227 protein-coding genes and 4 tRNA genes (2 of these 231 only partly in view) are annotated in these 224028 nt (G+C 71.9%); 93 read left to right on the top strand and 138 right to left on the bottom strand.

The features are described from left to right. A protein-coding gene (locus BLV76_RS15555; protein WP_090970039.1) for a serine/threonine-protein kinase crosses the window boundary here: on the top strand, positions 1-617 show its 3' end. 769 nt of this gene lie to the left of the window's left edge; 617 of the gene's 1386 nt are visible here — the last part of the coding sequence; its start codon lies off the left edge, out of view; the stop codon is at positions 615-617. A gap of 14 nt (positions 618-631) precedes the next feature. Here the strand turns inward: BLV76_RS15555 and BLV76_RS15550 are convergent, their stop codons facing one another. The 4 genes from BLV76_RS15550 to BLV76_RS15535 form a co-directional block, all read right to left on the bottom strand. After that, positions 632-1309 (bottom strand): response regulator, encoded by a 678-nt coding sequence (locus tag BLV76_RS15550; protein WP_090970037.1) that lies wholly within the window; start codon positions 1307-1309, stop codon positions 632-634. Then, on the bottom strand, positions 1306-2583 hold the full coding sequence (locus tag BLV76_RS15545; protein WP_090970035.1) for a sensor histidine kinase: 1278 nt from the start codon (positions 2581-2583) through the stop codon (positions 1306-1308). The genes BLV76_RS15550 and BLV76_RS15545 overlap by 4 nt, the downstream gene beginning before the upstream one ends. A 32-nt stretch (positions 2584-2615) precedes the next feature. After that, entirely contained in the window at positions 2616-3035 is a 420-nt protein-coding gene (locus BLV76_RS15540) for a hypothetical protein (protein ID WP_090970033.1), read from the bottom strand. Positions 3036-3118: 83 nt separating this feature from the next. After that, entirely contained in the window at positions 3119-3862 is a 744-nt protein-coding gene (locus BLV76_RS15535) for a TetR/AcrR family transcriptional regulator (protein WP_217630360.1), read from the bottom strand. 133 nt (positions 3863-3995) lie between these two features. Between BLV76_RS15535 and BLV76_RS15530 the strand changes: the two genes are divergently transcribed. After that, positions 3996-5453, top strand: coding sequence for an MFS transporter (locus BLV76_RS15530; protein WP_090970029.1), 1458 nt, complete (start codon positions 3996-3998; stop codon positions 5451-5453). Positions 5454-5464: 11 nt separating this feature from the next. Here BLV76_RS15530 and BLV76_RS15525 read toward each other — a convergent pair. Beyond that, a tRNA-Ile gene (locus BLV76_RS15525) sits at positions 5465-5541 on the bottom strand. A gap of 110 nt (positions 5542-5651) precedes the next feature. Here BLV76_RS15525 and BLV76_RS15520 point away from each other — a divergent pair. Next, positions 5652-7397, top strand: a complete 1746-nt coding sequence (locus BLV76_RS15520) for a sensor histidine kinase (RefSeq protein ID WP_090970027.1) — start codon at positions 5652-5654, stop codon at positions 7395-7397. Between the two features lie 21 nt (positions 7398-7418). On the opposite strand, the gene BLV76_RS15515 is transcribed toward BLV76_RS15520, so the two are convergent. Further along, positions 7419-8372 (bottom strand): GNAT family N-acetyltransferase, encoded by a 954-nt coding sequence (locus BLV76_RS15515; protein WP_090970025.1) that lies wholly within the window; start codon positions 8370-8372, stop codon positions 7419-7421. Positions 8373-8496: 124 nt separating this feature from the next. On the opposite strand from BLV76_RS15515, the gene BLV76_RS15510 reads away from it, so the two are divergent. Both BLV76_RS15510 and BLV76_RS15505 read left to right on the top strand, forming a co-directional pair. After that, positions 8497-9969: a DUF1800 domain-containing protein gene (locus BLV76_RS15510; protein ID WP_175539698.1), complete on the top strand. Its 1473-nt coding sequence runs from the start codon at positions 8497-8499 to the stop codon at positions 9967-9969. Position 9970: 1 nt separating this feature from the next. After that, on the top strand, positions 9971-11278 hold the full coding sequence (locus BLV76_RS15505; protein ID WP_090970019.1) for a DUF1501 domain-containing protein: 1308 nt from the start codon (positions 9971-9973) through the stop codon (positions 11276-11278). A 4-nt stretch (positions 11279-11282) separates the two neighbouring features. Here BLV76_RS15505 and BLV76_RS15500 read toward each other — a convergent pair whose 3' ends face one another. Beyond that, a complete protein-coding gene (locus BLV76_RS15500; RefSeq protein ID WP_090970017.1) occupies positions 11283-12485 on the bottom strand; it encodes a molybdopterin-dependent oxidoreductase in 1203 nt (400 codons plus the stop codon). Positions 12486-12589: 104 nt separating this feature from the next. On the opposite strand from BLV76_RS15500, the gene BLV76_RS15495 reads away from it, so the two are divergent. After that, entirely contained in the window at positions 12590-13339 is a 750-nt protein-coding gene (locus BLV76_RS15495; protein WP_090970015.1) for a PIG-L deacetylase family protein, read from the top strand. Between the two features lie 6 nt (positions 13340-13345). Here the strand turns inward: BLV76_RS15495 and BLV76_RS22630 are convergent, their stop codons facing one another. From BLV76_RS22630 to dnaG, 4 genes are all read right to left on the bottom strand, one after another. Further along, on the bottom strand, positions 13346-14161 hold the full coding sequence (locus BLV76_RS22630) for a hypothetical protein (protein WP_175539697.1): 816 nt from the start codon (positions 14159-14161) through the stop codon (positions 13346-13348). A 235-nt stretch (positions 14162-14396) separates the two neighbouring features. Next, a tRNA-Asn gene (locus BLV76_RS15485) sits at positions 14397-14469 on the bottom strand. A 52-nt stretch (positions 14470-14521) separates the two neighbouring features. Beyond that, positions 14522-15028, bottom strand: a complete 507-nt coding sequence (locus BLV76_RS15480; protein ID WP_090970011.1) for a hypothetical protein — start codon at positions 15026-15028, stop codon at positions 14522-14524. After that, complete coding sequence (gene dnaG / locus BLV76_RS15475; protein WP_090970009.1) at positions 15025-16926, bottom strand: DNA primase; 1902 nt, start codon at positions 16924-16926, stop codon at positions 15025-15027. The genes BLV76_RS15480 and dnaG overlap by 4 nt, the downstream gene beginning before the upstream one ends. A gap of 136 nt (positions 16927-17062) precedes the next feature. Here dnaG and BLV76_RS15470 point away from each other — a divergent pair, with 136 nt between their 5' ends. The 3 genes from BLV76_RS15470 to BLV76_RS22625 are packed head-to-tail and all read left to right on the top strand — an operon-like array spanning position 17063 to position 18072. Then, positions 17063-17470, top strand: coding sequence for a phage holin family protein (locus BLV76_RS15470; protein WP_090970007.1), 408 nt, complete (start codon positions 17063-17065; stop codon positions 17468-17470). After that, complete coding sequence (locus BLV76_RS15465; protein WP_090970005.1) at positions 17463-17714, top strand: DUF3618 domain-containing protein; 252 nt, start codon at positions 17463-17465, stop codon at positions 17712-17714. The genes BLV76_RS15470 and BLV76_RS15465 overlap by 8 nt, the downstream gene beginning before the upstream one ends. Before the next feature lie 28 nt (positions 17715-17742). Continuing rightward, the gene (locus tag BLV76_RS22625) at positions 17743-18072 is read left to right on the top strand and encodes a YtxH domain-containing protein (RefSeq protein ID WP_175539696.1); all 330 of its coding nucleotides are present in this window, start codon (positions 17743-17745) and stop codon (positions 18070-18072) included. Here BLV76_RS22625 and BLV76_RS15455 read toward each other — a convergent pair. Next, complete coding sequence (locus BLV76_RS15455; RefSeq protein ID WP_090970003.1) at positions 18069-19349, bottom strand: deoxyguanosinetriphosphate triphosphohydrolase; 1281 nt, start codon at positions 19347-19349, stop codon at positions 18069-18071. The genes BLV76_RS22625 and BLV76_RS15455 overlap by 4 nt on opposite strands. A gap of 117 nt (positions 19350-19466) precedes the next feature. On the opposite strand from BLV76_RS15455, the gene BLV76_RS15450 reads away from it, so the two are divergent. Beyond that, the gene (locus BLV76_RS15450) at positions 19467-19931 is read left to right on the top strand and encodes a DUF5994 family protein (protein WP_139306594.1); all 465 of its coding nucleotides are present in this window, start codon (positions 19467-19469) and stop codon (positions 19929-19931) included. A 15-nt stretch (positions 19932-19946) separates the two neighbouring features. On the opposite strand, the gene BLV76_RS15445 is transcribed toward BLV76_RS15450, so the two are convergent. The 4 genes from BLV76_RS15445 to BLV76_RS15430 form a co-directional block, all read right to left on the bottom strand. Continuing rightward, on the bottom strand, positions 19947-20771 hold the full coding sequence (locus BLV76_RS15445; RefSeq protein WP_090969999.1) for a VldE C-terminal domain-containing protein: 825 nt from the start codon (positions 20769-20771) through the stop codon (positions 19947-19949). A gap of 247 nt (positions 20772-21018) precedes the next feature. Continuing rightward, the gene (gene dusB, locus BLV76_RS15440) at positions 21019-22158 is read right to left on the bottom strand and encodes a tRNA dihydrouridine synthase DusB (RefSeq protein WP_090969997.1); all 1140 of its coding nucleotides are present in this window, start codon (positions 22156-22158) and stop codon (positions 21019-21021) included. Positions 22159-22194: 36 nt separating this feature from the next. Then, positions 22195-22815, bottom strand: coding sequence for a hypothetical protein (locus tag BLV76_RS15435; protein WP_090969995.1), 621 nt, complete (start codon positions 22813-22815; stop codon positions 22195-22197). A gap of 36 nt (positions 22816-22851) precedes the next feature. Continuing rightward, positions 22852-23934 (bottom strand): hypothetical protein, encoded by a 1083-nt coding sequence (locus BLV76_RS15430; protein WP_090969993.1) that lies wholly within the window; start codon positions 23932-23934, stop codon positions 22852-22854. A 125-nt stretch (positions 23935-24059) separates the two neighbouring features. Between BLV76_RS15430 and BLV76_RS23355 the strand changes: the two genes are divergently transcribed. Then, complete coding sequence (locus BLV76_RS23355) at positions 24060-24701, top strand: hypothetical protein (RefSeq protein WP_090969991.1); 642 nt, start codon at positions 24060-24062, stop codon at positions 24699-24701. A gap of 13 nt (positions 24702-24714) precedes the next feature. On the opposite strand, the gene BLV76_RS15420 is transcribed toward BLV76_RS23355, so the two are convergent. Both BLV76_RS15420 and BLV76_RS15415 read right to left on the bottom strand, forming a co-directional pair. Further along, positions 24715-26127, bottom strand: a complete 1413-nt coding sequence (locus tag BLV76_RS15420; protein WP_090969989.1) for a glycine--tRNA ligase — start codon at positions 26125-26127, stop codon at positions 24715-24717. 41 nt (positions 26128-26168) lie between these two features. Further along, the gene (locus tag BLV76_RS15415; protein ID WP_090969987.1) at positions 26169-26540 is read right to left on the bottom strand and encodes an antibiotic biosynthesis monooxygenase family protein; all 372 of its coding nucleotides are present in this window, start codon (positions 26538-26540) and stop codon (positions 26169-26171) included. A gap of 63 nt (positions 26541-26603) precedes the next feature. Between BLV76_RS15415 and BLV76_RS15410 the strand changes: the two genes are divergently transcribed. The 5 genes from BLV76_RS15410 to BLV76_RS22620 are packed head-to-tail and all read left to right on the top strand — an operon-like array spanning position 26604 to position 29972. After that, entirely contained in the window at positions 26604-27563 is a 960-nt protein-coding gene (locus BLV76_RS15410; protein WP_090969985.1) for a metal ABC transporter substrate-binding protein, read from the top strand. Continuing rightward, positions 27560-28369, top strand: coding sequence for a metal ABC transporter ATP-binding protein (locus BLV76_RS15405; RefSeq protein WP_090969982.1), 810 nt, complete (start codon positions 27560-27562; stop codon positions 28367-28369). Before BLV76_RS15410 ends, BLV76_RS15405 begins: the two co-directional genes overlap by 4 nt. A 1-nt stretch (position 28370) precedes the next feature. Next, a complete protein-coding gene (locus BLV76_RS15400; protein ID WP_090969980.1) occupies positions 28371-29381 on the top strand; it encodes a metal ABC transporter permease in 1011 nt (336 codons plus the stop codon). Continuing rightward, entirely contained in the window at positions 29368-29805 is a 438-nt protein-coding gene (locus BLV76_RS15395) for a Fur family transcriptional regulator (protein WP_090969978.1), read from the top strand. Before BLV76_RS15400 ends, BLV76_RS15395 begins: the two co-directional genes overlap by 14 nt. Positions 29806-29822: 17 nt before the next feature. Next, positions 29823-29972 carry a hypothetical protein gene (locus tag BLV76_RS22620; RefSeq protein WP_175539695.1) on the top strand — a complete coding sequence of 50 codons (150 nt, stop codon included), beginning with the start codon at positions 29823-29825 and terminating at the stop codon, positions 29970-29972. Positions 29973-29982: 10 nt separating this feature from the next. Here the strand turns inward: BLV76_RS22620 and BLV76_RS15390 are convergent, their stop codons facing one another. Further along, entirely contained in the window at positions 29983-30780 is a 798-nt protein-coding gene (locus BLV76_RS15390) for an isoprenyl transferase (protein ID WP_090969976.1), read from the bottom strand. Between the two features lie 262 nt (positions 30781-31042). Here BLV76_RS15390 and BLV76_RS15385 point away from each other — a divergent pair, with 262 nt between their 5' ends. Together BLV76_RS15385 and BLV76_RS15380 are read left to right on the top strand one after the other, a co-directional pair. Further along, complete coding sequence (locus tag BLV76_RS15385; protein ID WP_090969974.1) at positions 31043-32464, top strand: HNH endonuclease signature motif containing protein; 1422 nt, start codon at positions 31043-31045, stop codon at positions 32462-32464. Positions 32465-32656: 192 nt separating this feature from the next. Further along, complete coding sequence (locus BLV76_RS15380; RefSeq protein ID WP_090969973.1) at positions 32657-33139, top strand: DUF6326 family protein; 483 nt, start codon at positions 32657-32659, stop codon at positions 33137-33139. Here the strand turns inward: BLV76_RS15380 and BLV76_RS15375 are convergent. The 5 genes from BLV76_RS15375 to BLV76_RS15355 form a co-directional block, all read right to left on the bottom strand. Beyond that, entirely contained in the window at positions 33092-34270 is a 1179-nt protein-coding gene (locus BLV76_RS15375; protein WP_090969971.1) for an LCP family protein, read from the bottom strand. The two genes, BLV76_RS15380 and BLV76_RS15375, sit on opposite strands and share 48 nt — an antisense overlap. Positions 34271-34350: 80 nt before the next feature. After that, the gene (gene recO, locus BLV76_RS15370; protein WP_090969969.1) at positions 34351-35079 is read right to left on the bottom strand and encodes a DNA repair protein RecO; all 729 of its coding nucleotides are present in this window, start codon (positions 35077-35079) and stop codon (positions 34351-34353) included. 43 nt (positions 35080-35122) lie between these two features. Beyond that, positions 35123-35986 (bottom strand): alpha/beta fold hydrolase, encoded by an 864-nt coding sequence (locus BLV76_RS15365; protein ID WP_090969967.1) that lies wholly within the window; start codon positions 35984-35986, stop codon positions 35123-35125. A gap of 13 nt (positions 35987-35999) precedes the next feature. Continuing rightward, positions 36000-37733, bottom strand: a complete 1734-nt coding sequence (gene leuA / locus BLV76_RS15360) for a 2-isopropylmalate synthase (protein ID WP_090969965.1) — start codon at positions 37731-37733, stop codon at positions 36000-36002. Positions 37734-37923: 190 nt separating this feature from the next. Continuing rightward, positions 37924-38682 carry a class I SAM-dependent methyltransferase gene (locus BLV76_RS15355; RefSeq protein WP_090969963.1) on the bottom strand — a complete coding sequence of 253 codons (759 nt, stop codon included), beginning with the start codon at positions 38680-38682 and terminating at the stop codon, positions 37924-37926. Positions 38683-38717: 35 nt separating this feature from the next. On the opposite strand from BLV76_RS15355, the gene BLV76_RS15350 reads away from it, so the two are divergent. Both BLV76_RS15350 and BLV76_RS15345 read left to right on the top strand, forming a co-directional pair. Next, a complete protein-coding gene (locus tag BLV76_RS15350; RefSeq protein WP_090969961.1) occupies positions 38718-39206 on the top strand; it encodes a flavodoxin family protein in 489 nt (162 codons plus the stop codon). A gap of 4 nt (positions 39207-39210) precedes the next feature. Further along, the gene (locus BLV76_RS15345) at positions 39211-40038 is read left to right on the top strand and encodes a septum formation family protein (protein ID WP_090969959.1); all 828 of its coding nucleotides are present in this window, start codon (positions 39211-39213) and stop codon (positions 40036-40038) included. 31 nt (positions 40039-40069) lie between these two features. On the opposite strand, the gene BLV76_RS15340 is transcribed toward BLV76_RS15345, so the two are convergent. The 11 genes from BLV76_RS15340 to BLV76_RS15290 all read right to left on the bottom strand — a co-directional run bounded on the left by BLV76_RS15340 (position 40070) and on the right by BLV76_RS15290 (position 51171). Then, complete coding sequence (locus tag BLV76_RS15340) at positions 40070-41614, bottom strand: alpha/beta hydrolase (RefSeq protein ID WP_090969957.1); 1545 nt, start codon at positions 41612-41614, stop codon at positions 40070-40072. Between the two features lie 56 nt (positions 41615-41670). Continuing rightward, entirely contained in the window at positions 41671-42726 is a 1056-nt protein-coding gene (gene era, locus BLV76_RS15335; protein WP_090969956.1) for a GTPase Era, read from the bottom strand. Beyond that, positions 42719-43507: a siderophore-interacting protein gene (locus BLV76_RS15330; RefSeq protein WP_090969954.1), complete on the bottom strand. Its 789-nt coding sequence runs from the start codon at positions 43505-43507 to the stop codon at positions 42719-42721. The genes era and BLV76_RS15330 overlap by 8 nt, the downstream gene beginning before the upstream one ends. Before the next feature lie 38 nt (positions 43508-43545). Next, positions 43546-44853 carry an SAM-dependent methyltransferase gene (locus BLV76_RS15325; protein WP_090969952.1) on the bottom strand — a complete coding sequence of 436 codons (1308 nt, stop codon included), beginning with the start codon at positions 44851-44853 and terminating at the stop codon, positions 43546-43548. Then, positions 44850-46214 (bottom strand): FAD-binding oxidoreductase, encoded by a 1365-nt coding sequence (locus BLV76_RS15320; protein ID WP_090969949.1) that lies wholly within the window; start codon positions 46212-46214, stop codon positions 44850-44852. The genes BLV76_RS15325 and BLV76_RS15320 overlap by 4 nt, the downstream gene beginning before the upstream one ends. 83 nt (positions 46215-46297) lie before the next feature. Further along, a complete protein-coding gene (locus tag BLV76_RS15315; RefSeq protein WP_175539694.1) occupies positions 46298-46651 on the bottom strand; it encodes a cytidine deaminase in 354 nt (117 codons plus the stop codon). Positions 46652-46698: 47 nt separating this feature from the next. Continuing rightward, on the bottom strand, positions 46699-48018 hold the full coding sequence (locus BLV76_RS15310; protein ID WP_090969947.1) for a hemolysin family protein: 1320 nt from the start codon (positions 48016-48018) through the stop codon (positions 46699-46701). Then, positions 48018-48479 (bottom strand): rRNA maturation RNase YbeY, encoded by a 462-nt coding sequence (ybeY, locus tag BLV76_RS15305; RefSeq protein WP_090969945.1) that lies wholly within the window; start codon positions 48477-48479, stop codon positions 48018-48020. The genes BLV76_RS15310 and ybeY overlap by 1 nt, the downstream gene beginning before the upstream one ends. Continuing rightward, a complete protein-coding gene (locus tag BLV76_RS15300) occupies positions 48476-49519 on the bottom strand; it encodes a PhoH family protein (protein ID WP_090969944.1) in 1044 nt (347 codons plus the stop codon). The genes ybeY and BLV76_RS15300 overlap by 4 nt, the downstream gene beginning before the upstream one ends. A gap of 96 nt (positions 49520-49615) precedes the next feature. After that, positions 49616-50818 carry a hypothetical protein gene (locus tag BLV76_RS15295; RefSeq protein ID WP_090969942.1) on the bottom strand — a complete coding sequence of 401 codons (1203 nt, stop codon included), beginning with the start codon at positions 50816-50818 and terminating at the stop codon, positions 49616-49618. Next, the gene (locus BLV76_RS15290) at positions 50818-51171 is read right to left on the bottom strand and encodes an HIT domain-containing protein (protein WP_090969940.1); all 354 of its coding nucleotides are present in this window, start codon (positions 51169-51171) and stop codon (positions 50818-50820) included. The genes BLV76_RS15295 and BLV76_RS15290 overlap by 1 nt, the downstream gene beginning before the upstream one ends. Positions 51172-51245: 74 nt before the next feature. Here BLV76_RS15290 and BLV76_RS15285 point away from each other — a divergent pair, with 74 nt between their 5' ends. From BLV76_RS15285 to BLV76_RS15275, 3 genes are all read left to right on the top strand, one after another. Continuing rightward, entirely contained in the window at positions 51246-52181 is a 936-nt protein-coding gene (locus BLV76_RS15285) for a Gmad2 immunoglobulin-like domain-containing protein (protein WP_139306592.1), read from the top strand. Positions 52182-52266: 85 nt separating this feature from the next. After that, entirely contained in the window at positions 52267-52797 is a 531-nt protein-coding gene (locus BLV76_RS15280) for a SigE family RNA polymerase sigma factor (protein ID WP_245734696.1), read from the top strand. After that, the gene (locus BLV76_RS15275) at positions 52794-53780 is read left to right on the top strand and encodes a GerMN domain-containing protein (RefSeq protein WP_090969936.1); all 987 of its coding nucleotides are present in this window, start codon (positions 52794-52796) and stop codon (positions 53778-53780) included. The genes BLV76_RS15280 and BLV76_RS15275 overlap by 4 nt, the downstream gene beginning before the upstream one ends. Here BLV76_RS15275 and BLV76_RS15270 read toward each other — a convergent pair. The 3 genes from BLV76_RS15270 to hrcA are packed head-to-tail and all read right to left on the bottom strand — an operon-like array spanning position 53777 to position 56716. Then, positions 53777-54517, bottom strand: coding sequence for a 16S rRNA (uracil(1498)-N(3))-methyltransferase (locus tag BLV76_RS15270; protein WP_090969934.1), 741 nt, complete (start codon positions 54515-54517; stop codon positions 53777-53779). The genes BLV76_RS15275 and BLV76_RS15270 overlap by 4 nt on opposite strands. Positions 54518-54521: 4 nt before the next feature. Then, a complete protein-coding gene (gene dnaJ / locus BLV76_RS15265) occupies positions 54522-55697 on the bottom strand; it encodes a molecular chaperone DnaJ (protein ID WP_090969932.1) in 1176 nt (391 codons plus the stop codon). After that, the gene (hrcA, locus tag BLV76_RS15260; protein WP_090972796.1) at positions 55694-56716 is read right to left on the bottom strand and encodes a heat-inducible transcriptional repressor HrcA; all 1023 of its coding nucleotides are present in this window, start codon (positions 56714-56716) and stop codon (positions 55694-55696) included. Before hrcA ends, dnaJ begins: the two co-directional genes overlap by 4 nt. Before the next feature lie 86 nt (positions 56717-56802). On the opposite strand from hrcA, the gene BLV76_RS15255 reads away from it, so the two are divergent. From BLV76_RS15255 to BLV76_RS15240, 4 genes are all read left to right on the top strand, one after another. Next, on the top strand, positions 56803-57678 hold the full coding sequence (locus tag BLV76_RS15255; RefSeq protein WP_090969930.1) for an MBL fold metallo-hydrolase: 876 nt from the start codon (positions 56803-56805) through the stop codon (positions 57676-57678). 50 nt (positions 57679-57728) lie between these two features. Further along, the gene (locus tag BLV76_RS15250; RefSeq protein WP_090969928.1) at positions 57729-58412 is read left to right on the top strand and encodes a DUF2470 domain-containing protein; all 684 of its coding nucleotides are present in this window, start codon (positions 57729-57731) and stop codon (positions 58410-58412) included. 68 nt (positions 58413-58480) lie between these two features. After that, the gene (locus tag BLV76_RS15245) at positions 58481-58804 is read left to right on the top strand and encodes a hypothetical protein (RefSeq protein WP_090969926.1); all 324 of its coding nucleotides are present in this window, start codon (positions 58481-58483) and stop codon (positions 58802-58804) included. An 88-nt stretch (positions 58805-58892) separates the two neighbouring features. Further along, positions 58893-59741, top strand: coding sequence for a DUF3097 domain-containing protein (locus BLV76_RS15240; RefSeq protein WP_090969924.1), 849 nt, complete (start codon positions 58893-58895; stop codon positions 59739-59741). 368 nt (positions 59742-60109) lie between these two features. Here the strand turns inward: BLV76_RS15240 and hemW are convergent, their stop codons facing one another. From hemW to BLV76_RS15220, 4 genes are all read right to left on the bottom strand, one after another. Then, on the bottom strand, positions 60110-61327 hold the full coding sequence (hemW, locus tag BLV76_RS15235) for a radical SAM family heme chaperone HemW (protein WP_090969922.1): 1218 nt from the start codon (positions 61325-61327) through the stop codon (positions 60110-60112). Between the two features lie 54 nt (positions 61328-61381). Further along, on the bottom strand, positions 61382-62311 hold the full coding sequence (locus BLV76_RS15230) for an intradiol ring-cleavage dioxygenase (RefSeq protein WP_090969920.1): 930 nt from the start codon (positions 62309-62311) through the stop codon (positions 61382-61384). A 143-nt stretch (positions 62312-62454) separates the two neighbouring features. Beyond that, the gene (locus tag BLV76_RS15225) at positions 62455-64275 is read right to left on the bottom strand and encodes an AMP-dependent synthetase/ligase (protein WP_090969918.1); all 1821 of its coding nucleotides are present in this window, start codon (positions 64273-64275) and stop codon (positions 62455-62457) included. A gap of 147 nt (positions 64276-64422) precedes the next feature. After that, complete coding sequence (locus BLV76_RS15220; protein ID WP_090969916.1) at positions 64423-65355, bottom strand: aminoglycoside phosphotransferase family protein; 933 nt, start codon at positions 65353-65355, stop codon at positions 64423-64425. Between the two features lie 110 nt (positions 65356-65465). On the opposite strand from BLV76_RS15220, the gene BLV76_RS15215 reads away from it, so the two are divergent. Together BLV76_RS15215 and BLV76_RS15210 are read left to right on the top strand one after the other, a co-directional pair. Next, on the top strand, positions 65466-65912 hold the full coding sequence (locus tag BLV76_RS15215; RefSeq protein ID WP_175539693.1) for an XdhC family protein: 447 nt from the start codon (positions 65466-65468) through the stop codon (positions 65910-65912). Positions 65913-65927: 15 nt separating this feature from the next. After that, positions 65928-67019: a DNA glycosylase AlkZ-like family protein gene (locus BLV76_RS15210; RefSeq protein ID WP_090969912.1), complete on the top strand. Its 1092-nt coding sequence runs from the start codon at positions 65928-65930 to the stop codon at positions 67017-67019. A gap of 30 nt (positions 67020-67049) precedes the next feature. Here the strand turns inward: BLV76_RS15210 and BLV76_RS15205 are convergent, their stop codons facing one another. From BLV76_RS15205 to BLV76_RS15190, 4 genes are read right to left on the bottom strand one after another with little or no spacing between them, the layout of a single operon-like run. Beyond that, entirely contained in the window at positions 67050-67382 is a 333-nt protein-coding gene (locus tag BLV76_RS15205) for a hypothetical protein (protein ID WP_139306591.1), read from the bottom strand. Between the two features lie 45 nt (positions 67383-67427). Beyond that, complete coding sequence (locus BLV76_RS15200; RefSeq protein ID WP_217630359.1) at positions 67428-68003, bottom strand: hypothetical protein; 576 nt, start codon at positions 68001-68003, stop codon at positions 67428-67430. Next, positions 67996-68337 (bottom strand): hypothetical protein, encoded by a 342-nt coding sequence (locus BLV76_RS15195; protein WP_090969909.1) that lies wholly within the window; start codon positions 68335-68337, stop codon positions 67996-67998. Before BLV76_RS15195 ends, BLV76_RS15200 begins: the two co-directional genes overlap by 8 nt. A 31-nt stretch (positions 68338-68368) precedes the next feature. Then, positions 68369-69196 carry a helix-turn-helix domain-containing protein gene (locus BLV76_RS15190; RefSeq protein WP_090969907.1) on the bottom strand — a complete coding sequence of 276 codons (828 nt, stop codon included), beginning with the start codon at positions 69194-69196 and terminating at the stop codon, positions 68369-68371. Positions 69197-69248: 52 nt separating this feature from the next. Between BLV76_RS15190 and BLV76_RS15185 the strand changes: the two genes are divergently transcribed. Further along, on the top strand, positions 69249-69821 hold the full coding sequence (locus BLV76_RS15185; protein ID WP_090969905.1) for a TIGR03086 family metal-binding protein: 573 nt from the start codon (positions 69249-69251) through the stop codon (positions 69819-69821). Here the strand turns inward: BLV76_RS15185 and BLV76_RS15180 are convergent. From BLV76_RS15180 to lepA, 3 genes are read right to left on the bottom strand one after another with little or no spacing between them, the layout of a single operon-like run. After that, positions 69710-70660, bottom strand: coding sequence for an alpha/beta hydrolase fold domain-containing protein (locus BLV76_RS15180; protein WP_090969903.1), 951 nt, complete (start codon positions 70658-70660; stop codon positions 69710-69712). The genes BLV76_RS15185 and BLV76_RS15180 overlap by 112 nt on opposite strands. Positions 70661-70708: 48 nt before the next feature. Then, the gene (locus BLV76_RS15175) at positions 70709-71209 is read right to left on the bottom strand and encodes a HutD/Ves family protein (protein ID WP_090969901.1); all 501 of its coding nucleotides are present in this window, start codon (positions 71207-71209) and stop codon (positions 70709-70711) included. Next, a complete protein-coding gene (lepA, locus tag BLV76_RS15170) occupies positions 71206-73080 on the bottom strand; it encodes a translation elongation factor 4 (RefSeq protein WP_090969899.1) in 1875 nt (624 codons plus the stop codon). Before lepA ends, BLV76_RS15175 begins: the two co-directional genes overlap by 4 nt. A 133-nt stretch (positions 73081-73213) precedes the next feature. On the opposite strand from lepA, the gene BLV76_RS15165 reads away from it, so the two are divergent. Next, positions 73214-74131 carry a DMT family transporter gene (locus BLV76_RS15165; RefSeq protein WP_175539692.1) on the top strand — a complete coding sequence of 306 codons (918 nt, stop codon included), beginning with the start codon at positions 73214-73216 and terminating at the stop codon, positions 74129-74131. Here the strand turns inward: BLV76_RS15165 and bglX are convergent. Then, positions 74121-76484, bottom strand: coding sequence for a beta-glucosidase BglX (bglX, locus tag BLV76_RS15160; protein WP_090969895.1), 2364 nt, complete (start codon positions 76482-76484; stop codon positions 74121-74123). The two genes, BLV76_RS15165 and bglX, sit on opposite strands and share 11 nt — an antisense overlap. A 127-nt stretch (positions 76485-76611) precedes the next feature. Then, positions 76612-77142 (bottom strand): GNAT family N-acetyltransferase, encoded by a 531-nt coding sequence (locus BLV76_RS15155; protein WP_090969893.1) that lies wholly within the window; start codon positions 77140-77142, stop codon positions 76612-76614. Positions 77143-77225: 83 nt separating this feature from the next. On the opposite strand from BLV76_RS15155, the gene BLV76_RS15150 reads away from it, so the two are divergent. The 3 genes from BLV76_RS15150 to rpsT all read left to right on the top strand — a co-directional run bounded on the left by BLV76_RS15150 (position 77226) and on the right by rpsT (position 79548). Then, complete coding sequence (locus tag BLV76_RS15150; protein ID WP_090969890.1) at positions 77226-78185, top strand: phosphotransferase family protein; 960 nt, start codon at positions 77226-77228, stop codon at positions 78183-78185. Next, positions 78182-79135 carry an aminoglycoside phosphotransferase family protein gene (locus BLV76_RS15145; protein ID WP_139306590.1) on the top strand — a complete coding sequence of 318 codons (954 nt, stop codon included), beginning with the start codon at positions 78182-78184 and terminating at the stop codon, positions 79133-79135. Before BLV76_RS15150 ends, BLV76_RS15145 begins: the two co-directional genes overlap by 4 nt. Positions 79136-79287: 152 nt before the next feature. Continuing rightward, on the top strand, positions 79288-79548 hold the full coding sequence (rpsT, locus tag BLV76_RS15140; protein ID WP_090969885.1) for a 30S ribosomal protein S20: 261 nt from the start codon (positions 79288-79290) through the stop codon (positions 79546-79548). A gap of 67 nt (positions 79549-79615) precedes the next feature. Here rpsT and holA read toward each other — a convergent pair whose 3' ends face one another. The 3 genes from holA to BLV76_RS15125 are packed head-to-tail and all read right to left on the bottom strand — an operon-like array spanning position 79616 to position 83750. Continuing rightward, the gene (gene holA, locus BLV76_RS15135; RefSeq protein ID WP_090969883.1) at positions 79616-80602 is read right to left on the bottom strand and encodes a DNA polymerase III subunit delta; all 987 of its coding nucleotides are present in this window, start codon (positions 80600-80602) and stop codon (positions 79616-79618) included. Positions 80603-80614: 12 nt separating this feature from the next. Next, a complete protein-coding gene (locus BLV76_RS15130; RefSeq protein ID WP_090969881.1) occupies positions 80615-82882 on the bottom strand; it encodes a ComEC/Rec2 family competence protein in 2268 nt (755 codons plus the stop codon). A gap of 13 nt (positions 82883-82895) precedes the next feature. After that, positions 82896-83750, bottom strand: coding sequence for a ComEA family DNA-binding protein (locus BLV76_RS15125; RefSeq protein ID WP_245734695.1), 855 nt, complete (start codon positions 83748-83750; stop codon positions 82896-82898). Between the two features lie 92 nt (positions 83751-83842). Here BLV76_RS15125 and BLV76_RS15120 point away from each other — a divergent pair, with 92 nt between their 5' ends. Genes BLV76_RS15120 through BLV76_RS15110 form a run of 3 tightly spaced genes read left to right on the top strand, consistent with a single transcriptional unit; the run spans position 83843 to position 85706 of the window. After that, positions 83843-84478, top strand: a complete 636-nt coding sequence (locus BLV76_RS15120) for a hypothetical protein (RefSeq protein WP_090969879.1) — start codon at positions 83843-83845, stop codon at positions 84476-84478. Then, positions 84475-85071: a hypothetical protein gene (locus BLV76_RS15115; protein WP_090969877.1), complete on the top strand. Its 597-nt coding sequence runs from the start codon at positions 84475-84477 to the stop codon at positions 85069-85071. Before BLV76_RS15120 ends, BLV76_RS15115 begins: the two co-directional genes overlap by 4 nt. Next, positions 85068-85706, top strand: coding sequence for a hypothetical protein (locus BLV76_RS15110; protein WP_090969875.1), 639 nt, complete (start codon positions 85068-85070; stop codon positions 85704-85706). The genes BLV76_RS15115 and BLV76_RS15110 overlap by 4 nt, the downstream gene beginning before the upstream one ends. On the opposite strand, the gene BLV76_RS15105 is transcribed toward BLV76_RS15110, so the two are convergent. The 4 genes from BLV76_RS15105 to BLV76_RS15090 form a co-directional block, all read right to left on the bottom strand. Continuing rightward, on the bottom strand, positions 85645-86961 hold the full coding sequence (locus tag BLV76_RS15105; RefSeq protein ID WP_090969874.1) for a hypothetical protein: 1317 nt from the start codon (positions 86959-86961) through the stop codon (positions 85645-85647). The genes BLV76_RS15110 and BLV76_RS15105 overlap by 62 nt on opposite strands. Next, the gene (locus BLV76_RS15100) at positions 86958-87824 is read right to left on the bottom strand and encodes a DegV family protein (protein ID WP_090969872.1); all 867 of its coding nucleotides are present in this window, start codon (positions 87822-87824) and stop codon (positions 86958-86960) included. The genes BLV76_RS15105 and BLV76_RS15100 overlap by 4 nt, the downstream gene beginning before the upstream one ends. A 32-nt stretch (positions 87825-87856) precedes the next feature. Beyond that, positions 87857-90379: a leucine--tRNA ligase gene (gene leuS / locus BLV76_RS15095; protein WP_090969870.1), complete on the bottom strand. Its 2523-nt coding sequence runs from the start codon at positions 90377-90379 to the stop codon at positions 87857-87859. Positions 90380-90562: 183 nt separating this feature from the next. Further along, the gene (locus BLV76_RS15090; RefSeq protein ID WP_090969867.1) at positions 90563-91078 is read right to left on the bottom strand and encodes a DUF4870 domain-containing protein; all 516 of its coding nucleotides are present in this window, start codon (positions 91076-91078) and stop codon (positions 90563-90565) included. 191 nt (positions 91079-91269) lie between these two features. On the opposite strand from BLV76_RS15090, the gene BLV76_RS15085 reads away from it, so the two are divergent. Genes BLV76_RS15085 through BLV76_RS15075 form a run of 3 tightly spaced genes read left to right on the top strand, consistent with a single transcriptional unit; the run spans position 91270 to position 93833 of the window. After that, positions 91270-91815 carry an ArsR/SmtB family transcription factor gene (locus tag BLV76_RS15085; RefSeq protein WP_090969865.1) on the top strand — a complete coding sequence of 182 codons (546 nt, stop codon included), beginning with the start codon at positions 91270-91272 and terminating at the stop codon, positions 91813-91815. Next, a complete protein-coding gene (locus BLV76_RS15080) occupies positions 91812-93062 on the top strand; it encodes an MFS transporter (RefSeq protein WP_090969863.1) in 1251 nt (416 codons plus the stop codon). The genes BLV76_RS15085 and BLV76_RS15080 overlap by 4 nt, the downstream gene beginning before the upstream one ends. Before the next feature lie 9 nt (positions 93063-93071). Beyond that, entirely contained in the window at positions 93072-93833 is a 762-nt protein-coding gene (locus BLV76_RS15075) for an SDR family NAD(P)-dependent oxidoreductase (RefSeq protein ID WP_090969862.1), read from the top strand. A 182-nt stretch (positions 93834-94015) separates the two neighbouring features. Here the strand turns inward: BLV76_RS15075 and BLV76_RS15070 are convergent, their stop codons facing one another. The 9 genes from BLV76_RS15070 to BLV76_RS15035 form a co-directional block, all read right to left on the bottom strand. Continuing rightward, positions 94016-95404, bottom strand: a complete 1389-nt coding sequence (locus BLV76_RS15070) for a DUF6226 family protein (RefSeq protein ID WP_090969860.1) — start codon at positions 95402-95404, stop codon at positions 94016-94018. 13 nt (positions 95405-95417) lie between these two features. Continuing rightward, on the bottom strand, positions 95418-96665 hold the full coding sequence (gene rocD, locus BLV76_RS15065; protein WP_090969858.1) for an ornithine--oxo-acid transaminase: 1248 nt from the start codon (positions 96663-96665) through the stop codon (positions 95418-95420). A gap of 144 nt (positions 96666-96809) precedes the next feature. Then, a tRNA-Ala gene (locus BLV76_RS15060) sits at positions 96810-96882 on the bottom strand. 83 nt (positions 96883-96965) lie between these two features. Further along, a complete protein-coding gene (locus BLV76_RS15055) occupies positions 96966-97436 on the bottom strand; it encodes a DUF4112 domain-containing protein (protein WP_217630358.1) in 471 nt (156 codons plus the stop codon). After that, positions 97433-98062: a histidine phosphatase family protein gene (locus tag BLV76_RS15050; RefSeq protein WP_090969856.1), complete on the bottom strand. Its 630-nt coding sequence runs from the start codon at positions 98060-98062 to the stop codon at positions 97433-97435. The genes BLV76_RS15055 and BLV76_RS15050 overlap by 4 nt, the downstream gene beginning before the upstream one ends. Before the next feature lie 7 nt (positions 98063-98069). After that, entirely contained in the window at positions 98070-98429 is a 360-nt protein-coding gene (rsfS, locus tag BLV76_RS15045) for a ribosome silencing factor (RefSeq protein WP_090969854.1), read from the bottom strand. Further along, positions 98426-99028, bottom strand: coding sequence for a nicotinate-nucleotide adenylyltransferase (gene nadD, locus BLV76_RS15040; protein ID WP_090972790.1), 603 nt, complete (start codon positions 99026-99028; stop codon positions 98426-98428). The genes rsfS and nadD overlap by 4 nt, the downstream gene beginning before the upstream one ends. Before the next feature lie 16 nt (positions 99029-99044). Continuing rightward, positions 99045-99191 (bottom strand): hypothetical protein, encoded by a 147-nt coding sequence (locus tag BLV76_RS22615; protein ID WP_175539691.1) that lies wholly within the window; start codon positions 99189-99191, stop codon positions 99045-99047. A gap of 19 nt (positions 99192-99210) precedes the next feature. Continuing rightward, positions 99211-100461, bottom strand: coding sequence for a glutamate-5-semialdehyde dehydrogenase (locus BLV76_RS15035; protein ID WP_090969851.1), 1251 nt, complete (start codon positions 100459-100461; stop codon positions 99211-99213). Between the two features lie 58 nt (positions 100462-100519). Between BLV76_RS15035 and BLV76_RS15030 the strand changes: the two genes are divergently transcribed. Both BLV76_RS15030 and BLV76_RS15025 read left to right on the top strand, forming a co-directional pair. After that, positions 100520-102016, top strand: coding sequence for a lysyl oxidase family protein (locus BLV76_RS15030; protein WP_090969849.1), 1497 nt, complete (start codon positions 100520-100522; stop codon positions 102014-102016). A 4-nt stretch (positions 102017-102020) separates the two neighbouring features. Beyond that, positions 102021-103610 (top strand): hypothetical protein, encoded by a 1590-nt coding sequence (locus tag BLV76_RS15025; protein ID WP_139306589.1) that lies wholly within the window; start codon positions 102021-102023, stop codon positions 103608-103610. Between the two features lie 51 nt (positions 103611-103661). Here the strand turns inward: BLV76_RS15025 and BLV76_RS15020 are convergent, their stop codons facing one another. From BLV76_RS15020 to BLV76_RS15000, 5 genes are all read right to left on the bottom strand, one after another. Beyond that, entirely contained in the window at positions 103662-104615 is a 954-nt protein-coding gene (locus BLV76_RS15020; protein WP_090969847.1) for an electron transfer flavoprotein subunit alpha/FixB family protein, read from the bottom strand. Between the two features lie 21 nt (positions 104616-104636). Beyond that, complete coding sequence (locus BLV76_RS15015) at positions 104637-105419, bottom strand: electron transfer flavoprotein subunit beta/FixA family protein (RefSeq protein ID WP_245734694.1); 783 nt, start codon at positions 105417-105419, stop codon at positions 104637-104639. Between the two features lie 157 nt (positions 105420-105576). Further along, positions 105577-106287 (bottom strand): Ig-like domain-containing protein, encoded by a 711-nt coding sequence (locus BLV76_RS15010; protein ID WP_090969845.1) that lies wholly within the window; start codon positions 106285-106287, stop codon positions 105577-105579. Positions 106288-106361: 74 nt separating this feature from the next. Then, positions 106362-106694: a hypothetical protein gene (locus BLV76_RS15005; RefSeq protein ID WP_090969844.1), complete on the bottom strand. Its 333-nt coding sequence runs from the start codon at positions 106692-106694 to the stop codon at positions 106362-106364. 2 nt (positions 106695-106696) lie between these two features. Beyond that, complete coding sequence (locus BLV76_RS15000) at positions 106697-107473, bottom strand: enoyl-CoA hydratase/isomerase family protein (RefSeq protein ID WP_090969843.1); 777 nt, start codon at positions 107471-107473, stop codon at positions 106697-106699. Positions 107474-107588: 115 nt separating this feature from the next. On the opposite strand from BLV76_RS15000, the gene glgX reads away from it, so the two are divergent. Further along, on the top strand, positions 107589-109766 hold the full coding sequence (gene glgX / locus BLV76_RS14995; protein ID WP_245734693.1) for a glycogen debranching protein GlgX: 2178 nt from the start codon (positions 107589-107591) through the stop codon (positions 109764-109766). 7 nt (positions 109767-109773) lie between these two features. Here the strand turns inward: glgX and BLV76_RS14990 are convergent, their stop codons facing one another. Then, positions 109774-110682, bottom strand: a complete 909-nt coding sequence (locus tag BLV76_RS14990; protein WP_090972784.1) for a helix-turn-helix transcriptional regulator — start codon at positions 110680-110682, stop codon at positions 109774-109776. 99 nt (positions 110683-110781) lie between these two features. Between BLV76_RS14990 and BLV76_RS14985 the strand changes: the two genes are divergently transcribed. Continuing rightward, the gene (locus BLV76_RS14985; protein ID WP_090969842.1) at positions 110782-111150 is read left to right on the top strand and encodes a hypothetical protein; all 369 of its coding nucleotides are present in this window, start codon (positions 110782-110784) and stop codon (positions 111148-111150) included. Position 111151: 1 nt separating this feature from the next. Here the strand turns inward: BLV76_RS14985 and BLV76_RS14980 are convergent, their stop codons facing one another. Together BLV76_RS14980 and glgP are read right to left on the bottom strand one after the other, a co-directional pair. Continuing rightward, positions 111152-112123, bottom strand: a complete 972-nt coding sequence (locus tag BLV76_RS14980; protein ID WP_139306588.1) for a TolB family protein — start codon at positions 112121-112123, stop codon at positions 111152-111154. A gap of 177 nt (positions 112124-112300) precedes the next feature. Then, entirely contained in the window at positions 112301-114883 is a 2583-nt protein-coding gene (glgP, locus tag BLV76_RS14975) for an alpha-glucan family phosphorylase (RefSeq protein ID WP_090969840.1), read from the bottom strand. 110 nt (positions 114884-114993) lie between these two features. Between glgP and BLV76_RS14970 the strand changes: the two genes are divergently transcribed. The 7 genes from BLV76_RS14970 (at position 114994) to ppdK (ending at position 127050) form a co-directional block, all read left to right on the top strand. Then, positions 114994-116988, top strand: a complete 1995-nt coding sequence (locus BLV76_RS14970) for an alpha-1,4-glucan--maltose-1-phosphate maltosyltransferase (protein WP_090969839.1) — start codon at positions 114994-114996, stop codon at positions 116986-116988. Positions 116989-116999: 11 nt separating this feature from the next. Further along, the gene (treS, locus tag BLV76_RS14965) at positions 117000-118727 is read left to right on the top strand and encodes a maltose alpha-D-glucosyltransferase (protein ID WP_090969838.1); all 1728 of its coding nucleotides are present in this window, start codon (positions 117000-117002) and stop codon (positions 118725-118727) included. Continuing rightward, entirely contained in the window at positions 118724-120130 is a 1407-nt protein-coding gene (locus tag BLV76_RS14960) for a maltokinase N-terminal cap-like domain-containing protein (RefSeq protein ID WP_090969837.1), read from the top strand. The genes treS and BLV76_RS14960 overlap by 4 nt, the downstream gene beginning before the upstream one ends. Then, on the top strand, positions 120123-122012 hold the full coding sequence (gene glgB, locus BLV76_RS14955) for a 1,4-alpha-glucan branching protein GlgB (protein WP_090969836.1): 1890 nt from the start codon (positions 120123-120125) through the stop codon (positions 122010-122012). The genes BLV76_RS14960 and glgB overlap by 8 nt, the downstream gene beginning before the upstream one ends. A 223-nt stretch (positions 122013-122235) precedes the next feature. Then, a complete protein-coding gene (locus BLV76_RS14950) occupies positions 122236-123174 on the top strand; it encodes a hypothetical protein (protein ID WP_090969835.1) in 939 nt (312 codons plus the stop codon). Between the two features lie 163 nt (positions 123175-123337). Continuing rightward, a complete protein-coding gene (locus BLV76_RS22195) occupies positions 123338-124363 on the top strand; it encodes an NUDIX hydrolase (RefSeq protein WP_139306587.1) in 1026 nt (341 codons plus the stop codon). Between the two features lie 14 nt (positions 124364-124377). Further along, positions 124378-127050 carry a pyruvate, phosphate dikinase gene (gene ppdK, locus BLV76_RS14940; protein ID WP_090969834.1) on the top strand — a complete coding sequence of 891 codons (2673 nt, stop codon included), beginning with the start codon at positions 124378-124380 and terminating at the stop codon, positions 127048-127050. 19 nt (positions 127051-127069) lie between these two features. Here ppdK and BLV76_RS14935 read toward each other — a convergent pair whose 3' ends face one another. Beyond that, positions 127070-128011: a co-chaperone YbbN gene (locus tag BLV76_RS14935; RefSeq protein ID WP_090969833.1), complete on the bottom strand. Its 942-nt coding sequence runs from the start codon at positions 128009-128011 to the stop codon at positions 127070-127072. Between the two features lie 58 nt (positions 128012-128069). Here BLV76_RS14935 and BLV76_RS14930 point away from each other — a divergent pair, with 58 nt between their 5' ends. Both BLV76_RS14930 and BLV76_RS14925 read left to right on the top strand, forming a co-directional pair. Next, positions 128070-128657 carry a GtrA family protein gene (locus BLV76_RS14930; protein WP_090969832.1) on the top strand — a complete coding sequence of 196 codons (588 nt, stop codon included), beginning with the start codon at positions 128070-128072 and terminating at the stop codon, positions 128655-128657. A gap of 102 nt (positions 128658-128759) precedes the next feature. Further along, positions 128760-129494, top strand: a complete 735-nt coding sequence (locus BLV76_RS14925; protein ID WP_090969831.1) for an SDR family oxidoreductase — start codon at positions 128760-128762, stop codon at positions 129492-129494. 13 nt (positions 129495-129507) lie between these two features. Here BLV76_RS14925 and BLV76_RS14920 read toward each other — a convergent pair whose 3' ends face one another. Beyond that, on the bottom strand, positions 129508-132090 hold the full coding sequence (locus BLV76_RS14920) for an MMPL family transporter (protein WP_090969830.1): 2583 nt from the start codon (positions 132088-132090) through the stop codon (positions 129508-129510). Between the two features lies 1 nt (position 132091). After that, positions 132092-132745, bottom strand: coding sequence for a TetR/AcrR family transcriptional regulator (locus BLV76_RS14915; protein WP_090969829.1), 654 nt, complete (start codon positions 132743-132745; stop codon positions 132092-132094). A 218-nt stretch (positions 132746-132963) separates the two neighbouring features. On the opposite strand from BLV76_RS14915, the gene BLV76_RS14910 reads away from it, so the two are divergent. The 3 genes from BLV76_RS14910 to BLV76_RS14900 all read left to right on the top strand — a co-directional run bounded on the left by BLV76_RS14910 (position 132964) and on the right by BLV76_RS14900 (position 134761). After that, positions 132964-133554 (top strand): hypothetical protein, encoded by a 591-nt coding sequence (locus tag BLV76_RS14910; RefSeq protein WP_139306586.1) that lies wholly within the window; start codon positions 132964-132966, stop codon positions 133552-133554. 152 nt (positions 133555-133706) lie between these two features. Then, the gene (locus BLV76_RS14905) at positions 133707-134063 is read left to right on the top strand and encodes a roadblock/LC7 domain-containing protein (RefSeq protein ID WP_090969827.1); all 357 of its coding nucleotides are present in this window, start codon (positions 133707-133709) and stop codon (positions 134061-134063) included. Positions 134064-134065: 2 nt separating this feature from the next. After that, entirely contained in the window at positions 134066-134761 is a 696-nt protein-coding gene (locus BLV76_RS14900) for a roadblock/LC7 domain-containing protein (protein ID WP_090969826.1), read from the top strand. Here the strand turns inward: BLV76_RS14900 and meaB are convergent. Then, positions 134744-135700: a methylmalonyl Co-A mutase-associated GTPase MeaB gene (meaB, locus tag BLV76_RS14895; protein ID WP_090969825.1), complete on the bottom strand. Its 957-nt coding sequence runs from the start codon at positions 135698-135700 to the stop codon at positions 134744-134746. The genes BLV76_RS14900 and meaB overlap by 18 nt on opposite strands. Next, positions 135697-136878 (bottom strand): acetyl-CoA C-acetyltransferase, encoded by a 1182-nt coding sequence (locus BLV76_RS14890; protein ID WP_090969824.1) that lies wholly within the window; start codon positions 136876-136878, stop codon positions 135697-135699. Before BLV76_RS14890 ends, meaB begins: the two co-directional genes overlap by 4 nt. Positions 136879-137161: 283 nt before the next feature. Between BLV76_RS14890 and BLV76_RS14885 the strand changes: the two genes are divergently transcribed. The 5 genes from BLV76_RS14885 (at position 137162) to BLV76_RS14865 (ending at position 142681) form a co-directional block, all read left to right on the top strand. Continuing rightward, positions 137162-137917 carry a LamG domain-containing protein gene (locus tag BLV76_RS14885; protein WP_139306585.1) on the top strand — a complete coding sequence of 252 codons (756 nt, stop codon included), beginning with the start codon at positions 137162-137164 and terminating at the stop codon, positions 137915-137917. 89 nt (positions 137918-138006) lie between these two features. Further along, complete coding sequence (mce, locus tag BLV76_RS14880; RefSeq protein WP_090972782.1) at positions 138007-138480, top strand: methylmalonyl-CoA epimerase; 474 nt, start codon at positions 138007-138009, stop codon at positions 138478-138480. Positions 138481-138578: 98 nt separating this feature from the next. Next, on the top strand, positions 138579-139919 hold the full coding sequence (ccrA, locus tag BLV76_RS14875; protein ID WP_090969822.1) for a crotonyl-CoA carboxylase/reductase: 1341 nt from the start codon (positions 138579-138581) through the stop codon (positions 139917-139919). A 138-nt stretch (positions 139920-140057) separates the two neighbouring features. Continuing rightward, positions 140058-141392 (top strand): coiled-coil domain-containing protein, encoded by a 1335-nt coding sequence (locus BLV76_RS14870; protein ID WP_090969821.1) that lies wholly within the window; start codon positions 140058-140060, stop codon positions 141390-141392. Positions 141393-141628: 236 nt separating this feature from the next. Then, complete coding sequence (locus BLV76_RS14865; RefSeq protein ID WP_175539690.1) at positions 141629-142681, top strand: AI-2E family transporter; 1053 nt, start codon at positions 141629-141631, stop codon at positions 142679-142681. Here the strand turns inward: BLV76_RS14865 and BLV76_RS14860 are convergent. Further along, the gene (locus BLV76_RS14860) at positions 142659-143657 is read right to left on the bottom strand and encodes an EamA family transporter (protein ID WP_245734692.1); all 999 of its coding nucleotides are present in this window, start codon (positions 143655-143657) and stop codon (positions 142659-142661) included. The two genes, BLV76_RS14865 and BLV76_RS14860, sit on opposite strands and share 23 nt — an antisense overlap. Before the next feature lie 38 nt (positions 143658-143695). Between BLV76_RS14860 and BLV76_RS14855 the strand changes: the two genes are divergently transcribed. Then, entirely contained in the window at positions 143696-144232 is a 537-nt protein-coding gene (locus BLV76_RS14855; protein WP_090969818.1) for a CGNR zinc finger domain-containing protein, read from the top strand. Between the two features lie 19 nt (positions 144233-144251). Here the strand turns inward: BLV76_RS14855 and BLV76_RS14850 are convergent, their stop codons facing one another. Both BLV76_RS14850 and BLV76_RS14845 read right to left on the bottom strand, forming a co-directional pair. Further along, positions 144252-145034 carry an alpha/beta fold hydrolase gene (locus BLV76_RS14850; RefSeq protein ID WP_090969817.1) on the bottom strand — a complete coding sequence of 261 codons (783 nt, stop codon included), beginning with the start codon at positions 145032-145034 and terminating at the stop codon, positions 144252-144254. Positions 145035-145083: 49 nt separating this feature from the next. After that, positions 145084-145845 (bottom strand): hypothetical protein, encoded by a 762-nt coding sequence (locus BLV76_RS14845; protein WP_090969816.1) that lies wholly within the window; start codon positions 145843-145845, stop codon positions 145084-145086. A 235-nt stretch (positions 145846-146080) separates the two neighbouring features. Here BLV76_RS14845 and BLV76_RS14840 point away from each other — a divergent pair, with 235 nt between their 5' ends. Both BLV76_RS14840 and BLV76_RS14835 read left to right on the top strand, forming a co-directional pair. Further along, positions 146081-148498 carry a LuxR C-terminal-related transcriptional regulator gene (locus tag BLV76_RS14840; protein WP_090969815.1) on the top strand — a complete coding sequence of 806 codons (2418 nt, stop codon included), beginning with the start codon at positions 146081-146083 and terminating at the stop codon, positions 148496-148498. 52 nt (positions 148499-148550) lie between these two features. Beyond that, a complete protein-coding gene (locus tag BLV76_RS14835; RefSeq protein WP_090969814.1) occupies positions 148551-149012 on the top strand; it encodes a VOC family protein in 462 nt (153 codons plus the stop codon). A gap of 4 nt (positions 149013-149016) precedes the next feature. Here BLV76_RS14835 and BLV76_RS14830 read toward each other — a convergent pair whose 3' ends face one another. Then, complete coding sequence (locus tag BLV76_RS14830) at positions 149017-150825, bottom strand: 3-hydroxyacyl-CoA dehydrogenase family protein (RefSeq protein WP_090969813.1); 1809 nt, start codon at positions 150823-150825, stop codon at positions 149017-149019. Positions 150826-150871: 46 nt separating this feature from the next. After that, positions 150872-151978, bottom strand: a complete 1107-nt coding sequence (locus BLV76_RS22870; RefSeq protein WP_217630357.1) for a GNAT family N-acetyltransferase — start codon at positions 151976-151978, stop codon at positions 150872-150874. Between the two features lie 38 nt (positions 151979-152016). On the opposite strand from BLV76_RS22870, the gene nucS reads away from it, so the two are divergent. The 3 genes from nucS (at position 152017) to BLV76_RS14805 (ending at position 154073) form a co-directional block, all read left to right on the top strand. After that, complete coding sequence (nucS, locus tag BLV76_RS14815) at positions 152017-152703, top strand: endonuclease NucS (RefSeq protein WP_090969812.1); 687 nt, start codon at positions 152017-152019, stop codon at positions 152701-152703. 125 nt (positions 152704-152828) lie between these two features. Then, complete coding sequence (locus BLV76_RS14810; RefSeq protein WP_090969811.1) at positions 152829-153590, top strand: chitinase; 762 nt, start codon at positions 152829-152831, stop codon at positions 153588-153590. Between the two features lie 42 nt (positions 153591-153632). After that, the gene (locus BLV76_RS14805) at positions 153633-154073 is read left to right on the top strand and encodes a DUF952 domain-containing protein (protein WP_217630356.1); all 441 of its coding nucleotides are present in this window, start codon (positions 153633-153635) and stop codon (positions 154071-154073) included. Between the two features lie 24 nt (positions 154074-154097). Here BLV76_RS14805 and BLV76_RS14800 read toward each other — a convergent pair whose 3' ends face one another. Genes BLV76_RS14800 through BLV76_RS14780 form a run of 5 tightly spaced genes read right to left on the bottom strand, consistent with a single transcriptional unit; the run spans position 154098 to position 158257 of the window. Then, a complete protein-coding gene (locus tag BLV76_RS14800; protein WP_090969810.1) occupies positions 154098-154289 on the bottom strand; it encodes a hypothetical protein in 192 nt (63 codons plus the stop codon). Between the two features lie 43 nt (positions 154290-154332). After that, a complete protein-coding gene (locus tag BLV76_RS14795; RefSeq protein WP_090969809.1) occupies positions 154333-154944 on the bottom strand; it encodes a histidine phosphatase family protein in 612 nt (203 codons plus the stop codon). Then, the gene (locus tag BLV76_RS14790; protein WP_090969808.1) at positions 154937-155866 is read right to left on the bottom strand and encodes an FAD-dependent oxidoreductase; all 930 of its coding nucleotides are present in this window, start codon (positions 155864-155866) and stop codon (positions 154937-154939) included. Before BLV76_RS14790 ends, BLV76_RS14795 begins: the two co-directional genes overlap by 8 nt. 22 nt (positions 155867-155888) lie before the next feature. After that, positions 155889-157889 carry a protein meaA gene (locus BLV76_RS14785; protein WP_090969807.1) on the bottom strand — a complete coding sequence of 667 codons (2001 nt, stop codon included), beginning with the start codon at positions 157887-157889 and terminating at the stop codon, positions 155889-155891. A gap of 59 nt (positions 157890-157948) precedes the next feature. Beyond that, positions 157949-158257, bottom strand: a complete 309-nt coding sequence (locus BLV76_RS14780; RefSeq protein WP_090969806.1) for an STAS domain-containing protein — start codon at positions 158255-158257, stop codon at positions 157949-157951. A 176-nt stretch (positions 158258-158433) separates the two neighbouring features. On the opposite strand from BLV76_RS14780, the gene BLV76_RS14775 reads away from it, so the two are divergent. Then, positions 158434-159009 (top strand): cob(I)yrinic acid a,c-diamide adenosyltransferase, encoded by a 576-nt coding sequence (locus BLV76_RS14775; protein WP_090969805.1) that lies wholly within the window; start codon positions 158434-158436, stop codon positions 159007-159009. On the opposite strand, the gene BLV76_RS14770 is transcribed toward BLV76_RS14775, so the two are convergent. Then, entirely contained in the window at positions 159006-159602 is a 597-nt protein-coding gene (locus BLV76_RS14770; protein ID WP_090969804.1) for a hypothetical protein, read from the bottom strand. The two genes, BLV76_RS14775 and BLV76_RS14770, sit on opposite strands and share 4 nt — an antisense overlap. A 53-nt stretch (positions 159603-159655) precedes the next feature. Here BLV76_RS14770 and BLV76_RS14765 point away from each other — a divergent pair, with 53 nt between their 5' ends. After that, positions 159656-160459 (top strand): ArsR/SmtB family transcription factor, encoded by an 804-nt coding sequence (locus tag BLV76_RS14765; RefSeq protein WP_090969803.1) that lies wholly within the window; start codon positions 159656-159658, stop codon positions 160457-160459. Here the strand turns inward: BLV76_RS14765 and BLV76_RS14760 are convergent. After that, positions 160456-161622: an MFS transporter gene (locus BLV76_RS14760; protein ID WP_175539689.1), complete on the bottom strand. Its 1167-nt coding sequence runs from the start codon at positions 161620-161622 to the stop codon at positions 160456-160458. The two genes, BLV76_RS14765 and BLV76_RS14760, sit on opposite strands and share 4 nt — an antisense overlap. Positions 161623-161689: 67 nt before the next feature. On the opposite strand from BLV76_RS14760, the gene BLV76_RS22190 reads away from it, so the two are divergent. Further along, a complete protein-coding gene (locus BLV76_RS22190; RefSeq protein ID WP_217630355.1) occupies positions 161690-162670 on the top strand; it encodes a LacI family DNA-binding transcriptional regulator in 981 nt (326 codons plus the stop codon). Here BLV76_RS22190 and BLV76_RS14745 read toward each other — a convergent pair. From BLV76_RS14745 to argS, 22 genes are all read right to left on the bottom strand, one after another. Next, a complete protein-coding gene (locus BLV76_RS14745; RefSeq protein WP_090969802.1) occupies positions 162667-163110 on the bottom strand; it encodes a DUF2550 domain-containing protein in 444 nt (147 codons plus the stop codon). The genes BLV76_RS22190 and BLV76_RS14745 overlap by 4 nt on opposite strands. 116 nt (positions 163111-163226) lie before the next feature. Then, positions 163227-163631, bottom strand: a complete 405-nt coding sequence (locus tag BLV76_RS14740) for a F0F1 ATP synthase subunit epsilon (protein ID WP_090969801.1) — start codon at positions 163629-163631, stop codon at positions 163227-163229. Next, positions 163631-165088 (bottom strand): F0F1 ATP synthase subunit beta, encoded by a 1458-nt coding sequence (gene atpD / locus BLV76_RS14735; RefSeq protein WP_090969800.1) that lies wholly within the window; start codon positions 165086-165088, stop codon positions 163631-163633. Before atpD ends, BLV76_RS14740 begins: the two co-directional genes overlap by 1 nt. Before the next feature lie 3 nt (positions 165089-165091). Then, positions 165092-166003 carry a F0F1 ATP synthase subunit gamma gene (locus BLV76_RS14730; protein ID WP_090969799.1) on the bottom strand — a complete coding sequence of 304 codons (912 nt, stop codon included), beginning with the start codon at positions 166001-166003 and terminating at the stop codon, positions 165092-165094. Positions 166004-166006: 3 nt separating this feature from the next. Continuing rightward, complete coding sequence (gene atpA, locus BLV76_RS14725; protein WP_090969798.1) at positions 166007-167647, bottom strand: F0F1 ATP synthase subunit alpha; 1641 nt, start codon at positions 167645-167647, stop codon at positions 166007-166009. A 58-nt stretch (positions 167648-167705) separates the two neighbouring features. Further along, positions 167706-168500, bottom strand: coding sequence for a F0F1 ATP synthase subunit delta (locus tag BLV76_RS14720; protein WP_090969797.1), 795 nt, complete (start codon positions 168498-168500; stop codon positions 167706-167708). Further along, positions 168500-169081 (bottom strand): F0F1 ATP synthase subunit B, encoded by a 582-nt coding sequence (locus BLV76_RS14715; protein WP_090969796.1) that lies wholly within the window; start codon positions 169079-169081, stop codon positions 168500-168502. The genes BLV76_RS14720 and BLV76_RS14715 overlap by 1 nt, the downstream gene beginning before the upstream one ends. 34 nt (positions 169082-169115) lie before the next feature. Beyond that, positions 169116-169319 (bottom strand): ATP synthase F0 subunit C, encoded by a 204-nt coding sequence (gene atpE, locus BLV76_RS14710; protein ID WP_056908071.1) that lies wholly within the window; start codon positions 169317-169319, stop codon positions 169116-169118. A 66-nt stretch (positions 169320-169385) separates the two neighbouring features. Then, a complete protein-coding gene (gene atpB / locus BLV76_RS14705) occupies positions 169386-170183 on the bottom strand; it encodes a F0F1 ATP synthase subunit A (protein ID WP_090969795.1) in 798 nt (265 codons plus the stop codon). Positions 170184-170187: 4 nt separating this feature from the next. Next, positions 170188-170418 carry an AtpZ/AtpI family protein gene (locus tag BLV76_RS14700; RefSeq protein ID WP_090969794.1) on the bottom strand — a complete coding sequence of 77 codons (231 nt, stop codon included), beginning with the start codon at positions 170416-170418 and terminating at the stop codon, positions 170188-170190. Between the two features lie 29 nt (positions 170419-170447). Further along, complete coding sequence (locus BLV76_RS14695) at positions 170448-170951, bottom strand: hypothetical protein (protein ID WP_090969793.1); 504 nt, start codon at positions 170949-170951, stop codon at positions 170448-170450. 104 nt (positions 170952-171055) lie between these two features. Beyond that, a complete protein-coding gene (locus BLV76_RS14690) occupies positions 171056-172324 on the bottom strand; it encodes an MraY family glycosyltransferase (RefSeq protein WP_090969792.1) in 1269 nt (422 codons plus the stop codon). A gap of 9 nt (positions 172325-172333) precedes the next feature. Continuing rightward, positions 172334-172999, bottom strand: coding sequence for an L-threonylcarbamoyladenylate synthase (locus tag BLV76_RS14685; RefSeq protein WP_090969791.1), 666 nt, complete (start codon positions 172997-172999; stop codon positions 172334-172336). After that, positions 172996-173835, bottom strand: coding sequence for a peptide chain release factor N(5)-glutamine methyltransferase (gene prmC / locus BLV76_RS14680; RefSeq protein WP_090972772.1), 840 nt, complete (start codon positions 173833-173835; stop codon positions 172996-172998). Before prmC ends, BLV76_RS14685 begins: the two co-directional genes overlap by 4 nt. Positions 173836-173847: 12 nt before the next feature. Next, the gene (gene prfA, locus BLV76_RS14675; RefSeq protein ID WP_090969790.1) at positions 173848-174921 is read right to left on the bottom strand and encodes a peptide chain release factor 1; all 1074 of its coding nucleotides are present in this window, start codon (positions 174919-174921) and stop codon (positions 173848-173850) included. A 90-nt stretch (positions 174922-175011) separates the two neighbouring features. Continuing rightward, on the bottom strand, positions 175012-175236 hold the full coding sequence (gene rpmE / locus BLV76_RS14670; RefSeq protein WP_090969789.1) for a 50S ribosomal protein L31: 225 nt from the start codon (positions 175234-175236) through the stop codon (positions 175012-175014). 115 nt (positions 175237-175351) lie between these two features. Continuing rightward, entirely contained in the window at positions 175352-177286 is a 1935-nt protein-coding gene (rho, locus tag BLV76_RS14665) for a transcription termination factor Rho (RefSeq protein ID WP_090969788.1), read from the bottom strand. A gap of 117 nt (positions 177287-177403) precedes the next feature. Beyond that, positions 177404-178315, bottom strand: coding sequence for a homoserine kinase (thrB, locus tag BLV76_RS14660; protein ID WP_090969787.1), 912 nt, complete (start codon positions 178313-178315; stop codon positions 177404-177406). Next, entirely contained in the window at positions 178315-179400 is a 1086-nt protein-coding gene (gene thrC, locus BLV76_RS14655; RefSeq protein WP_090972770.1) for a threonine synthase, read from the bottom strand. Before thrC ends, thrB begins: the two co-directional genes overlap by 1 nt. Before the next feature lie 8 nt (positions 179401-179408). Beyond that, complete coding sequence (locus tag BLV76_RS14650) at positions 179409-180707, bottom strand: homoserine dehydrogenase (RefSeq protein WP_090969786.1); 1299 nt, start codon at positions 180705-180707, stop codon at positions 179409-179411. Continuing rightward, positions 180707-182110, bottom strand: a complete 1404-nt coding sequence (gene lysA / locus BLV76_RS14645) for a diaminopimelate decarboxylase (RefSeq protein ID WP_090969785.1) — start codon at positions 182108-182110, stop codon at positions 180707-180709. Before lysA ends, BLV76_RS14650 begins: the two co-directional genes overlap by 1 nt. A gap of 6 nt (positions 182111-182116) precedes the next feature. Beyond that, positions 182117-183787 carry an arginine--tRNA ligase gene (argS, locus tag BLV76_RS14640; RefSeq protein WP_090969784.1) on the bottom strand — a complete coding sequence of 557 codons (1671 nt, stop codon included), beginning with the start codon at positions 183785-183787 and terminating at the stop codon, positions 182117-182119. A gap of 95 nt (positions 183788-183882) precedes the next feature. On the opposite strand from argS, the gene BLV76_RS14635 reads away from it, so the two are divergent. The 3 genes from BLV76_RS14635 (at position 183883) to BLV76_RS14625 (ending at position 186123) form a co-directional block, all read left to right on the top strand. Continuing rightward, positions 183883-184380, top strand: coding sequence for a thioesterase family protein (locus tag BLV76_RS14635; RefSeq protein WP_090969783.1), 498 nt, complete (start codon positions 183883-183885; stop codon positions 184378-184380). Positions 184381-184454: 74 nt separating this feature from the next. Continuing rightward, a tRNA-Arg gene (locus BLV76_RS14630) sits at positions 184455-184527 on the top strand. Between the two features lie 174 nt (positions 184528-184701). Beyond that, entirely contained in the window at positions 184702-186123 is a 1422-nt protein-coding gene (locus BLV76_RS14625) for a choice-of-anchor P family protein (RefSeq protein ID WP_090969782.1), read from the top strand. A gap of 80 nt (positions 186124-186203) precedes the next feature. Here BLV76_RS14625 and BLV76_RS14620 read toward each other — a convergent pair whose 3' ends face one another. Further along, on the bottom strand, positions 186204-187139 hold the full coding sequence (locus tag BLV76_RS14620) for an LCP family protein (protein ID WP_090969781.1): 936 nt from the start codon (positions 187137-187139) through the stop codon (positions 186204-186206). Further along, entirely contained in the window at positions 187136-187753 is a 618-nt protein-coding gene (locus BLV76_RS14615) for a hypothetical protein (RefSeq protein ID WP_090969780.1), read from the bottom strand. The genes BLV76_RS14620 and BLV76_RS14615 overlap by 4 nt, the downstream gene beginning before the upstream one ends. A gap of 194 nt (positions 187754-187947) precedes the next feature. Between BLV76_RS14615 and BLV76_RS14610 the strand changes: the two genes are divergently transcribed. Both BLV76_RS14610 and BLV76_RS22610 read left to right on the top strand, forming a co-directional pair. Beyond that, the gene (locus BLV76_RS14610) at positions 187948-191763 is read left to right on the top strand and encodes a multifunctional oxoglutarate decarboxylase/oxoglutarate dehydrogenase thiamine pyrophosphate-binding subunit/dihydrolipoyllysine-residue succinyltransferase subunit (protein ID WP_175539688.1); all 3816 of its coding nucleotides are present in this window, start codon (positions 187948-187950) and stop codon (positions 191761-191763) included. An 11-nt stretch (positions 191764-191774) separates the two neighbouring features. Next, positions 191775-191951: a DUF6104 family protein gene (locus BLV76_RS22610; RefSeq protein WP_090969778.1), complete on the top strand. Its 177-nt coding sequence runs from the start codon at positions 191775-191777 to the stop codon at positions 191949-191951. Positions 191952-192050: 99 nt separating this feature from the next. On the opposite strand, the gene BLV76_RS14600 is transcribed toward BLV76_RS22610, so the two are convergent. Continuing rightward, the gene (locus BLV76_RS14600) at positions 192051-193178 is read right to left on the bottom strand and encodes a fatty acid desaturase family protein (protein WP_090969777.1); all 1128 of its coding nucleotides are present in this window, start codon (positions 193176-193178) and stop codon (positions 192051-192053) included. Between the two features lie 14 nt (positions 193179-193192). Beyond that, positions 193193-194281: a ferredoxin reductase gene (locus tag BLV76_RS14595; RefSeq protein ID WP_090969776.1), complete on the bottom strand. Its 1089-nt coding sequence runs from the start codon at positions 194279-194281 to the stop codon at positions 193193-193195. Positions 194282-194429: 148 nt separating this feature from the next. On the opposite strand from BLV76_RS14595, the gene BLV76_RS14590 reads away from it, so the two are divergent. Beyond that, positions 194430-195101, top strand: a complete 672-nt coding sequence (locus tag BLV76_RS14590) for a TetR family transcriptional regulator (protein WP_090972768.1) — start codon at positions 194430-194432, stop codon at positions 195099-195101. Positions 195102-195106: 5 nt separating this feature from the next. Here BLV76_RS14590 and BLV76_RS14585 read toward each other — a convergent pair whose 3' ends face one another. Both BLV76_RS14585 and BLV76_RS14580 read right to left on the bottom strand, forming a co-directional pair. After that, positions 195107-195808 carry an SDR family oxidoreductase gene (locus BLV76_RS14585; protein WP_245734691.1) on the bottom strand — a complete coding sequence of 234 codons (702 nt, stop codon included), beginning with the start codon at positions 195806-195808 and terminating at the stop codon, positions 195107-195109. After that, positions 195805-196773 carry a zinc-binding dehydrogenase gene (locus BLV76_RS14580; RefSeq protein ID WP_090969775.1) on the bottom strand — a complete coding sequence of 323 codons (969 nt, stop codon included), beginning with the start codon at positions 196771-196773 and terminating at the stop codon, positions 195805-195807. The genes BLV76_RS14585 and BLV76_RS14580 overlap by 4 nt, the downstream gene beginning before the upstream one ends. A gap of 69 nt (positions 196774-196842) precedes the next feature. Between BLV76_RS14580 and BLV76_RS14575 the strand changes: the two genes are divergently transcribed. Continuing rightward, positions 196843-198084 (top strand): GNAT family N-acetyltransferase, encoded by a 1242-nt coding sequence (locus BLV76_RS14575; RefSeq protein ID WP_090969774.1) that lies wholly within the window; start codon positions 196843-196845, stop codon positions 198082-198084. 25 nt (positions 198085-198109) lie between these two features. Here the strand turns inward: BLV76_RS14575 and BLV76_RS14570 are convergent, their stop codons facing one another. Then, entirely contained in the window at positions 198110-199342 is a 1233-nt protein-coding gene (locus BLV76_RS14570) for a TolB-like translocation protein (RefSeq protein WP_139306582.1), read from the bottom strand. A gap of 43 nt (positions 199343-199385) precedes the next feature. Here BLV76_RS14570 and BLV76_RS14565 point away from each other — a divergent pair, with 43 nt between their 5' ends. Beyond that, positions 199386-199688, top strand: coding sequence for a hypothetical protein (locus BLV76_RS14565; RefSeq protein ID WP_090972764.1), 303 nt, complete (start codon positions 199386-199388; stop codon positions 199686-199688). Between the two features lie 33 nt (positions 199689-199721). Here the strand turns inward: BLV76_RS14565 and BLV76_RS14560 are convergent, their stop codons facing one another. Next, positions 199722-200894 carry an NAD(P)-dependent malic enzyme gene (locus BLV76_RS14560; RefSeq protein WP_090969772.1) on the bottom strand — a complete coding sequence of 391 codons (1173 nt, stop codon included), beginning with the start codon at positions 200892-200894 and terminating at the stop codon, positions 199722-199724. A gap of 20 nt (positions 200895-200914) precedes the next feature. Continuing rightward, positions 200915-201268 carry a S24 family peptidase gene (locus BLV76_RS14555; protein ID WP_090969771.1) on the bottom strand — a complete coding sequence of 118 codons (354 nt, stop codon included), beginning with the start codon at positions 201266-201268 and terminating at the stop codon, positions 200915-200917. A 54-nt stretch (positions 201269-201322) separates the two neighbouring features. Here BLV76_RS14555 and sodN point away from each other — a divergent pair, with 54 nt between their 5' ends. The 3 genes from sodN to BLV76_RS14540 all read left to right on the top strand — a co-directional run bounded on the left by sodN (position 201323) and on the right by BLV76_RS14540 (position 203164). Continuing rightward, positions 201323-201724 carry a superoxide dismutase, Ni gene (gene sodN, locus BLV76_RS14550; RefSeq protein WP_090969770.1) on the top strand — a complete coding sequence of 134 codons (402 nt, stop codon included), beginning with the start codon at positions 201323-201325 and terminating at the stop codon, positions 201722-201724. Between the two features lie 164 nt (positions 201725-201888). Next, positions 201889-202302, top strand: coding sequence for an ATP-binding protein (locus tag BLV76_RS14545; protein WP_090969769.1), 414 nt, complete (start codon positions 201889-201891; stop codon positions 202300-202302). A 34-nt stretch (positions 202303-202336) separates the two neighbouring features. Next, entirely contained in the window at positions 202337-203164 is an 828-nt protein-coding gene (locus BLV76_RS14540; protein WP_245734689.1) for an RNA polymerase sigma factor SigF, read from the top strand. Between the two features lie 43 nt (positions 203165-203207). Here BLV76_RS14540 and BLV76_RS14535 read toward each other — a convergent pair whose 3' ends face one another. Then, positions 203208-203657, bottom strand: a complete 450-nt coding sequence (locus BLV76_RS14535; RefSeq protein ID WP_090969767.1) for a GNAT family N-acetyltransferase — start codon at positions 203655-203657, stop codon at positions 203208-203210. After that, positions 203657-204010 (bottom strand): hypothetical protein, encoded by a 354-nt coding sequence (locus BLV76_RS14530; protein WP_090969766.1) that lies wholly within the window; start codon positions 204008-204010, stop codon positions 203657-203659. Before BLV76_RS14530 ends, BLV76_RS14535 begins: the two co-directional genes overlap by 1 nt. 220 nt (positions 204011-204230) lie before the next feature. Between BLV76_RS14530 and BLV76_RS14525 the strand changes: the two genes are divergently transcribed. Then, the gene (locus BLV76_RS14525) at positions 204231-204482 is read left to right on the top strand and encodes a WhiB family transcriptional regulator (RefSeq protein ID WP_090969765.1); all 252 of its coding nucleotides are present in this window, start codon (positions 204231-204233) and stop codon (positions 204480-204482) included. Between the two features lie 11 nt (positions 204483-204493). Here BLV76_RS14525 and BLV76_RS14520 read toward each other — a convergent pair whose 3' ends face one another. Continuing rightward, positions 204494-205963, bottom strand: a complete 1470-nt coding sequence (locus BLV76_RS14520; protein ID WP_090969764.1) for a sensor histidine kinase — start codon at positions 205961-205963, stop codon at positions 204494-204496. 58 nt (positions 205964-206021) lie between these two features. Between BLV76_RS14520 and BLV76_RS14515 the strand changes: the two genes are divergently transcribed. From BLV76_RS14515 to BLV76_RS14505, 3 genes are read left to right on the top strand one after another with little or no spacing between them, the layout of a single operon-like run. Then, positions 206022-206876: a DUF2785 domain-containing protein gene (locus BLV76_RS14515; RefSeq protein WP_090972761.1), complete on the top strand. Its 855-nt coding sequence runs from the start codon at positions 206022-206024 to the stop codon at positions 206874-206876. Between the two features lie 9 nt (positions 206877-206885). Continuing rightward, positions 206886-208562: an acetolactate synthase gene (locus BLV76_RS14510; RefSeq protein ID WP_090969763.1), complete on the top strand. Its 1677-nt coding sequence runs from the start codon at positions 206886-206888 to the stop codon at positions 208560-208562. Positions 208563-208576: 14 nt separating this feature from the next. Beyond that, on the top strand, positions 208577-209056 hold the full coding sequence (locus BLV76_RS14505; protein ID WP_090969762.1) for a GNAT family N-acetyltransferase: 480 nt from the start codon (positions 208577-208579) through the stop codon (positions 209054-209056). A 1-nt stretch (position 209057) separates the two neighbouring features. Here the strand turns inward: BLV76_RS14505 and BLV76_RS14500 are convergent, their stop codons facing one another. The 3 genes from BLV76_RS14500 to BLV76_RS14490 all read right to left on the bottom strand — a co-directional run bounded on the left by BLV76_RS14500 (position 209058) and on the right by BLV76_RS14490 (position 211024). Further along, positions 209058-209987 (bottom strand): hypothetical protein, encoded by a 930-nt coding sequence (locus BLV76_RS14500; protein WP_090969761.1) that lies wholly within the window; start codon positions 209985-209987, stop codon positions 209058-209060. 90 nt (positions 209988-210077) lie between these two features. Then, on the bottom strand, positions 210078-210527 hold the full coding sequence (locus BLV76_RS14495; protein WP_090969760.1) for a hypothetical protein: 450 nt from the start codon (positions 210525-210527) through the stop codon (positions 210078-210080). After that, complete coding sequence (locus tag BLV76_RS14490) at positions 210524-211024, bottom strand: RNA polymerase sigma factor (protein WP_245734688.1); 501 nt, start codon at positions 211022-211024, stop codon at positions 210524-210526. Before BLV76_RS14490 ends, BLV76_RS14495 begins: the two co-directional genes overlap by 4 nt. A 124-nt stretch (positions 211025-211148) precedes the next feature. On the opposite strand from BLV76_RS14490, the gene BLV76_RS14485 reads away from it, so the two are divergent. Beyond that, positions 211149-211523: a thioesterase family protein gene (locus tag BLV76_RS14485; protein WP_090969758.1), complete on the top strand. Its 375-nt coding sequence runs from the start codon at positions 211149-211151 to the stop codon at positions 211521-211523. A gap of 59 nt (positions 211524-211582) precedes the next feature. On the opposite strand, the gene BLV76_RS23460 is transcribed toward BLV76_RS14485, so the two are convergent. The 6 genes from BLV76_RS23460 to BLV76_RS14460 form a co-directional block, all read right to left on the bottom strand. Continuing rightward, the gene (locus BLV76_RS23460) at positions 211583-211657 is read right to left on the bottom strand and encodes a 50S ribosomal protein bL37 (RefSeq protein WP_369759046.1); all 75 of its coding nucleotides are present in this window, start codon (positions 211655-211657) and stop codon (positions 211583-211585) included. A gap of 77 nt (positions 211658-211734) precedes the next feature. Beyond that, on the bottom strand, positions 211735-212007 hold the full coding sequence (gene rsrA, locus BLV76_RS14480) for a mycothiol system anti-sigma-R factor (protein ID WP_090969757.1): 273 nt from the start codon (positions 212005-212007) through the stop codon (positions 211735-211737). Then, positions 212004-212657, bottom strand: coding sequence for a sigma-70 family RNA polymerase sigma factor (locus BLV76_RS14475; RefSeq protein WP_090969756.1), 654 nt, complete (start codon positions 212655-212657; stop codon positions 212004-212006). Before BLV76_RS14475 ends, rsrA begins: the two co-directional genes overlap by 4 nt. A 96-nt stretch (positions 212658-212753) precedes the next feature. Continuing rightward, entirely contained in the window at positions 212754-213416 is a 663-nt protein-coding gene (locus tag BLV76_RS14470) for an alpha/beta hydrolase family protein (RefSeq protein WP_090969755.1), read from the bottom strand. Further along, positions 213413-214165, bottom strand: a complete 753-nt coding sequence (locus tag BLV76_RS14465) for an SOS response-associated peptidase (protein ID WP_090969754.1) — start codon at positions 214163-214165, stop codon at positions 213413-213415. Before BLV76_RS14465 ends, BLV76_RS14470 begins: the two co-directional genes overlap by 4 nt. Positions 214166-214194: 29 nt before the next feature. Beyond that, positions 214195-214896 (bottom strand): hypothetical protein, encoded by a 702-nt coding sequence (locus BLV76_RS14460; RefSeq protein ID WP_139306580.1) that lies wholly within the window; start codon positions 214894-214896, stop codon positions 214195-214197. Between the two features lie 258 nt (positions 214897-215154). Between BLV76_RS14460 and BLV76_RS14455 the strand changes: the two genes are divergently transcribed. From BLV76_RS14455 to rsgA, 4 genes are read left to right on the top strand one after another with little or no spacing between them, the layout of a single operon-like run. Beyond that, complete coding sequence (locus BLV76_RS14455; RefSeq protein WP_090969752.1) at positions 215155-217017, top strand: sigma-70 family RNA polymerase sigma factor; 1863 nt, start codon at positions 215155-215157, stop codon at positions 217015-217017. A gap of 56 nt (positions 217018-217073) precedes the next feature. After that, entirely contained in the window at positions 217074-217604 is a 531-nt protein-coding gene (locus tag BLV76_RS14450) for a DoxX family membrane protein (RefSeq protein WP_090969751.1), read from the top strand. Positions 217605-217633: 29 nt separating this feature from the next. Continuing rightward, positions 217634-218950: a 3-phosphoshikimate 1-carboxyvinyltransferase gene (aroA, locus tag BLV76_RS14445; RefSeq protein WP_090969750.1), complete on the top strand. Its 1317-nt coding sequence runs from the start codon at positions 217634-217636 to the stop codon at positions 218948-218950. Next, positions 218947-219951 carry a ribosome small subunit-dependent GTPase A gene (rsgA, locus tag BLV76_RS14440; protein ID WP_090969749.1) on the top strand — a complete coding sequence of 335 codons (1005 nt, stop codon included), beginning with the start codon at positions 218947-218949 and terminating at the stop codon, positions 219949-219951. The genes aroA and rsgA overlap by 4 nt, the downstream gene beginning before the upstream one ends. A 21-nt stretch (positions 219952-219972) precedes the next feature. Here the strand turns inward: rsgA and BLV76_RS14435 are convergent, their stop codons facing one another. Then, a complete protein-coding gene (locus BLV76_RS14435; protein WP_090969748.1) occupies positions 219973-220434 on the bottom strand; it encodes a DUF2231 domain-containing protein in 462 nt (153 codons plus the stop codon). Positions 220435-220475: 41 nt separating this feature from the next. On the opposite strand from BLV76_RS14435, the gene BLV76_RS14430 reads away from it, so the two are divergent. From BLV76_RS14430 to BLV76_RS14420, 3 genes are all read left to right on the top strand, one after another. Beyond that, complete coding sequence (locus BLV76_RS14430) at positions 220476-221348, top strand: inositol monophosphatase family protein (protein ID WP_090972759.1); 873 nt, start codon at positions 220476-220478, stop codon at positions 221346-221348. 87 nt (positions 221349-221435) lie between these two features. Beyond that, positions 221436-221867 carry a CBS domain-containing protein gene (locus tag BLV76_RS14425; protein ID WP_090969747.1) on the top strand — a complete coding sequence of 144 codons (432 nt, stop codon included), beginning with the start codon at positions 221436-221438 and terminating at the stop codon, positions 221865-221867. Positions 221868-221929: 62 nt separating this feature from the next. Continuing rightward, positions 221930-222271: an FKBP-type peptidyl-prolyl cis-trans isomerase gene (locus tag BLV76_RS14420; protein ID WP_090972757.1), complete on the top strand. Its 342-nt coding sequence runs from the start codon at positions 221930-221932 to the stop codon at positions 222269-222271. 48 nt (positions 222272-222319) lie between these two features. Here the strand turns inward: BLV76_RS14420 and BLV76_RS14415 are convergent, their stop codons facing one another. Next, positions 222320-223021: a response regulator transcription factor gene (locus BLV76_RS14415; RefSeq protein ID WP_281246168.1), complete on the bottom strand. Its 702-nt coding sequence runs from the start codon at positions 223019-223021 to the stop codon at positions 222320-222322. Continuing rightward, positions 223018-224028, bottom strand: partial view of a sensor histidine kinase gene (locus BLV76_RS14410; protein WP_090969745.1) — the 3' portion only. 189 nt of this gene lie beyond the right edge of the window; only the last 1011 of its 1200 coding nucleotides appear in the window; its start codon lies beyond the right edge, outside the window; the stop codon is at positions 223018-223020. The genes BLV76_RS14415 and BLV76_RS14410 overlap by 4 nt, the downstream gene beginning before the upstream one ends.

Here is a 224028-nt window from a genome sequence, read left to right as displayed (position 1 = left end):
CCCGCGTCGCGCGCGGCCAGCGCTCGACCGCCCTCGCCGCGCCGGCCACGCCCACCCCGTCGTCGTACGCCACCGGGGTGATGGCGAGCGTCCCCGACGAGCCGGCGACCACGAGGCAGCAGCCCCGCGGCCGGACCTGGGCCTGGGTCGCGGCAGCGGCCGTGCTCGCGGTCGCGGCGGTCGTCACGGCCTACGTCTGGGCCGGGCGCGGCGGTACGCCGGAGGCATCGTCGGACGTGGGCACCCCGTCCGGCGGCACGTCGGCGACGTCCGGGACCACCACGCCGGCCGATCCCCCGCTGTCGGCGGAGGACACCCGCGCGCAGATGGACGCCTTCATCACCTCCTACATCGCGACGGTCACGACCGACCCGCGCGCGGCCTTCGAGCAGCTGACGCCGGACTTCCAGGCGGAGAGCGGCAACTACGGGGGCTACATCAGCTGGTGGAAGAAGGTGCGGACGGCGCAGCTGACCGAGGTCTCCAGCGACCCGTCGGACCTGACCGTGGCCTACACGGTCGACTACGTGATGAAGTCCGGCCAGCGCACCACCGACCGGATCCGGTTGCAGCTGCAGCGCCTCGACGACGGGTACCTGATCGCCGGCGAGGGCTGACCCGCACCGTCAGGTCACTCGCGCGCGGCGCCGAGGTCGTGGCGCTGCGCCCACAGGGCCGCCTGGGTGCGGTCCGCGACACCGATGCGCTGGTAGACCGACGTGAGGTGGGCCTTCACCGTGCGCTCGGTGATGCCGAGGCGCTGGGCGATCTGCTTGTTGAGCAGGCCCTCGACGACGAGCCGGAGGACCTCCGACTCGCGCGGGGAGAGGTCGGACGGACCGACGTCCGAGGACGGCGGGCCGCCGCCACGGCTCGTGCGGGTGAGCAGCCGGCGCGCCGCCCGGGGGTCGAGGGGCGACTCGCCCCGCGCGACCGCGCGGATGCCGTCGAGGAGCACCTCGGGCTCGGCGTCCTTGAGCAGGTAGCCGACGGCTCCTGCCTCGATCGCGGCGTCGATGCGCGCGTGGTCCGAGAACGAGGTCAGGACCAGCACCTCGGGACCGGCACCGTCACCCGCGTGCTCGTGCTCGGCGACGATGGCGCGCGTCGCCTCCACCCCGTCGAGCACCGGCATCTGGAGGTCCATCAGGACGACGTCGGGACGGTGCTCGCGCGCCAGTGCCACGGCCTCGCTGCCGTCGGCGGCCACACCGACGACCTCGAGGTCGTCGGTGGACTCGAGCAGGCCGGCCAGGCCACGTCGTACGACGGCGTGGTCGTCGGCGAGCACCACACGGATCCGGTTCATGCGAGGGGGACCTCCATCCGCACCATCGTTCCGGAGCCCGGGGTGGACTCCACCTCCATCGTGCCGCCGTGCTCGCGCACCAGGCTCTCGGCCGCGCGCAGGCCGAAGCGGTCGTTCCCCGGCACCGCGGCGGGCTCGAAGCCGGCGCCGTCGTCGACGACCTCCAGCAGCAGCGTGCCGCCCTGGCGGTGGACCGTCAGCGACATGCGTGTCGCTCCCGCGTGGCGGACCACGTTGCGCACGGACTCCTGGGCGACCCGCCAGACCAGCGCGACCGCGGACCTCGGTGCGCCCTCGTCGCCGCTGACGTCGACGTCGACGTGGACGCCGGTGGCGACCAGCGGGGCGACGAGGTCGTGGAGCGCCGCCTCGATGCCGGCGGTGTGCAGGTCGGGCGGGTAGATCTCCACGAGCAGGGAGCGCAGCGCGCGCATGCTGACCCGCAGCGTGCGCCCGATCTCGTCCAGCTCCTCGCGGTCGGGTCCGTCGGCGCGGGCCGCCAGGGTGGACAGCGCCATCGACGACCCGGCGAGGTCCTGCACGACCCCATCGTGGAGGTCGCGCGCGATGCGGAGGCGCTCGCCCTCGGACGCACGCACGGCTGCCTCGAGCAGCCGCTCGCGCTCGCGCGCCGCGCGCTGCAGGCGCCGCGACAGCAGCCAGACCAGGGGCGTGCTGAGGGCGACGAGGGCCAGGAGCGAGGCGATGGTGATCGGCAGGAAGCGGTCGAGGATCTGCGCCCGGCTCTCCCGGATCCGGTCGACCCCGAGGTAGGCCTCGAACAGCAGCGGCTCACCCTCCGGCGACTCGATGCGGGTGTAGACCTCCAGGAGGTCACCGCCGATCTCGCGCTCGAAGCGGTTCTCGGGCTTCGAGAGGTCGGAGAGCTCCGCGTCCGTGCCGCCGTCCTCGAGCACCTCGAGCTCGTCGGCGCCGAGCGGGTAGACGGCACCGATCAGCTCCGTCTGGTCGCTGTAGAGCACGGTGCCGTCGATGTCCCAGATCTTGATCCGCAGGACGTCTCCGACCAGCAGCCGGTCGAGCGCCGTGCGGTCCAGCTTGTCGATGGCGGCTGCGTCGCCGTCGACCAGTCCGCGCGGGATCGCCGGCTGGGCGACGGACGTGCCGAGCACCCAGGTCAGCGACCTGGCGTCGCCGACCGCCTCCTCGTCCGCGGCCGACCGGCTGAGCGCGCTCGTGACGACGAGGACCACGACGAGCACGGCGAGGCCCGTGGCGAGGAACTGCACCACGGGGTTCTTCAGCCAGCGCATGGATCTCCCGTCAGGTCCGGTCGGGTCGGGGATCAGTAGTCGACCACACCGCGACACACCTGGCCCGGGCGCCGGGCGCGGAAGGAGATCGTGTCGGTGCCCGCGAGGTCGACCATCCGGCGCTCGACCTCGAACGAGCCACTGCGCCCGGTCGTCCGGGCAGTGCCACGGTCGCTCACGGAGCCGTTGTGGCGCATGGTCCACGTCCAGCGCTGCCCGGGCGCGACGCGGTCGACCTCGCCCTCGACCTCGAGGCGACCGTCGTCGGACCTCACCTCGAGTTTCCACTCCCCGCGGCCGCTGCACGAGCCGCGGAGCTCCACCCGGTCGTCGTGCCCGCCCCCGCCGCCACCGTGGTCGTCGTCCCCGCCGCTCGCGACGGCCGGCGAGGCGGTCGCGCACGCGAGGGCCACCGCGGCGACGTACGCACGCGCGCGGGCGCTGCTGGTCATGGATCCTCCTGGACGTCGCGACCAACAGTGGCGGGCCCGGGGCCTCCGCGCGAGGTGTCCGATGGTGCTAGTACCCGCCGCGCTCAGCCGCCTGCCTGGAGCCGGAGCCCGGCGAGGAGGAGGTCGAGCCCGGCGCGGAACTGCTCCTGGTCGTCGTGGTGGGCGAACTCGTCGGCGATGCGGTGCACGAACGGGAACTCGGCGGGATCGAGCGAGCGCCACTGATCTGCGAACCGCCCGATGTACTCGTCGCGGGTGACGGTGCCGTCGAGCACCTCCGGTGGAGGCTTCTGACCGAGGTCTGCTGCGACGCCGACGACGAAGCCCATGACCGCGGAGACCGCGTGGAAGGCCTGGCGTGGATCGAGATCGAGGCGCAGCACCTGCTGCCCCATCCGCTCGTAGAGCGCGAGGGCGTGGGGCTGCACCTCGGTGTCGCGCATGAAGTAGGCGCCGAGCCACGGCCGGTCGGCGATGGCGTCGCACAGGGTCACCGCGATGCCGCGCAGCGCGTCGATGGGGTCGGGGGCGTCGGTGAACTGCTCGGAGTCGGCGAGCACCCCGCCCATGACGTGGTCGCTCGCGCGGTCGAGCAGCTCGTCCTTGTTGGCGACGTACCAGTAGATGCTCGCCGCTCCCCCGCCCAGCCGGGCGGCGAGGGCGCGGAAGGTGAGCGCCGACTCGCCCGCCTCGTCGAGGAGTGCCACCGCCTCGGAGATCACCGCCTCCATCGAGTGCGCGGCGCGTCGGCGCCCGCCCTGTGGAGTGCGCCCACCCTGGGGGTCGCGTCCTCGCCGCGGTCGTCGCGCGGTCTCCTCACCAGCCATGTGACCCATCCCATCACCTCGGTCGTCGACCGTGTCTTGCGGAATCATCGAACAGTGTTCTATGTTTCGAACGTTGTACGACAATCGTACAGCGTTCGATGATCCAGATCGACGCACCAAGGAGGTGCCTCCCATGACTGCTCTCACCACCCAGCCCGCGCCGGCCCGTACGTACTCCTCCCTCCGGGCGGCGTGGATCCCCCTGTCCGCGCTGTGCCTGGCCTTCTTCGTGGAGATGGTCGACAACACGCTCCTCACGATCGCGCTGCCGACCATCGGCCGCGACCTCGGCAGCGGCACCACCGCCCTGCAGTGGGTGACCGGCGCCTACTCCCTGACCTTCGGCGGCCTGCTCCTCACCGCCGGATCGATGGCGGACCGCATCGGCCGCCGCCGGGTCCTCCTCTGGGGTCTCAGCGCCTTCGGCGCGATCAGCCTGCTCGTCGTGCTCGTCGAGAGCGCCGGCGAGCTGATCGCCCTGCGCGCGGCCCTCGGTCTCGCGGCCGCCGCGATGGCGCCGATCACCAACTCGCTCGTCTTCCGCCTCTTCGAGGACCAGGCGCTGCGCATGCGCGCCATGACCGTGATGATCGTGGTCGGGATGAGCGGCTTCATCCTCGGCCCCGTCCTCGGCGGCTCGGTGCTGACGCACGTGCGCTGGGAGTGGCTGCTCGTGGTCAACGCCCCGATCGCGCTGATCGCGTGGATCGGCGTGCGCATCGGCGTCGCGGCCGACCTGCCCGAGGACCTGACCACCGACCGCCTCGACCTCCCCGGCGCCGTCTTCAGCATCGCCACGATCGGGCTCGCCTGCTACACGCTCACCAGCGGCATCGAGCACGGCTGGACCTCGCTCGTGACGGTCGGGTCGGCCCTCGGGTCGCTCCTCGCCCTCGTCGCGTTCGTGCGGCACGAGCGGCGTACGGCCGAGCCGATGCTCGACCTCGGCCTCTTCGCCAACGGCACCGTCCGCGGCGCCGCGATCGCGCAGGTCGCCACCTCGATCGCCATGGCGGGCGTGATGTTCGGCCTGATCCTGCACTACCAGTACGCCTACGGCTGGAGCCCGATGAAGGCCGGCCTGGCCAACCTCCCGCTCATCATCACGATGATCCTCGCGACCCCGGTCTCCGAGGGCCTGGGCAAGCGCCTCGGCCACCGGATCGCGTGCCTGGTCGGCGCCGGGCTGCTCGCCGGCTCCCTGGCCGGGCTCTCGTGGGCCGTCGACCACGGCTACGCCGCCATCGCGGTCTGCATCGTGGTGATGACGGTCGGCCTGCGGACCGTCATGACGATCTGCGCCGTGGCGCTCGTCGACGCGATGCCCGCGAACCGCACGTCGATCGGCACCGCGCTCAACGACACCGCGCAGGAGGTCGGCACCAGCGTCGGCACCGCCATCGTCGGCACCCTGATCGCCGCGCTCGTCACCTCCACCCTCCCCGCCGGGACGTGGAGCAGCGGCCTCGTCGCGTCGTTCTTCCACGGCGAGCGGGTCACCTACGCCGTGATCGCCGTGGTCGTCGGCGTCGTCGGCGCCTGGGGGGCGCTCACCCTCACCGACTCGCACTCGGTGGAGGAAGCGCACTGACCGGCACCGGTTGGTAGGGCGGGTGGGGCTCGAACCCACGACCCAAGGATTATGAGTCCTCTGCTCTGACCGACTGAGCTACCGCCCCCTGCGCCCGCGCAGCCTAGCGACCGGATCTGCGGATTTCGCGGCGCGGGGTCCCTGTCGCGTAGTTCAATCGAAGGGCGGCCCGACCGGCGCCGCTGATCGGGGGATCACATGGACGAGGTGACCGAGCGCCAGCACGGGCCCGGCCGGCTCCGGCTCGACGAGTCGACCCGCGAGCACCTGGAGGTGCTCGCGGAGGGCGCTGCCGCCCTCGCCGAGTTCAGCCTCGCCGCGATCAGCATCCGTGACGCCGACGAGCTCGAGGTGGTCGCGGCCTACGGACCCGGCGTCTCCGAGGCGATCGTCGGTCGCCGGCTGCCGGTGGCCCTCCTCGAGGCCGAGCTCGCCCACTCCGACGAGTGGGGCCCGTGGCGCTTCGTCCCCCACGACCGCGAGACCCCCGAGATCGCCGAGTACGGCTACGTCTCCGACGACGTCGTCGTCGACAGCCCGAACGCGTGGCACCCGCGCGACCTGCTCGCCGCTCCCCTGCTCGACGACGACGGCGAGCTCGTCGGCGTCCTCTCGGTGGACGTCCCGCTCGACGGCCTGCGCCCCGGCAAGCTCCAGCGCGAGCTGCTCGAGAAGTGCGCCGTCGTGACGCGACGCGCCGCGCTGGTCGCCCTCGAGCGGATGGAGCTCGCCGAGCAGGTCCGGCTGGCCCAGCAGACGCGCGACATCATCCGCAAGGCGCTCGGCGAGCCGACGCTCGCCCTGGTCCTCGAGGCCTCCCGCTCCGCGATCGCGCGCTGCTTCGACGCCTTCGGCATGTGGCTGACGACCTTCGACGCGCAAGGTGGGACGTCGACCTCGTGGTACGCCGAGGGTGCTGAGACCGACCCGCTCCTGGACGAGGTCGAGTCCGGGGCCGCGTTGCTGGCGCAGCGCTGCTGGGCCGAGCAGCGGGTGGCCGCCTTCTCGCGCGCGCAGCCCGACGCCGTCGGGCTCCCGCCCGACGAGTTCGACCAGCTGATGCGCTACCTCGAACGGATGGGCATCGGCTCCGTCCTGCTCGTCCCGCTCGGCGCGGGCACCGAGTGCCTCGGGTTCCTCTCGCTCACCCGCATCTCGGCCAGCCAGCGCTGGACCGACGTGGAGCTCGACGCCGCGCTCGACATCGGCCACGACCTGGGCATCGCGGTGGCCAACGCCCGGCAGGTCGACCAGCTCCGCCGCATCGACTCCTACCGCACCGAGCTGGTCAACACGCTCGCGCACGAGCTGCGCAACCCGCTCTTCACGGTGGCGGCCAACCTCGAGATGCTCGAGGACTCCGAGCTCGAGCCCTTCGACCAGAAGATGGTCACGTCGGCGAGCCGCGGCGTCGCGCGGCTCAGCAGCGTGCTCGAGGACCTGCTGACCATGGCGCGCGTTGCCGACCCCCACGCGGTGCTCGAGGCCGAGCCGGTCAACCTCCTCGAGGTCCTCGCCATCGTCGAGGAGGAGTGCGGCAGTGTGGCCGCGACCAAGGAGGTCGACTTCGTCGTGCACCCGCCGAGCGAGCCGTTCCTCGTGTCGGGGAGTCCCGACGAGCTGGTCCGGATGGTGTGCAACCTGTCGGGCAACGCGGTGAAGTACACCGACGCCGGCGGCAGGGTCGACGTACGCCTCACGCGGGCCGGTGACGAGGTCGTGGTGGCGGTCCAGGACACCGGCATCGGCATCTCCGAGGACGACCAGCGCCAGCTCTTCCAGGAGTTCTTCCGCTCCACGAACCCGGACGCCCTCGAGCGCCCCGGGACCGGGCTCGGCCTCGCGATCGTCGAGCGCATCGCCCGCCGCCACTCGGGCCGGGTCGAGCTGAGCTCGCGCGCCGGCGAGGGCACGACTGTCAGCGTCACCCTGCCGCTCGTCTGAGCCCGACCGGTCCCGGGCCGCTCACATCGGCACCTCGACCTCGACCATCCGCTCGACCACGCGGAAGCCGAGGGCGGTGTTGGTGCGGTGCATGGCGGTGTTGGTCGGCGCCGTCCAGGTGTGCACCACCCCCACCTCGTCGGGCAGGCCGGCGTAGTTGACCGCCTTGAGCGCACCGCCGAGCCGGTGGCCGCGGTGCGCGGGCATCACGAGGGTGTCGTCCTGCCAGCCGTAGTCGGCGCCGTGGGGGACGAAGAGCAGCGAGTAGCCGCCGAACACGCCGTCGGAGCGCCGGCGGGCGGCGGCCACGCGCAGGTCGTATGCGCGCATCAGCCGCTCCTCGGAGGTCGCGAGCCGCTCGTCGTCGAGCACCGTCGCCTCGACGTCGAGGTCTCCCGTGGGCACGTCGAGGTTCATCTGGTTGCGCATGGCGACGTAGGCGGCGCGGTGCTCGTCGGGGCAGCGACCACGCCACGCGACCACGTCGTACGCCTCGTGGAGCGGGACCTCCGCCACCGGGAGCTCGGCCAGGAGGTGGTCCTCGTGGTGCTTCTCGACCGCGCCCACGGCGGCGGCGAACCCGAGGCCCGCACCCGGCACCGCCAGGTCGGTCGTCACCTCTCCCCCGATGCGCCGTCGCCCCGCAGCCCGTGCTCGCGCGACGACCTCGTTCCAGAGGGCCCGACCGACGCCGTCGCGGCGGTGCGCGGGCAGGACGGCGACCTCGGCCCACCCGAGGTCGGTGTTCTCGGTGAGCGGCAGCTCCAGCTCGGCCGTGCCGACCACCTCCCCGTCGACGACCGCCTGCCACCAGGTCCGGTCCGCGTGCCGGCCCGGCGAGGTCGCCAGGACCTCGAACGCCTCGAGCGTGGTCGTCAGCGCGTAGGGGCGGTCGGCGCGGACGGCCCGCTCCAGCGCGTCGTGCCAGGCCCGCCGCGCGACCGGGTCCGTGGGGTCGAGCTCCTCGATCTTCACCGACGCATGCGATCACGACCGGCGGGTACGGCGCACGTGTAATTCCGGTTTCGACTTCGCGTTGCGCCCGCGCCGTGCGACAGTGATGCGTCTCGGAAGCGGCTCGGGTTACGGGAGGACCTCGGTGGCGGAGAAGAAGCCCAAGAACAAGCCTCAGGGCAAGGTCGCCCTGCTACCGCCCTCGCAGCGGCACCTCGTCACGCGGTTCGGCTACGGCGTCGACGCCACGCTCGCCGCCGACGTACGCCGCTCCGGCGGGGCCCAGGCGTGGTTCGAGCAGCAGCTCACCCGCCCCGGGTCCTTCCCCGACTCCGCCGCCGACGAGACGCGTCGCTGGTGGCCCGACCTCGACCGCGGGCCCCTGGAGCTGTGGAAGCGCCAGGTCCAGGAGATCCGCGGCGGCTGGCAGGTCATGGAGGACTACGGCCGCTGGCTCCTCGTGCGGCGGATCCGCACCCGCCGCCCGGTGCTCGAGAAGATGACGGAGTTCTGGGAGGGCATGCTCCACGTGCCCGTCAGCGGCGACGCGCACTTCACCTGGCGTGTCGACTACGGCGACACCGTCCGCAAGCACGCGCTCGGCCGCTTCGACGAGATGCTCGCCGAGACGACGACGCACCCCGCGATGCTGATCTTCCTGTCGGCCGCCCAGTCGACCAAGCGCGCCCCCAACGAGAACCTCGGCCGCGAGCTGATGGAGCTCCACACCCTCGGGGCGGGCAACTACGACGAGGACGACGTCAAGGCGTCCGCCCGGATCCTCACCGGCTACCACGTCGACATGTGGGAGACCTGGAAGGCGTCCTACGTCAAGGAGGACCACTGGACCGGCAAGGTGAAGGTCAAGGGCTTCACCCACAAGAACCGCAAGGGTGACGGGCGCGAGGTCACCCGGGAGTACCTCCACTACCTGGCCCACCACCCGCTCACCGCGCAGCACATCGCCGAGCGGCTGGCGACCAAGTTCGTCCGCGACGACCCGCCGAAGGCGCTGGTCAACCGGCTCGCCAAGGTCTACCTGAAGAACGACACCGCGATCGTGCCGGTGCTGCGGGCGCTGGTCGCGAGCAAGGAGTTCCGCTCCTCGGCCGGCAAGAAGCTCCGCGACCCCAGCGAGGACGTCGTCGCGACCTACCGCGCCCTGGGCGTGCGCCTGCGCAAGCCGAGCAAGGACGACTCCGGTGTCTACGCGATGCTCTGGCAGGCCTCCGGGCTCGGCCTCTCGCCGCACGCCTGGCCGCGACCCGACGGCACACCCGTCCGCAACGACATCTGGGCCTCCCCCGCGCGGGCCCTCGGCTCGATGGGGATGCACTGGTCGATGGCGGGCGCGTGGTGGCCGACGGTGGACCTCAACTACCGCGAGCCCAGCGAGTGGGTGCCGGCCAGGAAGCCGATCCGGTTCGCCGACCTCGTCGACGACGTCAGTCGCGACCTGCTCCACCGCCCCGCCACCAAGGGGCTCGTCACGACCGCCAGCCTGGCGACGGGCTGCCGCAGCAAGGAAAAGATCGACCGCGAGCACGGTCTCTACCAGTGGGGCTTCGCCCGCCTGCTCGCTGCCGTCCTCGACTCCCCCGACCACATGGCGTGCTGACATGACTGACAACCAGAACCTGCCCACCACGCCGGCCGCGACGACGCGGGCCTGCGGCTGCCCCGACTACGACGAGACCCGGCTCGCGCTCAGCCGCCGTGCCCTGATCGGCGGCACGGCGCTCGCCGGCGGGGCCATCGCCCTGGGTCCGGGCCTGGGCGGCGGCGGCCCGAGGGCGTACGCCGTCACCGGCCGCGCGTCGTCGAAGCTGTCCTCGCCGCTGGGCTCGGTGCTCGTGCTGCTGTCGCTGCGCGGTGCGGCCGACGGCCTCTCCCTGGTCGTCCCGCACGCCGACCCGAACTACTACGCCGCCCGCCCGCGCATCGGCATCCCCCAGGCGTCGCTGCTGGTGCCCGACGCGATGTTCGGCCTGCATCCGGCGCTCGCGCCGCTGGTGCCGATGTGGAACGCCGGCACCCTCGCGGCCGTGCACGCCACCGGGATGGCGACGCCGAACCGCTCGCACTTCGCGGCGATGGAGGCGATCGAGGACGCGGCTCCCGGCTCGACCGCCCGCAACGGCTGGCTCAACCGCCTCCTCGGCGAGCTCCCCGGCGCCTCCCCGCTCCAGGGCACGGCCATGGGCAACCAGATCCCGACGTCGCTCTTCGGCACCAACCCGGCGTTCGTGGTCGGGCGCGTCGACGACGCGAAGGTCGCGGGCACCGAGGACGACGGCCGCCGGTTGGCCTCGCTCAAGCACGCCTGGAAGGGCAGCGGCCCGATGAGCAAGGCCGTCCGCGACGCGATCGAGGGAGCCGAGACGTTCGGCCAGGCGCGCGACACCCCGGCGGGCAAGCCGGCGACGGCCTACCCCGGCACCGAGCTGGGCAGGGCGCTCTCCGACGTCTCGCGCATCGTGCGGTCCGGTGTCGGCGCCGAGGTGATCACGGTCGACCAGGGCGACTGGGACATGCACACCGACCTCGGCACGGTCGAGTGGGGCGACATGCGGCGCAACGCGGGCGACCTCGCCAGCGCGATCGCCGCGTTCTTCGCCGACCTCGGCCCGATGGCCGACCGGGTCACCCTCGTCACGCTGAGCGAGTTCGGCCGCCGGGTCAAGGAGAACGACGACTACGGCACCGACCACGGCTTCGGCAACGTCATGTTCGTCGCCGGCGCGGGCGTCAGGGGTGGGCAGTACTACGGCTCGTGGCCCGGCCTGCAGAACACCCTCGACGGCGACCTGCTGGTGACGACCGACTACCGCAGCGTGCTGACCGAGATCGTGACCAAGCGGTTCGGCGTCTCGGTGGCGCAGGTGTTCCCGGGCTTCGCCCCCACCCCCGTCGGCGTGATGGCCTGATCGCTCAGGCCGCCACCTGGACCGGGTGGCGGACGACGGCGTCGAAGAAGTAGCCCTGGCTGTTGGCGGCCGCGACCAGCGGCTGCGTGCGGCCGGCCTCGTCCGTGGCACGGGCCATCAGCTGACGCGCTCCTGGTCGCAGCCGCGGGCAGCGCACCGACCACTGCGTCCAGCCCTGTCCCTGCTGCGACCTGCGGTCGAGCACGGCAGGACGCCACGACCGGCCGTCGTCGAGGCTCACCGAGACCTGGGCGATCCTGCCGGCGCCGCTCCACGAGCGGCCGGTCAGCGTGGTCGGGCGCGAGGGCAGCGTCGCGCCGACGGCGAGCTCCCACGCCGAGCGCACCGGGTTGACCGTGAGCGGCGGCGAGTCGGCGGACCACTGCGGTCCGGTCATCCGGTACCACGTGGTGTTCCACGGCGACGTCAGCTCGCTGCGCGACACCTGGAGCGAGCCGAGCCACTTGATGCTGCCGATGCCGACCCACCCGGGCAGCACCAGGCGGAGCGGGAAGCCGTGGTCGGGCAGCAGGTCCTCCCCGTTCATGCCCCACGCGAGCAGCGCGTCGTCGAGGGCCTTGGAGACCGGGAAGGGCCGGCGGACGCGGCCGTGGTCGATGCCGCCGGAGACGTAGGGGTCGTCCAGGCCGGTCGCCTGGATCGACAGCGCGTCGGGGGCCAGCCCGAGCCGGCGGAGCACGTCGCGCAGCCGGACACCGGTCCAGCGCACGGTCCCGACGGAGCCCAGCGCCCACGGTGTGCCCGCCACCGTCTCGCCCTGCTGCTCGGTGAAGAAGCGCCGCCCGTTGCCCGTGCACTCGTGGGCGGCGGTCAGCTCGTGGCGCGGCAGCCGCTGGAGGTCGTCGAGGCTCAGGGTGAGCGCCTCCGCCTCCGTGCGCGGCGTCGCCAGCCCGTCGCCGTACACCCGCAGGGCGTAGCCGGTCCGGCTGATGGTGGGCGTGCGCGTGTGGTTGCGCACGAACAGCCGTGACTGGGGCGTGAGGTAGCGCCGGGGGTCGACCGAGCTCCACAGCATCTCCGCATTGGTCCCGTGGTCGACGAACCACTCGGGCGGCGTGGGCTTGAGGATGAACGGGGGCTGCGCGTGCGCCGGGGACCAGCGCCAGGCGGCGCCCGGGAGCAGGGAGGCACCGCCGAGCACGGCGGCGCCGGCGAGGAACCCGCGACGGGTGGGAGCGATCGTCATCCTCCGACCATAGCCGAGTAAGTCACTTGTTTCACTACACCATTGCTCGGGCGCCCCACGGGCACGGGGCAGACACACCGACCGCCGGGTGCCATGCTCGGGACATGACCGACCGCCCCGCCCCGCCGTCGTACGAGCCACTCCCGGAGGACTGGGAGACCGCACTCTTCGTGGTCGCCCACCCCGACGACATCGAGTACGGCGCCGCGGCGGCCGTGGCGCGCTGGACGGGGCAGGGCAAGCGGATCGTCTACTGCATGGTGACGAGCGGCGAGGCCGGCATCGACGGCCTCCACCCCGACGAGTGCGCGTCCGTCCGCGAAGCCGAGGAGATCGCCTCGGCCCGGATCGTCGGCGTCGACGAGGTGGTCTTTCTGCGACTGCCCGACGGCATCCTGGAGTACGGCGTCGCGCTGAGGCGGGCGATCGCGCAGGTCGTGCGCGAGCAGCGTCCCGACGTCGCCCTGACGATCAACTTCCGCGAGACGTTCGGCGGCACCAACCTCAACCAGGCCGACCACATCGCCGTCGGGCGCGCGCTGCTCGACGCGGTCCGCGACGCCGGCAACCGCTGGATCTTCCCCGAGCAGCTCACCGACGACCTCGAGCCCTGGGGCGGGGTGCGGGCTGTGTGGGCGGGCAACTCGCCGCAGGCGACGCACGCGGTGGACGTCACCGACACCTTCGACGCGGGCGTGGCCTCCCTCGAGGAGCACCGGGCCTACATCGACGGCCTCGGCTGGGACGGGTGGGACCCCGAGGAGTTCCTCGACGGCATCCTCCGCAGCGGCGGCCAGGGCCTCGGCGTGACCCACGCGGCCACGTTCGAGGTCTTCCCGCTCGGCTGGGGCTGAGCCCGGCTAGGACCTGCGGCCGAAGCGCGAGCGGCGCGGCGTGCGCCCTGCGCGCTGGCCACCGAAGCGGGCCCCCACCAGCGGCGGCGGCGCGACCTCCTCGGGCTCGGCGACCGCCTCCGGCTCCGGCGTGGCGTCGGCGGCGTCCGGGTCGAACTCGGTGGTGACGGACGCGAGGTCGTGGTCGGCCAGGATCGCGCGGATCTCGTCGATCATCGAGACGAGCTCACCGTCCTCGGCGTTCGTCGCCAGGGCGACGAGGGCGTGCCGGCCGATCGAGGCACCGATGACGGCACCCTGCTCGAAGCGCAGCCGCATGAAGCCCGTCGCGTGCTGGTCCTCCAGCGAGCGGAGGATGGCGAGCATCCGGTTGCCCACCTCCGCGAGGTGGTGCAGGTCCTGGCGCTCGCCCATCGCGGCGATGACCCGCGAGCCGGCCGTCACGACCGAGCTCCACTGCACGCCGTCCACCGCCATGATGCGCGCGAGACAGTGGTTGACGGCTGCGGTGGTGTCCACCGCACCGACGACCATGAAGCTCGGGACGACACGTTCCTCGAGCGGGGTGACCGACGCGCGGTAGGTGCCCTCGCCCGCGGGCGTCCACGTGACACCGACCGAGAGCCGGCGGCGGCCGAAGGCCTCCATCAGGCGGAGGTCGCCGGCCTCGACGAGCTCGCCCATCCGTCGCGCCAGCCGACCGGTGTACGGAAGGGCCGCGGCGAGCGCACCCGCGGCACCGTCGTCCCCCACCACGGTGCCGTCCGGACGTACGACGAATCCGGCCCCGACGGCCACGTCGTCGACCTGTTCCGCGCTCATGCGGCCACCCTCGCCCACCCCGGCCGTCGAACCCGGAGCCGTAACGCACAGTTCACACGCGGGGTCGAAAGCGTTACGTCGTGGCAACCGGGGAGCACCACGCGCCGAAACGTCCGCCTCCGACAGTGGTGACTGGCGGCCTCGACGCGTGGCATGGGGTTTCGGGGTCGCCACTCCACAACGGCGTGGAGTCGACGAAGGGCCCGAGGCATCCGCCTCGGGCCCTTCTCGTCTGCTCCCCCACCTGGACTCGAACCAGGAACCCTCCGATTAACAGTCGAATGCTCTGCCAATTGAGCTATAGGGGATCGCTGCAGCAGCGAGGCGAAACATTAGCAAGACCGGTCGCCGCGGGTGAAATCAGGGCAGCCCGACGTCGCGCTGCATCAGCTCGAGGGCCTCGCGCGCCGCCGCGCGGACCGCCGGGTCGTCGGGGTCGACCCCCTCGTCGTACTCGTTGACCCACTGCACGGCACCCGCGCCCGAGGGCGCGCGACGAGCGATCACGCGGAGCCCGCGACGGCCGCCCACCGTGACGTGGCGCTGCAGGACGATGCTGGCGGTCACCCGCTCGCGGACCAGCTCGAGCAGCCGACCCGGCTCGTCGAGCGTCACCGAGTGGACCGGGCGCTGCTCGCCCCACGACCCGACCTCGGAGAGCGTGAAGACGTCCGTGTCGCGGTCCCAGTGGGCCGCCTCGACCTGCTCCCACGGCACCCGGGTGGTCTCGCCGTCGGCGACGACGTAGAACGCGTCGCGGGTCCCGGCGAGGACGGTGCCGTCACCGGCGGTGGTGGCGGCCAGCACCCGCTCCCCCGGCGCGACCGTGACGGAGGGCGAGGACGTACGCCCGAAGCGCGGGCTCACGATGCGCTGCCGATCCCGACGGCGCCCTCGCGCAGCTTGCGGCGGTGCTGCTCGAGCATCACCAGCTCGCCGAACATGCGGTTGTAGTCGAGGGCCTGGTCGACCGGGTTTGTGCGCTGCAGGCGCGCCTTCACGTCGGCGATGCGCCGGGAGGTGGTGAGCTCCTGGAGGCGGTAGACGTAGGCGACGGCGAACGTCGGGGTCGGGTCGGAGGTGCCGCGCACCGGCTCGACACCGAGCTCGGTGATGGCGGCGGCGACCGCGGGATCGGTGGCCTTGCCGCGCACGTTGGTAGACCACGCCTGGTCGTCCTTCCCTGCCGCAGGCCCGCCTGCCGAGGTCACCGCCTCCCACACGCCCTGGAACGTCGGGTGAGTGAAGTCCGCCGCGGTGACGTGGGTGGTCGTGCGACCCACGCTCGACGGGTGCTGGATGACGAGCTTGAGCAGCTCGCGCTCGATGAGGAACCGGGGGTCGGACAGGCTCGGGAGCTGCGGGCGCGGCGGCTCGGGTGCGGCCTCCGGCTCGGCGGCGCGGGACGTGCGCCGCTCGTCCGGCTTCGGGGCGGGACGGCTGGCGGCGCGTCGCACCTCGCTGCGCACCTGGTCGACGTCGACGCCGACCATGTGCGCCAGCTCGCGGGAGAACGCGTCGACCTTCGTCTTGTCGCGGATGCTCGCCACCAGCCCCGCCGCGTCGCGCAGGGCGTCGACCCGGCCGTCGGCGCGGTCGAGGTCGTAGCGCGCGAGGATGTTGTCGAGCGCGAAGCGGTAGAGGGGCTGGCGCTTGGCGACCAGCTCGCGCACCGCCTCCTCGCCCTCCTTCATGCGCAGGTCGCAGGGATCCATGCCCTCGGGAGCGACCGCGACATAGGTCTGCGAGGCGAACACCTGGTCGCTGTCGAGCACCTTCATCGCGGCCTTCTGGCCGGCCGAGTCACCGTCGAAGGTGAAGATCACCTCGCCGCCCGTGGGGCCGTGGTCGCCCATGAAGCGCCGCAGCACCTTGGCGTGGTCCTGGCCGAACGCGGTGCCGCACGACGCGACCGCGGTCCTCACCCCCGAGAGGTGGCAGGCCATCACGTCGGTGTAACCCTCGACGACCACGGCCTGCTGGCTCTCCTTCATGGCGGTGCGGGCGAGGTCGATGCCGTAGAGGACGTGGCTCTTCTTGTAGATCGCGGTCTCGGAGGTGTTGAGGTACTTCGCCTCGATGCGGTCGTCGTCGAAGATCCGGCGGGCGCCGAAGCCGATGGTGTCGCCGTTGGCCTCGCGGATCGGCCAGACCAACCGGCCGCGGAAGCGGTCGTAGTGGGAACGGCCCAGGGCGACGAGACCGGCCGCGACGCTCTCCTCGTCGGTGATCCGGCGGGCGCGCAGGTGGCGGGTCAGCGCCTCACCCTCGCGGGGCGCGAATCCGACGCCGAACATCTCGGCGGCCGCCTGGTCGAAGCCGCGCTGGCCGAGGAACTGCCGGGCGACGAGTGCGTCGGCGGTGGCGAGCTGGTCGGCGTAGAACTCCTGGGCGACCTTGTGCGCCTCGATGAGCCTCGCCCGGGCCGGGCCGCGGGGGCGTTGCGGCTCGTCGTCGCCGTCCTCGCGACGGAGCTGGACGCCGTACTTCTCCGCGAGCCGCTCGACGGTCTCGGTGAAGGTGAGGCCGTCGACCTTCATCAGGAACGAGATGACGTCGCCACCCTCGCCGCACCCGAAGCAGTGGTAGAAGGATCGCGAGGGGTTCACGTTGAACGACGGTGTCTTCTCGTCGTGGAAGGGGCAGAGGCCCTTCAGCGTGCCGCCGCCGGCGCGCTTGAGCGTGACGTACTCGGAGATGACGTCGTCGATCCGCGCCTTCTCGCGCACCTCGGCGATGTCGTCGTCGCGAATCCGGCCTGCCACGCCGGGGAGTCTACGGCGGCGCACCCACGCGCGGACCCGGGTCTCCACACCCGCCTCCCCCTGCCCTGCCGGCCGGCCCCACCCCTGGGGGTTGACCGGGCTGGTGACGGGCCGGGGAGTTTGGGAGGGTCGATGCATGACGCCCCAGCACGGAGAACCAGAGACCCAGACCCTGGGCGCTCTCGTCCACCAGCTGTCCGAGCAGATCCCCGGTCTCGTCCGCTCCGAGATCCGCCTCGCCCAGGCCGAGGTCGCCGAGAAGGGCCGGCACGTCGGGATCGGGATCGGGATGTTCGGGGCCGCCGGGTTGCTGGGGTTCCTCTCGCTCGCGTCCTTCGTGGCCGCTGCGATCCTCGGCCTGGCCCAGGTCGTCGACGGATGGCTCGCCGCCCTGATCGTGGCGGTCGTGCTGCTCGGCGCCACCGCCGTCGCCGGGCTGCTCGGGAAGGGGCAGGTGTCCGAGGCGACGCCGCCCGCGCCGGAGAGGGCGATCGACGGCATCAAGGAGGACATCGCGACGATGAAGGGAGACCACCATGGCTGAGTCCAGGACGCCGGAGGAGCTCGAGGCGGAGATCGCCCTCCAGCGCGAGCAGCTGGCCGGCACGGTCGACGAGCTCGCGGCCAAGCTCGACGTGAAGGCGCACGCGCAGCACACCGTCGCCGACCTCAAGGACGCCGCGACCACCGACTCCGGCAAGCCCCGTCCCGAGGTGCTCGCCGCCGCCGGGTCCCTCGTGGCCATGGCCGTCGTCCTCGTCGTCTGGCGCCTGCGGCGCCACCGCTGAACCCACCCCACTGCTGAGGGAGACACCGATGAAGAAGCTCACCCTGCTGCTCGCCGCCGGCGCCGGCTACGTGCTCGGCACCCGCGCCGGGCGCGAGCGCTACGAGCAGATCAAGAAGGCCGTCACCCGGGTCAAGGACGACCCCCGAGTCCAGGAGAAGGCCCACCAGGCCGCCGACCTCGCGAAGGAGAAGGCCCAGGCCGCTGCTCCCGTCGTCAAGGACAAGGTCGCCACGGCTGCCGGCACGGTGTCCGACAAGGTCACGCCCGGCAACCACCGCTCCGACCTCGAGGACCAGCTCAACCCGGACAACGTCGCGCTGCAGGACAACCCCTACCCGCAGGGCGACCTGCCCTAGCTCGCCAGCGCTGCGTGGCGGGTGACCGCGCTCGCGTCGGTGAGCGACGCGACCTGGTCGATCACCACGCGGCGTCGGGCGGCGTCGTCGACAGCGGTGTCCCAGTCCTCGGTGAAGACCGGGTCGAGGGCGTCGCGACCGCGCTCCCAGACCACCTCGACGAGCTCGGCCACCAGCTCGCGCTGCCGGGCCATCAGGCTCACCCGGTCGTCGGCCTGCATCACGTAGAGCGCGGCGATGCCCTTGAGCACACCGATCTCCACCTCGGTCTCCGTCGGCACGACGAGGTCGGCGCGGTGCCGCACGAGAGGCCCACCGTCCGCGGCGGCGAAGGTCGCCTGCTGGACGTCGCCGCAGAAGCGCCCGATGAGGTCGCTGGTGAGGTTCTTGATGGCGGCGAGGCTCCGCCTGCTGCCGTCGTACGACGACCGCGGCCAGGACCCGACGGCACGCAGGCCCTCGAGCGCCGAGTCGAGCGCGTCGTCGTCGGTGCCGGGCAGGTACCAGGACCGCACCGTCTCCCAGAGCGCGTCGCGGTCGAGGCGGGTGAGGTCGAGGCGACCGGCGACGATGCCGTCCTCGACGTCGTGCACGGAGTAGGCCACGTCGTCGGCGAGGTCCATCACCTGTGCCTCGAGGCAGCGACGACGCGGGTCGGGCCCGTCGACGCCGACCCGCAGCCAGTCGAAGACCGGGCGGTCGTCGTCGTAGACCCCGAACTTCACGACCACCCGCGGGGTGCCGTCGGCGTGCACGCCGTGCGGCCCGGTGGCCTCGGCACGGCCCCAGGGGTACTTGGTGCAGGCGTCGAGCACGGCGCGGGTGAGGTTGAGCCCCACCGAGCGGCCGTCGGCGTCGAAGGTCTTCGACTCCAGCCGCGTCAGGAGTCGCAGGGTCTGGGCGTTGCCCTCGAACCCCCCGCAGTCGGCGCTGAGCTCGGCGAGCACCCGCTCGCCGTTGTGGCCGAACGGCGGGTGGCCCAGGTCGTGGGCCAGCGCCGCGGTCTCGGTGATGTCGGGGTGCGTGCCGAGCGCGCGCGCCAGGTCGCGGGCGACCTGGGCGACCTCGAGGCTGTGCGTGAGCCGGTTGCGCACGAAGTCGTCGGTCTGCGGGCCGACCACCTGGGTCTTGGCCGCCAGCCGGCGCGAGGCCGCGGCGTGGACCACGCGCGCCCGGTCGCGCTCGAACGCGAAGCGCACCGGTGCGTCCACCCGCTTCGGTGGCTCGGCGACCACGCGCTCGCGTGCCGAGTCGTCGTACTGCTCCTCGATGCCCATCGGCCGGTCAGCCTAGCGAGCCGCGGCGACACCTTGGTCGAGAGGCATAGGGTCGGGCCAACAGACCGGTCAGCGCGTCCACCGTCGGTGCACCGAGCCGGTCGAGAGGCGGACGTCATGACGACGCCCCATGTTCCTGTCCCTCGGGGCCCGCTGCGTCTGCGGATGGGCCGGTCGCCGGGTCAGGACGTCCTCGACGGCGGGTGGTGGCCGCAGAGCCGTGACCTCCAGGTCGAGCTGGCCGACCTGATCGACCACTTCCCCGACCACCTCGGCCGGGTCACCCGGGCCGTCGTGTCGCCGCCCGACTGGGACCTGCGGGCGCGGGCGGTGGCCGTCTCGGGGCGCTACGTGAAGATCGAGTCGTTCCCGCGCGACGACATGCACCTCGTCGTGCTGACGACCTCGCGCCGGGCCAGGCTGCGGCTCCTGGTGGTGCCGCACGACCTCACCGACGACCAGGGCGAGGAAGCCCTGCTGGCGGCCGCCACGCACGGCAACGCCCATCCCGCCCGGGAGCTGCTCGACACCGTGACCGAGCACCCGGACGTCGACCCCCGGGACTACTGGACCAACGGCTGACGGCTGACGCCTGCCTCAGTAGACCGTCACGTGGACGTGGTCGTAGTGGTTGGCCGTGACCGAACCGCGGTTGGACATCCCGCGCCAGCCCTCGCCCGAGCGCTCGACGGACCAGATCTGCTGGGAGTAGATGATGTACTCGATCCCCAGCGAGGAGTAGTTGGCCCGCAGGAAGTTGGCGATCGTCCAGCCGAGCGGACCGCTGACCATGATGTCGATGGCCCGGCCCTGGCCGTGCTCGCCGTCGCCGCGCCACGTGCCGTAGCTCGTGATCTCGGGCCAGTTGGAGCAGACCACGTCGTGGATCTCGTAGAGCGACTGGCGCCCGGCGCTGATGGTGGAGCCGTTGCTGCAGGTGCCGCCGAGGCTCGGGCCCGGCTGGGGCTTCTCGGCGTCGAGGTAGTCGGAGGTGACCCACCGCGACTGGCCGTCGATGACGATCTGGGTGCGGCCCGCCTGCTCGCGGCCGGTGAGCGAGACCTGCTTGATGGCGGCGATCTCGCCCGTCTTCTCGGCCTTCGCGGACGGTCCGTCCCAGAGGTTGAGGGCCTCGGTGGTCCACACCGTGTCGTCGAGCTTCTTGGCGGCCCTGCGGGCCGACCTGTCGACCTGGAGGTCCTGGCGGGCCGCGGACTCGGCCTTGGCCGCCGTGCGGATCTGGGAGCGCGAGACCGTGTCGCCGCGCCGGCTCAGTGCCGTGCTGTTGGCGCCCGCCTGGGACAGCGACTGCGCGCTCGACGAGGCGAGCAGGTTGTCGGTGTCGGAGGTCGCCGGCTCGGCGGCGAGCACGCCCATGGTGACCGCGGACATCGTCGCCACGACGGCGAGCGGCGCGGACACGAGGACGGCTCGGGGGATGCGGTTGTGTCGGGGGGCAGCAGGGGTTTCCCGCTTGTGGCGATGCTGAGCCACAGCGCTGATCCTTTGCGGTCGCTGTCGGGGGACTGCGCCGGAACCACGAGGAGGAGAAGGGGAAGACCTCGTGCCCACGCCGGCGCGATCATCGAGTGAAGCACAGGAATCTCGCCCTGTCCCAATTGTCCACGGTTAAATCACCCGTGTTCCGTCTCACCCGCAGGGGTGCCGCTCAGCCGCCGGTGGTCTCGTCGGCGTCCTCACGCAGGTGCGAGCCGCGCCCGTCGGTGTCGTCGAGCCAGCCGTCGGGGAGGACCACCTTCTTGCGCGGGGCGCCCTGGCGACCACGCGGGGTCCCGAGCTCGCGCTCGGGGAAGGCCGCCGCGTCGTCGAGGCCCTCGAGCAGCGTGTCGAGGCTCGCGAGCGAGTCGACCAGGGCGAGCTGGTGGCGCAGCTCGCCGCCGGCCGGGAAGCCCTTGAGGTACCAGGTGATGTGCTTGCGGAACTCCTTGCAGCCCCGCTCCTCCCCCATGTGCTCCGAGAGCAGCTCGGCGTGGCGGCGCATCATCTGCTTCACCTCGCCGAGCGTCGGCAGCGTGGCGACGGCCTCACCGTGGAAGGCGGCGGCCAGGTCGCGGAAGAGCCACGGCCGGCCGAGGCAGCCGCGTCCCACGACGACGCCGGCGACACCGGTCTGCTCCACCATCCGCAACGCGTCGGCCGCCTCCCAGATGTCGCCGTTGCCGAGCACGGGGATGTCGACGTGCTGCACCAGGTTGCCGATGGCCTCCCAGTCGGCCTCGCCGGAGTAGGCCTGCACGACGGTGCGCCCGTGGAGCGCGATCGCCGCGACGCCGCTCTCCTGGGCGATCCGGCCCGCGTCGAGGTAGGTCAGGTGGTCGTCGTCGAGGCCCTTGCGGGTCTTCATCGTCACCGGGACGCCGTAGGGCGCTGCGGCGGCGACCGCGTGCTCGAGGATCTCGGCGAGCAGGCCCCGCTTCCACGGCAGTGCTCCCCCGCCGCCCTTGCGGGTGACCTTGGGCACGGGGCACCCGAAGTTGAGGTCGACGTGGGCGACGCCGTGGTCGGCACACAGGATCTCGACGGCCTTGCCGATGTAGACCGGGTCGGTGCCGTAGAGCTGGACGGAGCGGACCGTCTCGAGGTCGTCGAAGACGAGCATCTTCCGGGTGACCTCGTCGCCCTCGACGAGGCCCCGGCTGGTGATCATCTCGGAGACGTAGAGCCCGGCGCCCTGCTCGGCGCACAGCCGGCGGTAGGCGGCGTTCGTGATGCCGGCCATCGGCGCCAGCACGACCGGCGTCTCGACGCGCAGCGAGCCGAGCGTGAGGGAGTCGGGCACAACGGGCATGACCCCATTGTCGAACCGTGGCGGGTCGTCCCCAAATCAGCCGCCCCTCGACCTCCGGGACGACTCCGGTCGCTGCACCGCACCCGTCCACGTGATCGGGTCGTAGCCCTCGGTGGGCTCGAAGACCACCGCGTCGACGCGGGCGCGGTCGGGTGCCAGGTAGACCAGGCACATCTCCGTCTCCGCGCCGGTGGTGAACGGCGTGGGCAGCGGCCCGCTCTGGCACGCGGTGAAGTCGCCGCCGAACGTCCAGGCGGCGCCGAGCTTGCCGTTGTCGTCGCGCAGGTAGACCGGGACGGCCTGGCCACCGAGGTCGGAGGTGCCGGTGTTGGTGACCGTGACCGTGACGAAGTACGGCCGCGACGCCGCCATCGCGTCGTCGCGCAGCCACCCGTCGAGGACCGACTGACGCTCCTCGGAGACGGCGTCGACGCTCACCTCGAGCTCGCCGGTGATGCTGGCGGTCGGCCGCCACACGAGCGTCGCGCCCTCGCCGTACGACAGATCGGTGCCCGGCGCGGTCCCGCTCGCCTCGGCGTCGGCGGGCGCCGTGGTCGCCGCGGCGTCGGCCTGCGGCTGTGGGCTGCTGCACCCTCCGAGCGACGGTGCGAGCAGGACGAGCGCGGCGCAGCTCGTCAGATGGAGGAGGCGCCGCATGGCGTCATCGTGGCACGACGCTTCGCACCGGGAGGATCACCACCACATGAAGGACTCGTGCGGGAACGAGATGTTGCCTCCCACGTCCGACGCGCGCCGGCAGGACTTCTCGAGGTCGCACCGCACCAGCACGGCGCCGCCGGGTGCGGCGAGCTGGAAGACGAACCGCCGGTTGCCCTCCCACGCGGCGGTCTGCTCGTGGGCGGAGGTGATCGACCAGTTGTCCATGGTGATCCTCTTCCCGAAGGCGATCGAGTCGAGCAGCGTGCCGTCGCTCATCCGGCGCACGTCGAGGACGGCGGGGCTGTCGAAGCCCGACCCGGAGATCCTCAGCCCGACGGCGGTCTCGCCGTCGGGCGAGATCGCGAGCGGCGAGAAGGGCTCGGCCCACGCGGGCTCCGCGGGCGCCGAGATCGGGGTCGGGCCGTAGAGCCGGCCGGTGGTGCGGACGAACATCAGGTCGTCGCGCAGCGAGACGTAGGTGGCGTTCCTGGCGATCTCGGTCCGCGACGTGCGGGGCACCCAGTCGTACAGGCGCAGCCGCGAGAACTTGTTGTCCTCGTAGGTCACGACGTGGCCGGCGTCGGCGTCCATCGGCGTGACGAACGACCCGGAGTAGCTCGTCCCCAGGAACTTGCCACGCAGCGACATCGCGTCGCGGGTGCTGCCACCGCGGTCGAAGACCGTCGAGACCAGCATCTTCCCGTCCCGGGCGAGCAGCCAGCCGATCGCCGAGTCGCCCTCGCCGTAGCTCGTGGTGCGGCTGTGCCTGATCTCCGTGGGGCGGCGCCCGGGGCGGACGGCGATGACCCGGCTGAGGTAGCCCTTGCGGACCGCGACCAGCCAGCCCTTCGGGCTCTCCCCCAGCAGCTGGCGCTGCTCCCCGTTGACGGGGGTGCGGATCGGGAGGGTGGCTCCGTCAGCGGTGTGGATGACGCCGTCCTGCATGAGGTCGAGGCGCGCGTCGCGGCCGCGCGGGAGCCGCATCGGCGCGATCGTCCGGGTCGGCGGGTCGGCGCGGACGACCCGGTCTCCCGAGGGTGCGGCATCCACGGCGCCCTGCGTGACCAGGAGGCCTGCCAGCAGCGCGACGGCCAGGAGTCGAACGCGAGATCCCATGTCATCCCCCGATGCGTGAGTGGGTCGTCTGCCCACAGTGCCACAGAAATGTGGCCAGCACGGATGCCGTCGCGGGCGCCGGAGGAAGAGGGTCGTGACCCGAACCGATGTCCCCAGGAGGAACCGTGCCCCGTCTGCCCGCACCCGTCGCCGTCGTCGTCAGCGCTGCCCTGCTCGCCAGCGTCGGCGCCGGGTCCTACGCCGCCGGATCACTCGTCACGAGCAAGCAGATCAAGGACGGCACGATCAAGGTCGAGGACCTCAGCCCCAAGGCGGTCGAGCGACTGCGCGGCTCGACCGGTCCGGCAGGGCCCCCGGGTCCGGCGGGAGCCACGGGAGCGACCGGATCGACGGGCGCCCAGGGCGCGCGTGGCGCCAGCGCGTGGGACAAGATCCCGAGCAGACAGACCGTGACGGGAAAGGCACCGGTCTTCTTCCAAGCCGCCACCGCCGGAGACTTCGGCAGCGCGACCATCACGCTCCCGGCGCGACCGGCCACTCCGATGAGCCAGGGGACGACCGCGTTCTTCGCTGAGGGCCCCCTCGTGGCGTCGTTCGGTGCGCCGCGGAGCCCCGACTGCACCGGCACGACGGACGTGCCGACCGCACCGCCCGGGATGCTGTGCGTCTACGTCGCCGGAGGGAACGTCCGTGGACTCTTCGCCAGCGACACCTGGTGGGGCGAGAGGAACGTCGTCATGCTGGCGAGCGCAGTCAACCCGGGTCTCGTCAACGGGACCTTCGTCTGGGCCTACACCGCCCCGTAGGTCTCGAGGAGGCTTAGCAGCCGAGGAGCTTGCTCGCGAAGTAGGCCGAGATCCCGTCGAGGCTGACCCGCTCCTGCGACATCGTGTCGCGCTCACGCACGGTGACCGCGTGGTCGTCGAGCGTCTCGAAGTCGACCGTCACGCAGAACGGCGTACCGATCTCGTCCTGGCGGCGGTAGCGGCGACCGATCGCACCGGAGTCGTCGAACTCGACGTTCCAGTTCTCGCGCAGCTCGGCGGCGAGCGCCTTCGCCTTGGGCGAGAGGTCGGCGTTGCGGCTGAGCGGGAGCACGGCGACCTTGACCGGGGCCAGGCGCGGGTCGAGCTTGAGCACGACGCGCTTGTCGACGCCGCCCTTGGTGTTGGGCGCCTCGTCCTCGGTGTAGGCGTCGATGAGGAACGCCATCAGCGAGCGGGTGAGACCGGCGGCCGGCTCGATGACGTAAGGCAGGTAGCGCTCGTCGGCGGCCTGGTCGTAGTAGGACAGGTCCTTGCCGGAGAACTCGCTGTGCTGCTTGAGGTCGAAGTCGGTGCGGTTGGCGATGCCCTCGAGCTCCTCGAAGTCACGACCCGAGAACCCGAAGCGGTACTCGATGTCGGTCGTGCCCTTGGAGTAGTGCGACAGCTTCTCCTGCGGGTGCTCGTAGTGGCGCAGGTTGTCGGGGTTGATGCCGAGGTCGACGTACCAGCGGGTGCGCTCCTCGATCCAGTAGCGGAACCACTCGTCGTCCTCGCCGGGCTTGACGAAGAACTCCATCTCCATCTGCTCGAACTCGCGGGTGCGGAAGATGAAGTTGCCGGGGGTGATCTCGTTGCGGAAGCTCTTGCCCATCTGGGCGATGCCGAAGGGCGGCTTCGAGCGGCTCGAGGTCACCACGTTGGCGAAGTTGAGGAAGATGCCCTGCGCGGTCTCGGGCCGGAGGTAGTGCAGGCCGGACTCGTCCTCGATCACGCCGAGGTAGGTCTTGAGCATCATGTTGAAGTTGCGCGGCGGGGTCCACGCGTTGCGGGTGCCGCAGTTGGGGCACGCGATGAGCTCGTTGATGTCGACCGTGTCGGGGTCGATGGGGTTGTCCGGGCTCCCCTTCTTCGACGCGTAGTCCTCCTGCAGGTGGTCCTCGCGGAAGCGCTTGTGGCACGACTGGCACTCGACCAGCGGGTCGCTGAAGGTGCTCAGGTGGCCGCTGGCCTCCCAGGTGCGCGTCGGCAGGATGACGCTCGAGTCGAGGCCGACGACGTCGTCGCGGCGGGTGACCATGAACCGCCACCACTGGCGCTTGATGTTCTCCTTGAGCTCGACGCCGAGCGGCCCGTAGTCCCAGGCCGACTTCGTGCCGCCGTAGATCTCACCGCAGGGGTAGACGAAACCTCGGCGCTTGGCCAGGGAGACGACGTTGTCCAGGGCGGTCGGAGCGGGCTTGGCCACGGTGGAGATCCTTTGTGCATGCAGCAGGTTGACGTGAGGCGTCAGCCTATCGACCCTTCGAGACGGGCTCGTCCCTCGCCCTCCTCAGGACGGCGCCGCGGAATGGATTGGTTGAGGTCGGTCCCCTCCTCCACGACCTCGTAGGCGCTCGGCTCGTCGAGGGCGTGCACCATCAGTGGCTGGATGTGCATCTTCCCCTCGTAGGACCCCAGCGCGCGCCGGTACGAACCCACGTTCTCCCAGCGGGTGGTCAATACCCACAGGGTCGGGTCGTCGACGTTGCGGCCGACGCCGCCGGTGACGAAGCCCGGCTTGGACTCGAGGATGCCGAGCGCCTGCAGGAGCCCCGCGCGCAGGTCCTGTTCCGCGCCGGGGTCGGAGGTCGGCGTACGGAGGCGGGTGACGACGAGCACGGGCCCGAGGCTAGCCCCCTCCCGATTTGACAATGGTTCTCATCCATCGTGAGAATCGTTCTCATGTCGCCTGTCACCCGCTCGCTCTCCCTCACCCTCAGCCTCCTGACCGCCTCCGCCCTCCTTGCCGGCTGCGGTCAGTCGGGAGGTGACTCGTCCGGGAATGGTCGCCAGGCGGTCGCCGCGTTCTACCCGCTGGCATGGGTGACCGGGCGGGTGGCGGGCGACGGCTGGACGGTCGACAACCTCACCCAGCCCGGCCAGGAGCCGCACGACCTCAGCCTCGACATCAAGCAGACCGCCGAGGTCGAGAGCGCCGACCTCGTCGTGCTGGAGGAGGGCTTCCAGCCAGCCGTCGACGCCGCGGCCGAGAACACCGACGCCGACGTCCTCGACGTCACCTCGGTCATCGACCTGATGCCGGCCGACCACAGCGAGGAGTCGCACGAGGGCGAGACCGAGGAGGAGCACGCCGAGCACGCCGAGGACGGCCACGACCACGGCGACGTCGACCCGCACTTCTGGCTCGACCCGCTCCTCGTGGCCGACTTCGCCGACTCCGTCGCCGGCGAGCTGTCCGACATCGACCCCGACAACGCGACCACGTACGCCGACAACGCCTCGTCGCTGCGCACCGACCTGGAGCAGCTGGACCAGGAGTACACCGACGGCCTGGCGAGCTGCACCCGGACCACCACGGTGGTCAGCCACGACGCGTTCAGCTACATGTCGCGCTACGGCCTCGACTTCGAGCCGATCGCAGGCCTCTCGCCCGAGTCCGAGCCCACCGCTGCCGACCTGGCACGCCTGCAGGAGCTGATCGACGCGGACGGCGTGACCACGGTCTTCTCCGAGCGGCTCGTGAGCCCGAAGATGGCCGAGACGCTCGCGGGCGACATGGGCATCACCAGTGCGGTGCTCGACCCCATCGAGGGGCTCTCGGACGACACGGCCGGAGAGGACTACCTTTCCATCATGCGTGAGAACCTCGCCGCCCTGCAGAAGGCCAACGACTGCTCGTGACGTCTCCCGACCCCACCGCACCCGTCGTCCTCGACCAGGTCTCCGTCTCGATCGGCGGCCGGCCGATCCTGCGCGACGTCGACCTCACCGTCCACCCGGGCGACATGGTGACGCTGCTCGGCCCCAACGGCTCCGGCAAGTCGACCCTGGTGCGGGCCGTGACCGGGCTGCTCCCCCACGCGCGGGGGACGGTCCGGTTGTTCGGCACCCCGATCGAGGACTTCACCGACTGGCGCCGCATCGGCTTCGTGCCCCAGCGCTCGTCCGCGATCGGCGGCGTGCCCGCGACCGTCCGCGAGGTCGTCACCTCCGGCCGCGTCGGCCGCCGCGGCCTCTTCCGCCCGACGGGCGCAGCCGACCGCCGGGCCGTCGAGAACGCCCTGGAGGTCGTCGGCCTCGCCGGGCGGTCGTCGTACGGCGTCTCGCAGCTCTCGGGCGGCCAGCAGCAGCGGGTCCTCATCGCGCGGGCGCTCGCCGGCGAGCCGGACCTGCTCGTGCTCGACGAGCCCACGGCGGGAGTCGACCTGCCCAACCAGCGCGCGCTCGCCGACGCACTCGGTCGCCTCAAGGAGACCGGGGCGACGATCCTGCTGGTGGCCCACGAGATCGGCCCGATGGCGCCGCTGATCGACCGGTCCGTCGTGATGCGCGACGGCCGGGTTGCCTACGACGGCGCACCGCTCACGCAGGAGCTGGCCTCGCACACGCACCACCCGCACGGCCACGACCACGCGCACGAGGGCCCGAGCCGGCACGACCACGCGCCGCACGTGGCCTCCCCCTTCGACGTCGACCGGAGGCGCTGAGATGACGTTCCTCGACCTCTTCGCGCTCGACTTCATGCAGCGAGCGCTCATCGCCGCGCTGCTGACCGGGCTCGCGGCGCCCGCGATCGGCACGTTCCTCGTGCAGCGCCGCCTGGCGCTGCTCGGCGACGGCATCGGGCACGTGGCCGTCACCGGTGTGGCGCTCGGGCTGCTCACCGGCGCCTCGCCGACGTGGACCGCGGTCGTGGTCGCGGTGCTCGGAGCCGTGCTGATGGAGCTCATCCGCGAGCGCGGCCACACCAACGGCGACGTCGCCCTGGCCCTGCTGTTCTACGGCGGCCTCGCCGGCGGCGTGCTGATCACCGGCATCGCCGGCCAGGGCGCCGCGACCCTGCAGGCCTACCTCTTCGGCTCCCTCAACGCGATCTCGTCGGCCGACGTGTGGTTCACGGCGGTGCTGACGGTGGTCGTGCTCCTCGTCGCGCTCGGACTGTCGCCCCAGCTGTTCGCCGTCGCCAGCGACCCGGACTTCGCGCGCGTCGCCGGGCTGCGGGTGCGCGCCTACAACCTGCTCATCGCGGTGCTCGCCGCGGCCAGCATCACCGTCGCGATGCGCACGGTCGGGCTGCTGCTCGTCTCCGCCCTGATGGTGGTGCCGGTCGCCACGTCGCAGCAGCTCGCCCGCTCGTTCCGCACGACCCTGTTCGGCGCGATGGCGGTCGGGTGCGTGTCGGCGGTCGGGGGGCTGGTGCTCAGCGCGGCGCTGTCGTTCAAGGTCTCGGTCTACCCCGGGCCGACCATCGTGATGGTCGCGCTGGCCATGTTCACCGCGACCTGGCCGATCGGCGTGTGGCTGCGCCGGCGCAGCACGTTGATGGCACCCTTCCCGGAGGTCGACCCCACGCCCCACCGCGCGGCGACCGACGACGAGCACCCCCACCAGCACGGCGAGGCGTGCGGCCACCTCGCCGTCCCGCACGGGGACCACGTGGACTACGTCCACGACGGCCACCGTCACGCCGTACACGGAGAGCACTATGACGAGCACTGAACACACCCCCTCCTCCCCCGGACCCGCGGCGGACTCCCCGCAGCGGACCGTCCGGCCCACCCGCCAGCGTCGCGCCGTCGCGGCCGCCCTGGCGGGCTTCGACGACTTCCGGAGCGCCCAGGAGATCCACGACCTGATCCAGAAGCAGGGCGACTCGGTCGGGCTCGCGACCGTCTACCGCACCCTCGCGGCGCTCGCCGACGCCGGCGAGGTCGACATGCTGCGCAACGAGGACGGCGAGGCCATCTGGCGCAGCTGCTCGGACACGCACCACCACCACCTCGTGTGCCGCACGTGCGGCGCGACCGTCGAGGTCGAGGGACCGGCCGTGGAGCGCTGGACCAACGCGATCGCCCAGGAGCACGGCTATGGCGACATCAGCCACACGCTGGAGATCTTCGGGACCTGTCCCGCGTGCCGCTAGGGGGCTACGCTCGCAGCATGGCCACCGAGTCGTCGTACTCCCAGCTCCCGCCGCGCGTGCGCGTCGAGGACACGCGCACGTCGCAGGACGTCGTGCCGCAGCCCGAGGAGCTCGAGGACCGCTACCGCGAGACGAACTGGTTGCTGCGTGGAGGCGCGTCCGGCTGAGCGGTCGCCCTCAGCCCTCGCCGTGGGGGCTCGCCTGGTTGGGGACGGCACCGCCGTAGCGGCGGTCACGGCTGGCGTACGTCTCGACGGCCTGCCACAGGTGGCGGCGGTCGACGTCGGGCCAGAGCACGTCGGTGAAGACCATCTCGCTGTAGGCCGCCTGCCACAGCATGTAGTTCGAGAGCCGCTGCTCCCCCGACGTGCGCCAGACCAGGTCGGCGTCGGGCAGCTCGGGGACGTAGAGGTGCTTCGCGAACACCTTCTCGTCGACCTTGTCGGGGTTGAGCCGGCCGGCCGCGACCTCACGCGCGATCGAGCGCGCCGCGTCGGCGAGCTCGGCACGACCGCCGTAGTTGACGCACATCGTCAACGTCAGCACGTCGTTGTCGCGGGTCATCTCCTCCGCGACCTGGAGCTCCTTGATGACCGACTTCCAGAGCCGCGGCGCACGACCCGCCCATCGGACCCGGACGCCGAGCTCGTGCATCTCGTCGCGTCGGCGGCGGATCACGTCGCGGTTGAAGCCCATCAGGAAGCGCACCTCGTCGGGCGTGCGCGACCAGTTCTCGGTCGAGAACGCGTAGGCCGAGATGGCCTTCACGCCGACCTCGATCGCGCCCTCCACGACGTCGAACAGGCTGCTCTCCCCCTGCTCGTGGCCCTTCGTGCGCGGCAGTCCTCGCTCCTTCGCCCACCGGCCGTTGCCGTCCATGATGATCGCGACGTGCTCCGGGACGAGGTCCTTCGGGACCGGAGGCGGCGTCGCGCCTGACGGGTGCGGGGTCGGCTGTCGGACGGCGCGCTTCACGAGGGAGAGCCTAGTGTCGACCCCCCTCCGGCCGCTGGTCGAGCCGGGCGCCCCGCGCCTGCCGCTGGTCGAGCAGGGCGCCCCACGCCCGCCGCTGGTCGAGCAGCGAGCGCCAGCGAGCGTGTCGAAACCAACGCCACCAGCTACCCGCCGTTGGTCGACGAGGGCGCCCCGCGCCCCTCACGAGACCAGATCATCCCTTGACCGAACCTCGCACCTCCGAGCATGGCCACTGTCGGACACACCGCCTACAATCGAACACATGAGCGAAGTACTGGCAGCGGTCCGCGAGGCAGGGGTCGACGACCTCACTGCCTTCGCCCTGCTCGCTGCCCTGCGCGACCGCAAGGCCGTCGAGGACCAGGCAGCAGCCGACCAGCTCGACCTCGCCGCCCGCTGGGCCGACCTCCACCCACCCGAGTCGATCCACCTCGCCGCCGCCTTCACCACCCCCGGCTCGGAGCACGAGGAACCGATCGCGGGCGAGGGCTGCCCGTTGGTGACGGAGTTCTGTGTCGCCGAGCTCGGCGCCGTTCTCGGGATCTCGTCGACCGCTGCGAAGAAGCTCATCGGGCATGCCCTCGAGCTCCGCCACCGCCTTCCCCGACTCTGGCACCAGGTCCACGCCGGCACGGTGCCCGCGTGGCGTGCCCGGTCGGTCGCCGAAGCGACCATCCACGCTGTTCCTTCGCTGACCCGTGAGGCCGCTGGGTGGGTCGACGACCAAGTCAGTGCGGTCGCCGGCAAGGTCGGTGTCGCGCAGCTCGACCGCCTCGTCGCCGAAGCCATCAAGCGCTACGACCTTGCTCAACCAGATCCCGCGTCGGATCCGGAGGACGGCTACCTGTACGTCGACCCGCGGCACGTCACCGTGCACGACCAGGACGTGCACTTCGCCGGCACCATCCACGTCGAGGCCGACCTCGACCTCGCCGACGGCATCGACCTCGACCACACCCTCGCCCACGACGCCGCGACTCAGAAGGCCCTCGGCTCCACCGAGACCCTCGACGTCCGCCGCGCCAAGGCCCTCGGCAACCTCGCCCGCACCCAGACCGCCCTCGACCTCGCCGCCACCGCCTTCTCTTCGGGTGGTCGAGTGGCCGACGAGGAACGAGGAGGCGTATCGAGACCCGACCTCCCCAACCTTCCGGCGGCCCGCGAGGTGGTCCTCCACGCCCACTTCGACGCAGACATCACCAGCGAGGGCACGGTCTTCGGGCCCACCGGACGGATGGAGAACCGCCAGAAGCTCCTGCTCCTCGAGCAGCTCCAGGCGTGGTGCGGCGACTCCCGCACCACGATCACCGTGAAGCCGGTCATCGACCTCAACCAGAACCTCACCGCACCCGGCTACGAGATCCCCGACCGGATCCGCGAGCAAGTGATCCTGCGCGACCGCACCTGCGTCTTCCCCCACTGCACCAGGCCAGCCAGGGCCTGCGACATCGACCACATCAGCCCGTACGACCACGACGCCGAAGCCGAAGGCCGACCACAACCCGGACCCACACGGTCCGACAACCTCGCCTGCCTGTGCCGCTCCCACCACCGACTCAAGACCTTCACCGCCTGGCGCTACGCCATGACCGAACCCGGCGTGTTCGAATGGACCTCACCCCACGGCCACCAGTTCAGACGCGACCGATCAGGCACCACCCCGGTCGAGCCCGCACGACCATGACCAAGCCCCACACCCCGCCAGTCACCACGACGGCGGGGCCACAGGCACGCCACGGTCGCAGCCGACCCGTACACGCAGCTGAGACACCTCGGCCGAACGGCCGAGGGAGTCCGGCCTGAGGGCCGAGGCGCGCGAGGGGCGCGCTCGACGATCGTGAGGGCACCGAACCCCATCTCGACGACGGAGCCCGACATGAGCACACACCAGACCACCGCCACCACCCTGCACGACCAGCCGGTCCCGGTGAGGATCAAGCTCGCCGCCGCATGGACGAGCTTCATGTTCCTCTACGCCTACGTGGACATCCTCAACTTCTTCACGCCCGGCGTCGTCGGGGAGATCCTCGACGGCCGGGTCTTCGAGTTCGACCTCTCGCAGACGTTCTCCACCTCGGCGCTCGCCCTCATGGCCGTGCCCATCCTCATGGTCGTGCTGTCGACGGCGCTGCCGGCCGGTGCGAGCCGCACCGCGAACATCGTGGTGGCCTCGCTCTACGTCCCGGTCACGGTCTTCAACGTGGTGGGCGAGTCCTGGGTGCTGTTCTACGGCCTCGGCATCGTGCTCGAGCTCGCGCTCCTCGCGTTCGTCGTACGCTCCGCCTGGACCTGGCCGCGCACCGCGACGGCGTCACCCGCAGATGCCGTAGACCGGCTCGTCCGCGGAACCTCCGCCTGACGATCCGCCCGAGGACCCGCCCGAGCCCGCGCCACCCGAGCCCTTCCCGCCCCTGGGTCCCTCGGCATCGACCGACGTGTCACCGATGAGGCTGGCGGGCAGCACCTCGTCGCGGTTGAGGAGGTCCCAGATCCGGAAGGCGTCCGGGGTCCAGTACACCTTGCCGCTGAGGTCGGAGTCCACGTCGTAGTACTCCGTCGGCAGGGTCACGAACTGCACCTTGTCGAGACCGATGTCCTGCAGCTGCAGCGCGATCCGCGCGATCTGCGTCACCGAGCCGAGCTCCTCGTCGGTGCGCAGCGACTTCGTGGCCGCGTTCAGGAACCGGACGACCCGGTCGGGCCGGGCCAGGGTGCCGGCGGACTGGACCGTCCGGACGAGCGCTCCGATGAACTCCTGCTGGCGGCGGATCCGGGAGATGTCGTTCTGCTCCAGCTGGTCGCCGACGTAGCGCGCGCGGAAGTAGTCGAGCGCCTGGTCGCCCCGGAGCACGGACGGGTCGCCCGCCGGCACGAAGATCCCGTTGGCCCGGTCGACGATGTCGTAGGGCACGCACACCGGGACCCCGTCGACCGCGTCGACCATCTGGCCGAAGCCGTTGAAGTCGACGACCACGTAGTGGTCGAGCAGGACGTCCGTCATCTGCTCGAACTGGTCGGCCGTGCAGAACTCCTGGCCGACGGTGAACGCCGCGTTCCACATCACGTCGGTGGCCGCCGGGGACTCACCACCGTTGCAGGCCGGGCGGTCGACGATCGAGTCGCGCGGGATGGAGACGGCGTACGCCCGGCTGCGATCGGCGGAGAGGTGCACGAGGATCGTGGTGTCGGACCCGCCGGCTCCCGCCTCGTCGTCGATGCGGTTGCCCGGCCCGGCACGGCTGTCGTCCCCCATGACGAGGATGTTGAGCGGCTTGCCGTTGCCGGTGTACTGCCGCTCGGGACGTCCCGGACCGAGCTCGTCGAGCGACCCCGTCTCGATGTTGCCGTCGAGGTGCCGCACGAAGAGCCAGGTGCCCACGCCGGTGACGAGCGCGAGCACCAGCGCGCTCACGAGGACGACCTTGAGTACCGTGCGCCGGCGGCTGCGACGGGTCGGCGACGCGGGAGTGGGCGTGGTCTCGTCCGTCATGGGCGCTCCCGTGGTCAGCAGGGGTCGGCAGATGTGCCGCCTCCGCACCCTATGACGCGCCGGGAGCGCGTCTTGTTGCCTCAGCGCTCGACGTAGGCCATCGAGCGCAGCCCGCGCTCGAGGTGCCAGGCGAGGTAGGCCGAGACCAGCGTGCTCGCCTCGCGGAGGTGGCGGGGGTCGGCGGCGTGCACGACGGGCCAGTCGCCCACGAGCAGCGCACCGAGCACCCGGACCGTCTCCTGCGCGGGCGTCGCCGAGCCGGGCAGCTTGTCGGCACTGCACATGACGCCGCCCGCGGACGGGTTGAAGAACCGGTGGGGACCCTCCACCCCGCACTGCACGCAGTGGTCGAAGGACGGCGCGTAGCCGGCGACCGACAGCGAGCGGAGCAGGTAGGAGTCGAGGACCTGCTTGGCGGGGTGCTCGGCGCCCGACATCGCCCGGAGGCCGCCGACGAGCAGCAGGAACTGCTGGACCGCCGGCTCCTTCTCCTCGGTGACGAGCCGCTCGGCGGTCTCGAGCATCACCGTGCCGGCGGTGTAGCGGTCGTAGTCGAGCCCGAGGCGCGCGTGGAACGGGTCGAGGGTCTCGGCCTGGGTGATCACGTCCAGGCTGCGGCCATCGGCCAGCTGCAGGTCCACGTGGGTGAACGGCTCCAGCCGCGAGCCCCAGCGCGACGTCGTACGCCTCACTCCCTTGGCGACGGCGCGCACCCGCCCGTGCTGACGCGTCAGCAGGGTGATGATGCGGTCGGCCTCGCCCAGCTTGTGGGTGCGCAGCACGACCGCCTCGTCGCGGTAGAGGGGCACGTGCACATCCTCCCCCACCGACCCCCGCGAACAGCGTACGACGTCAGCGTTTCCGCGTGCGTGCTCGGCGCGGGGTGGGTGCCGCCCAGCACTCGCGGGCGAAGTCGGCGGCCGCCCGGGTCAGCCGTTCGGGGCGCGTGCGCCACTCGAGGATCGACGTGGCCCGCTCGAACCGCACGTCGGGCAGCTCGGCGGCGAGCATGTCGGCGTCGACGAACGGGTGGATCGGGTCGACCGGGTGACCGACCAGGAGCACGGGTGCGCGGATCGCGCGTCGCTGGCTCGACGACGGCGCGAGCCGGCCGTAGATCACGCCGTGCAGCACCGCGGCGACCGAGTCGGCGCGGTGGTCGACGGTGTCGAGCGCGACGCCCGCCCAGAACGGCACGAGTCCCCGCGGCACGGACCTCGACGCCTTCTGCAGCGTGTTGGCGGTGAAGGGGAGGTAGCGCGCGGCCAGCATGATCGGGACGAACGCCAGCAGCCCGGCGACGAGCGCGTTGTCCAGCACCGGCATCTCGACGACGAGGCCCTTGACCCGCTCGGGCGCGAGGACCGCGACCTCCAGTGACACGTTGGCGCCGAGCGAGGTGCCACCGATCACGGCCTGCTCGGCGCCGAGGTGGTCGAGCAGCGCCACGACCTGCTCGCCGAACGAGGTCATCGAGTAGACGAGCGGGTCCGCAGGCTGGTCGGAGCGGCCGTGCCCGAGCAGGTCGAGGGTGACGACGTGCAGGCCCTGCGCGGCCATCGCCCGTGCGAGCGGCTGGTGCATCCGGCGGGGCATGAGCAGGCCGTGCAGCAGCACGACCCACTCGTCGCCCGAGCCGTACTCGGTGTACTCGAGCCGGTCCCGTCCGCCGTCGGACTCGACGAAGAACTGCCCGATGCGCTCGCTGACCAGCATGACCCGAATGTAGTCAGGCGCGGTTGACGGCGCTGACCACGGCCTTGAGCGAGGCGGTGACGATGTTGGCGTCGATGCCCACGCCCCAGTAGGTCGTCCCGTGGACCACGAGCTCGACGTAGGCCGCGGCGAGCGAGTCGCCGCTGGCGGCGAGGGTGTGCTCGGCGTAGTCGAGGAGCCGGACGTCGAAGTCGTGCGGCAGCTCGTTGATCGCGGCGATGAACGCCGACAGCGGGCCGTTGCCCTCGCCGTGCAGCGCCTGGGCCACCCCGTCGACGTAGACGTTGACGTCGAGCGCGTCCTTCTGGCCGGTGGCGGACGAGGTGTGGATGGAGTTGAGCCTCAGCGGGGTCGCGCGGTCGAGGTACTCGGCGCGGAAGACGGCCCAGATCTCCTCGGGTGTGATCTCGCCGCCCTCGGCGTCGGTGTGCTGCTGCACGACGCGGCTGAACTCGATCTGCGCGCGGCGGGGCAGGTCGAGCTTGTGCTCGGTCTTGAGGACGTAGGCCACGCCGCCCTTGCCGGACTGGCTGTTGACCCGGATCACGGCCTCGTAGGTGCGGCCGACGTCCTTGGGGTCGATGGGGAGGTACGGCGCCTCCCACGCGATGTCGCGCACGTCGATGCCCTGGTCGGCGGCCCGCTTGTCGAGGTCCTCCAGGCCCTTCTTGATGGCGTCCTGGTGGGAGCCGGAGAAGGCGGTGTAGACGAGGTCGCCCGCGTAGGGGTGGCGCGGGTGGACCGGCAGGCCGGTGCAGTACTCGACCGTGCGGCGGACCTCGTCGATGTCGCCGAAGTCGACCTGCGGGTCGATGCCCTGGCTGAACAGGTTCATGCCCAGGGTCACCAGGTCGACGTTGCCGGTGCGCTCGCCGTGGCCGAACAGGCAGCCCTCGACGCGGTCGGCGCCGGCCATCAGGGCCAGCTCGGTGGCGGCGACGGCCGTGCCGCGGTCGTTGTGCGGGTGCAGGCTGATCGCGGAGTGCTCGCGGCGGGTCAGGCCGCGGCCGAAGTACTCGATCTGGTCGGCGTAGGTGTTCGGCGTCGACATCTCGACGGTCGCCGGCAGGTTGAGGATGATCTCGCGGCCGGCCTCGGGCTGCCAGACGTCGGAGACGGCCTCGCACACGCTCAGCGCGAAGTCGGTGTCGGTCTGGGTGAAGATCTCCGGGCTGTACTGGTAGCCGAAGTCCTCGGTGCCCACGATGCCGCCGAGGCGCTCCTCGGCGTACTTCATCACCATCTCGGTGCCGCGGACCGCGATGTTGCGGCACTCGTCGGGCGTCACGCCGAAGACCACGCGCTGGAAGAGCGGTGCGGTCGCGTTGTAGAGGTGGACGGTGGCGCGCGGGGCACCGACCAGAGACTCGACGGTGCGCTCGATGAGGTCCTCGCGGGCCTGGGTCAGCACCGAGATCTGGACGTCGTCGGGGATCCGGTCCTCGTCGATGAGCTTGCGGACGAAGTCGAAGTCGGTCTGGCTCGCGCTCGGGAAGCCGACCTCGATCTCCTTGTAGCCCATCTTCACCAGCAGCTCGAACATGGTGAGCTTGCGGGCCGGGGTCATCGGGTCGATCAGGGCCTGGTTGCCGTCGCGCAGGTCGGTGGAGAGCCAGCGCGGCGCCTTCTCGACCTTCCTGGTCGGCCACGTGCGGTCGGGCACGTCGACGGGCACGAAGGGCGTGTAGCGGCCGAACGGCATGGGGCTCGTCGACTGCTGGTTGGCGGTGTTGCTCAGGTTGGTCATGGGGTCCTCGTCAGAAGGTCGGTCTGTGTCAGTCGACCGGCGCGCGCGACTCCGCAACGAGGAAGCCGGGTCAGTGTTGGATAACTGGGGCCTCGTTGCGGCAGCGAAGAAGGAGGCTGCGCATCATGACGGGACCAGAGTAGCCCCCGGCCGGGCCGCTCGCGCCGCCGCTCCCGCGAAGTGAGACGGCTCAGACCCGCCCGTGGACGGCGAACGCGACCGCGGTCAGCTCGAACGGACCGTCGCCGAGGTCGTCGCGGAGGACCTCCTCCAGCTGGGCGCGGCGCCGGTCGTCGAGCGCGGCCACGGCGTCGCCGACCGGACCGACTCCGTGGAGGTAGGGCTCCCACCACTCCTCGAAGCTCGGGTGGGTGACCGTCACCGCGAGCTCGGTGCCCGACACGTCGCGGAGCCCGGCACGCGCCATCAGCTCGTCGGTGGCGCCCCGGCGCGCGCCCGCCGACACGCCCTCGTCCGGCCGCGTGGGATCGACCACGTCGAGTCCGCGCCAGACCGGCTCCATGGGCGTGCGTCGCCCGTGGATGTCCCACACCGTCGCGGCGACCTGGCCGCCAGACCTGGTCACGCGGGCCATCTCGGTGAGGCCCGCGACGGGGTCCGCCATGAAGTGCACGACCAGGTTGGCTGCCGCGACGTCGAACGAGCCGTCGTCGAACGGCAGGTCCTCCGCCGGTGCCCGGCGCACGTCGACCCCGGGGTTCCGCTCGCGGCACGCCTCGACGAACGGCGCCGTGGGGTCGGCCGCCGCGACGTGCTCGGCGCCCAGCCGGTCGACCAGGACGCCGGTCAGGGCGCCGGGTCCGCAGCCGACGTCGACCACCCGGCTGCCGGGGTCGGGGCCGAGCCAGTCCACGAGGGCGAGGGCGAGGGGCCGGGAGTACCGGCCCATGAACCGGTCGTACGCGTCACCTGCCACCTCGAACGTCACGTCTCGCGACGTTACGCGCCTCGTAGGCTCTCGTCATGCCCAGTTTGTTGGTGGTGCACCACTCCCCCACCCCGTCGGTCGCCGTCCTGACCGACGCGGTGGTCGCGGGCGCGTCCGACGACGCGATCGAGGACGTGGAGGTCGTCGTCCGTCCGGCGCTCGAGGCGACGGCCGACGACGTGCTCGCCGCCGACGGCTTCGTCCTCGGCACCCCGGCCAACTTCGGCTACATGAGCGGCGCGCTCAAGCACTTCTTCGACTCGACCTTCCTGGCCGCCGGCGGCGCACTGTCCGAGGACGGGTCGGCCGCCAGCGCGGAGGGCGGCCGGAAGCCGTTCGGCCTCTACGTCCACGGCCGCTACGACACGACCGGCGCCGTGCGATCGGTGCAGTCGATCGTCGGTGCCCTGCCCTGGCGCCAGGCGGCGCCGGTCCTCGAGGTGACGGGCGAGGTCGGCGCCGCGGACCGGGAGTCGGCGTACGACCTCGGCGGGACGCTGGCGGCCCTGGTGATGGGTGGGTGATGGGATGACCCCCGTGCCCAAGGTCGTCGCAGCCGTCGCAGCCGTCGTCGCGCTGCTGCTCGCGCTCACCGCGTGCACCGGGTCCACGTCCGGGCCGGACGAGCCGCCGGTCACGACACCGACTCCCACCGAGACGGTCCCGCCCGACCCGGGCCCGACGCCGAAGGTCGGCGAGTGCCACGACCTGTCCTTCCGGCAGGCCATCGCGGTCATCGGCCGCACCGCGCCGGTGAGGTGCGGGCGTCCGCACACCGCGCAGACCTACTTCGTGGGCCGGCTCGACCTGACCACCGAGGCAGGCCACGTGCGCCGACCCGACTCCCGCGCCGCGCAGCGCCAGGCCCGCACGGCCTGCACGTCGCGGCTCCCCCGCCACCTCGCCCGTACGCCGCTGGAGCTGAGGCTGAGCATGGCGCAGGCCGTCTGGTTCACCCCGAGCGTGAACCGCGCGGCGGCAGGGGCGGACTGGTTCCGCTGCGACGTGGTCGTCGTCGCCTCGCCGCGCCAGCTGATGCGGCTGCCGAAGCAGACGAAGGGTTGGGGCGAGGCGCCGGCCATCACCATGTGTGCCACCGCGGCCCCCGGGACGAGGGCCTTCCGGCGCGTCACCTGCGGGTCGACGCACACGTGGCGCGCGACGACCACCGTCGACATCCCCGGCAAGGTGCTGCCGAAGGACGCGGCCATCGCCGACCGGATGGAGGCGACCTGCCGCGACGCGGCGCGCGCCGGCGCCGACGACCCGCTCGACTTCACGTGGTCGCAGGAGAGCCCGACCCAGGAGCAGTGGGACGCGGGCCAGCGCTACGGCATCTGCTGGGTCCCGGCCTGACCCCACCCGGCCTGACCCCACCCGGTCCGGCTCACCCGGGATTCGGAGCAGGGATCGCCGGGCACCTCACGTCGGACCGGTCGCCGGAGCGGCGCTTCGGCAGCTTCCCGGTCGCGAGGTAGGAGGCGATCCGGTTGTCGACGCAGCCGACCCCGCTCAGGCTGCCGGCGTGCGTCGTGCCGCCGACGCCCTCGATCAGCGACGCGCCGCGCCAGCGACGGCGTACGTCCAGTGCTCCCGCGAAGGGGGTGGCACCGTCGAAGGTCTCGCTGATCAGGAGCGCCTGCTGGTCGGACGCCGCGATGTCGACAGGCGTGCCGGGCGACGCGGGCCAGGTGCGGCACGGGCCGTTGTACCAGGCGTTGGGCCAGGCCAGGAAGTGTCGCGTGCGGTCCTGCCGCGTGTAGTCGGCGAGCAGGGCGTCGAGGTCGGTCGGCCACGGGGCGTCGGTGCAGACGGTCGCGAGGTAGGCGGCGTAGCCGTTGTCCCCGTCGCGGACCGTGGGGTAGCTGGAGGTGTACTCCTTGCGGAGCTTCCGCGCGGTCCCCTTGGTCACCACCTCGGAGAGCATGGACGCGACGTCGGGCCACGAGTAGCGCCCGTAGCCCGCCGAGAGCGTCAGGTCGGCGACCTCGGGGCCGCTCACGCCGTTGACCGGCTTCTTCGTCAGCTTCTTCACGATGCGGTAGTAGGTCTTCTCGACCTTCGCGCCGGTGGACCCGAGCCGGTAGGTCCGGTGGGCTCGGGCCGTCCACCGCCAGAACTGGCCCATTGCCTTCTCGAACGCCCGGTTCTGCTCCTGCTGCGAGTCGAACCAGATGCCGCGCGGGTCGATCACGCCGTCGAGGACGAGCTTGTCGATGCGGTCGGGGTGCAACGTGGCGTAGACCTGCGCGAGGTAGGTGCCGTAGGAGAACCCGTAGAAGCTCGCCTTCTCCGCGCCCAGTGCTGCGCGGAGCACCTCGAAGTCCGCGACCGTGTCCGTCGTCTTCATGTGCGGCAGGAGCGCGGCCGAGGCCGACGCTCCGCAGTCGGCGGCGTAGTGCTCGCTCTTGGTCAGCCAGGCCTGGAGGATCGCGTCGGTCGTCGGGTAGTAGGACGGGCGCGTGCCGATCTCGGCGATCCGCTTGTCGCACGACAGCGCAGGGCGGCTGTCGCCGACGCCGCGCGGGTCGACGCCGATCCAGTCGTAGCTGCGGCCGACCTTGCCCGGCACGAACTGGCCGTAGGCGGCGAGGTAGGTGCCTGCGCCGCCCGGGCCGCCCGGGTTGGTGAACATCACGCCCCGGTAGGTCGATCCCTTGTGCGCGACACGGGAGACCGCCAGCTGGATCGTCGGGCCGTCCGGCACGGCATGGTCGAGCGGGACGGTGAGCAGGCCGCACTTCGCGCCGGACTGGCGCAGGAACGCGTCCTTGCACCGCCCCCAGTCGATCGGCTCCGCCCGGAACTGCGTCGGCGCGGACGTCTCGGCGGCGCCGGCTACCGCGGACGTGACGAGGGGCGTGGCGAGGAGAGCGGCGCCGAGGGACAGGGCCGTGGCGACGACGAGGGAGCGGGGCGACCGGATGCGCATGGCACATGCGACCACACGACGAGCGCCGCGTCACCCCCTCCGCCGGGTGTGTCCGCTCAGAAGCCGAGCTTGCGCAGCTGGCGCGGGTCGCGCTGCCAGTCCTTGGCGATCTTGACCTGGAGGTCGAGGTAGACCGGGGTGCCGAGCAGCGCCTCGATCTGCTTGCGGGCGGCGGTGCCGACCGAGCGCAGGCGCGAGCCCTTGTGACCGATCATGATGCCCTTCTGGGAGTCGCGCTCGACGTAGAGGTTGGCCACGATGTCGAGCAGCGGCTTGTCCTCGGGGCGTCCCTCGCGCAGTCCCATCTCCTCGACGACGACGGCGATCGAGTGGGGCAGCTCGTCGCGCACGCCCTCGAGCGCGGCCTCGCGGATGAGGTCGGCGGCGAGCGCCTCCTCGGGGGCGTCGGTGAGGTCGCCGTCGGGGTAGAGCGGCGGGCCCTCGGGCATCAGGCCGACCAGCAGGTCGGCCAGCAGCTGCACCTGGTCGCCCGACTTCGCCGAGACGGGCACGATCTCCGCCCACTCGGTCGAGGTCTCCGCGCCGAGCTGCTGGATGTCGAGGAGGTGCTGGCCCAGCTGCTCCGGTGTCACCAGGTCGGTCTTGGTGGCGACGGCGATCCGCACGGTGCGGCGCACCTTGGCCAGCTCGGTGACCAGGAAGCGGTCACCGGGACCGATCTTCTCGTTGGCCGGGAAGCAGACCGCGACCACGTCGACCTCGGCCCACGTCGTGCGGACCAGGTCGTTGAGGCGCTCGCCGAGCAGGGTCCGCGGCCGGTGCAGGCCGGGGGTGTCGACGAGGATCAGCTGTGCGTCGTCGCGGTGCACGATCCCGCGCACGACGTTGCGCGTGGTCTGCGGCTTGGACGAGGTGATGACGATCTTCTGCCCGACGAGCGCGTTGGTCAGCGTCGACTTGCCGGCGTTGGGCCGCCCGACGAACGACGCGAAGCCGCTCCGGAAGCCCTCCGGCGCCTGGTAGAACGCACCTGCCGGCGCGACGCCGGACAGGTCGAAGTCGTCGTCCAGCTCGTCATCGTCGTCCAGCTCGTCTTCGTCGTCGCTGTGCTCGTCGAAGCCCTCGAGCTCGTCGTCGTGCTCGTCAGACATCTGTGGCCTCCCGCGCCGCGTCGTAGTCCGCCCAGATCTGCTCGTCAGTCTTGCCTGCCGCCTTGCCCGCGCGCCAGATCGGCCCGGGATCGACGGCGCGGGGCTGACGCGCGGCCGTCGCGCGCCAGTAGCCCATCACGTCGTAGTGGGTGGTCGGCAGGCCGACCTCCCGCATCAGGTGCTTGCGGATGGCGCGCATCTGCGCCGACTCGCCGGCCATCCAGAAGTAGCCCTCGCCCTCGGGCCAGTCGATGCCCGCGACGACCTCGGCCAGGGCGCTCTGGCCCCGGGCCGGCGGCTCCAGCCAGGTCACGTCGGCGCTCCCGGGGAGGTAGCCCGCCCCGGCCAGCTCGTGCTGGTCGGGCACCTCGGCCATGACGTACGTCGTCAGGGTGGGGTGCGTCTCGACGATGCGGGCCATCGCCGGCATCGCCGTCAGGTCGCCGACGAGCAGCAGCCACGTCGCACCCGCCGGCGGCAGGAACGACGCCTTCGGCTCGGTGATCGTGACCGTGTCGCCGACGCAGTCGCGCATTGCCCACTCGGTGACGAGCCCGACGTCGTGGACGACGACGTCGAGGGTCAGCTCGCCGTCGGCGAACGACCGGACCGTGTAGTAGCGGCTCTGGAACTGGCCGGGCACGACGAGCCCCACCCACTCGTCCGGGATCCCGGTGGAGGTGAAGTCGTCGAGCCCGTCCAGGGTCAGCCGCACGAGGTGGTCCGACAGCGGTTCGCGGCGTCGTACGGTCGCCTGGAACTGCGCTGCGCGGGTGCTCACGGGCCCACGGTATCGGCGATGCCCGCGAGCCCGTGCAGTCAGGCCTTCCAGTCGGGCCGCATCGGGAAGCCGGAGACCCCGTGGTCATCGTTGCGCGTCGCGAGCACCTGGTGCAGCTCGATCTCGTCGCGCTCGAAGCCGACCCGCGAGCCGGCGATGTAGAGGCCCCACACGCGCGCGGTCCCCTCGCCGACCTCCTTCACGCACTCGTCCCAGTTGTCGACCAGGTTCTTGTTCCAGTCGCGGAGCGTCGCGGCGTAGTGGAGGCGGAGGTTCTCGCTGTGCTGCACCTCGAGGCCCTGGTCCTGCGCGGCGGAGATGATCGTGCCGGAGCCGATCAGCTCGCCGTCCGGGAACACGTAGCGGTCGATGAACGCGCCGGTCTCGGTGTGCTTGTTGTGGGCGCGGGTGATGCAGTGGTTGAGCAGGCGGCCGCCCGGCTTGAGGCGGTCGCGCAGGTGCGAGAAGTACGACGGGTAGTTGCGCACGCCGATGTGCTCGAGCAGCCCGATGGAGCTGATCGCGTCGAAGTCGCCCTCGACCACGTCGCGGTAGTCCATGTGGCGCACCTCGGCGAGGTCACCGAGGCCCTCGCGGTCGATCGCCTCCTTGGCCCACTGGGCCTGCTCGAGCGAGAGCGTCACACCGAGCGCCTTGACGCCGTACTCGCGCGCGGCGTGGCGGACCATCGAGCCCCAGCCGCAGCCGACGTCGAGCAGGGTCTGCCCGGGCTGCAGGTTGAGCTTGCGGGCGACGAGGTCGAACTTGGCGAACTGCGCCTCCTCGAGCGTCGCGTCCGGGGTCTCGTAGAGCGCGCAGGTGTAGGCCATCGACGGGCCGAGCACCATCTCGTAGAAGCGGTTGGAGACGTCGTAGTGGTGCGAGATCACCTCGGCGTCGCGCGACATCGAGTGGCGCAGGCCCTCGACCGCACGGCGCCAGCGGGGCAGGTGCTCCTGGGGCGGCGGGGCCGGCGGTCGCAGGTGCGACAGCCCGAGGCTGCGCGCGATCGCGATGCCCTCCGAGGGCGTCGGCATCCGGAACTTGGTGTGGTCCTTGAGCAGCGTCATCGCGTCGTAGGGGTCGGCCGGGTCCACGCCGGAGAGGTCGAGGTCGCCGCTGACGTAGGCGCGTGCCATGCCGAGGTCGCCGGGAGCCGTCATCAGGTAGGCCAGGCCGCGCTCGTTCTTGAGGTGGAGACCGATCCGGGCGTCGGGCGGGCCGGCGCTGCTGCCGTCGTAGGCGGTGAAGCGGACGGGCAGGCCGCCCCTCACCAGCCGGTCCATCGCGTCGCTGATGGACATCTTGTTCGTCGCACCGTTCTTCGGGGTCGAGCCAAGGCTCATCGTTGCTGCACCACCTTGTCGTAGAGGGACGTCAGTCGGTCGTCGGGATCGTGGATCGCCTTCACCCGGGCCAGGTTCGGCCCGTCGTAGAGGCGGTCGAACTCCGCGCGGTCGTAGAACGCGTCGGAGTAGAGGCTCTTGTGGCCGCCGAGCTCGGTGACCTCGGCCTCGATCGCGCGGTTGCGCGGGGACGTCGGGGCGTCGGGGCCGACGTTGACGACGCCCCAGAAGCCGACGTTGACGTAGGTCTCCCCGGCCGTCAGCGGGTAGCCCGGCCACGGCCGCTCCCCACCCTCGCGACGCACCTGGAGCGGGCACAGCCACACCGGGCGCATCCCGACCTCGCGGTCGAACCAGCCGAGGAACTCGGCCAGCCGGTCGACGGGCACCTCGACGTCCTGGACGACGCGCTCGCCGCGGGGGCGGCCGGCGCGCCGGTCGAGCCGGTCGCCGATGCCGAACCTCCGGTCGAGCGCGACGAGCTTCCAGTAGACGTCGGAGCGGCGCAGCCGGCGGGGCCACACGCGTCGTACGAGCGGGTGCTGGGCGCCGAACGCGCGCGAGCACCAGAACCAGTCGGTGTCCCAGCGCCAGATGTAGTCGTGGACGGTGAGGCGGTCGGTCGAGCGCTGCTGGAGCGAGCGGTAGAAGACCTGCTGGCCGGTGTAGTCGCTGGTCGGGCCGGGCTCGTCGGTCCAGCGGGCGAGCGTGAGGTAGAGCTCGTCGGGCGAGAACGCGACGCCGTCGAGGCCGTCGACCTGCTGACCGTCCCACTCCCCCGAGTCGACGATCCGCGTCACGGCGTCGGCCAGCGCGGCGGGGTCGTCGAAGCGCACGTGCCGGAGGGCGGCGTAGGCCGGGACGGGCTCGAGCTCGATGCGCAACCGCGTCGCGTAGCCGAGCGAGCCGTAGGAGTTCGGGAAGGCGTCGAAGAGGTCGTCGCCCGGCTTGGTGGTGACGATCTCGCCGGAGCCGGTCATCACGTCCATCTCGAGGACGGACTCGTGCGGGAGGCCGTTGCGAAAGCTCGTCGACTCGATGCCGAGGCCGGTGACCGCACCGCCCAGGGTGATGGTCTTGAGCTGGGGCACCACGAGCGGGATGCGGCCGTGGGCGAGGGTGACCTCGACGAGGTGCTCGTAGGTGCACATGCCCTGCACCTCGGCGACGTCGCCGTCCACCTCGATGACGCCCGTCAGGCCGGAGACGTCGAGGCCGGCGCCGAGCTCCGCACGTCCCCGGAAGAGGTTGCTGGTCTTCTTCGCCAGCCGGACCGGCGCGCCCTCGGGCAGCGCCGCGTATGACCTCTCGAGCCTCGCCACCCCAGCGGCGTGCTCCTCCCAACCCACAGGTGTGCGCACATCAGCACGCTAGCGACGTCTGCGGCCGCGCGCGAGGGACTATCTCGTAGGTCACATTGGTTGCCCTGCACAACCACCCGGTGTCAGACGGCGCGGGTCGTCTGCCTCGTGTGGATCGCCCCGTCGGCGTCGCCGATCAGCACCGGCACGCCGGGGCCGGCGAAGTCGCTGGTCGCCTTGACGTCGACGAAGTCGCCGTCGGTCAGCACGACCGCCGCCTCGAGGCCCGTCGAGCCCGACGAGATGGCCATCGCGACGCACACCTCGAGGCCGGACAGCCGCAGGTGGGGCAGGCGGATGCTGGCGGCGGCGTAGGTCCGTCCGTCGAGGTCGCGGACGGCGGCTCCCTCGCGGGCGCGAGCACGGGTCCGGGTCGCGCGAGCCAGGGTCACCAGCTTCGCGTCCTCGGCGTCGAGGTCGGCTGACAGGTCAGTCATGGCGAGAGTGTAGACATCGCCCGCCGGCTGCGGCAGGACGCCGTGGGTCAGCGGCCGGCGGCCGGGACCTGGCTCTCCTCGCCGTCGTCGGCGCCGTGCTCGTCGGCGAGCACCGTGACGAGCACCGTCTCGATCTTGTTGCGGCGACCGGTGGCGCGCTCGGCCTCGAGGCGGAGGCCGTGGCACTCCACGACGGACCCCGGGATCGGGACCTTGCCGAGGTGCTTGGCCATCAGCCCGCCCACGCTGTCGACGTCGTCGTCCTCGACCGGGAAGCCGACGATCTCGTCGAGGTCGTCGACCGGGTAGCGCGAGGAGACCCGGATCGCGCCGCCCGGCACGTGCTCGACCTCGACCTCCTCGGCGTCGTACTCGTCCGTGATCTCGCCGACGATCTCCTCGAGGACGTCCTCGATCGTGATCAGGCCGGCCGTGCCGCCGTACTCGTCGACGACGATCGCGATGTGCTGGCGGCGGGCCTGGAGCTCGGTGAGCAGGGCGTCGGCCGGCTTGGAGTCCGGCACGTAGTGCACCGGGCGCATGACCTCGTCGACGCGCTGGGTGAACTCCACGTCGGGCGCCTCGAAGTCGCGGCGGACGAGGTCCTTGAGGTAGGCCATGCCCACGATGTCGTCGAGGTTGTCGTCGACGACGGGGATGCGGGAGTAGCCGCTGCGCAGGAACAGCGAGAGCGTCTGGCGGATGTTCTTGTGGCGCTCGATGTAGACCATGTCGGGGCGCGGGACCATCACCTCACGGGTGATCGTGTCGCCGAGCTCGAAGACGGAGTGGATCATCCTCCGCTCGCCCGACTCGATGACCGCCGAGGCCTCGGCGAGGTCGACGAGCTCGCGCAGCTCGGTCTCGGTCGAGAACGGTCCCTCGCTGAAGCCCTTGCCGGGCGTGATCGCGTTGCCGAGCAGGATCAGCAGCGCGGGGATCGGGCCCAGGATCGTGGTGACGAGCGACAGCGGGCCTGCGGAGATGAGCGCGACCTTCACGTCGTGCTGGCGCCCCAGGGTGCGGGGGGCGACACCGATCACGACGAACGACACGACCAGCATGACGGCGATCGTGGTGAGCACGCTCGGCACGAGCGCGTCGTGGTAGACGTCGCGGGCCCACGTGCTGACCAGCACGATCGCGCTGATCTCGCACAGCAGGCGGAGCAGCAGCGCGGTGTTGAGGTAGCGCGCGGGGTCGTCGAGGATCATCACCAGACGCGCGGCGCCGGCGCGACCCTCGGCCTTCAGCTCCTCGGCACGGGCGCGCGAGAAGCTGCTCAGGGCGGCGTCGGCGGCCGAGAACATGCCGGCGAGCCAGACGAGCAGCGCGGCGGAGCCGAGCTGCCAGATGTCGGCGGACATCAGGCGGTCTCAGGGGCGGCGCGCCACTTCTCCAGCAGCTCGCCCTGCAGCCCGAACATCACCGCGTGCTCCTCCGGCTCGGCGTGGTCGTAGCCGAGGAGGTGGAGGATGCCGTGGACGGTGAGCAGGTCGATCTCGGCCTCGCGGCCGTGGCCGGCCTCCTCGCCCTGCCGCTCGGCGACGACCGGGGACAGCACCAGGTCACCGAGGACGCCCTCCTCAGGCTCCTCGTTGACCTTGCCCGGACGCAGCTCGTCCATCGGGAAGGCGAGCACGTCGGTCGGGCCCTCCTTCTCCATCCACTGCTCGTTGAGCGAGGCGATCGTGTCGACGTCGACGGCCTTGATGCACAGCTCCGCCTGCGGGTGGACGCGCATCTCGTCCATCACGAAGCGCGCCAGCTGGGACAGGCGGCGCACGTCGAGCTCCTGGCCCGACTCGTTGAGGACCTCGATGCTCATCGCTGTCCCCGCGACGGGCCGCGGCCGGTCGTGGCCTGCGTCGACGTCGGCCGGTCGGCCTCCCGCTCGGCGTCGGCGACCTCGTAGGCCTCGACGATGCGACCCACGAGCCGGTGGCGTACGACGTCGGTGCCGGTGAGGCGGCAGAACGTGATGTCCTCGACCCCGTCGAGGATCGACTCGACCACCCGGAGCCCGGACTTCGTGCCCGAGGGCAGGTCGACCTGGCTGGTGTCGCCGGTGACGACGATGCGCGAGCCGAAGCCGAGCCGCGTGAGGAACATCTTCATCTGCTCGGGCGTGGTGTTCTGCGCCTCGTCGAGGATGATGAAGGAGTCGTTGAGCGAGCGACCGCGCAGGAACGCCAGCGGCGCGACCTCGATCGTGCCGGCGGCGAGCAGCTTGGGGATCGTCTCGGGGTCGACCATGTCGTGCAGCGCGTCGTAGAGCGGGCGCAGGTAGGGGTCGATCTTCTCGCTGAGCGTGCCGGGCAGGAAGCCGAGCCGCTCCCCCGCCTCGACGGCCGGGCGGCTCAGGATGATCCGGTTGACCTCCTTGGCCTGCAGCGCCTGCACGGCCTTGGCCATCGCGAGATAGGTCTTGCCCGTGCCGGCGGGGCCGATGCCGAAGGTGATCGTGGAGTTGTCGATCGACTCGACGTAGCGCTTCTGGTTGAGCGTCTTCGGACGGATCGTGCGGCCGCGGTTGGACAGGATGTTGAGGCTCAGCACGTCGGCCGGGCGCTCCTGGGTCTCGGTCTGCAGCATCTGCACGATGCGCTCGACCGTCTCGTCGGTGACGCCCTGGCCGGTGCGCACGATCGTCACGATCTCGTCGAGCAGCCGCTCGGCCATCGCCACCTCGGCGGAGTCGCCGGTGAGGGTGATCCGGTTGCCGCGGACGTGGACGTCGGCCTTGAACGCCCGCTCGATGACCCGGAGGTGCGCGTCGCCCGGGCCGAGGACCGAGACCATGTCGATGCTGTTGGGGACGACGACCGTGTGGGTCGGCCTCTCCTGCGGGGTGTTCGTCTCAGTCATGGATGCCCGTGACGGGCGGCCTTCCGGGTCGGTGGCAGAGCCCTTCCATGCTACCGAGCGCGCGGCGTTGGTCCCACTCCGTTTGTCCGGGTCGCCCTACGGACGGGTGACCTGGAGCATCCCGAGGCACATCTCGTCGGTGGTGCCCTCGCCCCAGACGACGTAGCGGTCGGGCTGCCCCTCGAACGACGGGAGCCTGTCGCGCAGCCACTGGACGTGGGTGCAGGTGACCTTGACCTGCTGGAAGGCGTCGAGGTGGACGGGGTCGATCGGCCTGCTGCCCTGGTCGTCGAAGTCCCAGAGCGGGATGTCGAGGACGGTCCTCGCCTGCGGTGTGCCGGGGTTGACCTCGATCGTGATGGACCGGCCGAGCAGGTGCATGTGGCCGGCGACCCCGTGGATGGTCATCGGCTCCGCGAGGGTGCGGGTGCACGACTGGGTGTTGCCGGGCTCCGGCTCGGTGCCGCACAGGAAGTGGAGGACGTCGGCGGTGTTGCCCTCGGCGCCGAAGCGCTCCTTGACGTCGGCGAGGGCGGCGGCACGGTCGCACAGCGGGCCGTCGGCGTGCTTCGCGCGGCACGGCAGCTCCACCGGGGCGGGCAGCAGCATCGTGTGGAGCGCCTGGTAGTCCGGCCTGCCGGGGGCGAGCCGCAGCTGGGCGGCCGAGGTGTCCGGCGACTGGCCGGCGAGCAGGTTGTAGTGGACCTGCATCACGATCCGGCTGCCCGTGCGGAGCCGGGTCCCGAATCCGGGCTTCACGACGGACTCCTGGCCGCCGGGCGCCCAGGCGCCGATCCAGGCGGCGTCGTCGACGTTCTGGAACTGCTCGAGACCCGTGCCGCCGAAGCAGGTCCAGCCCTCGCCGTCCTCGGCCGCGTCCTTGGCCTCGGCAGCCGCGACCTGCCCGGGCGGGACCTGGAAGAGGATCACGTGGTGGACGACGTCGGGGTTGCCCGGCAGCACATGGGTGCCGGTGAGCCAGGCGTCCTCCTCGAGCTCGGGGTCGAGCAGGAAGCAGCGGTAGTCGTCGGTGCCGGTGCCGTAGGGCGCGGACGGGGTGTAGCTGCCCGGCATCGCGATCGTCGTCCGGGTCTCGCCCTCGCGCAGCGGCCTGGACCTCGCCGGCTCCGCGTAGTGGCCGGCGTGCTCCGACCCCGCGGCCTCGGTCGCCGTCGGCGAGCTCGAGGCGGGCTGGGTGGCGCTCCGGTCGGGCTCCGGCGCGTCCCCACCGCCACCGCACGCCGCGAGCGCGAGCAGGCCCGTAGCCAGCAGGGCGGCAAGGGCGGGACGGCGGGTCATCAGACCAGTCGCTCGGTCATGCCCAACGAGCCGGCGAGCACGTGGAGGTGCGTGTGGAAGACGGTCTGCCCGGCACCTGCCCCCGTGTTGGCGACCAATCGGTAGTCGGCGTTGCCGGCCGCCTTCGCGACCTCGTCGGCGAGGCTCACGAGGTGGCCGATCGTCGCCGGGTCCGCGGCGGCGGAGGCGGCAGCGTTCTCGTGGTGGTCGACCGGGATCACGAGGGCGTGGAACGGCGCCTGCGGGTTCAGGTCCTTGATGGCGATCGCGCGGTCGTTGCGCCCGAGCTCCTCGGCCGGGACCTCCCCGGCGACGATGGTGCAGAAGATGCAGGAGTCCGACGTGTCGCTCATCACCCCAGCCTAGGGTCCCGGACAGCGGCGTGTGACCGGAAGGGACCGCTGCGCGTCGCACTAGCGTGACCGCCATGACCTTCCCCTTCCCGGTACGACGCTGCGCGGGCGCCGCCGCCCTGGTCCTCGCGAGCACGCTGGCGCTGGCCGCGTGCACGGGCGACGGACAGAAGCCGGTCTCGGACGAGACGACCGAGCAGCCGAGCGAGACCAGCACCGCAGAGCCGACACCGACGGACGACGCGTCCCCCACCGAGGAGCCGACCAGCACCCCGACGCAGGCGGACGGCACCGCCGTACCCGTCTACTACGCCGGTGACGGCCCCCGACGTGCCGCCCTCTTCCGCGAGTTCCACCGCGTCGAGGGCGACCCGCTCCTGGAGGCGGCACGGCTCGTGGCGGGCAACGGCACGCCGGACGACCCGGACTACCGCACGCTCTGGCCGCAGATGGAGGTCGCGTCGGTGCAGGCGACCGACGGCGTGCTGCTCGTCGACCTCCCGACCGACGCGTTCACCGAGCGGCCCGACGGCATGTCGAGGCGCGCGGCCACGCTGGCGATCCAGCAGCTCGTCTACTCCCTCCAGGGCGCCCAGCAGGAGCGGATCCCCGTCGTGATCGAGCGCAGCGAGACCGAGCCGTCGCTCTTCGGGATCTCGACCGAGACCGAGTTCACCGCGGCCGGCGCGCTGAAGACCCTCAACCTGGTCAACATCACCTCGCCCGCCGAGGGCGCGACCGTCACCGGCGACACGCTCACCGTCACCGGCGTGGCCAACTCCTTCGAGGCCAGCGGCCCGTGCCGGCTCCTGCAGGCCGGCACCGAGGTGGCGATGGAGGGCTACCAGTCGGCCGGTTGGACCGAGGACAAGCTGTTCCCGTTCGAGGTCGACCTCCCCCTCGCGGGCGTCACGGGCGAGGTCGTCGTGCAGTGCGAGACCGACGACCCCACCGGCGGCACCGAGGGCAACGGCCCGTCGATCGACACGAAGACGATCACCGTGAAGTGATCGCCCGGACCCGTCAACCGGGTCGCACCCTGGCGCGTCATCGTGTGTGACCATCCAGACCAGACCCCGCCGAGGGAGGCCGCCGGTGCCGGAGCACCTGAGTCTCGTCGGCGCTGACGCGGACGAGGCCGTCGAGCAGCTGTACGCCGCCCACTGGCGCCAGCTCGTCCGGCTCTCCGCCCTGCTCGTGCACGACCAGGCCGCGGCCGAGGACCTCGTCCAGGACGCGTTCGTCGCGATGCACGGGAAGTGGTCGCGGCTGCGCGACCCCGACAAGGCGCTGGCCTACCTCCGGCAGGCCGTCGTCAACCGGTCCCGCTCGGCGCTGCGCCACCGGGGTGTCGTGGAGCGGCACACCCGCTCGACCCGCGTCGCGGACCTCGTCGTCGAGGGCCCGTCGGCCAGCGGCGCCCGCAGCGACGCCGTCCGCGACGCCCTGCGCCGGCTGTCCGAGCGGCAGCGCGAGGTGCTCGTGCTCCGCTACTACCTGGACTGGTCCGAGGCCCAGATCGCCGACGCGCTCGGCATCTCGCGCGGCGCCGTCAAGGCACACGCTTCCCGAGGCAGCGCCGCCCTGCGCGACCTCCTCGGCGACTGGTGGGAGGACCCGTCATGAACGACCAGCTGATCCGCGACCTGCTCCACGAGGCCGCCGACGACATCGAGCCGCGCGACCGGCTCGACGCCATCCGCACCGCCACCGCACCGGCCGGTCGCCGTACGCACCGGGGCTGGTGGGCCGCCGGTGGTGCCGGCCTGCTCGCCGCCTCGGTGGTGACCGCGCTCGCCCTGAGCACCGGGGGTGCACCGCAGTCGACGGGACCGGACCTCGCCGCCCCTCCCACCTCGGGGTCCACCGCTCCCGACGGGGGTACGAGCAGCCCGGTCGCCGTGTACTTCGTGGGCGACACCGCTGCGGGGCCGCGGCTCTACCGCGAGTTCCGACCCGCCGACTCCGACACCCGGGTCGCCACCGCCATGGCGGCGGTGCTCCGCGGCGACGCACTCGATCCGGACTACCGGTCGCTGTGGCCGACGACCACCGTCTTCCGCGCCTGGTCGACCGGGCCCGACGGCATCACGGTCACCCTCGAGGGTGCACCTGTCGAGCGACCTGCGGGCATGAGCGAGCAGGACGCGCAGCTCGCGATGGAGCAGCTGGTGCGGACCGCGCAAGCGCTCGAGGGGCAGGGCAGGGTGCCGGTCGACGTGCAGGTCGCGGGCGAGGTGACCGACACGATTCTCGGGGTCCCGACGACCGCGCCGCTGACGGGTGCCCCCGACGCCGACGTGCTCGCGCCGGTCTCGCTGTCCGACCCCGTGGAGGAACAGGTGGTCGCCGACAGGCGGCTGACCGTGCGTGGACGAGCCCTCAGCGAGAGTGGCGTCGTCACGACCCGCATCCAGCGCTGGGAGGGCAACTTCGTCGTCGCCCAGGAGGTGGACCGGCTGGGCGCCGGCAACGACGGCATGCTCGAGTTCACCGCCACCTTCGACCTCACCACCGTGCCTGCAGGCCAGTACGACGTCATCGCGACCGTCCAGAACGCCGACGGGACCGTCGACTCCGACACCCGCCGGATCACGATCGTCGACTAGGCCCAGCGCGGCGTGCGGGCGAGGAGTGCGGCGACCGCGACCACGCCGGCGGTCGAGGTCCGGAGCACCTCGTCCCCGAGGCGCACGGTGACGGCACCGGCGTCCTCGAGGGCGGCGAGCTCGTCGGGGGCGATGCCACCCTCGGGACCGACGACCACGACGATCCGGCCGGAGGCGGGTACGTCGACCGCGCTGAGCGGTGCGGTCGCGTCCTCGTGGAGCACGACCGCGAGCTCGGCCTCCCGGACCACCTCCGCCAGGGAGGCCGTGGTCGCGAGCGGGGTCACCGTCGGCAGCCACGAGCGTCGCGACTGCTTGGCCGCCTCGCGGGCGGTGGCCTGCCACTTCGCATGCGACTTCGTCGCCCGCTCGCCCTTCCAGACGGCGACCGAGCGGGACGCGGCCCACGGCACGATCCGGTCGACGCCGACCTCGGTGAGCACCTCGACCGCGAGCTCGCCGCGGTCACCCTTGGGCAGCGCCTGGACGACCGTGACGGCGGGTTCGGGCCGCTCGGTCGACTCGATCGAGGCGACCGCCACCGACAAGACGCGCTTGCCCGTGGCGGCGACCTCACCGGTAACGGACGTCCCGAGGCCGTCGGTCAGCACGACCGGCTCGCCCTCGCGGAGTCGTCGTACGGCCACCGCGTGGTGCGCCTCGTCGCCGGTCACCTCGACCACCTGGCCGACGGACACCCCGGCCAGGGACTCGACGAGGTGGACGGGCAGCGACACGAGGTCAGCCCTGGAAGGCGTCGCGCAGCCGGCCGAACATCGACTTGTGGGGCGCCTCGGAGTGCCCGGTCGGCTTCTCCTCGCCGCGGATGGCCGCGAGCTCGCGCAGCAGCTCCTCCTGGCGCGGGTCGAGCCGGGTCGGGGTGTCGACGACGACGCTCACGATGAGGTCGCCGCGACCACCGCGCAGGCTCGGCACGCCGAAGCCGCGGATGACCTGCTCGCTGCCGGACTGCGTGCCGGCACGGACCTCGAGCTCGTAGGTCGTGGAGGGCCGCTCGTCCTCGGGCGTCTCGTCGGACGGGGGCAGGTCGGCCTCGAGCAGCGGCAGCGTCAGCTGGGTGCCCAGCGCGGCCGCCGTCATCGGGAGCGAGACCGTCGTGTGGAGGTCGTTGCCGTTGCGGGTGAAGGTCGAGTGCGGCTCCACGTGGATCTCGACGTAGAGGTCGCCCGCAGGACCTCCGCCGGGACCGACCTCGCCCTGGCCGGTGAGCTGCACCCGGGTCCCGTGGTCGACGCCCGCGGGAATCTTGACCGTGAGCGTGCGGCGGGTGCGGACGCGACCGTCCCCGGAGCACTCGCGGCACGGGTCGGGGATGATCGAGCCGTAGCCGCGGCAGGCCGCGCACGGGCGGAGCGTGCGGATCTCGCCGAGGAACGAGCGCTGCACGACCGCCACCTCGCCCTGCCCGTGGCAGGTCTCGCAGGTGGTCGGCGACGTGCCGGGCGCGGTGCCCTGGCCCTCGCAGGCCTCGCAGCGCAGTGCGGTGTCGACCTTGAGGTCGCGGGTCACGCCGAACGCCGCCTCGGCGAGCGTCGTGTCGAGCCGGATGAGCGCGTCCTGGCCACGACGGGCGCGCGAGCGCGGGCCGCGGGTCTGGCCGCCACCGGCCGCGCCGCCACCGAAGAACGCGTCCATGATGTCGGTGAACGAGAAGCCCTGCCCGGCACCGCCGAAGCCCTGGCTGAACGCGTCGCCGCCACGGTCGTACGCCGCCTTCTTGCCCGGGTCGCTCAGCACCTCGTAGGCGCGCGAGACGTCCTTGAAGCGCTCCTGCGTCTCCGGGTCCGGGTTGACGTCGGGGTGGAGCTGGCGGGCGAGGCGGCGGTAGGCCTTCTTGATCTCGTCGGCGCCGGCGTCACGCGAGACGCCGAGGATCTCGTAGGGGTCCTGGGTCACTGGTTTCCTTCATCGAGGATCCGGGAGACGTAGCGCGCGACCGCGCGCACGGCTGCCATGGATCCGGGGTAGTCCATGCGGGTCGGCCCGACCACGCCGAGAGATCCGAGGTGCAGCTCCTGCGGGCCGTAGCCGGTGGCCACGACGCTCGTGGCCGCGAGCTCGGAGTAGGGGCCCTCGTGCCCGATGCGGACGGTGAGGGCGTCGACGCCCGACTCCCCCAGCAGCTTGAGCAGCACGACGTGCTCCTCGAGCGCCTCGAGCAGGGGACGGACGGCGGTGTCGAAGTCGCCGTAGCGGGCGAGGTTGGCGGCGCCGCTCACCGCGACGCGCTCGTCGCTGCGGTGGTCGGACATCGCCTCGGTGAGCACGCCGACCACGGCGCGCGTGGCGTCGGCCTGCTCGGGGCGTACGTCGTCGGGCAGGGCGCCGAGCGCCTGGGCCGCGGCGGCGATCTGGACGCCGGCGCTCACGTGGTTGACCGCGACCCGCAGCTCGGCGAGGTCGGTGTCGGCGATCGCCTCGTCGAGCTCGACGAGGCGCTGCTCGACCCGGCCGGTGCTGAGGATCAGGATCAGCATCACCCGCGTCGGGGTCAGCGCGACGAGCTCGATGTGGCGCACGGTGGAGCGCGACAGCGAGGGGTACTGCACGATCGCGACCTGACGGGTGAGCTGGCTGAGCAGCCGCACCGACTTCTGCACCACGTCGTCGAGGTCGACCGCCCCGTCGAGCAGCGTGGCGATCGCCCGCCGCTCGGCGACGCTCATCGGCTTCAGGGTGGCGAGCTTGTCGACGAAGAGCCGGTAGCCCTTGTCGGTCGGCACCCGGCCGGCGCTGGTGTGGGGCTGGTGGATGTAGCCCTCGTCCTCCAGCGCGGCCATGTCGTTGCGCACCGTGGCGGGCGAGACGCCGAGCCCGTGGCGCTCGACCAGCGCCTTGGAGCCGACGGGCTCCTCGGTGGCGACGTAGTCCTCCACGATCGCGCGCAGCACGTCGAGCTTGCGGTCGTCGACCATGGGGCCCTCCTCGCTGCTGGACTCGTGGTGCTGGCACTCGCTCACCCGGAGTGCCAAGACTACTCGTTCGCCGTAGGGTCGCCGACATGACCGACGCGTCCCCCGACTCCCCACCTCGGTTCACCGAGGTCGCGCCGCGGGTCTGGGTGGCGCACTACGACTGGATGCACGTCAACATCACCCTCGTCGGTGGCTCCGACGGGCTGCTGATGGTCGACACGCACGGCTCGGCGGCGCAGGCGCGCATGGTCGCCGACGACGTACGACGACTCGGCGCGGGCCCGCTCACCGGCCTCGTCAACACCCACGAGCACTGGGACCACCACTTCGGCAACGCGACGATGGTCGAGCAGTTCGGCGAGATGCCGATCCACGCGACCGAGTGGGCGCGCGACCACGTCGAGGACTCGGCCCGCCACACCTTCGAGCACTACGAGCAGACCACCGACCACCCGCGCCGCGAGGAGATCCTCGCGACCACGCTCCTGCTGCCGACGCAGACCTTCTCCTCGGCCGTCCAGGTCGACCTCGGCGACCGGGCGGTCGAGCTGATCCACCCCGGTCGCGGGCACACCGCCGGCGACCTCGTCGTCCGCGTCCCGGACGCCGACGTCCTGCTGGGTGGCGACCTCATCGAGGAGTCCGACCCGCCGTTCATCGGCGACGACTCGTGGCCGCTGGAGTGGCCGATCACCCTCGACCTCGCGCTCGGCCTGATGACCGACTCGACCGTCGTGGTCCCCGGCCACGGACAGGTCGTGGACAAGGCGTTCGTGCAGGACCAGCGGGTCGACCTCGGCACCATCGCCGAGACGATCCGCGACCTCGCCTCGCGGGGGGTCCCCGAGTCGGAGGCGCTGGCCCAGGGCGAGTGGCCGTGGGACCCCGACCTGCTCGTCAGCGCCGTGCGCCTGGGCTACGCCCACCTGCCCCGGTCCCAGAAACGACTCCCCCTGGTCTGATCCGCCCGTCACGAGTTAGGCTTGCCTTACCTAATCCTCGTGGAGGCGTGATGAACCCGGCCGAAGCCGCCCTGCTGGCCCGCAGCGTGCTGTCCTGTCCCGACGCGATCACGCTGTGGGTGGGCGAGGCCCGCCGATGCGTCGAGGACGAGCTCTACGAGGTCACCTGCGACATGCACGGGGCGCCCGTCTTCAGCGCGAGCGACGAGTCCGCCCTCCTCGCGGCCGCCCACGGCGGCTCGGAGGGCATGGTCGAGATCGCCAGCGGACTCGGGGCCCCGGCGTCCGCGCACCGCCGGCTCAGCCTCGTGCTGCAGGGCAGGCTGGTGCAGCGCGACTCCGGCTGCTCCTGCTGCGGCGACCCGCGCTCGCTCGTCGCGCTCGACCTGAGCGCGGTGTCGCTCCTCAGCGACGAAGAGACGCTGGCCGTCGACGTCTCGCGCTTCCGCGACCACCGCCACGTCCTCAACCCCGGCTACCTCCAGCGCACCGTCGAGCACGCCAACGAGGCCCACGAGCTCGAGCTGCGCACCGCGATATCGACCACCTTCGGCGTGCCGTTGCACTCGATGCTCGCCGCGAGCCTCGTGCGCGTCGACCCGTGCGGGGTGGACGTCACCTGGCTCGACGCGTCGGGCTCGCACCCCCACCGGCTCGACTTCGTGCGCCCGGTGACCTCTCCGCAGGAGCTCGGCGCCGCGCTGCGCTCCCACCTCCACGCGGGGATGTGCTGACCCGCTCCCGCTGCACTCCCACCCTCCGGGGGCTGGCCCGGTCCGCCGTACGCCGGTAGGACTGGAGGATGACCGAGAAGAGCGCGACCCAGGACGAGTTCGGCGACACCCCGACGGCCTCCAGCGGCACCAGCGAGGCCGACGCGGACCACTCCGGCGACACGGCGTCCCCCGACTCGGAGACCATCGGCGGCATCTCCGACGACCAGCTGCCCGAGGACCTGCAGCCCGGCGACGACAACCCGCTCGCCGAGCCGCTCGACCCCGACGCCGAGGAGACCAAGAGCCGCGAGGAGCTCGAGATGGACGCCACCCAGGAGGACCTGGGCAACGACGACGGCGCGAGCACCGCACCCGACCAGGACCCCCAGCCGGGCTCGCCCGACGCGTGAGCCGAGCCTCCCGGTGACCCAGTGGCCGGGTGACGGGTCACCGGCGCGCCGCCTCCGCCGACAGGGCTTCGGCCCCTAGCGTTGACCGGTGCCCCAGGATCGCTACGGAACCGACGTCCTCGCCTCCGACTGGCGCGCGCCGAAGAAGGGCCGTGCCGTCGAGGTCCCGACCGAGATCGGGATGGTCGTCGAGGAGGTCACCACCGACTGGTGCGGCGAGGTGGTCGCCGTCGACCGCGACATCGACACGCTGACCCTCGAGGACCGGCGCGGCAAGCGGCGGACGTTCCCGCTCGGCCCCGGCTTCCTGCTCGAGGGCAGGCCGGTCATCCTCACGAGGCCCGTCCGCGGTGGCGCACCCGCCGCACCCTCGCGTACGGCGTCCGGGTCGATCGCGGTGCCCGACGCCCGCGCCCGCGTGGCCCGCGCCAGCCGGATCTTCGTCGAGGGCCGGCACGACGCCGAGCTCGTCGAGAAGGTCTGGGGCGACGACCTGCGGATCGAGGGCGTCGTGGTCGAGTACCTCGGCGGCGTCGACGACCTCGCCGACCACCTCCGCGACTTCAAGCCCGGGCCGCAGCGCCGCGTCGGCGTGCTGGTCGACCACCTCGTCCCCGGTTCAAAGGAGTCGCGGATCGCCCAGGGCATCGCCCGCTCCCCCATCGGCAAGCACGTGCTCGTCGTCGGGCACCCCTTCATCGACATCTGGCAGGCCGTGAAGCCCGACCGCCTCGGCATCGCCCAGTGGCCGTCGGTCCCCCGCCCCATCGACTGGAAGACCGGCACCTGCCAGCAGCTCGGCTGGCCCCACCGCGACCAGGCCGACATCGCCCGGGCGTGGAAGCACATCCTCGGCCGGGTGTCCTCCTTCGCCGACCTCGACCCCGCCCTCCTCGGCCGGGTCGAGGAGCTGATCGACTTCACCACGGCGCCCTGACCACCCCCGCAGCACCCGCACCAGCACCAGCACCTCGCTCCTCCGGGGGTTTGCCGTCCGCGGCGCGCCTGCTCCCGCTGGTTGAGCAGGGCGCGCTGGCAGGTAGCCCCGCTGGTTGAGCAGGGCGCGCTGGCGCCCGTGTCGAAACCAAGGCCGTGGGTCCGGTCGCCCGTGACCATGGATCACGGTGCATTTTGGCGCCTCCGCTTCACTTCGGCGCGTGTCCGCGGCGCCGGAAGCCCGCTCGTGCGTCCTCGTTGCCGCGCCGCTCCCCCGCTGCGCTCCTCCGCGACACAGCCCTCGTCCTTACTTCACGGGCGCGCCGCGGACGAAACCCGCGGCCGATCGAGCGGCGGGATCAGGTGAGCTCAGTCCACGAGGTCGCGGACGACCGCGTCGGCGAGGAGCCGGCCGCGCTGGGTGAGCACGAGTCGCTCGGCGGCGAGCTCGACGAGGCCATCGGCGACCATCCGGGCGACGTGGGCGCGGCCGCCCGCCTCGAGCGCGGAGACCGGGAGCCCCTCGACGAGGCGGATCTCGAGCAGGATCCGCTCGACCCGCTGGTCGCGGTAGCCGAGCACCTCGCGGGCGAGGGCCGGTGAGACGCCGCGCCCCAGCCGTTCGGCGTACGCCGCGGGGTGCTTGACGTTCCACCAGCGGGTGCCCCCGACGTGCGAGTGGGCGCCGGGGCCGACGCCCCACCAGTGGCCCCCGGTCCAGTAGAGCAGGTTGTGGCGGCACCAGTGGTCGGGCGAGGTCGCCCAGTTCGACACCTCGTACCAGCTCATCCCGGCGCGCCCGAAACGCTCGTCGGCGAGGTGGTACTTGTCGGCGAGGTCGTCCTCGTCGGGCATCGCGATCTCGCCGCGCGCGACCTGGCGGGCCATGGCGGTCCCGGGCTCGACGATGAGGGAGTACGCCGAGATGTGGTCGGGCTCGCACGCGAGGGCCGCGTCGACCGAGGTCTCCCAGTCGGCGAGCGACTCCCCCGGCGTGCCGTAGATGAGGTCGAGGCTCACGTCGTCGAAGCCGGCCTGTCGCGCCCAGTCGACCACCGCCGGGACCCGGAGCGGGTCGTGGGTGCGGTCGAGGGTGCGGAGCACGTGGTCGACGGCCGACTGCATGCCGAAGCTGATCCGGTTGAAGCCCGCGGTGCGCAACTCGTCGAGGTCCCACGCCGCGACGCTGTCCGGGTTGGCCTCGGTCGTGATCTCCACGTCGTCGACCAGGCCGAACTCGGCCGCCGCGCTCGCCACGATGGCGCCGAGGTCAGCCGCCTTGAGCAGCGTCGGCGTACCGCCACCGAAGAAGATCGTCTCGATCTTGACGTCGCGGTGGCCGAGCACGTGCCGGGCGAAGCGGATCTCCTTGATGGCCGCCTCGGCGTAGGTCGACCTGCTGGCGCCCACCTCGTCGCCGAGCTCGTGGGCGGTGTAGGTGTTGAAGTCGCAGTAGCCGCAGCGGACCGTGCAGAACGGGACGTGCACGTAGAGCCCGAAGGGCTTGCTGCCGAACTCGGCCCACGCCTCGTCGGGCAGGAGGCCGTCCTCGGGGGCGACGTCGCCGTCGGGTTGGGCGGGGGGCACGCGGCAATCCAACCACGCGCGCTCCCCCGCTCCCCGCCGCCCGGATCAGGATCCTCAGATGGGGACGTTGAGCGTCGCGGTCCAGCCCTCGTCGTTGCTGCCCTTCATGGTGGCCATCTGCAGGGAGTAGCCGTCGCTGAAGATGCCGTCGGAGTCGAGGCTGACCTGCGCCAGGTTGGTCACCGAGGACTCGTAGCCCTCGGTGGCGTAGACCTCGTTGCACACGTCCTCGGGGAACGCGAGCTGCGAGGTGCGCAGCTTGTTGGACACGCTCGTCGCGGCGTCGAGCGACTCGTAGACCTCGAAGTGCACGTGCGGCCAGCGTCCGGAGTAGCAGGCGGGGAAGATCGAGGTGAACTCGACCCAGCCGTCCGCGTCGGTCTCCTGGACCCCGCGCAGGTAGTTCTCGTCGGCCGCGTCGCCGTCGTACATCGAGTAGCTGCCGTCGCGGTCGCAGTGCCAGGCGTAGATCGCGGCACCGGAGAGCACCTCGACCTCGTCGCCGGTGAGGTCGTAGAGCTTGAACCGGAGCGTGAGGGGTACGCCCTCTGCGACGCCCGAGGCCGAGCCGAAGCTGGTCGTGATGTCCGAGCGGACGACGCCACTCTCGGACAGCACGTCGGGACCGTTGGAGCCGTCGCCGGGGTAGGGACCGGCCGTCTCCTCGGGGATCTCACCGTCGGCGACCTCGACGGACGAGTCGCCGCCCATGCCGCCGTCGGGCGCGCCACCGCCCGGACCGCCGCTCGGCGGGCTGCCCGACGGGGTGCTGCTCGACGTCGCCGTCGAGGCGCTGCTGTCGTCGCTCGCGCACCCCGCGACCGCGACGACGCCGAGACCGCCGAGGACCCCGAGCACGCCGCGCCGGCCCATCGTCGAGAAGCCGCGTCGCCGGAGCGTGCCGAGGTCGTGCTGGAGGCCGAGGTCGTGCTCGTGCACCTCGTCGTCACCGTGCGAGTGGTCGTGGGCGTGGTGTGCGGTCATCGGGTGCTCCTGGGGATGCGCGGGACAGGACGGGAGAACGGGTGCCAGTGGTCTCCCACTGACACCCATTCAGCCGACGTGTCCTGTGCGTCTCCTGTGAGCCGCCCAGCAACCGGATCTGACCTCGTCCGGCCCCGCAGGGCTCAGGCGTAGAGCGCCTCGATCACGTCCTGGTTGTTCTGCTGGACCACGTTGCGCTTGACCTTCATCGAGGGCGTGAGCTCGCCCGACTCGATCGTCAGGTCGTGGTCGAGGACCTTCCACTTCTTGATGGTCTCCCACCGGTTGAGGTGGCTGTTGAGCTCCTCGACGTAGTCGGTGACCATCTTCTGCACGGCGTCGGACTGCACGACCTCGGTGTAGGACTTGCCGGCCATGCCGTTCTCCTCGGCCCAGCCGACCATGGCGTCGGGGTCGAGGGTGATCAGCGCGACGCAGTAGTTGTGGCCCTCGCCGAAGACCATGAACTGGCTGGCGTAGGGGCACACGGCCTTGAACTTCGACTCGATCGCCGGCGGGGCGACGTATTTGCCGCCGGAGGTCTTGAAGAGCTCCTTGATGCGGCCGGTGATGACCAGGTGGCCGTCGGCGTCGAGGGCGCCCTTGTCGCCGGTGTGCAGCCAGCCGTCGGCGGTCAGCGTCTTCGCCGTCTCCTCGGGGAGGTTGTGGTAGCCGTCCATCACGCCCGGGCCCTTGATCATGACCTCGTCGTTGTCGCCGAGCTTGACCTCGCTGCCCGGGAACACCGGGCCGACGGTGCCGAACTTGTTGGCGTCGGGGTGGTTCACGAACGAGCCGGCCGAGGTCTCGGTGAGGCCGTAGCCCTCGAGGACGGTGATGCCGGCGGCACCGAACCACTCGGCGATGTCGCGGTTGAGCGCGGCCGAGCCGGAGATGAAGAAGCGCACGTTGCCGCCGAAGCGCTCGCGGACCTTGGAGAAGACGAGCTTGTCGAAGAGGCCGTGCTGCAGCTTGAGCGGCAGCGGGACCGACTTCCCCTCGAGCTTGAGCTTCTCGACCTGGAGGCCGACCTTGAAGGCGTTGTTGAAGATCTTCTCCTTGGCACCGCCCTCGGCCGCCTGCATGGTGACGATGCGGCCGTAGGCCTTCTCGAAGATGCGCGGGGCGGCACCCATGAAGGTCGGCTTCACGACGCCGAGGTTGTCGACGATCTTGTCGACGCGCCCGTCGATCGCGGCGGCGAAGCCGCACGCCATCTGCGTCGACATCAGCACCTTGCCGAACGAGTGCGCCATCGGCAGCCAGCGGAACTCGAGGTCGCTCTCCGAGAGGATCCCCTGCGCGCGGATGGCCTCGCCCTCGTAGACCCACGAGGAGTGGCGCAGCCGCACGCCCTTGGGTCGGCCGGTCGTGCCGGAGGTGTAGATGAGGGTGGCGAGCTGGTCGGGCGCGATGGCCGCGGAGGTCGTCCGCACCACGTCGGGCTGCTCGGCGAGCAGCTTGTCACCCAGCTCGGCGAGGTCGTCGAGGCTGATCACCCAGTCCCCGTCGGGCTTTCCGTCGAAGGTGACGACCTTCGAGACGTGCGGCAGCTCGGCCCGGTGCGCGGTGAGCTTGGCGACCTGCTCGTCGTCCTCGGCGAAGACGACCTGGCTCTCGGAGTCGCCCAGGATGTAGGTCGTGTCCTCGGCGTTGGTGGTCGGGTAGACGGTCGTGGTCGCGCCGGCGGCACACATGATCGCCAGGTCGGCCAGGATCCACTCGTAGCGGGTGCCGGACGCGATCCCGACGCGCTGCTCGGGCTGCACGCCGAGGGCGATGAGGCCCGCGGCGAGCGCCTCGACCTTGTCGCCGGCCTGCTTCCAGGTGACGGACTCCCACGCCTCGCCGCGCGGGAAGCGGAACGCCTCGCTCTCCGGGGAGGCGGTGACGCGGTCGAAGAACTGGACGGCCACGTTGGCCGGCATGGTGGCGAGGAAGCTCGTGTCGATCGTGGTCGGCATCTGGTACCTACTCATTCGTGGCTCAGGTGTGGCTCATGCGGGGGCTGCTGACTTGGGCTGTAACCTAGGTCACTTTTCCTACCGGGTGGTAGCAATAGCGGCGTTTTGGGCGCCCCACCCTCGAAGGTTGCGACTTTCGGCCGATGTCTAGTCCTGGACCGCCTTCGTGATGGCGATGCACCGGGTGATCCAGTCCTGCTCGTCGGAGGTCAGCGCCCGCTGCGCCTCCCGGGCGTCCTGCACCGTCCAGCCCGCGTTGACGACCATGCGCACGACGACCCAGTCCCGTGCGCGGGCCTCGTCGAGGCCGGCCGCGTCGACCAGTGCGTGGAAGCGGCGGCGGAGCCCGTCGCGCACCGACCCGACCGCGAGCGGCCCGGTGAGCTCGTCCATCCGGTTCCAGAGCATCGGCGCGGGCTCGTAGTGGCGGTCGCCGGCCATCGGCTTGGGGTCGATGGCGAGCCACTCCCCCGCCTCGTCGGCCATCACGTTGGCGTAGTGCAGGTCCCCGTGGACCACCACCGACGGGGCCTCGTCGGCGAGCAGGTCGGCGCCGAGCGCGAGTGCCTGGTCGACGTACCTCCGTGGGACCGGGATGTCGCGCCCGAGCCCGTCGAGCTCGCGCAGCCACCTCTCGACGTACGACGACACGGTCGCCAGCTGCGGCAGGGCGGGCAGGTGGAGGCGTCCGTAGAGTCCACCGACGACCTCGCACGCCTCGACGTCCCACGCGTCGCCCAGGTCGGGCCCGGGCAGCCAGTCGAGCAGCAGGGCCCGCCGTCGCGGATCGGCGCGGCGCAGTCGTACGGCGCCCCTGCCGCCCCAGTGCTGGAGCGCGAGGCCCTCGTGGGCCGACTCCTCGTCACCGTCGAAGGTGATCTTGAGGCCGCCCGGGACCCCGTCGGCGTCGCGCACTGGGACCACGAGCGAGCAGTAGCCGTGGAGCGACTCCCCGTCCGGCACGAGGTGCCAGTCGTCGAGCAGGTCGGCGGTGAGTCGCGGGAGCCGGTCGAGCCAGTCGGACCAGTCCTTGCCGAGCGCCCGCTGGGCGAGCAGTCCCGGGGGGATGGTGACGGACACGCTGCAACCCTAGGCTGGCGCCCATGAGCGAGCGCCAGCGAGCTCATCGTCCAGAGCAGCGCGACATGAGCCTCATGCGCGCACGGAGCGAAGCGAGTACGCGTATGAGCATGCGCCAGCGTCCCTGGGTGGCCGAGCCCGAGCAGCGCGGCCGCATCCTGGTCCTCTCCGACAACCCGATCGCGCGGTGCATCGCGGTCATCGCGTCCACGGTCGGGCGGCCGGTGCTCGTCGAGTCCGCCGACGACGGCGGTCCGGGCCTCGACCCGCAGGAGGGCGACGCGGTCGTGCTGTGCGACCACGACGCGCCCGACGCCCCGGCGGTGCTGCGCAACGCGCTGTCCTCCGGTGCGGTCTACGTCGCGATGATGGCCAGTCGCCGCCGCTCCGAGGGCCTCCTCGAGGAGCTCGTCGCCGAGGGTCACGACGTCAGCCGGCTGCACGTGCCCGCCGGTCACGACGTCGGCGGCAAGGCCCCCGGCGAGATCGCGCTCTCCGTCGTCGCCGAGATCGTGGCCGAGTCCTACGGCCGCCCCGGCGGCCCGATGCGCGGCTGACGACCCGGTCCGCACGTGGCACTGACCTGGGACGACCTGGCCGCGGCGTCGCTGGCGCGCCAGTTCCCCTCCGACCCCGCCCCGGACCTCGTCGGCCGCCTCACCGAGACCGGCCCCATCCAGTCCCAGACGGCCCGGTCGCCCTTCCTGGGCCTCGCCGCCCGCTACCCCGGGACCACGCGGGAGGAGGTCACGGAGGCCTACGAGTCCGGGTCCGTCGTGCGCGGGAGCACGATCCGCGGCACCGTGCACACCGCGACGCCCGACCAGTTCGCCGCCCTCGGGGCCGCGACGCGTGTCGGCCAGCGCACGCTGTGGATGCGGATGCTGCGCCTGGAGCACGGGACGCTCGAGGAGCTGTGGACGGCCACCGAGGCGTTCGCCACCGACTGGCGCTCGACGGACGCGCTCGAGCAGCACCTGCACGACTGGCTCGTCGCGCGCGAGGGTCGCGACGACGTCACCGGACAGCCGGCCGGGCGCTACCTCGCGTTCGGCCACGGCGGGCTGGTGCGCCGGCCGGTCAACGGGGACTGGTCCGGGCAGGGCGCACCCGAGTACCGCTTCCTCCCACCCGCAACGGATCCCACGCTCGCCGATGCCGTCCGGTTGCACCTGCGCTGCCACGGCCCCTCGTCGCGCCAGGACGTCGCCTGGTGGTCGGGGTTGGGGCTGCGGCACGTCGACAGCGTGCTGGACCAGGTCGACGGGCTGGTCCGCGACGACGGCCCCGACGGCAGGACGTACGTCGATCTCGCGGGCGCTCCGGCCCCGCGAGAGCTCGCGGGCGTGCGCCTGCTCCCCGAGTTCGACGCACTCATGTGTGGCTACGACCCGGCCGGTCGCGTCCGCTTCTCGGAGAAGGCCCACCTCGACCGGCTCTGGAGCGGGGCCAACGGGATGGTCCTGGCGCCGTTGCTGGTCGACGGCCGGATCACCGGATACTGGCGTGCCACCGGCACGGCGAAGCGCCGGCCGCTCGAGGTGACGTGGTTCTCGCGGACGCGGAAGCCGCGAAGGACCGAGCTCGAGGCCCCGGTCTCCGCGCTCGGGGCGGCCCTCGGGATCACGGTCACCGACCTCTCGGTCGAGCGGGAGGTCGTCTGAGCCGAGCCTCGTCGGAACGAGGTGGATGCCTCACGAGCGGGTCGCGGCGACCCGCCCCGGTCCGGCCTGGCTTGTTCCGGCCATCGCGCTCCCGCCGACGAGCGCCACGAGGCACCCCAGTCCCATCAGGGTCGCGACCCACGTCCGGGACTCGGCGACGACGGGGCCGCACGCGTCCGCAGCTCGTCGCTCGTCGACCGTGGCTCCGGGACCCGTCTCCCCACGGTCGGGGGTGCCGGGCAGCAGCCACGACGCAGGGATCGACGGGCCGCAGTCCAGGACCTGGCCTGCGACCGACGCTGCCGGCCGGTGCTCGGTTCCGACCGCGAACGCAGCGAGCAGCACGAGCAGCCCAATCGTCACGGCAACCCTGGCCCAGACCATCCGTCGAGTATGGCCCGAGCGCTGCTAGAACGGCAGTCCCTCGGCCCCGACGGGCACGACGAGCACTCCCAGCAACCGGCCGTCCGGTCCGAGCGCGGCGCGCCCTTGCCACTCCCCCGCCTCGCAGACGAGGGTGGTGACGCCGACGACCGTGCCGAGGACCGGGCCGTCGGGCGCGGGCTCGCCACCGGGGAGCTCGACCGTCGTGCCCTCGCAGCGGACGAGGTTGCCGGCGTCGGCGACCGCACGTGCCCACGTGCCGAGCACGACGTCGCGGGTCAGCACCCGGGCCACGTCGTCGGGCATCAGGGCGCGGAGGTCGTCGTACGCCCCCTCGTCGATCAGCGTGAAGACCCGCTCGGTCGTCGACCGGACGGATGCGTGGTCGGTGGGCGCCATGGGCTCTCCTGTCCGGGGGTCGCGCGGGGTGCCGAAGCGCTTGAACACGTTCTGCCGGGACGTGCCGAGCACCGAGCCGATCGCCGCCCAGCTCGCCCCCGCCGCGCGGGCGGCGTGCACCGCGTCGGCGAGGCCGCGCTCGGCGAGGTGGAGGGTCGTGGCCGCGGCACGTACGTCGTCCAGCGGGTCGCCGTCAGGCACTGCCGGTCCGCGACTCCCGCGAGGCCGCCGACCCGGCCGGGACGATCACGCCGGCCATGATGAAGCCGACCGCCCAGAAGCTCGGGTTGCCGCCGAGGCGGAACATCGCGTAGCCGAGGACGACCCCGACGACCGCAGCCAAGGCGTACTGCCCGACCGACGTCGTGCGGCGGGACTCGCCCGGTCGGGTGGCGTAGGACCCGGCGAAGAGCATCAGCCACAGCGAGAGGGCGAGCGCGATCCCGACCAGGAACGCCCAGCCTCCACCGGTCAGGAGACCGACGGCGACGGTGACGGCTGCTGCCACGACGAGGTGTCCGAGGAGGAGGGGCATGCCTCCACGGTGCCGCAGTGCAGCACGCGTGTCAACTTTTGGTTGACGCTGGTTGGTCGCGGAGGAACTCCCCCGGCGTCACCCCGGTCATCGTGCGGAAGTCGTGGGTGAAGTGGGCCTGGTCGGTGTAGCCGAGGCCGGCGGCCACGTCGGCCAGGCTGGTCGACCCCGCCTTGAGCGCCTCGACCGCGTCGTGCAGCCGGCGTCGCTGCACCAGCCACTTCGGGCTCAGTCCGAGGCGCTGCTCGACCAGCCGCTGGAGGCTGCGCTCGGTGAGGCCGAGCTCGTCGGCCATCTCACCGACCCGGGTCACCTCGGGGTGCTCGCGGAGCCACGCGACGAGGTGGTTGACCAGCAGTCCCTGCTCGTCGACGGGCAGGAATCCGGTGAGCCACTCCTCCATCGCCGCGATCGCGGCGAGGTGCGATGCCGGGTCGTGCGGAGCGACCTCCATCGCGGCGCGGACGTCGTCGACCAGTCGGGCGTCCGGCAGCACCTCGACCAGGTCGATCGCCGTGTCGGTGAGCTCCGCGACGGACCGGCCGAGCACCAGCCGACCGGCGGCGGGCATCAGCATCGTGCCGACGGCATAGCCGTCGCCCTCGAGCGTCACGCTCGAGCGGCCGCGGGCGACACCGTAGAGCCGGGCGTAGGTGTTGCTGACGACCACGAGGCAGATCGGGTGCTGGAGCGTGCTCTGGGTCGAGGGCTCGGCCAGCGACCAGACCGGGATCCAGTAGCGGTCGACGAGGTCGGCGAGGTGGTCGCTCGGCGCGTAGCGGTGGATCGGCGGCGACGGCCGGGTGACACCGGTCAGGTGGGCCCGGTCCACGGGGTCGGTGGGGTGCGGACCGCTCATGTGTCGGATTATCACAATCGCCACCGACACCGGGCCTGCGAGCCTCGGGGCCATGACCACCACGACCAGCACGAGTGCACAGAACTTCACCACGCGCGCGGACACCTTCGCCGCGATCCTCGACGGGGTCGGCGACCGGTGGGACGCGCCCACGCCCTGCGACGACTGGACGGTCCGCGACATCGTCGTCCACGCGATCGAGACGGAGCGCGAGTTCCTCGAGCGGCAGGAGCTCGACACCGGCACCGCGCCCGACACGACGGACCCGGCGGCCGCCTGGCGCCGGCACGCAGCCGCCGTGGCCGAGGTGCTCGGACGCGACGGCGTCGCCGAGCGGGAGTACGACGGCTACTTCGGGCGGACGACGATCGCCGCGACCATGGCCGACTTCTACGGCTGGGACCTCGTCGTCCACGGCTCCGACATCGCCCGCGCCACCGGCCAGCCGTGGGAGGTCAGCGAGGAGGAGGCCGACGTGCTCCACGCTGCCGCCGACGGCTGGGGCGACGCGCTCTACTCCGAGGGCGTCTGCGCGGAGGCGGTCGACGTACCGGACGACGCGTCCGCCTCCGACCGCCTCCTGGCCCGGCTCGGCCGCGACCCGCGCTGGGCGCCCGCAGCCTGACCTGCGGCCCGGATCTCGTCGGCCACCATCGCCATCGTGGCGCGGGCCCGCACGGGGTCCTCGGTGAGGAAGTAGTGGTCGACGCCGGGTGTGACGTCGTGGACGACGCGGACGCCGGCATCGCGCAGGCGGTCCGCGTACGCATCGCCCTCGGCCCGGAGCACGTCGCGCTCGGCGGTGAGCACGACCGCCGGCGGCAGTCCCGTGAGGTCCGGGGCCAGGAGCGGGGAGGCGTACGGCTCGCGCCGGCTCGCGGGGTCCGGGAGGTAGACCCGTCGCACGAGGCGGCGCAGGTCCGGCGAGATCATCCCGGGATCGCCGTCGCGCGGCTCGGCCGACAGGTCGAGCGCGGGGATCCCGAGCACCTGCAACGTCGGCGCGAACGATCCGGCGTCGCGCGCCTGCAGGGCGACCGAGGCGGCGAGCCCGCCGCCCGAGCTGAAGCCGCCGACCGACACGGGGGTGCCGTCCCCCGCAAGCGAGGCCGCGACGTCGTGGGCCTGCTGCTGGGCCACCGGGTAGGCCACCCGCGGAGCCACCTCGAAGTCGACGTTGGCCACCACGACACCGGCGGTCGCGGTGACGTAGCGGCACCACCAGTCGTCCATCTCCGGGTAGCGCATGAGGAAGGCACCGCCGTGGAGGTGGACGTGGATCGGCAGGTCCTGCCCGCCGGGTGAGTAGAGGTGCACCCGCACCCGGCCGTGGCGCGTTCGGACGTGGATCCTCTCGGGCGTCGGCAGGTCGCGACCCGCGAACCGCAGCCCGTCGCCGTACGACACCGCGAACCTCGCGCTCGCGCGGATCGCCTCGACGCGGAGCCGGTCTGCCAGTCGCATGCCCCGGCTTCGCAGCGGCCCCCGCGCCCGGATTGGTCAGCGCTGCGGTCAGCCGGCCTCGACCGTGACCACCGCGACTGTGCCGCGACCGGCGACCTCGCCCGGACCGATGACGAGGCTGCCGCGCGCCTCGCCCGTGATGACGTAGGCAGCCTGGTCGACGGCCAGTGGCAGGGCCGAGCCGCGACCGAGCTCGAGCACGGTGCAGTACGCCGCCACGCTCGCGTCGGCGATCACGTTGAGGGCACGCACGGGCCCCTCGGGCACGGACGCCACGACCTCGGCCTCGCCGGAGAAGGCGAACGGGCGCTGCGGCTCGACGACCTGAGGCACGCCGTCGACGGTCAGGTCGAGCACCGGGCCCTCCACGACCGTCAGCAGCCGGTGCAGGCCGGGGAACAGCGAGAAGGGCCCGTCGGACTCGATCGTGGCGAGGCTGATCCGCCACGACCCGTCACCCGCGCGCGCGAGCTCCCGCGTCGTGCCGCCACCGTTGGGCCACGGCCTCGGCGCGACGTCGTCGGCACGGACCGTGCGGCCGCCACTCACTTCTTGCCGGTCTTCTCCGCCGGCTGCGTGGTGGCGAGCGCGGCGACGAAGGCCTCCGGCGGCACCTCGACCGAGCCGATGTTCTTCATCCGCTTCTTGCCGGCCTTCTGCTTCTCGAGCAGCTTGCGCTTGCGGCTGATGTCACCGCCGTAGCACTTGGCGAGGACGTCCTTGCGGATCGCGCGGATGGTCTCGCGGGCGATCACGCGCGCGCCGATGGCGGCCTGGATCGGCACCTCGAACTGCTGGCGCGGGATCAGGTCCTTGAGCTTGCCGGCCATCATCACGCCGTAGGAGTAGGCCGCCTCGCGGTGGATGATCGCGCTGAACGCATCGACCGGCTCGCCCTGCAGCAGGATGTCGACCTTGACGAGGTCGGCGGCCTGCTCGCCGGAGCGCTCGTAGTCGAGCGAGGCGTAGCCCTTGGTGCGCGACTTCAGCTGGTCGAAGAAGTCGAAGACGATCTCGCCCATCGGCAGCGTGTAGCGCATCTCGACCCGGTCCTCGGAGAGGTAGTCCATCCCCTGCAGGTTGCCGCGCTTGAGCTGGCACAGCTCCATGATCGTGCCGATGTAGTCGGACGGCGCCAGGATCGTCGCCTTCACGACCGGCTCGCGGACCTCGGCGACCTTGCCGTCGGGGTACTCGCTCGGGTTGGTCACCTCGTGCTGGGTGCCGTCGTCCATGACGACCTCGTAGACCACGTTGGGCGCGGTCGAGATGAGGTCGAGGTTGAACTCGCGCTCGAGGCGGTCGCGGGTGATCTCCATGTGGAGCAGGCCGAGGAAGCCACACCGGAAGCCGAAGCCCAGCGCGCCCGAGGTCTCGGGCTCGTAGGTGAGGGCGGCGTCGTTGAGCTGGAGCTTCTCGAGGGCGTCGCGCAGGCCCGGGTAGTCGTCGCCGTCGATCGGGTAGAGACCGGCGTAGACCATGGGGTTGGGGTGCTTGTAGCCGCCGAGCGACTCGGTCGCGCCGTGGTGCTGCGAGGTGACGGTGTCACCGACGCGCGACTGGCGCACGTCCTTCACGCCCGTGATCAGGTAGCCGACCTCGCCGACGCCGATCTCCCCGGCCTTCACCGGCTCCGGGCTGATCACGCCGACCTCGAGCATCTCGTGGACCGCGTTGGTCGACATCATCTTGATCCGGTCGCGGTGGCTGAGCTTGCCGTCGACGACGCGGACGTAGGTGACCACGCCGCGGTAGGTGTCGTAGACGGAGTCGAAGATCAGCGCGCGCGCCGGTGCGTCGGCGTCGCCGACCGGGGCCGGCGTCTGCACCACGATCTCGTTGAGGAGCGCCTCGACGCCCACGCCCGTCTTGGCGCTGGTCAGGAGCACCTCCTCCGGCTCGCAGCCGACCAGGCCGGCGAGCTCGGCGGCGTACTTCTCCACGTTGGCGCTCGGCAGGTCGATCTTGTTGAGCACCGGGATGATGTGGAGGTCGGCACCCATCGCGAGGTAGAGGTTGGCCAGCGTCTGGGCCTCGATGCCCTGGGCGGCGTCGACCAGCAGGATCGCGGCCTCACAGGCCTCGAGCGACCGGGAGACCTCGTAGGTGAAGTCGACGTGGCCCGGGGTGTCGATCATGTTGAGCACGTAGGTGCCCGGCTCGGCGCCGGCCTCGTTGTCGGCGGGGACCGTCCACGGCATGCGCACGGCCTGCGACTTGATCGTGATGCCGCGCTCGCGCTCGATGTCCATCCGGTCGAGGTACTGCGCCCGCGACGCCCGCTCGTCGACCACCCCGGTCAGCTGCAGCATCCGGTCGGCCAGCGTCGACTTGCCGTGGTCGATGTGCGCGATGATGCAGAAGTTGCGGATGATCGACGGGTCGGTCGAGCCCGGCTGCGGCGCGTTCTTGAGGCTCACTGACTGCTTTCGGCTCTGGTTTCGAGTCTGGTACGACGGGGTCGGGCCATTCTTCCACGCTGGTCACGCCGCACCGAACCGGCGACGAGCCTGCCGACGGCGCTCCGCCCGACGAGGGCTAGCGTGCGGACACGTGACCCGGCCCGACGCGACGCGACTGCCCCTCGTCCCGGCCGTCGCGTTCGTCCTGGTGTGGTCGTCCGGCTACATCTCGGGTCCTGCCGCCGTGCACGCAGCCGCGCCGTTCTCCGTGCTCGGCTGGAGGTTCGTGATCGCCGCGGTCCTGGCCGCCGGGCTCGCGTTGCTCCTGCGCCGGCCGACAAGGATGGACCGCGGCACGCTCGGCCGCGTCGCCCTCGTCGGCCTGGTGATGAACGGGCTGATGTTCGGGATGATGTACGTCGCCTTCGACCTCGGCCTGGGCGCGACCCTCGCCTCGCTCTTCCACGCCCTCAGCCCGGTCCTGACCGCCGTCCTCGCGTCCGTCCTGCTCGGCGAGCGGATCTCGGCGGTGCAGGTCGGAGGCTTCGTCGTCGGGGTCGCCGGCGTGCTGCTGGTGCTCGGCTCCGACCTCGGGCACGCCGGCGGGCCGGTCGCGGTCGGCATCGGCTGCCTCAGCATGCTCACCCTCAGCCTCGGCACCCTCGGCCAGCGCTGGATCGGTGCCCGGCCCGACCTGCTCTGGTCGGCCGCCGTGCAGTTCGCGGTCTCCGCTCCCCCGATGCTCCTCCTCGGCTGGACCACCGAGGGCTTCTGGCCGGTCACCGACGCCCCGCGCGCCCTCGTCTCGGTCCTCTTCCTCGCGATCGTGAACTCGATCATCGGGCTCGTGCTGCTGTCGCTGCTCGTCCTGCGCGGCGGCTCGGGCGCGGCAGCGAGCCTGTTCTTCCTCAGTCCCCCCGTGACCGCGGTCCTCGCGTGGCTGGTGCTCGACGAGACGCTCACCCCGCTGCAGCTCGTCGGTCTCGTGGTCGCCGTGGTCGGGGTCGGCGCGGCCACCCGCACGCGGCGGGTGCCACCGCGCGGGGAGGACGTGCCGCTCACCGGGTGACGGTGAACGTCGCCTTCATCGTCGCCGTCGACGAGTCGCCGCCGTAGACCTCGATCAGCCCCGGCTCCACGACGTACTTCCCCCGGTTGTCGTAGAACCCGAAGTCGCTCGCGTCGAGGGTGAACGTGACCGTCGTGGACTGCCCGGGGTCGAGGCTCACCCGCTGGAACCCGCGGAGCCTGCGCACCGGCTGGGACAGGCTCGCCACCGGGTCGTGCAGGTAGAGCTGCGCCACCTCGTCGCCGGCGACGCTGCCGGTGTTGGTGACCCGCATCGACGCGGTGAGCCGGCCGTCGCGACGGACCGAGCTGCGGCTCAGGCGGAGGTCGCCGACCTCGAAGGTGGTGTAGCTCAGCCCGAAGCCGAAGGGGTAGAGCGGGTCGCAGGTGGCGAGGTCGCGGTAGCGGGAGTTGTACTTGGACGCGGCGTCGCACGGGCGGCCGGTGGGCTCGTGGTTGTAGTAGGTGGGTGCCGTGCCGACCCTCCGCGGGAAGGTCACGGGCAGCTTGCCGCCCGGGTTGACCGTGCCGAAGAGGACGTCGGCGACCGCGTGGCCGCCCTCGGTGCCGGGGAACCAGGCCTCGAAGATCGCCGCCGCCTTGCCCTGCACCGCGCTGAGGTCGAGGGGCCGTCCGTTGAGCAGCACCACCACGACCGGCTTGCCGGTGGCCGCCACGGCGTCGAGCAGCTTCTGCTGCTGGCCCGGGAGGGTCAGCTCGCTGCGCGCGTTGGCCTCGCCGCTCATGTAGGCGTTCTCGCCGAGCGCGAGGACCACCTGGTCGGCCGCCTCCGCCGCGGCCACGGCGTCGTCGATCGTGGTCCCGTCGTCACCGGGGCCGGCGCACACCTCGTCCTCGGGGGTCAGCGGCGGGTTCGCGACGTTGGGCGGGTCGAAGTTGTGGGCCAGGTTGCACGCCTGCGTGTACGTCACCTGGCCGGTGCTCGCGGCCGTCAGGCCCTCGACCAGCGGCACGTGGGCGGGCGCGAGCTCGTCGGCACCGCGACCGGGCCAGGGACCGAGCACGTCGTCGACGGTGTCACCGAACGGGCCGATGAGTGCCGTCGACCTGGCCGGGTCGAGCGGCAGCGCGCCACCGTCGTTCTTGAGCAGGACCATCGACCGGCCGGCGGCCCAGCGGCTCTTCGCCAGGTCGGCGGGCTTGCCGTAGCTGGCCGGGTCGGACGCCTTCGCCACGTCGACGTACGGGTGGTCGAACAGGCCGGCCCGGAACTTCACCCGGAGGATCCGTCGGACGGCGTCGTCGAGCCGCTTCATGGTGATCTGCCGGCTCGCGAGCAGCTGCTCGCCGTAGTCGCGGATGTTGGTGCTCACCATCTCCGAGTCGGTGCCGGCCATCAGTGCCGCGGCTCCCGCCTGCGGGCCGTCAGCGGCGACCCCGTGCCCGCACGGGCCCTCGTCGGGCGTGACCGGCGGGCAGGCGCGCAGCTCCGCGACGGCCGTGTAGTCGCTCTCGATGAAGCCGTCGAAGCCCCACTCCTTCTTGAGGATGTCGGTCTCGGTGTACTTGTTCGCGCACCCGGGGACGCCGTTGATCGAGTTGAACGAGCACATCACCGTGTCGGCGCCCGCGTCGATCGCGGCCTTGAACGGCGGGAGGTAGAGGTTGCGCAGCCGCGACTCGGACAGGTCGGTCGTGTTGTAGTCCCGGCCACCCTCGGCCTCGCCGTAGGCGACGTAGTGCTTGACGCTCGAGACGACCTTGTCGGGCCGGCTGTAGTCGGTGCCCTGGGCACCCTTCACGCGCGCGGCGCCCATGACCGAACCGAGGTAGGGGTCCTCGCCCGCACCCTCGACGATGCGGCCCCACCGCGGCTCGTGCGAGACGTCGACCATCGGGCTGTAGACCTGCTTGATGCCCTGGATGGCCGACTCGCGGGCCCCCACCTCGGCGTCGGCGCTCGCGACCTCCGGGTCGAAGGAGCTCGCGGCGCCCAGCGGCACGGGGAAGACCGTGCGGTAGCCGTGGACGGTGTCGTAGGCGAAGAGGATCGGGATGCCGAGCCGGGACTGCTCGACCGCGACGCGCTGGAAGTGGTTGATCTTCTCGGCGTCGACGAGGCTGAAGACCGAGCCCACTCCCGCCTTGGCGTCGGCGTCGGTGATCTGGCCGTCGGAGAGCAGCTGCACCTGCTGCAGCTTCTCCTTCGTGGTCATCCGGGCCAGGAGCGCGTCGACCTTGCGCTCGATGCCCGCGCTGGGCCTGCCCCGGGTCGGCGCGAGCGCCTCCTCGTCGTCGCTCAGGCCGCGCGCGGCGAGCGCCCCCGTGGCGAGGGCGAGGGTGAGGCCGACGGATGCGACGACGGCGAGGGTGCGGCGTTCGGTGCGCGCCATGGGTGTCTCCCGGGGGTCGGAGGAGCCGAGCCCGGACGGGACCTGCCCGAGCGCAGGTGTGACGTACCTCACCTTCCGCTCGCCCGGGAGCACTGTCAATGGACGTCGGCGCGCTCGCGCTGACGGGCTACCCCGAAGTGGGTACCCAGTAGCGGCGCTTGACCCCGCGCACGTCCTCGAGCACCCCGCCGGCGGCCTCGATGACCTTCGTCGAGCCGTGGTTGTCGACGTCGCAGGTGATCAGCGCCGGGTCGATCCCGAGGCCCGCGGCCCACGGGAGCGCGGCCTGCAGCATCGCGGTCGCATGGCCTTCGCGGCGGCGCGTGGGACGGACGTCGTAGCCGATGTGCCCGCCGACGTCGAGCAGGAAGTCGTTGAGGACGTGGCGGATCGCGAGCCGGCCGAGGTAGGTCTCGCCGTCGATCCACCACAGCGTCGTGCACGGCACGTGCCAGTCGGGCCGCGGGTTGTCCGGGCGCGCGTCCGCCTTCACGGACTCGACGAACGACTCGAACCTCTCGGGATCGGTCCAGCCCGGGGCGTGCACGTCGATCCACGCCGCGGTCTGGGAGAGCTCGACACCCTCGGCGACGAACTCGTCCATCGCCTCGAGGAACGACGCGCGGACATCTGCGGTGGGCAGCACGATCTCGGGCACGGGTCCATCCTCCACGTCCCCCTCCGGCCACTCCACCCGATATCCCGTCGTCGGCGCGCCCGAGCGTGGGGAAGGATGCGCCCATGCCCCGCCAGCCGCTCGCCGACTACCCCGCTCCCCACGGCAGGACCGCGCGCCGGCTCGAGTGGGGCTTCCTCCCGCCGAACCTCCGGACCTGGATCGAGCGCAGGTGCGGCTCCCCCGTCGTGTCCGCGATCTCGCAGACGAGCGGCTTCACGCCGGGCTTCGCGTCGGTGCTGGTGTGCGAGGACGGCTCGCGGCACTTCGTGAAGGCCGCGTCGGTGAAGGCCCAGCAGGTGTTCGCCGACTCCTACCGCGAGGAGGCACGCAAGCTCGCCGCGCTCCCCCGCTCGGTCCCGGCGCCCCGGCTGCTCTGGCAGCTCGACGACGACTGGGTCGTCCTCGGGATCGAGTACGTCGCCGGGCGGGCGCCGCGGAGGCCGTGGCGCGAGGACGAGCTCGACGCCGTGCTCGACTCCCTGGAGCAGGCGGCCGACGAGCTCACCCCGCCCCCGGCCGACCTGTCCCTCGACACGGCCGCGGCCGACTTCGCGCCGCTCGTCGAGGGCTGGGCGTCGCTCCGCGCGCACCGCACCGACCTCGATGCCGCCCACCTCGCGGAGGCCGAGGCGCTGGCCACCCGCTACGCCGAGGTCGTCGGCGGGGACACCCTCGTCCACACCGACATCCGCTCGGACAACGTGATCATCGACTCCGACGGCCGCGCGATGATCTGCGACTGGAACTGGCCGGTCCGCGGCGCCGCGTGGTTCGACTCCTTCGCGGCACTCATCGGCCCGCGCGGCGAGGGCATCGACGTCGACGCCGTGATCGCGTCGCGCCGGCTGCTGCGCGACGTCGATCCCGAGGCGTTCGACATCAACCTCGCGCTCTACGTCGGCTACTTCTTCACCCAGTGCGAGCTCCCCGTCCCGCCGACCTCGCCGCACATCCGCGACCACCAGCGCTGGCAGGGCGAGGTGTGCTGGGACTGGCTCGCGGAGCGCCGGGGCTGGTCGTGACGGCGCCGCGCGCGGTCGGCGTACGCCTCCCCTACGGATCCGTGCCGGCGGCCGTGCGCTCGTGGGTGGAGGGCGTGCTCGGCTCACCGGTGGTCTCGGTCGCCGAGCAGGTGGGCGGCATGTCGCCCGGCTGCGCGACCCGGCTGACCTGTGCCGACGGCACCCGGGCCTTCGTGAAGGCGGTCGGCGACGACCTCAACCCGGACACGCCGAACCTCTTCCGCCGCGAGGCCGCCGTCCTCTCCCACCTCGGCGAGCACCGGCTCTGGGCGCGGCTGCTGGCGTCGTACGACGACGGGGCGTGGGTCGCGCTGCTGATCGAAGACGTCGAGGGGCGCCACCCCGACTTCGCGGACGGTGCCGAGCTCGAGGCGGTCCTGGCCGGGGCCGACCGGCTCTCCGAGGCACTCCGGGAGCGCGGCGAGCCACCGTCGGCCCGCCTCCTCGACGTCGGCGACGTGTTCGGGAAGTGGGCCGACACGCTCGACGCGCTGCCCTCGGCGCCTCCCGGGGCCCCGGTCCCCGACTGGCTGGTGAGCCAGCAACGCGAGTGGTCCGACGTCCTCCGTGCGCAGGCCGACGTGGCCGCGGCCCAGCTCGTCCACTGGGACGTCCGGATCGACAACCTGCTGCGTCGTCCGGACGGAGACGTCGTCTTCGTCGACTGGGGCATGGCCGCTCGCGGGCCGGCGTGGGTCGACCCGCTGCTGGCCCGGATGGAGCGGATGGACGACCCGTGGTTCGACACCTCGATCACGTCGTCCCCCGCCCTCGTGGGAGCGGGTGACGACGCGGTCACGGCCTTCCTCGCGGGGTTCGGCGCGCACCTCGCCGTCCGCTCGGTGACGGCCGTCGACGTCAACCTCCCGACGATCAACGATTTCCGCCGGACCGAGTCGCGGCGGATGCTGGCTGCGGTCGCGCGACGCACCGGCCGCCGGGCGAGCTGAGCGATTTGGGCACGCGCGAGGCCGGACGGTAGTGTTCATCCCTGCATGTCCGGCACCCGACCCGCACTCCCTCTCAGAGCGCAGGGTTGCCAGGCAGCCGACAGGCACCAGACTTCCATTCCAGACCAGCTCGAGCATCCGAGGATCCAGACGTGGCGAACATCAAGTCCCAGATCAAGCGCAACAAGCAGAACGAGAAGGCGCGCCAGCGCAACCAGGCCGTCAAGTCGCGCCTGAAGACCGCGGTCCGCAAGTTCCGCGAGCTCTCCGAGGCGGGCGACAAGGACGCCGCGACCGCTGCCGGCCGCGACGCCATGAAGGCTCTCGACAAGGCCGCCTCGAAGGGCGTCATCCACGCCAACCAGGCCGCCAACCGCAAGTCGTCGATCGCCAAGAAGACCGCCTCCCTCTGAGGCTGGCCCCTGGTCGACACCTCACGCCGGACACCCGCCCTCGTGGCGGGTGTTTCGCATTTCCGGGCTAGCGGGACTCGCGCAACGCGGCGACGGTGAGCACCAGCCGCTCGAGGGCGTAGGACGCGTCGTGGGCCTGGCCCTTGATGTCGGCGTCGGCGACCGCGACGGACCGCACCACCTGCGCGATCCCCTCCGGGCTGAAGGAGCGGGACTGCTGGCGGACCGTGCGCACCTTCCACGGCGGGACGCCGAGGTCGCGGGCGAGGTCGGCCTCCCGGGCGCCACGCGGCGCACCGAGGTAGCGGGCGATGCTCCGGGCGGAGGCCGCCATCGCCGAGGTCACCAGCACCGGCGAGGTCCCGGAGTCGAGCGCCCAGCGAAGCTCCTCCAGCGCGCGGGTCCGGTCGCCGTCGAAGGCCGCGTCGGCCACCGTGAAGGACTTCGCCTCGGCCCGGCCGCCGAAGTAGCGCTGGACCTTGTCGATCGTCAGGTGCTCGCCGTGGAAGTCGTTGGTGAGCTGGTCGGCGGCGGCCGCGAGCGAGCGCAGGTCGGTGCCGACCGCCTGCACGAGGAAGGCTGCGGCGTCGGAGTCAATCCGCGCGCCGTGCGAGGCGACCTCCGAGGTGACGAAGGCCGGCATCGCGCTGGGCTTGACCTCCTCGGACTTCACCTCGGTCACCGGGCCGAGCTTGCGCAGCTTGGTGAGCACGCCGCTCCCCTTCTGCCCGCCCGAGTGCACGAGCACGAGGGCGACGTCCTCGACCGGCGACCCGCAGTAGTCCAGCAGCCCGTCGACCGACTCGTCGGGCAGGTCCTCGATGCCGCGCACGATGACGCACCGGATGGACGAGAACAGCGACGGTGCGGACATCTCCCCCAGCGACGCGAGGGTGAGGTCGGACGCCATCGACTCGGCCAGCTCGGCGTCGGCGTCGTGCGCCCGGACCGCCTCGCGGACCGACGCGACGGTGCGCGCGGAGAGGTATTCCTCCTTGCCCGTCACGAGGACGACGTGGCCGAGGACCTGCTCGGCGGTGGGGGTGCGTGCCATGGTGCGGCCACCCTATCCGCGACCCACGACACCGACGCCGCCCTCTCGGACCACCACCCCGACGTCGCCCGAGAGGTCGGTGCGCCACACCCGGGAGCCGGCCGCGGTGAGCGCGGCGAGGAGGTCGGGGGCCGGGTGCCCGTAGTCGTTGTCCGCCCCCACCGACACGAGCGCGACCCGCGCGCCGAGCGAGGTCAGCCAGTCGAGGTCCTGGTGCCGGCTGCCGTGGTGCGGCACCTTCAGCACGTCGACGCGGAGCCCGGGCAGGTCGCGTGCCAGCGAGCGCTGCGCCGAGGGCTCGACGTCTCCCGTCAGCAGGATCCGGATGCCCTCGACCTCGGCGACGAGCACCACGCTGGCGTTGTTGGGGCCGCTCTCCCCCGCGTCGCCGGCGCCGCCGCCCGGCTCGGGCCACACGGCCTGGAGCGTGACCGCGCCGAAGCTCCGCGTCTCGCCGTACGCCGCCACGCCGGGGTCGCCGCCCGCCGCGTCCTCCACCGACCGCACGCCGTCCTCGGGCTCGAGCAGCCAGGTCGACTCGACCGCACCCACCCGACGGTCGTCGTAGACACCGGCGACGCCGTCGACGTGGTCGGCGTGGAAGTGGGTCAGCACCACGAGCGGCACGTCGGTGATCCGCAGCCGGTCGAGGCAGGCGTCCATCAGCGCGGGATCGGGCCCGGCGTCGACGACCACGCCCGACCGAGGTCCGGCCCGGAGCACGAGCCCGTCACCCTGCCCGACGTCGCACATCGCGAGGACCCAGCCGTCGGGCGGCCAGCCGGGCGACGGTGGCCGGACCAGCATCACCGCGACCAGCAGCCCGGTGCAGGCGAGGGTCGTCCCGGGCCGGCGCAGGAGCCGGGGCGCCAGCGGCACGGAGAGCACGCACAGTGCCGTCAGCACGACGAGGGCCACCGGGCTCGTGCCCCAGTCGACGGCGGCGGTCGGGACGTCCGCGCCCCAGCGCGCGACCGAGATGATCCAGCCCGCCGACCACGCGGCGGGCGCGGCGACGAGCACGCCGAGCGGCGCCCAGACCAGACCGAGGAGCCCGCCGGCCAGGCCGAGGACCGTCGCCGGAGCGACGGCCGGCGCAGCGAGCAGGTTGGCCGCCACCGCCACCAGGCTCACCTGTCCCGACAGCGCCGCGACGACCGGTGTGCACGCCACCTGCGCGGCCAGTGGCACCGAGACCGCCTCGGCCACCCAGCGAGGCGTCCACCGCACCAGCGCATCGCGCCAGACCGGCGCGAGCAGCAGGATCCCGCCGGTCGCGAGCGCCGACAGTGCGAACCCGGCCGACACCGCCAGGGACGGCGAGACCAGGAGCAGGCCGAGCACCGCCACGCCGAGGCACCGCGTGCCGCGGGAGCGGCCGTTGGCACCCATCCCGACCAGCGCGACGGTGCCCATCGCCGCAGCGCGGACGACGCTGGGCTCGGCGCGGGCGGTCAGCACGAACCCGGCGATCCCCAGTGCGGCGAGGACGTGGAGCCAGCGACCGCGCACGCCGACCCAGCGGGCGAGGATGATCACGAACCCGACGACCAGGGTGAGGTTCGTCCCGCTCACCGCGAGCAGGTGCGTGAGCCCCGTCGTCCGGAAGTCGTCGGCGAGGGCCTCGTCCAGGCCGCCGTCGTCGCCCACCACGAGCGCCGGCACGAGCTCGCGCGCGTCGGCGTCCCGCCCCGCGACCGAGGCGCGCACGGACCGTCGTACGGCAGCCGCTGCGTCCCACCAGACGTCGGGCTCCCCGACCACGCGCGGATCGCCCGTCGGCCGGACGAGTGCCGCGACGTCGTCGTCGGCGGGCACCAGCCGGGCGGTGGTCACCAGCGTCGTGCCGAGCTCCGGGCGCGGCCAGTCCTCACCGGCCATCACGACCACGGGCGCGTCGAGCTCCCACGCGCTCCCCCGGCCCTCGACGTGCGTCACGTCGGCCCGCGCGACCTGGAGGTCGCCGTACTGGCCCGCGACGACCCGGACGTCGGAGGTGATCTCCATCCGGAGCGTGACGATCGCGCCGTCCTCGGCGAGGACGGCCAGCGGCGAGGTGGCGACCAGCGTCTGCTGGAGGGCGGCGACACCGGCGACGGCGGCCAGTGCCGCGACCGGGCCGAGCCAGGCGGCTGCGAGCGTGCGGCGTACGACGAGCAGGCCGGCGCCGGCCACGACGACCAGCACCGCCACCAGCGCGACGCGTCCCGGCAGCACGAGCACCAGGAGCGCGCCGGTCCAGGCGCCCACGCCGAGGCCGACGGCGCGGAGGTCGGGCACCGGTCGACCGCGGTCAGATGGTCACGAGCGGGGCGATGTCCTCCAGCGTCGCCTCACCGATGCCGTCGACCTCGAGCAGCTCGTCGACCGAGGTGAAGCCGCCGTTCTCCTCGCGCCACGACAGGATCGCGTCGGCGGTCACCGGGCCGACGCCGGGGAGCGTGTCGAGCGCGGCCTGGTCGGCGGTGTTGAGGTTGACCAGCGAGCCCGACGGCGTCGACGACCCGGCCGAGCCCACGGTCCCCGCGACGCCGGGCGCGGGCGCGACGCCGACCAGGATCTGCTCGCCGTCGACGATCGGGCGCGCGAGGTTGAGCGCGGTCAGGTCGACCCCGCGACGAGCGCCTCCGGCCGCCTCGAGCGCATCGATCACGCGCGACCCGGCGGGCAGGACCGCGATGCCGGGTCGTCGTACCTTGCCGGCGACGTCGACCACCAGGTCGCCCGTCGCGTCTGGCGGTGCGCTGACGTCAGCCAGCGGCTCGGGCGACCCCGACGTGCCCGAAGAAGTGCTGGAGGACGAGCCGGACGCGGCGGCCGGGCCGAGCGGCACCACCTCCGCCTGGTCGCGGATCGCCCACCACGCGGCGAGCCCGACCGCCAGCGCCGCCACGACCGTGACGACGGCGAGGTGCACCGGCCCGAGCCGGAGACCGCCGACCTGCATCCGCCGCGAGGCGTGGCGACCCGGCACCGGCAACACCACGGGGACCGGCGGCTCCTCACCGGGCCGCACCCGGACCCGCGTGCGGTCGGGGTCGTCGCTGTCGACCGACCCGTCGCGCACGGCCGCGAGCTCCGCACTCAGCGTCGCCAGGCGTCGCGACACCGCCTCGGCGTGCTCGGAGGACGACTGGGATCGGCGCATCCCTCCACGCTAGGAACGCCGGACCGCCCACCGACAGTGGCGCTCGCCAATCTGTGGACAGCGCCACCCCTCGCGGGTCGTATGCTCCCGCCATGCGGATGGGGGACGTCGCGCGCTTCGCGCGGGCTCGGCCGCTCCCGCAGCAGGCCGGTGCACTCGCGGGCCTCGCCCTGCTGGCGAGCGCCCCGTTCGGCGGGCTGTCGGTGGTGCCCGAGCCCGGAGCGGGGTCGTGGACGACCGGGACGCCGTTCGAGGTCGGGCCGTTCGAGGTCACCGTCGACCGCGCGGTGTCCACCGACGACCTCGGGGCAGCGGTCCCTCCGCCGGCCGAGGGAAACCGGCTGGTGGCGGTGGTGGCCGACGTCGAGAACGTCAGCGACCGGATGGCCTACCTCTCCCTCCTGACCGACGCGGTGCGCCCGGCGGCCTCCGGAACCGTCGACGGAGGGAACGACCCGTTCGCCCGGGGTCCGGCGCCCGAGGTCTACCTCGTCAAGGACACCTCGACCCCCACGCTCCTCAACCCCGACGTCGCGCTGCGCGTGGTCCTCGTCTGGGAGCAGAACCCCGGGGCCGCCGCCGACCCGGGGACCCTGCGCCTCGACGTCGGGGGCTACGACTTCGTGGAGGAGGGCTCCCTCACCCTGGACAGCAACTTCTGGCTCCCCGACGCCGGGGTCGCGCTGTCGGGCGAGGTCGCCGTCGAGCCGGTGGAGGACGACGCATGACGCACCGTGCCGTCCGTGGCGCCGGCGTGGCCGCCGTGGTGCTGGCCGCACTGGCCCTCGGGCGGGTGATCACCGAGGCCGGGGCCGACGGGGTCGCCGAGGACCCCTTCGTGTCCCGCGCCGGCGTCGGCGAGCGGGTCGACCTCGGCTACGGGACGGTCGAGGTGACGGCCGTGCGGGGAGCCCGCGGGGTGACCACGCCGACGAGCGCCACCCAGGCGGGCGGCGAGCTGGTGCTGGTCGACGTCGAGGTGCGGACGGAGCAGGAGCTCACGACCTACGCCGGCGTCCAGCTGGTCGACCGGCTCGGCCGGGTGCTGTTCAGCGACTCCCGGCTCGGCTGCGCCGCCGACGTGCGGCCCCTGGTCGGGATCGACTGGCGAGCGACGTACTGCTTCGACGTCGACCCCGGCACGCTGGAGGGCCTGACCCTCCGCTTCGCACGGGGCGACGACGGGGTCGACGGCTCCGGCCAGCGTCGCGACGCGGTCGCGATGATCGACCTCGGCATCGGTGCCGACGTGGCCCGCGACATCGCGGACGACGACGAGGTGGTCCGGGTCGCGGCCGCCGGACCCCGAGGGGTGTCGTGACGACGCCCACCGGGCGCGGCTGGTGGCGCCGCAACCGCTGGTGGCTCCCCGTGGTCCCGCTCGCCCTCGCGGCCATGCTGGCCGCCAGCTCGATCCGGCTCGGCACCTTCTGGTGGGAGGCCGACTACCACCGGGCCACGCAGGAGGTCGCGGCCGGTGAGTGGGCCGACGTGCGCGACGGGGGCACGGATGCCCTCGGGGACTTCGAGCGGCACTTCCGCGTGCGCCTCGACGCGCTGACCGAGGTCGAGCGGTTCGCCCCGCCGGAGTCGTCCGCCGTCCAGGAGCTGCCACCGGGCACCCGCGCGGTCGCCGCGCACCTGGAGTTCGAGGCCGATCCCGAGGAGCCGCTGGCCGGGTGCACCGTCGTCCTCGTCGGGTCGGACGGCGTCCTCTACGGCGGCGACACGTCCGACGCCTACGACCAGTCGTCCCAGTGCGTGCCCGCCGATCGGCCCGGTCCCCTGCTGGCGCTGCTGGGCACCGAGACGGAGCGGACGACCGCGCCGGGCGAGGAGCGGCCGGAGCAGTGGACGACCGCACCCGTGATGGTCGTGCCCGACGACGCCCGGATCATCGCGGTGCAGATCCGCTACGAGCCTCCGGACTACCTGGTCCTCCGGGCACAGGACTGACGTCGGGGTCGACAGCTCGAGCGGTCACCACCCACTCCACCGCGGCTGCGAGGAGCGGCACCAGCACGACCAGCGACACGGCCTGGCCGAGGGCGCTCTCCCAGGGCTCGAACGCCAGCCACGTGTCGGTCTCGGTGGGACCCGCCACCTGCCGCCAGGCGTACGACACCAGCAGCGGGACCCGCAGCGCGACCAGGAAGACCAGGCCGAAGGCCAGCATCGGGGCGAGCCCCGCGCCGGCGAGCAGCTTCAGGCTGCCCCACAGCGCCGAGAAGCGCTCGGACACGTCGGCGAGCAGCGCCCGCAGCCCGCTGCCGACCACGTGGCGCGCGGTCCGGGCGGGACGCGGCCCCTCACCGTCCGCGATGGCAGGCTCCTCCGGCTCCTCGGGTCCCGAGAGCTTGTGCCCGAGGACCACGGCCGCCACGGTGAGCCAGGCGAGCGGCACGACGACGACCGCGTCGAGGGACCCGACCAGGGCGGACAGGAAGGAGACGACGCGTTCGACCGGACCGGCGAGCGGCCCGATCGCCTCCAGGACCGAGTCGTAGCGGGACTCCACGAGCGCCACCGCGCGACGCTCGGCCAGCCACCCCTGGCCCTGGTTCTCGACGGCGACGAGGTAGCGGCTCCCCTGCCCGGTGTAGAAGACCTCGACCAGGGCACCGACGAAGGCCAGTGCGACGAACTCCGTGCGACGCTCGAAGCGTCCCAGCGCCCACCTCGCCGTCCACGCGACCACGACGATCCCGAGGAACGCGGCGAACCCCCAGTCCAGCCCGAGGCGGCCGCCGAAGTCGACGGCGTCGGCCACGCCCGGGCGGACCTGGTTGAACTCGTCGAACGCGGCGGCGTTGAAGAACGCCAACCGGTCCTCCTCGAGCAGCCCGCTGCTGACGTAGACCGCGAGGAACGGCACCAGGAAGCTGACCGCCACGTCCACCAGTCGTCGCTCACGGCGCTCGGTGGTCGCCACCGGACCGCTGCGGTCCGACAGCTCGCGCAGCCCCGGCAGGTCGCGGCCCAGCAGGAGGAGCATCGAGATGACGCCGAGCAGGTAGCCGAGCGGGGCCAGCTGGAGGACGGCCTGGGCGACCAGCGCGTGCTGGTCGGAGACCTCCACCGCAGCCCACAGCGCGCCACGGCGCAGGGCCATGGCGAGGAAGGCCAGCGTCAGCAGCATCGGCCAGTGCCGGAGCCAGAGCCGTCCGGCCACGACCAGGACGGCGCCGACCTGGCGCCAGGCCGGCGTCACCGGCCTGCTGGTCGCGGCGAGACGCAGACCGCGACCATCCCCGGGCCGACGTGGGCACCGAGGACGGCGCCCAGCTCGCCGCAGAGGACCTCGCGCCCCTCCAGCCCGGCGGCCAGGCGCTCGGTGAGGGCGGCCGCCAGCTCCTCGGCGCGCTCGGCGTTGGCGAGGTGGGCGACGCTCACGTCGACGGGCACGTCGCCGGCCGCCTCGACGGCGAGCTCGGCCAACCTGGCGAGCGCACGCGATGCCGTCCGCACGCGCTCGCGCGGGACGACCCTCCCGTCGGCGATCTCGAGCAGCGGCTTGACCGACAGCGCGCTGCCGAAGATCGCGGCGGCGGCACCGATGCGGCCGCCGCGGCGGAGGTACTCGAGGGTGTCGACGTAGAACAGCGAGGAGGCGGCCTCGCCCCGGGCCAGCGCGGCGTTGGCGGCGTCCTCCCCCGACCCACCGGCCTCCAGCACGTCGACCGCGGTGAGGGCCGCGAAGCCGGTGGCGATGCCGACCTGCCCGGAGTCCACGACGTGCACGGGCAGGTCGACCTCGAGCGCGGCGAGCTGGGCGGACTCGAAGGTGCCGCTCATCTCCCCGGACAGGTGGACCGAGACGATCTCGTCGACGCCCTCGGCCTCCAGCGAGCGGTAGAGGTCGGCGAAGAGGGCCGGCGCCGGCCGCGAGGTGCTCACCGGGACGAACGCCCGCAGCGCCTCGGCGACGACCTCAGGCGTCGCACCGTCGGGGCCCTCGTCGAGCACACGCGCGCCGATGACCACCTGGAGGGGCACGACCCGGATGCCGCGAGCCTCCGCCAGCTCGGGCGGGAGGCTCGCGGTCGAGTCCGTGACGACCACCACGCGAGTCATGCGGCGACCCTACTGGGACAGGTCGGTCAAGGTCAGACGACGATGTTGACCAGCTTGGGCGCGCGCACGATCACCTTGCGCACCGTCGCTCCGTCGATCGCCCGCTGGACGCCCTCGTCGGCCATGGCCGCGGCCTCCAGGTCGGCGTCGGAGATGTCGGGCGACACCTCCAGCCGTCCCCTGACCTTGCCCTTGACCTGCACGATCGCGGTGACGGTGTCCTCGACCAGCAGCGCCTCGTCGACGACCGGCCAGCCCGCGCGGGCGACCGTGGTCTCGTGCGACGGGTTCCGGCCCAGCCGCTCCCACATCTCCTCGGCGGTGTAGGGCGCGACCAGGGACAGCAGGATCGCCACGGTCTCAGTGGCCTCACGGACGGCCGGGTCCGCCGGGCCGCAGCCGGAGTCGATGGCCTTGCGGGTCGCGTTGACCAGCTCCATCACGCGGGCGACCAAGACGTTGAAGCGGTAGGTCTCGACCAGCTCGGCCGCGTCGTGGACGGTGCGTGCCGTCGTACGCCGCAGCGCGACGTCGCCGGTCGCCACGTCCGCCTCGGGAGCCGAGGTGACGTCGCCCGACAGCCGCCAGGCCCGCTGCAGGAAGCGCAGCGACCCGTCGGGCGACATGTTGGCCCAGTCGATGTCGTCCTCCGGCGGGCCGGCGAAGACCAGCGTCAGACGCACGGCGTCCACGCCGAAGGCACCCAGCTGGTCCCCCAGGTTGACGCCGTTGCCCAGCGACTTGCTCATCTTCTTGCCCTGGTTGATCACGAAGCCCTGGTTCAGCTGGGCCGACCACGGCTCGCGGAAGCCGACCAGGCCCATGTCGTTCAGGACCTTGGTGAAGAACCGGCCGTAGAGCAGGTGCAGCACCGCGTGCTCGACGCCGCCGACGTACAGGTTGACCGGCATCCACGCGTTGACCTTGTCGGTGTCGAAGGCCTGGGTGTCGTCGTTCGGCGAGCAGTAGCGGAACATGTACCAGGACGAGTCGACGAACGTGTCCATCGTGTCCGTGTCACGCGTGGCCGGGCCGCCGCAGGTCGGGCAGGCCACGTTGACCCAGTCGGTCGCCCCGCCCAGCGGCGAGGTGCCCTTGGGCTTCAGGTCGGCGCCCTTCAGCATCGGCAGCGTGACCGGCAGCTGGTCCTCGGGCACCGGGACCTCGCCGTCCACCGGGCAGTGGATGATCGGGATCGGCGCGCCCCAGTAGCGCTGGCGGCTCAGCAGCCAGTCGCGCAGCCGGAAGTTGACCGCACCGGAGCCGCGGCCGTCGGCCTCCAGCCTCTCGATGATCGTGCGGATGCCGGACGCCTTGTCGGACAGGCCGTCCAGCTCGCCGGAGTTGACGTACGCCCCGTCGCCGGAGGTCGCGACGCCCGACTCCTCCGGGTCTTCGGCGCCCGGGACGTCGATGACCCGGCGCACCGGCAGACCCATCGCCTTCGCGAAGTCCAGGTCGCGCTGGTCGTGCGCGGGCACGGCCATGATCGCGCCGGTGCCGTAGTCGGCCAGCACGTAGTCGCTCGCCCACACCGGGACCTGCTCGCCCGAGACCGGGTTGGTCGCGGTGATGCCCAGGTCGACGCCCGTCTTGGGGCGGTCGGTGGCCAGGCGGTCGATGTCGGAGGCCTTGCGGACTTCGACCAGGTAGTCCTCCAGCGCCTGCGCACGGTCGGGGTGCACGATGTCGGCGGCCAGCGGGGCGTCGGCGGCGACCACCATGAACGTCGCGCCGTACAGGGTGTCGGGGCGGGTCGTGTAGACCTCGATCTCGCGCTCACCCGTCGCGGTGTGCAGGGCGAAGGTGACGTGCGCACCCTCGGAGCGGCCGATCCAGTTGCGCTGCGCGGTGACCACGCGGTCGGGCCAGGTCTTCTCCAGCTCGTCCAGGCCGTCCAGCAGCTCCTGGGCGTAGTCGGTGATCTTGAAGTACCACTGGGTCAGCTCCTTCTTGGTCACCTCCGCCCCGCACCGCTCGCAGAAGCCGTTGACGACCTGCTCGTTGGCCAGCACCGTCTGGTCCTGCGGGCACCAGTTGACCGGGCTGTTCTTGCGGTAGGCCAGGCCGCGCTCGTAGAACTTCAGGAACAGCCACTGCGTCCAGCGGTAGTACTCCGGGTCGCTGGTGTTGAAGGTGCGCGACCAGTCGAAGGAGGCGGCGTACTTCTGGCACGACTCGATCGAGCGCGCGATGTTGGCGCGCGTGTAGGTGTCGGGGTGCTCGTCGTTGCGGATCGCCGCGTTCTCCGCCGGCAGGCCGAAGGAGTCGAAGCCCATCGGGTTCAGCACCTCGTAGCCGCGCTGCCACCAGTAGCGCGCCACCACGTCGTGCAGCGCGAACACCTCGGCATGACCCATGTGCAGGTCGCCGCTCGGGTAGGGGAACATCGTCAGCGCGTAGCGCTTCTCGCGCGGGCTGTCGTCGTCGGCCCGGAAGGGCTGCAGGTCGTCCCAGACCTGCTGCCACTTGGTCTCGGTGGCCGCGATGTCGTAGGTCGCCGCGTCGTGGCTCGGCTCGTGACTCGGGACGGTGGTGCTCTGCTCGGGGTTCATCTCTCTCGCTCCTGGTGGGTCCGTGCTCCCGACATGAAAAAACCCCTCACACATGGAGGGGTGGCCGCGATGACTGCCTGGACGGTGAGTCAGCGCGGCTGTCGAAGGAGCAGGAACTGCGACCGCATGGAGCCATCCTACCGCCTCGTGCGGCGCGGGGTGACCCCGCGCCGCACGGCTGGCTCATTTCACGAACTGGGGCGTGAACGGCGGGTTCCACCACTCGCCGTTGTAGGCCTTGACCGCGCCGATGACGTGCATGATGCCGGCGATCACCGGCGGCACGAAGAACACCGGCAGCAGGACGAAGAAGCCGATGCCGAGCGTGACGAGGCCGAGCACCACGTAGACGATCCCGAGCACGACCCACCAGATGAACATCGAGATCTGGACGTTGATCGAGTTGGCTGCGTGGGCACGCACGAACGGCCCGCGGTCCTTGTAGAGCACGAAGACCACGATCGAGGCGACGAAGCCCAGGAAGCCGACGGAGGCGATCATCGCGACCAGGGCACCGAGGTGGCTGAGCATGCCCCAGCTGCGCTCCTCGTCGGGCCGCAGCGGCGGCTGCTGGTGGGCCGGCTGGGGCTGTCCGTAGGACTGCTGGCCCGGCTGGCCGTACGGCTGCTGGCCGTAGGCCTGCGTGGGGTCGCCCTGCTGGCCGGACGGGTACTGGCCGGACGGGTACTGGTCGGACATCTCACTCACTCCTCGTCGTTCGATGGCACCAGCCAAGCACGTCGGAGGGTCGGATTCATCTCGTTCCGGGGTCGGCTCAGGGGTGTGTCAGGGATCGTTCCGGGCTTCGTCCGAGTACTTCCCAATAAGTGTTTGACAGTCACGGCCGCCCCTCGGCACACTCACTCCCCAAGAACTCTTGGAGGGTCACCATGTCCGAGGCACTCACCGATCCGCAGGCGGTCTCCGCGCTGCGCTCGGTCGCGCACCCCGTGCGGATCCGGATCCTGTCGCTGCTGACCGCCCAGGCGATGAGCGCCGCGGAGGTCGCCCGCGAGCTCCGGCTCACGCACGCCAACGCGTCGTACCACCTCCGGGTGCTCCAGGAGGCGGGCGAGCTCGTCGTGGAGAGCGAGGAGAAGATCCGCGGCGGGGTGGCCAAGCGCTACCGGTACGTCGTCGTGGACGCCCCCGCGGTCGGCGCGCCGGCGACCAACGAGGACCGGATCGCTTACGTCCACGCCATCGCCACCGACGTCACCCGGCGCCAGTCCCGGCACCAGCGCGGCAGCGGGCAGCTCTCCGACATCGAGACCTGGGTCGAGCCCGAGGTGTGGGACGAGGCCGTCTCGCTGCTCCGGCAGGCCAGCGACCTGCTGCACAGCCGGGCAGCCGCTCCCCGCTCGGCGGGCACGAAGCACGTGAGCGCCTCGATGTTCGCCTTCGAGATGGAGGACGGGATGGAGGACGGGTCATGACCTGGGCCGACGCGATCGCGCCGCTGCGCAACCGCAACTTCGCGTGGTACTTCGCCTCCCGCTTCGTCAACACCCTCGGCAACATGATGGCGAGCATCGCGCTGGCCTTCGCGGTGCTCGACATCACCGACTCCCCCACGGCGCTGGGCCAGGTGCTGGCCGCGCACACGATCCCGATGGTCGCGCTGCTGCTCTACGGCGGCGTCATCGCCGACCGGTTCCCGCGCACGCTGGTGCTCCAGTTCTCCAACTTCGCCTCCGCGATCAGCCAGGGTGCGATCGCGCTGCTCGTGCTCGGCGGGCACGCCGAGATCTGGATGCTCGTGGTGCTGAGCGTCGTGCACGGCGCAGTCTCCGGGATCGGCTTCCCCGCCATGGCGAGCGTGCTCCCGCAGCTGGTGCCCCGCGAGCACCTCCAACCCGCCAACGCGCTGATCTCCCTGACCCGCAACGGGATGGCGGTGCTCGGCCCGACCATCGGTGCGCTCCTGGTCGTCACCGTCGGCTCCGGCTGGGCGCTCGCGGTCGACGCGGCCACGTGGCTCCTCGCGGCCCTGCTGCTCCTGCCCGTCGCCCTGCCACCGAAGGAGCCGAGCAAGGCACGCCCCGACACGGTCCGCGAGCTGCGTGAGGGCTGGACCTTCTTCTGGTCGGTGCCGTGGCTGTGGGCCGTCGTCGTCGGGTTCGGCGCCCTCAACTTCATCCATGCCGGGGCGTGGTCGACGCTCGGCCCGGCCGTCGCCGACGACACGATCGGCCGCCAGGCGTGGGGTTACGTGCTGTCCGCCGAGGCGGTCGGGCTGCTCGTCACGACGGTCGTGCTGCTGCGCGTCCGCCTCGAGCGACCACTGCTGCTCGGCATGATCGGCGTCTCGATGATGGCCCCGCCGATGCTGGTGCTCGGCGCCTCGCCGCACCTCGTCGGCCTCATCGTGGTGGCGTTCGTCTCCGGCGCCGGCACCGAGGTCTTCGGCATGGGCTGGAACCTCGCCATGCAGGAGAACATCGATGACGCGATGCTGTCGCGTGCCTACTCCTACGACGCGCTCGGCTCGTTCGTCGCGCTCCCGCTGGGCCAGCTCGTCTACGGTCCGCTCGCCCTGGCGTTCGGCTTCGAGGAGGTGCTGGTCGTGTCGGCCGTGGCCTACGTCGCCATCGTCGCGCTGGTGCTGTGCTCGAGGTCCGTCCGCACCCTGCAGAGGGCACCCGCGACCCCGACCGACGCGGTGACGAGCGCCACGGATTAGGGTCCCGGCATGGGAGTCCTGGACCAGTTCCGCCTCGACGACAGGGTCGTCATCGTCACCGGTGCGTCGAGCGGCCTGGGCGTCGCCTTCGCCCACTGCTTCGCCGAGGCCGGCGCCGACATCGTGCTCGGCGCGCGTCGTGCCGAGAAGCTCGAGCGGGTCGCGGAGTCGGTCCGCTCGACCGGTCGGCGCGTCCACACCGTCGTGACCGACGTGGCGGTCCCCGAGGACTGCCAGGCGCTCGTCGACGGGGCGATGGAGAAGTTCGGCAAGGTCGACGTGCTCATCAACAACGCCGGGGTCGGCACCGCCGTCCCGGCGACCCGCGAGACGCCGGAGGAGTTCCGCTCCGTCATCGACGTCAACCTCAACGGGTCCTACTGGATGGCGCAGGCCTGCGGCCGCGTGATGCAGCCCGGCTCGAGCATCATCAACATCTCCTCGATCCTCGGCATCACGACCGGCGGCCTCCCGCAGGCGGCCTACGCCGCGTCGAAGGCCGGCATCGGCGGGCTCACCCGCGACCTCGCCCAGCAGTGGATGGGTCGCAAGGGCATCCGCGTCAACGCGCTCGCACCGGGCTTCTTCACCTCGGAGATGACCGACACCTACCCCGACGGCTACCTCGAGGCCGCCCTCACCCGCGTGCCCGCGGGCCGCAAGGGTGACCCGCGCGAGCTCGCCGCGACCGCCGTCTGGCTGGCCTCCGACGCCGCCGGCTACGTCACCGGCCAGATGATCCCGGTCGACGGCGGACTCACCATCGCCTGAGGTCCCTGCGCCGGTGCGTCGATGACGGTGTCGCTCGCCGTGCTGATGCTCGCCCCGTGGGTGACCGTCGTCGGCCACGAGCTGCGCGGCCACCGCCACCTCAGCGAGGTCGTCGGACGCGACTGACCCTCAGTGGAGTGAGCGGCCCGACCTACCGGCCGCCGGCTCCACTGTCGGACCGGTCAGAGCCAGGGGTCGCCGCGGACGACGCCGTCCGTACGACGACCGTCGGCTGCCTCGGCCAGCCAGGACTCGCCGGCCCCCGTGCCGGTGCTGCCCCACCCGTCGAGCGACCTCCTGACGACGGTCTCGCCCTCGCGCACCACGTAGACCCCACCGGAGAGCGCCAGGACGAAGGCGTCGTCCAGAGTCTCCAGGAGGTCGGCCGACCCGGTGTCGCAGGCGTCGCAGCCGCAGTCGGGCTGGCGCTGGAGCACCTCGACCGGCTCACCGACCCCGACCTGGACGAAGGCATCCTCCGCGGACTGCGACGGCGCCACTGCGACGACGATCGGCTGGGTGCCCGGTCGGCCCGTCAGCACCGTCACCCGGGTCGGGACGAGCACGCGCTCGCCCAGCCACCGCACACTGCTCGGGTCCCGGACCTCCGCCGTTCCCAGCCCGGTCCTCGTGATCGCCTCGACCCACGCGTCGGCGCGGACGGCGAGCAGGCGGTACTTGCCCGGGTCGAGCACGCGGGAGTACTCCTCCTCGAGCGGCGACCGGCCGCCCGGGTGGGGGTTCGGCCAGTCCGCGAGGTCCCCGCGCAGGCTCGTGAAGGCTGCATCGACCGCAGGCAGGAGCGAGCTCGCCGCGAACCTCCGGCTGTCGGGTCCCGTCGAGACGGAGACGCCGTCGAGGACCGCGCTCGAGGCCTCACCGACCGGGAGCGACAGCCCGAGGGACGTGGCAGGCTCGTCGTCCGGACCGTCCCACGACATGGCCCAGCTCGACCCACCGAGGTCCAGTGGTTCGCCGAGCGGCGCCAGTGAGATCGTCACGCGCGTCGCCGCGTCGTTGAAGACCCGCCGGGGCCAGTGGTCGTTGCCGACGAAGCCGAGCGCCAGCAGGACGTCGGCGACGCGGTCGGGGTCCGGCGGCGTCAGCGCGATCGACTCCACGACGGCACCGTCGGCCGGCCCCGGCGGCATCGGGGTGGCCCACTCGATGAGGAACGGGAGGGCGTCGTCGTACGGCCCCGCGGCGAGGTCGCACACGCGCCACTCGACGAGGTCGCCCGACGGCGTACGACGTGAGCCGGGCGTGGGCGGGTCCGGCTCGAAGCCGGCAGCGACGAGCGCGGCGTGCGCGGCATCGATGTCGTCCACCGCGATCGCCCAGGAGATCGGGCCGCGGGCATCGCGGATCCGGTCGAGCCACGGGTTGGACTCCTCGGAGCCCGGCGCGATCAGCTCGACGTAGGCCGCTCCCGGGCCGCGGACGAGGACGTTCTCCGTGCCGACCGGGTGTGCTCCCCCACGCTCGGCCCGGATGCCGGCCGCGCGCCACCGGGCCGCCGCCTCGTCGAGGTCCTCGACGGCGACGACGAGGTGGTCGAAGCGGGCGGCCACCGGCGCGTCCGGGTCAGGCGCGGGGGACGTCGGTGAGGATCTCGGCGACCGCGGCGACGAGCCCGGCGATGTCCTCGTCGCTGGCGACGAGCGGCGGGGCGAACCGGACCGTGGAGCCGTGGGTGTCCTTGGCGAGGATGCCGCGCGCCATCAGCGCCTCGGACATCTGGCGCCCGGACATCAGGGTCGGGTCGATGTCGATGCCGGCCCAGGCGCCGCGGACGCGTACGTCGGAGAGGCCGCGCCCGACGAGTGGACGGAATCCCGCCTCGAGCAGGTCGCCGATCTCGGTGGAGCGGGCCTGGAAGGTGCCCTCCTCCAGCATCGCGACCACCTCGGTGCCGATGGCCGCGGCGAGCGGGTTGCCGCCGAAGGTCGAGCCGTGCGAGCCGGGCGTGATGACGTCCATGACGTCGTGGTTCGCAGCGATCGCGGAGACGGGGTAGATGCCGCCGCCGAGGGCCTTGCCCATGACGTAGATGTCGGGGACGACGTCCTCGTGGTCGCACGCGAACGTCTTGCCCGAGCGAGCCAGGCCGGACTGGATCTCGTCGGCGACCATCAGCACGTTGCGCTCGGTGCAGAGCGCACGGAGATCGGTGAGGAAGCCCTCGGGCGGCATGACCACGCCGCCCTCGCCCTGGATCGGCTCGAAGAGGACCGCGACCGTGGTGTCGTCGATGGCAGCCGCGATCGAGGCGATGTCGCCGTACTTCACGCTGCGGAAGCCGGTGGTGAACGGCGCGTAGCCCGAGGTCGCGACCTCGTCGTCGGAGAAGCTGACGATGGTGGTGGTGCGGCCGTGGAAGTTGCCCTCCATGGTGATGATCGTGGCCTGGCCGGCGGGCACGCCCTTGACCTCGTAGCCCCACTTCCGGCTGACCTTGATCGCGGTCTCGACGGCCTCGGCGCCGGAGTTCATCGGCAGGATCATGTCCTTGCCGGTGAGCCGGGTCAGCGCCCTCGCGAAGGTGCTGAGCTTGTCGTTGAAGAACGCGCGGCTGGTCAGCGTCAGGTGGCCGAGCTGCTCGCGGGCGACCGCGATGAGCCGCTCGTTGGAGTGGCCGAAGTTGAGCGCGGAGTAGCCCGCGAGGCAGTCGAGGTATCGCTTGCCGTCGACGTCGATGACCCAGGCCCCGTCGCCCTCGGCGAGCACGACCGGCAGCGGGTGGTAGTTGTGCGCGGCGTACTTCTCGGTGGCCTCGATGTGGGCCTCGGTGCCGGTGAGCTCGGCGGTGCTGGAGACGTCGTTCGCGGTCATGGCGTCATGGTGCCACTGGTCACACGAAACGCCGATTCAGCGCCTGTCGCGCGACTGGACCACCTCCCGGGCGGTCCGGCGACCGGGATCGAGTGGGCCCGGAACGCAGAGAAGTCCGGCGCTCTGCGCCGGACTTCTCGTGGGTGGAGCTGAGGGGATTCGAACCCCTGACCCTCTGCATGCCATGCAGATGCGCTACCAGCTGCGCCACAGCCCCAACATCGTCCTCCCGTGGAGCCGGGAGGACAACGACGAGAACATTAGCCGACACCGACAGCGAGGTGAAATCGGGGTCCCCCGTCAGGTGATCAGCCGCCAGACCAGCCAGATCCCGAAGACCGCGGCGGCCACCCCGGCGAGCAGCGGGACGAGCATGAGGGCGACGGCACCGGCGACGTACGCCGGGCTGGGCGGCTCGCGCAGCGGCTCGCGCTCGACCTCGCGGAGCAGGAGCAGGAGGTTCTTCCGGTTCGCGCGGTGGGCCACGTCGAGCAGGTCCCCGACCCCCGGGACGAGGCCCAGCAGGGCGTCCATGACGAGGTTGAGCCCCATCCGGGCGAGCACGGTCATCGGCACCCGTGCCCGGATCGCGTCGCGCACGATCACGCCGGACAGCGCGCTGCCGAGGGCGTCGCCGATGCCGGGGACCAGCCCGATGAGTGCGTCGAGGCCGAGACCGACGCGGGTGCCGGGGACGGTGACGGCGTCGTCCATCACCCGCGCCACCTGACGGCTGAGGCGTACGTCGACCTCGCGGGCGCGCTCGCTCACGAGGCCGTGCGGTTCCAGGCCCGCAGCCGCCACCGGGCGTCGGAGGGCGTCCACGTGCCGGCGGAGTGCTCGAGCTCGACCCAGCCGCAGTTGGCCAGCACGCCGAGGCCCTGCGCGACGTCGGCCGGCCAGCCGAGGAAGGCGGGCACCGCCACGCGGATCGCCGCCCCGTGGGAGACCACGATCCCGGTCTCGCCGTCGACCAGCGTCCCGGCGCAGTGGGTCAGCGCGGGCAGGAAGCGTGCCAGCACCTGGTCGTCGGTCTCGCGGCCGGGGATCGCGGCGATGTCGCCGGCGACGAGGGCGGCGTGCTCCACCGGGTGCTGCTCGGCGTACTGCTGCAGCGTCAGGCCGACCCGGTTGGTGCCCATCGAGAACTCGCGGAGCCGCTCGTCGAGCACCGGGTCGAGGCCGGCCTGGTCGGCGACCGCGCGGGCGGTGCCGGCGGCGCGGGCCAGGTCGGAGGACCAGATCGCCACCGGGTCCATCGCGGCGAGGACGGGCGCGACGGCCTTGGCCTGCGACTCGCCCTCGGCGTCGAGGGGCACATCGGCGTGGCCCTGCGCGCGGAGCGAGTGGTTCCACTCGGTCCGGCCGTGGCGCAGGAGCACGAGCCGGCGGCTCACGACGGACTCACGTGAGCGTCAGCGGGATGAGCGGGCAGTCGCTCCAGAGCCGCTCGAGCGCGTAGAACGAGCGCTCCTCCTCGTGCTGGACGTGGACGACGATCTCGCCGTAGTCGAGCAGCACCCAGCGGCCCTCCTTGTGGCCCTCGCGGCGGATCGGCTTGGCGCCGCTCTCGCGGAGCTTGTCCTCGACCTCGTCGACGATGGCGCCGACCGCGCGCTCGTTGTTGGCGCTGGCCAGCACGAAGGCGTCGGTGATCGCGAGCTGGTCGCTCACGTCGAACGCCAGCACCTGCTCGGCCTTCTTGTCGTGGGCGGCCTGGGCCGCGACGGCGACGAGGTCGAGAGCGTGGTCGGTGGCAGTCATGCAGTTGCTTCCTTGCTGTAGAGGTCGTGCTTGGCGATGTACTGCACGACGCCGTCGGGCACGAGGTACCAGACGGGTTCGCCGCGCCGCTTGCGGTCGCGGCAGTCGGTGGAGGAGATCGCCAGGGCCGGGATCTCCACCATGGTCACCTTCTCCGACGGGATCTTGGCCAGTGCCTCGGGGTCCATCGCGTAGCCCGGGCGGGTGACGCCCACGAAGTTCGCGAGCTCGAAGAGCTCGTCGGCGTCGCGCCAGGTGAAGATGTCGGCGAGTGCGTCGGCGCCGGTGATGAAGAACAGCTCCGCGTCGGGCAGCTCGGCCCGCAGGTCGCGCAGGGTGTCGATCGTGTAGGTCTTGCCCTCGCGGTCGATGTCGACGCGCGAGACGTTGAAGCGCGGGTTGGCCGCCGTGGCCACGACCGTCATCAGGTAGCGGTGCTCGGCCCCCGTGACCTCGCGGTCGCTCTTCTGCCACGGGTCACCGGTCGGCACGAACAGGACCTCGTCGAGGTCGAACCACGCCTGCACCTCGGAAGCGGCCACGAGGTGCCCGTGGTGGATGGGGTCGAAGGTGCCACCCATCACGCCGACGCGACGCATCGTCACCACCGCGCAGTCAGCTGTGCTCGCGCCCGCCGCCGAACGAGACCACGGCCAGCAGCAGCACGATGAGGAGCCCCAGGGCGACGGCACCCACGACGTAGGGGGAGATGGCGGGCTCGGACTCCGCCTCGGCGGCAAGCGTGATGACGGTGCTCAGCATGGGAGCCAGCCTACCGGCATCATCGGACGTGGCCCGCGCCGACCACGACGTACTTGCTCGAGGTCATCTCGGGCAGTCCCATCGGGCCCCGCGCGTGCAGCTTCTGCGTCGAGATGCCGATCTCGGCACCGAAGCCGAACTCGCCGCCGTCGGTGAAGCGGGTGGAGGCGTTGACCATCACCGCGGCGGAGTCGACGGCCGCCACGAAGCGGCGGATCGTGGCCTGGTCGCGGGCGAGGATCGCCTCGGTGTGGCCGGAGGAGAACCGCCGGATGTGGTCGATCGCGCCCTCGACGTCGGCGACGACGGCGGCCGAGATCTCCAGGCCCAGGAACTCCGCGGCGTGGTCCTCGTCGGTCGCGGGCACCACGTCGTCGTACTCTGCGAACGTGGCGTCCCCGTGGACGAGCACCCCGGCGGCCTGCAGCGCCTCGACGGCCATCGGCACGAACTCGTCGGCGACGTCCTCGTGCACGAGCAGGGACTCGGCGGCGTTGCAGACGCTCGTGCGGTGGGTCTTGGAGTTCATCACGATCGCCAGCGCCTCCTGGAGGTCGGCGGACGCGTCGACGTAGACGTGGCAGTTGCCCACGCCGGTCTCGATGACCGGCACCGTCGACTCCTCCACCACGCTGCGGATCAGCCCGGCGCCGCCCCGCGGGATCAGCACGTCGACGAGGCCGCGGGCGCGCATCAGCGCCTTGACGCTGTCGTGGGTGTCCCCCGGCACGAGCTGGACGGCGTCGGCGTGCAGGCCGCTCCCGACGAGCGCCTCGCGCATGGCCGCGACGATCGCCGCGTTGCTCGAGCGCGCGCTCGACGACCCGCGCAGCAGGACGGCGTTGCCGGCCTTCAGGCAGATCCCGGCGGCGTCGGCGGTGACGTTGGGGCGCGCCTCGTAGATCATCCCGACCACGCCGAACGGCACCCGCACCTGCCGCAGCTCGAGCCCGTTGGCCAGCGTGCTGCCGCGCAGCACCTCCCCGACGGGGTCGGGCAGCCCGGCGACGTCGCGCAGCCCCTGCGCCATCCCGGCGAGCCGGTCGTCGTCGAGGCGCAGCCGGTCGACGATGTTGGCGGGCGTGCCGGCGGCCTCGGCGCGCGCGACGTCCTCAGCGTTTGCGGCCAGGATCACCGGGGCCCCGGACAGGAGCGCCTCGGCCATCGCCTGCAGGGCCGCGTCCTTGGTGGCGCGGGTCGCGGTGGCGAGCTCGTGGCTCGCGATCCGGGCGCGGGTTGCGGCCTCGCGGACGGATTCCTCGCTGCTCATGCGGATGAGCGTAGGGCGAGACGCAACCAAACCACCCCGGGTGAACGTCTAGAGAGACATGACACCCCGTGCACTCCTCTCGACCCTCGGGTCCGGCCTGCTCGTCCTCGGGCTCGCCGCCACCGGCGTCGCGGCCGCGACCACCGCCACGGCCACCACTCCGTCCGCCGCGCGCGCCGACGCCCAGGCGACGATCGAGCTCTGGGCTCCCGATCGCATCGAGGCCTTCAGCGAGGGCGGTCGGACCTTCCCGCCGCTCGGCCTCCGCGTCATCGCGCCCACCACCAACGTCGAGGTCTGGTCGCACCGGGCGTCGTTCGAGGACCCGATCGTCTCCGAGATCCGCACCACCGCCGGCACGACCCGCCTCCCGGCGGGCTCCCTGAAGGACTTCAGCGGCATCGACGGCTTCATCGTCATGAGCGTGCGCAGGGAGGGTTCCGGCAAGAACGTCGTCCACCGCAAGCTGGACGCCTGCCTCGCCGCCACCGGCGAGCGGGCGCGACCCGACGCGCCGGCCACGTCGCCGTACCCGCGCTACTGCCCCTACAGCCCCTACACGCTCGGCTCCGTCATGGGCGTCCAGCAGGGCTGGGCGGCCAATGTCTTCGAGTACTCCGGCCTCCGACCGCTCCCCCTCGGACCCGGGAAGTACGTCGTCGAGACGCACGTCGCGAAGAAGTACTGGCCGGCCTTCGGCCTGACGGCGGCGACGGCGTCGACCACCACGAAGATGAAGGTCGTCGAGGGCTGCCCGGACTGCGGCGTCGGTCGCAGCGAGGAGCCCGCTCCCGCCGGCCACCACGGCCGCACAGCACCCGGCGCCCGGCCCACCGAGCGCGCGAGCGGCAGCGCCGGCGGCGCCGTCCCGGACCTGCGCTCGCTCCCGGCCTTCGGCATCGAGCTCAACCGCAAGGGCACGACCCTGCGCTTCTCGGCGACGGTCTGGAACGGGGGCAGCAGCCCGCTCGTGATCGACGGGTTCCGTCGTCGCGGCGCCGAGATCATGGACGCCTACCAGTACTTCTTCGACACCGACGGCAACCAGACCGGTTACCAGCAGGTCGGGACCATGGAGTTCCACCACGCCAACCACAACCACTGGCACTTCGAGGACTTCGCCCGCTACGACCTGCTCGACGCGAACAAGAAGTACGTCGCCAAGTCCCGCAAGCAGTCGTTCTGCCTGGCCAACACCGACGCCGTCGACTACACCGTGCCGGGCGCCGACTGGCAGCCGGAGAACACCGACCTCGCCACCGCGTGCGGCGACGAGGGCGCCCTGTCGATCCGCGAGGTGCTCGCCTCCGGCTCGGGCGACACCTACGCCCAGTACCGCGCCGGGCAGGCCTTCCGGATCGGCGACCTGCCCAACGGGGTCTACTACATCCGCGTCGAGGGCAACCCCGAGCGCAACCTCACCGAGTCCGACACCGCCAACAACGTGGCCGACCGCCGGATCCGGATCGGCGGCGAGGGAGCGAACCGCTGGGTCAAGGCCGAGCCGATCGGTGACATCGTCGAGCCGCCGACCTTCTTCCGCGCCGTGTCGTGACGGCATGGCTCGGACATCGGGATCCCTCGCAGCGCTGCTCTCGGCGGTCATCACAGCAGCACTGACAGCAGCACTGGCGGCAGCGGTCCTGACCACGCCACCGACGGCCTCGGCCAGCGGGTCGTCGGTGGCGGCGTCCGCGCCGGGAGCGGCCGCCCAGCTCCCCCGGGAGATCCGCGGGGGCGTCGAGCTGACGCTGGTCGACGGCGACCTGCTGCGCGTGTGGGCCGCGAAGCGCTACCGCACCGTCTGGGCCCAGCGCCGCGACGCGGCCACCGGGACCTGGGGCGAGCGCACCGTGGTCCTCGAGCGCCGCAACCTCTACTGCGGCGACGTCGACGCCCGTACGGCGAACGGTGCCGTCGCGGTCATCGCGAAGTGCGACCGGTCCGGGTACTACGAGGACCAGGCGCCGACCGCGTCCCGCGCGATCTGGTCCGCCGACGCCGTCACGTGGTCGTCCCGGGAGCTGGAGGGCGAGGCCTACGAGGAGCCCGGCATCTCCCCCGACGGCCTCAACGCGGTGTGGCCACAGTACGGCGGCTACCTCACGCGCACCCCCGCCGGCTTCGCCGCCCACAGGCTCGACGCCACGGGTCAGGAGTACACGGTCACGGCGACGATCAGCGACGCGGAGCAGGTGTCGTTCATGTACGGCGCCGCGGCCTCGCGCGGGCGGCGGTGCGGTCTGGTCGTGCTGACGCGGACCGGCGACGCGGCGCCGGTGCGCCGGGACGTACCCCTCGCCGATGCCTGCACGGACAGCAGCCTGGCGAACCTCGACTCGACCACGGTCTGGTTCGGCGACCTCTCCGGTCCGGCCGGTCGTGCCGTCATCTCCCGACCGGACGACACGGCACCGTGGGCCGTCACCGCGGTCGCACCGAGCTCCGCTCCGGGCCTCGTCGACCGGGAGCACGGCCTCTACCGCGACTTCTTCACGGCACCCGGGTTCCCCCTGATCGCGGTCGGCGGCGGCCCGGGCGGCGTCGTCCAGGCGCAGCTGTACGACGCCGCCGCGCAGGCCTGGGGCGCGCCCGCCGTCGTGCTGGACCCGCCCGGGCGGTGCAGCTGGGGTGACAACTGGACGGCCGACCCGATGGCCGTGGTGGCGGTCCGGCTGCGGTGCAGCGGGCGCGGCCTGGTGCTCACCACCCGCGACGGCGTCGCCTGGCAGGTGCTGAGGTCCGGGAGGCACCCGGTCGGCCTGTCGCCGGACGCCCGCTACGTCGCCGTCCCCGGCCGCACCCGGACCCACGTCATCTCCCCCGAGCGCGGGGTGGTGACCCTGCCCGGCGGCGTGACCGGCCGGTGCGACGTGGTCGTGCCCGACGGACCCGACGGCGCCGTGCTGCTCACGGCCGCGAGCCGTCATCGGGGTTGGCCGACCGTCCTGCAGCACTCGACGGCCACCGGCTGGACGCGGCTGTCGCGCGTCCGACTGCCGACACCGGACGTCGCGTGCCGAAAGGCGACCGCCTCGACGTTCGACGTGCCCTACCGGTTCGCACTGCTGGGCCGCCACGACCGGGGCTACGCCGTGCGGATCGTCCGGGTCGGCGACACCTGGACCGTGCGGCGCAGCCGCTGGTGACACGACGACGGCCCGGCAGCGTGGCTGCCGGGCCGTCGTGGTCGTGCGGGTTCAGCCCTTGCGGGCGGTGATCTGCTCGGTCGCGGCGGGCAGCACGGCGTGGAGGTCGCCCACGACACCGAAGTCGACGAGCTCGAAGATCGGCGCCTCGGGGTCCTTGTTGACCGCGACGATGGTCTTCGAGGTCTGCATGCCGGCGCGGTGCTGGATCGCACCGGAGATGCCGTTGGCCACGTAGAGCTGCGGCGAGACCGTCTTGCCGGTCTGGCCGACCTGGAACGCGTGCGGCATCCAGCCCGAGTCGACCGCGGCGCGCGAGGCGCCCACGGCGGCACCGAGGCTGTCGGCGAAGCCCTCGACCGGCGCGAAGTCGCCGCCCGTGCCACGACCGCCGGAGACCACGATCGCGGCCTCCGTCAGGTCCGGGCGACCCGTCGACTGGCGCGGCTGGGTCGCGACGACCTGCGCACCCTTGGCGGCATCGGACACGGTGACAGCAAACGCCTCGACCGCGGCCGCGCCCTCGGACTCCTCCGGGGCGGCCGAGTTCGGCTTGACCGTGATGATCGGCGTGCCGGTCGTGACCTTGGCCTGCACCGTGAAGTTGCCGGCGAACACGCTCTGCGTGGTCACCCCGTCGTCGGAGACGTCCACGGCGTCGGTGATCAGGCCGGAGCCGATCTTGATCGCCAGGCGGGCGCCGACCTCCTTGTTCTCGAACGTGGAGGGCAGCAGGATCGCGGCCGGGCTGGTCTTCTCGGCCAGCTGCTGCAGCGCCTCGGCCTTCGGCGCGACCAGGAAGCCCTTGATCGGGGCGTCGTCGACCACGTAGACCTTCGCGGCGCCGTACTTCTTGACCTTCTCGGCCACGGCGTCGCCCTGGTCGGGCGAGCCGAAGAACACCGCGGACGGCTCGCCGAGGCGGCGCGCGATCGTCAGCAGCTCGTAGGTCGGCTTCTTGACCTCGCCGTCGGCGTGGTCGATGACAACAAGAACCTCAGACATCAGTCAGCTCCCCAATCCTGCTCAGATGAACTTCTTCGAGGCCAGGAACTCGACCAGCGCGCCGGCGCCCGAGCCGTCCTCGTCGGTGACGATCTCGCCGGCCGTGCGCGGCGGGCGGGCGGTGGTGTCCTCGACCTGCGAGAAGGCGACCGAGAGGCCGACCTCGCCTGCGTCGACACCCAGGTCGGACAGCGACCAGGTCTCGAGCGGCTTCTTCTTCGCGGCCATGATGCCCTTGAAGGACGGGTAGCGGGCCTCGCCGGACTGGTCGGTCACGGACAGCACGATCGGCAGGGTCGCACCGATGACCTCGGTCGAGCCCTCGTTGTCGCGCTTGATGCGGACCTGGTCACCCTGCGACTCCACGACGGAGGCCAGGGTGACCTGCGGCAGCCCGAGGCGCTCGGCGACCATGGCCGGGACGACCGAGCCGGAGGCGTCGGTGGAGGCCATGCCGCACACGACGAGGTCGGCGCCGGACTCGGCCTTGATCTTCTCGATCGCCTTCGCCAGGACCAGCGAGGTCGCGAGGTAGTCGGAGCCCGCGATCGCGTCGTCGAGGACGTGGACGCCGGAGTCGGCACCCATCTGCAGCGACTTGCGGACCGCGTCGACGGCCTTCTCGGGGCCGACGGTCAGCGCGGTCACGGTGATGTCCTCACCCTCGCGCTTCTCACGGAACTGGAGCGCCTGCTCCACGGCGTACTCGTCGAGCTCGGACAGCAGGCCGTCGACACCGACGCGGTCGACGGTGTTGTCGTCCTCGAACTTGCGGTCGGCCGTGGCGTCCGGCACGTACTTCACACAGACAACAATGTTCATGGTGGTGTGGCCTCGCGGCCCCTCCTGTGCACTCGGATGTGCCGGTGACGTTACTAGCGAGTCAGCCCCGACCGGAACGGGGTCCGGGGTGGGGATCCTCACAGTGCCACTGTCACGGTCGGGTGGAAGGCGGCGCGGATCAGCGCTGGCGCACCTGGAACCACTGCACTCGCCGCTCCGGGAGGTGCTGGCTGTCACCGGCGTAGGTCACCACGCTGCGGTAGCGACCCTTCCCGAGGGTGCCGTAGCGCGCGACGACCACTCCGTCGGCGGGCAGCGCCCTGGCCCGCGTGGTCGTCCGGCCGGAGCCGGCCCGCGTGAGGGTGAGCGTGACGCGACCGGTCGGCGCGCTGCCGTACTCCCCACCGGCCTCGACGCGCACCGACGTCGGGATCCGGAGCCCGCGACCCTGCACCGTGACGAAGAGCCGGGTGCGCACCCGCTCGACCGTCCAGGGCTGGACCGGTGACGTGCTGCCCCGCTGGTCGTCCGGGTAGTTCGGCACGAACGACGCGGTGACGGCGTGGTCGCCGACCGGCGCGTCGGGGAGGGCCAGGGTGACGGTGGTCCTGGCTCCCAGGTTGGCCCGCGTCGCGACGCCGTCGACGGAGAAGTACACCGCACCCTCCGGCCGGCCCGTCGACGTCACGACCGAGGCGGTCGCCGTGATGGTCTGGCCGTAGGCCGAGCGGGTCGTGCTCAGGGCGACCGAGGTCGCGGAGGTCACGGCCTGCGCGGCCGCCCGGACCGGTGCCGGGCCGTGCGTCGAGGCCGGCGCGGGCCCGCTGCCCACGACGGTGAGCGCGGACGCGAGGGACACCGTGGCGAGCGCCCGAGGGAGTGCCGACATGGGTTCAAGGCTACGTGCCCGGCCGCCCGCGGGCAGACGAACGCCCCATCGGGCCCACGACAGGCGGGCGAGCCTCAGGGCTTGACGATGCGGTCCAGGAGGCGTCCGACCACGAGCCAGGCGATCGCGCCGATGCCCCAGTTGAACAACGCGTTCTTGACCCCGGCCCCGTCACCGCGGAACTGCTTGATGCCGTCGACGCGCGAGAAGACCCCGAGGTCGACGAAGTCCGCCGCGTCGAGGATCCAGCCCACGAGTGCGTTGGAGCGGTTGGCGTCGAGCGCGATCAGCAGGGCGCCCAGCGCCAGCACCAGCGCGGCCAGTGCGCACACCAGCCACAGGAGCTGGGCGAGCGTCGCCCGGATCTTGGTTGCCACAGTCGAGGTCTCCTTCTTGGCATCAGCCATGGTCAGCGGCCCACGAACGTGGCCTTGCCCGGCCCGCTCTCAACGAAGGAGGCCATGCCGAGGACACGGTCCTCGGTCGCGAAGACGCCGGCGAACTGCTGGCGCTCGATCTCCAGTCCCGTGTCGAGGTCGACCTCGCTGCCCCGGTCGATGCACTCCTTGGCGGCGCGGATCGCGAGCGCGGCCGCGTTGCTGAACTGCCCGGCGTAGGCCACTGCCTCCGCGAGCACTTGGTCGGCCGGCACGACGCGGTCGGCGAGCCCGATGCGCAGCGCCTCGTCGGCCTTGACGAAGCGGCCGGTGAAGATGATGTCCTTCGCCTTCGCGGTCCCGACGAGCCGCGTCAGGCGCTGCGTGCCGCCGGCGCCGGGGATGATCCCGAGCAGCACCTCGGGCTGGCCGAGCACCGCGTCCTCGGCCACGAAGCGCAGGTCGGCGGCCAGCGCGAGCTCGCAGCCCCCGCCGAGGGCGTACCCGTTGACGGCGGCGACCACGGGCTTGGGGATCCGGGCGATGGCGGTGGTGGCCGAGCTGACGGACGCCGAGGCCTTCACCATGTCGGAGTAGGTCCAGTCGACCATCTCCTTCACGTCGTTGCCCGCGGCGAAGACCCGCTCCCCGCCCCAGACCACGACGGCGCGCACGTCGTCGCGCTCGGTCAGCTCGGCCGCTGCCTCGCGGAGGTCGGCCTGCACCTGGAGGCTGATCGCGTTCATCCTGGGGCGGTCGAGACGCAGGACGGCGACCCCGTCGGTCACGTCGATCGAGACGAACTCCATGGTGGCTCCTCTTCCTCGGATCTTCCCTGGGTGGCGTGGCACGCCCGGTGTGGCCACCGTCATGCGGCGCGTGCCGCATTGTGCCGTGCCCGGAATCGTCCACCACAATGACCCGGTGACTCCCCCTCCCGAGACCACCGTCGTCTGGAACCACGACGGCGAGACCATGACGGTCTGGCCGGGGCGCAACTACCCCCTGGGCGCCACCTGGGCGCGGGAGGCGACCAACTTCGCGGTCTACGCGCCGGCTGCCGAGTCGGTGTGGGTGTGCGTGTTCGACGACGACGGCAACGAGACGAGGCACCTCCTCACCGAGTACTCGCTGGGGGTGTGGCACGGAGCCCTGCCGGGCGTCGCCCCGGGCACCCGCTACGGCTACCGCGCCGCCGGTCCGTGGGACCCCGCGGCCGGCCTGCGGTTCAACTCCGCCAAGCTGCTGCTCGACCCCTACGGCAAGGCCGTCTCGGGCGAGCTCGTCGTCGACGACGCGATCTTCGGCTACGTCATGGGCAAGCCCGAGAAGATGAGCGACCTCGACTCCGCGCCCTTCATGCCGCGGAGCGTCGTGGTCTACGACGACTTCCAGTGGGGTGGCGACACGTCGCCACGGCGACGGTGGCGCGACACCGTCATCTACGAGGCCCACGTCAAGGGGATGACCCAGCTCCACGACCGGGTGCCCGAGGAGCTCCGCGGGACCTACGCCGGGCTCGCGACGCCCGCCGTGACCGACTACCTCAAGGACCTCGGCGTCACGGCGATCGAGCTGCTGCCGGTCCACCAGTTCTTCTCCGAGCCGGCGCTCGCCGAGCGGGGGCTGGTGAACTACTGGGGCTACAACTCCCTGTGCTTCTTCGCCCCGCACAACGCGTACTCGCAGGCGGGCGACCGCGGGCAGCAGGTCACCGAGTTCAAGCAGATGGTCAAGGCCTTCCACGAGGCCGGCCTCGAGGTCATCCTCGACGTGGTCTACAACCACACCGCCGAGGCGGGGCCGCGGGGGCCGACGCTGAGCTTCCGGGGCCTCGACGACCGCGGCTACTACCAGCGGGTCGTGCCACCCCCGCCGGTGGAGGGCGAGGACCCGATGCCCGTCACCTACTGGGACGTGACCGGGTGCGGCAACACGGTCGACTCCACCCACACCCAGAGCCTCCGGCTGATCCTCGACTCGCTGCGCTACTGGGTCAACGAGATGCACGTCGACGGCTTCCGCTTCGACCTGATGAGCGCGATCACCCGCACCGACCAGGTCGTCGACATGGGCAGCCACCTGCTCACCGCGATCGGCCAGGATCCCGTCCTGCGGCACGTGAAGCTCATCGCCGAGCCCTGGGACGCCTCGATGGACGGCTACCGCGTCGGGGAGTTCCCGCCGCCGTGGGTCGAGTGGAACGACCAGTTCCGCGACACGATGCGCGACTTCTGGCGCGGCCAGTCCGGCGGGGTGCGCACGGTCGCGACCCGGCTGGCGGGTTCGAGCGACCTGTACGCCGACGACGGCCGCTCGCCCTACGCCTCGGTCAACTTCATCACCGCGCACGACGGCTTCACGCTGCGCGACCTCGTGTCGTACAACTCCAAGCACAACGAGGCCAACGGCGAGGACAACCGCGACGGCACCGACAACAACCGGTCGTGGAACTACGGCGTGGAGGGCGAGACCGACGACGAGGCCATCACGGCCGTACGCCGTCGCCAGGCCGCGAACCTGATGGCCACGCTCTGCTTCTCCAGCGGCGTGCCGATGCTCACCGCCGGCGACGAGCGCGGGCGCACCCAGGGTGGCAACAACAACGCGTACGGCCAGGACAACGAGACGTCGTGGATCGACTGGCGTCCGGACGACGCGTGGCTGGACATCTACGAGATCACCAAGACCGCGCTGCGCCTGCGCCGCGAGCACCCGGTGCTGCGCCAGCGGCACTGGTTCGAGGGTCGCCCGACCATCAAGGGCGGCATCAAGGACATGCTCTGGGTGCACCCCGCCGGCCGGGAGATGACGACCGACGACTGGAACGACGACTCGGTCCGCACCGTCGGGATGTTCCTCAACGGGGCTCCCCTGCGCTCGCCCGACCGGCGTGGCGCCCAGGTCCGCGACAAGTCCTTCATGATCTGGCTCAACTCCGGCAGCGACGACGTCGAGCTGGTGCTGCCCGAGAACCACTGGGTGCACCACGGCGAGGTCGTGCTGTCGACCAACTCCGAGCTGGAGGTCGGGACCGCCGTGCGCGCGGGTGAGTCGCTCTCCCTGCAGGCCCACTCGGTGCTGGTGCTGCGCGAGACCTGAGTCGCGGTCAGGCGGGCTCGGCGACCCACTCCATGGGGTCGCCGGCGTCGAGGTCGGTGATCCCGAGGGTCTCGAAGGAGCCCAGCACGACGAGCCGGCGGACGGCCGCGAAGGTCAGGACGTGGGCGACCATCCCGCCGTAGGTGAAGACCTTGGGCGGGTCGCAGGTGACGTCGAGGAAGGTGTCGTCGAGGCGGCCCTCGTCGATCGTCGTCCGCACCTGGGCGAGGAAGGCCGAGCCCTCGTCGGCGAGCTCGCGGCGCAGGGTGCTCAGCGACTTGCCGCGCTCCTGGTCCCAGTCGTAGCGGCGCTGCGCGACGGCAGCGTTCCACTGGGCGAGCTGACCGACGAGCCGGCCGAGGACGGAGCGGATCGACATGTCGTCGTCGATGGTGCCGATGGGCACCTCGATCGGGGCGTCGAGCTGGGCGTCGGTGAGCGAGGCTGCCCGGTCGATCATCTCGCCGGTCAGCCAGAGGTGGTGCTCGATCATGCGCGTCATCAGGTCCATCGGTGTCACCTTTCGTGCGGTGGGCAGCCGGAGGCTGCCCGGCGGGTGGAAGTGCACGCCGCTCGGACCCGCGATCTGGGTCCGGGTGGGGTGCCGGCGCCAGCGGCTCGGGGCCGCGCCGTACTCCCGCGTGAACGCCCTCGTGAACGCCTCGTGGGAGCCGAAGCCCGCCTCGAACGCGATGTCGACCACCTGCCCGTCGCCGGTCACGAGGCGGTACGCCGCGCGCTCGAGCAGCAGGCGGCGTCGCATCCGCTCCGGTGGCTCGCCCCCGGTCGCCGACACCACGCGGTCGAGGTGGAAGCGGGAGAGGTGGAGCCGCCGCGCCCGTTCCTCGCTGCCCAGGTCGAGCGTCTCGGCCAGGGTGTCGAGGAACGCGGCGAAGGTGTCGGCCGCTGTCGTCATGCCCACCACCCTCGTGCCGCCGGTGCCTGCGCGCTTGATCGCACTTGCGCAGTCTGCACCCGTTCGGCGTGCGTGCGCCCGGGCTGAGAGGATGGGGCCATGGCCAGCAGCGTTCCCGCCCGACGTACCGAGAAGGGTCGCGGCCACCTCCTCGACATGAACGCGCCCCGCCAGGTCATCAAGGACCCGGAGAAGGACGCGCGCGACCTCGCCCGCGTGCAGAAGTGGGTGATGTCGACCCTCGCGGTCACGACGATCCTGCACCTCGTCGTCGGGCTCGTCGTGGCGGCGGTGATGCTGGACGACTCCCCCACCTCGTCGAAGGTCGGGCTCAACGTGATCGCCGGGATCTTCGGCGCCGCCGCCGTCGCCGCCGGTCGCGCGATCCACGGGAGGTCCGTGCTGTCGCCCTGGTTGCTGCTCGGGGTGGTCCCGACGACGATCGGCCTCGTGCTGACCTTCGGCTAGGTCACTGCCAGGCGACGACCGAGGTGTCCTCGGGCACGGGCAGGACCTCGTGGCTGCGCGGTCCGTTCGTCGTGTCCCAGGCGATCCAGTGGTGAGGACCACCCGCGCGCACGTCCTGGCGCTGCGCCAGCAGCCTGCTGCCGTCGCGGTTCGCGACCACGCCCCGGTAGGCCCAGCGGCTGCCGTCGAGGTCCCACTGGAGGACCTTGCGGGCACGGCTCAGGTCGGTGCGCGCCACCCAGGTCTGGGAGACCAGACCACGCTGTCGCTGCAGCACCAGCCAGCGACCGTCCATCGACGTGCTGACGCCGTGCACGCGGCGCATCACGACCTCCGACGTCCCGTCACGGGCGAGGCGGAGCGCGTCGCCCTGGGTGTAGAAGATCCCCGCGCGCGTCCAGGCCGTCGTCTCCCCGGTCAGCCCCAGCGGCTCCTCACCCAGCACGTCGCCCACGGTCAGCACGTGCTCGAGGTCGGACCCGTCGAGCCGGACCGTCCAGAGCGACGCGACGAGGTCCTCGCCCTCGGCGACGAGCGCGGTGAAGGCCAGGCGCTGCCCGTCGGGCGACCAGCCCAGCCCCCTGACCCCCTCGAGCTCCGGGTGGTCCGCCAGGGGCGCAAGGGCCGGGCCGCCCGTCGTCGGCGCCACGACGAGCAGCGGCCGGACGTCACGGCAGCAGGTCACGAACGCGACCTGGCGCCCGTCGGGGCTGGGGACCAGCGCGCTCGTGGACCCGCGCAACCTGTCGTACACCCGGCGGACACCGCCGCCGTCCACGCGCGACGATCGGACGTGCAGGTTGCGCGTCCACCTGCCGGACTCCGTCCACAGGACCCGGTCCGCCTGCGGAGCGGTCGCTGCACGCACCGGTTCCTCCTGCCGCGTGGCGTCCGAGCGCTCCGGGAGGCTGAGGGCCACCCCGCCGTAGACCAGTACGGCAGCAGCGAGACGGAGGAGCCGGGAGGTCATCACGACGGGACCGTACGACGGCTCCCGCCTGCGCGTCCGGAGTTTCCCAGCGGCGGGCAGACCTACCCGCCTGAAGCGGCTGAGTTGCGCACGTGCGGCAGATCTGGCCCCTGCACTGCGATCGGCGGGGCCACATCCGCCGCACGTGCGGCGGCTTCGGGTCGAGACGGCCTGCCGGCGTCAGGCGGGCTCGGCCACCAGGCCGAGCTCGGCGACCGAGGCGAGCGCTGCGTTGCGGGGCACGACCCGCACCGTGTAGCCGAAGGCTCCCGAGGTCTCGAGCGAGACCGTGGCGTCGAAGCGGTGCCGGTTGCCGTCGTAGGACTCGCCCACCGTCATCGGAGTGATCGTGGTGGCGGTCAGCTCGTCGTCGGAGGCGATCCGGCCGTGCACGACCTGCACCTCGACGTCGTCGGGCGAGAGCGCCCCGAGCGCGACCCACGCGCGGACGGAGAGCGTCGCGCCGACCTCGGCCTGGTCACCGGCGCCCTCGGAGTCGAGGTGCTCGACGCGGACGCCGGGCCAGGCCGCGCGGACCTCGGACTTCCAGCCCGACAGCGAGCGGGCGCCGGTGTAGTCGGCGTTCAGCGAGCGTGCGGTGTGCGCCGCCGGGGCGTAGAGCTCGCGGACGTAGTCGCGGACCTGCCGGGTGGCGAGCACCTTCGGGCCGAGCGACTTCAGCGTGTGGCGCACCATCTCGAGCCAGCGGGGCGGGACGCCCTCGTGGTTGGTCTCGTAGAAGCGCGGCACGACGTCGCCCTCGATGAGGTCGTAGAGCGCGTTGGCCTCGAGGTCGTCACGGCGGTCGGGGTCGTCGATGCCGTCGGCCGAGGGGATCGCCCAGCCGTTGTTGCCGTCGTACCACTCGTCCCACCAGCCGTCGAGGATCGACAGGTTCAGGCCGCCGTTGAGCGCGGCCTTCATGCCGGAGGTGCCGCAGGCCTCGTAGGGGCGCAGCGGGTTGTTGAGCCACACGTCGCAGCCGGGGTAGAGCGGCTGCGCCATCGCGATGTCGTAGTTGGGCAGGAAGGCGATGCGGTGCCGGATCTCGGGGTCGTCGGCGAAGCGCACCATCTCCTGGATGAGCCGCTTGCCGGTCTCATCGGCGGGGTGGGCCTTGCCGGCGATGACGAGCTGGATCGGGCGCTCGGGGTCGAGCAGCAGCTTCTTGAGGCGGGCGGGGTCGCGCAGCATCAGCGTGAGCCGCTTGTAGGTCGGCACACGACGCGCGAAGCCGATGGTCAGCACGTCGGGGTCGAGCGCGGTGTCGATCCAGGTGGTCTCGGCCGGGGCGAACCCGCGCTTGGCGGCCGAGCGGCGCATCCGGGCGCGGGCGTCGTCGATGAAGCGCGTGCGCAGGGTGCGCTTGAGGTCCCAGATCTCGCGGTCGCCGATCTGGTCGACCAGCGGCCACAGCGCGTCGGTGTCGTCACCGTCGATGTCGGCGCCGCGGCTGGCGGCGAGCTCGATGACCTCGCGGGCGATCCAGGTCGGGCCGTGGACGCCGTTGGTGATCGAGGAGATCGGCACCTCCGCCTCGTCGAAGGCGGGCCACAGGCCGTTGAACATCCCCCGGGAGACGTGGCCGTGCAGCTGCGAGACGCCGTTGGCGCGCTGGGCCAGGCGGAAGCCCATCACCGCCATGTTGAAGACGCCGGCGTCGCCGCCCTCGTAGTCCTCGGCCCCGAGCGCGAGGATGCGCTCGACCGGGACACCGGGGGTCGGCGAGTTGCCGCCGTAGTACTGCGCGACGAGCTCGCGCGGGAAGCGGTCGATGCCCGCCGGGACCGGGGTGTGGGTCGTGAAGACCGTGCCAGCGCGCGAGACCTCGAGCGCGGTGTCGAAGTCGAGGCGCGGGCCGTGCTCGTCGACGGTGAGCTCGCGGATCCGCTCGATGCCGAGGAAGCCGGCGTGGCCCTCGTTGGCGTGGAAGACCTCGGGAGCCGGGGCGCCGGTGATGCGCGACCACACCCGGAGCGCGCGCACGCCGCCGACGCCGAGGAGCAGCTCCTGGCGCAGCCGGTGCTCGGAGTTGCCGCCGTAGAGCCGGTCGGTGACGTCGCGGTAGTGGGCGCTGTTCTCCTCGATGTCGGTGTCGAGGAGCAGCAGCGGGACGCGGCCGACCTGGGCGACCAGGATCCGCGCGACCAGGTCCGGGCCGTCGGGCAGCGCCAGCGACACCGTCGCGCGCGTGCCGTCGGCCTCGCGCAGCTGGGTCAGCGGCAGCTCGTCGGGGTCGAGGACGGGGTAGCTCTCCTGCTGCCAGCCGTCGCGGTCGAGCGCCTGCTTGAAGTAGCCGTGGCGGTAGAACAGGCCCACGCCGACCAGCGGGATGCCGAGGTCGGACGACGCCTTGAGGTGGTCGCCGGCGAGGATGCCGAGGCCGCCGGAGTACTGCGGGAGCACCGAGGTGATGCCGAACTCGGACGAGAAGTACGCGATCGCCCGGGGCGCGTCGGCGCCGGCCTTGCGGGCGTACCAGCGGTCCTCGGTGAGGTAGCGCTCGAGGTCCGCGTGGGCGGCGTCGAGCCGGTTGCGGAAGTCGCCGTCGTCGACGAGCTCGTCGAGCCGCTCGCGGCTGACGGCGCCGAGGAAGCGGACCGGGTCGCCGGCCACGTCGCGCCACAGCTGGGCGTCGATCGCGGCGAAGACGTCCTGGGTCGGCGGGTGCCACGACCAGCGCAGGTTGCCGGCCAGGACGGACAGCGCACCCAGCGGCTCGGGCAGGACGGGACGGACGGTGAATCGTCTGAACGCTCGCACGGTCCACGACGGTAGGGCATTTCTTGGATCGATCCAAGAAATCGGTCGTAGGGGTGAGACCACAGGGCGTCGCGCTTGCGTCGCTGTCCCGCGTTCGCAAGTGTGGGGACATGGTTGGACGCATACCGGTGATGGACGTCTCCCCCGTCGTGGACCTCGGTCGGCAGTCGGCGAAGGCCACGGTCGGCGAGCCCATGCCGGTCCGCGCGGCCGTGTTCCGCGAGGGCCACGACCAGCTCGCCGCCGAGGTCGTCGCGACCGACCCGGCCGGGAAGCGTCGCGCTCCGGTGCGCATGAGCGCCGAGGGCGAGGAGCCCAACCGCTACGTCGCCCACGTGACGCCGGACGTTGAGGGCGAGTGGACCTTCGAGATCCAGTCGTGGTCCGACCCGATCGCGACCTGGCAGCACGACGCGGGCATCAAGATCCCGGCCGGTGTCGACGTCGAGCTGATGTTCACCGAGGCCCGCCTGCTGCTCGAGCGGGTCGCCGCCGGCAAGGGCCCGGACAAGCTCGACAAGGCCGCCAAGGCGCTCGTGCAGGGCGGTATCGCGGCCGCGTCCGACCTCGACCGGCCCGTCGGCGCACGGCTCGCCGCGCTCCAGGACCCCGACCTGGGTGCCGTGCTCCGCAGCCACCCGCTGCGCGAGCTGGTCTCGACGAGCGGCCCGTTCCGCTTCCGCGCCGACCGGGTGCGGGCCCTCTTCGGCAGCTGGTACGAGTTCTTCCCCCGCTCCGAGGGGGCCACCCGCGACGAGAAGACCGGCAAGGTCACGACCGGCACGTTCCTCACCGCGATGGAGCGGCTCGACCGGGTCGCCGAGATGGGCTTCGACGTCCTCTACCTCCCTCCGATCCACCCGATCGGCGAGGTCAACCGCAAGGGACCCAACAACACCCTCACGCCCGGCCCCGAGGACACCGGCTCGCCGTGGGCGATCGGCAGCAAGGACGGCGGCCACGACGCCATCCACCCCGACCTCGGCACGTTCGCCGACTTCGACGCGTTCGTCGCGCGGGCGAAGGAGCTCGACCTCGAGGTCGCGCTCGACCTCGCCCTCCAGGCGGCGCCCGACCACCCCTGGGTCACCACCCACCCGCAGTTCTTCACCACGCGCGCCGACGGCACCATCGCCTACGCCGAGAACCCGCCGAAGAAGTACCAGGACATCTACCCGATCAACTTCGACAACGACCCGGCCGGCATCTGCCGCGAGGTGCTGCGGATCGTGAAGCTCTGGATGGCCCACGGCGTGCGGATCTTCCGCGTCGACAACCCGCACACCAAGCCGCTGGCCTTCTGGGAGTGGCTGCTCGCGGAAGTGCGTCGTACGGACCCCGACGTCATCTTCCTGTCCGAGGCCTTCACCAAGCCCGCGATGATGCACGGACTCGGCGCCGTCGGCTACCACCAGAGCTACACCTACTTCACCTGGCGCACCGGCAAGCGCGAGATCGAGGACTACCTCGTCGAGGTGTCCTCGGAGTCCGACCACCTGATGCGGCCGAACTTCTTCGTCAACACCCCCGACATCCTGCACGCCTTCCTGCAGTACGGCGGACCGGCGGCGTTCAAGATCCGTGCCGCACTGGCCGCCACCGGGTCCCCGAGCTGGGGTGTCTACGCCGGCTACGAGCTGTTCGAGCACGTCGCGGTGAAGCCGGGCTCGGAGGAGTACCTCGACTCCGAGAAGTACCAGATCCGGATCCGCGACTGGAAGAAGCACGACGCCGAGGGCACCACGCTGGCGCCCTACATCACCCGGCTCAACGAGATCCGTCGCGAGCACCCCGCGCTGCAGCTGCTGCGCAACGTGACGATCCACGAGAGCGAGGACGACCACGTGCTGGTGTTCTCCAAGCGCGCCCTGCTGCCCAGCGGGGAGGACGACGTCGTCGTCTCGATCATCAACCTCGACCCGCACGGCACGCGGGAGACGATGATCCACCTCGACATGCCGGCGCTCGGCCTCGACTGGCACGACTCCTTCGTCGCCCACGACGAGATCACCGGCGCCGACTGGAGCTGGAGCCAGCACAACTACGTCCGGCTCGACCCCGGCCACGAACCCGCCCACGTCATCACCGTCAGGAGCCCCCGTTGAGCGACCAGCCCATGCCGACCGACGCAGGAGCGGCGACCGCCGTGCTGAACGCGGAGCCGGACTGGTTCAGGACTGCGGTCTTCTACGAGGTCCTGGTCCGCTCGTTCCGCGACTCCAACGGCGACGGCACCGGTGACTTCAAGGGCCTGATCGAGAAGCTCGACTACCTCGAGTGGCTCGGCGTCGACTGCCTGTGGGTCCCGCCGTTCTTCACCTCGCCCCTGCGCGACGGCGGCTACGACGTCGCCGACTACAACAACATCCTTCCCGAGTGCGGGACCGTCGACGACTTCCACGAGTTCCTCGACGCCTGCCACCAGCGCGGCATCCGCGTGATCATCGACTTCGTCATGAACCACACCAGTGACGCGCACCCGTGGTTCCAGGCCAGCCGCAGCGACCCCGACGGCCCCTACGGCGACTTCTACGTCTGGTCCGACACCGACGAGCTCTACCAGGACGCCCGCGTCATCTTCGTCGACACCGAGCCGTCCAACTGGACGTGGGACCCGGTCCGCCAGCAGTACTTCTGGCACCGGTTCTTCCACCACCAGCCCGACCTCAACTTCGACAACCCCAAGGTCCACGACGCGATGCTGGAGGCGATGGCCTTCTGGCTCGACATGGGCCTCGACGGCTTCCGCCTCGACGCGGTGCCGTACCTCTACGAGCGCCCCGGCACCAACGGTGAGAACCTCCAGGAGACGCACGACTTCCTGAAGAAGTGCCGCCGGTTCGTCGACGAGAACTACCCCGGCCGCGTGCTGCTCTGCGAGGCCAACCAGTGGCCCGCCGACGTCGTCGAGTACTTCGGGCCCGAGCAGACCGAGGACGGCCGCTGGATCGGGACCGAGTGCCACATGGCGTTCCACTTCCCGGTGATGCCGCGCATCTTCATGGCCGTGCGCCGCGAGTCGCGCTTCCCGATCTCGGAGATCCTCGAGCAGACGCCGCGGATCCCCGACGGCTGCCAGTGGGGCATCTTCCTGCGCAACCACGACGAGCTGACCCTCGAGATGGTCACCGACGAGGACCGCGACTACATGTGGTCGGAGTACGCCCACGACCCGCGAATGAAGGCCAACATCGGCATCCGCCGGCGACTGGCGCCCCTCCTCGACGGCGACGTCAACCGGATGGAGCTCTTCACCGCGCTCCTGCTCTCGCTGCCCGGCTCCCCCGTCCTCTACTACGGCGACGAGATCGGGATGGGCGACAACATCTGGCTCGGCGACCGCGACGGGGTGCGTACGCCGATGCAGTGGACGCCCGACCGCAACGCGGGCTTCTCCAGCGCCACCCCCGGCAAGCTCCACCTGCCGGCGATCCAGGACCCCGTCTACGGCTACCAGTCGATCAACGTCGAGGCGCAGCTGGAGAACACCTCCTCGTTGCTGCACTGGACCCGGCGACTGGTCCACACGCGACGGCGGCACCCCGCGTTCGGCCTCGGCGAGTTCCACGACCTCGGTGGCTCGAACGGGAGCGTGCTCTCCTACGTGCGCGAGCACGAGGGGCCGGACGGCCGCGACGTCATCCTGTGCGTCAACAACCTCTCCCGCTTCCCGCAGCCCGTCGAGCTCGACCTGCGCCAGTGGGAGGGCATGGTCCCCGTCGAGCTGCTGGGCGGCGTCCCGTTCCCGGCGATCGGCGAGCTGTCCTACCTCCTGACGCTCGGCGGCTACGGCTTCCTGTGGCTCAGGCTGACCGACCCGACGGCCTCCGAGGTGCCGGGATGACCAGCGCGCTCGAGGACCTGACCGCCTGGATCGGCGAGGCCCGCTGGTTCGGCGGCAAGGGTCGCCCGTGGACCCTGGCTGGAGTACGCCGCGTCGGCGAGCTGCCCGACGCCCCCGAGGGCGTGCGCGTGGCCATCGAGATCGCCGAGGTCGCCTACTCCGACTCGGACGAGTCCGAGCTCTACCAGGTGCCGCTGGCCTACTACCGCGAGCCGCAGGACCGCATCGGGCACGCGCTGGTCGGCGAGTGGGACGACGAGGAGCTCGGCCACGCGTGGGTCTACGACGCGGTCCACGACCGGCAGGCGATGGGCCTGTGGCTCACGGCCTTCTCGCACGGTGAGTCCGCCTCCCGCGGGGAGCTGATGTTCCACGTGCTCCCGGGCCACGAGCTCGACCTCGAGTCGCACTCGACGCTCTTCTCGGGCGAGCAGTCGAACTCCTCGGTCGCCTTCGGCGACGACGCGCTGATGAAGGTCTTCCGCAAGGTGACCCCCGGCGTGAACCCCGACATCGCGATCCACCAGGTCCTCACCGAGGCCGGCTCGACGCACGTGGCCGCCCTCTACGGATGGCTCGACCTCGTCGACGACGAGTCCGACGGGACCGACGCGACGATCCAGCTCGCGATGCTCCAGCAGTTCCTCCGCACCGCGAGCGACGGCTGGGACCTCGCCCTGGCGAGCGTGCGCAACCTCTACGCCGAGGCCGACCTGCACGCCGACGAGGTCGGCGGCGACTTCGCCAGCGAGGCCGCCCGCCTCGGCACGGCGCTCGCGGAGGTGCATGCCGACCTGGCCGCGCACTTCCCCGTCGAGCAGCGCGACGCCGCCGCGGTCGCTGACCTCGCCGACGCGATGACGGGTCGGCTCGACGCCGCCCTCGACGTCGTACCCGACCTGGCGCCCTACGCCACCGGCCTCCGCGAGACCTACGACGCCCTCCGCGCGCTCGGGTCCGTGGAGGTCCAGCAGGTCCACGGCGACCTGCACCTCGGGCAGACCCTGCGCACCAGCCTCGGCTGGAAGATCGTCGACTTCGAGGGCGAGCCGGCCAAGCCCCTGGCCGAGCGCCTCAAGCCCGACTCGGTCTGGCGCGACGTCGCCGGGATGATCCGCTCGTTCGACTACGCGCCGCGCGTGGTCTCGCTGACGGGCCTCGGGCCCGACTCCCCGGAGGCGGGTCAGATCGACTACCGGGCCTCGGAGTGGTCCTCGCGCAACCGCAGCGCCTTCCTGCTGGCCTACACCGAGCAGCGGGGCGAGGGTCTCGGCGAGCAGGCCGGAACGCTCCTGGCCGCCTACCTGGCGGACAAGACGGTCTACGAGGCCGTCTACGAAGCACGCAACCGCCCGGGGTGGCTCTCCATCCCGCTGGCGGCCCTGGGAGGGACGCATGACTGAGACAGCCAGCACGAACCACGCACCCGGCGAGCTCGACCTGCACCTGATCGGCGAGGGCCGCCACGAGCTGCTCTGGACGGTCCTCGGCGCGCAGGTGACGGCGGACGGCACGTCGTTCCGCGTCTGGGCACCCAACGCCCTGGAGGTCCAGGTCGCCGGCGGGTGGGCCGGCTGGGACGGCTCCGCCCACCCGATGTCCCGGCTCGACGGGTCCGGCGTGTGGCACGCCTTCGTCGCCGGCGTCGGGGTCGGGGAGCAGTACAAGTACCGCATCCGCGGCGCCGACGGGCAGTGGGTCGACCGCGCCGACCCGCTCGCCCAGTACGCCGAGAAGGCGCCGAGCTCGGCGTCCGTGGTCTGGCGGTCCGACCACGAGTGGGGCGACGACGCGTGGATCGAGGCCCGCCGCACCAAGCGCCCGGTCGACGAGGCGATGTCCACCTACGAGGTGCACCTGGCGTCGTGGCGCAAGCACTACTCCGGCGAGCTCTACTCGTGGGACGAGATCGCCGACGCGCTCGTGCCCTACGTCTCCGACCTCGGCTTCACCCACGTCGAGTTCATGCCGGTGATGCAGCACCCGTTCGGCGGCTCGTGGGGCTACCACGTCACGTCCTACTTCGCGGCCGACGCGCGCTTCGGCGACCCCGACGGCCTCAAGCGGCTCATCGACCGGCTGCACCAGGCGGGCGTCGGCGTCATCCTCGACTGGGTGCCCGGCCACTTCGCCACCGACGAGTGGGCGCTGGCCCGCTTCGACGGCACCCCCCTCTACGAGGACCCCAACCCCCAGCGCGGCTGGCACAAGGAGTGGGGCTCGCACATCTTCAACTTCGGACGCAACGAGGTCCGCAACTTCCTCTACGCCAACGCGGTCTTCTGGCTCGAGGAGTTCCACGCCGACGGCCTCCGCGTCGACGGCGTCGCCTCGATGCTCTACCTCGACTACGCCCGCGAGGCCGGCGAGTGGTCGCCCAACAAGCACGGCGGCCGCGAGAACCTCGAGGCCGTGCAGTTCCTCCAGGAGATGAACGCCACCGTCTACAAGCGCGTCCCGGGCATCGTCACGATCGCCGAGGAGTCGACCGCCTGGCCGGGCGTCACCGGCCCGACCAGCAACGGCGGGCTCGGCTTCGGCTTCAAGTGGAACATGGGCTGGATGCACGACTCGCTCGACTACGTCGCCCGCGACCCGCTCTACCGCAGCCACCACCACGGCGAGATGACCTTCTCGCTCGTCTACGCGTTCGCGGAGAACTACGTCCTCCCGATCAGCCACGACGAGGTCGTGCACGGCAAGGGCTCGCTGCTGCGCAAGATGCCCGGTGACCGCTGGCAGCAGCTGGCCAACCTGCGCGCCTACCTCGCCTACATGTGGGCCCACCCCGGCAAGCAGCTGCTCTTCATGGGTTGCGAGATCGGCCAGGAGTCCGAGTGGGCCGAGAGCCGCGAGCTCGACTGGTGGCTCCTCGAGCACCCCGAGCACGCGGGCGTGCACGCCATGGTGCGCGACATGAACGCTACCTACGCCGCCACGGGCGCGCTCTGGGGCAAGGACAACGACCCGTCCGGGTTCGCGTGGGTCGACGCCAACGACGCCGGCCGCAACACCTTCTCCTTCGTCCGCCGTGCCCCGGGGCACCCCGACCTCGTCTGCGTCGCCAACTTCGCCGGCACCCCCCACGACGGCTACCGCCTCGGCCTGCCGTCGGAGGGCACCTGGACCGAGGTGCTCAACACCGACGCCGAGGCCTACCACGGCTCCGGCGTGGGCAACCTCGGCTCGATCACCAGCGTCGCCGGCGACCACCACGGCCAGCCGGCGTACGCCGACATCGTGGTCCCGCCCCTCGCGACGGTGTGGTTCCGCAAGGACGGGTGATCCACCCTCATCCCCTTGTTGCTTCACCATGGGATGTCGCCCGATGTGCACTTCCCTCATGCAGTTGTATGAGGGAAGTGCTGCAGTTCCCGACATCCCATGGTGAAGCATCGCCGGCAGTGACCGGGCCGGAAACCGTCCACAGGCCGCGCGAAACGACCACCGTCCACAGCCTCTGGGTACGCCGCTGGCGACCCACCGAGCGGCTGCTGACGATCGCTCCATGCATCCGTTGCGCGCCATCTGCCTCGAGCTCGGCTTCTTCACCCGGTCCCACGCACGCGAGGCCGGACTCGACGAGCGGGCGATCGACGCCGAGGCCAGGTCGAGGCGGTGGTTGCGGATCCGCCGTGGCTACTACACGTTCCCCGACCTCTGGGCTGCCGCCTCCGAGGAGGAGCGTCACCGGATGCGCTGCCGTGCGGTCCTGCACTCGCTGGGCGAGGCCGTCGCGCTGAGCCACACCTCGGGGTGCGTCGCCGCAGGGCTGGACGTCTGGGGGCTCCCGCTGAACCGGGTACACGTGACGCGCCTCGACGGTGGTGCGGGACGCATCGAAGGAGACGTGGTCCACCACGAGGGCTTCGTCGCTGACGGCGAGGTGGACGTGATCGACGGCATGCGCGTCCTGTTGCCGGCGCGGTGCGCCCTCGAGGCCGGCTCGCTCGGCACACCCGAGAGTGCGCTCGTGGTGCTCAACTCCGCACGCTTCACGAGCCGGGCGACCTCAGGTGAGATCGAGGACCGGTTCGACCTGATGGCGCACTGTCCGCACGTGCGGCGTCTCCACGTTCCCGTGCGCATGTGCACCGACAAGGCGGAGTCCGTCGGGGAGTCGCGCGGCCTCTGGCTGTTCTGGTCCGAGCACCTCCCGGCTCCGACGCTCCAGCACGAGGTCCGCGCCGGCGGCACGCTGATCGGCCGGACCGACTGGGCGTGGCCCCGGCACCGCGGTCTCGGCGAGTTCGACGGCAAGGTCAAGTACGGCCGGTTGCTCAAGGACGGCCAGGACCCTGGAGACGTGGTCTTCGAGGAGAAGAAGCGGGAGGACGCACTCCGGGAGGCGGCGGACGCGTGGATGATCCGGCTGATCTGGTCGGACCTCGAGCAGCCGTCGGCCACGGCCGCCCGGCTGCGCCGGCTGATCGCGCGGGCGAGCTGACGTCGTCCGGCGTACGGCCGGGCCTGTTGCTTCACCATGGGATGTCGATCAATGTGCACTTCCCTCACGCACGTGCATGAGGGAAGTGCTGCAGTTCCCGACATCCCATGGTGAAGCAACAAGGAGGAGACTGGCCGCAGGGACCGCTCGCTAGGGTGGCGGAGTGCCCGACGACCAGCCGACCCTGACCGACGGCACGATCTCGCTCCGCCCGTGGCGGGACGACGACGTCGAGCCGGCCGTCGCCGGTCACGACGACGAGATCGCCCTCTGGTTCGGCTGGGACCCGGCGGACGTGACCACCGCCGGACACCGTCGCGCCGTCGCCGACTGGCGCGAGGACTGGGCGGCGGGCAAGCGGCGGGTGTCGTTCGTGATCGAGCGCGACGGGGAGATCGCCGGGAGCGTCGAGCTCACGCGGCGCCAGCCGTGGCTGGGCGACCTGAGCTGGGTGCTGTACGCCGGCCACCGCGGACGCGGGTCGGCCGCGCGCGCCGTGCGCCTGCTGGTCGACTGGGCCTTCACCGGCGAGGACCGGGGCGGGCTGGGTGTCCAGCGGGTCGAGGCGCGTATCGACCCCCGCAACCACGCGAGCCGTCGCGTGGCCACCCGCACCGGGCTGATGCTCGAGGGCACCCAGCGCGTGGTGCCCGGCACCGCCGACCGCGCCGATGCGGACGCGATGCTGGTCTTCGCTCGGCTGGTGACCGATCCGCCGCTCAGCGACCCGACGAGCTTCCGGTCCCTCCTCAACTCGTTCCTGCCCCGCAAGCGGGCGATCTCGCAGATGCTCGTGCGCGACCCCGAGGGCCGCGTGCTGCTGTGCCAGCTGACGTACAAGAAGGACTGGGACCTGCCCGGCGGGGTGGTCGAGGTCGGCGAGTCGCCGAAGCTCGCCGTCGAGCGCGAGGTCGAGGAGGAGCTCGGCCTGACGATCGCCGCGGGCGGGCTGGTGCTCACCGACTGGCTCCCGCCGTGGGGTGGCTGGGACGACGCCGTGTGCCTGGTCTTCGACGGCGGCACCCTCGACCCGTCCGTGCTCGCGACCGTCGTCAAGCAGGAGCGCGAGATCCGCGACGTGCGCTTCTGCACGCTCGAGGAGGTCGACGAGCTGGCGGCCGACTTCACCGCCCGGAGGGTCCGCGCGGCGGTCGGCGGAGCTCAGCCGTATACGGAGTCCGGCCGCTGAGGCAGGATGCCCCCATGACCTGGGTCTACGACTTCGCAGAGGGCAACAAGGACCAGAAGGACCTGTTGGGGGGCAAGGGCGCCAACCTGGCCGAGATGACCAACCTCGGCCTCCCGGTGCCACCGGGGTTCACGATCTCCACCGAGACGTGCCGCGCCTACCTGGCGGAGGGCGGGATGCCCGACGGTCTCGCTGAGGAGGTCACCGAGCACCTCGCCTCGCTGGAGGAGGCGATGGGCAAGAAGCTCGGCGACGCCGACGACCCGCTGCTGGTCTCGGTGCGCTCGGGTGCGAAGTTCTCGATGCCCGGGATGATGGAGACCGTCCTCAACGTCGGCCTCAACGACACCTCCGTCGGCGGCCTGGCCGCGCGCAGCGAGTCCGAGCGGTTCGCCCTGGACTCCTACCGCCGGCTGCTCCAGATGTTCGGCGGCACGGTGCTCCACGTCGAGTCCGAGCTGTTCTCCGACGCGCTCGACGCGGTGAAGAAGGCCAAGGGCACCGAGTCCGACCTCGACCTCGACGCCGAGGACCTCAAGGGCGTCGTCGAGACGTTCAAGGCCATCATCAAGGAGCACACCGGCCGCGACTTCCCGCAGGACCCGCGCGAGCAGATGGACCTGGCGATCCGCGCGGTCTTCGACTCGTGGAACACCGACCGCGCCCGGCTCTACCGCCGCCAGGAGCGCATCCCGGAGGACCTCGGCACCGCGGTCAACGTGCAGGCGATGGTCTTCGGCAACTTCGGCATGGACTCCGGGTCCGGTGTCGCGTTCACCCGCGACCCGGCGAGCGGCGCGCAGGGCGAGTACGGCGACTACCTGCAGAACGCGCAGGGCGAGGACGTCGTCGCGGGCATCCGCAACACCGTGAGCCTCGCCGACATGGCCGAGATCGACGCGCAGTCCCACGACGACCTGATGGACATCATGAACCGCCTCGAGCGGCACTACCGCGACATGTGCGACATCGAGTTCACCGTGGAGCGCGGCAAGCTCTGGATGCTCCAGACCCGCGTCGGCAAGCGCACCCCCGAGGCAGCGTTCCGGATCGCGGTCCACATGGTCGACGAGGGCCTGATCCAGATGGACGAGGCCGTCCTGCGCGTGACCGGCGAGCAGCTCGCGCTACTGATGTTCCCGCGCTTCGACGAGGACGCCGAGCGCACGCTGCTCGCCAAGGGGATGAACGCCTCCCCCGGCGCCGCGGTCGGCAAGGCCGTCTTCGACTCCGACACCGCGGTCGAGTGGGCGGCCCGGGGCGAGGACGTCATCCTCGTCCGCAAGGAGACCAACCCCGACGACCTGCGCGGCATGGTCGCCGCCCGCGGCATCCTCACCAGTCGCGGCGGCAAGACCTCCCACGCGGCGGTCGTGGCCCGCGGGATGGGGCGTACGTGCGTGTGCGGGGCGGAGTCGCTGGACGTCGACACCAAGGGCAAGCAGTTCGTCGTCCGCGACGGCGAGACCATCAGCGAGGGCGACGTGATCTCGATCGACGGCAGCACCGGCGAGGTGTTCGCCGGCGCCGTCCCGGTCGCGGACTCCGTCGTCGTGCGCCACTTCGAGGGCGAGCGGCTCGACGACGACCTCGCCCTGGCGGTCGCCCGGATCATGGCCCACGCCGACGGCGCCCGGCGCCTGCGCGTGCGCACCAACGCCGACACGCCCGAGGACGCCGCCCGCGCCCGCCGGTTCGGCGCGCAGGGCATCGGCCTGTGCCGCACCGAGCACATGTTCCTCGGCGAGCGCCGCGAGCTCGTCGAGAAGCTCATCGTGGCCGAGGACGAGGACGGCGTGGAGGCCGCGCTCGCCGCGCTGCTGCCGCTGCAGAAGCAGGACTTCACCGAGATCCTCGAGGCGATGGACGGCCTGCCCGTCACCATCCGGCTCCTCGACCCGCCGCTGCACGAGTTCCTGCCCGACCTCACCGACCTCTCCGTCGAGGTCGCGCTGGCCGAGGAGCGCGGCGAGGACAGCGAGCACGCCCAGCACCAGAAGGCGCTGCTCAGCCACGTCCGCCGGCTCCACGAGACCAACCCGATGCTCGGCCTGCGCGGCGTGCGCCTCGGGATCCAGATCCCCGGACTGTTCCGCATGCAGGGTCGCGCGATCGCCGAGGCCGCCGCTGACCGGATGGCCGTCCACGGTGCCCCGCGTCCCGAGATCATGGTCCCGCTGGTCGCCAGCGTCCGCGAGCTCGAGATCGTCCGGGCCGTCCTGGAGCAGCAGATCGCCGAGGTCGAGGAGGAGCGCGGGATCAAGCTCGAGATCGCGATCGGCACCATGATCGAGCTCCCCCGCGCGGCGTTCCTCGCCGACCGGATCGCTCGCGACGCCGACTTCTTCTCCTTCGGCACCAACGACCTCACCCAGATGGGCTGGGGCTTCTCCCGCGACGACGTCGAGTCGGCGTTCTTCTCGCGCTACTTCGAGCACGGGATCTTCGACGTGTCCCCGTTCGAGTCGCTCGACCAGCGCGGCGTCGGCGGCATGGTCGAGATGGGCACCGCCAAGGGCCGCGAGACCAAGCCCGACCTCAAGGTCGGCGTGTGCGGCGAGCACGGCGGCGACCCGAGGTCGGTCCACTTCTTCGACGACATCGGGCTCAACTACGTCTCGTGCTCGCCCTTCCGCGTGCCGGTCGCCCGGCTCGAGGCCGGCCGCTCGGTGCTCGGGAAGCGCTAGCTCCCGAGCACGTCACGGCTCAGAACAGCGCCGAGGCCAGGTTGCGACGACCCGCGAGCACGCGCGGGTCGTCGTTGCCGACCGCGGCGAAGAGGGCCAGCAGGTGGTCGCGTGCCTTCTCGCGGTCCTTGTCGGCCGTGCGCGCGACCAGGTTGACCAGGCGGGTGAAGGCGTCCTCGACGTGCCCGCCGAGCATGTCGAGGTCGGCGACCATGGTCTGGGCGTCGATGTCGTCGGGGTGGTCGGCCGCCGCCGCACGCGCAGCAGCGAGGTCGACACCCTGCGTGCGCTGCATGACCTTGGCGATGGCGAGGCCGCCCGCGGCCTCGACGTCGGCCGGGTTCGAGTCGACGAGCTTCTGGTACTCCGCGACGGCGCCGTCGATGTCGCCCGCGGCCAGCGCGTCCTGGGCCGGGGCGTAGCGCGGGTCGACGACCTCCTCCTCGCCCTCGGCCGCCGGGGCCGCGTGGGAGCGGGGCTGGTGCCGACCGGTGACGCCGCCCGCGGTGAGCTGCTGAGCGACCTGGGTGAGGGCGGTGCGCAGCTCGTCGATCGGCAGCGCGTCCTGCAGCAGCGGCGTGGGACGGCCGTCGACGACCGCGACGACGAGCGGGATCGAGGGGATCTGCATCGCCTGGGCGATCTGCGGCACGGCGTCGATGTCGACGAGGCCGAGCAGGTAGCGGCCGTCGTGCTCGCCCACCACGGTGACGAGGTCGTCGGCGAGCTGGCCGCTCTCCGGCATCCGCGACCGCGAGTAGAACGCGAGCAGCACCGGGGCGGTCATCGACTGCTCCAGCAGGCCCTGGAAGTTCTGCTCGTCCACCACGACGCTGTACGACGACCCGCCACCGGCCGGAGCAGGGGACGGGGCGCCGGCGGGAGCACCCGCCTGTGGGGCGGGCTTGCCGAGCCCGGAGAGGTCGATGGCACCTGGGCGGCTGAACGGCTGCTGCGTCATGGCTCAATCCTAGGGAGAACCGCCGCGCGCGCGAGCCCGGGTCGGTAGCCTCGTCGACATGCCATCTCGGGGAAGCGCGCTCCTCGCCCGCCACCGGCGCAACCTGACGCTGCTGATCCGCTTCGGCGTGGTGGGTGTCTCGGGGGTCGTGGTCAACATGATCACGCTGATCCTGCTGCGCAAGCTCGGCCCGCACTTCGACGACGCGGTCGTCGGGCTCGGCACCTCCGACTTCAACCTGCGCTGGTACCACGTCTACTCGACCATCGCGTTCCTCGTCGCCAACCTGTCGAACTTCCAGCTCAACCGCACCTGGACCTTCCAGAGCAGCCGCGCGTCCGCCTGGTGGAAGGAGTACTGGCCGTTCCTCGTGGTCGGCCTGGGCGGGCAGGCGATCGGCCTGGCGATGCTCACGCTGCTCATGCACCCGCACTCGCCGGTGAGCCTGCCGACGAGCGTGTTCGACGACTCCTCGGGCCTGCGCAACCGCCTCTACTGGTCCCAGCTGATCGTGATCGGGCTCATCACGCCGCTCTCGTTCGTGCTCAACAAGCTCTGGACCTTCGCCGCCGTCCGGACCGGCCGACCCGGCCTCGCGGACCCGCTCCGCGAGGAGGAGGTGCTGGCCGAGGAGGAGGTCGTCTGAGCCGTCGACTTGTGTCCGAACTGAGCACGGCCGGGCCTGTCAACGTTCCCCTACCGCGTGGTAGAAAGTTCGCTGAGCCAGAGCGGGAGGGGACGTCTCAGCATGACGACTTCGGGGTCGTACGACTTCACCGGCTACCAGGTCCTGGTGATCGGCGGGACGCGCGGTGAGGGCCACTCGATCGCCTCGTCCTTCGCCGCCTCCGGCGCCTCGGTGACGGTGACCGGCACGATGATGCTGCGCTCCCTCTACGACATCGACCTCTCGGCCTTCGACTACGAGTCGGTCAACCTCGCCCGCCAGGAGTCGATGGACCACCTCGTGGGGATGGTCGACCAGATCGACGTGCTCGTCCTCGCGGCCGGCTGCACCCTCCCCTACGGCATCTCCGACGACGAGCGCGCCTTCCTCTCCGGTGCGGCTCGCTCGGGACTGCTCGGGCCGACGTTCCTCACCACGCGACTGCGGCTCAAGCTCGGCCAGAGCCCGGCGCTCGGGGGTGGCTGCGTGGTCAACACCGGGTCCGTACGACGCTGGTTCGAGCTCTCCTCGACCCCCGAGGCGGCGCACGCCGAGCTCGTCGACTCCACCATCCGGGCCGGTGACAACTGGGCGGGGCTGGGCGTGCGGGTCAACTCCGTCGCTCCCCCGCGGCGCCCGCCGGTCCCCCGACAGTACGGCCGCTCCACCGCTCCCACCGGCGGCAGCCGGGCCGCGGGTGGGACCCTGGTCCGGACCGCCCAGCAGCGCACCACCGACGCGGTCACCGACGCCGTCCTCTTCCTCGCCAGCAGCTCCGCCTCGCGGATCACCGGCCAGACGCTGCGCCTGAGCTGACCCGGGTCCGACCTCAGCCGACGGGCTCCAGCTCGCGCTCGGTGTCCTCGGCTGCCGCCTGCGCGGCCTCGACCCGCTCGCGCTCCAGGCGCTGCGCGAGCGCCGCACCCTCGACGTCGAGGTTGGGCAGCAGGCGGTCGAGCCAGCGCGGCAGCCACCACGCCTTGTCGCCGAGCATCGAGAGCACGGCCGGCGTGAACGTCATCCGGACCAGGAACGCGTCGAGCAGCACGCCCACCGCGAGCCCGAAGCCGATCGATCGGGCCATCGTCATCTCCGCCCAGATGAAGCCGGAGAAGACCGACACCATGATCAGCGCGGCGGCCGCGACGACGCGGGCGCCCGAGGCGAAGCCGACCCGCACCGCCGTACGGGCGTCCCTGCCGTGGACGTGCGCCTCGTGCATCCCCGAGACCAGGAACATCTGGTAGTCCATCGCGAGCCCGAACAGGATGCCGATCAGCAGGGTCGGCATGAAGCTGAAGACGGCGGACGGGTCGTGGACGTCGAAGAGCGAGCCCAGCCAGCCCCACTGGTAGACCGCGACGATCGCGCCGAAGCTGGCGGCGACCGACAGCAGGAACCCCGCCGTGGCGACGAGCGGCACGAGGATCGAGCGGAAGACGATCGTCAGCAGCACCAGGGACAGGCCGATGACCATCGTGAGGTAGAGCGGCAGCGCCGAGGCGAGCCGCTCCGAGACCTCGATGTTGGCGACCGTCGCACCTGTGAGGCCGAGCTGCACGTCGTCGCCGAGGAGCTGCTCACCGGTCGGGTTGGCGTCCCCGACGACGTCCTCCAGCCCGAGCCACGACGAGGTCTGGTGGACGGGCTCGTCACCGGCGGCGAGGCGGCGCAGGCCCTGGACCAGCTCGACCGTCGACTCCGCCGACGGCCCGTCGACCGGCACGACCTGGAAGGCGATCGTCCGGCGGTCGTCGCTGGTGCCGATGGGCAGCACCGACACGCGGTCGTCGACGGCGAGCACGGCCTTGGCCACCTTCGCCTCCTCGGCCACGACGTCGGCCTCGGCGACCGGTGCGTCGTAGTCCGCGGCGAGCAGGAGCGGGCCGTTGGCACCGGCGCCGAAGTGGTCGGCGACGCGCTCGTAGGCCCGGTAGGCGGTGGAGTCCTGCGGCTCCGACGAGCCGTCGGGCAGGCCGAGGCGCATGGACAGCGCCGGCACGGCGAGCACCAGCATCACGAGCGCGACCAGCGCGGTCGCGGCCCGGGGGCGGCGGGTGACGAGGCCGACCCAGCGCTGCGGCCAGCCGTCGCGGGAGCGGCCGGTCCGCGTCGTACGACGTCGGCGCGGGATCGCCCGGCGGCCCGCCAGGCTGAGCAGGGCGGGGGTCAGCGTGAGCGCAACGAGCACCGTCACGGCCACCGTGAAGGCCGCCAGCATGCCCATCTGGAGGAGCGTCGGGATGCCCGACACGGCGAGGGCGGCGAGGGCGATCACGACGGTGGTGCCGGCCACGACGACGGCCGAGCCGGCGGTGCCGGTGGCCAGCGCGATGCTCGCCCGGATCCCGGCCCTGTCGGGCGGGGTGCCCGACTCCTCGACCAGGTCGGCGAGCTGGTGGCGGTGCCGGTTGACGATGAACAGCGCGTAGTCGATGCCGACCGCGAGCCCGAGCATCATCCCGAGCACCGGCGCCATCGACTGCAGCGAGATCCAGTGCGTGGCCGCGATCCCCAGGGTGAGGCTCACGCCCACTCCGACCAGGGCGATCAGCAGCGGGAGCCCGGCCAGCACGAGCGAGCCGAGCATCACCAGCAGGACGACGCCGGCCACGGCGACGCCGATCACCTCGCCCGGTCCGCCGACCTCGCGGCTGGCCGTCATCTCCTGGCCGTAGTCGGCCTGGATCCCCGCGTCGGCGAGGGCGGCACCGGTCTCGGGGACGCGCTCGAGCACGGCCGGGTCGAGCTGCTGGGTCTGGGCGTCGAAGCGGACCTGGACGAGCGCGGTCGTGCCGTCCTTGCTCACGAACGAGACGCCGGCGCCGGCATCGCTGAGCGCCTTGCCGGCGTGGTAGGTCGTCCAGCCGCTGTCGAGCTCCTGCTCCGCGTCCGCGAGCCGGTCCTTGCCGTCGGCGAGCTGCTGCTCGAGGGAGGGCGTGGCCTGGTCCGGGTGGTCGGCGAGCCAGTTCTGCAGGCCGATCAGCTGCGCGCGCCCCTCGTCGTGCTGCTTCTGGCCCTTCGTCAGCTTCGCCAGGCCCTGCGCGAGCTGGTCGCCGGAGGAGTCGAGCTGGTCCTGCAGCTCGAACGGGTCGAGCACGGCCGTCACGTGCGGCAGTGCCTCCCAGTCGGCCATGGTCGCGCGGAGCGCCCTGCGCTGGTCGGCCGTGAACCCGTCGGCGCTGTGCACGACGACGGTGCCGGTGCCGCCCGCGACCTGCGGGATCTCCTGGCCGAGCTCGTCGAGGACCCGGCCGAACTCGCTGTGCGGGATCTCGAACTCGTTGCTCAGGGGCCGGGACAGCGTGGCCATCCCGCCCGCGGCAGCGGCCAGCAGGAAGACCCAGGCGAGGAGGACGGCGAAGGGACGCCGGGCGGAGAGGGCGCCGAGGCGGTGGAGCAGCGAAGCCATGTCAGGAATCCCTGCGAGAAGCGGGCGTGGACGGGGTGGAGGTGGGACGGGCGGCGGCCTCGTCGAAGCCGGCGAAGAGGTGCTCGAACCCCTGGCGGGTCCAGGCCCGGTGCAGCTCCGCAGCGCGTACGTCGTCGTCGCCGGCCGCCTCGACGGCGAGCCGGGTGACCGAGCAGAGGACGCCGAACGCGGCCGCGGCCAGGCTGGTCGCGTAGATCGGGTCGATGTCGGGGCCCAGTCGTCGGCGCAGCCCCTCCTCGAGGGCCTGGCGCTGGCGGTCGTCGAACTCGAGGACGAGGCGGCGGGCAGCGGTGGAGTGGACCGCGGCCCGCTCCAGCACCCGCGCCTGCGCGAAGGCCGGGGAGTCGATGAGTCCCTCGAGCACCGTGAGCGCGGACACCCGCAGCGACTCGCCCTCGGGCCGGGCCGCGATCGCGTCGAGCGTCTCGGTGGTGACCGCCTCGATGGTGGCGGTGAGGACGTCCTCGACGCGAGGGAAGTAGTTGAACAGGGTGCGCCGCGAGACGCCGGCCGCGTCGGCGATCCGCTCGGCGGTGAGGGCGTCGATGCCCTCGGTCGCGAGGATCTCGATGGCGGCCTGGGAGAGGGCCTCCCGGGTCTGGCTCTTGCGCTGCTCACGGCTGTTCTCGACCATGTTTTGCACTGTAGTGCAACTTTGCACTCGCGTGCAAACGGGGCGCTGTCCCGGTCGGGGCTAGTCCTTCTGGGGGGTTCTGGTCCAGACCGCGTGGGAATCGGGCCGTAACCGCTGGCTTCCGTCTACGTTGCTCCTACGTACGGCAACAGGACCTCCACAAACAGCACGCGCGCCGCCTCGGGCTCCGTCGCTTCCACGCGGAAGGAAGCACACTCGTGACGACAGAACGGATCTCCCACCGATGGGCGGCCACGCCCTCCTGGTCGGGCCGCGCGTCCGACTTCCGTCGCGCACAGGTTCGCAGCCGCGGACCCCAGGCCGTGCCGACGTCGCCCACCGGCCCGGTCGAGTCCGAGCGTCGCGTCGTCGGGGCGCCCGCCTTCGACGGCCAGGTCGGCGAGCTGTGGCAGACGCTGGTCGGCGTGCTGGGCACCCTGCCCTCCCGCTCGTCGGCGATGATCTGCACCGCCGACGGCTTCCCCGTCGTCAGCCACGGCTACGACCGGCACGACCTCGTCCCGGCTGCCCGGCTGACCGTCCAGAAGTTCGCCGAGCCACGGCCCGAGCACGCGGCGTACGACCCGCGCCACGCCGCCTTCGCCGCGCACCCCGACTCGTCCGTGGACACGGTCGAGCTCACCTGCGGCCTGACCCAGACGGTCATCGCCTCCATCCCGGTCGAGCGCGAGCACTACCTTCTCTCGATCACCGCGGACTCCGTCAGCATGTCGGTACTGGAGGCCTGGACGCGGGAGACCGCCGACCAGTTCCGCGTCCTCCTGCTGCCCGCTCCGGCCGCCGTCTGAACCGACGGACAAATCTCCTCCGGGAAATCCGAAAAGATCCACGGGACATCCACAAATTGGTTACGTTCCGGTGACACGAGGCCCTGGCCACGTCGTGCATTACCACCCCTGGAACAGCCCCGGACCACCCTGGAACCCGTGAGGAGACACCCGTGTCGGACACCTACGACAACGTCCTGGAGCAGATCGCCGACGGCGTCAGCGGCTTCATCGGAGCCTCGATCGTCGACCTCGAGAGCGGCATGCCGCTGGCCACGAAGGCCACCCGCGACTTCGACCTCGACGTCGCCAGCGCCTACAACAGCGAGCTGGTCAAGGCCAAGCTCAACACCATGCGCCTGCTGAACCTCACCGGGCTCGAGGACATGCTCCTCACCCTCGAGTCGCAGCTCCACCTCATCAAGCTGGTCGGCACGGACTCGTTCATCTACGTCGCCGCGGACCGGCAGCAGACCAACCTGGCGCTGCTGCGGAGCGCCGTCAACCGCGCCGCCGCCGGCCTGGCCTGACCATGTCGGCCGAACGGGTCACCCCGCCCCGCTGGCGACGCCGCCGCACCGAGGAGGTCGAGGGCACCGTCCTCGTCGCCGTGCCCGACCTGGACGTGATCGACCCCGTCGAGGCACCTGTCGCACCACCTGTCCCCCGCCACCGTCCACCGCTCACGAACCGCGTCCCCATCTCCGGCGGTTCGTGGGCGGGACGGGCCTCGGACCATCGTCGCGACCAGGTCCGCTCGCGCGGACCTGAGCCCGTGGCCACCGGACCCACCGGCCCCGTCGACTCGGCGCGCGGCACCCGGCCCGCCGCCCCGGAGACGATCGACGTCGAGGACGTCTGGACCCCCGTCGTCGACCTGCTCGGTCGCGACCTCGGCCAGGTCTCGGTGGTGCTGAGCACCGTCGAGGGCGACCCGCTGGCCACCCACGGCGTCGACGACGTCGCCGCCACCGCCCGACTGCTCGCTCCGCTCGTCGCCGCCGGCCACGCACTCGGGCAGGCGGGCCGCGAGGCAGGCCGGGGCTTCGACACGATCCAGCTGTCCGCGGGCACCTCGCACACAGTCGTCGCCGCGGTGCAGGTGGACGGGCACGGCCTCCACGCCCTGTGCGTCACGGCCGACGGCGTCGGCCTGGGCGTGCTCCTCGTCCGGACCCGGCAGGCGGCCGACGAGCTGCGCGGGATCCTCTCAGCGGCCGTCCAGTAGGACGTCCGCCGCACCGTAGGGATCGAGCTCGCCGGCCGCGACCCGGCCGGCGAGCCGGTCCAGCCCCACCTGGTCGTCGGCGTCCCACCGCTCCCGCAGGGCGGCCAGGGCGATCGCCTCGACCTCGCGCCTGGCCCGGGCCGTACGCCGCCGGGCGAGCTCGCCCGAGTCCGCCAGCCAGCCGGCGTGACGATCGACCTCGGCCAGCAGCTCCTCGATCCCGTCGCCCGTGCTCGCCACGGTCGGGAGCACCGGCGCCCGCCACGACCCCTCCGACCGCTCCCCCATGGACAGCATCGTCCGCAGCTCGCGACGGGTGCGCTCCGCACCCTCGCGGTCGGCCTTGTTGACGGCGTACACGTCACCGATCTCCAGGATTCCGGCCTTCGCCGCCTGGATGCCGTCGCCCATCCCGGGCGCGACCAGGACGAGCGTGGTGTCGGCGAGCCCGGCGACCTCGACCTCGCTCTGGCCGACGCCGACGGTCTCCACCACGACGACGTCGCAGCCGGCCGCATCGAGCACGCGCACGGCCTGCGGCGTCGACCAGGCCAGCCCGCCGAGGTGCCCGCGGGCGCCCATCGAGCGGATGTAGACGTCACGGTCGAGGGCGTGGTCGCCCATCCGCACGCGGTCGCCGAGGAGCGCGCCGCCGCTGAAGGGCGACGACGGGTCGATCGCCAGGACGCCGACGCGCTTGCCGGCGCGGCGCATCGCGGCGACGAGCGCGTTGGTCGAGGTGGACTTGCCCACTCCCGGCGCCCCGGTGATGCCGAGCACGTGCGCGTGGCCGGCGTACGGACGCAGTGCCGTCATCACCTCGCGCAGCAGCGGTGAGGCGTCCTCGACGAGCGTGATCAGGCGCGCGACCGCGGCCGGCTCCCCCTCGCGTGCGCGTGCGACGAGGTCGGGGACGACAGCGGCGCCGCGCCGGGTCACGCCGGGACGCGGATGATCAGCGCGTCGCCCTGACCGCCACCGCCGCACAGGGCGGCAGCACCGACGCCGCCCCCGCGACGCTTGAGCTCGTGGGCGAGCGTCAGCACGATGCGGGCGCCGGACATCCCGACCGGGTGGCCGAGCGCGATCGCACCACCGTTGACGTTGACCTGGTCCTCGGACGCGCCGAGCTGGCGGGCCGACTCGATGCCCACGGCCGCGAAGGCCTCGTTGAGCTCGAACAGGTCGATGTCGGAGACGGCGATGCCCTCCTTGGCCGCGGCCTTCTCGATGGCGCGGGCGGGCTGGAGCTGCAGCGTGGAGTCGGGGCCGGCGACCTGCCCGTGCGCGCCGATCTCGGCGATCCAGGTGAGGCCGAGCTCCTCGGCCTTCGCCTTGCTCATCACCACGACCGCGCAGGCGCCGTCGGAGATCTGCGAGGCGGAACCGGCGGTGATCGTCCCGTCCTTGGCGACCGGGCGCAGGCCGGCGAGGGTCTCGACGGTGGTGTCGCCGCGCACGCCCTCGTCCTCCGACACCACGACGTCGCCCTTGCGCGTCGAGATGGTCACGGGGACGACCTCGTCGTCGAAGAGGCCGTTCTTCCAGGCCAGCGCCGCGCGCTGGTGGGAGCTGGCGGCGAAGGCGTCCTGCTCCTCGCGGGTGAGGTGGGCACCGGCGGCGTTGCACCCGTCGGTCAGGTTGATCATGGCCTGCTTCGTGGCCTGGTCGTAGAGGGCGTCGTAGGCCATCGAGTCGACCAGCGCGGTGTCGCCGTACTTGAAGCCCTCGCGGGACTTCGGCAGCAGGTGGGGCGCCTGGGTCATCGACTCCATGCCGCCGGCGACGACGATGTCGTGCTCGCCCGCGCGGATCAGCTGGTCGGCCATCGCGATGGCGTTGATGCCGGAGAGGCAGACCTTGTTGATCGTGATGGACGGCATGCTCATCGGGAGGCCGGCCGCGATGCCGGCCGAGCGGGCCGGGTTCTGGCCGGCGCCGGCCAGGATGACCTGGCCCATGATCAGGTAGTCGACCTGGTCGGGCGCCACGCCCGCCTTCTCCAGGGCACCCTTGATGGCGACGCCGCCGAGGTCGGCGGCGGAGAGGTCCTTGAGGCCACCGAGCAGGCGTCCGATCGGGGTGCGGGCACCTGCGACGATCACGGAACTGGTCATGGGGTCTCCTCGAGGTCGTGCGGGGCGAGCGGGCGGGTCCGGCATGTGCTGCCGGTTCGGACGATACCCACCCGCGTGGCTTCTCCGGCAGGGTGAATGAGCGTTCACCTGTGAGGCACACGTCACACCCCGGCCAGTCGCCGCCACCTCGGCCCGTTCCCCAAATTGTGGGAGGTCGCCCGCGCCCGCCTCCGGTCGTACGCCCGTCGCTGGTGTCGTTGCCCCGACCACCGAGCCGGTGGGGATCTCGGGCTCCACCCACGACCCACTGGGAGTGCCGACCATGCACCGCGCCCGCCGCGTCCTCACCTCCGTCCTCGCCCTGACCTCGACCGCCGTCCTCGGCCTGGTGCTCGCCGCGCCGCCCGCCAGCGCCCGGGCCGACAGCCTCGCCGGCCTCTGGCTGATGGACGAGGGAGCCGGACAGGTCGCCTACGACCTCTCCCTCAACGGCAACCGTGGCTACCTCGGGTCCAGCACCGCGGCCGAGGCGACGGACCCGTCGTGGGTGCAGCTCCCGCGGCTCCTCTTCTTCAAGCGCGCAGCGCTCCGCTTCTCCGGCTCGCAGCGGGTCACCGTGCCCGACGCGCCGTCGCTGGAGCCGAGCGGCGTCACCCTCGCGGTCCGGGTGCGCAGCGACCAGGGCGGCTACTTCCGCTACATCGCCGCGAAGGGCTCGCTCGCCTGCGAGACCGCGTCCTACGGCCTCTACACCGGAGCCCAGGGCGGAGCCCGCTTCTACGTCTCCGACGGCAGCAGCTTCACCCTGTCCAACGACGCCGGTCCGCAGCTGTGGGACGGCCAGTGGCACACGGTCGTGGGGACCTACGACGGCACGTCCGTGCGGCTCTGGGTCGACGGCCGCCAGGTCGGCACGCCCGTCGCGTCGTCGATCTCGATCAGCTACGACCTGCCCGACAGCCAGGACCTGCTGCTCGGCGACTACGCCGGCTCGTGCGGCAGCCCGCTCGGCTTCATCGGCGACATGGACGCGGCAGCCGTGATCGGGCGCTACCAGGCCTCGCCGAACCTGCTCTGAGGATCCGCGCACCGGGAGGTGTGGCGGTCGCCGAGTGGCGACGGTCACACCTCCTCGCGCGTCGGGCCACCGGCGTGCAGCATGTGCCCATGACGCCCCCCGAGCTCCCCGCCGACGTCCAGCACCTCTTCACCGCGATCGACCACGTCGGCATCGCGGTGCCCGACCTCGACGAGGCGATGGCGTTCTACCGCGACACCTACGGCATGCAGGTCCTGCACGAGGAGGTCAACGAGGACCAGGGCGTGAGGGAGGCGATGGTCGGCGTCGGCGCCGACTCGTCGAACCCCAGCGGCTCCTGCATCCAGCTGCTCGCCCCGCTCACGCCCGAGTCGACGATCGCGAAGTTCCTCGACCGCAACGGCCAGGGCATCCAGCAGCTCGCCTTCCGCGTCGACGACGTCGAGCACGTGGCGGGCGTGCTGCGCGAGCGCGGCCTGCGCCTGCTCTACGACGCCCCGAGGCGCGGCACGTCCGACAGCCGCGTGAACTTCATCCACCCCAAGGACGCCGGCGGCGTCCTCGTCGAGCTCGTCGAGCCCGCTGCTGCAGGAGCCCACTGACCGACCGGCCGAGCGACGTATCTCACACCTCGCCCCACATGAGGTTACCCATCGGTACGTTGACCCGCATCGTGACACCGTCGCCCTAGGAGAGATCCGTGCAGAACATCCTCGACGCCATCCAGTCCGGCACCGCCACCTCTGAGGACTTCGCGAGCCTCGAGCTCCCCGAGTCCTACCGCGCCGCCTTCGTGAAGAAGGACGAGGTCGACATGTTCGAGGGCGTGCCGTCGAAGGAGAAGGACCCGCGGAAGTCCCTCCACGTGGACGAGGTGCCGCTCCCCGAGCTCGGTCCGGGCGAGGCGTTCGTGGCCGTGATGGCCAGCGCGATCAACTACAACACCGTGTGGACGTCGATCTTCGAGCCGGTCTCCACCTTCGGGTTCCTCGAGCGCTACGGCCGCAACAGCGAGCTCACCCGGCGCCACGACCTGCCCTACCACGTGGTCGGCTCCGACCTGTCCGGCGTCGTGCTCAAGACCGGCCCCGGCGTCACTCGCTGGAAGCCGGGAGACCGCGTCGTAGCGCACTGCCTCTCCGTGGAGCTCGAGGGGCCCGACGGCCACAACGACACGATGCTCGACACCGAGCAGCGGATCTGGGGCTTCGAGACCAACTTCGGCGGCCTGGCCGACGTCGCGATGGTCAAGGCCAACCAGCTGATGCCGAAGCCCGAGCACCTCACGTGGGAGGAGGCCGCCTCACCCGGCCTCGTCAACTGCACGGCGTACCGCCAGCTGGTCTCCACCAACGGCGGCAACATGAAGCAGGGCGACAACGTCCTCATCTGGGGCGCCTCGGGTGGCCTCGGCGGCTTCGCCACGCAGTACGCCCTCAACGGCGGCGCCACGCCGGTGTGCGTGGTCTCCAACGAGGAGAAGGCGAAGATCGCCCGCAGCATGGGTGCGGAGCTGATCATCAACCGCTCCGAGGAGGGCTACAGGTTCTGGAACGACGAGAACACCCAGCAGGACCCGAAGGAGTGGAAGCGCTTCGGCGCCCGCATCCGCGAGCTCACCGGCGGCGAGGACATCGACATCGTCTTCGAGCACCCCGGCCGCGAGACCTTCGGCGCCTCGGTGTTCGTCACCCGCAAGGGCGGCACCATCACCACCTGCGCGTCGACGTCGGGCTTCATGCACGAGTACGACAACCGCTACCTGTGGATGAACCTCAAGAAGATCATCTCCAGCCACTTCGCCAACTACCGCGAGTCGTGGGAGGCCAACCGGCTCATCGCCAAGGGCAGGATCCACCCCACCCTGTCGCGGACCTACGCCCTCGACGAGGTCGGCCAGGCCTCGCTCGACGTCCACCAGAACGCCCACCAGGGCAAGGTCGGCGTGCTCTGCCTCGCCCCGGAGGAGGGCCTCGGCGTCCTCGACCACGAGATGCGCAGCGAGCACGAGACGGCCATCAACCGCTTCCGCGGGGTCTGAGCGGCCCGCTCGAGGCGCAGCAGACATTCATCACACCCCGGTTCGCGGACTGCCCCGCGAGCCGGGGTGTGATGTTGGTGGGGCATCGGCCAGACTGAGGGGGACGCAGTCCGCACGACCTGAGAGAGGGTGCCCCGCATGAGCTCCGACAAGGGCCTGTCCATCTTCGACGAGCCGGAGTCCGGTGACGACGCAGGCGAGGAGACCCAGGTGCTCCCGGTGATGCCGAAGGACGCCCCGAGCGCCGACGCCACGCCGGACCCGGAGGCGACGCAGGCCACCGCGGTGACCCCGGCAGCCGAGTCCGCGGCAGCGCCCGAGCCGGCTCCCGCGAAGGCCCCGACTCCGGCCCCGACTCCGGCCCCGACCCGAGCCCCGGCTCAAGCCGCGCCGGTCGCCGCGCCCGAGCAGGCCACCCGGCCGAGCCCGGTCCTGCCGCCCGCGGCCGCTCCGCGTCCCGCCCCGGCGGCCGCGCCCGTCGCGCCCGCGCTCCCGCTGGTGCGCCGTGGCGGCTACGACAAGACGGCGGTCGACCAGCGTCTCGGGCAGCTCCAGGCGGAGAAGTCCGGCCTCGCCGGCAGCCTGGCCAGCAGCGAGGAGCGCGTCATCGAGCTCGAGGCCGAGCTCGAGCGGGTGCGCGCGGAGCTCGCGGAGAACACGAACCCCACCTATGCCGGGCTCGGGGGCCGTGCGACCTCGATGCTCAAGATGGCCGAGGACGAGGCCACCGACGTGCGCAACGCCTCCTACCGCGAGGCCGACGAGATCCGTGCCCGCGCGGACCGCGACGCCACCAGCATCCGCGCGGACGCCTCGCGCGAGGCCGACGACATGAGGCTGGTCCAGCTCAAGGAGCTCGACGAGATGCGCGCGCGCATCCAGGCCGACGCCGAGACCGAGCGCAAGCTCGCCCAGGCCGAGTCCGAGGACCTCCTCGCCTCCGCCCGGCGCGAGGCCGACCAGCTCCGGCTCGCCGCCCAGCAGGAGACCAACGAGCTGCGGGTGACCACGACCCGCGAGGCCGAGCAGGCCCGCGCTGCCGCCGACCGCGAGGTGCAGGAGGCGCGCCGCATCCTCGCCGTCGAGAAGGAGCGCCTCGCCCGCGAGGCGGCCGAGCACCACGCCAGCGCCACCGCGGAGACGGCGCGACTCGTCGCCGAGGCCGAGGAGCGGGCCACCGCCGCCGAGCAGCGCGCCCGCGAGGCGACCAGCCAGGCCACGACGCACCGCCAGCAGGCCCAGGCCGAGGCCGAGGGGCTCCTCTCCCGCGCCCGTCGCGAGGCCGAGCAGGTCGTCGCCTCCGCCCGCACGCAGGCCGACTCGGTGAGCGCCACGCGCGCGGCCGAGGCCCAGCGCGAGCTGTCCAACATCCAGGCCGAGGTCGACCGGATCACCAAGCGCCGCGACGCGATCACCGCCCAGCTCGGCGCCCTCCGCGACGTCGTCGCCGGCTTCGGCGAGGACGAGTCCTGAGCGAGCAGGAGGCCGACGACGAGCGCGAGGACCTCGTCGCGGGCGTCGTCGAGGCGGTCGACGCGGCCGAGCGTGCCGAGTCGGCCGCCGAGCGTGCCGACAACGCCGCCGGCATCGCCCAGGACGCGGCCGAGGAGGCCGGTGAGTCGGCGGAGTCGGCAGCCGCGCTCGCGGAGAAGATCGACAACTCGACCGATCTCGTCGTCAGCCCCGACGCGCCGGCGTACGTCCAGCCGGTGCGCACCGTCCACCACGTCTCGCTGCTGAGGCACTCCCCCTTCAACATCGGCTTCTTCGGTGCGCTCGGCGTGCTGCTCGCGGTCTTCCTGATCGAGCAGCTGTTCAGCATCTCCTCGATCCTGGTGCTGCTCGTGCTGGCGATGTTCCTGGCCATCGGGCTCAACCCGGTCGTGGAGTGGTTCATGCGGCGCGGGGTGCGCCGCGGGCTGTCGGTGCTGATGGTGCTGACCGTCGTGATCGGGGTGCTGGTCCTCTTCATCGGCGCGGTGGCGCCGGTGATCAGCGAGCAGATCGCGCTCATCACGCGCAACGCACCGGGCTGGTTCAGCGACCTCCAGCGCAACACCTACATCCAGCAGCTCGACGAGCGCTTCGACGTCATCGACAAGATGCGGGACTACGTCACCAACTCCGACTTCACCCAGCGCGTCTTCGGTGGAGCGCTGGGCGTCGGGCTCGCCGTCCTCTCGGCCGTCACCAACACCTTCATCGTGCTCGTGCTGATGATCTACTTCCTCGCCTCGCTGCCCAGCATCAAGCACGCGGGCTACAGCCTGGCGCCGGCGTCGCGCCGTCCCCGGGTCAGCGAGCTCGGCGACAAGATCATCCGGAGCACGGGCGCCTACGTCTCGGGCGCCTTCCTCGTCGCGGTGTGCGCCGGGATCAGCACGCTGGTCTTCACGTGGGTCGTGGGCCTCGGCGACTACAGCTTCGCGCTGGCCTTCATCGTCGGCCTGCTGAGCCTGATCCCCGTCCTCGGCGCCGTGGTGAGCGGCGTGATCATGACGCTGCTGGCCCTCACCGTCTCACCGACGGTCGCACTGGTCGCGGCAGTCTACTACATCGCCTACCAGCAGGTGGAGTCCTACCTGATCTCCCCGCGCATCATGAAGCGCGCGGTCGACATCCCCGGCGCGGTCACGGTCATCGCGGCGCTCATCGGCGGCTCGCTGATGGGCATCGTCGGCGCCCTGCTCGCGGTGCCGGTCGCGGCCGCGCTGCTCCTGCTGCACCGCGAGGTGTTCCTCAAGCGGCAGGACGCTCGCTGACCCGAGCGTCGGGAACGGGCTCGACGAGGAGCGGCGCGCGCCCCTCCCCGAGCTTGACCACCACGACGCCGGCGAGCACGAGCAGGCCGCCGGCGAGCTGCACCGGGCGCGGCAGCTCGCCGAGCAGCAGCCACGCCCAGACGACCGCCGCGAGGACCTCGCCGAGGGCCACGAACGACGCGAGCCGGCTGCCGAGGCGACGGCCTGCGGCGATCCCGGTGACGTAGGAGAAGGCGGCCGTGACCAGGCCGAGCGCCACGACGGGGATCCACCACGCGACGGTGCGACCGTCGTAGACCGCGTCGGCGCTCGAGGCGTGGAAGGGCAGGATGCCGCTGGCGCCCGCGGCGAGCAGGATCGCCCCTCCCACCACGAGTCCGCCGGCAGCCAGCGAGATGCCCGGCAGGCCGTTGCCCTCGTCGGCGGAGATGATGAAGTACGTCGTCACGCCGAGCATCGCGGCCAGTGCCCACAGCACGCCGACCGTGCTGAGGTCGGCCCCGGACACCACGTCGAGCACGAGCACGAGGCCGGCCGCGGCGATGGCGCCACCGACGAGCGTCAGGCGCGACGGCCGCTGTCCGTGGCGCAGCCAGAGCCACACCACCACAGCGACCGGGGCGGTGTACTCCAGCAGCAGGGCGACGCTGACCTGCATGTAGGTGACGGCGTAGAAGAAGCACAGCTGGGCGCCTGCCACGGCCCCGATGCCGTAGATGCCGATCAGCCCGGCGTTGGTGCGGAGCAGGTGCCACTGCCCGCGCAGCGCGAGGGCCCCCGGCACGACGAGCACGAGGGCGGCGATGCCGATCCGGAGGGCGACGGTCGCACCGGCGCTCCAGCCGGTGTCGAGCAGGCCGCGCGCGAGCGCGCCGGAGAGGCCGAAGGAGGTCGCGGACGCCACCGCGAGGAGCAGCCCGGCGGCCGTCCTCGACGTGGCGTCATGGGTCGTCGTGTCATGGGTCAAGCGCTTCACGCCCATGACACTAGGGAGCGCCCGTGTAATGTGTCAACATGCTTTTCACGCATGACACCGAGGCGACGCTCCAGGCGGCGGTCGCCCTGGTCAACTCCTCCGACGACCCCGGCGACCCGCTCGGCAGCGTGGCCGACCTCTCCGCGTTCCTCGCGCACTGGACCTACACCGGACGCCACGACGCGACACCGGCCGAGCTCGATGCCGTACGCCGCCTGCGCTCCGCGCTCAAGGAGCTCCTCCTGGCCGAGCGGGACGAGGCCGTCGACATCGTCAACGACATGCTCGCCCGCGCGAAGGCCCTCCCCCAGCTCCAGCGCCACGACTCCCTCGACTGGCACCTCCACGCGATCGACCCCGACCGCCCGCTCGACGAGCGGGTCGTGGTCGAGACCGCGATGGCGATGGTCGACGTCATCCGCTCCGACGAGATGTCCCGCCTCGACCGCTGCGCGGCCGACGACTGCGACGACGTCGTGCTCGACCTCTCGCGCAACCGGTCACGGCGCTACTGCTCCACGACCTGCGGCAACCGCGAGGCCGTCGCCGCCTACCGCGCCCGCCAGAAGGCCTGACCGCCCCACACCTGCCGACTCAGCGCAGGAACCGGCGCAGCACCTCGAGGAAGACCTCCGGCTGCTCGGAGTGGACCCAGTGGCCGGCCCCCTTGATCAGCACCCTCCGGTTGCGCGGGAACCGGCGGTCCATCTCGCCGGCGTGGGCGTCGTCGATGTAGTCCGACCGCGCGCCGCCGACCCACAGCACCGGACCGTCGTACGACGCCTCGCCGAGGGCCTCGCTCGGCCAGCCCGCCAGTGCGGGCATGTGCTCGCCGAGCAGCTCGAGGTTGGGCTGCCAGTGCCAGCCGTCCTCGGTGCGGCGCAGGTTCTGCAGCAGGAAGCTCCGCACGACCGGGTTGGGCACGGCCTCCTGGAGCGCGGCGTCGGCGTCGCTGCGCCGCTGCAGCCCCTCGAGGTCGAGGGCGCGCATGGTCTGGGTGTAGCCGATGAACTCGCGCCCGCTGTCGTAGGCCACGGGTGCGATGTCGACGACCGCGAGCCGCTCGACGAGCTGCGGGTGGCGCAGCGCCAGGCACATCGCGATCTTGCCGCCCATCGAGTGCCCGACGAGCGCGACCGGCTCCTCGCTCCCGCCCGGTGTCGACAGCTCGGCGGCGACCAGGTCGGCGAGCTCGAGGTAGTCGAACGACTCGGTCCACGGCGAGCGGCCGTGGTTGGGCATGTCGAGCAGGAGCACGCGGTGGTCGGCGCTCAGCGCCTTGGCGATCTGCGTCCAGTTCTTGCCCTGGCCGAAGAGTCCGTGGCAGAAGACGACGCGGGGTCCGGACTCACCGAGCTCGGTGCGGTGCAGGCTCACCGGGCCATCCTCCCAGCCGGGACGGCGCGACCCGAGCGAGGGTCCGCGCTCAGAAGTCGAAGCCGTCGAAGAGGTCGCCGATGCCGTCGCCGATGCCGCCGAAGAGGTCGCCGAGCCCCTCACCGATGGCGCCGATGCCCTCGCCGAGGCCGTCGAACCCACCCCCGAACAGCATGCCCATGAACATCCAGTCCATCGGCGAGAAGGCGCCGAAGTAGCCCTGGGCGTAGGGCTGGTAGGCGCGACCGCCCTGCCAGTAGGGCACGCGCCGCGAGCCGACCATCACCTTGCGGATGTCGGGCTCGGCACCGGCCCGCACCCGCTCGACGTCGAGCGCGCAGGCCGGGACGTCCCGCGGGGCGCCACCCGGCGGGGTCCACGGGACGTCGGCGACCGACAGCCCGTGGCGCGGGTCGAAGAAGCAGGGTGGGCGACGCTGCGGCAGCGGCTCACCGGCGACGCGCGCGCGGACGCAGGCCATGGCGTAGCGGCCGTCCTCGAGGATCTCGGTGACGTGCCGGACGTCCTCGGCGCGGGTGAGTCCGGCGGCCGCGGTCTTCGCCGACTCGTAGGAGTCGAGCGCGCGCTGGTAGTCGGCGTTGGCACCGGCGTCGAGCTCGCTGCCGGCGAGGTCCGTGTCGAGGTCCTGCAGCTCGACGCCGAGGGCGGTGACGTCCTCCTCGGCCAGCCTCTTGACCGGTGCGACCTCGGCCTCGGCCCGGGCCAGCTCGCGCCTCTTGCCGGACTTCCCGGCGACGACGGCGACCGCCGTCAGACCGCCCAGGACGACCAGCACGAGCACGAGTTCCATGGCCACAGACTACGGACGCAGCACAACCGGATCGGCGGGTCCGGGCACGAAAGAGCAGGCCGCACACCACCCCCCGACGGTGTGCGACCTGCCCCCAGAAACGGCCGGTGGGAAGCGGGACCATCCCCTCGTGCGATCCCGACTCCCTCGGCGTACGAGAAGACTCCCGCGAACGCCCCACATCAGCATCCGTAGGACTACGTAACTGACCTACGTAGCGGGATAGATTCATTCCGTGCTGTCTCCGTGCTTCGGTCGCGACGACGTCCGCCGCGCCCTGGGGCAGGCCCTCGAGGAGTCCCGGTGGGTCACCGTGGTGGGTCCGCCCGGCAGCGGCAAGACCCTCGTCGTCCGGCACGTCACCCCTGACGAGACCACCTCCTGGGTCGACGCACGCAGCCTGCGCAGCCTCGACGAGGTGCTGGTCGCTGCACTGGCCAGCCTCGACGCCGAGACGGCCCCCGGCGACTCGCTGGCCGGCGCGCTCGGTCGCGCGGTCGACGGACGCGACGCGGTGCTCGTCCTCGACGGCCTCGACCTCGACGCGACCGGCGCCGGCCCCGTCCTGCAGGCGATGCTGGAGAGCACCTCCGACGCACGCGTCGTGGTGACGGCCCGGACGACCGCCGGCGAGGCCCACGAGTCCGTCGTACGCGTCGGGCCGCTGCCGGTCCCGCACGCGCGCGGGCCCCTCGAGGGTCCGGCGGTCGAGCTGTTCCTCCGGCGGATCCGCTCCGCCGGTGGGCAGCAGGTCGACCTGGATGCGCAGTCCCACGAGGTACGCCGCCTCCTCAGCGCGACCGGTGGCCTGCCGCTCCTCATCGAGCAGGTGGCCGTGCAGTCGGCGCTGGTGGGCCTCAGCAACGCGATGTCGACCGTCAGCCTCGACCAGGCCGTCGACTCCGCGCACGACCTCCTCGACGACGCCAGCGCGACGGCGCTGCGCCGGATCGGCCTGCTCGACTTCCCCGTCGGCCTCGGCGTGCTCGCGCAGGTGCTGGGGGCCTCGGTGCCGGAGGCGGCCGAGCTGGCCGGGGACCTCGTGCGCCGCAGCCTGGTCGAGGTCGACCACCGCGGGCAGTTCGACATGCTCTCCCCCATCCGCGGGCGCGCGCGCACGCTCGCCCGCGCCGAGGACTCCGCGGCCGTCGACGCCGGCCTGCTCGCCTGGGCCGAGAGCCACGCCCCCGACCACGACAACTACGGCGCGGCGGACGCCGAGTGGCTGCGCGACCTGCCGGCGATGCGGCACGCCGTGCTGACCGCCTGCGCGGACCCCGCGACCCGGGCCGAGGGCTACTCCGTGGCCAACCGGATCTTCTCGTCCCTCTACACCTCCATGCGGGCCCGGGAGGCGCTCGAGGTGCTCGAGGGCGCGCTCGCCAGCGGCGACGGCCCGTCCGAGATCGGCGCCCAGATCGCCCGCCGCGCCGGCATCGCCGCCTCGGAGATGCGCGGCACCTACGAGGGGCTGTGGCTGCTCGACCGCGCCGACGAGCACGCCTCGGCCGCTCCGCGACCGGAGGAGCAGCTCGCCAAGACCGCCTCCATCCGGGCCGAGATGCACCTCGACGCGGGCGACCTGGCGAGCGCCGAGCGGGAGGCGCGGCGTGCCATCGACCTCGACCCCGAGGGATCGATGCGCCGGCAGGCCACCCGCACCCTCGCCGACGTCTACGCCTCGCAGGGCCGCTTCGCGGAGGCCGCGCAGGCCGCCGCGGACGCGATGCCCGCGCGCACCAGTCGCGACGAGCGGTGGATCGACCTCTCCGCCCGCACCGTGCTGGCCCGGATCGCCCTCGAGCAGGGTCGCGTCGCCGAGGCGGTCGCCGGCGCGCGGGCCGTCGTCGTCGAGGCCCGCGAGCTCGCCGAGGACCGGGTCTGCCTCCTCGCCGAGACCCTGCTGCGCGGCATCGACCCGGCGTGGCAGGCGACCGACGTGGTGCGCGAGACGCTGCCCTGGGCCGTACGACTCCCCGTCCTCGCGCAGGACGGTCGCGACCTGCTCGTCCGGGGCGAGGCGCGGCAGGCCGCAGGACTCGCCGCCGACGTGGTCGCCCTCGCCGACTCGGCCCGCCTGGGCCGCGACGCGGTCGAGGCCCGGCTGCTGCTCGGCCGGGCGCTGGTGGAGCTCGGTGACCTCGAGCAGGCCACGACGACCTACCTCACCGCCCTCGACCACGCCCGCACGATGCAGCTCCCCCTGCGTGCCGCCGACGTGCTCGACGGCCTCGCCGGCGTCGCCCGGGCACGCGAGCTGTCCGAGGCACGCGCGCTGGCAGCGGCGGCGTTCGCCCTGCGCACGCCGCGGATGGCGGTCCGCTGGGGCTACTCCGCCGACTACGACGTCGCGCCCGCGTCCCGCGCGCCCGAGGAGTGGATCGACGGTGCCGATCTGTCCCCCGACGCCGTCGCCCTGATCACCGCGATCTTCAACCGCACCACGACCAGCGCGCCGTCGGTCCTCGACACCCTGACCGCCGCCGAGCGGCAGGTCGCCGACCGCGTGGCGCACGGGCTGACCAGCCGGCAGATCGCCGAGGAGCTGTTCGTCTCGCCCCGCACGGTCGACGCGCACCTCACCCACATCTACCGCAAGCTCGACATCAACACCCGCGCCCGCCTCGCCGCACTGGTCGTGGACAACCGCTGAGCCCGGTCAGCGGCGCTGCCCACTGTCGGTGCGCGAGGGCAGGATGACGGGCATGAGCCGGACCATCCAGGTGACCTTCGACGCCCACGACCCCCAGGCGCTCTCCCGCTTCTGGGCCGACGCGATGGGCTACGTCAATCCGCCGCCCCCCGGACGCACGGTCGAGCCCGGCCAGGATCCCTTCGAGGTGTGGCACGCCTTCCTCGCCGAGGTCGGCGTCCCCGAGTCGGAGTGGAACTCCGCGTCGGCGGCCGAGGACCCCGACGGTGACGGCCCCCGACTGTTCTTCCAGCGCGTTCCCGAGGACAAGACCGCGAAGAACCGCGTCCACCTCGACGTCCGTGCCGCGCCGGGGCTCCAGGGCGACGAGCGGATGGCGGCCCTCGAGGCCGAGTGCGAGCGCCTCGTCGCCCTCGGTGCCACGCGGGTCGAGCGGCACGAGCCGGCGCCGCCGATGACGCACGGCCACCTCGTGATGACCGACCCCGAGGGCAACGAGTTCTGCCTCGACTGACGGACTAGCGCGCGCTGTGGTCCCGAAACCCGCGACCGGCCTTGCGACCGAGGTAGCCCGCCGTGACGAGGTGCTCGAGGAGCGGTGCGGGCGAGAAGCCGGGCTCGCGGAACTCGAGGTAGAGCTCCTTCTGGATCGCCAGGGACACGTCGTTGCCGACGACGTCGAGCAGCTCGAACGGTCCCATCGGGAGCGCGCACCCCTGCTTCATCGCGGTGTCGATGTCGTCCGCGGTCGCATAGTGCGCCTCGAGCATCTTCACCGCGTCGTTGAGGTAGGGGAACAGCAGCGCGTTGACGATGAAGCCGGCGCGGTCGCCGCACCTCACGGCGACCTTGCCGACCTGGTCGCACAGCGCCAGCACGGTCTCCGTCACGGCCTCGTCGGTGGCGACGGTCGAGACCACCTCGACGAGCTTCATGATCGCGGCCGGGTTGAAGAAGTGCATGCCGATGACGTCCTGGGGACGCGAGGTCACCCTGGCCATCGAGATGATCGGCAACGACGAGGTCGTGGTCGCGAGGATCGCGCCCGCCCCGCCTCGACCACCGCGACAGATCTCGTCGAGGTTCTCGAAGAGCGTGGTCTTGATCGCGAGGTCCTCCGCGATCGCCTCGACGACGAGGTCGACGTCCCCGAGGTCGTCGAGCGACGTGGTGCCGCGCACCCGGCCGAGCACCTCGGCCTTCTGCTCCTCGGTCGCACGGCCGCGCTGGATCTGCTTGTCGAAGTTCCTGGTGATGGCGGCGACCACGCCGTCGAGCTTGTCCTGGCCCCGACCGGTGAAGAGCACGTCGTAGCCGGCCTTGGCGAAGACCTCGACGATGCCCGACGCCATCGTGCCGGTGCCGACCACGCCGACGAGCGCGATGTCGTGGCGCAGTCGCGGCTTGTCGTCTGCGGCCGGGGTGAGGGCGTCCGCGACCACGACCGGCGAGTCGGCGGACTCGTAGGTGTAGAACCCGCGCCCCGACTTGCGCCCCAGCAGGCCGGCGGTGACGTACTGCTTGAGGATCGGGGCCGGCGCGTGCAACCGGTCGCGACCCTGCTTGTACATCGTGGCGAGGATCTCGTAGGCCGTGTCGAGGCCGATCAGGTCGAGCAGCGCGAGCGGGCCCATCGGGTAGCCGCAGCCGAAGCGCATCGCGGAGTCGATGTCCTCACGGGAGGCGTACTTGCCCTCGTACATCGAGACCGCGTGGTTGAGGTAGCCGAAGAGCAGCGTGTTGGCGATGAAGCCGGCCTTGTCGCCGCAGACGACCGGGTTCTTGCCCATGCCGACGAGGAGCGCCTGCACGTCGGCGAGCACGTCGGGCTCGGTCACGACCGTGCGGATGATCTCGACGAGGTCCTGGACGGGCGCCGGGTTGAAGAAGTGGACGCCGACGACGCGGCCGGGGCTGGAGTTGGCCGTGGAGATCTCGGTGACGCTGAGCGAGGACGTGTTGGTGGCGAGCACCGCGTCCGGGCGGACGATGCCGTCGAGCGCCCTGAAGATCGCCTTCTTGACCTCCAGCGACTCCACGACCGCCTCGACGACCAGGTCGGCCGCGGCCAGCTCCTGCATGTCGGTGGTGAAGGTGATCCGGCCGAGGAGCTCGGCCTGCTCCGCCTCGGTCATCTTCTCGCGCCTCACCGCGCGCCCCGTCGAGTGCTCGAGGTGCTGACGGCCACGCTCGACGCCGCCGTCGTTCAGCTCGACGCCGACCACGCGGTGGCCGTTGCGGGCGAACACCTCCGCGATGCCGGCTCCCATCGTGCCGAGGCCGATCACGCCGACGGTGCCGAACTCGCGAGTAACCGTGTCAGTCATGGGGGCATGCTGCCACGCGCACCCGGTCAGGAGGGTGTGGGAACCGTCACGTTGCGACCGGTGCGGGAGGGCGCACGACGACCACCTCGTCGCCCGGGCGCACCGGTCCCGGGCGCACCACCTTCGCGCACAGCCCACGCAGCCGGCGGGGCTTGCCCTCGGGGCCGTTGACGAAGGTCATCGCGTCCTTGCCGAAGCGGGCGATGAACTTGCCGCAGCCGTTGTGCGGCTGCTCGGTCACCACGACCACGGCACCCTCGGGCCCGCCGATGTGGAGCTCGCTCCAGGCCGGGAGGTTCTCGTGCGAGAGGTCGAGGTCGATGAACATCTGGTCGCCCGCGAGCTGCTCGCGCGCCGGGTCCTGCGCGAGGAACTCCACCAGCCGGTGGCTCATCACGTTGAGCTGCATGTCGGGGTGCGCCGACCCGTCCGGCGTACGACGACTCCCGCGGGCCGCCCACGTGTCACCGACGAGGCCGTCCACGACGTCGAGCTGACCGACCTCGAGCACCTCCCGCTCCCCCGTGCCGGGACGGCGGATGACGGCCCGCAGGACGCCGACATCGCGCGGGGCGGCGTCGAGGACGGGCAGGAAGGCGGTGAGGTCGGCGGTCGTCCGGTGCGGCCAGAGCACGCGGCGCATCCAGACGCGACGCCCGTGCTCCTGGAGCCCGAGCCGCTCCTCCTCCGCGCTGATCTCCAGCTGGGTGGCGGTCCGCGGGTCGTCGTCGGCGAACTCGACGAAGCCGTGCCGGGCGTACCAGGGCGCGTTCCACGGCAGGTCGGCGTAGGTCGTCAGCGTGAGCGACCCGTGGCCCTTGAGCGTCGCCCGCTCGGCCGCGGCCTCCAGCAGCGCGGCACCCAGGCCCCGGCGGCCGTGGTCGGGGTGCACCGAGATCTGCTGCAGGTGCGCGTGGGACTCGAGGAACCGCACGTGGGCGAACCCGACCACCGGGTCGCCGGCGACCAGGATGAACCCCGGCTCGGCGTCGCGCTCGGCGCCGCTCGGCGCCGGCGAGGAGAGCGGGTCGCCCGCCAGGTCGCCGAGCACCGCCTCGAACATCGGCACGCCGGAGTCCTCGATCGCGGCCAGCAGGGGCAGGTCGCGCGCCCGCGCAGGGCGTACGTCGTGGCGGGTGGCACGGTCGGTCACGGCACCACTGTAGATTCGCCCGGCGTGAGGCTGCATTCATGAGGATCGTCGTCGCGCGCTGCCAGGTGGACTACGCGGGTCGGCTCTCGGCGCACCTGCCGCTCGCCACCCGCGTCCTGATGCTCAAGTCGGACGGCTCCGTGCTGATCCACTCCGACGGCGGCTCCTACAAGCCGCTCAACTGGATGTCGCCCCCGTGCACGGCCAGGGAGGGCGTGGCCGAGGACGGCCGCACCGAGTGGCTCGTCTCCGCGACCAAGTCCGACGACACCCTGCGCATCCTCATCGACGAGGTCCTCCACGACACCTCGCACGACCTCGGCGTCGACCCCGGGCTGCAGAAGGACGGCGTCGAGAAGCACCTCCAGGAGCTGCTGGCCGAGCACCCGGCGACCCTCGCCGACGGCCTGACGCTGGTCCGCCGCGAGTACATGACGGCTATCGGACCGGTCGACCTGATGTGTCGCGACGCGGAGGGGCTCTCGGTCGCCGTCGAGATCAAGCGGCGCGGCGAGATCGACGGCGTCGAGCAGCTCACCCGCTACCTCGAGCTGCTCAACCGCGACTCGCTCCTCACCACCCGGGGCCCGGTCCGCGGCATCTTCGCCGCCCAGGAGATCAAACCACAGGCCCGCGTGCTCGCCACCGACCGCGGCATCGCCTGCGCCCTCGTCGACTACGACGCACTCCGCGGGATGGACGACGCCGAGCACCGGCTCTTCTGACCGACCCCCTTTTGTAAGGGCTCTGCACCAATTCGGTCCGCACGGCCCCTGGATCCTCGCTACGGTCGAAGCAGAGCGGTGGCCATCTCGGGTCCACCGCGCTGAGACGGAAGCGAGATCGGACCGTGCGACACGACCGACGAACGTCCCTGCTCCCCACCCTGGCCCTCGCGGCCGCGCTGTCCGTGCCCGTCCTCGGGGGCGGCTCCGCGAGCGCTGCCCCGGAGGCCACGACGTACGACGCTGCCCCCGCGGCGAGCGCGCAGCTGGCGGGCTTCCCCGTGAGCGAGGCCCAGTTCGACGAGATGTTCCCGCAGCGCATCGCGTTCTACTCCTACTCCGGGCTCATCGACGCCGTGGGCACCTACCCCGCCTTCACCGGCACCGGCGACGACACCCAGCGACTGCGTGAGGCCGCGGCGTTCCTCGCCAACATCGACCACGAGTCGGGCCAGCTTCGCTACGTCGAGGAGCTCGACCAGGCGAACTGGCCGCTCTACTGCGACACGAGCCAGCCCTACGGCTGCCCCGCCGGCCAGTCGGCCTACCACGGTCGCGGCCCGATCCAGCTGAGCTGGAACTTCAACTACAAGGCCGCCGGCGACGCCCTCGGCATCGACCTGCTGAACAACCCCGACCTGGTCAAGAACGACGCGTCCGTCGCCTGGCAGACCGGCATCTGGTACTGGATGACGCAGTCCGGCCCCAACAGCATGCCCGCCCACGACGCGATCGCCGCGCAGGGCTTCGGCGGCACGATCCGCAGCATCAACGGCTCGCTCGAGTGCGACGGGGGCAACCCGGCCCAGGTGCAGAGCCGCGTCGACACCTACCTGCGCTTCACCTCGATCCTCGGCGTCGACCCGGGCCCGAACCTCTCCTGCTGAGCCCTGCGGGACCTCGGGCGGCCGCGGCGCTACCCTCTGCCGGTGACGCAGCAGCCGCCCGAGCGCATCTTCCACATCGCCACCGCCGCGGAGTGGCGCACGGCGCTCGACACCGGCACCTACACCACCTCGACGGTCGGCCGCTCGCTCGCCGAGGAGGGGTTCATCCACGCGAGCCGGCGCGACCAGGTGCAGGGGGTCTTCGACCGCTACTACCGGTCGCTGCGCGAGGACCTCGTGCTCCTCACCATCGACCCGGCACGACTCACGTCGGAGGTCCGCGTCGACCCGGTGGGCGACGACACCTATCCGCACGTCTACGGCCCGATCGAGCCGAGGGCGGTGCTGGAGGCGGTGCCGCTGAGCCGTTCGGGGCAGCCCGAGACGGTGATGTCCCTGTGGCTCAAGGGCATGGCCGTCCGGATGGGCATCGCGCTGCTGGTGATGGCGATCGCGAGCGTGGTCGTGCTGCTGCTCCTCTGAGGCTCGACCTCCGAGGGATCGACCTCAGGCGGCCTTCTTCTTGCCGCCCTTGACCTCGATCTTCACCAGGCGCCGCTTCTTGACGGTGTAGCCCGGGGGCAGGGTGCCCTCCTTGAGCATGCGGATGGGGCACCGCTTGCAGCGCGACGACGACACGCAGCACTTCTTCTTGGGCAGCTTGGCGACCTTCGCCTTGCCCTTCTTCGATGACCCCACGCGGGAACTGTACACAACGAATTGAGGACAGCCTTACCTCACGTCACGGAGCGAGCTGGTCCCCCAGCCACGACCGGGCGACCCACCGGCCGGCCTGTCGCTCCACCACCGCGGAGCCGCAGTTCGGGATGGGCCGGTCGCGGGCGTGCCCGGGATCGAGGTTGGTCGCCAGCAGCGGGAGCACCATGCTCATCACGCCTCCGTGGCTGACCACCAGCGCCGTCCCGTCCCGGTGCTCGTCGGCCACCTCCTCGAGGACCGACGTCCAGCGTGCGACGACCTCGTCGCCGCTCTCCCCGCCGGGGATGCGAGCCGAGAGGTCGCCCGAGACCCACGCCGCGAAGGTGCCGGCGAACGGGTCCGGCACCCCGGTCGTGCCCGCCGCGGCGCCGACGCCGAACTCGCGGATCCCCTTGCGGACCACCACGTCGACCTCCAGCCGCGCGGCCACGATCTCGCCGGTCTGGACGGCGCGCGACATGTCGCTCGTGCACACGCGCGTGATCCGCTCACCGGCGAGCTGCTCGGCCAGCCCGACTGCCTGCACACGGCCCTGCGGGCTGAGCCACCCGCCCGCGTCGCTCAGGAGCTCGGACTCGTAGAGCGCCTCGCCGTGCCGGGCCACGACGACCCGCGAGACCTGCGCGTCAGCCATCGGCCAGCCCCACCACGTCGTCGGCGCACCCCCACGCGAGCGTGACGCCCGCGCCTCCGTGGCCGTAGCAGTGGATGACCTCGCCGACCCGCTCGAGCCGCACCTCCGGACGGGCCGGGCGTAGGCCCACCTTGTGCCGCAGGACCCGGGCGCCCTCGATCGCGGGGACCAGGGCGATCGCCCGGTGCCGGATCTCCTCGGCCACGACCGGGTCCGGCGTGCGGCTCCACTCCCCCTCGACGTCGGTGCCGCCGAGCACGATCTCGCTCCTGCGCGGGACGACGTAGGTCAGCCCCCGGCCCGACGAGCCGCCGTCGAGCGTCCAGCGCTCAAGCCCGACCTGCTCGACCACCACGACCTGGCCGCGCACCGGCGTGACCAACTGGTCGGCCCCGAAGTGGCGGGCGCCGAGACCGGTGGCGTTGACCACGAGGCTGCCGTCGTCGGGCAGGGCCGAGAGGTTCATCCGGGTGAGCGTGCCGCCGAGCTCCTCGATCCGGCCGGCGAGCCAGCGCAGGTGCACCGGCATGTCGAGGACCGGGCTGACGAACGTCCAGCCGTCGGCGTACCCGGGCGGCAGCGACGTCTCGCGGTCGAGCGCGGGAACGGCCTCGCGCCACCACGGGTCAGGCTGCGGGGTCGACAGGACCTCGGTGCCGGTGAGCATCCGCACGCCGGTCGCGTCGTCGGCGGCGAGCTCCTCGAGAGCGGCGTACGTCGTCGCGGACCAGGCCGTCACGCGGTCGTGGGACAGCGCCTTGTAGGGGTACCAGAGCGCGGCGGCGACCGCGGAGGTCGTCTCGAGCGGCAGGTCGCGGGCGACGACGTCGACGCGGTGGCCGGCCTCGAGCAGCCGCACCGCACACGTCAACCCGACCACGCCGGCCCCGACCACGATCACGCGACGCGGAGGGGTGGGCATGCGTGGAGTCTTGCAGGTCGGGTCAGTCGAGGCCGCCCGCCGAACGGATCACGTCGACGATCCCGTCCATGATCTGGGTGAGCCCGTAGTCCTTCGGCGTGTAGACGGCGGCGACACCGAGCTCGCGCAGCCTGCGGCCGTCGGAGTCGGGGATGATCCCGCCGACGATCACCGGGATGTCGGAGAGCCCGGCCTCCCGGAGTCCGTCGAGGACGTCGGGCACCAGCTCCATGTGCGAGCCGGACAGGATCGACAGGCCGATGCAGTGGACGTCCTCGGCGACGGCGGCCGCGACGATCTGGGCGGGCGTCAGCCGGATGCCCTGGTAGATCACCTCGAAACCGGCGTCGCGGGCCCGGACGGCGACCTGCTCGGCGCCGTTGGAGTGGCCGTCGAGGCCCGGCTTGCCGACGAGCAGCCGCAGGCGGCCACCCAGCTCGTCGCCGGTCGCCCTCACCCGGTCGCGCACGGCGGACAGCTCGGCTCCAGCCTCTGCGACGACGGCGCCGGCGACGCCGGTCGGTCCGCGGTACTCGCCGAAGACCGAGCGCAGCGTCCCGGCCCACTCCCCGGTCGTCGCGCCGGCGCGGGCCGCAGCCAGGGTCGGCGCCATGAGGTTCTCGTCGGTCTTGGCGGCTGCCGCGAGCGCCTCGAGCGCCGCCGCGACCTCGGCCTCGTCACGCTCCGCCTTCCACGCCTCCACGCTCGCACGCGCGGCGTTCTCCGCCTCGGGGTCGGCGGCCATGATCGCGCCGTCGAGGTCGGCGGTGAGCGGCGACTCCTCGGTCGTCTCGTACTTGTTGACGCCCACGATGACCTCCTCGCCCGACTCGATGCGCGCGCGCCGGGCGGCGTGGGAGGAGACCAGCTCGGACTTCATGTAGTCGACGGCGGCGATCGCCCCACCCATCGCCTGGACCCGGTCGATCTCGGCCTTGGCCCCCTCGACGAGCTCGGCGACCTTGGCCTCGATCACGTGCGAGCCGTCGAAGATGTCGTCGTACTCCAGCAGGTCGGACTCGAAGGCCAGCACCTGCTGCAGCCGCAGCGACCACTGCTGGTCCCACGGTCGCGGCAGGCCGAGCGCTTCGTTCCAGGCGGGCAGCTGGAGCGCGCGGGCGCGAGCGTTCTTCGACAGCGTCACCCCGAGCATCTCGAGCACGATGCGCTGCACGTTGTTCTCCGGCTGGGCCTCGGTGAGGCCGAGCGAGTTGACCTGGACGCCGTAGCGGAAGCGGCGCATCTTCGGGTCACGGACCCCGTAGCGCTCCTGGGTGATCTCGTCCCAGAGCTGCACGAAGGCCCGCATCTTGCAGGTCTCCTCGACGAAGCGCACCCCGGCGTTGACGAAGAACGAGATGCGGCCGACGACCTTCTCGAAGTCGTCCTCGGACACCTGGCCTGCGTCCCTGACCTGGTCGAGCACGGCGATCGCGGTGCTCAGCGCGTAGGCGAGCTCCTGCGTCGGCGTCGCGCCGGCCTCCTGCAGGTGGTAGCTGCAGATGTTGATCGGGTTCCACTTCGGGACCTGGTGGACGGTGTAGGCGATCATGTCGGCGATCAGCCGCATCGAGGCCTCGGGCGGGAAGGCGTACGTCCCCCGCGAGAGGTACTCCTTGATGATGTCGTTCTGGGTGGTGCCGGCGAGCTGCGCGGCGACCTCCTCGGGCGCGAGGTCCGGGTTCTGCTCCTCCGCGACGACCTGGTACATCGCGAGCATCCACATCGCGACGGCGTTGATCGTCATCGAGGTGTTCATCTCGGTGAGCGGGATCCCGTCGAAGAGCTTGCGCATCTCGCCCAGGTGCGGGACCGGTACGCCGACCTTGCCGACCTCGCCGCGGCTGAGCGGGCTGTCGGGGTCGTAGCCGGTCTGCGTGGGCAGGTCGAACGCGACGCTGAGGCCGGTCTGCCCCTTGGCCAGGTTGGTGCGGTAGAGCGCGTTGGACGCGGCGGCCGTGGAGTGGCCGGCGTACGTCCGCATCACCCAGGGGCGGTCCTTCTGACCTGCGGCATCGCTCATGAGGTCAATGTAGGACGGTGGTTACCAGTGAGTCACCAGTCCCCGATGTGACAGATGCCTCACGCGGTGGCGGCCACCCGCTCGACCTCGATCGCGTGGGCGAGCCTGGTCAGGTGGGCCATCCGTCGCACGGCCGGGCCGGGGTTGCGGACCGTGAGGTGGTGGCCGGACAGCCAGGCGGCGCGGGTGGCGACCGCGAGCAGGCGCAGCGCGGTCGCGTCGATCGTCGTCACATCGGTCATGTCGATGACGACGTCGTCGTCGAAGCCCTCGAGCCGCTCGTAGATCGCGTTGCGGACCTCCCACGTGCTGCGCACGTCGAACGGCCCCTGCAGGACCAGGGTGGCGCCATCGGTGAAGATGTTCATCGGGTGCCCCTTCCCGACGTCCCCCGACGTCGCCGCGTGACTGCTGTCACCTCATAGACGCCGTTGTACTCCTTTCGGTTGCATCGCCGCCTCACCTTTTCGGCGAGTCGCGCCGGCGGCTCCCGACCGAGCTCCTGGTCGAGCTCCCGGGCGGGACGCGCCGTAGGCTCCGCACCATGGTCAACCTGACGCGCATCTACACCCGCACCGGCGACGCCGGACGGACCCGGCTCGGCGACATGAGCGAGACCTCGAAGACGGACCTGCGCCTCGAGGCCTACGCCTGCGTCGACGAGGGCAACGCCCACATCGGCGTCGCCCTCGCGCAGGGCGACCTCGACGACGACGTCGTCGCCGTCCTCACCCACGTGCAGAACGACCTCTTCGACGTGGGCGCCGACTTCTCCACGCCCGTCGTCCCCGACCCGGAGTACCCGCCCCTGCGCGTCGAGCAGGACTACGTCGACCGGCTCGAGGCCTGGTGCGACCACTACAACGAGGAGCTGCCGGCGCTGCGCTCCTTCATCCTCAACGGCGGCACCCTCGGGGCCGCCCACCTGCACGTGGCGCGGACCGTCGTACGACGTGCGGAGCGCGCCGGCTGGGCGGCGTGGGCCGAGCACGAGGAGACGATGAACCTGCTCGCGATCACCTACCTCAACCGGCTCTCCGACCTGCTCTTCATCCTCGCCCGCCACGCGAACCGCGCGAACGGCGACGTGCTCTGGGTCCCCGGCGGCGAGCGGGGCTAGCTAGCGGTCGGCCGCGGTTCGGGCCGCGGGTCGGTCGCGCACCACCCGAGGTAGCCCGTGGCCAGGCCCACGAGCGCCATCCCGGCCACGCCGGTCGGGGCGAAGATGTGGCCGACGTGGACGAGCAGCGCCCCCGGCACCACCAGCAGGCCCGGTGCCGCCACCGGTCCCAGCCGCCGCAGCGCGTCGGCTGCGACGACCGCGGCGCACACGACCAGCGCCACCGATCCCACGTCCCCGATCCGCCCGCCGATCACGAAGAGGAAGCGCACCTCGTCGGGTCGCGGGACGCCCTCGCCCAGGCGCCAGGTGACGTAGCCGGCCCCGATGCCGCTGATGACGTCGAGCGCGGAGTAGGCCGTGGCGTAGAGGTAGGCCGTGAGCACCACGACGACGGCGACCGGATCGCGTCGCTGCCTCACGAGCGCCGCGAGCGCGAGGCCGACGAGCGGAAAGACGACCAGGCCCGCCACGTGGAGCATCGTCCAGCGCGGGGCCGAGGCGTGGCTGAGCGAGTGCGGGTGGAACATCCCCGCGACGGCGAGCGTGAGCCCCGGCAGGGCGATCAGGACGGCTCGGGACGGCATGGTCATCCCCTGACGGTAGACCGTTGACACGTGACCAAATGGTCACCTAATGTCGAGCCATGGACGAGGTGTTCAGGGCGCTGGCAGACCCGACCCGTCGGGCCCTGCTGGACGCGCTCTTCACCGAGGACGGCCAGACCCTCACCGCCCTGGAGGGACGGGTGCAGATGACCCGGTTCGGCGTCATGAAGCACCTGAGGGTGCTCGAGGAGGCCGGCGTGGTGACCACGCGCAAGCAGGGCCGCGAGAAGCTGCACTTCCTCAACCCCGTCCCGGTCCGGCTCGTCCACGACCGCTGGGTGAGCAAGTACGCCGAGCCCTGGGCGGCGACGCTCAGCGGCCTCAAGAGCTATCTGGAGGATGAGGACATGAGCACCGTCAAGACCGTCTCGTGGGAGCAGGGCACCGCACCCGTCGCCGCCGGCACCGCCGTCTTCGAGGTCTACATCAAGACCACGCCCGAGCGGCTGTGGGAGGCGATCACCGACCCGCAGCAGCGCGCGATCTACAGCTTCGGGGTCGGCGTGCAGAGCGACTGGACCACCGGCTCCGACTACGTCGCCGGCGTGCCCGGCACCGTCGACATCTCGAAGGGCACGAACGTCGAGGTCGACCCGCCCCGCCTGCTCGTGCAGACCTTCGAGGCGCTGTGGAGCGACGAGGTCAGGGCCCAGGGCACCACCCGGGTCACCTGGCAGATCGTCCCGGTCGGCACGTCGTGCCGGCTCACCGTGATCCACGACGGCCTGCCCGACCAGGCCAACCCCGAGCTCTACGGCGGCTGGCCGATGATCCTGTCCGGCCTCAAGACCCTGCTCGAGACCGGCGAGAGCCTCGACACCCCCGGCTCGCTGATGTACTAGGAGGCGGACGGGACCTCTGCCCGCGACTCGCGGGCGGAGGGGACGACGAGAGCCGCCGGCAGCAGCAGGAACGCGACCACCAGGAGCGCCTTGAGGGTGCCGACCTCGTCGCCGATGAAGCCGAGGAAGGGCGGACCGGCCAGGAACGCGGCGTAGCCGATGGTCGACACCACACTCACCCGCGAGGCGGCGCGGACCGGGTCGTCGGCCGCGGCGCTCATCCCCACCGGGAAGCCGAGCGAGGCGCCGACGCCCCACAGCACGATGCCGAGGACCACGAGGACCGGCTGCGTGGTGAACACGATGAGCAGCACCCCGGCGCCGGCCACCACCATCGTCGACCACAGGACGACGACACGCCCGAAGCGGTCGATGAGGCCGGTGCCGATGAAGCGGCCCACGGTCATGGCGGTCACGAAGACCGCGAACCCGGCGACGCCCATGGCGTGGGACACGTCGTGCCCGTCGACCAGGGCGACGGCCAACCAATCGTTGGCGGTGCCCTCCGTCATGGCGAGCGCGAGCACCATCACCCCGATCATCAGCGTGCGCGGCTCGAGCCAGGCGCGGGCGGCCGAGACGTGGTGCTCCTCATGGGCATCGGCCACCGGCAGGAACGCCGGCGAGGTCCTGAGCACGAGCACCAGCGCGAGCACCACGATCGTCACCAGGTGCACGGCTGCCGGCAGGTCGAGCTCGACGACCAAGGCGCCGAGCAGCGCCCCGACCACGGTGCCACCGCTGAAGCCGGCGTGGAAGCGCGGCATGATCGTGCGGCCGAGGCCACGCTCGACCTCCGCCGCCTCGACGTTCATCGCGACGTCCCACACGCCGATGCCGAGGCCGTAGACGAAGAGGCCGGCCACCGTCACGGGGAGCACGTGGCCGAGGCTGAGCGCAGCCGCGAGCATGCCGACCGAGGCCGCGCCGGCACCGAGCCGCACGATGCGGACGGTCCCCCACCGGTTGATCAGCGCCCCGGTCGTCGGGAGTGCCGCGACCGAGCCGACGGCAATGGACAGCAGCACCAGGCCGAGCTGGCCGTTGGTGAGGTCGAAGCTCGAGCGCACCTCGGGGATGCGCGAGACCCAGCTGGCGAAGACCAGCCCGTTGAGGAAGAACGTCAGCCCGACGGCGTTGCGGGCGGCGGTCAGCTGGGGCACGGCTCTCCTCGTGGCGCAGGCGATCGAAACGTTTCGATCGAATCGATTCGATGCTAGTCTCTCCCCCGTGCCCGGATCAACTCGCACCCCGACCCTGGCCGACGTGGCCGCGGCCGCAGGCGTGTCGCTGTCGACCGCGTCCCTGGCGTTCTCCGGCAACAAGCCCGTCTCCGCGTCGACCCGCGAGCGTGTCCTCGCCGCGGCCGGATCCCTCGGCTACACCGGACCCAACCCGCTCGCGCGCAACCTGCGCCAGGGCCGCAGCGGTGTCGTCGGGATCGCGGTCGGTCCGCTGAGCACGGCGTTCCGCGACCCGGCTGCCCTGCCGATGCTCGACGCCGTGTCCGAGGTGCTGGAGGCCGCCGGCATGGGCCTGCTCCTGATGGGCGACAGCGTCGAGCACGCCCGTCTCCCCCTCGACGCGGTGATCTACCAGATCTGCGGCCAGGAGACGTGGGCGGCGTACGACGACCTCGTCGCGCGCGACGTGCCCCTGGTCGTCGTCGAGGGGCCGGCATGGCCCGGTGCCACGTTCATCGACATCGACCACCGCGCAGGGGCGGCGGCGGTGGCGCACCACCTGCACGACCTGGGGCACCGCCGCGTCGCGACCCTCACCCTCCAGGAGTCGCACCCGCAGCGCGAGCGCGAGGCCGGGCTGCGCGAGGTGTTCCCCGACGCCGTCACGATCGGCCGGTGCGTGAGCGACCTCGCCGCCACCCAGGAGATGGTGTCCGCCTTCCTCGACGGCGAGCCGGACGTGACGGCCGTCGTGTGCCAGAGCGACGTCCAGGCCGCCGGCGTCGTGCTCGAGGCCCGCCGGCGCGGCATCGACGTGCCGGGCGGGCTGAGCGTCGCCGGCTTCGACGGCATCGACACCCCGTGGCTCGACCTCGACCTCACCACCGTGGTCCAGCCCTTCGCCGAGAAGGGGCGCGCGACCGCGCGAGCCGCGCTCGCGCGCACCAACGACGAGCCGGCCGACGACGTGGTGCTCCCGGTCGAGCTGCGCCTGGGCGCCTCGACGGGGCCGACCGTGTCGCGCTAGCGGCGGTTCCAGTCGGTGCCGGGCGGGCCGGACTCGAGCCAGGCCTGGAAGCCGGTGAGGGACGCCTCGCTCATCGCGATCTCGAGCGGCTCGCCGCTGTAGTGGCACGACGCCACGACGTGGCCGTCGTAGAGCGACATCTCCTCGGGTCCGGCGGGTGCCCGCCGGCCGGAGTACTCCAGCAGGTCGCGTGCCCACACGCGCTTCGGGCGGGGCGAGAGCGAGAAGATCCGGAACCACTCCAGGGACTGGCCGGAGTAGCGCCCGATGCCGAGCAGCCAGCCACGGCCGGGGTGCTCGGGACGGACGCGGTAGCTCAGCTCGAAGGTGCCGCCGTGGCGGGCGAGGAGGCGGCGCCGCACGATGAGGGTGATGCCGTAGAGCAGGGCAAGCAGCAGGAAGAGCCCGACCAGGTCGAGCAGCCACTCCCAGACCGGCATCCACGCATCCCTTCGACCGCCCGGGGCGGTCCGACCAGAAACACCGAGAAAGACAAGATGAGCGCACGAACCCGAGGGCTCGTGCGCTCACCCTAGCGCCAGTGTCTTGACGCCTGTCAGGAGGCCCGCTCCGCGGCACGCACGCGTGCCTCGGCGCGACGGACCTTCTCCTGCGCCTCGTCGTCGTTCTCGCCCGCCTGCTTGCAGCGCTCGAGCTCGGCCCGCGCGTGCTCCAGGTCGATCTCGTGCGACATCTCGGCCCGCTCGGAGAGGATCGAGACGCGGTTGTCCGCGACGGACAGGAAGCCGGCGTCGACCGCCGCGATCCAGGTCTCGCCGTCGACGGTCTGGACGTCCACGACACCCTCGATGATCGAGGAGAGCAGCGGAGCGTGGTTCGGCAGGATGCCGACGTCGCCCTCGGTGGTGCGGGCGATGACCATGGTGGCCTGGCCCGACCAGACGAGCCGGTCGGCAGCGACCAGCTCGACCTGGAGGACCTTGCCGGAGGACTCTGCCATCAGAGGCTCTTCTGGATCTCGGCCCACTTCTGCTCGACGTCGTCCAGACCGCCGCACATGAAGAAGGCCTGCTCGGCCACGTGGTCGTACTCGCCGTCGGCGATCTTGTTGAACGCCTCGATGGTGTCGGCCACCGGGACGGTCGAACCCTCGATGCCGGTGAACTGCTTGGCGACGTAGGTGTTCTGCGACAGGAAGCGCTGGATGCGACGCGCACGCGAGACGATGATGCGGTCCTCCTCGGAGAGCTCGTCGACACCGAGGATCGCGATGATGTCCTGGAGCTCCTTGTTGCGCTGCAGGATCTGCTTGACCCGCACCGCGCAGCGGTAGTGGTCGTCGCCGATGTACTGCGGGTCGAGGATGCGCGAGGTCGACGTCAGCGGGTCCACGGCCGGGTAGATGCCGAGCGAGGCGATCTCGCGCGACAGCTCGGTCGTGGCGTCCAGGTGGGCGAACGTCGTGGCCGGGGCCGGGTCGGTGTAGTCGTCGGCGGGCACGTAGATCGCCTGGAGCGACGTGATCGAGTGACCACGCGTCGAGGTGATGCGCTCCTGCAACTGGCCCATCTCGTCCGCCAGGTTGGGCTGGTAGCCCACGGCGGACGGCATGCGGCCGAGCAGCGTGGAGACCTCGGAGCCGGCCTGGGTGAAGCGGAAGATGTTGTCGATGAAGAGCAGCACGTCCTGCTTCTGCACGTCGCGGAAGTACTCCGCCATCGTCAGGGCGGACAGGGCGACCCGCAGGCGCGTGCCCGGCGGCTCGTCCATCTGGCCGAAGACGAGGGCGGTCTGGCCGAGGACGCCGGCCTCCTCCATCTCGACGATGAGGTCGTTGCCCTCACGGGTGCGCTCGCCGACACCGGCGAACACCGACACACCACCGTGGTCCTTCGCGACGCGCGCGATCATCTCCTGGATGAGCACGGTCTTGCCGACGCCGGCACCGCCGAACAGGCCGATCTTGCCGCCCTGGACGTAGGGGGTGAGGAGGTCGATGACCTTGATGCCGGTCTCGAACATCTGGGTCTTCGACTCCAGCTGGTCGAACGCGGGCGCCTTGCGGTGGATGCCCCAGCGCTCGGCAGGCTCGAAGGTCTCGCCCTCGGCGAGGTTGAGCACGTCGCCGGTGGTGTTGAACACCTTGCCGAGCGTCGCGTCGCCCACCGGCACGGTGATGGACTCACCGGTGTCGATGACCTGCCCGCCGCGGACCAGGCCGTCGGTCGGCTTCATCGAGATGGCACGGACCATGCCGTCACCGATGTGCTGGGCGACCTCGAGGATGATCGAGTGGGTCTCGCCGCTCAGCTGGAACTCGCACGTCAGCGCGTTGTAGAGGGGCGGCATGGCGTCGGTCGGGAACTCGATGTCCACGACCGGGCCGATGACGCGGGCGATGCGGCCCACTCCGCCTGCAGAGGTGGTCTCCGCGGACTCGTTGATGGTGGCAGTCATATCTCATTCACTCCCGGCTTGTGCGTCGGCGAGCGCGTTGACGCCACCGACGATCTCGCTGATTTCCTGTGTGATGCCAGCCTGGCGAGCCTGGTTGGCGATGCGCTTGTACTTCTTGATGAGCTCGTCCGCGTTGTCCGTCGCGGCCTTCATCGCCTTCTGGCGGGCGGCGAGCTCGGAGGCTGCCGCCTGCAGCAGGGCGAAGAAGATCCGGCTCTGGACGTAGCGCGGCAGCAGGGAGTCGAGGACGTCGGACGGCGACGGCTCGAACTCGTAGAGCGGCAGCAGGTCGCCCTCCTCGGGCGCCTCGGTGCCCTCGACGACCTCCAGCGGCAGCAGGCGTACGGCGGTCGGCTCCTGGCTCAGCATCGAGCGGAAGCGCGTGTAGACCACGTGGACCTCGTCGACACCGCCGTCGCCCTCCTCGGCGAGGAAGGTCTCGATGAGGCGGGCGCCGATCTCGGCCGCCACGTCGTAGGTCGGCTGGTCGGAGTGACCCGTCCAGGCCTGCACCACGGGGCGCTGGCGGAACTTGAAGTAGGCCTCGCCCTTGCGTCCGGAGATGTAGAGGTCGACCTCCTTGCCCTCGCCCTTGAGCTTCTCGATGAGGCGCTCGGCCTCCTTGAGCACGCTCGAGGAGTAGGCACCCGCCAGTCCGCGGTCGGAGGTGACGATCAGGAGCGCCGCCCGCTTCGGGTTCTCCGGCTCGAGGGTGAGGGCGTGGTCGACGTTGGAGAACGTCGCCACGGCCGACACCGCACGGGTGAGCTCACGGGCGTACGGCGCTGCGGCCTGGGCCCGCTGCTGCGCCTTGATGATCCGGGACGCGGCGATGAGCTCCATGGCACGCGTGATCTTCTTCATCGACTCCGTCGACTTGATCCGCGCGCGGTACTCGCGTACCGAGAGAGCCATGGTTCAGCCTCGCTTCTGCTTGACGATCTGCTCCTGCTCGACGTCCTCGTCCTCGAGAGCGACGTGCTCCTCCTTGCCGGCCTTGATGCTCTGGCCGTCGGAGGTCTCGAACTGGTCGAGGAAGGAGTCGTAGGCCGCCGCGAGCTGGTCCTCGGTGGAGTCCTCGAACTTCTGGGTCTCGCGGATGCCGGCGAGGATGCCCTCGTGGCTGCGGCGCAGGTAGTCGAGGAACTCGTTCTCGAAGCGCAGCACGTCGTCGGTCGGGACCTTGTCGAGACGGCCCGACGTGCCGGTCCACAGGGAGACGGTCATCTCCTCGACCGGGTACGGCGAGTACTGCGGCTGCTTGAGCAGGGCCATCAGGCGCTGGCCGCGGTCGAGCTGCTGGCGCGAGGCGGCGTCGAGGTCGGAGGCGAACATCGCGAAGGCCTCCATGGCGCGGAACTGCGCCAGGTCGACCTTGAGCGAGCCGGTGACGGCCTTCATCGCCTTCGTCATCGCCGAGCCACCCACGCGCGAGACCGAGACACCCACGTCGATCGCCGGGCGCTGGTTGGCCGCGAACAGGTCGGACTGCAGGAAGATCTGGCCGTCGGTGATCGAGATGACGTTGGTCGGGATGAACGCCGAGACGTCGTTGGCCTTGGTCTCGATGATCGGCAGGCCGGTCATCGAGCCTTTGCCCATGTCGTCGGAGAGCTTCGCGCAACGCTCGAGCAGCCGGCTGTGCAGGTAGAAGACGTCACCGGGGTACGCCTCGCGGCCCGGCGGGCGACGCAGCAGCAGCGACACGGCGCGGTAGGCCTCGGCCTGCTTGGTCAGGTCGTCGAACACGATCAGGACGTGCTTGCCGGCGTACATCCAGTGCTGGCCGATGGCCGAGCCGGTGTAGGGGGCGAGGTACTTGAAGCCGGCCGAGTCGGACGCCGGGGAGGCCACGATGGTGGTGTACTCCAGCGCGCCGGCCTCCTCGAGGGCGCCACGCACGGAGGCGATGGTCGAGCCCTTCTGGCCGATGGCGACGTAGATGCAGCGCACCTGCTTGTCCGGGTCGCCGGACTCCCAGTTCTGCTTCTGGTTGATGATCGTGTCGATCGCGATCGTGGTCTTGCCGGTCGCGCGGTCGCCGATGATGAGCTGGCGCTGGCCGCGGCCGACGGGCGTCAGGGCGTCGATCGCCTTGATGCCGGTGGCGAGGGGCTCGTGCACCGACTTGCGCACCATCACGCCGGGAGCCTGGAGCTCCAGCGCGCGACGCTCGTCGGAGGCGATGTCGCCGAGGCCGTCGATCGGGTTGCCGAGCGGGTCGACGACACGGCCGAGGTAGTTCTCGCCGACGGGGACCGAGAGGATCTCGCCCGTGCGTCGCACGGTCTGGCCCTCCTCGATCTTGTCGAAGTCACCCAGGACGACGACACCGACCTCGCGGGTGTCGAGGTTGAGGGCGAGGCCGAGGGTGCCGTCCTCGAACTCGAGCAGCTCGTTGGCCATGACCGAGGGCAGTCCGCTCACGCGGGCGATGCCGTCGGCGGCCTCGGCAACCGTGCCGACCTCTTCCTTCGTGGCCGAGTCGGGCTTGTAGTCCGACACGAAGCGCTGAAGCGCGTCCCGGATCTCGTCCGGACGGATGGACAGCTCCGTCATTTCATCTCACCTGTTCTCTGGGTCTGCTGCTCGAAAAGTTCTTGGATGTCGATCGTGATCAGCCGGCCAGCTTGCGCCCGGCGTCGTCGAGGCGGCTGGAGACCGTCCCATCGATGACGTCGTCACCGATCTCGACACGGATGCCGCCGATGACCGCGGGGTCCACGACGACGTTGAGGTGGATCGCGCGGCCGTAGGTGCTCGACAGCGAGGCGGCGAGCCGCTCGCGGTCGGCGTCGGCGAGCGGGCGGGCGACGTGCACGGTGGCCACGCCCTGGCCGCGGACCTCGGCGGCGATCCTCTGGTAGGCCGCGATGGCCACGCCCACCGTGCGGTGGCTGCCCGACAGCGACTGCTGCACGAGCGACACCGTGGCGGGCAGGGCCTTGCCGCCGAAGAGGCTGTCGACCAGTCCCGACTTGTCGGCACGCGTGCGCGCCGGGTCGGAGAACGCGTCGCGCAGCTCCGGGTTGGCCTGCACCAGCTGGGCCACCTCGAAGAGCTCGTCCTCGAGCCGGCCGGCGTCGTCGCCGGTGGAGCGCACCGCCGCGACCACGCCCAGCTGCTCGAGCGCGTCGCCCAGGTCACGACCCGACGTCCACCGCTGCGACACCGCGGCGGTGACGACCTCGAGGGCCTCTGTCGAGACCTTGCCGGCGAGCACTCCGCGGAGCAGCTCGGCCTTGGCCTCGCCCGGGATCGAGACGTCGGTCGCGACGCGGCGCAGCGCCGGCTCGGCGCGGAGCAGGTCCGCCGTCCCGAACAGGTCCTGCGCCACCTTGCCCAGGTCGCCGGTGCCCGGGAGCACGGCGGCGGCTGCGGCGTAGGCGTCTGCGGACGCACCTCGCATCATCAGTTGACACTCCCCGAGGTGGAGCCGTTCTGCGCCTCGAGGTCGGCGAGGAAGCGCTCGACGACGCGGCTCTGGCGAGCCTCGTCCTCCAGGCTCTCGCCCACGATGCGCCCGGCCAGGCCGGTCGCGAGCGTGCCGACCTCGGCACGGAGCGAGGTGACCGCCTGCTGGCGCTCGGCCTCGATCTGCGCCTTGCCGTGCTCGACGATGCGCGTGGACTCGGCCTGGGCCGACTCCCGCATCTCGGCGACGATCTGGGCACCCTGCTCGCGCGCCTCCTCGCGGATGCGCGCCGCCTCGTGCCGGGCGTCGGCGAGCTGCTTCTCCAGCTCGGCGAGCTTGGCGTCGGCCTCGGCCTGCTTGGACTCGGCCGCGGCGATGCCGCCCTCGATCGCCTGCGTGCGCTCGGCGAACGTCTGCTCGAAGCGAGGCGTGACGTACTTCCAGATGAGGAAGAGCAGCAGGCCGAAGATGACGAGCGAGAGTGCGAACTCGACCGGCACGAAGCCGAGCGGGTTCTCCGGCGCGTGGCCGCCCTCGGTCTCGCCCTCGGCAGCGGCGAGGATGATCAGATTCTGCATGGCAGTCCTTCGTCAGTCGTGCAGGCGGGTCGTGTCAGAGAACGAACGCGAGCGCGATACCGATGATGGCGAGCGCCTCGGCCAGGGCGAAGCCCAGGATGGCGATCGACTGGAGGCGGCTCTGGGCCTCGGGCTGACGGGCCACACCGGAGATGTAGGCCGCGAAGATCAGGCCGATACCGACACCGGGGCCGATGGCCGCGAGTCCGTAGCCGATCATGTTGAGGTTGCCGTCCACGGCAGTTTCCTTTCGGTTGGTGCTACTTCAGGTAGGGGTGGAGCAGATCAGGGTGGTGCGGGTCGCTCAGTGCTCGTCGGCGAGCGCGCCGGAGATGTACATCGCGTTGAGCAGGGTGAAGACGTAGGCCTGCAGGAACTGGACCAGCAGCTCGAGGAAGCCGATGGCGATGGCGAGCAGCCACGCCGCGGGACCCGCGACGTAGCCGATGCCGCCGTACTGCAGGAGGAAGAGGCCGCCGGTGGTGAACAGGATCATCAGCAGGTGCCCGGCGAACATGTTGGCGAAGAGTCGCAGCGCGAGGGTGACCGGGCGGACCAGGATGTTGGAGAAGAACTCCAGCGGGACCAGCAGCGGGTACATCGCCGGGCTGACGCCGCTCGGCACGCTCTGGAGCTTGAGGTAGCCCAGAAGACCGTGCTTCTTGATGCCGACCGCGTTGTAGATGATCCAGCTCAGCGCAGCGAGCGCGTAGGCCATCGAGGCACGCGAGAACGTCGGGAACTGGATCGCGGGGATCGAGGCCATCACGTTGTTGATCAGGAGGAAGAAGAAGATCGTCACCAGGTAGGGCACGAACTTGATGAAGTCGTGGCTGCCGATGATGTCGCGGCCGATCGAGTTGCGGACCATGCCGTAGGCGGACTCGCCGGCGAACTGCATCCGGCCGGGGACCAGCTGCGGACGGCGGAAGGCGATCCAGAAGAACCCGAACACGATGACCGCGCCCAGGAGCAGCTGCACCATGGGCTTGGTGACCGCGATGTCACCGATGTGGAACAGCGCCTGCTTGGAGAAGTCGAAGCTGTTGGGGCCAGGGGCGACGAACTCGTCCCCGGACGCCGCCATCGTGATGCCGAACATCGAGTCAGTCTCCTACTGCCTTGTTGAACCGTGCGTACGTCATGTAGATCCCGAAGCCAGCACCGACGAGGATGCCGATCGCCACGAGGAAGTTCGTTCCGAGCCACCGATCGAGCGCCCAGCCCGCCAGCCCGTAGAGCGCCACGCCCGAGACGATGTAGCCGAAGGCGTGCCAGGGGTCGCCCTTGGGGGTGTCGTCGTCGGGTGAGGCCGTCGGGGGAAGCTGTCGAGCCATCGCAGACCGGACACTAGCAGCGGAATCAGTCATCGCTCACCCCCGGGGTGATCGGCCGGAGCACCCGTCCGCACGGTCTGGGTGAGGTGACCCTCACCAGCCTCCTCGGGGAGGTCGTAGACCGGGATCCGCTGCCGCACGGAGGACAGCACCTGGCCCGCCAGCCAGAGCAGCGTCACGACGATGACCCCGGCCGCGAACCAGCTCGGCCGGAGGGTGTCGGGGCCGATGCCGGACCGGTCGATCGCGGCCACACCCAGGGCCAGCACGAGGAGCTGGAGCGCGTAGGTCATCAGCGCGACCAGGAGCGACGCCGACGGCATCACGCGCGCGACCGTGGAGACGATCGCGAGGCCGAACCCGAAGACGGCGAGCGTGAGCACTCCCCCGACGGCGGCGCCGACGACCGCGGGACGTCCGTCGGCGAAGCCGGCCAGCACGACGAGCAGCAGGAGCGCGACGGCACCTGCGCCCCAGGCACCGAGGAGCGGCGACGACCCGGTGCGGGTCGTGTGCTTCGACTCGGTCGTCATGGCGGCGGCCTGTCTCTCAAGAGGTCGGGTGCGACTCAGTTGGGAAGCAGTTCTGGACTGCTCGTGAAAGTTATCACAAAGTCCCCGAGTGCCTCGAACCGGGGTCAGGCAACCGTCTCGCCAGTGCCTCCCCCGGTGCTCCCGGAGGCCTCCACGACACCCTGTTCGGCGGCTGGGGTCAAGTCGTCGTCCCCGGGCTGCGCCGGTTCCTCGACGCGACCCTCGACGACCGCGTTCTCCGGCAGCCCGGTGTTGCCCAGGCCCGTCTTGGGCGGTCGGTGCACCTTCGGGAGCACGAACGTCAGCAGGACGGTCACCGCGAGCATCGAGCCCACCGCCCACCAGACCCAGGCGTCGCTCACGAGGCTGACGATCACCGCCCCGGTGGAGATGGTGAACGCCCACATCCACATGATCAGCACGGCACGGCGCTGGGAGTGCCCGATCTCGAGGAGGCGGTGGTGCAGGTGCTGCTTGTCGGCGCTCATCGGCGAGCGGCCGGCGCGGGTGCGTCGTACGACGGCGAGCACGAGGTCGACCATCGGCACCATCAGCAGCGAGATGGGCAGCAGCACCGGCAGCACGGTCACGAAGAGGCTGTTGCCCTCGGTGGCCGGCATCCCGACGAACTGGCCGGTCAGCGTGAGTGCGCTCGCCGAGAGCACCAGCCCGATCAGCATCGAGCCGGAGTCACCCATGAAGAGCCGCGCGGGGTGGAAGTTGTGCGGGAGGAAGCCCGCGCACGCGCCCGCGAGGGCGGCGCTGAGCAGGGCACCGGTGGTCGCCAGGGTCAGGTTGTTCTGGTCCGAGACCATGTAGCAGTAGAAGAAGAACGCGGCCGCGCCGATGCCGACCACTCCGGCGGCCAGCCCGTCGAGGCCGTCGACGAAATTGACCGCGTTCATCGTGCCGATCACCACGACCAGCGTCAGCAGTGCGCCCTGGGCGTCGTCGAGGGAGAACTGCACGCCGTCGGGGCCCGGGAAGTAGTAGAACCGCACGCCCAGCGCGACCAGCAGGCCGGCGGCGAGCACCTGCCCGCCGAGCTTGGTCAGCGCGTCGAGCTCGAAGATGTCGTCGATGACGCCGACCGCGCACACCAGCGCGCCCGCCAGCAGCACGACGCCGGCGTCGTTGAAGACGAAGAACTCGCTCTGGTTGCCGAGGAACGGCAGCCGTTGCGCGACGACGTAGGCGGCGACGAGGCCGCCCAGCATCGCGAGGCCGCCGAGGTAGGGAATGGGCTCCGCGTGGACGTCGCGGTCACGCACCTGCGCGACGGCTCCCGTGCGCAGCGCGATCTCGCGCGCGACGACGGTGAGCAGGTAGGTCACCGACAGGGCGACCAGGAAGACGAGGAGGTATTCCCGCACGGCCCGCCGTCAGTCCTCGTCCGCGAGCACCACGCCGTGCTCCTCGAGGGCCGCGTTGAGCGTCTCGACCGACAGCGCGCCCAGGCGCAGGACGCGTCCCTCCGGGACCGTGCAGTCGATGATCGTGGACGCCTCGCCACCCGGCGAGGTGCCGGCGTCGACGATCACGGAGACCGAGTCGCCGAGCATCTCCTCGGCCTGGTCGGCGTCGGTCGCGGCGGGCAGGCCCGTGGTGTTGGCCGAACTGACGGCGAGCGGGCCGGTGCGCTCGAGCACGGCGAGGGCGACCTCGTCGTCGGGCATCCGCACCGCGACGGTGCCGCGGGTCTCGCCGAGGTCCCACATGAGCGAGGCCTGCTGGCGGCACACGACGGTCAGCGGGCCGGGCCAGAACTGCTCGACGAGCGCGCGTGCCCACGTGGGCACGCCCTCAGCGAGCGCATCGAGGGTCGTCGCCGCGGAGACGAGCACCGGCGGGGGCATGTCGCGCCCGCGGCCCTTGGCCTCGAGCAGCGCCTTCACGGAGTCGTGCGAGAAGGCGTCGGCGGCGATGCCGTAGACGGTGTCGGTGGGGATGACCACCAGCTCCCCGCGTCGTACGGCGCCGGCGGCTGCGGTCACCGCAGCCTCGCGCTCCTCCTCGGTCGAGGTCTCGAACCTGTCCACGCTGCTCATCGTGCCAGCCTCGCCGTCACGTAGCGCGCCCGACCCGCGAGGTCGAGGTGGTCGGCGACGTCGGCCCAGCGCCCGGACGCGGCGAAGACGGCGGGTGCGGACTCCCCCTGCACGTCGGCGTGCTCGGCGCCCACCACTCCCCCGGGGCGCAGCAGCAGCGCCGCCCGCCGCTCGAGGACGCGCATCGCGTCGAGGCCGTCCTGGCCGGAGAACAGCGCGAGGTGGGGGTCGTGGTCGCGTGCCTCCGCGGCCACCGACTCCCACGCCTCGAGCGGGATGTAGGGCGGGTTGCAGACCACCACGTCGACCGTGCCCGCGAGGTCGTCGAAGGCCGTCGCCAGGTCACCGTGGCGCAGGTCGACGCCGGTGCCGGCCAGGTTGCGCTCGGCCCAGGCCAGGGCGCCCTCGTCGAGCTCCACCGCGTGGACCTCCGCACCGGGGACCTCGTCGGCGACCGCCCGGGCGATCGCGCCCGAGCCGGTGCAGAGGTCGACCACGACCGGCGCCGGGAGCGTGGACGCCGCGTCGATCGCCCACCCGGCCAGCAGCTCGGTCTCGGGGCGTGGCACGAAGACCCCCGGCCCGACGGCCAGCTCGACGTGCCGGAACGCCGCGGTGCCGGTCAGGTGCTGCAGCGGCTCGCGGGCCGCGCGGCGCGCCACCAGGGCGTCGTACTGCTCTGCCTGAGCCGTGCTGAGGTCGTCGACGAGCGGCAGCCGCCCGAGGGGTACGTCGAGCACGTGGGCGAGCAGGAGGTCGGCATCGCGCTCCGGAGAGGCGACGCCCGCCTCCCGCAGCCCGGCCGCCGCGGCACGGCGTGCAGCACTGGCCCGCATCCGGCCCTCCACTCAGGACTCGAGCGCCGCGAGCCGGACCGCCATGTCGGCCCCGACGCAGGAGTCGAGGACCGGCTGCAGGTCGCCGTCGAGCACCTGGTCGAGGTTGTAGGACTTGTAGCCGGTGCGGTGGTCGGATATCCGGTTCTCCGGGAAGTTGTAGGTGCGGATCCGCTCGGACCGGTCGACCGTGCGCACCTGCGAGCGGCGCGCGTCGCTGGCCTCGGCGTCGGCGGCGTCCTGCGCGGCCTGGAGCAGCCGGCCGCGGAGGATGCGCATCGCCTGCTCCTTGTTCTGCAGCTGGCTCTTCTCGTTCTGGCAGCTCGCCACGATGCCGGTGGGCAGGTGGGTGATCCGGACGGCGGAGTCGGTCGTGTTGACGCTCTGCCCGCCGGGGCCGCTGGAGCGGTAGACGTCGATGCGCAGGTCGTTGTCGTTGATCTCGACGTCGACCTGCTCGGCCTCGGGCATCACCAGGACGCCGGCGGCGGACGTGTGCACGCGGCCCTGCGACTCGGTGACCGGGACCCGCTGCACGCGGTGCACGCCGCCCTCGAACTTCAGCAGGGCGTACGGCGCCTGGCCGGGCTCGACGGTCCCCCTGGCCTTGACGGCAGCGGTGACCGACTTGAAGCCGCCGAGGTCGGACTCGGTGGAGTCGAGGACCTCGACGCTCCAGCCGCGGGTCTCGGCGTAGCGGGAGTACATCCGGAGCAGGTCGCCGGCGAACAGCGCCGACTCCTCGCCGCCCTCCCCCGACTTGATCTCGAGGAGGGCGTCCTTGCCGTCGGCCGCGTCGCGCGGCACGAGCAGCCGGCGCAGCCGCTCCCCCGCGACCTCGCGCCGGTGCGACAGCTCGTCGGCCTCCTCGGCGAAGGCCGGGTCGTCGGAGGCGAGCTCGCGGGCTGCCTCGATGTCGTCACCGAGCTGGAGCCACTCCTGCCACGTCGTGACGACGGCGGTCAGCTCGGCGTACCTCTGGTTGAGCTGCTTGGCCAGCCGCTGGTCGGCGTGGGTCTCGGGGAGGGCGAGTCGCTGCTCGAGCTCGGCGTGCTCGGCACGCATGCCCTCGACGGCCTCGAACATCTCGCTCCACTCCTCCTGCTGGCACACCCATGGACAGACGACAAGGCGCCGGCCACCCGCGCGGAGCGGGCGACCGGCGCCTGACGTGGACTACTTGCTCTCGGCAGCAGCCTTCTTGCCGTAGCGGCTCTCGAACCGGGCGACGCGGCCGCCGGTGTCGAGGATCTTCTGCTTGCCGGTGTAGAACGGGTGGCACTGCGAGCAGACGTCGGCGTGGATCGAGCCGGAGGTCGCGGTGCTGCGGGTGGTGAACGACGCGCCGCACGTGCAGGTCACGGCGGTCTCGACGTAGTCGGGGTGGGTGTCCTTCTTCATGGGTGTCCTCTCGAGTTGTTCCGGGTCGCCCGCGTGGATCGCATGTGACGTGAACCGGAACCGACGGACAAGTGTGCCACCGGTCTGAACAGCGACGCCAATCCGGGAATTCCCGTCAGCGGCCGATCGCCTTGACCACGGCCTGCTGCGAGTCGGCAGCGGCGAGCTGCTTGCGCAGGTCGCCGACGACCGCGCCCTCGGCGGGCGCGAGCAGCTTCTCCTCGTGGCGGGTGCCCGACGCGGTGACGTCGACGGCCGGGACGATGCCCTTGGCCGCACGGTCGGCGCTGAGCGCGAGCTCGAGGTTCTCAGTGCCCGCGATCTCCTCGAGGAAGAACTCGTCGGTCGCCGAGCCGGTGCCGACCGCGACGGTGGCGAGCACGGTCAGTGAGCCGGCGTCCTCGATCTTGCGCGCGGCGCCGAAGAACTCCTTGGTCGGGTGGACCGCGGAGGCGTCGACGATGCCGGCGAGCACGCGGCCGTTGGCGGGCGCGGCGAGGTTGTAGGCGCGCCCGAGGCGGGTGAGCGAGTCGAGCAGCACGACCACGTCGTGGCCCAGCTCGACGAGCCGCTTCGCCCGCTCGATGGCGAGCTCGGCGACCAGGGTGTGGTCGGCGGGCTGCCGGTCGAACGTGGAGGCGACGACCTCGCCCTTGACCGCGCGCTGGAAGTCGGTGACCTCCTCCGGACGGGCGTCGACGAGCACGACCATGACGTGGCACTCGGGGTTGTTGGTCGTCACCGACCGCGCGATCGACTGGAGCAGCGACGTCGCGCCGGTCCGGGGAGGCGTGAGGATCAGGCCGCGCTGGCCCTTGCCGACAGGCGCGGCGATGTCGATGACCTGGCCGGTGAGGTCGCCCTCGACGGCCAGGCGCAGCCGCTGGTGCGGGTGGACCGGGACGGCGTCGTGGAACTCCGGACGCTCCTTGGCGCCCTCGGCCTCGGTGCCGTTGACGCTGTCGATGCGCACCATCGGGTTGAACTTCTCCCGACGCTCGCCCTCGCGCGGCTGGCGGACCTGGCCGACCACGGCGTCGCCGCGGCGGAGGTGGTACTTGCGCACCATCGACAGCGACAGGTAGACGTCCTCGGTGCCGGGCAGGTAGCCCGACGTCCGGACGAACGCGCAGTTGTCGAGCACGTCGAGGATGCCTGCTGCCGGGACGAGGACGTCGTCCTCGAGGATCGTGGTGTCGGGCTCGCTGCGGCCACCGGTGCGGACGGTCGTCCGGTCGCGGCCGCGACGGCGGCGGTTGCGGCGGCTGCCGCCCTCGCCGTCCTCGTCGTCGTCGAGGTCCTGGTTGTTCTGGGCGTTCTGGTTCTGGGCGTTCTGGTTGTTCTGCTGGGCACGCTGGTCGCCCTGCTTGGGGCCACCCTGCTGGTTCCCCTGCTGGTTCCCCTGCTGGTTCCCCTGCTGGTTCCCCTGCTGGTTCCCCTGCTGGTTGCCCTGCTGGCCCTTGTTCTGGCCCTTGCCCTGCTGGCCGGGCTGGTTCTGGCCCTTGGCCCGGTCCTGCTTCTGGCCGTCCTGCTTGCCGTCCTGCTTCTGGCCGTCATGCTTGCCGTCCTGCTTCTGGCCGTCCTGCGGGTCCGGGGACTGCTCGGGCTGGGCGCCGGCCTGGGGGTCCGCCTGCTTCTGCTCGGCCTGGTCGGCCTGGCGCTGCTTGCGGGTCCGGGTGCGGACGGTCGTCTGCGGGGCCGGCTGGTCGGAGGCGTCGTCGGACGGGGCCGCGTCGGACCGGGCGTCGGACGGGGCCGCGTCGGACCCGGCGTCGGAGGCGGTCCGTCCGGCGGGTGCCGTGCGGGGCGCCTCGGGCGCCTCGGGCGCCTCGGTGCGGGGGGCGTCGGCGGCGGGCGCCGGGCTGATCGGGGTGCCGGCGGCCTTGATGGCGTCGACGAGCTGGGCCTTCTTCATGGAGCCGGCACCGGCGATGCCGAGGCCCGCGGCCATCGACTTGAGGTCGGCCAGCAGCATCGAGCTGAGGCCGGACGGCTTGCTGGAGGACTTCGAAGCGGTCTTCTTGGCAGGCTTCGAGGGAGTCTCGGTCACGTGGATCCTTCGCACGTTGCGTCGCCTGCAGCCGGTCGAGCGGCCCGCGAGGCGGATGGTCGTGCCCGTGCTCGCGACGGATCGTCGGGACGGGCGGGTGCGCCGAACGGCGCGCCGTCAGGTTAGCAGCACGGCCCCGTCGGGCTCGATCGCGAGGTCGTGACACGCCCAGCCGTCCGGGCAGCTCGCGGTCAGCGCCGACGTGTCGGTCGCACCGAACGCCAGGACCGTCGGCCCGGCACCCGACACCACGGCGGGTACGCCGTCCGCGCGCAGGCGGCGGACGAGGGCCAGCGTCTCGGGCATGGCCGGCTCGCGCTGGTCCTGGTGGAGCCAGTCGCGGGTGGCGGCGAGCAGGTGCTCGGGCTGCCCGGTGAGCGCGGCGACCAGGAGCGCGGCGCGACCGGAGTTGGCCGCGGCGTCGGCGTGCGGCACCACGTCCGGAAGGAGCCCGCGGGCCACCTTGGTCTCCACGCCCGTCGGCGGGACGAAGGCGACCGCGGTGATCCGCGGGTCGACGCCCGCACGCACGGCGTACCACCGGTCGTCCTCGCGGCCGCTGATCACGAACCCGCCGTAGAACGCCGGGGCGACGTTGTCGGGGTGGCCCTCGAGGTCGGCGGCGAGGTCGAAGAGCGCCTCGTCGGAGGCGAGCAGCTGGCCGCCGGCGACGAGCGCCCGGGCCAGCACCACCCCCGCCACGATCGCGGCCGACGACGAGCCGAGGCCCCGGGCGTGCGGGATGACGTTGCGGCACGACACGCGCAGTCCCGGGGGCTGCTCCCCCATCAGCGCGAAGGCGGCGCGCATCGAGCGGACGACGAGGTGGGACTCGTCGCGGGGCACGCCGGTCCCGTCGGAGCCCGCGCCCGCGCCCTCGACCTCGACGACCAGGCCCTCCGGGAGGACCTCGGCCTCGAGCTCGTCGCGCAGCGAGAGGGCGAGGCCCAGCGAGTCGAAGCCCGGGCCGAGGTTGGCCGAGGTCGCCGGGACGGTGACCTGCACCGGCCCGTCGACGAACGGTGGCATCAGGCGAGACCGGCGGCCGCCGCGGCGGCCTCGACGTCGGCGTCCACCACGGTGTCCACGATGTCGCCGAACGACTCCAGCGCGGTGGCGGTGTCCTTCAGGCCGTGGCCGGTCACGGTGATGACCACCGTCTTCCCGGCATAGCTCTCGCCCGCGGCCAGCTCGGCGAGCAGCCCGGCGACGCCGGCCGCCGAGGCCGGCTCCACGAAGACGCCGTCACGGCGGGCGAGCTCGACCTGGGCGGACAGGATCTGGGCGTCCGACACGGCGGCGAAGCGACCCTCGGACTCCTTGGCCGCCATCTCCGCGAGGTGCCACGAGGCGGGGTTGCCGACGCGGATCGCGGTGGCCTTGGTCTCGGGGTCGGGGAACGGCTCGCCGGTCACCAGCGGCGCCGCGCCCTCGGCCTGGAAGCCGCGCATGACGGGCTTCTTCGTGGCGCGGCCGAGCTCGGCGTACTGCTGGTAGCCGAGCCAGTAGGCCGCGATGTTGCCGGCGTTGCCGACGGGCAGCAGGTGGTGGTCGGGCGCGTCGCCCAGGAAGTCGACGACCTCGAACGACGCGGTCTTCTGGCCCTGGAGCCGGACCGGGTTGACCGAGTTGACCAGCGCCACGGGGTAGTCGCGCGCGAGGCCCCGCGCCAGGTCGAGGCAGTGGTCGAAGTTGCCGCGCACCATGATGATCTGCGCGCCGTGCACGACGGCCTGCGCCATCTTGCCGGCGGCGATCTTGCCCTCGGGGATGAGCACGAGCGGCTTCAGCCCGGCCTTGGCGGCGTACGCGGCCATCGACGCCGAGGTGTTGCCGGTGGACGCGCAGACGACGGCCTGCGCGCCCTCGTGCTTCGCGACGGAGATGGCGGCGGTCATGCCGCGGTCCTTGAAGGAGCCGGTCGGGTTGTTGGCCTCGACCTTGAGCCACACCTGGCCGCCCGTGACGCCGGTCAGCCAGTCGGAGTGCACCAGCGGGGTGCCGCCCTCGCGGAGGGTGACGGCCTCGAGGCCCTCGGGGATCTCGAGGAGGTCGCGGTACTCCTCGATCACGCCGCGCCACTGGCCGTTGGTCGTGCTGGTCGTGGTGCTCATGCCGGTGCTCACTCGTCCCCTCCCTCGACGCGCATCACCGAGGTGACCTCGCGGACGATGTCCATGTCACGGAGCTGCTGCACGGTCGCGCTGAGCGCGGCGTCGGGCGCGGCGTGCGAGACGACGACGAGCTGCGCGTCGGCCCCGCGGCCCTCCTGCCGGACGGTCTGGATCGACACGTCGTGGTCGGCGAACGCGTTCGCCACCGCAGCGAGCACGCCCGCGCGGTCGTCGACGTCGATGGCGACGTGGTAGCGGGTGCGGGTCTCGCCCATCGGCTGCACCGCGCGATCGGCGTACGCCGACTCCCCCGCGCCGCGGGTGCCCGCGAGGCGGTTGCGGGCCACCGTGACCAGGTCGCCGAGCACGGCGCTGGCCGTCGGCGCGCCACCGGCCCCGGGTCCGTAGAACATCAGCTGGCCGGCCGCCTCGGACTCGACGAAGACCGCGTTGTAGGCCTCGCGGACGCTGGCGAGCGGGTGCGAGCGCGGGATCATCGCCGGGTGGACGCGGGCGGCGACCTGGTCGCCGCGCAGCTCGCAGATCGCGAGCAGCTTGACGACCGCGCCCATGTCACGCGCGCTGGCGACGTCGGCGGCGGTGACCTCGGAGATGCCCTCGCGGTAGACGTCGGAGGCGGTGACGCGCGAGTGGAAGGCGAGGCTCGCCAGGATCGCGGCCTTGGCGGCGGCGTCGAAGCCCTCGACGTCGGCGGTCGGGTCGGCCTCGGCGTAGCCGAGCTGCTGGGCCTCCTCGAGAGCCTCGGAGAAGCCGGCCCCTGAGGTGTCCATCTTGTCGAGGATGAAGTTGGTGGTGCCGTTGACGATGCCGAGGACGCGGGTGACCTTGTCACCGGCGAGCGACTCGCGCAGGGGGCGCAGGATCGGGATGGCGCCCGCGACCGCGGCCTCGTAGTAGAGGTCGCGCTCGGCCTTGGCGGCGGCCTCGAAGAGCGTCGGGCCGTCCTCGGCCAGCAGCGCCTTGTTGGCGGTGACGACGCTGGCGCCGTTCTCCAGCGCGGCGAGGATCAGCGAGCGGGCCGGCTCGATCCCGCCGATCACCTCGACGACCAGGTCGACGTCGTCGCGGGACACGAGCCCCGTCGCGTCGGTGGTGAGCAGGCCCTCGGGCACCTCGACCTCGCGGGGCGCGTCGAGGCGGCGCACGGCGACGCCCACCAGCTCGACGCGAGCACCCACCCGGGCCGTCAGGTCGTCGGCCTGCTCGGTCAGCAGCCGCACCACCTGCGAGCCCACGGCACCGCAGCCGAGCACCGCCACCTTGAGCGACTTCGCACCCTCACTCATCAAGAAACACCCACATCGGTCGCCAACAGGTCGGCGACAGTCTCTCGTCGCAGCACGGTGAAAGTCTTCCCGTCCCGAACTCCGATCACCGGAGGACGCAGCGCGTGGTTGTAGTTGGACGCCATGGATCTGCAGTAGGCGCCCGTGCCGGGGACCGCGACGAGGTCACCGGGAGCCACGTCGCCGGGCAGGAACTCGTCCTTGACGACGATGTCCCCGGCCTCGCAGTGCTTGCCCACCACGCGCGCCAGCGTCGGCGTCGCGTCGGAGGCGCGCGAGGCGATCGTGGCGGAGTAGTCGGCGTCGTAGAGGGCGGTCCGGATGTTGTCGCTCATCCCGCCGTCGACCGAGACGTAGGACCGGCGGGCGCCACCGTCGAGGGCGACCTCCTTGACGGTGCCGACCTCGTAGACGGTGCACACCGACGGGCCGACGATCGCGCGGCCCGGCTCGATGGAGAGCCGCGGCTCCGCGATCCCCAGCGCCCGGCACTCGTGCTCGACGATCTTGGTCATCTCGGTGGCCAGCTGGGAGGGGTCCGAGGGGTCGTCCTGCGTCGTGTAGGCGATGCCGAAGCCGCCGCCGAGGTCCATCTCGGGCATCTCGACACCGATCTCCTCGCTCACCTGCGCGTGCAGCGCGAGCACCCGCCGGGCCGCCACCTCGAAGCCCGCGGTGTCGAAGATCTGGCTGCCGATGTGGGAGTGCAGCCCGAGCAGCCGGAGGCCGGGGGCGGCGTGGACGCGGCGTACGGCCTCGAGGGCGTCGCCGCTCGCGATCGAGAACCCGAACTTCTGGTCCTCGTGCGCGGTGGCGATGTACTCGTGCGTGTGCGCCTCGACGCCGGCGGTCACGCGGATCATCACCCCGGTCGTGCGACCGAGCTCGGTCGTGATCGCGGCCAGCCGCTCGATCTCGTGGAAGGAGTCCACGATGATCCGGCCGACCCCGAGCTCGACGGCCCGCTCGAGCTCGCCGAGGGTCTTGTTGTTGCCGTGGAAGCCGACCTTCGCCATCGGGAAGCCGGCGCGCTCGGCGACGGTGAGCTCGCCGCCCGAGCACACGTCGAGGCTGAGGCCGTCCTCGGCCAGCCAGCGCGCCACCGTCGTGCAGAGGAACGCCTTGCCGGCGTAGAAGACGTCGTAGTCGGCGAACGCGTCGCGGAAGGCGACCGCCCGCGCGCGGAAGTCGGCCTCGTCGAGGACGTACGCCGGTGAGCCGTGCTCGCGCACCAGCTCGGGCAGCGGCACTCCCCCGACGGTCAGGACGCCGTCCGCCTTGACCGCGGTCTGCGACCAGAGGTGGTCGACGAGGGCGTTCGGGTCGGCCGGCTCACGCAGCCAGTGGGGTCCGCGCAGGGCACCGTCGGCGTGCGCCCAGCCGGACGGGTGGGCGGTCGGCACTGCCGATCACATCCTCTCGGGCGCGGAGACGCCGAGCAGGCCGAGGCCGTTGGCCAGGACCGTCTGCGTGGCGTGCACGAGCACGAGGCGCGCGAGGTTGGCCGGGGCGACGGGCTCGTCGCCCTGCGGCAGCATCCGGCACTCCTTGGTGTCGTACCACTTGTTGAAGACCGACGCGGTGTCCTCGAGGTAGCGCGCGATGCGGTGCGGCTCGCGCAGGTCGGCCGCACTGGCCACCACCCGCGGGAACTCGGCCAGCGCGCGCAGCAGCTCGCCGTCGCGCTCGTGGGCGAGCAGCGACGGGTCGAAGTCGTCGCCGGGCAGCCGCATGCCGAGCTCGTGGGCGTTCTCGGCCATCCGGCAGGTGCGCGCGTGGGCGTACTGCACGTAGTAGACCGGGTTGTCGTTGGACTGCTTGGCCCACAGCTCGAGGTCGATGTCGATCGTGGTGTCGTTGGTGTAGCGCGCCAGGACGTAGCGCGAGGCGTCCACGCCGATCGCCTCGACGAGGTCGTTCATCGAGATGACCGTGCCGTTGCGCTTGGACATCCGCACCGGCTGGCCGTCCTGGAGCAGGTTGACCATCTGCCCGATGAGGATCTCGAGGTTCTTGCGCGGCGTGTCACCGAAGGCGGCGCACATCGCCATCATCCGGCCGACATAGCCGTGGTGGTCGGCGCCGAGCAGGATGAAGCAGCGGTCGAAGCCGCGCTCGCGCTTGTCGAGGTAGTAGCCGAGGTCGCCGGAGATGTAGGCGGGCGTGCCGTTGGACCGCACGATCACGCGGTCCTTGTCGTCGCCGTACTTCTCGGTGCGCAGCCAGAGCGCGCCGTCCTCGGTGTAGGTGTTGCCCATCTCGGTGAGGCGCTCGATGGCGCGCTCGACCGCGCCGGAGTCGTGCAGCGACTTCTCGTGGAAGTAGACGTCGAAGTCGACGCCGAAGTCGTGCAGGTCGGACTTGATCTCGTCGAACATGAGGTTGACGCCGACCTCGCGGAAGACCTCCTGCGCCTCGTCGTCGGGCAGGTCGGTGACATCGGGGCGCTTGGCGATGACCTGGTCGGCGATCTCCCGGATGTAGTCGCCGCCGTAACCGTCCTCGGGGACCTCGCGACCGCGAGCCGACGCCAGGAGCGAGCCGGAGAACCGGTCGATCTGGGCGCCGTGGTCGTTGAAGTAGTACTCCCGGGTGACCTCGGCGCCGGAGAACTGGAGCACCCGGACAAGCGCGTCGCCGACCGCGGCCCAGCGGGTGCCGCCGAGGTGCAGCGGGCCGGTGGGGTTGGCCGAGACGAACTCGACGTTGATCTTCTCGCCGGCGAGCGTGGTCGCGGAGCCGTAGGACGTCCCGGCCGCGACGATGTCGGCGGCGACCTGGCCCTGGGCGCCTGCCTCGACCGTCACGTTGAGGAAGCCGGGACCGGCGACCTCGACCTCGCTGATGCCCTCGGACGCGCGGAGCCGGTCGGCGACGAGCTCGGCGAACGCCCGCGGGTTGGTGCCGGCACGCTTCGCGAGCTGCATCGCGACGTTGGTGGCGTAGTCGCCGTGGCCCTTCTGCCGCGGTCGCTCCACCGTGACCTGGGTCGGCACGCCGTCAGGAAGCGTGATCGCGCCGTCGGCCACGAGGGCTCCCAGCACGTCGACGATGGTCTCGGAGAGCTGATCGGGATTCACCGGGCAAGCCTATCGGCGGCGCCTGCCACCGACCGAACCGGTTTCACGCCGTGGCCCTCGCCGCCGACGGCCCGCGCTGCCCTAGGGTTCGGCCTGTGACGACGCACCCCACCTACGACCAGCTGATCGCCCTCCCGGCCTACGTCGAGCAGCCCGTGCCGATGCCGTTCGAGGACATCAACGGCCACCTCAACGTCCGCCACTACGTCGGGATCGCCAGCGAGGGCCTCGACGAGTCGCTCGTCGAGGTCGGCATCCCGCAGATGTGGCCGCTGACCCACCAGCAGGCGTGCTTCACCGCCGAGCACCACGTCACCTACCTCAACGAGCTCCAGACCGGCGACCAGATGTCGGCCCGCGTCCGTCTGCTCGGCCGCTCCGAGCGCGCCGCGCACGCGCTGGTCTACCTCCTCGACGAGACCGAGAAGGCCGTGTCCTGCGTGGTCGAGGAGATCTTCCTCCACATCGACCTCGAGACCCGGCGCACGGCACCCTGGCCGGCCGACGTCGCCGAGAAGATGGATGCCCGCATCGCCGAGCACGCAGCACTCCCCTTCCCCGCCGACACGTCCGGCTCCCTGGCCCTGCGCTGAGGCGGTTTCACGACCGCGCCGCCCGACCGGTAGTCTTCACCGCGCACTGGACCGGGTCTCCCGGGACGGCGCTGGCCTCCGTAGCTCAGGGGATAGAGCACTGGTTTCCGGTACCAGGTGCCGCAGGTTCGAATCCTGCCGGAGGCGCTCCACGAACACCCCGATGGACCTCGACCCGCACGGGTCGGGGTCCATCGCCCATTTCGGGCGGACCCGGGGCGTGACCCTGTGGCGGTCGTCTCGTTGGGCCAGCGAGGGAGTTACCCGCCGGTCACCTGACGGTCCGGGCCAGCACGTCTCCCCGTACCTCGGGAGGGAACGATGAACAGCACGACCAGGCGCCGGCTCGGCGGCGCCCTCGCGATCGGCCTCAGCGCAGGGATCGCGCTCACCGGCGGCTCGGGTGCCGCCGTCCAGGCGGCGACCTCGGAGCGCGCCGGAGCGCACCACGCGAAGGCCGCGCAGCTCAGCGACTTCGGCTTCCGCGGCGACGTCTACGGCGTCAAGCTCGCGACCGACAGCGTCGAGGCCCTCAACCTCAAGGACGCGCACGCCCAGCAGCTCTGCACGCGCGCCGTGGGCCAGGTGGTGGAGAGGACGAGCGTCGCCTCGGTGCCCGACAACCCGCTGATCCAGGTCTCGGCGAGCACGAGCCGCACCGAGACCTACGCCAGCGGCGACCAGCACGGGGTCCGCGGCACCAACACCATCGGCGACATCACCATCGGCGGCACCGTCGGCCCGCTCACCACGCCGAAGCTCGTGATCAAGGGCCTGCAGACCACGGCCGACGCGTTCAACACGCCTCAGGGCTACGGCCACGCGGAGAGCTTCACCTTCGCGAGCATCTCGCTCGAGCTGCTCGACAACACGCTCGTGGAGAACCTGCCGCCGGAGCTCCAGCAGCTGCTCGCTCCCCTGGACCAGGTCACCGACACCGTGTTCACCGGCACCCAGCAGGCGGCCCAGCAGGTCTTCCAGGTGCTGAGCGACGTCACCAAGCCGATCGAGATCCCGGGCCTCGGCAGCATCTCCCTGGGCTACGAGAACGGCCGCGCCAACTCGCACAACGCCCAGTCGCAGGCCTCGGCGCTGCGCATCGACGTGACCGCCGGCGACCGGCGCCAGCTCGTCGAGCTCGGTACGGCGCGGGTGCGGATGGGCGGTCCCGCGCCGGTCGGCGTCTTCCGCTCCGGCGGGACGGCCATGGACTACCAGGCGCTGCAGGGCGCCCTGCGCTTCGGCAACGTCCAGCACAAGGCGCTCCCCTGCCAGGGCTCCCGCGGCCGGACCCAGACCTACAGGGTCGCGGCCGCCAGCCAGCTCGTGCCCGTCCCCGTGCTGCTCGACGGAGTGACCTACCAGGTCAACGGCGACCAGATGAAGGCGAAGAAGGTGGCCAAGGGGTGGTCGCGCACGGCCATCTCGTCGGTCTCGATCCCGAGCGCACAGCTCGTCATCTCCGACGTCAGCTCCCGCGCCGCGATGCGCCAGAGGACCGGCCAGCGGGTCACCTCGAAGATCTCCACCGCGATCGGCTCGATCACCGTCGGCGGCCAGGCCGTCCCCGTCCCGGCGCCGGGCGAGGTGGTCGAGCTGCCCAACGGCATCGGCGAGATCCAGCGGCAGCTGGTCGACACCGGCTACCGCGGCTCGCAGGTCATCGCCCTGCGGATCAAGCTCTACTCCGACGCCGTGGTCATCGACCTGGCCCGGACGGCCGGACGGATCTACCCCCGGTGAGCGTCGCTGGACCTGGACAGCGTCCGTAGAGTCACGAGCAGCGGCGTCGGGTCAGCCATGGGGTGTGACCCGACGCCGCGTCAGCAGTGGCGGAGCGCGGCGTCGCCTCGTGCGTCGCGACCGAGCCTGCGCGCCTGGGCGACGTCGGGGAAGACCACGCTCGCCGCACCGACGTAGCCGACCCGGCCCTGCACCACGCAGGTCGTGATCCTCGACGGGTCCACCTGTGCGACGGCCTGGGCGAGCTCGAACAGCTCGCCGGGCGAGGCGTTGGTGTCCATGTGCTCCATCACGGTCATCACGCCGCGCTCGATGAAGCCGGGCTTCGAGGCCTGCGAGCGGATCCGCGCGTGGATGCCGCGCAGCGTGCGCTGCTGGTTGGCCGAGCGGTCGAAGTCGCCGCCCGCGAGGCCCTTGCGGATCCGGGAGAACGCCATCGCGTTGTAGCCGTTGAGGTGGATGCGCCCCTTCGCGAAGCCCTCCTGCTTGAGGTAGGGGTCGGAGAACCGCCGCGGGTTGGCGACCGTGATGCCGCCGATGTCGTCGACCATGTCCTCGAAGAACGGGAACCGGGTCACCATGACGTAGTCGGGCTCGATGCCGACGAGGCTGCGCATCGCGCCGGCCATGCCGCGGGGTCCGGCGAAGTAGAGGGCCGAGTTGATCTTCTCGCGGCCGTGGCCGGGGATGCTGACCCACGAGTCGCGCGGCACGCCGATCGCGGTCGCCGAGCCCGTGCGGGTGTTGATGCCCACGAGCTGGAGCGCGTCGCCCCGGGAGCGGGTCATCACCTCGCCGGGGCGGGCGTCCGAGCCCACGGCGAGGATCCACACGACGTCCTTGCCGCCGACGGCCACGCCCTGGGCGTGCCGGATCTTCACGAGGGCGACGTCGGTCGGCTGGACCGCCGACTGCGGCACCACGAGCGCGGTGGCGGCCAGCACCCCGGCGAGGACGAGCGCCTTCGCGCCCCGGCGCAGTCGTCGTACGGCAGTGGGCTGCGCGGTGCTGCTCATCGGGTCGATCCCTTCGCGACGTCGTAGCCGAAGACCTGCCACTCCCCGTCCCTCCGGACGAGGAAGAGCCGGCCGCGGACGGTGGTCGTGCCGACCAGCTCACCGTCGGTGTCGAAGGTCAGGACGAACCGCGCGGTCACGGTGCGGGCCTGCCGCTCGGTGGCGAGGATGTCGAGGGCGATCGTGCGACGCCGTGGCGTCACCGAGTCCAACCGCGAGCCCTGCGTCTCGTTGGTGAGCAGCGCCTTGTCGGAGCGCGCGCGCTTCTCCGCGGCCTTCGTGAAGCCGGGGAAGGCCTGCGGGAAGCCGGCGCGCGGATAGCTGCCGCCGAGGTACGACGCCTCCCACCAGGCGTCGACGACCTCGCCGACCTGGGTGCGGACGGCCTTGCGCCGGGCCTCGGGGAGACGGCCGAAGACGCGGTGGATCTTCGTCCTCGTCTCGACAGGATGGGAGGCGAGGGTGGCCTGCGCGTCGTCGCGGCTGAGACGTTCGGGCGCGGCGGACGGGCCCGACCCGGCCTGGCAGGCGGCCAGACCGAACAAGGCGGCGGGAAGGACGAGGAGGGCGAGCGCGAGTCCGGCGCAGCGGCGTGCCCACGAGCTGCTTGGCATGACGTCTCCGGCAGTCAGATCTGGGGGAAAACGGGGGTTGGTCGGAGGGAGGGATCGGGTGTGGCCCACACCATGCCTCAAACGACAGGCCCGCCCCTGCATTTGCGTGCGTGTGCGACTAGCCTTGTGAGCGCCCTGAGACGGGCACAGTTGTCAAACCCTTGCGCGATGATTCTGGAAGAGGCGAAACAAGCGTGGCGCAGTCCCCGAACGGGCAGTCCGGCAACCAGTCCTCGGTTGCACCGTCATCTGACCTGGGAGCCAACGAGTGGCTCGTGGAGGAGATGAAGGAGCAGTACGACAAGGACCCCTCGAGCGTGGGTCCGGAGTGGGTGAAGTACTTCGGCAACGGGAGCGCACCAGCCGCTCCTGCCGCCAGTCCCGCTGCCAGTCCTGCTGCCACTCCTGCTGCCACTCCCGCGAGCAAGGCCGCCGCACCCGCGGCCGCCGCTCCCGCCGCCCCGGCGGCCCCTGCTGCGCCCGCCGCGGCCCCGGCCCCTGCTCCGAAGCCCGCCGCGAAGTCCCCCGCGAAGTCCACGCCCCGCCCGGTCGCCCAGGCCGACGAGCCCGCCAGGGGCACGAGCACCCCGCTCGCCAAGGACGCCAAGCCGGCCGCCCCGAGCCAGGCCAGCGACGAGCCGACCTACACGGTCCTGCGCGGGGCCCCGGCCCGCACCGCGGCCAACATGGACGCCTCGCTGACCGTCCCGACCGCCACGTCCGTGCGCTCGGTCCCCGTCAAGCTGCTGTGGGACAACCGCACCGTCATCAACAACCACCTCGCCCGCGCCCGCGGCGGCAAGGTCTCGTTCACCCACCTCATCGGTTACGCGCTGGTCAAGGCGCTGCGCTCGATGCCGGAGATGAACGTCGGCTTCGAGGTCGTCGACGGCAAGCCCAACCTGATCACGCCGGCGCACATCAACCTCGGCCTCGCGATCGACATGCAGAAGCCCGACGGCACCCGCCAGCTGCTCGTGCCGAGCATCAAGGCCGCCGAGACGATGGACTTCGCCGCCTTCTGGACCGCCTACGAGGAGATGGTCCGCAAGGCCCGCGACGGCAAGCTGACGGTCGCCGACTTCCAGGGCACCACGATCTCCCTGACCAACCCCGGCGGCATCGGGACGGTCCACTCCGTCCCCCGCCTCATGTCGGGCCAGGGCGCGATCATCGGCGTCGGCGCCATGGAGTACCCCCCGGAGTGGCAGGGCGCCTCCGACGAGGCGATCAACCGCAACGCCATCAGCAAGGCGATGACGCTGACGTCGACCTACGACCACCGCGTCATCCAGGGCGCGCAGTCGGGCGAGTTCCTCAAGCGCGTGCACGGCCTGCTGCTGGGTGAGAACGACTTCTACGACGAGATCTTCCGCTCGCTGCGGATCCCCTACGAGCCGATCCGCTGGTCGCGCGACGTGGTGGCATCCCACGACGACGACATCGTCAAGCAGGCCCGGATCCTCGAGCTGATTCACGCCTACCGCGTGCGCGGCCACCTGATGGCCGACACCGACCCCTTGGAATACCGCCAGCGCAGCCACCCCGACCTCGAGGTCGAGTCGCACGGGCTGACCCTGTGGGACCTCGACCGCGAGTTCGCCACCGGCTCGTTCGGCGGCGAGGGCCGGCGCTTCATGAAGCTGCGCAACATCCTCGGCATCCTGCGCGACTCCTACTGCCGCACCACCGGCATCGAGTACATGCACATCATGGATCCCGAGCAGCGCAAGTGGATCCAGGAGCGCGTCGAGCAGCCGCACGTGAAGCCGCCCCGCGAGGAGCAGCTCCGCATCCTGCTCAAGCTCAACCAGGCCGAGGCGTTCGAGACGTTCCTGCAGACGAAGTTCGTCGGCCAGAAGCGCTTCAGCCTCGAGGGCGGCGAGACCACGATCCCGCTCGTCGACGAGATCTGCGAGGCGGCCGCCGAGGCCGGCCTCGACGAGGTCACGATCGGCATGGCCCACCGCGGCCGGCTTAACATGCTGGCCAACATCGTCGGCAAGAAGTACAGCCAGATCTTCCGCGAGTTCGAGGGCAACATCGACCCGCGCACGGTCCAGGGCTCCGGCGACGTGAAGTACCACCTCGGCGCCGAGGGCGAGTTCGTGGCCGGGTCCGGTGACAAGGTCAAGGTCTCCGTCGCGGCGAACCCGTCGCACCTCGAGGCCGTCAACCCGGTCCTGGAGGGCATCGCCCGCGCCAAGCAGGACATCCTCGACCAGGGCGAGAAGTTCCCGGTCCTCCCGCTCCTGGTGCACGGCGATGCCGCGTTCGCCGGCCAGGGAGTGGTGGCCGAGACGCTCAACCTCTCGCAGCTGCGCGGCTACCGCACCGGCGGCACCGTGCACGTGGTGATCAACAACCAGGTCGGCTTCACCACCGCACCCGGCTCGTCGCGCTCCTCCCTCTACGCCACCGACGTGGCGCGGATGGTCCAGGCGCCGATCTTCCACGTCAACGGCGACGACCCCGAGGCGTGCATCCGCGTGGCCCGGCTCGCCTTCGACTACCGCCAGGCGTTCAACAAGGACGTCGTCATCGACCTCGTCTGCTACCGCCGTCGCGGCCACAACGAGGGCGACGACCCGTCCTACACGCAGCCCCTCATGTACGACCTCATCGAGCAGAAGCGCTCGGTGCGCAAGCTCTACACCGAGTCCCTCATCGGCCGTGGCGACATCACGATCGAGGAGGCCGAGCAGGTCCTCAAGGACTACCAGCAGCAGCTCGAGCGCGTCTTCACCGAGGTGCGCGAGGCCAGCTCCGAGGCGCCGACCGAGTGGACGACCGTCCCCGACTACCCCGACAAGCCCGCCGGCGACTTCTCGACCGCGGTCTCGCTCGAGGTGCTCAAGCGGATCGCCGACAGCTACGTCACCCCGCCGGACGGCTTCACCGTCCACCCGAAGGTGATGCCGCAGCTCCAGCGCCGCTCGGCCGCGATCGCGGAGGGTCCCATCGACTGGGGCACCGGCGAGATCCTCGCGTTCGGCTCGCTCCTGATGGAGGGCCGCCCGGTCCGCCTGGCCGGCCAGGACTCGCGACGTGGCACCTTCGTGTCGCGCTTCGCGACGATCATCGACCGGGTCAACGCCGACGAGTGGACCCCGCTGACCAACCTCACCGAGGACCAGGCGAAGTTCCACGTCTACGACTCGCTGCTCTCGGAGTACGCCGCCCTCGGGTTCGAGTACGGCTACTCCGTCGCGCGGCCCGAGGCGCTCGTCCTCTGGGAGGCGCAGTTCGGCGACTTCGTCAACGGCGCGCAGACCGTCATCGACGAGTTCATCTCCGCCGGCGAGACCAAGTGGCGCCAGCAGTCCGGCGTCGTGCTGCTGCTCCCCCACGGCTACGAGGGCCAGGGTCCCGACCACTCGTCGGCCCGGATCGAGCGGTTCCTCACGATGAGCGCCGAGGACGCCATGGTGGTCGCGCAGCCCTCGACCCCCGCGTCGTACTTCCACCTCCTGCGCTCGCATTCGCTCGGCGAGGAGCACCGCCCGCTGATCGTCTTCACGCCGAAGTCGATGCTCAAGCGCAAGGAGGCGGCCTCCCAGCCGTCCGACTTCACCGGCGACACCACGTTCCGTCCGTTCATCGGTGACGACGCGGCCGACCCCTCGCAGGTCGAGACCCTGATCATGTGCTCGGGTCGGGTCACCTGGGACCTGATGGTGGAGCGGGCCAAGCGCGAGGACGCGGCGTCGTTCGCCATCGGGCGGGTCGAGCGGCTCTACCCGAACCCGATCGAGGAGATCAGGGCCGAGATCGCGAAGTACCCGAACCTCAAGGCGATCCGCTGGGTGCAGGACGAGCCGCGCAACATGGGCCCGTGGCCGCACTACCAGCTCAACGTGTGGCCCGAGCTCGACCAGGTGGTCGAGCCGATCACCCGCCCGGCGTCGGCCTCGCCGTCGGTCGGCACGGTCAAGCGCCACACCGCGGAGCAGAAGACGCTCATCGACGCGGCCTTCGAGTCGCCGAGCGGTCGCGGCACGGACTACTGAGGCACTGAGCGGTGTACTTCACCGATCGCGGGATCGAGGAGCTCGAGCGGCGCCGGGGTGACGAGGAGGTCACCCTGGCGTGGCTCGCCGAGCAGCTCCAGGCCTTCGTCGACGCGCACCCCGACTTCGAGGTCCCGGTGGAGCGGCTGGCCACCTGGCTGGCGCGCCTCGACGACCCCGACGACTAGGTCCTCCCCCGTCGGGAGTCACCGGATATCCGGTGACCGCCCCGCTTGTCGGCCGAGATCTCGGCCGACAAGCGGGAGACTGGGGTGCACAGGTCGGGGTCACGCAGCCAGCGGCCGTACGCTGTCCGGCTCGCTCGTCGCCGTCCTCCGGTCCGGGAGCGCGAGGCGGCAGATCTTGCGCGCCACGCTGCCGAGCTGCTTGCGCAGCGGACCGGTCGTGTAGGCGATGCCGTAGCGGCCGCAGATCTCGCGCACCTCGGGCGCGATCTCGGGGTAGCGCTTGGCGGGCAGGTCAGGGAACAGGTGGTGCTCGATCTGGTGGCTCAGGTTGCCGGACAGCACGTGGAAGAGCCGGCTCCCGGAGATGTTCGCCGAGCCCAGGACCTGGCGGTAGTACCAGTGCCCGCGGGTCTCGCGGCCGTCCGGTCCGTCGGCGCACTCCTCCTGGCTGAAGGTCTCGGCACCGGCCGGGAAGTGGCCGCAGAAGATGATGTTGAACGCCCAGATGTTGCGCACGAGGTTGGCCGTGGCGTTGCCGGCGAACGTCAGCGGGAACAGCGGGCCGGTGAGTGCCGGGAAGAGCACGTAGTCCTTCAGCGCCTGGCGGCGCACCTTGCGCATGATCCCGGCGTGGAGCTCCTTGTTGTCCTTCATCGTGCGGGTGCCGTTGACGATGTTCTCGACCTCGAGGTCGTGCATCGCCACGCCCCACTCGAAGAAGACCATCAGCAAGAACGCGTAGACCGGGTTGCCGAGGTAGTAGGGGTGCCACGTCTGGTCCTCGTCCATGCGGAGGATCCCGTAACCGATGTCGCGGTCCTTGCCGAGGATGTTGGTGAAGGTGTGGTGGATGTAGTTGTGGGAGTACTTCCACTGCTCGCCCGGGCACACGTTGTCCCAGTCGTAGATGCGCGAGTTGAGGTGGGGGTCGCCCATCCAGTCGTACTGGCCGTGCATCACGTTGTGGCCGATCTCCATGTTCTCGAGGATCTTGGAGAGGGACAGCGCGGCGACCGCGAGCGGCCAGGCCGGCGGGACGTAGAACAGCGCACGGCCGAGCACCTCGAGCTGCTGCTGGCGCTTGACGACGCCGCGGATGTAGGCCGCGTCGTCCTCGCCGAGGTCGGCCAGGATGCGCTGGCGCAGCGCGTCCATCTCCTTGCCGAAGGCCTCGAGCTGCTCGGGCGAGAGGCGGGCGTTGCCCGGGTGCTGGGTGGTGACGGTCATGGTGGGTCCTTCCTTCACAGGTCGACGACGCAGTCGCCGACCGGGGCGGAGACGCAGATCTGGATGTCCTCGTCGGGGAGCGAGGACTCGGTGCCGGAGAGGACGTTGCGGACGGTGCCCTCGGTCTTGCGGGTGGTGCAGGAGAAGCAGATCCCCATCCGGCAGCCGAACTCGGGCGTGAGTCCGAGCTCCTCCGCCTGCTCGAGGATCGAGGCGCCGGAGTTGGCGACGCGCTGGTCGCTCTCGGCGAAGGTGAGGTCCCCCTCGGCGCTGCCGGTGGCCGTGCTCGGCGGCTTGAAGAGCTCGAGGCGCAGCCGGAGGCTCTCGCCGTACGCCGCCCGCACGAGCTCGATCATCCCGGCGGGCCCGCACGCCCAGGTGTCGGTGTCGCGGAAACCGGGGACCAGTCGACGCAGCTCGAGCTCGTTGAAGACGGCGTCGCCGTGGCGCAGGTGCACCGTGACGTCGTTGTCGTCCTCGGCGATCCGGGCGAGCTCGTCGGCATAGATCTGGTCGGCCCCGGACCGGGCGTGGTGGATGAACGTGACGGGCCGCCCCGCCCTGCCGTCGTACCCGTCGCGCAGCAGTGTGCGCACCATCGACATCGCGGGCGTGATGCCCGAGCCGCCGGTGATGAACAGCAGCGGGTCGATGCCGGGGGTCGCCGGGCTGACCGGCAGCGTGAAGCGTCCCTGGGCCTGGGAGAGGTGCAGGAGGAGGCCGGGCTCGGCGTCGACGAGGTACTTGCTCACCTGGCCCTCCGCGTGGGCGCGGACGGTCAGGGTGATCTGCTCCCCCGCTCCCGAGGCGGCGGAGGAGATCGAGAAGCACCGGGTCATCCGCCGGGCCGAGCCCGGCAGGTCCAGCCCGACCTGCACGTACTGGCCGGCGCGGTGGCCGCGCCAGGTCGCGGTGGGCTGGAGGGTGAGGGTGGCGACGGGTGCGCCGGGGGTGTCGGTCTCGCGGTGCACGTCGACGACGCGGGCACGCACCTCGTGCGCGGCCCACATCGGGTTGATCCGCGAGAGGTAGTGGTCGACACCGTGCGGCGACGTGAGGGCCGCGACGGTGCGGGAGCGCGCGATCCGGGTGAGGGTGCTCATCCCCTGCCTCCTCTTCGGTGAACGGCTGTTCACTCAACGATGACCCTCGGACGGCGTGGAGTCAATGGGTCCTCGCGTGATCCGCCGCACTTGCGTGCACAGTTGTCCACCAACACCGTGGGGCGTCGAGATGCCCTACCATCGCGACATGACCAGGGAGGGGTCGGGCGACGCCGCGCGCCCCGCCGACGACGAGGAGAGCGGCTCGCGTGCGGAGCGCAAGGAACGCACCCGCCGCGCCATCCTCGACGCCGCACTCGCCCTGGCCGCCGACTCGAACCTGATGGCGATCTCGCTGCGACAGGTGGCCAAGCAGGTCGGGGTCGTGCCGACCGCGTTCTACCGGCACTTCGGCTCGCTCGAGCTGCTCGGCCTCGCGCTCGTCGACGAGAGCTTCCGCTCGTTGCGGCTGATGCTGCTCGACGTGTGGCGGCACGCACCGGAGTACACCGACTTCATCGACGGCTCGCTCCCGATCGTGGCCCAGCACGTCCGGGAGAACCGCTCGCACTACCAGTTCATCGCGCGCGAGCGGACCGCCGGACCGCCCCGGGTGCGCGAGGCGATCGGCCACGAGATCGAGCTGATCACCCGCGAGCTGGCGACCGACATCGCCCGCAGCGGAGCGGCCGAGCAGTACTCCAGCGCCGACATCGGGCTGCTCGCCGACCTCATCGTGTCGTTCGTGGTCACCATGGCCGAGCGCCTCGTCGAGGACCCCGACGGCGAGGCGCGCACGCTCGAGCAGGCCCGCACCCAGCTGCGGATGCTGCTCGTCGGCGCGCTCAACTGGCGCTCGCGCGGGACCTGGGCGACCTGAGGCCGTCAGGTGCCCGGGCGCGGCACCACCGGACGTACGGTCACGTCGGGGATCGTCGCGTCCCCCGGCAGGTCGATCACGTGCACGATCGTGTCGACGACCGTGTCGGTGCTGATCCACCGCGAGGAGTCGTAGGTCCGCCCCTCCTGCTCGTGCACCTTCTCCTGCATCGGCGTGGCGGTGCGGCTCGGGTAGACCGTGCTCACGCGGACGCCGTGGTCGACCTCCTCGGCGCGCAGCGAGTCGGCGAAGGCGCGCAGGCCGAACTTCGAGGCGGCGTACGCCGACCAGTCGGCGCTCGCGCTCAGCCCGGCCGACGAGTTCACGAAGACCACCGTGCCGGCGCTGGCCCGCAGCTGCGGGAGCAGCTCGCGGCAGAGCACGGCCGGCGCGGTCAGGTTGACCGCGATCTGCTGCTCCCAGTCGGCGAGGCGCAGCCGCTCGACCGGTGCGAGCTCGACGACGCCCGCGACGTGCAGGAGCGTGTCGACGCCGCCGTCGACCAGCCGGCCGAGGCCGTTGAGAGTGCCCGGGTCGGCGAGGTCGGCCACGAGCACCTGCGCCCGTGGGAACGTGCCGCTCAGGTCGTCCGCGCGTCCCTGGCTGCGCGCCACGAGGACGAGGTCGTCGCCGCGGTCGGCGAGCCGGTGCGCCAGGGCGAGGCCGATGCCCGACCCGGCGCCGGTGACGACGTGCCGCATCGTCATCGGGTGAAGACGACCTTGCCGAACAGGTCGCCCTGGGCCATCGCCTCGAAGCCCTCGCGGGCCTGCTCCATCGGCAGCACCCGGTCGAGCACCGGGCGGGCGCCGGTCGCGTCGAGGAACCGCACGAGGGCGTCGAGCTCGGAGCGCGTGCCCATCGTGGAGCCGATGACCGAGAGCTGCTTGAAGAAGATGTGCGTGAGCCCGGCGTCGTCGACATCGGGACCCGACGTCGTCCCGCTGATGACGATCCGTCCTCCGGGGCGCAGGGACCTGATCGAGTGGGTCCACGTCGCCTTGCCGACGGTCTCCATCACGGCGTCGACCTTCACCGGCAGGCGGGCGCCGGACTCGAAGACCTCGTGGGCGCCGAGCTCGAGGGCTCGGGCGCGCTTGGCCTCGTCGCGACTGGTGGCGAGGACGCGCACGCCGGCGGCGCGGCCGAGGGTGATCAGCGCGGTGGCGACGCCGCCGCCGGCGCCCTGCACGAGCACGGTCTCACCCGGCTTGCACGCGCCCTGCACGAACAGCATCCGGTAGGCGGTCAGCCAGGCGGTGGGCAGGCAGGCCGCCTCCTCGAAGGAGAGGGACGCGGGCTTGGGCACGAGGTTGCGCCGCGGCACGATCACCTGGTCGGCCAGCGTGCCCTGGTGGCGCTCGGAGAGCAGCGAGCGGCCCGGGTCGTCCGCCTCCTCACCGGTCCACGCGGGGTCACCGACCACGCCGTGCACGACGACCTCGTTGCCGTCCTCGTCGAGCCCGGCGGCGTCGCAGCCGAGGATCATCGGCAGCGCCTCCTCGCGCAGGCCGACGCCGCGCAGCGACCAGAGGTCGTGGTGGTTGAGGCTGGCCGCCTTCACCGTCACCGTGGCCCACCCGTCCGGCGCCTCGGGGGCAGGTCGCTCCCCCACCACCAGGCCGCTCAGCGGGTCGTCGAAGGAGAAGGTCTCGGCGTAGACGGCGAACATCCTCCGACCCTAGCGAGTGGCCCTCCTTAACCGGTTGCAGGTCCCTCGCACGGAGGAAAGGCTGGCCCGGTGAGCATCGACGTACGCCCGTCCGAGGACGCCGCCCGGTTCCTGGCCACCGACCAGCTGGTGTGGTTCGGGGAGGTCGGCGAGGCCGACGCCGACCACCTGCGGCTCGGTCTCCCCGAGGACCAACGCTTCGTGGTCGACCTGCCCGACGGTCCGGACGACCGGCACAGCGGGATCTACGGCGTGCGACCGATGGAGCTCGCGCTGCCCGGCGGAGCGCTCGTGCCGATCGCGGGACTGACCTGGGTGGGGGTGCATCCGGACGTACGCCGTCGCGGCGTGCTGTCCGCGATGATGGCCGACCACCTCGCCCGCACGCGGGACGCCGGGCTCGCCCTGTCGGCCCTCCACGCCAGCGAACAGGGCATCTACGGACGCTTCGGCTACGGCATGGCAGCGCTCCAGCTGCAGGTGCACCTGGGCCGCGGCACCACCTTCACCGCTCCCCACCTCGAGGACGAGGTCGCCGGCACCACGACCCACCTCGTCGACAGCTCGGCACCGGGCGCGACCGACCGGTGGCGCGACTGTGCGCTCGCCCACGCGCCCGACGCCCCCGGCACGGTCGTCGGGTCCTCCGACTTCATCCGGCTCTTCGGCTCCGAGTCCGACGCCGAGCTGCGTGACAAGGAGCGCCGGCGCATCCTCTTCGCCCGCCGCGACGGCCGCGACACGGGCGCGGTCATGTTCCGCCGCGAGCACAAGTGGGACGACGCCCGGCCCTCCGGCACGGTCACGGCGGGCCTGCTCACCGGCGGACCCGCCGCGCGGCTGGCCCTGCTCCGCCGCCTCGTCGACCTGGACCTGATGGGGACGACCAAGGTCGAGGCCGTCGCCACCGACGACCCGGTGCTCGACTGGGTCGGCGGCCCCCGCGGAACGGGCACCGTGAAGACCTGGGACAGCACCTGGATCCGCGTCGTCGACCTGTCGGCGGCGTGGTCGCAGCGGACCTACGAGGACGACTGCGACGTCGTCGTGGAGGTCGCCGACCGCCACGCGCCCTGGAACGCCGGCCGGTGGCGGCTGGTCGCCTCCGGCGGCGAGGGCACGGCATCTCGTGTCGACGCCCCGGCCGACGCCTCGCTGGACGTGGCCGTCCTGGGCGCAGGCCACCTCGGGCGCTCGGTCGCGAACCTGCTCCGCGCGGGCCTCGTGCAGGAGCACCGCCCGGGCGCGTACGCCGCTCTCTCCCGCGCACTGCGGACTGCTGCCGAGCCGGAGCCGTCGTTCGGGTTCTGAGTCGCGCGGCCGAGCGGCCTCCCGATCAGTAGCGGACGGTCAGCTTCTTCCTGACCGTGGTGCCGTTGCCCCTGAGCGACAGCGTGAGCCTGACCTTGCCGTTGCGGGCGAACCGCTGCCTGCCGGCCTTGGTGAGCTTCAGCTTCACGGTGGCGGTCCTGCCGGCGGCGACCGCGTAGCTCTTCTTCGCGAGCACCGCCTTGCCCTTGCCCAGCGTGGCCTTCCCGGCACACTCGCCCAGGCCGGCGCAGGTGATCTTCACCTTGATCTTCCCGGCCTTGACCCTCACCGACGTGCCTCGCACCGACGCGGCGGCGTTGTCGCCACCCTGCTGGCTGCGGGTGCCGCCCCACGACGGGTAGACACCCGGGCCGACGACGCGCTCGGCCCCAGTCGCCACGTCGACGATGACGATCTGGTCGTCGCGCTCGAAGGCGACGCGATCGCCCTCCTGCGACAAGGTGGGCGTGACGTCGTTGGGGTGGGACGTGAGGTCCTTGACGACCGCACCGGTGGCGGCGCTGAACAGCGCGATCGGACCGTCGACCCCGCCGAACTCCGAGCCGCCGACGTCGACGGAGGCCACGTAGGTCTGGCCGTCGGCCGATCCGTCCGGGAAGGCGAGCTGGCCGCGCGTCTCGGAGACGAGCACTGCCACGCAGCTCGAGTCGCCGCTGCGGTCGAGCTTGCAGATCCGGCTCGGCCGGCCGTTGTCGGTGGGGAAGACGCCGATGGGCGTCGGACCTGCCCAGCCGTGCGTCACCGTGCAGGAGCACGCCGCGATCCCGTAGACGTCCTGCGTCGCCACGTCGAGCCGGTAGGTGTAGTAGAAGCCGTTGACCGGCACGGCGAACTGCCACAGGAACGACCCACCGTCCGGGGAGATCACCGGCTGGAACCCGACCGCACCGGTGTAGACGGTCGTCGGTGCGCCACCGGCGGTGGGCGCGGTGACGAGGTTCCCGTCCGGCTGCACCCAGGCCACGGTCCGCCCGTCGGCGGTGACGCCTGCGAACCGTCCGTCCGGGGCCACGACGACGGGTTGCGCGCCGGGCACGTCGGGGTCGACGAGGCAGACCCCCTCCCCGCACTGGTAGCCGAGGACGGATCCGGTCGCTGCAGCAGCCCGGGAGGTCCGGGTGTCCGAGCCGGGTGACCCGGTCGTGGGTGCGTCGGCCGTGGCAACGGCGGCGGGGACGAGGAATGTGGCGACGACCGCCACCGAGACAGCAGCCACGAGGGCACGCACGCGAGACATGCCGCACACTAACCCGGCGCGCACCGGTGTCTATCCTGCTGACGTGACTCCCGAGGAGGCTGGTGACTACCTGGAGTCGCTCCCGCGCGTCAAGCGCAAGGGAACGGAGTCGCGTCCGGCGTGGTACGTCGACGACCGCTTGGTCGCGCGCCTGTCCGACGCGAGCACCCTGGTGGTCCGGGTCCCGCTGGACAGGCGTGAGGCCCTCCTCAGGAAGCATCCGGACAGCTTCGGGGTGCCTCCTCGGATGGAGGCCCATCACAAGGTCGAGGCCTACCTCGACCGGGCAGAGGCTCCTGCCGTGCGCCGGGCGATCGACCTCGCGTGGGAGATGCAGGCTCGCTGATCGGGTGCGGCGGCCCAGTGGCCCGCCGGGCCATCAGCGGCGGGCGACCCCGTCTGCGCGGGCAGCGGCGGAGACGGCCTCGCGAACAGCGCCGGGGACGCGGGGGTCGAAGGGCGACGGGATGACCAGGTCCTCGCTGAGGCCGTCGCCCACGAGCTCGGCGAGCGCAGTGGCGGCGGCGACCTTCATGCCCTCGGTGATGGCGGTGGCGTGCACGTCGAAGGCGCCGCGGAAGATGCCGGGGAAGGCGAGGACGTTGTTGATCTGGTTCGGGAAGTCCGAGCGGCCGGTGGCCACGACGCGGGCGTACTTGTGGGCCAGGTCGGGGTGCACCTCGGGTGTCGGGTTGGCGAGGCCGAAGATGATCGCGTCGTCGGCCATCGAGGCCACGATCTCCTCGGGCACCTGGCCGCCGGAGACGCCGATGTAGACGTCGGCGCCGGCCATCACGTCGGCGAGCGTGCCGCGCCGGCCGAACACGTCGGCCGTGTCGCGGGCCAGCGCGGCCTTCACAGCCGTGAGGTCGGAGCGCTCGGAGTTGAGCACGCCCTGCCGGTCGAGCACGGCGATGTCGCGCACCCCCGCCTCGAGCAGGATCCGGGCCACGGCGACGCCGGCGGCGCCGGCACCCTGGACGACCACGCGCACCGTCGCCGCGTCGCGACCCGTGAGGCGCAGGGCGTTGGTCAGCGCCGCGAGGGCCACCACGGCGGTGCCGTGCTGGTCGTCGTGGAAGACGGGGATGTCGAGGCGCTCCTTGAGCCGCGCCTCGATCTCGAAGCAGCGCGGTGCGGAGATGTCCTCGAGGTTGACGCCGCCGAAGCTGGGCGCGAGCCGCACCACCGTCTCGATGATCTCCTCGACGTCGGTGGTGTCGAGGCAGATCGGCACGGCGTCGACGCCGCCGAACTGCTTGAAGAGCACGGCCTTGCCCTCCATCACCGGCATCGCGGCGGCCGGGCCGATGTCGCCGAGGCCGAGCACGGCGGTGCCATCGGTGACGATCGCGACGGTGTTGGGCACCCACGTGTAGTGCTGCGTCATCGACGGGTCGGCGGCGATGGCCTCGCAGACACGCGCCACGCCGGGGGTGTAGGCGAGGGACAGCTCGTCGGGGCCGGTGAGGGCGACCGTCGAGACGGTCTCCATCTTGCCGCCGACGTGCAGGTCGAACACGGGATCGCCGGAGTGCGGGTGCGAAGCCATGCGGGCGATACTGGCACAGCTCAGGGGTGCCGCAGCTGCCGTCCCACGCGTGGTGAGGGCCACACCCGCAGGCGTACGACGGCCAGCACCGCGTCGTCCCCGACCACCCCACGGTGGCGCGAGTCGACACCCTCGTCCGGGTTGTCGCTGAGCAGCCACCACCCCGTCTCCCCCTGGCGCGTACGCCGCCTCTCGACCGCGCGCTTGACCGCGACGGTGCCGTCGACGAAGCGGGCGACGACGAGGTCGCCCGGCCTCGCGCGGGCGGCGTACCGCACGAGGAGCAGGTCGCCCTCGCGGAGCGTGGGGAGCATCGAGCGACCCCGCACGCGGGCACCACCCCACGGGGCGAGACCCCGGATCCGACCCCGCATCACGCGGAGTAGTGTCGCAGCAGACGTCCAGCTTCCCGATCGAGAGGAACATTGATGCTTCGCCACCTGCTCGCCCCGACCGTCGAGGTCTCGGCCCACTGCGACCTTCCCTGCGGTGTCTACGACCCCGCCCAGGCGCGCATCGAGGCCGAGTCGATCAAGGCGGTCATCGCCAAGGTCAACGACAGCGACGACCCCGACTTCCGCACCCGTGCGGTCCTGATCAAGGAGCAGCGCTCCGAGTTGGTCAAGCACCACCTGTGGGTGCTGTGGACCGACTACTTCAAGCCCCCGCACTTCGAGAAGTACCCCCAGCTCCACACGCTGGTCAACGAGGCGACCAAGCTCGCCGGTGCCACCGGCACCAAGGGCACGATGGACGCCGAGGTCGCCGACCAGCTCCTCGCCAAGATCGACGAGATCGCCGAGATCTTCTGGGAGACGAAGAAGGCCTGAACAGGCGCGACGGCGTCGCGACTGCTCAGGTCTTCTCCTGAGCAGCTCGCTGCTCCGCTCCCTTGCCCCGCACGCCGCGTCGGTCCGTCTGGACCGGCGCGGCGTTCGCATGACCTAGGGTGTGGGCCATTGACCAGGCTCGGAGGACGGAGACGTTGAGGCAGATGGCAGAAGACCACGGGAACCGCGCCGACGTCGAGCTCCGACTTCCCGCAGAGGGTGCCTACGCCACCATCGTCCGCACGACGGCGGCCGGCCTCGCCGCGCGCCTGGACTTCACCATCGACGACATCGAGGACCTGCGGATCGCGATCGGCGAGGCGAGCGCGCTCGTCATCCCGGCCGCCGACCCCGGCACCGACCTGGTCGCGCAGTTCTGGTTCGGCCGGGGCTCGATGACCGTCTCCCTCGAGACCGAGGCGATGGACGACCCCGAGCTCGACACCGAGAGCTTCGCCTGGCAGGTGCTCGACACGATGGCGCAGGACGCGTCGGCCGGATCGACGGAGGGGCGCTTCCGCGTCCGCTTCACGGTCTCGTCGGCGGTCGCTGCGGGAATGACGGGTGCAGAGCTCTGACATGAGCGACGACACGGGGGAACAGCAGGGCCCAGTGGCAGTGGGGACTGCCGACGACGCAGGGCTCGAGGACGCTGGCGTCATCGAGGCGACGCCCAGCGCGCTCGACCACGTCCGCGCGCGCAGCGCCGAGCTGTTCGCCGTCCTGCGCGACGAGGAGGCCGGCGACGCCGTGCGCTCGGTGGCGCGCGACGACCTCGTCCACCTGCACCTCTCCCTCGTCGAGCACTGCGCCCGCCGCTTCCGCAACCGCGGCGAGCCGTTCGAGGACCTCGTCCAGGTCGGCACGATCGGGCTGATCAAGGCCGTCGATCGCTTCGAGACCGACCGCGGCGTCGAGTTCTCCACCTATGCCACCCCCACCGTCATCGGCGAGATCAAGCGCCACTTCCGCGACAAGGGCTGGGCGATCCGCGTCCCGCGCCGGCTGCAGGAGCTGCGCATGCAGATCGGCGGCGCCACCGGCGAGCTGACCCAGAAGCTCGGCCGCTCCCCCACGCCCCGCGAGCTCGCCGAGGTCATCGGCTGCACCGTGGAGGAGATCATGGAGGGCATCGAGTCCTCCCACGCCTACGCGACCCTCTCGCTCGACGCCTCGGACGACAACGACGACGGCCCGCCGGCGATGATCGCCAGCCTCGGTGTCGTCGACGCCAACATCGAGCACGTCGAGATCCGCGAGTCGATCAAGCCGCTGCTCGAGGGCCTCGGCGAGCGCGAGAAGCGGATCCTGCTGCTGCGCTTCTTCAAGAACATGACGCAGTCGCAGATCGCCGAGGAGATCGGCGTCTCGCAGATGCACGTCTCCCGCCTGCTGACCCGCACACTCGCGCAGCTGCGCACCTCGCTCGAGGCTGACTGACCCCGCCTCAGGGCCTGCCTCAGGGCCTGCCTCAGGGCCTGCCTCAGGGCCTGCGGTCGTACGTCACCCAGCGGGTCGCGTCGGCCATCGAGTCGTACATCCCGCGAGCGACGTCGTTGTCCTCGGCCGTGATCCAGCGGACCACGGACCGGCCCTGGGCAGCCGCGTCCGCCGCGAGCCTGTCGACGAGGGCCCGCCCGGCGCCGCTCCCCCGGACGGCCGGGTCCACGAACAGGTCGTCGAGCCACGTCCCGACCGTGCCCGTCGACGGACGGTGGAACGCCCGGTGGTGGGCCAGCCCGACGAGCACGCCATCGACCTCGGCGACCAGCCCGTGCACCTCGACCTCGGCGTCGTGCAGCCAGCTCCACACCCGGTCGACCACGTCGTCGTCGGCCGGGAGCTCGTAGAACTCCCGGTAGCCGGCGAACAGCCGCCGCCACTCCCCCTCGTCGCCGGGCTCGACCGGCCGCACGCGCGCGACTCCGGCCATCAGGCGGCCTCGTCCGCCGCCTCGAGGGCCCGGGTGCTCGCGGGGTGGACCAGACCGGCGATGACGACGAGGCCGACCACGGCGAGGACCGCGGAGGCCGGCTTCGTCGAGCCCGCCCAGAGGTTCCAGGCGAGCCCCAGCTGGATGAGCTGGACCATCACGACGGGCCCGCGTGCCCAGCGTCGTACGCCCCGGAGTGCCCACGCGCACCACGCGAGCGCGGCCGCGGCGCCGAGGAAGAAGATGGTCGTGGTGACGCCCATCGTCAGCCGGATCGAGCGCAGGTGCACCAGCTCCAGCACGCCGAGCACGAGCAGGGCCGCAGCCTCCACCGCCGTGAGGGCCGCAGCCACGACGAGTGGGGCCGGGGTTGTATCGTGGGCCGCTGGGGGATCAACCGAAGGCGTAACAGGCACAGTCCCAGAGTAGTTGTGACCGACACGACCATCTTGGGGGGTTGTGTGAACGTTCAAGTCTTGCCAGTCTGGTCGCTGCGCTTGTGAGCGCCCGGGCTGAGCTGATTGTCCGAAACAGCACCCGCCTGTGATTTGAGAAAGAGGGATCCCCCACCCCATGGATTGGCGCAGTCGCTCGGCATGCCTCGACGAGGACCCTGAGCTGTTCTTCCCAATCGGCAACACCGGACCCGCGATCCTCCAGATCGAAGAGGCCAAGCAGGTGTGCCGACGATGCGACGTGCGCGAGCAGTGTCTCGCCTGGGCCCTCGAGGCCGGGCAGGACCACGGTGTGTGGGGCGGCCTGAGCGAGGACGAGCGTCGGGCGTTGAAGCGCCGCAACGCGCGCGCCCGGATCCGCACCGCCTGACCCGGGGCGACTCAGTCGAGGGGCAGGTCCGCCTGCACCCGGGTCCCCCGCGTCCCGGGCCCGATCTCCAGCACGCCCGCGAGCTCGGACTCCACGAGCGTGCGCACGATCGAGAGCCCCAGCTGGGTGGACCCGTCGAGGTCGAAGTCGTCGGGCAGCCCCCGCCCGTCGTCCTCGACGACCACGTGCAGCCGGCCGACGATCCGCCGGGCCGTCACCACGACCCTGCCCGTGGTGCCGTCGGGGACGCCTGCGTAGCCGTGCTCGATGGCGTTCTGCAGCACCTCGGTGAGCACCATGGCGAGCGGGGTCGCCGCCTCGGACGGCAGCTTGCCGAAGGAGCCCTCGCGCACCACCCGCACCGGCACCTCGACCCCGCTGACGTCGACGACCATCGCGCCGAGACGGTCGGCGATGTCGTCGAAGTCGACCGTCTCCTCGACGGCGTGGCTGAGCGTCTCGTGGACGATCGCGATCGAGCCGACGCGCCGCACGGCCTCCTCCAGCGCGGCCTTGGCGTCCTCGGCGTCCGTCCGCCGCGCCTGCAGCCGGAGCAGCGCGGCCACGGTCTGGAGGTTGTTCTTCACCCGGTGGTGGATCTCGCGGATGGTGACGTCCTTGGTGACGAGCTCGCGGTCGCGGCGCCGGAGCTCGGTGACGTCGCGGACCAGGAGCAGGGCGCCGCTGCGGTCGCCCTGCGGTCGCAGCGGGATGCTGCGCACGATCAGCGTGACCTCGTCGGTGCCCACCTCCGTCGCGCGCCCGTCGCGGCCGCCGAGCACCGCGCTGAGCGTCTCCTCGTCGGGTCGCTTGCGGGCCGGCACCAGGTCGCGGGTCAGCTCGGTGAGCACCAGCCCGGCGAGGTCGCCCTGGAGCCCGAGGCGCCGGTAGGCGGACAGCCCGTTGGGGCTCGCGTAGACCACCCGGCCGGCCGCGTCGAGCCGCACGAAACCGTCGCCGACGCGCGGTGAGTCGGCGTGGTCGCTGCGCTGGTCCGACAGCGGGAACCAGCCGGCGGCGATCATCTGGGTGAGCTCGGCGGCGGTCTGGAGATAGCTCAGCTCGAGCCGGCTCGGGGTGCGTACGCCGAGGAGGTTGGTGTTGCGCGCGATCATCGCGATCACCCGGCCGGCGCGGCGCACCGGGATGACCTCGACCCGCACGGGCACGTCGTCGCGCCACTCAGGATCGCCTTCGCGCACCAGCCGCCCGGTCGCGAACGCCTCGTCCAGCATCCGTCGGCGCCCGGACGGGATGAAGGTGCCGAGCACGTCGTCGACGAGCGCCGTCGGGCCGGTCGTCGGACGCATCTGGCCGCCGGCCCAGTAGCCCTTGCCCTCCCTGTCGGGCAGCCACAGCACGAGGTCGGCGAAGGAGAGGTCGGCCAGGATCTGCCAGTCCGCCATGAGCAGCTGGAGCCACGAGACGTCGTCCTCGACGAGGTCGGTGTGGGCTCGCACGAGCTCGTGGAGGGAGGGCACCCGGCCAGCCTAGGGCTCGACTAGGAGGGTGTCGGCACGGGCTGGCATGATCGGCGGCATGTCTCTCGGGTACTGGAACCAGGTGCAGGCAGCCGGGTTCGAGGTCCCCTCGGACAGACCTCTCGACGACCTCACGGCCGAGCTGACGACGATGCTCGGGTCCACCGAGCCGGAGGTGCGTGACGGCACCGCCTACCCCGCCCTGGCGACCTGGATCGAGCGCGGCGTCTACGACGACCTGCTGGCCGGCCTGGGCGACGGGATGGTCGCCGGGCTGGCGGTCGGGCTCGGCGAGACGGGCACCGACACGGTCTTCCGGCGCAGCTTCAGCGCGCTGATCCTCGCCGAGTGCCTCGAGCGCAACAACGCCCACCACCTGCTCCCCGGCGCCAAGGTCCTCGACTGGGGCGACCGGGTCGTGGTGTGGTTCCTCAGCGAGGCCGACACGCGCGGCCACGTCGACGGCAAGGGCTGGGCCCACGCGGTCGCCCACGGCGCCGACACGATCGGTGCCCTCGCCGGCTCGCCCCACCTCGCCGGCGCCGAGCACGCGGTGCTCCTCGACGTCCTGGCCGAGCGCGTCCTCCAGCAGCCCGCCGACCAGCCCCTCGCCTCCGGGGAGGTGGACCGCATCGCCGCGGCGGCGATGCGCGTCCTGCGCCGCAACACCCTCGGCACCGAGGTGCTCGAGCCGTGGATCCACCGCATCGGTGCGGCGGCCAACCCCTACGGTCTCGGCGGCGCGGCCGACCCGTTCCTGCCGGCGTCCGGCCCCCAGGCACTCCTGCGGGCGCTGTTCGTGCACCTCTCCCTCGCTCCCGAGCCGCCGACCGTGCGCCCCGACCTGCTCCTCGTCGTGGTGGAGGCGCTGCGCGCGACCAACGCTCCCTACTTGCAAGTAGGCACGCGCTAGCCTGCGGGCATGAGCGAGACCCAGATCACAGGCCACAGCGGCGAGCTGGCCGTCAGCGTCGCCCGCGCCCACGGCGTGGAGACGATGTTCACCCTCTCCGGCGCCCACGTGTTCCCGATGTACGACGGCGCGGTGAAGCTCAACCAGGAGGGCGAGCCGCCGCAGATGCGGTTGCTGGACGTCCGCCACGAGCAGACGGCTGCGTTCGCCGCCGAGGCCACCGGCAAGCTCACCCGGGTCCCCGGCCTCGCCGTCCTCACCGCCGGTCCGGGCGTCACGAACGGCATCAGCGCGATCGCGCAGGCCCAGTTCGCCGGGTCGCCGATGGTCGTCGTCGGCGGCCGCGCCCCGCAGAACCGCTGGGGCACCGGGTCGCTCCAGGAGCTCGACCAGCCGCCCATCATCGCGCCGGTCGCGAAGGCGGCCAGGACGCTGATGACCGCCGCCGACGTCGCCGCCGGGATGGACGACGCCTTCACCCTGGCGCGCTCCAGCCACCGCGGACCCGTCTTCGTCGACGTACCGATGGACGAGTTCTTCAACTCCTCGACCGGCGCCGCGTCGTCGGGCACCGGCACCCGCGTCGAGCCGGACGCCGACGCGATCGAGGCCGTCGCCCGCCTGCTCGCCCAGGCGCAGCGACCCGTGCTCATCCTCGGCACCGACGTGTGGGCCGACCACGCCGAGGAGGCCGCGCTCCGCTTCGTGGAGGACCTCGGGATCCCGACCCTGACCAACGGGATGGGCCGCGGACTCGTCCCGGGCGGGCACCGCTCGCTCGTCACCAAGGCGCGCGGCGCCGCGCTCTCCGGCGCCGACCTGGTCGTGGTGGTCGGCACGCCGCTGGACTTCCGGCTGGGCTACGGCGTCTTCGGCGGTCCCGACAAGAACCCCGACGGCGCGTTCGCGCGCGTGGTGCACATCGCTGACTCCCCCGGCCAGGTCTCCGGCCACGCCGAGCTCGCCGGGTCGGTCGCCGGTGACCTGACCACGGTCCTCGACGGCCTCCAGGCCGCGATCGAGCGTGGCAGCAAGCCCGACTGGAGCGCCTGGGCGGACCAGCTCGCCGACCAGGTGAGGGCGGCCGTCGAGCGCGACGCCGCGCTCCTCACCGCCGAGGCCGACCCGATCCACCCGGCACGCATCTACGGCGAGCTGGTGCCTCGGCTGGCCGACGACTCGGTCGTGATCGGCGACGGCGGCGACTTCGTGTCCTTCGCCGGGAAGTACGTCGAGCCTAAGCGCCCCGGCGGGTGGCTCGACCCCGGTCCCTACGGCTGCCTGGGCGCCGGCCTCGGAGCGGCGATCGCGGCCCGGATCGCGCGCCCGAGCGCACAGGTCACGCTGCTGCTGGGCGATGGCGCGGCGGGCTTCTCGCTGATGGACGTCGACACCCTCGTGCGCCACGACCTCCCGGTCGTCATGGTGATGGGCAACAACTCCGCGTGGGGCCTGGAGAAGGGCCCGATGCAGATGCTCTACGGCTACGACGTGGTGGCCGACCTCGCCCCGCGCACGCCGTACGACGAGGTGGTCAAGGCGCTCGGTGGCGCCGGCGAGACCGTGACCGACCCGAAGCAGATCGGGCCGGCGCTCGACCGGGCGTACGCCGCCGGGGTGCCCTACCTCGTCAACGTGATCACCGACGTCGACGCGGCCTACCCGCGCAACACCTTCGGCATCTGAGCCGGACCGACCCGATGGAGCTGCGACGGATCCGGCGGGAGGAGCACGCCGCGGCCGGCGCGGTCTGCGTGGCGGCCTACGAGCCCTTCCTCGGCGGCGCGGAGGACGACTACCGCGACCGGCTGCGCGACGTGGCGACCCGCGACGCCGAGGCCGAGGTGTGGGTGGCCGTCGAGGGCGGGCGACTGCTCGGCCTCGTCACCTCCTGCCCGCCCGGCTCGCCGTGGCGCGAGATCGGCCGCGACGACGAGGGCGAGTTCCGGATGCTGGCCGTCGACCCGACCGCGCAGGGTGCCGGAGCCGGCACGGCGCTCGCCCGGCTCTGCGAGGAGCGTGCGCGTGCGCACGGCGCCACCGGGATGGCCCTGTCGTCGCTGGCCGTGATGACCAGCGCCCACCGGGTCTACGGGCGACTCGGCTACGAGCGCGACCCGGAGCGCGACTGGTCGCCGATGCCCGGCGTCGACCTGCTGGCCTTCCGCAAGGCGTTCTGACTCAGCAGGCACGACCGGTCGTCGGGTCCTCGACGTCGTCGAAGCAGATCGTCCCCCACGGCAGTGCGGCCATCTCCTGCTCGCCGACCCGCGCCCAGCGCCAGGCCTCCCACGACCCGTCGTCGTCGGCCACGGCCGTGACCAGCACGCCGGCCTGGGTCAGCCAGGACCGGTAGGCGCGACCGTCGTCGGTCGTCCCCGTCCCCAGCGAGACCTCGCCCACCGGTCGCACGGCCACCAACCCCGCCTGGTCGGCCGTCTGGACGACCACCTGCATCGTGTCGGGGTCGGACGCCGAGGTCACGAGCACCGACGCGCCCTGCCCGCTCCTCAGGTCCGTCGGGCTGATCGTGTGGATGCGCGGGTCCGGGACGTCGACCGCGAAGACGTCACCGTCCGCGCCGGGACCGTCGACGACCAGCGTGGGCGGGTCACCCGGGTCGAGCCGCGCGCTGTAGCCCAGGCCGCCGTCCTCGAGGGCGACCTGCTCCCCCACCCCGATCGTGTCGGTCGACTCGGACGTGACGTAGGGCAGGTCCGCGCGGGTGTCGGGCGTGCACGCCGCAGCGGGCGCCTCGGGCTCGTAGTAGGCGCAGGACGGCTCGCCCGGGCGGAGCACGCCGTCGTCGAGGGTCCACTCGTAGCGATCCACGACCAGGGTCTCCGGGACGAGGCTCACGGTGCCGCCGTCGAGCGGGCGGGCGTAGGTGTCCACCGACCGGGTCGAGACGAGCGTGCCGGCGTCGACGAAAACGGACTGCTGGTGGAACAGCTCGTAGTATGCGGTCGCCGAGCCCGGCACCACCACCTTCCCTCCGCTGAGGAGGTCGGGGTCGCTCGACGCGACCTGGACCAGCAGCCCGTCACGCAGGTCGAGGACGGCCGGTGAGTAGGACTCGACAGGCCCGTCGATGTTGTTCGCGTAGACCACCAGCTCCTGGTCGCCGTCGTCGTCGGCGTCGATCGGGGCAAAGGCACCGACGACCCCGGTCGTGCCGAGCTCGACGACGCCGTAGGCCTCCTAGCCCGTGCTGCTGAGCGTCGTCTGGACACGGATCCGGCCGTCGTCGTCCGCAGTCGGCTCGGTCAGGAGCTCGACGCGCTCGCGGGTGCCGTCGCCGTCGAGGTCGGCGCGGATGGGCGCGGCCTCGGGGTCCGGGCGCCAGTCGCGACCGACGTCCGCAGGGAGCTCGGGCGTCTGCTCGACCGTCCGCTGGTCCGGCTGGGGAGCGATCTCGTCGGACCTCGGCCCGCCTGCGACCGTCTGGAAGACCGCACCGAGGACGAGGAGCACGACCGCAGCGGTCGCGAGCAGCACCCACGGTGACTGCCACCTCGGCCGGAGCGGCACGACCGGCGCGATCGGCGCGAGGTCCTCGGGACGTACGAGCTCGGCCCGGGCGTCCAGCGCGGCCCGCAGCCGGGCCTCCATGCCCGCCATCCCCGGCGTCTGGTCCTGTGTGGTGCTCATCGCTCCTCCTTCCCCGAGGTCGCGGCCTTCGCCATGCTCTTCTCCAGTGCCACCAGCGCGCGGCTGGCGGTCGACTTCACGGTGCCCTGGCTGATGCCGAGCGTCCGGGCGATCTCCGCCTCGGTGAGGTGGGACCAGTAGCGCAGCACCAGCACCTCGCGCTGGCGGGGCGCGAGGGTGTGCAGTGCCGCGATGACCTCGCGGTGCTCCTCGGCCAGCACGGCGGTGTCCTCCGGACCCGGTGGTGCGACGTCGTCGGGTGGTGAGTACGCCCGCGCCGTCCGTCGTCGGCGCAGCGCGGAGCGCGCGGTGTTGACCACCGAGACCCGGAGGTACGCGAGGGCCTTCGACGGGTCCTGGACCGCGTCGGGTCGGCGGGCCAGTGCGGCGAACGCGTCCTGCACGACGTCCTCGGCCGAGGCGAAGTCGTCGACCAGCAGCACCGCCAGCCGGACCAGCTGCAGCCGGTGGGCGGCGTACAGCTCGGTGATGTCCACCGCTGGCTCCATGCCGGTCCCGGTCCCCGTCCTCGTCGTCGTGGTCCTCGTGCTCATGTCTGGTAGACGTGTGGGTGCACCACAGGTTGCCCCACCGCCCGAAGATCTTCCGAGAGGCCCGCCCATGCCGCAGCCCGAGCCCGCCACGCTGACCTTCACCGTCGGCGACGACGACACCGCGGCCGCTGTCGGCAGCGGCTCGCTCCCGGTGCTCGGCACGCCGCGCCTGCTCGCCTGGCTCGAGGCGGCGACCTGCGCCTGCCTGGAGCCGGTCCTCGCGGCGGGCTCGACGAGCGTGGGCACCCGGGTCCAGGTCGAGCACCTCGCCGCCAGCCCGGTGGGGGCCGAGGTGGAGGTGTCGGCGTCGAGCGCCTACGAGGACGGCCGGCTCCACCGCTTCACGGTGGGTGCCCGCGACGCGACCTCCGGCAAGGTGCTCGCCGCGGGCGAGATCACCCGCGTGGTGATCGACGCGGAGCGGTTCATGTCCCGGCTCTAGACATGCAAAAGTCCCCGCCACTGGCGGGGACTTCGGCGGCGTGATGCGTCAGAGACGGATCAGGCGTTGGGGCGCTTGCCGTGGTTCGCGCCCTTCTTCTTGCGAGCGCGGCGCTTGCGTCCGGTCTTGCCCATGGTGGTCCTCCTGGAATCGGTGCTCGGAGCAGTGTCTCAAATGACCCCGGGAGGGGCTAATCGAGTCCGCGGGAAGGTCAGGACCCGCCCTCGGTGATCTGGACGCGGACCTCGCGCAGCTGCAGGCGTACGCGATCGCGCAGCGACTCCGGCGCCGACTCCGAGCAGGACCGCTGGACGAGCTGCTTGACCGCCTTCTGGAGGTCGTGGCGCTCGAGGCAGGGGCCGCACTCGCGCAGGTGCATCTCGACGACGGCGCAGTCCGCCTGGTCGAGCTCGTTGTCGATGAAGTAGACGATGCGCTCGATGTAGTCGACGCAGTCGTCGCGGCCGTGCTCGTGGGTGCTCACGACGCGCTCCCCTCTCCGGCGCCCGGGAGGGCGGAGGCGGGCAGGAGGTCGTTGGTCCGCACGTAGTCGGCGAGCATGTCGCGCAGCTGGCGCCGGCCACGGTGCAGGCGCGACATCACGGTGCCGATCGGCGTGTCCATGATCTCGGCGATCTCCTTGTAGGGGAATCCCTCGACGTCGGCGAGGTAGACCGCGAGGCGGAACTCCTCGGGCAGGCGCTGGAGCGCGTCCTTGACCTCGGAGTCGGGCAGGTGCTCGAGCGCCTCCATCTCGGCCGACCGCAGGCCGGTCGACGAGTGCGACTCGGCGCGGGCGAGCTGCCAGTCCTCGACGTCCTCGGACATCGACTGCTGCGGCTGCCGCTGCTTCTTGCGGTAGGAGTTGATGTAGGTGTTCGTCAGGATCCGGTAGAGCCAGGCCTTGAGGTTGGTGCCGGGCTTGAACTGGTGGAAGGCGCTGTAGGCCTTCGCGAAGGTCTCCTGGACGAGGTCCTCGGCGTCGGCGGGATTGCGGGTCATCCGCATCGCCGCGCCGTAGAGCTGGTCGAGGAACGGGAGGGCGTCGCGCTCGAAGCGCGCGGATCGGTCGTCGGAGGACTCGTCCTCGACGACGATCTCGACCTCGACGGGGTCGTTGAGAGATTCAGTCATCGCCGCCCACGATACCGCTGTGGGTGCAGGCGATTCACCGCGCTGCGCCGCGCGGGGGCGTTCGAGGGTCTGTGTCTGCACACATGCCCCAACACCTCACCCCGTCGAGGGATTCCCGACGACTTCACGCACCAGCCACTCCAGGGTCGACTCCACGACGATCCCCATCGCCTCGTCCTGGCTGACCGCGCCCCGCGCGGGCACCTTCAGGCCGTGGTCGCCGCCCGGGACGACGGCGAGGTCGACGTGCTCGAGGTCGCCGGGGAACTCGTCGGGACGGCCCATCGGGTCACGCTCCCCCTGCACCACGAGCGTGGGCAGGCCGACGGCGCGGAGCTCGGGCAGCCGGGTCGCCTCGGTCCTCCCGGGCGGGTGGAGCGGGAACGACAGCGCCAGGCAGCCGGTGGCGCCCAGCGCCCGGGCCGTGCGCGCCGCGGACCGCGCGCCGGCCGAGCGACCGCCGACGACGAGCGGCGTACGCACCCGCATCATGTCGGCGGCACGGGTCAGCCCGACGTCCAGCGTCGCCGGGGGCGTGGCCACCTTGCGACCGGCCACCCGCCACGGCTGCTCGAAGAGCACGACCGAGACGCCCTGCGCGGGCAGCGCGTCGGCGAGCGCCCAGAGGTCGCGGGCGTCCACCCCGCCGCCGGCGCCGTGGCTGAGCAGCAGCGTCGCCATCGGGCTGGTCGCCCGCCGCGTGTGCAGCCGCCCCTCGCCGTGCGGAGTGTCGACGGTGCGGACGGTCGCCTTCTTCACGGGGTCTGCCCTTCGTCGGACACGGGCAGCGGCTCGACGAGCTCGGGTCCGTTGTTGCGCACGTTGCTGACCAGGGTGGGCACGGCGTAGGCCTCGAGGCGGCCGGGCGCCGCGGGCACCAGGAGCCGGGTGTCGCCGGGCGTGGTCGGGTCGAGCCACTCGTGCCAGCGCTCGCGCTCGACCATGAGCGGCATGCGGTCGTGGATGTGGCCGAGCTCGTCCTCGGCCTCGGTCGTCAGCACGGTGCAGGTCCAGCGGAACCGGTCGGGGTCGTCCTCGCCCTTCGCCGGGTCGCGCCAGATCTCGTAGAGACCGGCCATCGCGAGGACGCCGCCGTCCTTCGGGCGGATGAAGAAGGGCTGCTTGACCGGCTTCCCCCTCGCGTTGGTCTGCGAGGTCGGGTACCACTCGAAGTAGCCGTCGGCGGGCAGCAGCGCGCGACGGGTGGCAAACGCCTTGCGATAGGCAGGCTTCTCGGCGACCGTCTCCATGCGGGCGTTGATCATCCGGTTGCCGATCGACGGGTCCTTGGCCCACGACGGCACGAGGCCCCACGTGAGGACGCGCAGCTGCCGCTGCGCCGGCTCGTCGGACCCGCGTGACGGCGGCCGCTCGACGACGGCGTACACCTCCTTGGTCGGCGCGACGTTGTAGTCGGCCGCCAGCGGCGCGGCGATGCGGCTCTCGACGACCTCGAACTCCTCGACGAGGTCATCGGGTTGACGAGAGGAGGCGTATCTGCCGCACATGCGTCCACCCTAGGGGAGCGCTCGACGCCTCAGCCGCGAGCGAGGTCGTCGAGCAGCATGCCGGCGCCGACGTCGGTGGTCGGCAGTCCCTCGATCCAGATCCGCACGGCCGCCTCGGTCCCCCCGGACTCGCGCAGCCGGTCGAGCATCGTGCGCAGCACCTGCACCCGCCGGCCCAGCCGGTCGTCGCGGCGCGTCAGGATGCCGACCCGGTGCATGCCGAGCCGGGCGACGGTCTCGTCGCGTGCGAACGCCGTGCGGCTCAGCTCGCCCGCCCGCGCGAGGCGCATGGCCCGGGTGAAGTGGTCGCCGGTGTCCTCCGACGCCTCGCCCGGCGGCAGCGCGAAGACGACGAGCGCGTGCGCCGCCACGCCGTCGACGGCGCCGAGGCGGTAGAGCTCGGAGAGCCTGCTGCGCAGGTGCGCCTGGCTGGAGAGCCCGGTGAGCGGGTCCTCGCAGGAGAGCTGGTGGAGGTAGCCGAGCGTGGCTTCGCTCCACGCGGTCATCAGCGCCGTCACGACGTCGTACGTCGGATCGCTGCCGGTGACCTGCCGCCAGGTCTCGCGCAGCCCGTCGAGCGCCTCCTGGACCGAGGCTCCGTCGAGGGCCAGGTCGTGCCCGGCCACCTCGCAGGCGGCCAGGACGTCGGACCCTGAGATGAGCGCCTCCCCCACGGGATCGAACCGGTGCGGCAACCCCGACCGCACGACAGCTGACCCGAGCGCGCTCATCCCAGGATCGACGGCCGGAGGCCGACGCCCACGTGTGGCGAACTTCCTCACGGCACCCCCTCCTGTTTCCCACTGCTCGGTGATGGGACGGTCCTCGCGGGGGTCCATGACGCGGACCAGACCACCTATTTCTGAAATCGCGTCTTCGCCACGCACGCGCACGCCCAGCGGGCTACAGTCAAAGGACGTCAAACGACGGTCAAGGAAGTCACTCGACTCCGCACCACGGCGGTGCCACGGGGAAAGCGTCCAGCCGCAATGAGCAGTGCCACCAGTGTCGAACCACTTGCCGACGCCGAGCTGATCTCGGCGGTCCGCGGTGGGGACGTCGATGCCTACGGCGTGCTGTTCGAGCGACACGTCGACGCCGCCCGGCGCCTGGCCCGCCAGCTCGTGCCACCCGCCGACGCCGAGGATCTCGTCTCCGACGCCTTCGTCAAGGTGCTGGGCGTGCTCCAGCGCGGCGGTGGCCCCGACGTGGCGTTCCGCGCCTACCTCCTGACGTCGGTCCGCCGGCTCCAGGTCGACCGGTTCCGGTCCGGGTCGAAGCTCCACACGACCGACGACATGGAGGCGTTCGACCCGGGCATCCCCTTCCGGGACACGGCCGTCGAGGGGTTCGAGAGCGGTGCCGCGGCCCGCGCCTTCGCCTCGCTCCCCGAGCGCTGGCAGCTGGTGCTGTGGCACACCGAGGTCGAGGGCGACAAGCCCGCCGACATCGCTCCCCTCCTCGGGATGAGCCCCAACTCGGTCTCCGCGCTCGCCTACCGGGCACGCGAGGGCCTGCGCCAGGCCTTCCTGATCGAGCACGCCGCCGAGATCGAGGGCGATCGCTGCCGCTGGACCCACTCCCAGCTCGGCGCCTTCGTCCGCGACGCCACCTCGCGCCGCGACGCGGCCAAGGTGCAGGCCCACCTCGACGACTGCCGCTCGTGCACGGCGCTCTACCTCGAGCTCACCGAGGTGAACTCCAACCTCGGCGGGCTGCTCGCCCCACTGCTGCTGGGTGCGATCGGCTCCGCCTACCTCGGTACGACGCTCGCCGCCGGCTCCGTCCCCATCGGCCTCGGCAGCATCGGGACCGTCGTGGGCCGCGTCCGCGACCTCGTCGTCGGCAACAGCGCCGCCGCAGCGGTCGCCGGCGTGGCCGCCAGCGTGGTCGTGGTCGGCGGTGCCGTGGCCGTCGGCCTCAACAACCCGCCCCGCACCACCGCCGAGCCCCCGCCGCGCAACCCCGCACTGAGCAGCCCCGCAGCAGCCCAGGACGGCACCGTCCCGGGCGCCGGCCTGCAGCGGCAGGGCAACGGACCCGAGAGCATCGAGCCCGTCTCCGACGACGTCGTCCCGGTGCTGCCGCCCGCCACGACGACCGTCCCGGCGCCGACCGAGACCCCGGGCACCACCGACCCCACGGACGCGCCGACGACCGATCCGACCTCGGAGCCGACGGACGAGCCGACCGACGAGCCGACGCCCACCTCGACGCCCACCTCGACGCCCACCTCGACGCCCACCGCGACCCCGACGTCGACGCCGACGTCCGACCCCACCTCGTCCCCCACCTCGTCCCCCACCGCGTCCCCCACCGCGACCCCGACGTCGACGCCCACGTCCGACCCCACCTCGTCCCCCACGTCGTCGCCGACCCCCACGCCGCAGCCCACCGACGAGCCGAGTCCGACGACGACGCCGGACCCGACGACGACGCCGGACCCGACCACCACCCCGGACCCCACGACCACGCCCGACCCGACCACCACCCCGGACCCGACCACCACGCCGGACCCCACCCCCACACCCACGCCGGTGGACACCGCGGTCACCGGGACCGTGACGGGTGGCAGCGGGTTCTACCGCGTGCAGGTCCGGCCGTCCGGGCTCGCGGCGGGCACCTCGGCCGAGCTGCGGATCACCTTCGGCGGACTCGTGGTCACCACCCGCGTCGATCCCCGATGCGCGTCCGCACCGGGCGGACTGCGGTGCACCGTGGGCGGTGACGACACCTCCGCCGTCGACATCCGCGTGATCGCGCTCCCGGGCAGCACGGTCACCGCCACACTGGTCGCCGCGAGCGACGACCCGGCCCCGGCCAACAACACCTGGCGGGCCCTGCTCTCCTGATCTCGCACCCCTGCGGACGGAGCGGGAGCGACGCCCCATCGTGTAGGAATGAGGGCATGACGATCACCCGGTTGCTCGCCCGTCCCATGCTGGCCTCGATCTTCGTCGCCGGTGGCATCAACGCCATCCGCAACACCGAGGGGCATGCGTCGAAGGCGAAGAAGGTCACCGACAGGGTCGTGCCCGCGGCGCAGAAGGCCGCTCCTGCGCTCCCCATCCCGACCGACCCCGCGACGCTCGTGCGGATCAACGCCGGCGCGCAGATCCTCGCCGCCGCCGCCCTGGCGACCGGCCGCGCACCGCGCCTCAGCGCGGGCGTGCTCGCCGCGTCCCTGGTGCCCACCACGCTCGCCGGGCACTCGTTCTGGGACGAGACCGACCCGCAGGCGCGGGCCACCCAGCGCCTCCAGTTCTTCAAGAACACCTCCGTGCTCGGTGGCCTGCTCCTCGCCGCCGTCGACACCGAGGGCAAGCCCGGCCTGGCCTGGCGCGCCCGCCGCGCCGCCGCCGACGTACGTCGCGAGGCCAAGCAGGTCGCCAAGGACGCGCGCCGCGAGGCCAAGCTGGCCAAGGCGCAGCTGACCTGATCGAGGCACGTCCTCGATAGGCTGCGCAGGTGACTGACCAGCCTGTCGATCCGATCCCCGATCCCTGGCCCGCGCCCCGACCCCACGACCCCGTCGACCGGGTCGTCTCGCTGCCGGGGAGCAAGTCGCTCACCAACCGCGCGCTGGTCCTCGCCGCGATCGCGGACGGCCCCAGCGTCGTACGCCGTCCACTGCGCTCGCGCGACACCCTGCTGATGGCTGCCGCGCTGAGGTCGCTCGGCACCTCGGTGGAGGACACCGACGGTGACGACGGGTCCGGCCACTGGGCCGTCACCCCCGGCACCTGGGACCGTGACGCCGACGTCGACTGCGGGCTCGCCGGCACCGTGATGCGGTTCGTGCCGCCGGTCGTCGGACTGGCCCGGGGGACGGTCGCCTTCGACGGTGACCCGCACATGCGCCAGCGTCCCGTCGGCCAGATGCTCGCCGCCCTCGGTGCGCTCGGCGTGCGGATCGACGACGGCGGCCGCGAGGCGCTCCCCTTCGCCGTCCACGGCACAGGCTCGGTGCCCGGCGGGACGGTCACCATCGACGCGAGCGCCTCGTCGCAGTTCGTCTCCGCGCTGCTGCTCGCGGGCGCCCGCTACGACCACGGCGTCGACGTGCGCCACGTCGGCAAGCCCGTGCCCTCCCTCCCCCACATCGAGATGACCGTCCAGATGCTGCGCCAGCGCGGCGTCGCGGTCGACGACCACGACCCCAACCGGTGGGCGGTCGCCCCCGGTCCGGTCAAGGCGGTCGACGACGACATCGAGCCCGACCTCTCCAACGCCGCACCCTTCCTGGCGCTCGGTGCGGCCACCGGAGGCCGGGTGACGGTCACCGACTGGCCCGCGCTGACCACCCAGCCCGGCGACGAGCTGCGCGAGATCCTCACCCTCATGGGGTGCGAGGTCACCCTCGCCGACGGCGACCTCACGGTCGTCGGGCCGGACCGCCTGCAGGGCGTCGACCTCGACCTCCACGACGTGGGTGAGCTCACGCCCGCGATCGCCGCACTCTGCGCACTGGCCGACTCGCCGTCGCACCTGCGCGGGGTCGCGCACATCCGCGGCCACGAGACCGACCGGATCACCGCGCTCGCCACCGAGCTCGGCCGCCTGGGCGCCGACGTCACCGAGCGCGAGGACGGCCTGTCGATCCGGCCGGCCACGCTGCACGGCGGCACCTTCCGGACCTACGCCGACCACCGGATGGCCCACGCCGGCGTCATCCTCGGCCTCGCCGTCGACGACGTGCTCGTCGAGGACATCGCGACCACCTCGAAGACCTTCCCGGACTTCGCGGCTGCCTGGAGCGACGCCGTGCACGGGACCTCCCGGTGACGGGTCGCTACTCCGAGCACGACCACGAGCACTACGAGCGCCCGCGCCGGCGCACCCGCCCGCGCACCAAGGACCGGCCGACCTACGACGACGCCGTCGACGGCCGGGTCGTCACCGTCGACCGCGGCCGGTTCACGCTGACCGTCGACGGGCACCGGGTGATGGCGATGAAGTCGCGCCCGCTCGGCCGCAAGGGCGTCGTGGTCGGCGACCACGTGCGCGTGGTCGGTGACACGAGCGGCGTCGACGGCTCGCTGGCCCGGATCGTCGAGGTCGTGGAGCGCAGCACCACGCTGCGACGCACGGCCGACGACGACGACCCCGTCGAGCGGGTCATCGTCTCCAACGCCGACCAGCTGGTCGTGGTGACCGCGCTGGCCGACCCCGAGCCGCGCCCGCGCCTGATCGACCGCGCGCTCGTGGCGGCGTACGACGCCGGGATGGCGCCGCTGCTCTGCCTCACCAAGGCCGACCTGGCCGACCCCGAGACCCTGCTGTCCACCTACCGCTCCCTCGGCGTGCCGTGGGTGGTGACTCAGCTCAAGGGCGACCGGGCCGGCGACCTCGGCGCGCTCCGCGAGCGGCTGCACGGGCGCACCAGCGTCCTCGTCGGGCACAGCGGGGTCGGGAAGTCGACCCTGGTCAACGCCCTCGTGCCGGACGCGCACCGTGAGGTGGGCATCGTCAACGCTGTCACCGGCCGTGGCCGCCACACCTCGACGAGCGCCTACCTCCTCGAGCTGCCGGACGACGCGGGCTGGATCATCGACACCCCGGGCATCCGCTCGTTCGGCCTCGCCCACGTGCGACCGGAGGACCTCATCGAGGCCTTCCCCGACCTCGAGGAGATGACCGAGGACTGCCCCCGCGGGTGCACCCACGGCACCGGCGAGCCCGAGTGCGGGCTCGACGAGGCGGTCGAGGCCGGCGAGGCCGACCCCGACCGGGTGGAGTCCTTCAGGCGCCTGCTCGCCGCGCGCGAGGGCGCGAGCGACTGGTAGTCCGGCCCGGACGGGGCCGGCTCAGCCCCAGACGGCCTTGGCGCCGGTGTCACCGGCCATGAAGAGCGCGTAGCCCAGGACGACCGACCCCACGACCAGCACGGCCATCGCCGGGATCCGCAGCCGCGTCTCGCGGGCACCCCTGCCGGACGCGAGCGCGGACGCCCCGCCGAGCGCCCAGGCGCCGAAGCCGGCGACGAGCGCGAAGGCCAGCGACACGTTGCGCAGCAGCTCGCCGGCCTCCTCGTGGTCCTCCACGAGCGGCGCGAGCTCGGGCCGCGACGACAGCAGGTCCTCGCCCGCGACGACCGCGAGGAACGATGCCACGGCGGTGACCACGGCGAGGACGACGAGCGGCCACCGCAGCAGCCAGCGCCACCTCGGCACGAAGGCGAAGACGAGTCCCGTGATGGCCGCGAGCGGGCCGAGCACGACGACCGCGTGGACGATGAGCGGGTGCAGCGGCACTCCGTTGAGCTCCATGCGTGCACAGTAGGGCGCCATGCTGGGAATAGCCTGTGAACATGCCCATCCACGGCTCCAACGACTACACCGACGACCTGCGGCTCGCGCACGTCCTCGCCGATGACGCGGACTCGCTGACCCAGGCCCGGTTCAAGGCGCTCGACCTCCACGTCATGAGCAAGCCCGACCTGACCCCCGTGACCGATGCCGACAAGGCCGTCGAGGAGGGCATCCGCCGCACGCTCTCGCGGGTCCGCTCGCGCGACGCCGTCGTGGGTGAGGAGCAGGGCACGACCGGCCACAGCCAGCGCCGCTGGATCGTCGACCCGATCGACGGCACCAAGAACTTCGTCCGCGGCGTGCCCGTGTGGGCGACGCTGATCGCCCTCGCGGTCGACGACGAGGTCGTGCTCGGCGTGGTCTCCGCTCCGCAGCTCCAGCGCCGGTGGTGGGCCTCGGTGGGCAACGGTGCCTGGACGGGACGCTCGCTGCTGAAGGCGACGAAGTGCGAGGTGTCCGACGTCCGGCGCCTCGAGGACGCGTCGCTGAGCTACTCCTCCCTGTCCGGCTGGGACGAGCGCGACCGGCTCGACGACTTCATCTCGCTGCAGCGGCGCTGCTGGCGCACCCGCGCCTACGGGGACTTCTGGTCCTACATGCTCCTCGCCGAGGGAGCGGTCGACCTCGCGGCCGAGCCGGAGCTCGAGCTCTACGACATGGCCGCGCTCGACGTCATCGTGCGCGAGGCCGGGGGCCGGTTCACCTCGCTCGACGGCAACGACGGGCCGTGGGGCGGCAACGCCCTCGCCTCCAACGGCCACCTCCACGACGCCGCGCTGTCGTTCCTCGGCGGGCTCGGCGACGACGACACCGACCCCGACGTGCCGCGGCGCGGGCCCGGATCGGTGAGCAGCCTGCGCGACCGGCTGTGACCTGCACCACGTCGCGCCCTGTCCCTCGGCGTCGGTTCTGGCTACGGTGACTGGTCAGTAGTCACGCCGGACGAGAGGTTGAGGACCATGAGGATCCAGGACGTCATCCAGGGCAAGACCAGCCGGGCCGTGGTGACCATCGGCCCCGACGCCACCGTGCGCGAGCTCGTCGCGCTGCTGGCCGAGCACAACGTGGGCGCGCTCGTGGTGAGCGACGACGGCGAGGCCGTGACGGGCATCGTCAGCGAGCGCGACGTCGTACGCCGTCTCCACGCCGACACGGGCGTGCTCGACGTGGCCGTGCGCGAGATCATGACCGCCGAGGTGCGCACCTGCGACGGCGGTGACGACCTCACCGACCTCATGCAGACGATGACCCAGCACCGCATCCGGCACGTCCCGGTGGTGGCCGACGGACGGCTGACCGGCATCATCTCCATCGGTGACGTGGTGAAGAACCGCATCGGCGAGCTCGAGTTCGAGCGCGACCAGCTCGACAGCTACGTCCACCAGACCTGACCGCACCACTTCCCAGAATCGAAGGAGCACACGTGAGCGAGAAGCCCGACGTCGACCCGCACATGGGCGAGGCGCCCACCGACCTCGAGGTCACCGACCTCGTCGAGGGCGACGGCACCGAGGCCACCTCCGGCTCGACCGTCTCGGTCCACTACGTCGGCGTCGCCCACTCCACGGGCGAGGAGTTCGACGCGTCCTACAACCGCGGCACCCCGCTGCAGTTCCGACTCGGCATCGGCCAGGTCATCTCCGGCTGGGACACCGGCGTGCAGGGCATGAAGGTCGGCGGTCGTCGCCGGCTCGTCATCCCACCGCACCTCGGCTACGGCGACCGCGGCGCCGGCGGCGCGATCAAGCCGGGCGAGACGCTGATCTTCGTGGTGGACCTGCTCGAGGTCCGCTGACCGGCACCGCCGACACCTGACGCCGGGCGGCTCGCCCCACCATCGGCACTAGCCCTGGGCGTCGTGGACCAGGATCGCGACCTGCACCCGGTTCTCGACGCCCAGCTTGGAGAAGAGCCGCCCGACGTGCGTCTTGACCGTCGGCACGCCCATGAAGAGCTCGCCCGCGATCTCGGCGTTGCTCAGCCCGCGCGCCACCCCGTCGGCCACGTCGCGCTCGCGCTCGGTGAGACCGGCGAGGGCGTCCCGCGCGGCACGGCCACGGTCCTGCGCCTCGCGGGTCGCGTCGGCGCCGGCGTTGCGGGTGACCGCGGCGATGAGCTGGGCCGTGACGCTCGGCGAGAGCATCGGCTGCCCGGACGCCACCGTGCGGATCGCCTCGACGAGCCGCGCGGGCGGGGTGTCCTTCAGCAGGAAGCCCGCGGCGCCGGTGCGCAGCGCCTTGAGCACCATGTCGTCGGTGTCGAAGGTCGTCAGCACGATGATCTTGAGGTCCGGGTGGGAGCGGAGCAGCTCCTCGGTCGCGCTGAGCCCGTCGCGCACCGGCATCCGGATGTCCATCAGCACGACGTCGGCCCCGGAGGCGGGGACGACGGCGAGCGCCTCCTCGCCGTCGCCGGCCTCGGCCACGACGGCGATCCCCGACGCGCCGCCGAGCATCATCCCGAGTGCGGCGCGCACCATCGGGTCGTCGTCGACGACGGCCAGGTCGATCCGATCGGGAGCGCCCGGGTCCTGCGTTGCGGTCACGGCGCCCACGGTATCCATGCCCGCACGGAGTAGCCGCCCGTGGCGTCGACGCCGTGGCTGATCCGCCCGCCCGCCAGCGCGGCCCGCTCGGCCAGCCCCAGCAGGCCGAGGCCGGACGCCGGCAGCGGGGTGCGGCGTACGGGCCCCACGGGTGCCGCGTTGCGCACCGCCACCACCAACCCGTCCTCCGGCGTGCCGGCGAGGTCGACGGTGACGGTGGTGCCGGGCGCGTGCTTGCGCACGTTGGTCAGCGCCTCCTGCACGATGCGGTAGGCCGTCCGCCCGGTGGCGGCGGGCATCTCGTCCTCGACGCGGTTCGAGAGGCGTACGCGCATCCCGCCCGACGCCTCCTCCTCCACCAGCGCCGCGAGGTCGTGGATCCCGGGCTGGGGCGGCTCGGGCGCGGCGTCGGTCGGCTGGGTCGGGTCGCGCAGCACGCCGAGCACCGCGCGGAGGTCGGAGAGGGCCCGCTGGGCGTTCTCCTCGATCGAGCGGGCCGCGGTCGCGCGGTCCTCCTCGGACAGGTCGGTGCGATAGCTCAGCGTGCTGGCGTGCATCGCCACCAGCGAGATCCGGTGGGCCAGCACGTCGTGCATCTCCCGCGCGATCCGGGTGCGCTCGGCGGCCTGCGCCTGCGCGACCCGGGCGCGCTGCTCCCGCTCCGCGGTCTCGGCACGGGAGCGGTAGGAGTCGACCAGCTCGCGCTGGGAACCCATCGCGTAGCCGGTGGCGACGAGGATGCCGGCCACCAGCATGCCGAAGAGGATCGTGGCCCACATCGGGAGGCCGGAGTCGTTGAGGCCGACCTTCTCCTGCACGAGGCCGGCCACCAGGCTGAGCGGCACCACGAGCGCGAGGAGCCGCCACCGCCGGTGCGAGGCGATCGACCCCATGATCCAGGAGGCCGGGCCGGTGCTGACGATCGACACGGACGAGAAGGCCGTCAGCACCAGCGCCACCGGCGCGGGCCGACGATGTCGCCAGCGGATCAGGACGAACGACACGAG

The organism is Nocardioides exalbidus (assembly GCF_900105585.1).
In the GTDB taxonomy this organism is placed as follows: Bacteria; Actinomycetota; Actinomycetes; order Propionibacteriales; family Nocardioidaceae; genus Nocardioides; species Nocardioides exalbidus.
This window is presented reverse-complemented; position numbering and strand designations above follow the sequence as displayed.

What these genes read in the sequence shown, in the direction of transcription:
- BLV76_RS14585 (WP_245734691.1), bottom strand. Translation starts at nt 195,808, where the DNA reads ATGACGATGCGGCACGTCGTCACCGGCGCCGGGTCGGGCATCGGCCTC.
- BLV76_RS15450 (WP_139306594.1), top strand. Translation starts at nt 19,467, where the DNA reads ATGACGACGCCCCATGTTCCTGTCCCTCGGGGCCCGCTGCGTCTGCGG.
- BLV76_RS14525 (WP_090969765.1), top strand. Translation starts at nt 204,231, where the DNA reads ATGGATTGGCGCAGTCGCTCGGCATGCCTCGACGAGGACCCTGAGCTG.
- BLV76_RS15495 (WP_090970015.1), top strand. Translation starts at nt 12,590, where the DNA reads ATGACCGACCGCCCCGCCCCGCCGTCGTACGAGCCACTCCCGGAGGAC.
- BLV76_RS15215 (WP_175539693.1), top strand. Translation starts at nt 65,466, where the DNA reads ATGCGCCAGCGTCCCTGGGTGGCCGAGCCCGAGCAGCGCGGCCGCATC.
- BLV76_RS14730 (WP_090969799.1), bottom strand. Translation starts at nt 166,003, where the DNA reads ATGGCTCTCTCGGTACGCGAGTACCGCGCGCGGATCAAGTCGACGGAG.
- BLV76_RS14970 (WP_090969839.1), top strand. Translation starts at nt 114,994, where the DNA reads ATGGTTGGACGCATACCGGTGATGGACGTCTCCCCCGTCGTGGACCTC.
- BLV76_RS15275 (WP_090969936.1), top strand. Translation starts at nt 52,794, where the DNA reads ATGAACGACCAGCTGATCCGCGACCTGCTCCACGAGGCCGCCGACGAC.
- BLV76_RS14450 (WP_090969751.1), top strand. Translation starts at nt 217,074, where the DNA reads ATGACGATCACCCGGTTGCTCGCCCGTCCCATGCTGGCCTCGATCTTC.
- BLV76_RS14780 (WP_090969806.1), bottom strand. Translation starts at nt 158,257, where the DNA reads ATGAACATCTTCACCGATGGCGCCACCCTGGTCCTGCAGGGGCCGTTC.
- BLV76_RS15150 (WP_090969890.1), top strand. Translation starts at nt 77,226, where the DNA reads ATGCCCCGCCAGCCGCTCGCCGACTACCCCGCTCCCCACGGCAGGACC.
- BLV76_RS15120 (WP_090969879.1), top strand. Translation starts at nt 83,843, where the DNA reads ATGCGGATGGGGGACGTCGCGCGCTTCGCGCGGGCTCGGCCGCTCCCG.
- BLV76_RS15100 (WP_090969872.1), bottom strand. Translation starts at nt 87,824, where the DNA reads ATGACTCGCGTGGTGGTCGTCACGGACTCGACCGCGAGCCTCCCGCCC.
- rocD (WP_090969858.1), bottom strand. Translation starts at nt 96,665, where the DNA reads ATGACCGCGAACGACGTCTCCAGCACCGCCGAGCTCACCGGCACCGAG.
- BLV76_RS14560 (WP_090969772.1), bottom strand. Translation starts at nt 200,894, where the DNA reads ATGGCTTCGCACCCGCACTCCGGCGATCCCGTGTTCGACCTGCACGTC.
- BLV76_RS15430 (WP_090969993.1), bottom strand. Translation starts at nt 23,934, where the DNA reads ATGGGATCTCGCGTTCGACTCCTGGCCGTCGCGCTGCTGGCAGGCCTC.
- BLV76_RS15375 (WP_090969971.1), bottom strand. Translation starts at nt 34,270, where the DNA reads ATGACGGACGAGACCACGCCCACTCCCGCGTCGCCGACCCGTCGCAGC.
- ybeY (WP_090969945.1), bottom strand. Translation starts at nt 48,479, where the DNA reads ATGAGCATCGAGGTCCTCAACGAGTCGGGCCAGGAGCTCGACGTGCGC.
- BLV76_RS14990 (WP_090972784.1), bottom strand. Translation starts at nt 110,682, where the DNA reads ATGACGACAGCGGCCGACACCTTCGCCGCGTTCCTCGACACCCTGGCC.
- rpmE (WP_090969789.1), bottom strand. Translation starts at nt 175,236, where the DNA reads ATGAAGAAGGACACCCACCCCGACTACGTCGAGACCGCCGTGACCTGC.
- BLV76_RS15005 (WP_090969844.1), bottom strand. Translation starts at nt 106,694, where the DNA reads ATGGCTGATGCCAAGAAGGAGACCTCGACTGTGGCAACCAAGATCCGG.
- leuA (WP_090969965.1), bottom strand. Translation starts at nt 37,733, where the DNA reads ATGACCAACCTGAGCAACACCGCCAACCAGCAGTCGACGAGCCCCATG.
- era (WP_090969956.1), bottom strand. Translation starts at nt 42,726, where the DNA reads ATGTCTGACGAGCACGACGACGAGCTCGAGGGCTTCGACGAGCACAGC.
- BLV76_RS14985 (WP_090969842.1), top strand. Translation starts at nt 110,782, where the DNA reads ATGGCCAGCAGCGTTCCCGCCCGACGTACCGAGAAGGGTCGCGGCCAC.
- BLV76_RS15310 (WP_090969947.1), bottom strand. Translation starts at nt 48,018, where the DNA reads ATGTCCGCCGACATCTGGCAGCTCGGCTCCGCCGCGCTGCTCGTCTGG.
- BLV76_RS15410 (WP_090969985.1), top strand. Translation starts at nt 26,604, where the DNA reads ATGTCGCCTGTCACCCGCTCGCTCTCCCTCACCCTCAGCCTCCTGACC.
- BLV76_RS14775 (WP_090969805.1), top strand. Translation starts at nt 158,434, where the DNA reads ATGGTCAACCTGACGCGCATCTACACCCGCACCGGCGACGCCGGACGG.
- BLV76_RS15395 (WP_090969978.1), top strand. Translation starts at nt 29,368, where the DNA reads ATGACGAGCACTGAACACACCCCCTCCTCCCCCGGACCCGCGGCGGAC.
- BLV76_RS15530 (WP_090970029.1), top strand. Translation starts at nt 3,996, where the DNA reads ATGACTGCTCTCACCACCCAGCCCGCGCCGGCCCGTACGTACTCCTCC.
- BLV76_RS14545 (WP_090969769.1), top strand. Translation starts at nt 201,889, where the DNA reads ATGGCAGAAGACCACGGGAACCGCGCCGACGTCGAGCTCCGACTTCCC.
- BLV76_RS14615 (WP_090969780.1), bottom strand. Translation starts at nt 187,753, where the DNA reads ATGCCAAGCAGCTCGTGGGCACGCCGCTGCGCCGGACTCGCGCTCGCC.
- BLV76_RS14535 (WP_090969767.1), bottom strand. Translation starts at nt 203,657, where the DNA reads ATGGCCGGAGTCGCGCGCGTGCGGCCGGTCGAGCCCGGCGACGAGGGG.
- BLV76_RS15035 (WP_090969851.1), bottom strand. Translation starts at nt 100,461, where the DNA reads ATGAGCAGCGAGGAATCCGTCCGCGAGGCCGCAACCCGCGCCCGGATC.
- BLV76_RS14590 (WP_090972768.1), top strand. Translation starts at nt 194,430, where the DNA reads ATGACCAGGGAGGGGTCGGGCGACGCCGCGCGCCCCGCCGACGACGAG.
- BLV76_RS14785 (WP_090969807.1), bottom strand. Translation starts at nt 157,889, where the DNA reads ATGAGCGATGCCGCAGGTCAGAAGGACCGCCCCTGGGTGATGCGGACG.
- BLV76_RS15185 (WP_090969905.1), top strand. Translation starts at nt 69,249, where the DNA reads ATGACCACCACGACCAGCACGAGTGCACAGAACTTCACCACGCGCGCG.
- BLV76_RS14790 (WP_090969808.1), bottom strand. Translation starts at nt 155,866, where the DNA reads ATGCCCACCCCTCCGCGTCGCGTGATCGTGGTCGGGGCCGGCGTGGTC.
- BLV76_RS15090 (WP_090969867.1), bottom strand. Translation starts at nt 91,078, where the DNA reads ATGTCCGACCAGTACCCGTCCGGCCAGTACCCGTCCGGCCAGCAGGGC.
- BLV76_RS14715 (WP_090969796.1), bottom strand. Translation starts at nt 169,081, where the DNA reads ATGCAGAATCTGATCATCCTCGCCGCTGCCGAGGGCGAGACCGAGGGC.
- BLV76_RS14570 (WP_139306582.1), bottom strand. Translation starts at nt 199,342, where the DNA reads ATGTCTCGCGTGCGTGCCCTCGTGGCTGCTGTCTCGGTGGCGGTCGTC.
- BLV76_RS15300 (WP_090969944.1), bottom strand. Translation starts at nt 49,519, where the DNA reads ATGACTGAGACGAACACCCCGCAGGAGAGGCCGACCCACACGGTCGTC.
- BLV76_RS14900 (WP_090969826.1), top strand. Translation starts at nt 134,066, where the DNA reads ATGTCGGCCGAACGGGTCACCCCGCCCCGCTGGCGACGCCGCCGCACC.
- BLV76_RS14430 (WP_090972759.1), top strand. Translation starts at nt 220,476, where the DNA reads ATGCCCATCCACGGCTCCAACGACTACACCGACGACCTGCGGCTCGCG.
- BLV76_RS22615 (WP_175539691.1), bottom strand. Translation starts at nt 99,191, where the DNA reads ATGCTGAGCACCGTCATCACGCTTGCCGCCGAGGCGGAGTCCGAGCCC.
- BLV76_RS14455 (WP_090969752.1), top strand. Translation starts at nt 215,155, where the DNA reads ATGAGCAGTGCCACCAGTGTCGAACCACTTGCCGACGCCGAGCTGATC.
- BLV76_RS14510 (WP_090969763.1), top strand. Translation starts at nt 206,886, where the DNA reads ATGAGCGAGACCCAGATCACAGGCCACAGCGGCGAGCTGGCCGTCAGC.
- BLV76_RS14885 (WP_139306585.1), top strand. Translation starts at nt 137,162, where the DNA reads ATGCACCGCGCCCGCCGCGTCCTCACCTCCGTCCTCGCCCTGACCTCG.
- BLV76_RS14425 (WP_090969747.1), top strand. Translation starts at nt 221,436, where the DNA reads ATGAGGATCCAGGACGTCATCCAGGGCAAGACCAGCCGGGCCGTGGTG.
- BLV76_RS14855 (WP_090969818.1), top strand. Translation starts at nt 143,696, where the DNA reads ATGCTTTTCACGCATGACACCGAGGCGACGCTCCAGGCGGCGGTCGCC.
- BLV76_RS14770 (WP_090969804.1), bottom strand. Translation starts at nt 159,602, where the DNA reads ATGACCATGCCGTCCCGAGCCGTCCTGATCGCCCTGCCGGGGCTCACG.
- BLV76_RS14580 (WP_090969775.1), bottom strand. Translation starts at nt 196,773, where the DNA reads ATGTTCGCCGTCTACGCCGAGACCTTCTCCTTCGACGACCCGCTGAGC.
- BLV76_RS15000 (WP_090969843.1), bottom strand. Translation starts at nt 107,473, where the DNA reads ATGGAGTTCGTCTCGATCGACGTGACCGACGGGGTCGCCGTCCTGCGT.
- BLV76_RS15115 (WP_090969877.1), top strand. Translation starts at nt 84,475, where the DNA reads ATGACGCACCGTGCCGTCCGTGGCGCCGGCGTGGCCGCCGTGGTGCTG.
- BLV76_RS15020 (WP_090969847.1), bottom strand. Translation starts at nt 104,615, where the DNA reads ATGTCTGAGGTTCTTGTTGTCATCGACCACGCCGACGGCGAGGTCAAG.
- BLV76_RS14835 (WP_090969814.1), top strand. Translation starts at nt 148,551, where the DNA reads ATGAGCCGGACCATCCAGGTGACCTTCGACGCCCACGACCCCCAGGCG.
- rsfS (WP_090969854.1), bottom strand. Translation starts at nt 98,429, where the DNA reads ATGACTGCCACCGACCACGCTCTCGACCTCGTCGCCGTCGCGGCCCAG.
- BLV76_RS14420 (WP_090972757.1), top strand. Translation starts at nt 221,930, where the DNA reads ATGGGCGAGGCGCCCACCGACCTCGAGGTCACCGACCTCGTCGAGGGC.
- BLV76_RS14485 (WP_090969758.1), top strand. Translation starts at nt 211,149, where the DNA reads ATGCCGCAGCCCGAGCCCGCCACGCTGACCTTCACCGTCGGCGACGAC.
- BLV76_RS14625 (WP_090969782.1), top strand. Translation starts at nt 184,702, where the DNA reads ATGAACAGCACGACCAGGCGCCGGCTCGGCGGCGCCCTCGCGATCGGC.
- BLV76_RS15535 (WP_217630360.1), bottom strand. Translation starts at nt 3,862, where the DNA reads ATGGCTGGTGAGGAGACCGCGCGACGACCGCGGCGAGGACGCGACCCC.
- atpB (WP_090969795.1), bottom strand. Translation starts at nt 170,183, where the DNA reads ATGTTCGGCATCACGATGGCGGCGTCCGGGGACGAGTTCGTCGCCCCT.
- atpA (WP_090969798.1), bottom strand. Translation starts at nt 167,647, where the DNA reads ATGACGGAGCTGTCCATCCGTCCGGACGAGATCCGGGACGCGCTTCAG.
- BLV76_RS15245 (WP_090969926.1), top strand. Translation starts at nt 58,481, where the DNA reads ATGACCGAGAAGAGCGCGACCCAGGACGAGTTCGGCGACACCCCGACG.
- BLV76_RS14700 (WP_090969794.1), bottom strand. Translation starts at nt 170,418, where the DNA reads ATGGCTCGACAGCTTCCCCCGACGGCCTCACCCGACGACGACACCCCC.
- BLV76_RS14740 (WP_090969801.1), bottom strand. Translation starts at nt 163,631, where the DNA reads ATGGCAGAGTCCTCCGGCAAGGTCCTCCAGGTCGAGCTGGTCGCTGCC.
- atpD (WP_090969800.1), bottom strand. Translation starts at nt 165,088, where the DNA reads ATGACTGCCACCATCAACGAGTCCGCGGAGACCACCTCTGCAGGCGGA.
- thrB (WP_090969787.1), bottom strand. Translation starts at nt 178,315, where the DNA reads ATGCCACCGTTCGTCGACGGGCCGGTGCAGGTCACCGTCCCGGCGACC.
- BLV76_RS15125 (WP_245734695.1), bottom strand. Translation starts at nt 83,750, where the DNA reads ATGCGCCGATCCCAGTCGTCCTCCGAGCACGCCGAGGCGGTGTCGCGA.
- BLV76_RS15195 (WP_090969909.1), bottom strand. Translation starts at nt 68,337, where the DNA reads ATGCCCCTCCTCCTCGGACACCTCGTCGTGGCAGCAGCCGTCACCGTC.
- mce (WP_090972782.1), top strand. Translation starts at nt 138,007, where the DNA reads ATGACGCCCCCCGAGCTCCCCGCCGACGTCCAGCACCTCTTCACCGCG.
- BLV76_RS15455 (WP_090970003.1), bottom strand. Translation starts at nt 19,349, where the DNA reads ATGGGCATCGAGGAGCAGTACGACGACTCGGCACGCGAGCGCGTGGTC.
- BLV76_RS15385 (WP_090969974.1), top strand. Translation starts at nt 31,043, where the DNA reads ATGAGCGAAGTACTGGCAGCGGTCCGCGAGGCAGGGGTCGACGACCTC.
- BLV76_RS15435 (WP_090969995.1), bottom strand. Translation starts at nt 22,815, where the DNA reads ATGCGGCGCCTCCTCCATCTGACGAGCTGCGCCGCGCTCGTCCTGCTC.
- BLV76_RS14460 (WP_139306580.1), bottom strand. Translation starts at nt 214,896, where the DNA reads ATGAGCGCGCTCGGGTCAGCTGTCGTGCGGTCGGGGTTGCCGCACCGG.
- BLV76_RS22620 (WP_175539695.1), top strand. Translation starts at nt 29,823, where the DNA reads ATGGCCACCGAGTCGTCGTACTCCCAGCTCCCGCCGCGCGTGCGCGTC.
- BLV76_RS15520 (WP_090970027.1), top strand. Translation starts at nt 5,652, where the DNA reads ATGGACGAGGTGACCGAGCGCCAGCACGGGCCCGGCCGGCTCCGGCTC.
- BLV76_RS14960 (WP_090969837.1), top strand. Translation starts at nt 118,724, where the DNA reads ATGACCAGCGCGCTCGAGGACCTGACCGCCTGGATCGGCGAGGCCCGC.
- BLV76_RS15080 (WP_090969863.1), top strand. Translation starts at nt 91,812, where the DNA reads ATGACCTGGGCCGACGCGATCGCGCCGCTGCGCAACCGCAACTTCGCG.
- BLV76_RS15230 (WP_090969920.1), bottom strand. Translation starts at nt 62,311, where the DNA reads ATGACCGCACACCACGCCCACGACCACTCGCACGGTGACGACGAGGTG.
- BLV76_RS15550 (WP_090970037.1), bottom strand. Translation starts at nt 1,309, where the DNA reads ATGAACCGGATCCGTGTGGTGCTCGCCGACGACCACGCCGTCGTACGA.
- BLV76_RS14935 (WP_090969833.1), bottom strand. Translation starts at nt 128,011, where the DNA reads ATGACGCAGCAGCCGTTCAGCCGCCCAGGTGCCATCGACCTCTCCGGG.
- BLV76_RS14435 (WP_090969748.1), bottom strand. Translation starts at nt 220,434, where the DNA reads ATGGAGCTCAACGGAGTGCCGCTGCACCCGCTCATCGTCCACGCGGTC.
- BLV76_RS14515 (WP_090972761.1), top strand. Translation starts at nt 206,022, where the DNA reads ATGTCTCTCGGGTACTGGAACCAGGTGCAGGCAGCCGGGTTCGAGGTC.
- BLV76_RS14795 (WP_090969809.1), bottom strand. Translation starts at nt 154,944, where the DNA reads ATGGCTGACGCGCAGGTCTCGCGGGTCGTCGTGGCCCGGCACGGCGAG.
- BLV76_RS15380 (WP_090969973.1), top strand. Translation starts at nt 32,657, where the DNA reads ATGAGCACACACCAGACCACCGCCACCACCCTGCACGACCAGCCGGTC.
- BLV76_RS15400 (WP_090969980.1), top strand. Translation starts at nt 28,371, where the DNA reads ATGACGTTCCTCGACCTCTTCGCGCTCGACTTCATGCAGCGAGCGCTC.
- leuS (WP_090969870.1), bottom strand. Translation starts at nt 90,379, where the DNA reads ATGAACCCCGAGCAGAGCACCACCGTCCCGAGTCACGAGCCGAGCCAC.
- BLV76_RS14950 (WP_090969835.1), top strand. Translation starts at nt 122,236, where the DNA reads ATGCATCCGTTGCGCGCCATCTGCCTCGAGCTCGGCTTCTTCACCCGG.
- BLV76_RS15340 (WP_090969957.1), bottom strand. Translation starts at nt 41,614, where the DNA reads ATGCGCATCCGGTCGCCCCGCTCCCTCGTCGTCGCCACGGCCCTGTCC.
- BLV76_RS15030 (WP_090969849.1), top strand. Translation starts at nt 100,520, where the DNA reads ATGACACCCCGTGCACTCCTCTCGACCCTCGGGTCCGGCCTGCTCGTC.
- BLV76_RS14870 (WP_090969821.1), top strand. Translation starts at nt 140,058, where the DNA reads ATGAGCTCCGACAAGGGCCTGTCCATCTTCGACGAGCCGGAGTCCGGT.
- BLV76_RS14925 (WP_090969831.1), top strand. Translation starts at nt 128,760, where the DNA reads ATGACGACTTCGGGGTCGTACGACTTCACCGGCTACCAGGTCCTGGTG.
- BLV76_RS14890 (WP_090969824.1), bottom strand. Translation starts at nt 136,878, where the DNA reads ATGACCAGTTCCGTGATCGTCGCAGGTGCCCGCACCCCGATCGGACGC.
- BLV76_RS14555 (WP_090969771.1), bottom strand. Translation starts at nt 201,268, where the DNA reads ATGCGGGGTCGGATCCGGGGTCTCGCCCCGTGGGGTGGTGCCCGCGTG.
- BLV76_RS15545 (WP_090970035.1), bottom strand. Translation starts at nt 2,583, where the DNA reads ATGCGCTGGCTGAAGAACCCCGTGGTGCAGTTCCTCGCCACGGGCCTC.
- BLV76_RS15025 (WP_139306589.1), top strand. Translation starts at nt 102,021, where the DNA reads ATGGCTCGGACATCGGGATCCCTCGCAGCGCTGCTCTCGGCGGTCATC.
- glgB (WP_090969836.1), top strand. Translation starts at nt 120,123, where the DNA reads ATGACTGAGACAGCCAGCACGAACCACGCACCCGGCGAGCTCGACCTG.
- BLV76_RS15540 (WP_090970033.1), bottom strand. Translation starts at nt 3,035, where the DNA reads ATGACCAGCAGCGCCCGCGCGCGTGCGTACGTCGCCGCGGTGGCCCTC.
- BLV76_RS14830 (WP_090969813.1), bottom strand. Translation starts at nt 150,825, where the DNA reads ATGACTGACACGGTTACTCGCGAGTTCGGCACCGTCGGCGTGATCGGC.
- BLV76_RS15255 (WP_090969930.1), top strand. Translation starts at nt 56,803, where the DNA reads ATGACCGACGCGTCCCCCGACTCCCCACCTCGGTTCACCGAGGTCGCG.
- BLV76_RS14505 (WP_090969762.1), top strand. Translation starts at nt 208,577, where the DNA reads ATGGAGCTGCGACGGATCCGGCGGGAGGAGCACGCCGCGGCCGGCGCG.
- BLV76_RS14685 (WP_090969791.1), bottom strand. Translation starts at nt 172,999, where the DNA reads ATGAGCAGCGTGGACAGGTTCGAGACCTCGACCGAGGAGGAGCGCGAG.
- thrC (WP_090972770.1), bottom strand. Translation starts at nt 179,400, where the DNA reads ATGAGCACCACGACCAGCACGACCAACGGCCAGTGGCGCGGCGTGATC.
- BLV76_RS14915 (WP_090969829.1), bottom strand. Translation starts at nt 132,745, where the DNA reads ATGGTCGAGAACAGCCGTGAGCAGCGCAAGAGCCAGACCCGGGAGGCC.
- BLV76_RS14620 (WP_090969781.1), bottom strand. Translation starts at nt 187,139, where the DNA reads ATGAGCAGCACCGCGCAGCCCACTGCCGTACGACGACTGCGCCGGGGC.
- BLV76_RS15180 (WP_090969903.1), bottom strand. Translation starts at nt 70,660, where the DNA reads ATGCGACTGGCAGACCGGCTCCGCGTCGAGGCGATCCGCGCGAGCGCG.
- BLV76_RS15225 (WP_090969918.1), bottom strand. Translation starts at nt 64,275, where the DNA reads ATGCCGACCACGATCGACACGAGCTTCCTCGCCACCATGCCGGCCAAC.
- holA (WP_090969883.1), bottom strand. Translation starts at nt 80,602, where the DNA reads ATGGCACGCACCCCCACCGCCGAGCAGGTCCTCGGCCACGTCGTCCTC.
- prfA (WP_090969790.1), bottom strand. Translation starts at nt 174,921, where the DNA reads ATGTTCGAGGCCGTCGAGGGCATGCGTGCCGAGCACGCCGAGCTCGAG.
- sodN (WP_090969770.1), top strand. Translation starts at nt 201,323, where the DNA reads ATGCTTCGCCACCTGCTCGCCCCGACCGTCGAGGTCTCGGCCCACTGC.
- BLV76_RS22625 (WP_175539696.1), top strand. Translation starts at nt 17,743, where the DNA reads ATGAAGAAGCTCACCCTGCTGCTCGCCGCCGGCGCCGGCTACGTGCTC.
- BLV76_RS14475 (WP_090969756.1), bottom strand. Translation starts at nt 212,657, where the DNA reads ATGACTGAATCTCTCAACGACCCCGTCGAGGTCGAGATCGTCGTCGAG.
- BLV76_RS14845 (WP_090969816.1), bottom strand. Translation starts at nt 145,845, where the DNA reads ATGGAACTCGTGCTCGTGCTGGTCGTCCTGGGCGGTCTGACGGCGGTC.
- dusB (WP_090969997.1), bottom strand. Translation starts at nt 22,158, where the DNA reads ATGCCCGTTGTGCCCGACTCCCTCACGCTCGGCTCGCTGCGCGTCGAG.
- BLV76_RS15290 (WP_090969940.1), bottom strand. Translation starts at nt 51,171, where the DNA reads ATGAGCGACACGTCGGACTCCTGCATCTTCTGCACCATCGTCGCCGGG.
- nucS (WP_090969812.1), top strand. Translation starts at nt 152,017, where the DNA reads ATGAGGATCGTCGTCGCGCGCTGCCAGGTGGACTACGCGGGTCGGCTC.
- BLV76_RS22630 (WP_175539697.1), bottom strand. Translation starts at nt 14,161, where the DNA reads ATGAGCGCGGAACAGGTCGACGACGTGGCCGTCGGGGCCGGATTCGTC.
- BLV76_RS14720 (WP_090969797.1), bottom strand. Translation starts at nt 168,500, where the DNA reads ATGATGCGAGGTGCGTCCGCAGACGCCTACGCCGCAGCCGCCGCCGTG.
- BLV76_RS14595 (WP_090969776.1), bottom strand. Translation starts at nt 194,281, where the DNA reads ATGAGCACCCTCACCCGGATCGCGCGCTCCCGCACCGTCGCGGCCCTC.
- BLV76_RS15075 (WP_090969862.1), top strand. Translation starts at nt 93,072, where the DNA reads ATGGGAGTCCTGGACCAGTTCCGCCTCGACGACAGGGTCGTCATCGTC.
- BLV76_RS15190 (WP_090969907.1), bottom strand. Translation starts at nt 69,196, where the DNA reads ATGAGCGGTCCGCACCCCACCGACCCCGTGGACCGGGCCCACCTGACC.
- BLV76_RS15345 (WP_090969959.1), top strand. Translation starts at nt 39,211, where the DNA reads ATGACCCCCGTGCCCAAGGTCGTCGCAGCCGTCGCAGCCGTCGTCGCG.
- BLV76_RS15465 (WP_090970005.1), top strand. Translation starts at nt 17,463, where the DNA reads ATGGCTGAGTCCAGGACGCCGGAGGAGCTCGAGGCGGAGATCGCCCTC.
- BLV76_RS15250 (WP_090969928.1), top strand. Translation starts at nt 57,729, where the DNA reads ATGAACCCGGCCGAAGCCGCCCTGCTGGCCCGCAGCGTGCTGTCCTGT.
- BLV76_RS15350 (WP_090969961.1), top strand. Translation starts at nt 38,718, where the DNA reads ATGCCCAGTTTGTTGGTGGTGCACCACTCCCCCACCCCGTCGGTCGCC.
- BLV76_RS15325 (WP_090969952.1), bottom strand. Translation starts at nt 44,853, where the DNA reads ATGAGCCTTGGCTCGACCCCGAAGAACGGTGCGACGAACAAGATGTCC.
- BLV76_RS15365 (WP_090969967.1), bottom strand. Translation starts at nt 35,986, where the DNA reads ATGCTGGTCAGCGAGCGCATCGGGCAGTTCTTCGTCGAGTCCGACGGC.
- BLV76_RS15285 (WP_139306592.1), top strand. Translation starts at nt 51,246, where the DNA reads ATGACCTTCCCCTTCCCGGTACGACGCTGCGCGGGCGCCGCCGCCCTG.
- BLV76_RS15505 (WP_090970019.1), top strand. Translation starts at nt 9,971, where the DNA reads ATGACTGACAACCAGAACCTGCCCACCACGCCGGCCGCGACGACGCGG.
- BLV76_RS15010 (WP_090969845.1), bottom strand. Translation starts at nt 106,287, where the DNA reads ATGTCGGCACTCCCTCGGGCGCTCGCCACGGTGTCCCTCGCGTCCGCG.
- BLV76_RS14650 (WP_090969786.1), bottom strand. Translation starts at nt 180,707, where the DNA reads ATGAGTGAGGGTGCGAAGTCGCTCAAGGTGGCGGTGCTCGGCTGCGGT.
- BLV76_RS15295 (WP_090969942.1), bottom strand. Translation starts at nt 50,818, where the DNA reads ATGACCCGCCGTCCCGCCCTTGCCGCCCTGCTGGCTACGGGCCTGCTC.
- ppdK (WP_090969834.1), top strand. Translation starts at nt 124,378, where the DNA reads ATGACCTGGGTCTACGACTTCGCAGAGGGCAACAAGGACCAGAAGGAC.
- BLV76_RS14600 (WP_090969777.1), bottom strand. Translation starts at nt 193,178, where the DNA reads ATGACCGTCACCACCCAGCACCCGGGCAACGCCCGCCTCTCGCCCGAG.
- BLV76_RS14930 (WP_090969832.1), top strand. Translation starts at nt 128,070, where the DNA reads ATGCCATCTCGGGGAAGCGCGCTCCTCGCCCGCCACCGGCGCAACCTG.
- BLV76_RS15470 (WP_090970007.1), top strand. Translation starts at nt 17,063, where the DNA reads ATGACGCCCCAGCACGGAGAACCAGAGACCCAGACCCTGGGCGCTCTC.
- BLV76_RS15315 (WP_175539694.1), bottom strand. Translation starts at nt 46,651, where the DNA reads ATGACTGACCTGTCAGCCGACCTCGACGCCGAGGACGCGAAGCTGGTG.
- BLV76_RS14465 (WP_090969754.1), bottom strand. Translation starts at nt 214,165, where the DNA reads ATGTGCGGCAGATACGCCTCCTCTCGTCAACCCGATGACCTCGTCGAG.
- nadD (WP_090972790.1), bottom strand. Translation starts at nt 99,028, where the DNA reads ATGCGTCGCGTCGGCGTGATGGGTGGCACCTTCGACCCCATCCACCAC.
- BLV76_RS14920 (WP_090969830.1), bottom strand. Translation starts at nt 132,090, where the DNA reads ATGGCTTCGCTGCTCCACCGCCTCGGCGCCCTCTCCGCCCGGCGTCCC.
- BLV76_RS14495 (WP_090969760.1), bottom strand. Translation starts at nt 210,527, where the DNA reads ATGAGCACCACACAGGACCAGACGCCGGGGATGGCGGGCATGGAGGCC.
- BLV76_RS15500 (WP_090970017.1), bottom strand. Translation starts at nt 12,485, where the DNA reads ATGACGATCGCTCCCACCCGTCGCGGGTTCCTCGCCGGCGCCGCCGTG.
- prmC (WP_090972772.1), bottom strand. Translation starts at nt 173,835, where the DNA reads ATGCGGGCCAGTGCTGCACGCCGTGCCGCGGCGGCCGGGCTGCGGGAG.
- BLV76_RS14695 (WP_090969793.1), bottom strand. Translation starts at nt 170,951, where the DNA reads ATGACGACCGAGTCGAAGCACACGACCCGCACCGGGTCGTCGCCGCTC.
- hrcA (WP_090972796.1), bottom strand. Translation starts at nt 56,716, where the DNA reads ATGGTCGACGACCGCAAGCTCGACGTGCTGCGCGCGATCGTGGAGGAC.
- treS (WP_090969838.1), top strand. Translation starts at nt 117,000, where the DNA reads ATGCCGACCGACGCAGGAGCGGCGACCGCCGTGCTGAACGCGGAGCCG.
- BLV76_RS14745 (WP_090969802.1), bottom strand. Translation starts at nt 163,110, where the DNA reads ATGCCGGTCTGGGAGTGGCTGCTCGACCTGGTCGGGCTCTTCCTGCTG.
- BLV76_RS15085 (WP_090969865.1), top strand. Translation starts at nt 91,270, where the DNA reads ATGTCCGAGGCACTCACCGATCCGCAGGCGGTCTCCGCGCTGCGCTCG.
- BLV76_RS14765 (WP_090969803.1), top strand. Translation starts at nt 159,656, where the DNA reads ATGGACGAGGTGTTCAGGGCGCTGGCAGACCCGACCCGTCGGGCCCTG.
- bglX (WP_090969895.1), bottom strand. Translation starts at nt 76,484, where the DNA reads ATGGCGCGCACCGAACGCCGCACCCTCGCCGTCGTCGCATCCGTCGGC.